Annotated in this window: 116 protein-coding genes (1 of these 116 only partly in view); 84 read left to right on the top strand and 32 right to left on the bottom strand. The window is 45.3% G+C overall.

Annotated features, from left to right (window positions below; translation table 11 throughout):
* The first annotated feature begins 716 nt into the window (after positions 1–716).
* Positions 717–1,433, top strand: coding sequence for a hypothetical protein (locus JUB15_RS21075; protein WP_207514629.1), 717 nt, complete (start codon positions 717–719; stop codon positions 1,431–1,433).
* 110 nt (positions 1,434–1,543) lie between these two features.
* Here the strand turns inward: JUB15_RS21075 and JUB15_RS21070 are convergent, their stop codons facing one another.
* Positions 1,544–1,978, bottom strand: coding sequence for a hypothetical protein (locus tag JUB15_RS21070; protein WP_207514628.1), 435 nt, complete (start codon positions 1,976–1,978; stop codon positions 1,544–1,546).
* A 93-nt stretch (positions 1,979–2,071) separates the two neighbouring features.
* Between JUB15_RS21070 and JUB15_RS21065 the strand changes: the two genes are divergently transcribed.
* A complete protein-coding gene (locus JUB15_RS21065) occupies positions 2,072–3,676 on the top strand; it encodes an ISL3 family transposase (RefSeq protein ID WP_207514627.1) in 1,605 nt (534 codons plus the stop codon).
* A 13-nt stretch (positions 3,677–3,689) separates the two neighbouring features.
* On the opposite strand, the gene JUB15_RS21060 is transcribed toward JUB15_RS21065, so the two are convergent.
* The 3 genes from JUB15_RS21060 to JUB15_RS21050 all read right to left on the bottom strand — a co-directional run bounded on the left by JUB15_RS21060 (position 3,690) and on the right by JUB15_RS21050 (position 11,860).
* On the bottom strand, positions 3,690–4,319 hold the full coding sequence (locus JUB15_RS21060) for an AlbA family DNA-binding domain-containing protein (protein ID WP_207514626.1): 630 nt from the start codon (positions 4,317–4,319) through the stop codon (positions 3,690–3,692).
* Positions 4,320–4,374: 55 nt separating this feature from the next.
* On the bottom strand, positions 4,375–6,945 hold the full coding sequence (locus JUB15_RS21055) for a sacsin N-terminal ATP-binding-like domain-containing protein (protein WP_207514625.1): 2,571 nt from the start codon (positions 6,943–6,945) through the stop codon (positions 4,375–4,377).
* An 88-nt stretch (positions 6,946–7,033) separates the two neighbouring features.
* The gene (locus JUB15_RS21050; protein ID WP_207514624.1) at positions 7,034–11,860 is read right to left on the bottom strand and encodes a PDDEXK-like endonuclease domain-containing protein; all 4,827 of its coding nucleotides are present in this window, start codon (positions 11,858–11,860) and stop codon (positions 7,034–7,036) included.
* Between the two features lie 535 nt (positions 11,861–12,395).
* On the opposite strand from JUB15_RS21050, the gene JUB15_RS21045 reads away from it, so the two are divergent.
* The 4 genes from JUB15_RS21045 (at position 12,396) to JUB15_RS21030 (ending at position 17,046) form a co-directional block, all read left to right on the top strand.
* Positions 12,396–14,471, top strand: coding sequence for a GNAT family N-acetyltransferase (locus JUB15_RS21045; RefSeq protein ID WP_207514623.1), 2,076 nt, complete (start codon positions 12,396–12,398; stop codon positions 14,469–14,471).
* 4 nt (positions 14,472–14,475) lie between these two features.
* A complete protein-coding gene (locus JUB15_RS21040; RefSeq protein WP_207514622.1) occupies positions 14,476–14,919 on the top strand; it encodes an ASCH domain-containing protein in 444 nt (147 codons plus the stop codon).
* A gap of 8 nt (positions 14,920–14,927) precedes the next feature.
* On the top strand, positions 14,928–15,737 hold the full coding sequence (locus tag JUB15_RS21035; protein WP_207514621.1) for an HNH endonuclease: 810 nt from the start codon (positions 14,928–14,930) through the stop codon (positions 15,735–15,737).
* 346 nt (positions 15,738–16,083) lie between these two features.
* On the top strand, positions 16,084–17,046 hold the full coding sequence (locus JUB15_RS21030; protein ID WP_207514620.1) for a hypothetical protein: 963 nt from the start codon (positions 16,084–16,086) through the stop codon (positions 17,044–17,046).
* Between the two features lie 157 nt (positions 17,047–17,203).
* Here JUB15_RS21030 and JUB15_RS21025 read toward each other — a convergent pair whose 3' ends face one another.
* Positions 17,204–19,528 (bottom strand): T9SS type A sorting domain-containing protein, encoded by a 2,325-nt coding sequence (locus tag JUB15_RS21025; protein WP_207514619.1) that lies wholly within the window; start codon positions 19,526–19,528, stop codon positions 17,204–17,206.
* Between the two features lie 513 nt (positions 19,529–20,041).
* Between JUB15_RS21025 and JUB15_RS21020 the strand changes: the two genes are divergently transcribed.
* Positions 20,042–21,337 carry a DUF3826 domain-containing protein gene (locus tag JUB15_RS21020; protein ID WP_207514618.1) on the top strand — a complete coding sequence of 432 codons (1,296 nt, stop codon included), beginning with the start codon at positions 20,042–20,044 and terminating at the stop codon, positions 21,335–21,337.
* A 77-nt stretch (positions 21,338–21,414) separates the two neighbouring features.
* Here JUB15_RS21020 and JUB15_RS21015 read toward each other — a convergent pair whose 3' ends face one another.
* Positions 21,415–22,281, bottom strand: coding sequence for an OmpA family protein (locus tag JUB15_RS21015; RefSeq protein WP_242696451.1), 867 nt, complete (start codon positions 22,279–22,281; stop codon positions 21,415–21,417).
* 225 nt (positions 22,282–22,506) lie between these two features.
* Between JUB15_RS21015 and JUB15_RS21010 the strand changes: the two genes are divergently transcribed.
* From JUB15_RS21010 to JUB15_RS20965, 10 genes are all read left to right on the top strand, one after another.
* Positions 22,507–22,824, top strand: a complete 318-nt coding sequence (locus JUB15_RS21010) for a peptidase associated/transthyretin-like domain-containing protein (RefSeq protein ID WP_207514617.1) — start codon at positions 22,507–22,509, stop codon at positions 22,822–22,824.
* 402 nt (positions 22,825–23,226) lie between these two features.
* The gene (locus tag JUB15_RS21005) at positions 23,227–23,826 is read left to right on the top strand and encodes an RNA polymerase sigma factor (protein WP_207514616.1); all 600 of its coding nucleotides are present in this window, start codon (positions 23,227–23,229) and stop codon (positions 23,824–23,826) included.
* Positions 23,827–23,918: 92 nt separating this feature from the next.
* Positions 23,919–25,142, top strand: coding sequence for a FecR family protein (locus JUB15_RS21000; RefSeq protein ID WP_207514615.1), 1,224 nt, complete (start codon positions 23,919–23,921; stop codon positions 25,140–25,142).
* Positions 25,143–25,297: 155 nt separating this feature from the next.
* Positions 25,298–28,699 (top strand): TonB-dependent receptor, encoded by a 3,402-nt coding sequence (locus tag JUB15_RS20995; protein ID WP_207514614.1) that lies wholly within the window; start codon positions 25,298–25,300, stop codon positions 28,697–28,699.
* Positions 28,700–28,721: 22 nt separating this feature from the next.
* Positions 28,722–30,305 carry a RagB/SusD family nutrient uptake outer membrane protein gene (locus JUB15_RS20990; protein WP_207514613.1) on the top strand — a complete coding sequence of 528 codons (1,584 nt, stop codon included), beginning with the start codon at positions 28,722–28,724 and terminating at the stop codon, positions 30,303–30,305.
* A 117-nt stretch (positions 30,306–30,422) separates the two neighbouring features.
* Positions 30,423–31,418: a DUF6528 family protein gene (locus JUB15_RS20985; protein WP_207514612.1), complete on the top strand. Its 996-nt coding sequence runs from the start codon at positions 30,423–30,425 to the stop codon at positions 31,416–31,418.
* A gap of 181 nt (positions 31,419–31,599) precedes the next feature.
* Positions 31,600–32,208: an NAD(P)H-dependent oxidoreductase gene (locus JUB15_RS20980; RefSeq protein WP_207514611.1), complete on the top strand. Its 609-nt coding sequence runs from the start codon at positions 31,600–31,602 to the stop codon at positions 32,206–32,208.
* A 1-nt stretch (position 32,209) separates the two neighbouring features.
* A complete protein-coding gene (locus tag JUB15_RS20975) occupies positions 32,210–34,111 on the top strand; it encodes a monovalent cation:proton antiporter-2 (CPA2) family protein (RefSeq protein ID WP_207514610.1) in 1,902 nt (633 codons plus the stop codon).
* Between the two features lie 170 nt (positions 34,112–34,281).
* Entirely contained in the window at positions 34,282–37,524 is a 3,243-nt protein-coding gene (locus JUB15_RS20970; RefSeq protein WP_207514609.1) for a SusC/RagA family TonB-linked outer membrane protein, read from the top strand.
* Between the two features lie 22 nt (positions 37,525–37,546).
* Positions 37,547–39,370 carry a RagB/SusD family nutrient uptake outer membrane protein gene (locus tag JUB15_RS20965; RefSeq protein ID WP_207514608.1) on the top strand — a complete coding sequence of 608 codons (1,824 nt, stop codon included), beginning with the start codon at positions 37,547–37,549 and terminating at the stop codon, positions 39,368–39,370.
* A 62-nt stretch (positions 39,371–39,432) separates the two neighbouring features.
* Here the strand turns inward: JUB15_RS20965 and corA are convergent, their stop codons facing one another.
* Positions 39,433–40,407 (bottom strand): magnesium/cobalt transporter CorA, encoded by a 975-nt coding sequence (gene corA / locus JUB15_RS20960; protein WP_207514607.1) that lies wholly within the window; start codon positions 40,405–40,407, stop codon positions 39,433–39,435.
* 193 nt (positions 40,408–40,600) lie between these two features.
* Here corA and JUB15_RS20955 point away from each other — a divergent pair, with 193 nt between their 5' ends.
* The 16 genes from JUB15_RS20955 to JUB15_RS20880 all read left to right on the top strand — a co-directional run bounded on the left by JUB15_RS20955 (position 40,601) and on the right by JUB15_RS20880 (position 71,343).
* Positions 40,601–41,566: a DUF1259 domain-containing protein gene (locus tag JUB15_RS20955; protein ID WP_207514606.1), complete on the top strand. Its 966-nt coding sequence runs from the start codon at positions 40,601–40,603 to the stop codon at positions 41,564–41,566.
* Positions 41,567–41,770: 204 nt separating this feature from the next.
* Positions 41,771–43,045 carry a hemolysin family protein gene (locus tag JUB15_RS20950; protein WP_207514605.1) on the top strand — a complete coding sequence of 425 codons (1,275 nt, stop codon included), beginning with the start codon at positions 41,771–41,773 and terminating at the stop codon, positions 43,043–43,045.
* A 301-nt stretch (positions 43,046–43,346) separates the two neighbouring features.
* A complete protein-coding gene (locus JUB15_RS20945) occupies positions 43,347–43,940 on the top strand; it encodes an RNA polymerase sigma factor (RefSeq protein ID WP_207514604.1) in 594 nt (197 codons plus the stop codon).
* A 366-nt stretch (positions 43,941–44,306) separates the two neighbouring features.
* Entirely contained in the window at positions 44,307–45,614 is a 1,308-nt protein-coding gene (locus tag JUB15_RS20940) for a FecR family protein (RefSeq protein WP_207514603.1), read from the top strand.
* 244 nt (positions 45,615–45,858) lie between these two features.
* The gene (locus JUB15_RS20935) at positions 45,859–51,033 is read left to right on the top strand and encodes a carbohydrate-binding protein (protein ID WP_207514602.1); all 5,175 of its coding nucleotides are present in this window, start codon (positions 45,859–45,861) and stop codon (positions 51,031–51,033) included.
* Positions 51,034–51,240: 207 nt separating this feature from the next.
* Positions 51,241–51,834, top strand: coding sequence for an RNA polymerase sigma factor (locus JUB15_RS20930; protein ID WP_207514601.1), 594 nt, complete (start codon positions 51,241–51,243; stop codon positions 51,832–51,834).
* 221 nt (positions 51,835–52,055) lie between these two features.
* Positions 52,056–53,267: a FecR family protein gene (locus JUB15_RS20925; RefSeq protein WP_207514600.1), complete on the top strand. Its 1,212-nt coding sequence runs from the start codon at positions 52,056–52,058 to the stop codon at positions 53,265–53,267.
* A gap of 561 nt (positions 53,268–53,828) precedes the next feature.
* Positions 53,829–57,236 carry a SusC/RagA family TonB-linked outer membrane protein gene (locus tag JUB15_RS20920; RefSeq protein WP_242696450.1) on the top strand — a complete coding sequence of 1,136 codons (3,408 nt, stop codon included), beginning with the start codon at positions 53,829–53,831 and terminating at the stop codon, positions 57,234–57,236.
* A 33-nt stretch (positions 57,237–57,269) separates the two neighbouring features.
* Positions 57,270–59,090 (top strand): RagB/SusD family nutrient uptake outer membrane protein, encoded by a 1,821-nt coding sequence (locus JUB15_RS20915; RefSeq protein ID WP_207514598.1) that lies wholly within the window; start codon positions 57,270–57,272, stop codon positions 59,088–59,090.
* A 140-nt stretch (positions 59,091–59,230) separates the two neighbouring features.
* Positions 59,231–60,544 (top strand): LamG-like jellyroll fold domain-containing protein, encoded by a 1,314-nt coding sequence (locus JUB15_RS20910; RefSeq protein WP_207514597.1) that lies wholly within the window; start codon positions 59,231–59,233, stop codon positions 60,542–60,544.
* Between the two features lie 37 nt (positions 60,545–60,581).
* Positions 60,582–61,862: an alginate lyase family protein gene (locus JUB15_RS20905; protein ID WP_207514596.1), complete on the top strand. Its 1,281-nt coding sequence runs from the start codon at positions 60,582–60,584 to the stop codon at positions 61,860–61,862.
* Positions 61,863–62,209: 347 nt separating this feature from the next.
* On the top strand, positions 62,210–62,575 hold the full coding sequence (locus JUB15_RS20900; protein WP_207514595.1) for a hypothetical protein: 366 nt from the start codon (positions 62,210–62,212) through the stop codon (positions 62,573–62,575).
* A 129-nt stretch (positions 62,576–62,704) separates the two neighbouring features.
* Positions 62,705–63,820 (top strand): efflux RND transporter periplasmic adaptor subunit, encoded by a 1,116-nt coding sequence (locus JUB15_RS20895; RefSeq protein ID WP_207514594.1) that lies wholly within the window; start codon positions 62,705–62,707, stop codon positions 63,818–63,820.
* Positions 63,821–63,884: 64 nt separating this feature from the next.
* Positions 63,885–67,061, top strand: a complete 3,177-nt coding sequence (locus JUB15_RS20890) for an efflux RND transporter permease subunit (RefSeq protein ID WP_207514593.1) — start codon at positions 63,885–63,887, stop codon at positions 67,059–67,061.
* 162 nt (positions 67,062–67,223) lie between these two features.
* Positions 67,224–68,672: a TolC family protein gene (locus JUB15_RS20885; RefSeq protein ID WP_207514592.1), complete on the top strand. Its 1,449-nt coding sequence runs from the start codon at positions 67,224–67,226 to the stop codon at positions 68,670–68,672.
* 178 nt (positions 68,673–68,850) lie between these two features.
* A complete protein-coding gene (locus JUB15_RS20880; protein ID WP_207514591.1) occupies positions 68,851–71,343 on the top strand; it encodes a glycoside hydrolase family 95 protein in 2,493 nt (830 codons plus the stop codon).
* A 79-nt stretch (positions 71,344–71,422) separates the two neighbouring features.
* On the opposite strand, the gene JUB15_RS20875 is transcribed toward JUB15_RS20880, so the two are convergent.
* Positions 71,423–71,875, bottom strand: coding sequence for a DUF4488 domain-containing protein (locus JUB15_RS20875; RefSeq protein ID WP_207514590.1), 453 nt, complete (start codon positions 71,873–71,875; stop codon positions 71,423–71,425).
* Positions 71,876–72,073: 198 nt separating this feature from the next.
* On the opposite strand from JUB15_RS20875, the gene JUB15_RS20870 reads away from it, so the two are divergent.
* The 15 genes from JUB15_RS20870 (at position 72,074) to JUB15_RS20800 (ending at position 92,523) form a co-directional block, all read left to right on the top strand.
* A complete protein-coding gene (locus tag JUB15_RS20870; protein WP_207514589.1) occupies positions 72,074–73,174 on the top strand; it encodes a mechanosensitive ion channel family protein in 1,101 nt (366 codons plus the stop codon).
* Positions 73,175–73,398: 224 nt separating this feature from the next.
* Entirely contained in the window at positions 73,399–73,920 is a 522-nt protein-coding gene (locus tag JUB15_RS20865) for a hypothetical protein (protein WP_207514588.1), read from the top strand.
* Between the two features lie 64 nt (positions 73,921–73,984).
* On the top strand, positions 73,985–74,608 hold the full coding sequence (locus JUB15_RS20860) for an HAD family hydrolase (RefSeq protein ID WP_207514587.1): 624 nt from the start codon (positions 73,985–73,987) through the stop codon (positions 74,606–74,608).
* A gap of 207 nt (positions 74,609–74,815) precedes the next feature.
* Positions 74,816–75,211: a hypothetical protein gene (locus tag JUB15_RS20855; RefSeq protein WP_207514586.1), complete on the top strand. Its 396-nt coding sequence runs from the start codon at positions 74,816–74,818 to the stop codon at positions 75,209–75,211.
* Between the two features lie 154 nt (positions 75,212–75,365).
* On the top strand, positions 75,366–76,448 hold the full coding sequence (locus tag JUB15_RS20850) for an efflux RND transporter periplasmic adaptor subunit (protein WP_207514585.1): 1,083 nt from the start codon (positions 75,366–75,368) through the stop codon (positions 76,446–76,448).
* A 153-nt stretch (positions 76,449–76,601) separates the two neighbouring features.
* On the top strand, positions 76,602–79,775 hold the full coding sequence (locus JUB15_RS20845; RefSeq protein ID WP_207514584.1) for an efflux RND transporter permease subunit: 3,174 nt from the start codon (positions 76,602–76,604) through the stop codon (positions 79,773–79,775).
* On the top strand, positions 79,762–81,195 hold the full coding sequence (locus tag JUB15_RS20840; RefSeq protein WP_207514583.1) for a TolC family protein: 1,434 nt from the start codon (positions 79,762–79,764) through the stop codon (positions 81,193–81,195). The genes JUB15_RS20845 and JUB15_RS20840 overlap by 14 nt, the downstream gene beginning before the upstream one ends.
* Before the next feature lie 295 nt (positions 81,196–81,490).
* Positions 81,491–82,894 carry a PKD domain-containing protein gene (locus JUB15_RS20835; RefSeq protein WP_207514582.1) on the top strand — a complete coding sequence of 468 codons (1,404 nt, stop codon included), beginning with the start codon at positions 81,491–81,493 and terminating at the stop codon, positions 82,892–82,894.
* 342 nt (positions 82,895–83,236) lie between these two features.
* A complete protein-coding gene (locus JUB15_RS20830; RefSeq protein WP_207514581.1) occupies positions 83,237–83,644 on the top strand; it encodes a winged helix-turn-helix domain-containing protein in 408 nt (135 codons plus the stop codon).
* 69 nt (positions 83,645–83,713) lie between these two features.
* On the top strand, positions 83,714–84,571 hold the full coding sequence (locus JUB15_RS20825) for a PAAR domain-containing protein (RefSeq protein ID WP_207514580.1): 858 nt from the start codon (positions 83,714–83,716) through the stop codon (positions 84,569–84,571).
* Positions 84,572–84,580: 9 nt separating this feature from the next.
* Positions 84,581–84,988: a hypothetical protein gene (locus JUB15_RS20820; protein ID WP_207514579.1), complete on the top strand. Its 408-nt coding sequence runs from the start codon at positions 84,581–84,583 to the stop codon at positions 84,986–84,988.
* 252 nt (positions 84,989–85,240) lie between these two features.
* Entirely contained in the window at positions 85,241–86,770 is a 1,530-nt protein-coding gene (locus JUB15_RS20815; RefSeq protein ID WP_207514578.1) for a SulP family inorganic anion transporter, read from the top strand.
* A 290-nt stretch (positions 86,771–87,060) separates the two neighbouring features.
* On the top strand, positions 87,061–90,288 hold the full coding sequence (locus JUB15_RS20810; RefSeq protein WP_207514577.1) for a SusC/RagA family TonB-linked outer membrane protein: 3,228 nt from the start codon (positions 87,061–87,063) through the stop codon (positions 90,286–90,288).
* Positions 90,289–90,307: 19 nt separating this feature from the next.
* On the top strand, positions 90,308–91,987 hold the full coding sequence (locus JUB15_RS20805) for a SusD/RagB family nutrient-binding outer membrane lipoprotein (RefSeq protein ID WP_207514576.1): 1,680 nt from the start codon (positions 90,308–90,310) through the stop codon (positions 91,985–91,987).
* 26 nt (positions 91,988–92,013) lie between these two features.
* Positions 92,014–92,523, top strand: a complete 510-nt coding sequence (locus JUB15_RS20800; protein WP_207514575.1) for a hypothetical protein — start codon at positions 92,014–92,016, stop codon at positions 92,521–92,523.
* Between the two features lie 106 nt (positions 92,524–92,629).
* On the opposite strand, the gene JUB15_RS20795 is transcribed toward JUB15_RS20800, so the two are convergent.
* Positions 92,630–93,061, bottom strand: a complete 432-nt coding sequence (locus JUB15_RS20795) for an ankyrin repeat domain-containing protein (protein ID WP_207514574.1) — start codon at positions 93,059–93,061, stop codon at positions 92,630–92,632.
* 185 nt (positions 93,062–93,246) lie between these two features.
* Between JUB15_RS20795 and JUB15_RS20790 the strand changes: the two genes are divergently transcribed.
* The 6 genes from JUB15_RS20790 to JUB15_RS20765 all read left to right on the top strand — a co-directional run bounded on the left by JUB15_RS20790 (position 93,247) and on the right by JUB15_RS20765 (position 100,982).
* Positions 93,247–94,278 (top strand): SDR family oxidoreductase, encoded by a 1,032-nt coding sequence (locus JUB15_RS20790; RefSeq protein ID WP_207514573.1) that lies wholly within the window; start codon positions 93,247–93,249, stop codon positions 94,276–94,278.
* Positions 94,278–94,859: a Crp/Fnr family transcriptional regulator gene (locus tag JUB15_RS20785; protein ID WP_207514572.1), complete on the top strand. Its 582-nt coding sequence runs from the start codon at positions 94,278–94,280 to the stop codon at positions 94,857–94,859. Before JUB15_RS20790 ends, JUB15_RS20785 begins: the two co-directional genes overlap by 1 nt.
* 121 nt (positions 94,860–94,980) lie before the next feature.
* On the top strand, positions 94,981–95,568 hold the full coding sequence (locus tag JUB15_RS20780) for a hypothetical protein (protein WP_207514571.1): 588 nt from the start codon (positions 94,981–94,983) through the stop codon (positions 95,566–95,568).
* Positions 95,569–96,253: 685 nt separating this feature from the next.
* The gene (locus JUB15_RS20775; protein WP_207514570.1) at positions 96,254–96,970 is read left to right on the top strand and encodes a YiiX family permuted papain-like enzyme; all 717 of its coding nucleotides are present in this window, start codon (positions 96,254–96,256) and stop codon (positions 96,968–96,970) included.
* A gap of 164 nt (positions 96,971–97,134) precedes the next feature.
* Positions 97,135–98,829, top strand: a complete 1,695-nt coding sequence (locus JUB15_RS20770; RefSeq protein WP_207514569.1) for a T9SS type A sorting domain-containing protein — start codon at positions 97,135–97,137, stop codon at positions 98,827–98,829.
* 236 nt (positions 98,830–99,065) lie between these two features.
* Positions 99,066–100,982, top strand: coding sequence for a T9SS type A sorting domain-containing protein (locus JUB15_RS20765; RefSeq protein ID WP_207514568.1), 1,917 nt, complete (start codon positions 99,066–99,068; stop codon positions 100,980–100,982).
* 82 nt (positions 100,983–101,064) lie between these two features.
* Here JUB15_RS20765 and JUB15_RS20760 read toward each other — a convergent pair whose 3' ends face one another.
* The 5 genes from JUB15_RS20760 to JUB15_RS20740 all read right to left on the bottom strand — a co-directional run bounded on the left by JUB15_RS20760 (position 101,065) and on the right by JUB15_RS20740 (position 114,161).
* On the bottom strand, positions 101,065–102,696 hold the full coding sequence (locus JUB15_RS20760; RefSeq protein WP_242696449.1) for a glycoside hydrolase family 28 protein: 1,632 nt from the start codon (positions 102,694–102,696) through the stop codon (positions 101,065–101,067).
* A gap of 27 nt (positions 102,697–102,723) precedes the next feature.
* On the bottom strand, positions 102,724–104,367 hold the full coding sequence (locus tag JUB15_RS20755) for a DUF4957 domain-containing protein (protein WP_207514567.1): 1,644 nt from the start codon (positions 104,365–104,367) through the stop codon (positions 102,724–102,726).
* A gap of 10 nt (positions 104,368–104,377) precedes the next feature.
* Entirely contained in the window at positions 104,378–106,210 is a 1,833-nt protein-coding gene (locus JUB15_RS20750) for a RagB/SusD family nutrient uptake outer membrane protein (RefSeq protein WP_242696448.1), read from the bottom strand.
* A gap of 18 nt (positions 106,211–106,228) precedes the next feature.
* Positions 106,229–109,477 (bottom strand): SusC/RagA family TonB-linked outer membrane protein, encoded by a 3,249-nt coding sequence (locus JUB15_RS20745; protein ID WP_207514566.1) that lies wholly within the window; start codon positions 109,475–109,477, stop codon positions 106,229–106,231.
* 289 nt (positions 109,478–109,766) lie between these two features.
* Entirely contained in the window at positions 109,767–114,161 is a 4,395-nt protein-coding gene (locus JUB15_RS20740; RefSeq protein WP_207514565.1) for a hybrid sensor histidine kinase/response regulator transcription factor, read from the bottom strand.
* Positions 114,162–114,461: 300 nt separating this feature from the next.
* On the opposite strand from JUB15_RS20740, the gene JUB15_RS20735 reads away from it, so the two are divergent.
* Both JUB15_RS20735 and JUB15_RS20730 read left to right on the top strand, forming a co-directional pair.
* Complete coding sequence (locus JUB15_RS20735; protein WP_207514564.1) at positions 114,462–115,445, top strand: MBL fold metallo-hydrolase; 984 nt, start codon at positions 114,462–114,464, stop codon at positions 115,443–115,445.
* 121 nt (positions 115,446–115,566) lie between these two features.
* Positions 115,567–116,847 carry a serine hydrolase domain-containing protein gene (locus JUB15_RS20730; RefSeq protein WP_207514563.1) on the top strand — a complete coding sequence of 427 codons (1,281 nt, stop codon included), beginning with the start codon at positions 115,567–115,569 and terminating at the stop codon, positions 116,845–116,847.
* A 168-nt stretch (positions 116,848–117,015) separates the two neighbouring features.
* On the opposite strand, the gene JUB15_RS20725 is transcribed toward JUB15_RS20730, so the two are convergent.
* Together JUB15_RS20725 and JUB15_RS20720 are read right to left on the bottom strand one after the other, a co-directional pair.
* The gene (locus tag JUB15_RS20725) at positions 117,016–118,473 is read right to left on the bottom strand and encodes a serine hydrolase domain-containing protein (protein ID WP_207514562.1); all 1,458 of its coding nucleotides are present in this window, start codon (positions 118,471–118,473) and stop codon (positions 117,016–117,018) included.
* Between the two features lie 229 nt (positions 118,474–118,702).
* Positions 118,703–119,314: a peptidylprolyl isomerase gene (locus tag JUB15_RS20720; protein WP_207514561.1), complete on the bottom strand. Its 612-nt coding sequence runs from the start codon at positions 119,312–119,314 to the stop codon at positions 118,703–118,705.
* A gap of 224 nt (positions 119,315–119,538) precedes the next feature.
* On the opposite strand from JUB15_RS20720, the gene JUB15_RS20715 reads away from it, so the two are divergent.
* Genes JUB15_RS20715 through JUB15_RS20705 form a run of 3 tightly spaced genes read left to right on the top strand, consistent with a single transcriptional unit; the run spans position 119,539 to position 121,966 of the window.
* Positions 119,539–120,393 (top strand): methylated-DNA--[protein]-cysteine S-methyltransferase, encoded by an 855-nt coding sequence (locus tag JUB15_RS20715; protein ID WP_207514560.1) that lies wholly within the window; start codon positions 119,539–119,541, stop codon positions 120,391–120,393.
* 12 nt (positions 120,394–120,405) lie between these two features.
* A complete protein-coding gene (locus JUB15_RS20710) occupies positions 120,406–121,029 on the top strand; it encodes an alpha-ketoglutarate-dependent dioxygenase AlkB family protein (RefSeq protein ID WP_207514559.1) in 624 nt (207 codons plus the stop codon).
* A 37-nt stretch (positions 121,030–121,066) separates the two neighbouring features.
* Positions 121,067–121,966 (top strand): alpha/beta hydrolase family protein, encoded by a 900-nt coding sequence (locus JUB15_RS20705; protein ID WP_207514558.1) that lies wholly within the window; start codon positions 121,067–121,069, stop codon positions 121,964–121,966.
* Here the strand turns inward: JUB15_RS20705 and JUB15_RS20700 are convergent.
* Positions 121,963–122,946 (bottom strand): GlxA family transcriptional regulator, encoded by a 984-nt coding sequence (locus JUB15_RS20700; protein WP_207514557.1) that lies wholly within the window; start codon positions 122,944–122,946, stop codon positions 121,963–121,965. The genes JUB15_RS20705 and JUB15_RS20700 overlap by 4 nt on opposite strands.
* Positions 122,947–123,246: 300 nt before the next feature.
* On the opposite strand from JUB15_RS20700, the gene JUB15_RS20695 reads away from it, so the two are divergent.
* Positions 123,247–123,819, top strand: coding sequence for a dihydrofolate reductase family protein (locus JUB15_RS20695; RefSeq protein ID WP_207514556.1), 573 nt, complete (start codon positions 123,247–123,249; stop codon positions 123,817–123,819).
* Between the two features lie 175 nt (positions 123,820–123,994).
* On the opposite strand, the gene JUB15_RS20690 is transcribed toward JUB15_RS20695, so the two are convergent.
* From JUB15_RS20690 to JUB15_RS20670, 5 genes are read right to left on the bottom strand one after another with little or no spacing between them, the layout of a single operon-like run.
* Positions 123,995–124,354 (bottom strand): SnoaL-like domain-containing protein, encoded by a 360-nt coding sequence (locus JUB15_RS20690; protein WP_207514555.1) that lies wholly within the window; start codon positions 124,352–124,354, stop codon positions 123,995–123,997.
* Between the two features lie 16 nt (positions 124,355–124,370).
* Positions 124,371–125,228 carry a sigma-70 family RNA polymerase sigma factor gene (locus JUB15_RS20685; protein ID WP_242696447.1) on the bottom strand — a complete coding sequence of 286 codons (858 nt, stop codon included), beginning with the start codon at positions 125,226–125,228 and terminating at the stop codon, positions 124,371–124,373.
* Positions 125,229–125,241: 13 nt separating this feature from the next.
* Positions 125,242–125,658: a RidA family protein gene (locus tag JUB15_RS20680; RefSeq protein ID WP_207514553.1), complete on the bottom strand. Its 417-nt coding sequence runs from the start codon at positions 125,656–125,658 to the stop codon at positions 125,242–125,244.
* A gap of 52 nt (positions 125,659–125,710) precedes the next feature.
* Positions 125,711–125,929 carry a putative antibiotic biosynthesis monooxygenase gene (locus JUB15_RS20675; RefSeq protein ID WP_500778636.1) on the bottom strand — a complete coding sequence of 73 codons (219 nt, stop codon included), beginning with the start codon at positions 125,927–125,929 and terminating at the stop codon, positions 125,711–125,713.
* Positions 125,930–125,944: 15 nt separating this feature from the next.
* Entirely contained in the window at positions 125,945–126,406 is a 462-nt protein-coding gene (locus JUB15_RS20670) for a carboxymuconolactone decarboxylase family protein (RefSeq protein ID WP_207514551.1), read from the bottom strand.
* Between the two features lie 581 nt (positions 126,407–126,987).
* On the opposite strand from JUB15_RS20670, the gene JUB15_RS20665 reads away from it, so the two are divergent.
* The 13 genes from JUB15_RS20665 (at position 126,988) to JUB15_RS20605 (ending at position 140,152) form a co-directional block, all read left to right on the top strand.
* Positions 126,988–127,338, top strand: a complete 351-nt coding sequence (locus JUB15_RS20665) for an NADH-quinone oxidoreductase subunit A (protein ID WP_207514550.1) — start codon at positions 126,988–126,990, stop codon at positions 127,336–127,338.
* A gap of 22 nt (positions 127,339–127,360) precedes the next feature.
* A complete protein-coding gene (locus JUB15_RS20660) occupies positions 127,361–127,927 on the top strand; it encodes an NADH-quinone oxidoreductase subunit B (RefSeq protein ID WP_207514549.1) in 567 nt (188 codons plus the stop codon).
* Complete coding sequence (locus JUB15_RS20655) at positions 127,924–128,427, top strand: NADH-quinone oxidoreductase subunit C (RefSeq protein WP_207514548.1); 504 nt, start codon at positions 127,924–127,926, stop codon at positions 128,425–128,427. The genes JUB15_RS20660 and JUB15_RS20655 overlap by 4 nt, the downstream gene beginning before the upstream one ends.
* Positions 128,428–128,510: 83 nt before the next feature.
* Positions 128,511–129,611: an NADH-quinone oxidoreductase subunit D gene (locus tag JUB15_RS20650; protein WP_242696446.1), complete on the top strand. Its 1,101-nt coding sequence runs from the start codon at positions 128,511–128,513 to the stop codon at positions 129,609–129,611.
* Between the two features lie 118 nt (positions 129,612–129,729).
* Entirely contained in the window at positions 129,730–130,806 is a 1,077-nt protein-coding gene (nuoH, locus tag JUB15_RS20645; RefSeq protein WP_207514546.1) for an NADH-quinone oxidoreductase subunit NuoH, read from the top strand.
* Between the two features lie 42 nt (positions 130,807–130,848).
* Positions 130,849–131,325 carry a 4Fe-4S binding protein gene (locus JUB15_RS20640; protein ID WP_207514545.1) on the top strand — a complete coding sequence of 159 codons (477 nt, stop codon included), beginning with the start codon at positions 130,849–130,851 and terminating at the stop codon, positions 131,323–131,325.
* Between the two features lie 177 nt (positions 131,326–131,502).
* The gene (locus tag JUB15_RS20635) at positions 131,503–132,141 is read left to right on the top strand and encodes an NADH-quinone oxidoreductase subunit J family protein (RefSeq protein ID WP_207514544.1); all 639 of its coding nucleotides are present in this window, start codon (positions 131,503–131,505) and stop codon (positions 132,139–132,141) included.
* Entirely contained in the window at positions 132,138–132,452 is a 315-nt protein-coding gene (gene nuoK, locus JUB15_RS20630; RefSeq protein WP_207514543.1) for an NADH-quinone oxidoreductase subunit NuoK, read from the top strand. The genes JUB15_RS20635 and nuoK overlap by 4 nt, the downstream gene beginning before the upstream one ends.
* 96 nt (positions 132,453–132,548) lie before the next feature.
* Positions 132,549–134,465: an NADH-quinone oxidoreductase subunit L gene (nuoL, locus tag JUB15_RS20625; RefSeq protein ID WP_207514542.1), complete on the top strand. Its 1,917-nt coding sequence runs from the start codon at positions 132,549–132,551 to the stop codon at positions 134,463–134,465.
* 132 nt (positions 134,466–134,597) lie between these two features.
* Positions 134,598–136,067 (top strand): complex I subunit 4 family protein, encoded by a 1,470-nt coding sequence (locus tag JUB15_RS20620; protein WP_207514541.1) that lies wholly within the window; start codon positions 134,598–134,600, stop codon positions 136,065–136,067.
* Between the two features lie 64 nt (positions 136,068–136,131).
* On the top strand, positions 136,132–137,541 hold the full coding sequence (locus JUB15_RS20615) for an NADH-quinone oxidoreductase subunit N (RefSeq protein ID WP_242696445.1): 1,410 nt from the start codon (positions 136,132–136,134) through the stop codon (positions 137,539–137,541).
* Between the two features lie 52 nt (positions 137,542–137,593).
* On the top strand, positions 137,594–137,977 hold the full coding sequence (locus tag JUB15_RS20610) for a hypothetical protein (protein ID WP_207514540.1): 384 nt from the start codon (positions 137,594–137,596) through the stop codon (positions 137,975–137,977).
* Between the two features lie 309 nt (positions 137,978–138,286).
* A complete protein-coding gene (locus tag JUB15_RS20605) occupies positions 138,287–140,152 on the top strand; it encodes a serine hydrolase (RefSeq protein ID WP_207514539.1) in 1,866 nt (621 codons plus the stop codon).
* A gap of 106 nt (positions 140,153–140,258) precedes the next feature.
* On the opposite strand, the gene JUB15_RS20600 is transcribed toward JUB15_RS20605, so the two are convergent.
* The 4 genes from JUB15_RS20600 to JUB15_RS20585 all read right to left on the bottom strand — a co-directional run bounded on the left by JUB15_RS20600 (position 140,259) and on the right by JUB15_RS20585 (position 145,632).
* A complete protein-coding gene (locus JUB15_RS20600; RefSeq protein WP_207514538.1) occupies positions 140,259–141,806 on the bottom strand; it encodes a DUF6770 family protein in 1,548 nt (515 codons plus the stop codon).
* Positions 141,807–141,841: 35 nt separating this feature from the next.
* Complete coding sequence (locus JUB15_RS20595) at positions 141,842–143,293, bottom strand: M48 family metalloprotease (protein WP_207514537.1); 1,452 nt, start codon at positions 143,291–143,293, stop codon at positions 141,842–141,844.
* Positions 143,294–143,482: 189 nt separating this feature from the next.
* Positions 143,483–143,941 carry a hypothetical protein gene (locus JUB15_RS20590; protein ID WP_207514536.1) on the bottom strand — a complete coding sequence of 153 codons (459 nt, stop codon included), beginning with the start codon at positions 143,939–143,941 and terminating at the stop codon, positions 143,483–143,485.
* 221 nt (positions 143,942–144,162) lie between these two features.
* Positions 144,163–145,632, bottom strand: coding sequence for an aminotransferase-like domain-containing protein (locus JUB15_RS20585; protein WP_207514535.1), 1,470 nt, complete (start codon positions 145,630–145,632; stop codon positions 144,163–144,165).
* 614 nt (positions 145,633–146,246) lie between these two features.
* Between JUB15_RS20585 and JUB15_RS20580 the strand changes: the two genes are divergently transcribed.
* From JUB15_RS20580 to JUB15_RS20570, 3 genes are all read left to right on the top strand, one after another.
* Entirely contained in the window at positions 146,247–147,305 is a 1,059-nt protein-coding gene (locus JUB15_RS20580; protein ID WP_207514534.1) for a sensor histidine kinase, read from the top strand.
* A complete protein-coding gene (locus tag JUB15_RS20575) occupies positions 147,292–147,999 on the top strand; it encodes a LytR/AlgR family response regulator transcription factor (protein ID WP_207514533.1) in 708 nt (235 codons plus the stop codon). Before JUB15_RS20580 ends, JUB15_RS20575 begins: the two co-directional genes overlap by 14 nt.
* A gap of 444 nt (positions 148,000–148,443) precedes the next feature.
* On the top strand, positions 148,444–148,959 hold the full coding sequence (locus tag JUB15_RS20570; RefSeq protein ID WP_207514532.1) for a hypothetical protein: 516 nt from the start codon (positions 148,444–148,446) through the stop codon (positions 148,957–148,959).
* Here the strand turns inward: JUB15_RS20570 and JUB15_RS20565 are convergent.
* From JUB15_RS20565 to JUB15_RS20550, 4 genes are all read right to left on the bottom strand, one after another.
* Positions 148,956–149,774: a universal stress protein gene (locus JUB15_RS20565; protein WP_207514531.1), complete on the bottom strand. Its 819-nt coding sequence runs from the start codon at positions 149,772–149,774 to the stop codon at positions 148,956–148,958. The genes JUB15_RS20570 and JUB15_RS20565 overlap by 4 nt on opposite strands.
* Positions 149,775–149,783: 9 nt before the next feature.
* Positions 149,784–150,014 (bottom strand): hypothetical protein, encoded by a 231-nt coding sequence (locus JUB15_RS20560; RefSeq protein WP_207514530.1) that lies wholly within the window; start codon positions 150,012–150,014, stop codon positions 149,784–149,786.
* Between the two features lie 71 nt (positions 150,015–150,085).
* Positions 150,086–151,465: a HAMP domain-containing sensor histidine kinase gene (locus JUB15_RS20555; RefSeq protein WP_207514529.1), complete on the bottom strand. Its 1,380-nt coding sequence runs from the start codon at positions 151,463–151,465 to the stop codon at positions 150,086–150,088.
* Positions 151,465–152,160: a response regulator transcription factor gene (locus JUB15_RS20550; RefSeq protein WP_207514528.1), complete on the bottom strand. Its 696-nt coding sequence runs from the start codon at positions 152,158–152,160 to the stop codon at positions 151,465–151,467. The genes JUB15_RS20555 and JUB15_RS20550 overlap by 1 nt, the downstream gene beginning before the upstream one ends.
* A gap of 243 nt (positions 152,161–152,403) precedes the next feature.
* Between JUB15_RS20550 and JUB15_RS20545 the strand changes: the two genes are divergently transcribed.
* Positions 152,404–154,041, top strand: coding sequence for a tetratricopeptide repeat protein (locus JUB15_RS20545; RefSeq protein WP_207514527.1), 1,638 nt, complete (start codon positions 152,404–152,406; stop codon positions 154,039–154,041).
* A gap of 830 nt (positions 154,042–154,871) precedes the next feature.
* Here the strand turns inward: JUB15_RS20545 and JUB15_RS20540 are convergent.
* Positions 154,872–159,818: a LamG-like jellyroll fold domain-containing protein gene (locus tag JUB15_RS20540; protein ID WP_207514526.1), complete on the bottom strand. Its 4,947-nt coding sequence runs from the start codon at positions 159,816–159,818 to the stop codon at positions 154,872–154,874.
* A 135-nt stretch (positions 159,819–159,953) separates the two neighbouring features.
* On the opposite strand from JUB15_RS20540, the gene JUB15_RS20535 reads away from it, so the two are divergent.
* Positions 159,954–160,097, top strand: coding sequence for a hypothetical protein (locus JUB15_RS20535; protein ID WP_207514525.1), 144 nt, complete (start codon positions 159,954–159,956; stop codon positions 160,095–160,097).
* A gap of 170 nt (positions 160,098–160,267) precedes the next feature.
* Here the strand turns inward: JUB15_RS20535 and JUB15_RS20530 are convergent, their stop codons facing one another.
* Positions 160,268–160,645, bottom strand: a complete 378-nt coding sequence (locus JUB15_RS20530; protein WP_207514524.1) for a winged helix-turn-helix transcriptional regulator — start codon at positions 160,643–160,645, stop codon at positions 160,268–160,270.
* Positions 160,646–160,924: 279 nt separating this feature from the next.
* Here JUB15_RS20530 and JUB15_RS20525 point away from each other — a divergent pair, with 279 nt between their 5' ends.
* The 6 genes from JUB15_RS20525 to ppk1 form a co-directional block, all read left to right on the top strand.
* Entirely contained in the window at positions 160,925–161,626 is a 702-nt protein-coding gene (locus JUB15_RS20525; RefSeq protein WP_207514523.1) for a DsbA family oxidoreductase, read from the top strand.
* A 159-nt stretch (positions 161,627–161,785) separates the two neighbouring features.
* Positions 161,786–162,355, top strand: coding sequence for a YceI family protein (locus JUB15_RS20520; protein WP_207514522.1), 570 nt, complete (start codon positions 161,786–161,788; stop codon positions 162,353–162,355).
* Between the two features lie 12 nt (positions 162,356–162,367).
* Positions 162,368–162,901: a YceI family protein gene (locus tag JUB15_RS20515; RefSeq protein WP_207514521.1), complete on the top strand. Its 534-nt coding sequence runs from the start codon at positions 162,368–162,370 to the stop codon at positions 162,899–162,901.
* Positions 162,902–162,913: 12 nt separating this feature from the next.
* Positions 162,914–163,303, top strand: coding sequence for a DUF6069 family protein (locus JUB15_RS20510; protein ID WP_207514520.1), 390 nt, complete (start codon positions 162,914–162,916; stop codon positions 163,301–163,303).
* A gap of 414 nt (positions 163,304–163,717) precedes the next feature.
* The gene (locus JUB15_RS20505) at positions 163,718–164,971 is read left to right on the top strand and encodes a Pycsar system effector family protein (protein ID WP_207514519.1); all 1,254 of its coding nucleotides are present in this window, start codon (positions 163,718–163,720) and stop codon (positions 164,969–164,971) included.
* Positions 164,972–164,984: 13 nt separating this feature from the next.
* Positions 164,985–165,366: the 5' portion of a polyphosphate kinase 1 gene (gene ppk1 / locus JUB15_RS20500; protein WP_207514518.1), read on the top strand. The gene runs 1,670 nt beyond the window's last position; only the first 382 of its 2,052 coding nucleotides appear in the window; the start codon lies at positions 164,985–164,987; the stop codon falls past the right edge of the window.

The raw sequence follows: 165,366 nt of genomic DNA, 5'->3' as shown, positions 1-165,366 counted from the left end.
GAGTAAAGCAGCTTTTACCACATCATTACAAAAAGTAACCTTCGATAGATCTTCGTTTAAATGCAACATGTACTTGCTCGTAGGGATACTTTACTAACGGGCTTTTTTGACCAATTTTGTACCTCTATTGTACCTTTTGTGATAAAATAGCGGAGGTACAATAAGCCGGCATTTTTTAATGAAATAATTGCGGTTTTATTCAGTTCAGTGCAGTCTATTCCGCTAATATTCAGTTGTAGGCATACGTCTTATTAATCCTAATTTTGTAATGAGCAGTAATCTTGAATTAAAACGGGTTTGCCAGCATTGTGGAGTAGCATTCTTGGCGAAGAAAACGACGACAAAGTTTTGTTCATTACAATGTGGCCAACGGAATTACAAGATTCGGCAAAGAATGAATAAGATTGAGAACCGAAATGCCGAAGCCAGGGCAAAGACCAATCATATTGATCAACGGCCTCTCGTATGTTACCTGGAACAGGAACTTATCGATATTAAGATGCTTGCTTTTGTTACAAGTATGTCGGAAAGGACAATATTTAATTTGATTAAGGATCCTGGATTTCCCAGATTGAAGATAGGCAGGCGGTTATTATTTAATAAGAAGGCGGTGATGGGGTATTTAGTTAAGAAATATGGGAATTGGTAAACACCGGTGGTGGCAAACAAAATAGTAAGTTTTTCTTCGAGTAACGGTGAACAGTATCTTTGCAATCATGGAAACGCACACTATCGCTGATGAGTTTTTGGAGACCAAACCGGAGCTATTAGATGCCATCAAGTCATTCGAAAGGAGGAGAGGTTTGTCGTTGCTTCGCAATCTTCAGGAACAAGAAAATACGATTAACTTCTTTTCCACGCTGGCCGAAATCCGTACTGGATTGTTCTTCGATCCATTGTGCAGTGAGCTACGGTATAATTTCCCGTTGGATGGAAAGCGGCCTGACTGGTACCTCACGTTAAACGGTCAGCATATACTTTGTGAAGTACTACGCTTAAATACGCCGGAAGAGGAATGCGAAGCCAACATCGAACGCAATCGTGAATTGAGAAGATTTCAAATTGAAAACCCTGGAGTGCCGATCCTTGAATACGGTGAAGCAAAGAGCATTGATACAGCCTTTCTCTGCGGAGCACAATCCAAACTGCAATTTAAAGAGGCCAAATATCGTAATATCATCGAGCGTCATCAACTGCCTTTTTTTATTTGTGTTAACCCATCGGTAGAGACTTATATTAACGAAATTGATCTTACTGATTTCCTGATGGGGCGGCATGGATTCTTTGCTACCGACGAATACTTCAGGCGCTATGTTACTGGCGTGCTTCTGCAAGGTTATTTTACCGGGCAGTGGGTTTATTTTCCGAATGAAAAGGCGCAGTTTGCCTTAACGGAAGAGAACGAAAGGGTGATAGAGGAGTGGTTGCTATGAAAGTATCTACCATAACACAATCACCGTCTTGCCCAAAGAAAAAAATCCGGAGCCAAAGTACCGGCAAGCGATTTCTGCCCGTATCCTTCAGCAGTTTGGAAAGGAGCGAATTACTTGCTTATTGCCAGCTTATATTTTTTAACAGCAGCAGCATCGATTTGATTCACAACATCACATAGAAAATCCATTTTGTCGAGAACCTCGTCTATGGACATTTGGTGTTCGGCATTCAGGGCGAAGCTGCCCGGAAAATATTGAAGAAATTTTTCATCAACGATGCCGTTGCGATGCGAATACAAGTGTCTGATCTGAAGCGATTTTTCAATTTCATTTTGCATGGTTTCATCTATGATTCCAAGATCGCGGAGCTGGTTATTTTCTTTGATAAAGCCTTTGACACTGCCTTTTTGCAGTTTGTTAAGACGTTGCTTAGCATAATATTTTACAAACTCTTGGAGATCGGAACAGTTTAGAACTTCCTCAAGAGTAACGGTACTTTGACTTTTTAAGGTAGATGGATTGGCCAGGTGTAGATTCCTGCGCATGTTGGTTCTTCGTCAAATTTGGGGGTTACGTTAGTTTCACACAACAGCTTTTTGATTCGAAAATAAGGGCGTAACCTAGCCCAAACAATTGGAATGTTGCTCCATGAATTATTATTTGAGAATGTAACAGGGAATTTTGAAATAAATTCAAGTATAAAGGAATCGCGCAAAATTATCTTAAATGTTCATTGCACACAATTTAAGAACACATGCCCCGATTGCAATGTACATAGTACTCGTTTACATAGTTATTATGTTAGGAGAGTGAAAGATTTGCCAATTTTAGGTTATAGCATTGTTCTTACCTTAAGAGTTGGCAAATTCTATTGTAAGAATAGCAAATGTTCCAGAAAAGTGTTTTCTCAGCGATTTCCGGTCCACTTTCTTCCATATAAACGTAATACAATACGATTAGACGATAAGCTACTTAAAATTGCTTTGCTAATGGGTGGCAATCCTGGAAAAAAGCTATGTGACACATTAAATATTGAAACAAGCAGTAGTAGCTTGATCCGGCATATTTATAAAAAAGATATTAACGTACCAACGGCACCTTCCCACATTGGTATTGATGACTGGGCTTATAAGAAAGGCCACACCTATGGCACAGCAATTATTGATCTAAAGGATCGAAAGATTATTGATTTGCTTCCTGACAGGGAAGCTAGCTCTGTAGAGAAGTGGCTGCGAGCACAAAGTCATATTAAGCTTGTAACAAGAGATCGATATGTAAAATATGCCAATGGAATAAAAAATGGTGCTCCTACAGCAATGCAAGTGGCAGATCGGTGGCATTTGCTTAAGAATATGGGAGACGCAGTTAAGAAGTTTCTCGAAAGGAAAAGACAACAGCTTCGCAGGGAAGAAATAGCTTGTGCAGAAAAATCTAAACATGAGCAAATAAATCCTGATAATGAGAACCCGCTTTTAACCGAGCATAGCATTGCTACAGAACGAACTTCAAAGCTATGTGAAATTAAACAACTTTATGCATTAGGTACACCAATACGAGCCATCGCAGGGATTGTAAAAATGAGCCGCAATACCGTAAGAAAATATATTCACCTGGATGAGCCACCTAGTAAAAATGGCCCAAGATCCGAAATACTAAAATTTGCTAATTATTTTAAAGAAAGAATAAAAGAATGTCCAGGCATCGAGGTAATCCAACTGTGGAAGGAGATAAAACAACTCGGTTACGGTGGCAGTCGTTCTGTAGTATACCAGTTTCTTAGAAACCATACAAGAACCAGAAATAAAACAAATAGATCCTATATTCCACGACAATCATGGAGCGCCGCAAAAGTAAGCCTGTTAGTATATAAATGTGAAAGTGATCTGTCAAGCAGCGAACAGGCCCTTCTTCATATTCTCAAGGAAAAATCATCTGACATAAATATAGCTATTGATTTGGTACAGGAGTTTAAAGCAATAATGGAAAAGAAGCAGGGTGATAAACTAAGGGGATGGATTGACAAATCGATGGAATGCTCAATAAATGAATTAAAGGCATTTGCAAAAGGGCTTCTGACTGATTTTACTGCTGTAAAAAATGCATTCTCGACTCAATGGAGCAATGGGCAAGTAGAAGGTCAAATCAATAAATTAAAAACAGTTAAGAGACAGATGTATGGCCGTGCAAGCTTTAATCTGTTAAGAAAGAGAATGATTCTTGGAATAACTGACCCCCAAATTTGACGAAGAACCAACATCACGAGAATTTACAGGCCAGGAATATTTCATACAGAATATCGGACAGATAGGTTTCAAAATTATCAACAAAGGAGGAGTATAAGATTCTTGTCAAAACCTTTCCCTCAGGGTCGGTTGTAAAATTTGATGGACCGTGTGGATATAATTGCTTATTCAGGTCATCTATAATTTTCAGGATACTCTGATAATGTTCGATCATTCTGGATTTTGAGTTTGTCGCGTGCTGCTTGCTGTTTACAAGCAATTGGTGCGTATCCCTGACTCTTTGATAACCGCCTTTAAATTCTATTTTAGCTGGGTTTATTAAAATTGTCTCTACGCCAACACGCTTGAAAATGCGGCCCTCTGCACTTACCGTAACGCCTGATTTTTCAACCTTGATTATATACAGACTTTTTCCCTGGTGCTGGATATATTGGTAATGGGTTTGAGGCTGCGGTGAAAGAAGATCAAGTGCCTTATGGGTAATTGAATTGGCGTGAAAGTCCTGGCTAAGGCCGGGTATTTCAAGCGTTCTGCCTGGACTTTCTGATACTCCTAAAACAATATATCCCCCATCGGCATTGGCAAATGAACAAATCAATTGAGCAATAGTTCTCGACGGCGGCAATACCGCTTTATATTCCAATTGCTGGCCTTCCGGTTGACCTATGATCTTCGATATTTCCGATTCAGTTATCATCTCAAATGGGTATTTTGTTGATGCCGGTGGTTTTTAGAATTTTTCCCAAAGTCAGGTGCCTTGGCTCTTCCTTACCGTTATCTATCCATAGCTCCGCGTTTGCGTAATCAAGTGTGTCCTTTTCCGAAGAAAAATAGACAATTACATACCCAAAATCCGAGGGACGAATAACAACATGAATCGGCAGTCCCTCCTTTTTGATCCCACCTAGAACCGTTGTAGCCAGCTCTTCTAACTCGGAACAATCATAGTTGGGTAGGTTTGACAGATGATCAATGATATTTTCTTTCGCTCTTTTGATAAGCGACTGGGCTATCAGAAAGGAAGCAGTGTTAGGTTTGGAGTAGTGAACGAATTTGTTTGCGAAGTCGGTATCTTTTAATAGTTCCTCCAATTCGTCAACGGTTGATACACCAAGGCCTGCCAAAACTTCAGAGGTGATTATGATCTTTGATTCACCATTTGCATTCTGAAATTTATAAATTAAGTTTCTTAGCTCTTCAGCATTGGTGACATTAAATTCACCAAGCAGATTTTCCAGCTCGGTAGCACTTTTCAGCTTACTTAAAATGTCAGGATCATTATCTATCGCCTGAGCAACTTCCGATAATTTTGCCAATGCCGTTTTACTTCTCATTACCTTGTAAAGGCTGTCCTTATCCTTAATCGTGTTCATAAATAGTTCTGCTCTCTTTGCATAGAGCTCCGGGAATAGCTCAGGCCCGTCTTTAATATTATGTTCAAACCATTCTGACAGGAGATTGATGGCAGCAATCACATCCGGATCGCTTGATGAAGCGTTCCTAAGCTTTTGCGTAATGGCATTTGCAATAGTTTTCTTTTCTTTGACCGGATACCGTCCAAAGCGCACAGAGTCATGAATTAGAATTTCGTCCCAATCTTCGCCGAGTACGCTTAATATTTTAATAAGTTTGGGATCATTTATTCTATCAATAAATAAGTTTGCATTTCCTTTTTCTGTTTTTGCGCTTTTTAGTTCCAGCTTCTTATTGGGAATGATTGCGCTTTTTTCAAATTTAGCTAGTAAGGTATCGTCTTCTAAAATTAAGCTGCATACTTCATTGAGCCAATCGAAGGTGTCTTCTTCGCTCTTAGTTAAAGTTTTGCTTAACTCTTCTATGGTTTGCTGATTGGCGATATCAGACATCAATTCTTCATAAGTTAGTTCGTTCCAATTCTCCCAAGACAAGTCGCACCAATACTCCATATGATTCTTTTTACAAACCGCAGAAGGAAATAGATCAAAGTAGTATTGCCAGATTTTTTTCCTGATTTCTGAATTGTATTTCTTGTGCGGGAACCATGTTTCTTTCAGCGTCTTAAATGTTGGGGAGTTGTTTGCAGGCTCGACAATTGAGGATTCCCAAAGGAATGTCCTCATGGGGATCTGAATGGTTTCTTTAAACCATTTTCTATCGAAATAGTCAGCGTTAGAAGAGGGGATTCTTGTGTCTACAAGGTTATAAAGCAGTTTATACTTACGAGTAATGGCTTCTGCCAGAAGATCCTTGTAAAGTTTAAAAGCTGATTCTATTAAGCCTTTATTTTGCGTTACCTCAGGGTCTTCTTCTCCCTTTAGCCAAATGCCGTCCCGCTCTGTCAATGGATTAAAATGAAAGCTATTTATTACCACCGGAAAATGGAAGTCTTCGGAACCAATTAAAGGAAAATCGCAGAAAAGTTTAGGAAATGAACTGATGGCTTTAAATACATAATTCTCACCTTGCGCCAGCAATTCTATAGCTATCTGAACTTTGTCATTCTTGAAGGTAAAAATTTCAATGGTTTCTTTTTTTGTCTCCAACGTTTTTTGAATAGATACTATGGCGTCATCAAAGAAGTTATCCAATGCCTGAAAAGAAGTTTTGGTTTTCCCTCCATTTTGAAATATCTCAATCAAGCTAATTTTGGGATTAAATGCTAAAACAAAAGGCACAAGCTCCAGAAATTCCTGGACACCAGCCGTTGCAATGTCCTTTTGCTTCTTAGTAGCGAGGTTATATTTAAATGAAGTATTATAGGCAGTGGGTTCAAATTTGGTAACAGGCATGGCTGAATTGTGGAATTCTTCCCAGGCTTTTTCAATCTTTGGAACCAGTTGGGTTGTTGTTTTACCGTCTCGGTCTAAGTTCAAGCCGAATTTGAATAATTGTCCATTTTCCGTCTCAACAATGCCTTCAATTGCTATCACTTTGGACAACAGATGTGTCGTTAGGAAGCCGGTGCCAAACTTGCCCGTTTTTCTTTTTGGCTGATCTTCCTCTAACTCTTTGGAAGAAATTTGGTTAATCAGGCCCCTAACATCCTGTTCAGTAAAATGAGAACCATTATGCTTAAATTCAACGTAGTTATCTGTCAGAATTATTTGAACTGAAACTTGCCGGTCATCCGTATCAGCAATACTATCTTTTGCGTTCTGAAGTAACTCCCATGCCCAGCGGCCATGATTCTTTTCAACAGTTTTGTCAAGATCATGAAGGCGCTTAATGATCTTATCTGCTATAGATCGGTTGCCGTCTTCTTTTCTGCCTTTTTCAATTGAAGCAATCATGGTTTTCGAATTGGTGGAAATTTTATAGGTATGTTCAATGCTTTGAACGTTAAAGACTTTCCTGAAGATGAATTCTTTATTTCATTTATTATGCTGAAATTGAAAGTATTTCAACATAGCTATCTAAATCACCGACCTTGACAATATCACCGGTAGTGCGACCTAATAATGATTCAGCAAGTGGAGATTTATAGTGAATTTTTTGAATTCCGTTCGTTGGGCCTTTTACTATTTCATCATTGGCTGTAAGCTGCACCATTAATGTTCTACCGTTGTTTAAGTACTTTAGCCCTACTTTACTGTTTGTCATTACAAAACGGGTCTGGTTGTGCTGATTTATTATTTCAAGTTCGGCTTTAGCAATTATATTGGAATAATCTTCTACAGTTAGATCATTTTTTTGTGATAAATAACTTTCCACAGAAATAGTTTCATCCGTAAATGCTAATGCGGTTTTCGATAAATTCTTGTGGTCAAAGCTTTTTATAGACTCAGTTTGTTTAATAAAATCTATCAAGCGTTGAGTTTCCCTAGTAACATTGCGCCACCAGTTGGTACTCCATATTCTATGGAATACAAAACCATGCTGCTCTAAAATTTTCTGCCGATGTCTGTCATACAAATAGGCCTCCTTACTGGAATGGTATTTGGCCCCATCACATTCAATTGCAATTTTTGGTACGCCCTCTATTTTTGAATCATAAACAATATCAATTCTAAAGCCTGCAAACTGAACCTGAGTTAGAATTTTTTCATTTCGAAAGTGGTCAGTCAACGTTTGATAAACCTCCTCCTCAAATGGTGATTCCAATTCACCTATTTTATATGACTCGAAACTAGTGCTCCGACTAGTATTTTCAGCGAGAGTTGTAAGAACCGCCATCCGTAAATCGTGGTTCTGGTCGCTGATTGCTTTTGAATAGGCTAAATAAGCATAGAACACAGCTTTTTTATTATTGGATCCTTCAGTTACCAAATGATCTTTATAGTTCATAAATACCTGTTCGGGTATAGATGAACATACATAGACCTTGTATTTAGCCCTCGTGATAATTACATTCAGCAGTTTATACCCTTTAGAATGGGTAATTGGTCCGAACCTTTGGGCGAACCTTTTGTCTTTTCCTATCCCATAGGTCGTCGATAATATTATTACATCCCGCTCATCCCCCTGAATATTTTCTAGGTTTTTAATAAACAATCCGCCTTCTTTTTCGAGTTCCAGGATCTTTTCGTTGAATGCTTCGAATTTGCGAAACTTTTGCCGTTCTATTATCTTACTTTTTATTAAGTTTCGTTGTGCGATATTAAACGTTGCGATTCCCACTGAAGGGTAATTACCATTCGGCAAACGGTGAATATTGTTTTCTAAGATGGATAAAACAATTTCTGCTTCAGCTTCGTTCGTGTGATCCGAAAAAGTTCCATTTACCTGTATGTACTTGATGGGGATGTAATGAAAAGAGTTGGGTAAAGGCTTTAGTCGTTGGTTATAAAAAGCATAATTGGAAAAATCAATGAGATAGGGATGTCTGGAGCGATAGTGGAAATCCAAATACCTTTTTTCAAAATTTAATTCAGTTCCGAAATCAAGTAAAGATTCGCAGGAAAGCAAAATATCATCCTTATCCAAAAAGGTATCTTCTTCTTCATCTAAATCTTCTTCATCTTCAACGGATCCGTCAAATACTTTGCTAAAATAATTTGATGGAGGCATTTGATGTTCATCACCTGCGATAACTATTTGCCTTCCTTTCAAAAGGGCTGGTAAATTGTCTTCGAGTCGTAGCTGGCTGGCTTCATCAAACATGACAATATCGAAGTATTTATTCATTCCCTTAAACAGGTTGCTGGCTACATCCGGCGATGTGAGAATTATCGGGAAGAAGTCTGTAAACAAATCTGCATTATATTGAACGATTTGTCTTAGCGAAAGTCTTTTGTACCGGTGACTGCTTCGTTTATTGTAAAGGTTTTCAACTGATATGTTGACATTATTTTGCTCAAACTCTCTGGTAGAATCAATTTGTTTGGAATACCAATATTGCTTAATAAACTTTAGTTGTTCGGTTTCGATGCCTGAAAGTGCCTTGTCTAGTTCAATCAGCTCATTATCATTTGTTGGTAAGTCTAGGTCTGCTGATTGAATAAGTAAGGATTGTAGGTAAGCCGAGAGGAATGCTTTTTGCCAATCGAATGTCGGTTTCAGTTGGTCAATGATATTTTTGGTATTATCGGATAAGCTGTTAAATAGCTGAAACCATTTGAATTCTATTGTGAACAAATCAATATGATTGTCGAAGTAGTCCTTTTTCTTGTTTATTATAGATTCCAGCGAGGAAATGAATGTAGGCAAGTCCGATAACTGGATTTCTTCTGTAGTCCAACTATCATTTTTGATTTTGTTGGCCAGTAATGAAACTTTTTCTTGTAAGAGGGGGAGGCTTTCAATTTTTATTTCAGTCGGGTTTGTTTTTAGGAGCGCTAACTGTTGAAACTCTTCCTGAACTTTAGCATCAAATTCATTTGTTATTAAAGTCAGATCGTCTTTCAATTTATTTTGTAGGATAATCTTATTGTCTTTGAAAGATCTGTCAAATGTGTAGTCCAATTTAATATCCTTGCACTCATTCAAGCATCTGCTGAGGTTGGTATACCCTTGCTTCGTATCTGCGATAATCTGTTTAATAGAAGAGAGAATTGAACTGAGACAATTCTTTATAATTTCGGATGAGTTATCATCCTTTATTTGATTTTCTATTTTTTTATATAGCGCTGAATTATCAGAGTTCTCCAGTAAGGTATTAACGTTGAATTGATCGTATTCTGATTGAAATGTTCTCTGCATATCATTTGCTCTATTATACAGGATAAGCTTAAATCCGTTATACAATGTTTGTTTGTCTTTTAGAGAGCCATCAAATTTGACGCGAGGAATATCTTTTGAGTCATTTAGTACATTCTGAAGAGATAGAAAGGCTATTCGTAGCCGGTGTTGATTCTTTATCGTTTGGCTTTTTCTTGAGGAAAAAAGAGAACTGAACTTATAGGTGAATTTAGAGGTTTTGATTTCATCCAGCAGATCATGATTTTCCGTTTTGTTGAATAATATTGTGTCGATTTCTGCAATAAGGGTAACTACCGTTTCATATTGTTGATCAAATTCTTTTTGTCTGGCATTAATATAATTGGTGCACAAAGAATCAAATAAGTTTTTGTATTCAGCTTCTTTGTTTAAAAGGGAAGATATATGAGTGTTTGCAATATTAATTTGGATTGTCAGTTCCGACCTCCTAAATAATAAATATTCTTTTTTGTTGGTGTCAAGTATCAGATTAATCTGTTGAAGATGGTTTTTGTAAAGTTTGAAATCTTCGTGCAGCGCTTGTTCAACGATGTAGGGGTTCTCGCCAGTTAATTTACTTGGATTCAGGAATGACAAACATGCTATCTCTGAATATTCTTTGTATAGAGGTTCGCATTTTTGAAAAAGATCAAGTAAGCTGTCTAGCTCTTGGGGAGTGTATTCAAATTGACTTTTGTCTATAGTTATGGGTGAACTCTTGTGACTTTTTGTTGCTTTCAAAAGGTTCCCTACAACAACTGTCCAGTTTTTATCTCCAAGAATTTCTTTTCCGACTTTTTGATGTTTTTTATTAATAGCTGTGATCAACCCTTTAGCCTTCACAAGTATATTGTCAAGAGCTTCTTTTGAAAAGTTGTATCTATAACGCTTATAATCTGAGTTATCTACTCGATCCCGCACTGAATCGACAACTGTTTTCCGGTCTTTGATAAGGTCGCGGATTAGAACACAATGGTACCCGAGTCCCCTATCAAGCAATGCTTCGTGTAAAACTTCGAGTGCAGTTCTCTTTTCGCAAACAACAAGAGTTTTTCTTTTATTTTCTAATGCATTTACTAATACCGCGGTAAGGGTCTGACTTTTACCTGTTCCTGGAGGCCCTTGAATCAGAATATTCCTGGTATTTTCCAGTGAATGTAGAATGTGTTGTTGCGAAGGATCGGTTTCTATTGCAGATATTGGCTGAAAAGTGTGATCAATAATGTCTCCCAGGTCGATTTCCGATCCTTTCAGTTCTAAAAGTTTGCTGTAATCATTAATGATATTTTGCTTTTGTACTTCGAAAATTGAAAATAGTCCGCCAACATCAATAAAAGAATTGGTGGAGTTTAATGGAAGCTTTTCATAATGCGTTTTATCCCCAATAGCATTGATCTTGGAAAACTTTGTCCTAAGAAAATTTTCAAGGTCGAGTGGAGTAGACGTATTAACTGAACGGAGTAAATTTGCGCAAATTTCGATTAATTCGTCATAATTGATTAAGCCGTCATCCAACATTTCACTTGAAAGCTGCTGGATCAATACACCTGCGTCGTTTTCGAGATGGTTTATTAGCACCTCATTAATATAAATTGGATCATCTTCTGTTCGGAGTACCTCCCAGGTATTAAATTCTTTGGTTCGTTTTACTCGAAGTGACCAGATTAACACCGGGGCTATGGTCAGTTTATTGTCGACCTGATCGCGCCTTGCCAAAATTGGAAACCCAAAACCAAAAGTGTTGATCCCTTTTTCGGACTCGATGGCTTCCGTCTGATTGATGAGATTTTCTAATGCCTTTGTGATTTTTACAAGTTGCACCTGATCTTCTTCGAAAAGAGAATTCAGGTCAGGAACATTTTCTTTCCAGCTAATCCTGAATTTTAATGGGAGTTCTGTCAAAAGGGCTTTTAAAAATTTCTCAGGTAAATTTTTATCAATGGATGATAGACGGCTTATGTCAAATTTGTAACGCGAGTTTCCTGGTATAGCATTTAGATGAACTCCCCTGCGATTACCAATTTTAAGGCGTCTTTGCAGTTCGGTTAAGAATTTTTCAGTTAGTATCATAATGGCTTAAACTTCATTAAAATACAAATTGTTTTAATAAGTTCAAACAGTGTGATTTACAATATTTTCCAAATAAAAGCGAAATGTAAAAGTTTGAGTAGTAAAGGGCGTTGCAGTATTTGATATCATACCAGGATGAAATCGATTCCTTCTAAAATAGTCAGGCTAAAGCTTTATTGACCAATATTAAGCCTGATAGTTTATTGGAGACTGTGACGGTACTTCGCTAATGTGTTAATGTTACGCTTGCTATAATAATCATCAGGGATACTGGTCATATTAAAAGAATATCTTTCCATTTCTTTGGTTTATTGTCTTACGTCCCAATCTGGATCTTTGCAACTGTTACCGTCAGTATAGGATGTACAATAATAGCCGGGGTCTTTTTGACAAGCTTTTCAAGCAATAGCTATTCTTTTTGCTCGTAAAAAGAGGGGTATGATTCGTTGATTATCGGTTTGCAAAGAAAATATTTGTATATTACGTATAATTAATTCATCTAAACCGTTGTAAATCATTTTGAACCTTAACCCCAGTGAAAATACAGACTGTCGCTGCTAACAGCTCACTACTGGCTGATGTAATTATACTTGGAAAGCAAAATGCGAAAACGCTTGGTTTGTTTCCGGAAGGGGCATTCAATGATCATGCAAAAAAGCAGACAATTTTTGCTGCAATTCAGGACGGGTATCTCCTAGGATATGTTTTGTTTAGAATCACTCAATCTAAACAAACAATTTACATAACACATCTTTGTATTCATCCAAATCATAGAAAAAAGGGGGTAGCCAAATTTTTACTGGATGCAGTAAAGGAAAAGTATTTTCATCTATATAAAGGCATTAGTTTAAGCTGCCGGAAAGATTACCTTGAGGCTTCAGCGTTCTGGGAAACCTATGGCTTCAAAGCGGTGAAGACGACACGAAGCAGAAGTAAAAATGAAAATTACCTAATTAGATGGTGGTATGATTTCGGGAATATTGACCTTTTTTCCAATAATATTGATGCTTCATTAAAGGTAAATGCTTTACTTGATTCCAACATAATAATGAAATTAAGTGATGAGAATTGTGAGGTGAACACAGAAGCGCTTGCACTTGCGGCCGACTGGTTGACGGAAGAGACAGAATATTTTTATGCTCCTGAAGTTTTTAATGAAGTGAACAGGGATCTCAATTTTAAGAGAGCTGAGGCGACCCGGCAGTTTATCCATACCTTATGTGAGGCTCGCTTTATTCCCGATGATAGAGATAAGATTCTTCAAGTCCTGGATGAAATGTTCGTTGGAACATCGGTAAATGATAGATCGGACAGGAAACAGCTGGCCGAATGCATTGCTTCGGGAATTGAATACTTTATTACACTGGATACAGAGTTATTAAATGCCAGTGACAAAATCTATGAAAGATTTTCGATGAAGGTCCTTAGACCTGCTGATTTTATTCTATTTATCGATCATAGCATAAAAGGCCGCGATTATCATTCATATCGGGTTGCGGGGGCCCGCTATGAACATTCCAATATCAAACATGATGAATTGGAAAAGCTGGTGGAACCCTGCTGGCTCGATAACGAAAATGGAGAGAAGAAACATTCCTTGCTGCAAAAACTCACAGCAACGATTGGCGACATTCGAAATTCGGTTTTTCGTCTCATAAAGGATGCATCAGGCGACTGTATTGCGTACTTTGCTGTAAATAAATGCAATAACGAACTATTTGTAAAGGCAATAAGGGTAAAAAAAGGAAAAATTTCTGATATTCTTTTTCAACAATTGGTGAAGGATATTATTTTGCTTTCAATTGAAAGAGAATGTGCTATTATTAAAGTAGAAGAAACATACCTTTCCAATGAAAAACTTTCAATCCTTCGTTCTTTTGGCTTTGAGTATAGTGAGCAAGGCTTGTATAAAGTCATTGTGATAGGACAATGCGAGAGTATCCAAACGCTAACTACCAATAATGTGGTAAGACAATTTTGGAATTGCGATCCAATTTTAGCTAAAATTAATGAGCTGTCAGGTACCGAAAAAAATGTATTTAAGCTACAGATAGAAAAAAGGCTTTGGCCGGTTCGATTTACAGACATAGAGGTTCCTACCTACGTAGTTCCTATTAAGCCCTACTGGGCCGGACAGTTATTTGATCATTTCATTGCCGGCAACAACCTGTTTGGTGCAAAACCTGAACTCAGCTGGAGCAAGGAAAATGTCTATTATCGCAGCGTAAAGCCAGTTTCAGAAATTGCCCCTGGGCGCATTTTATGGTACGTGAGCATGAACGATAAGGATGGCGTTGGCCGGGACAGAAGCATTGTAGCAACTTCATACCTGGAGGAAGTTCATGTAGGGCCGGCAAAGATATTGTTTCAAAAATTCAAGAATTACGGCATTTACGAGTGGAGACATATTTACCAACTGGCTAACCAAGAACCGTTGAAAGAGATAAAAGCGTTAAAATTCACTGACACTGAGGTGTTTAAAAAGGTCATATCTTTGCAAACAATAAACAACATCATGAAAGTACATGGCCGTCCAACTAATACGTTTGCATCACCGGTAGAAGTGTCGGCACAAATATTTAATGAAATCTATCGTCTAGGGAAAGGATAACATTATGAAAATACTAATTGTATCAATTAAGCCCGAATTTGCCGAAAAGATTTTCAATGGACAGAAGTCAATTGAATTAAGAAAGTCGGCGCCAAATGTTTCCCCGGGTGATATGATGGTTATTTATTGTACCGATCCAGTTAAAGCTGTGGTCGGTATTTGTCAGGTCAAGGAAATTCTAAGAATGAAACCATCTAGGATGTGGAAGACGCACAATTGCCTATTAGGCATTGACAAAAAAAGATATGAGCAATACTTCGAGAATGTAGATACCGCTATTGGGATCGTATTGACCTCCATTTCAAGATTAGACCGAACGATTTCCTTATCTGCTATAAAAGAAGCCTTTCCAATGTTTCACCCTCCTCAGACATTTAGATATTTTACGAAGTCCCAAATATTTAAAGCGTATCTTAGAAATGATATAGCATCTGGATTTACCAATTAGCCAACCATATGATTTGTATTTTTTGCAAGAAAACATCAGACAATTCAAAATCTGTAGAACATATAATACCTGAAAGTCTTGGTAACAAGGCGCATGTTTTACCCCGTGGCATCGTATGCGACGACTGCAATCAGTATTTCGCCATAAAAATTGAAAAGGAAGTCCTAGAGCAGGATTACTTCAAATATGCGAGAGCGATTAATGGCATTAAATCAAAGAAAAATCATTTCATTCCCACCACAGGCATTCTTTTACATCCAGCAGGGGGTAAAGTGGATGTTTTTTACAGCGAAGAAGGGATTGACATCAGTTTACGAAATAACGAAACGTATATTAACCTTGTTGCCAGCGGCGCCGTCAATAAGATTTTCATTCCGGCATATCCTGAACCTGATCCGCGAAATATTTATTTTTCACGATTTATATGCAAAGTGGCTTTGGAAGCTCTAGCGTTAAAGTTCCATCAATTTAATGGGTGGGAAGCTGACATCATCGATAAAAAGGAATTAGATCCTTTGAGACACTTTGCCAGGTTTGGACCCGGAAAGATTCAATTTTGGCATTATCATGAAAGAAAGCTATATCCGCCATCTCAGCTCTTTACGGCGCCTACCGTGTACAACGAGCCATATGAGGTTTTACATGAGTTTGACTTTCATTATAGTCAAACAAGGGAACTTTTCTTTATAATGGTTATAATGGGTGTCGAATACGCAATAAATATGGGTGGGCCTGAGATTGACACGTACATTATAGAATTAGAAAATAATGGAGGCAAAAGCTTTCTTGAAAGGACTTGGGAAAAGCGTATTTCATAGCATCCGAATGGCTGATAAAATGCTTACTGCCGTTAAAGAACACCGTACAAATGAATTTTATCAATTTTATCCATTAATCAATATGATACTGGAATATAGATTCATTGCTGAATTTGGCAATCGATCCGTTGAGACAAGAAGCCGATGTTTCAAAATTTATGTACCTCCATTGTACCTCTGAGAAGATAAGTATTTGATTAACAATATTTAGTAAATTTTGTATTGGAAAATAAAAGCATATACATTAAATGTGGTGCTTATGCGATTCTGAGATTTAGTTTCCCTTTTGTCATTTTAAAATTGATTATTTTTAGGGTAATACAAATAAATTAATCGATTCACAGAAATGATTACAAGATTGCTTCCGATGCTCATTTTATTAACATGTAATAATCTATTCGGGCAATCTGTTAGTGTACCGCCTGGCACGAAGAAAGAAATTTCGTTAAATGAATCCGGAATAAAAGCAGGTGCTGGAAAGTTTCTTTTTGAAAATTCCCGTAATGGCAAGAAAGTAGTGGTTCATTATTATTACCCCCAAAAATTAAAAAAGAATTCCTCTGTAATCTTCGTTATTCCCGGAGCAGGGCGTAATGGTAATACCTACAGGGATGCATGGATTGCACATGCTGATAAGTATAATGTATTGGTCCTGGCTCCGGAATATCCGGAAGATAAATATCCTGGATTCTGGAGTTACAACCTGGCGGGTATGATACAGGATGTAAAAATTAATAAGGAAAGGAAAGCCATCGAATCTTATAATAGCAATTTAAACAAAGAGGAGTGGATACTCAATGACTTTGATCAGATCTTTGATACCGTCAGGAATTATTTAAAGCTAAAAGTTAATTCCTATGATATGTTTGGACATTCAGCTGGTGGACAAATTTTACATCGTCTCGCAATATATAAGCCTGAAAGCAAAGCAAACAGGATCTTGGCTTCGAATGCCGGCTGGTATACGGTGCCCGACAAAGAATCAGTATTCCCTTACGGTTTGAAAAACAGCATAGCAACTGAAGAATTGATGAGGAAGGCATTTAATTCCAGGTTAGTCGTCTTTCTGGGTGAGCGAGACGATGAAAATGAAACAAGAGGAGACTTAGTTCGATCTGCGGAGGTGGATATACAGGGCATCCATAGATTACAGCGCGGCAAATACTTTTATGAAAAAGCAAAGCAATATGCCAAAGACCTGGATGCTGAACTTAAATGGAAAATGGTAATTGTCCCTAACGTAGGGCATGACTATATTGCTATGGGCAACGCTGCTGCAAAATACTTATATGAAGGGAAGTCTGAGTAAGGATTGAATAATAAGCGTATGAATTTTCAAAGCCCACAGCTACTGACCGCGGAACCGAATACTGTGGCACGAGCGAGCTCAAACAGTCCGATCAAATACTAGCTAGAACACATCATTTAACATTACTTAACCTTTCTTATTTTATCACTACCACTACCTATAGCTTTAACACTTTGAAAAAGTATCTCTTTGTTGTATTAACTTCTACGTAATAGAAACCAGACATTAATGCTGACAGATCGAGGTCGATGGATTGGTTACCCATGGCCAATTGCTTTTGAAACACCTTAACTACTTTTCCATCGACACTCAGGATCCTGATGTTCAGTTTATCTTCTCTTGGCACATCCACTGTTACATGTAATAACTGCCTGACGGGGTTAGGTCTCAGTTGTACGCCTTCTGTCAGGTTAAGTGTTAGCAATAATTGCTCACTGTAGCTTTTAGAACCATTGGCCGTTGTTGCCTTTATACGGTAATAATAATTAGACAATAGCGGTGGGTTGTGCTGGTATTCGTAGACTTGTTTATCCCGCTCATATTGAAGATTTCCTACCTTTGAAAAATAGACGCCGTCTTGACTATATTCAACTTCGAAATATGATAATTTATCAGTTAGTGGAACTTGCCAGGTTAGTTTATTTCCCGAATATGAACTAATGCCTGAAAAGGAAAGGAATTTAATTATGGCGTCACTATTGGTTTTTAGTAAAATGCCCAAAGTATCCCCCAGCCAGGAGGGATACCGGTTGATATCGTCAAATGTCGATGAGCTTCCACATTCGTTATACAGCACATCATTCTTTGAAAGAAAATAATCAGTTGTACTGTAAGTTCCATACATTCTGCTTTCCAACACCGGAGAAGGTTCAGCAACAGAACCTGATTCATAACCAGCAGCTTTAATTTGCTGTAAGTCCAAATAATTTACGTTAGCTCCCAAATAAGCAATTTTCAAAGGACGCACATTATCTTGTTGTGCAGCATAATGATTGTTTTTCGACTGTATGACCGTTTTTGAAAATGGATCAAGGCTTGAAAGACCAATGATCGCTCCCTTATTCAGGTTGGCCATCAGGTTCCTTTCCATAATTAAATTGCCGCCAGCCGAATTATAATAAACTGCAAACAGCTCTTTCTCACAATCGCAAATTACTGTATTATCAGAAAGGCGTGTCAACCTGGGGGCGCCTGATGCCAGTTTGGCCAGCATATGACTAACTCCCGGCATATAAACTTTGTTGTTTATAAATACAATGCTATCGACGACATTATCGCTTGAAATGGCAGCCCCATTACTCGCTGCGATAATGTTACTATTCTTTACAGTAACGCTGCCGCTTACTTTTGAAGAAGCAGCTAAATTGTTTATAAAAAATACGCTATCTATTAATAAGTCCCTTTGCTCAGATGTAATGGCAACAGAGGTGTTGGCAAAAACGCCACCTTTTATCTTATGTGAGCGGTATGGTGCACCAGTTGTATGAAAATACAAACCAATAGCACCGTATTGCACGTAATCAGTGGTATTCCTGCCTGCAATAGCAACACAATTTTTATAGATCACATCCATGGTGTCGGCAAACCGGCTATCGCTAAATGATATAAATAGCGTGTTACCACCAAATATCAAAGGATCATCCGATTTCCATGCCATACATTTTTCTGCAGTGCCTGAACCCAAAAAAAAATTGTGTTTAACCCCATCTTCTGCCAGCACTCCGTAAATATAACAGCCATATCCGGCCTCGAAGGAACCATTGTTACTTGCATTGCGCCTCGTGTGCATATTGTACACACGGCTGTTATCGCCAACATGTATTCCCATAGGCCGCCTAGTAATTTCATATAAGCGGTTACTTGAAACGACATCATCCGAATTGCGCGCGTGTATGGTTATAAGATCTGTTCCGGCAGATTGGGTAACCACCGGCGCATAAAAGCTTCCAGGTGTATTTTCGCATTGTTCCAAAGAGAGGGTTCTCTTTAATCTCCATCCGTCTTCCCACACACTGTACTGACTTACATCCAAACCATCCCGGAAGTTATTTTTCCAGGAAATTTCATATAAATGTTGGTAGCCGGCTTTTTTCGTAAATTGATTATTTTTGGCAGTATCTGCCGCATCAAACACGGGTCGTGGTCCGGTTCCATAATCCATGATTGTAATATTGTTTATATGTAAGTCCTTTGTGTTTAGAAATTCCCGGAACTGACTTCCTCTTGCAACGAAAATGGTATCTCCACTTTGTATGCTTAAAGAAAGTAAGCGCTTAACGGATTTAACCGCCGTTTGCATTGTACGGCCATCACTAACATCATTTCCATTAACCCCATCGAGATAAAATGATTGATTAATGTATAATAAATTGGGAGTTGGAGAAAAGCCAGGTGAGTAGTCGTTTCGATAGCCTGAATTTGCATGCAGGTCAAGACAACAGACAAACAGTAAGATCATTGCAGTCACTCTATGAACATTCATAAAACAGGTTTTTGGCAATTATAGCAATAGGAAAATCGAATTCCGCTATTACTATAATCGCCTGGTTGTATGTAGGCAATACAGTATATACACTAATTCATTACCCATGCAAAGGGTAAGAATACAACTCCTGTATGCTAGATAATTTGAACAAATAATAGAGGGATTGTTAATCCAGGCACTCAATTATATTCGCATGTTTACTCCCCTGCTTCAACCGTATGATCAGCGAAACAACAAATTTTAATGCATTAATTGTTCCATATAAATAATTAATATTCTTTCATGCCGGCGCTCTTATATAGAATACAGATATGTGGATTATTCTCAACAATCGCAAATCTGTACCTTCTATATGGAGTTGATCGCATATACGTTTAAGGAACAGTAAAACTTTCCATCATCTAAGTAAAATTTGACATTGCCGTAACATAGCTCTGTGAATATTTTTACAACAACCTGTTTATACAGCTACTATATAATTTTTCGATTGCTAATTGAATAATGATTGCCATGAATAAGAATATCCCTCATTTGTCAGGTCCTTTCAGAAAACCACTAGTTTGCCTCGTCATTTTTGTCGTTTGCTTTCTTCAAACGGCTATTGGTCAGCAACCAGCTGGTCAGCAGGATGATCTATTGAATTATCAGCGCGTTGTGACTGAGCGGGCGCATAAGATAGTTGCAACACTGGGCATTTCCGATTCTTCACAATTTAAAAAAGTGAGGGAGGTTATAGCGCAGCAATATGTGGATCTGAGACAGATCCATGATGCACGGGACAGGCAGATAACCGCAGTGAAGAATAAACCTGCGTCTGATAAAAAAAAGATAGATGAAACGGTAATGAAGATAGAAGCAGACGCTGCCCAAAAACTGGATAAATTACATAAAGCATATTTGTTGAGGCTCTCGAAAGAACTTATCCCCGGTCAGGTGGAAATGGTAAAAGATGGAATGACGTATAGTGCCATGCCGATAACTTACAGGAATTATCTTGCCATGTTGCCTGATTTAACAGAAGAACAGAAAACCCGGATCTATGCATGGCTTGCTGAAGCACGAGAACATGCAATGGATGGAGGGTCTTCAAAGGAAAAGCTCGGATGGTTTGGAAAGTATAAGGGAAAAATAACGAATTACCTGTATGCTGCCGGTTACGACCTGAAAAAGGAAGAAGCGAACTGGCTGAAACGTGTACAGGAAGAGAAAGATGCTAAAAGTAATTCAACCAATGCTCAAATCATTGATATTAAAAAAAGAGCCAGCCAGATAGTGGACAGCCTGGCAATTAAAGATGAGACCAAAAGATCAGCGATCCTTGCTGTTTTGATCCAGCATTTTGAAAAGCTGCAAATGATATTTCACGAACGCAGAAAGGATATGCAGCATGCTGAAGCCAATGCTACAGGCAACAAGGAACTGGCTGAAGCGAGAAGTGAAGCTGCCTGGAAGGCAGCAAATGGCAAACTGAATAAATTACATGCCGCATTTCTTGGAAAACTTTCCGGTATACTTACCATAGAGCAGAATGAATTAGTAAAAGATCTAATGACAGAAGGAGGTTTACATCGTGAATACGGCCATTTCCTCAACTTGTTTCCAGATCTTACTGAATTGCAGAAAACGCAGGTTATAACCTATCTCAAAGAGGCGAGAGAACAGGCTATGTGTGCAGAAACTGCTGAAAACAGAACCCAATGGTTTATCAAATACAGAGGAAGGGCGAATAACTTCTTAGCCGCTGCCGGATATGACTTGAGAAAAGCAACAGAAGCGCTGGAATCGCGGCAAGCCTCAACGAAATAGGAATTAAAAAGCTAAAAGCCATCTTTAACAGTAAAGATGGCTTTATAACATTTATAAGTAAGCAAAATAACTTTTAACTAATCCGCCGTGGCCGTTGATTGCAGCAACTTAAATAACTCGTCCAATTTAGGCGATAATATTATATCTGTTCTTCTATTCGATGCTCTTCCCTCCCGGGTGCTATTAGTTTCAACGGGATCAAACTGGCTATGTCCTGAAGCGATCACTCTTTCGGGGCTAACGTTATAATCAATGGTAAGTATCCGCACAATGGATGCAGCCCTTGCAAGGCTAAGATCCCAGTTATCCTGATATTTTCCACGGATAGGGATAGAATCTGTATGCCCTTCTATATTAACTGTTATTTCAGGATTCACGTTTAGCACTTCAGCCAATTTGTTCAGCGCCTCTTTTCCCTTTGGGTTCACTACGGCGCTACCCGAAGGAAACAGTAAATTTTCCTGGAGGCTCACATATACTTTACCATTTTTAGTGGCTACGGAAAGTTCATTTGATTTGAAACCCGTCAGGGCATCAGCCATCTTTTTCCTGATCTCTTCAATGGCATTTTTCTGTTGATCCATCAACGCCTGTAAATGCTCCAGTTTTTGTTGCTGGCTAAGCAATTCCTGCTTGTTCTTGTTAAGCATTGACTGTTTGCTGGAAGCATCTTTACTTAAATTAGCTATCTCCCTTTCCAGGTCCTGCAGGGTCCGGTTTTTGGCATTTATGGAATCCTGCTGATCTGCCACCTGTTTCTTTAACTGTGCAATGTTACCCTGCAGATCACTCACTTTGCGGGCAAGCCGGGTGCTGTCATTTCTGGCAGACGTTAATGCCGACTCAGATGCTTTGAATTTTTTGGAAGAAACGCAACTGCTCATACTTAGCAGGAACAAACTGCCAACAGCTACGCGTGTAATAGTAATTTTTCTATTCATCATTTTAATATATGGGTATTTTTTTGCGGTTGCAAACGTCAAATCCCGGGCCATAAACATAGATCTGCAATTAAATAATTAGTTGCATGTGAGTAAAGAGATTTTTTTTTATTAAAAATCCATTAAAACCACTTATTAAGAAATCATTAGAAATAACGGGCAGGCACCACGATGGCACAAGAGTTGAAAATGACCATCCAACTTTTAATAACCCAAAATCTGTATCAAATGAAAATGAAATTTACCCTCCTTCCTCTGTTAATGGTGCCCGTTATTGCATTTTTTTCCTTTACCCCCAATTTCGGCGCTGGTATAAAAGGAACCATTAACCCCGCCGACAATGCAGGGGATGTTTGGGCCATTGCCGGCAATGACTCGACCAAGGTAACACCACTCCAGGGTGTATTCGAGATCAATGATCTTAAAGCTGGTACTTACAAGATCGTTATAGAAGGCAAAGCGCCTTATAAGGATTTTGTAAAAGAAGGTGTAGTAGTTAAAGACGGTGAGGTGTTGGATCTGGGAAAAATTACTTTGAGCCAATAAAATAGTTGCTTTCGGCATGAATGATCAGGGCGGACTATTCATCGGACAGCGCCAAAACGGCTGATAACTGGACCGGTGTTAATTTGGAAAAGCAAATAGAAAAAGGGCACTGGCGATAACAAGATCAAGGTGGGAGCAACACCGGAGTATATTTATCAAAGTGTTGAAGAATGGCAATGAAAGAGTGTTGAAAGTAATTAAACAGTAGTATGAAAATTCCTGTAAGGTGAATGATTTGTTCACCTTACAGGACTGTTTACTCATCAGTGAAACCCCAGGACAATGCTGGGCAGGCCAATTGCAATCGATTGCGTTTCATCCACGTGCATAATTAAGATTTTAATCTTATCTTTTCTTTAAGTTTACAATGATTTCGCCTTCGGGGTGAAACAGTTACTACTTTTGAGGCTTGCTATAATGGACCACTACTGCACATATTCTGATGAGGCACTGATTGAACTCCTTCAAAGAAACGATCATAAAGCGTTTGCAGAACTTTATGAACGTTACTGGGATAAGCTGCTCTTTCTCGCCGGAAAAAAATTAGATGATCTGTACGAGGCAGAACACATCGTTCAGGACCTGTTTCTCGATCTGTGGAATCGCAGGGCCGAACTTGATATACAACAGTCTGTCGGCGGCTACCTGGTGGTAGCTGTTAAATATCGTATTATCAACGCGCAGGCAAAGCGATATAAACAGTCGGTAAGGTATAAAGAAAACACTTCGGTGTTGACCCCGCATGACAACAGCACTGAAAACTGGCTTACGCTGCGCGAATTACAGGGCAATCTTCATCACCAGCTCGCCCGGTTGCCTGAAAAATGTGCACTCGCCTTTTCGCTTCGCGACGATGGGCTTTCTTATAAACAGATCGCTGCAGAAATGAATATTTCTGAAAAGACCGTTGAAATGCATATCAGCCGCGCTTTTAAAGCCTTGCGTACCAGCCTGGGAAGCTTTATTAATTTCCTCATTCTCATCTGTTCCTCCCTGTTGTAGATTTCTGGATACAAAAATTCAAAAAAATATTTTTTCACTCGTACAGGGTATTCGTTTGTTGAATTGACCTTGCTATAAAGCTGTTTCTCCAAATGGACGATCAGGAACAACATAACCGGTACGATGAGCTTGCCCAAAAGCTGCTCGAGGGTACAATTTCAGCTGCTGAAAAGCACGAGTACCTCGACTGGCTCAACCGGGAGGAAGAGGCGTTGCCTATTCCGGACGATTTTGCCAAAGACCGCGAACAACTGAAGAACAGGATCTATAATGTGCTGCAATCCTCCATAAAGAAGGATGTTGCGGCTGCTGATAATAGCCGCATCGCCTCACGGCGGATCCTGTTTCGCTATGCGGCAGCGGCTGTTTTACTGATTGCTACCGGCTTGATTATTTATAATTTCATGAACAGGCAAAGTAGTAAGCCGTCTCAAACCCTGGCGGCGACTACTACAAAGCAGTCGCCAACAGACGTTTTGCCTGGCCATGATGGCGCCATTCTTACGCTTGCCAACGGTAATCAAGTCCTGCTCGACAGTTTGGGGAACGGTGTAATAGCAACAGAAGGAAAAACCAATATAAAAATTCAGAACGGTCAGTTGGTATATGATGTAATGCAGGCCGGCAGGGAAATGCTGTATAACACCATGTCAACGCCAAAAGGCAGACAATATCAACTGCTGTTGCCCGACGGCTCTAAAGTATGGCTGAATGCTGCTTCTTCCATTACCTATCCCGTAGCATTCATCGAAAAGGAAAGAGCCGTAAAAGTAACCGGTGAAGTATATATCGAGGTTGCCAAAGACAGGGAAAAGCCTTTCATCGTAAACGTTGATGACAGAGCAACTGTGCAGGCGTTGGGGACGAGCTTCAATATTAATGCATACGGCGACGAGCCGGGCATTAGAACAACCTTACTGGAAGGAAAGGTTAAAGTGGCGAAACGAGAAAAGGAAAGCGGCAAAGAACATTCGATATTACTTGATCCCGGACAACAAGTCATAGATCTTGCTCATTCACCATTGACCATTCGCCATTCACCCGATATCGAAGAGGTGATGGCCTGGAAGAACGGCCGGTTCGAATTTGTTGGCAACAACATTCAATCGGTAATGGGGCAGCTATCGCGCTGGTACAACGTAGACATTGTTTATGAAGGCACCCTCCCCGAAGCCAATTTTGTGGGCGCCATTGCCCGCACGGAAAAGCTATCGCAGGTATTGAAAATGCTCGAACTGACCAATGTCATACGGTTTAAAATCCAGGAGAGAACTGCCACCGGCGAAGCAGCCCGCCTCATCGTCACACGCAAATGATCAAATACCATCGCCATCGCCTTAGACTATGAAATAAAAAACATTGATTAACCCGATAAAAAAGCCGGGCTCTGTTGGAGCAGGTCCCGGCGGAAATCGGTTAATCATTTCATCCTTGCAAGACTACTATTTCTTAACCCAAACATTGCAAATGTATGCAATTGAGATTGCTGTGCCCTGCCCTGGCAGGTGCTATTTTTCGAGATCCGCGAAAGGAACGATTCCTGAACCTCAAAACGCTGTTAATAATGAAGTTGACGGTTGTTTTTTTACTGGCTGCCTGTCTGCAGGTAAGCGCCCATTCCTACGGGCAGCGGGTAACGCTGTCGGCTAAAAATGCGAGGATGGAAGATGTGTTTAAAAAGATCAGGAAACAAACCGGTTTTGTTTTTCTGTATACGACCCAGATGTTGGCCAATACCAATGAGGTAAATATAGATGTTAGAAACGCGCCTGTAGAACAGGTGCTGAAGCTTTGTTTCTACAGGCAACCTGTTACCTATACCTTGATGGATAAAACCATTATTGTAAAATTACAGGACCAGATGCCGGTTAATAAACCGGTAGCCGGGAACGTGCGGACAGAAATAAGAGGCCGGGTGACCAATGAATCGGGGCAGCCGCTGGCTGGTGCCAGCATCACCATCAAAGGCGAAAGCGGTGGTATTACTACCGACAATAATGGCGTTTTCAGGATCGAGACAAACAAAACCAATATAACCCTGGTGATTTCTTCTGTAGGTTATACTACCCGGGAAATAAAAGTACAGGGCACAGAAACCAATCTCCAGATCCAGCTGTCGCTGGCCACTAATAACATGGAAGAGTTTGTAGTGGTAGGTTATGGAACCAAAAAGAAAGTACATGTTACCGGCTCTTTATCGGTGCTGGATATGAAGGCGAAGGAAAATACACCCACTACCAATGCCAGCCAGGCATTGCATGGTGTGTCGGGCGTATGGATTAACCAGGCAGGTGGTAAACCTGGCCAGGACGTGGGCACCATCCGCATTCGTGGGGTGGGTACACTCAACAACAATGATCCGCTGGTGCTGGTTGACGGCATCGAGTACAACATCAATGAGATCAATCCTAATTTCATTGAAAGCATGACCGTGTTAAAGGATGCGGCAGCTGCTATTTATGGTTCACGTGCTGCCAATGGCGTAATATTGATCACCACCAAGACCGGTAAGAAAGGTAAAATGGACATCAATTACAATTACAGCTATGGCATTCAGAAGCCGACTTTTTTACCAGATGTATTGTGGGATCCCATTCAATATATGGAGCTGAAAAACCAGGCCCTCATCAATGAAGGCAAATCGCCGGCAGCAGTTGATTATTCGCCTGCCCAGATCGAGGAATATAGAAATGGAATGGCCACTGATCCATATACCTATCCTCACATGAACTGGTTCGATTACGTAATGAAAAATGGAGCGCTTCATCAGCACAACCTGCGTTTCAGCGGTGGTTCAGATAAAATAACCTACAACCTGGCGCTGGGTTATATGGATCACGATGGTATCCTGGTGGATGCCAATCATGCCAACCGGTATACGCTTAACCTGAATGTGAGCGCCCAGGCAACGGATCGACTGAAAGTGGGCGCCAATATCATCGGCAATTTAAGAACCTTTACGCAACCTGCCTTTGGCGGGTCAGGTGCAACGGGTTATTATTTTACCAGGTTAACAAGGGTGCTGCCTATTATGACCCCTTATTTACCCGACGGCCGTTATGGAAATATGGTATTTGCCACGCCCGGCCGGAATACCATTGAGAACCCCATTATGCTGTTGAAAGAAGGCAGCAACTACAATGCACCGCAACGGATCCTGGCAAAGGTTTTTGCCGAATATAAACTGCCTTTCAATCTTACCTATAATTTCAATTTCGGTGTAGACAAACTGGACGGTTACTCGCGGTCATTTGTGCCGCTCCTGATCAGCTACAATCCTAAAACCGGTGCGCCCAATAATTATAATATAAATCCGGCCAGTAACAATTATGATGAGAACAACATGACCCTCTCGGTATACCATACATTGAACTGGGATAGATCTTTCGGTGATCACCAGATAAACGCTATGGCAGGTCAAAGCTATAACCGCTTTGATAGTACCAATTTCAACGGTCATGCGGAAGGGTATTTTGACAATGCTCTAACCGACCTTAACGCCGGCAGCACCAATATTACCACCGGTGGCCAGGTGGTCAGAGATGCCTTGATCTCCTATTTTGGCCGGTTGAGTTACAACTATAAAGAAAAATATTTACTTGAGGGTATCGTTCGTTATGATGGCGCAGGACGTTTTGCCGAAGGCCGCCGCTGGGGAGCATTTCCTTCACTGTCTGCCGGCTGGCGCATCGATAAAGAGAATTTCTTCGAGGTACCTGCTGTGAATTTGCTGAAACTGCGGGCTTCCTGGGGAAAACTCGGGAACCAGGCTGCGCCCCTATGGAGCCCCTACGCCGTGGTAAACGTGGGTAACGCGTATGCGTATAATTTTAACAACGCTATTTCTCCCGGTGCCGCCGTTACAGCCTACGCTGATCCCCGTATCAGCTGGGAAACCACTACCACCTATAATGGCGGTGTAGATGCAGAATTGTTGAATGGCCACCTGTCAGTATCTGTGGATGTATTTAAACGCCGCACCTCCGATATTTTGCGGCAGGTAGTGATACCTGCTCAGGTAGGAGGACTTACCGGACCTGTTCAAAACATTGGCACAGTCGACAATACCGGTTATGAAATAATGGTAGGCCATCGCAATAAGATCGGCGAGATCTCCTACGAAGTGAACGGATCGGTTAGCTATGTAAAAAATAAAGTGGTTGACCTCCGTGGACAGACCCTGATCAGCGCACGGCGTATTATCAAGGAGGGCCACCCCATTGAAGCATATTACCTGTATCAGGCCGCTGGTATTTTCCAGAGCCAGGATGAAATAAATAACAGCGCTAAAATAAGCGGTAACGAAAAACCAGGTTATCTCAAATACACTGACATAAACAAGGATAACACAATAGATGGTAAGGACCGCATTATAACCGGCAGTTCCATACCCAAATACAATTACAGTTTCAATATCAATGTAGGGTATAAGAACTTTATGCTTACTTCTTTCTGGCAGGGCGTGCAGGGCATTAACCTGTATCCCACCGTAAACCTCGCCACCCCTTTCAATAATGGCGCAGGGGTGACCAAAGAGTGGGCTACCGATTCATGGAGACCAGATAACACTAATGCACGGTTGCCGATCGTAACTACGACAACAGGTGCTCCTGAGATCTATCAGCCGTCTACTTTCTGGCTTAAAGACGGGTCTTACATGCGTTTGAAGAATGTGCAACTCAGGTACAACCTGCCCGATAAGATCGCTAACAAGCTGGGCATGCGCAGGCTTATGCTGTTTGTAAACGGCGAAAACCTGGTTACGTTCACGAAGTTTAAAGATTTTGATCCCGAGAAGAGCATTACGGGCGATTCTTTCTACGAATATCCTTCACTCAAAACATACAGTTTTGGTGTTAATGTAAACTTTTAATCATCCCTGAAATAAGATTCAGATGAAAAAATTATTATTTGTCATTATAACAGGTGCTGTGTTGAACGGTTGTACGAAGAAAGAATTCGATAGTAAACCCAACGACAGGTACACACAAGATACTTACTGGACATCGGAGAAAAACGCCATGGCAGCCTTAAGCGGTTGTTACCAGGCTTTGACTTTCAACGGCATTTTTGGCTACGCCACACCGCTTTGGGAAGAAACAGCTACACCCAACGCGTATAACTATGATAATTCCGCGGGCTTTGATGCTATTGCATTAGGAACGCATAATGCGGCCAATGCCACCACTGGTAATTTTATTGGCGGGATCATCGAGCAGCGCTGGCTTGATAGTTACCGCGGCATAGGCCGGGCCAACACCTTATTAGCACGCATCGATCAAATCGCAATGGCTGATGCCCTGAAGAACCGGATGAAAGCAGAAGCGAAATTCCTGCGCGCCCTGTTCTATTCGCTGCTGGCAACGTATTACGGCGATGCTCCCCTGATTTTGGATGAGCCCAACCTCGAAACGCAGGGAACGCTGCCCCGTACGCCCCGGGCCGAAGTGGTGCAGCAGGTACTCAAAGACCTCGATGAAGCAGCTGCAGTTCTTCCCGTGAAATTTACCGGCGGTGATATCGGCCGCGCTACCAAAGGTGCTGCCCTGGCTTTGAAAGCCCGTGTCTTGTTGTTCGAAGCCAGTCCGCTCGTGAATACCAGTAATGATGTTACCAAATGGGCTGCCGCTGCTGCTGCTGCCAAAGCGGTGATAGACCTTCCAGGCACAGGTTACAACCTGTTTCCCAATTATCGTGCATTGTTTTTACCGGCCAATGAAAACAGCGTAGAAACTGTTTTTGATGTACAATATTCAATAACTACCCCCGGCCTGGGCAGTGCTTTCGACCTCATCAACCGGCAATACAATACAAATGCGCCGCTGCGCAGCATTATCGATGCCTATGATATGAGAGATGGGCTGCCACCGGCACAATCACCATTATACAATCCGGCTACGCCTTATGTAGACCGCGATCCCCGCATGTACCAGACGATTGTATATCCGGGTGATACCTATATTGGGAAAGTGACCACCACAACGGAACCGTTTAAACAAACCGGTTATGGCGTAAAGAAATACAGCATTTACGACAAGGAGGCCAATAGCAACCTTATCAACCAGGCCGGCCGTTCAGAGATCAATTATATGGTGATCCGTTATGCAGATGTGCTGTTGATGTATGCGGAAGCGCAGAATGAAGCCGTTGGTCCCGATGCATCAGTGTACAATGCTGTAAACAGGATCCGGGAACGCGCCGGATTGTCGCCCCACGAAATACCAGCCGGAAAGACAAAAGAGGAAATGCGCGAGATCATTCGGCATGAGCGCAGAATAGAATTTGCTTTTGAAGGATTCTATTATACCGATATCCGCCGGTGGAAGATTGCAGAGAACGTAATGCCGGGCGCCGTGTACAATTCGCAAAACCTGCCCATGGTAACCCGCAACTTTAACAAGGATCGTGATTACTGGTGGCCGGTGTCACAGGTTCAGCGTGACCTGAATCCCAACCTCGAGCAAACAAAGAACTATTAATATCATTACGAATTGGCGGATCATGGATCTACAAATTTGTGTTTCGAATTGTTGCATTCATCGATCCGCCGATCCGTACTCTAAAAGCGTACGATCTTGAAACAGCATATTCATACCATGAAGAAAATTATCAGCCTGACCTTCTTCTTCGCTGTGATCTCTGTGGCCTGCGCCAAAAAAGGAAGCGGTGAACCAGTAACACCTCCCGTAACACCGCCTGTTACCGAACCCGATCCACCGGCTTCTGTGGCAGATTGTAAAAAGTGCATCGTGCTGTCAGAGCAGGCACAACAGCGGGTAGCCATAGCAGATGTTCCCTCAAAGAAAATTTTCTGGCAGTGGACGCCGCAGTCATCCAACGTGCAGGCGGCGCATTATGCGTGGTTCAACAATATCAGCGAAGCCAAGATCGTATATAATGGCAAATACATTTTAACCAATGCATCAGGGGGCGGCGTGGCGCTCATTCGTATTGCCGATAAAAAAACAGTGTGGTATGCATTTGCAGGCGGTAATACGCATTCAGCAGAATTATTACCCGACGGCAATATTGTAAGCGCTTCCAGCACGGGAAATTACCTGATGTTATTCAAAGTAGATACGCTTCATTTTCCTGCTAATGTATATACCAAAAAGATCCCGATCGATTTCGGCCACAATGTCGTGTGGGACCATAAGAACCAGTTATTATGGACGGCGGCAGGAAAGGAGTTGAAATCTTTCCGCTATAATTTCAATTGCGCCCAACCCGACCTGGAACCGGTTGAAACGCTGCCGTTACCAGGTAAAGAAGCACATGACCTGTTCCCGGTTTACAACGAAGAGGCTTTGTGGCTTACCAATACAACCAATGTTTATAAATTCATGCTGGCCGATAAAAAGCTTATCCAGGCCGACGGTATCCAGGCTAACATTAAAAGTGTATCATCAGGCCCGGCCGACTTCCCGGTGATCATTATCCGGCCTAAAGAATCCTGGTGGACCGATGAGGTAATTGATGCCAAAGGCAACGGAGTTTTCTATGAAGCGGGATTGAAAATTTATAAAGCGCGCTGGGTGCTGCCGAATGCGTTCAGCTATCCGGCTAACAACGAAATAAGGCAGTGTAAGTAGATAAGGTCGCGCCTATTAAACTATTCACCTATAAGCCGCTATCACAGGCGGTTTTTTAATGCGCCACATTCCAGACAGCCCCGACAGTACCGGCGGGGCTGTCTGCCATTATACACCACCCGCACATTTTTTGGAAAAAAACGAATTTCACTTAAGTTGTGGAATAAATGCGGTAGACTGTATGAATAAGATCCTGATCAATTTTGCGCATCCGGTGCTGGAAAAATCCCGCGTGCATAAAACGCTGCTCAAATATATACCCCAGGTTGACGACATAACCGTCAACGATCTGTATGAAAATTACCCCGACTTTGATATAGACGTTAAAAGAGAACAACAATTATTGCTTGCGCACGATATTATCATCTGGCAACATCCGCTCTATTGGTACAGCGCCCCCGCACTGCTAAAACAATGGCAGGACCTGGTGCTGGAACATGGCTGGGCTTATGGGAAAACGGGTTTTGCATTAAGCGGAAAAAAGATCTTTAATGTAATTTCTTCCGGTGGTGGCATGGGCGCCTACCAGCGGGAAGGATATCAGCATTGTACCATTGCCGACGTGCTGAGACCGTATGAAAGAACTGCCGAACTGTGCAAAATGACCTATTGGCCGCCATTCTGGGTGGCCGGATCCCATAAAATGGACCTGCCTCAAATAATAGAATACGCAGCATTATACAAACAACTTTTGTTGAAAATGAGAGCGGGCGACATCAAAGAAGATAAAATGATGCAGGTTTCCCGTTTAAACGACCTTATAGAAATTTCCCAAAGCAATCTGGCATAATATGGATCAATCATTTTTTTCGACGGCATTGGTGTTTTTGGGCGCAGCGGTTTTATTTGTGCCCCTGGCAAAAAAGTCTGGCCTGGGCTCTGTGTTGGGTTACCTGATCGCAGGTGTTATTATCGGACCTTTTGTATTGGGCTTTGTAGGGCAGGAGGGACAGGACATTATGCATTTTGCTGAATTTGGTGTAGTAATGATGTTATTCTTGATCGGATTGGAACTGGAACCTGAGCTGTTGTGGAAACTTCGGAAATCTATTCTCGGTCTGGGCGGATTGCAGGTGATCCTCACCACCGTGGTGATTGCCGGCATTGCCATGCTTTTACATTTTGCATGGCAGCAGGCATTGGCGCTGGGTATGATCCTGTCATTGTCATCAACCGCCATTGTGCTGCAAACACTTTCAGAAAAAGGGTTGATGAAAACGTCTGCCGGACAAAGCGCCTTTTCGGTATTGTTGTTCCAGGATATAGCCGTGATCCCGATGCTGGGTCTTTTCCCTTTACTGGCCACCTTGCAGGTTGTACATGGCGACACCTCCGGTTCACATGGAGTAACAAACTGGGTAGAAGGGCAGCCTGCGTGGTTACATGCCGTGATCGTACTGGGCTCCATCGCTGCTATTATTGCCGTGGGCAGAATCGCCATCCGGCCGCTGTTGCGAATTGTGGCCAAAACCAAAATGCGGGAGATCTTTACGGCATCGGCGCTCCTGATCATCGTGGGTATTGCCGTGTTAATGACGCAGATCGGCTTAAGCCCTGCGCTTGGGGCGTTTTTGGCGGGTGTTGTGCTGGCCAATAGTGAATACAAACATGAGCTGGAAAGTGATATAGAACCGTTTAAAGGATTGTTGCTCGGGGTGTTTTTCATGGCGGTGGGCGCTTCCATAGATTTTAACCTCGTTAGCCAGCAGTTTCGTGAAATATTGCTGTGGGTAGCAATATTGATCGCCGTTAAAGTGCTTGTATTGTTGCTGCTGGGAAAGGTCTTTAAGATCAGTACCGAGCAGAATTTTATTTTTTCATTCAGTCTCACCCAGGTGGGCGAATTTGCATTTGTACTCTTCTCTTTTTCGCTGCAGCAGGGCATCCTGTCAGCCCAAACAACGAGTATAATGACGGCCGTGGTTGCGATCAGCATGGCGCTGACACCCCTGATCATCCTGCTGAACGAGAAACTGATCCTGCCGAGAGTGGGCACCGACGAGCTGGAAGAAAGACCTGCCGACGAAATTGATGAAAAGAATCCCGTCATCATTGCGGGGTTTGGTCATTTCGGAAGTGTGATCGGGCGTTTTCTGCGGGCAAATAAGATCCCGGCCACTTACCTCGACCTGGATTCAGACCGGGTAGATGCATTGCGGAATCTGGGATTTAAAGTTTTTTACGGTGATGCATCCAGGGACGATCTCTTACGTGCTGCAGGCGCAGCTGAAGCGAAGATCATTGTCATCGCCATCAATTCTCCCGAAAAGCGGCTGGAGATGATCGAAACAGTAAAAAAACATTTCCCGCACCTGCACATGTTGGTGCGCGCTGCTGACCGGTACGATGCCTATGATCTGATGAACGCCGGTATGTTACATATCTATCGAGAAACGCTCGACACCAGCCTGCGCGTGGGGGTAGATGTAATGACATTGATGGGATACAGGAAATATACCGCCAAACGCCTCGCCAAGAATTTTCATAAGTATGATGAGGCAAATCTGAAACGGTTGTCGGCTATACGTAACCCCGAGGATTATGTGGTAGAAGCAAAAAAACATATTGAGGAAATAGAGGCTACCATTCAGTCAGACAGGCAGAACCTGCTCAGCGATGCAGACATCTCCTGGGATCCCGATTCCTTGAGGGAAGAAGCGCGCACCATGACAAACGGTGATGCAACAGCCTGAAGAATTTGCTGTTTGTTTTCCAGAAAGTATAACTGCCCCGGCACTCCCGGGGCATTTTTTTATAGTGGGCTAATTATGATATTGTAAAATTATCAGGATGGTTCAGGATGCTTAATAAAATACACCTCAATACCTTGAGCCTGTAATTACGTAACTATAAACGCTGCTATATGATAAAGTGCTTACATGCGCGGGCTGCATTGTATTATCCCTTTGCCCATCTCTCCAAGTTTTTATTAGTCTTTTTTACCTTTATTTTTTCGGCTTCCTCCTTTGCACAGAGTAACATCACGGTTTCCGGTACTGTTGAAGATAAATCAGGACCACTGGAAGGTGTTAATGTGGCAGTGCAGGGAACAAACTCGGGCACACTGACCGACAAGAATGGAAAATTCTCTCTGGTTGTGCCTGATAGAAATGCCTCGCTGGAAATTTCTTTTATCGGTTATATAACCCGCACAATACCCGTGGGCGGTTCCACTACGTTCAACATTACCCTGGAAGCGCAGGATAAATCATTGAACGAAGTGGTGGTCATCGGTTATGGTTCGGCCAGAAAAAAAGACCTTACGGGTGCAACGGCATCTGTAAGCGGGGCCGAGATCGCAAAAATTCCGGTAACATCAGCCGCACAGGCCATCACCGGTAAAATCGCCGGCGTAAATGTCGTTACCCAAAGCGGTGCACCCGGTGCCGATATCAATATTACTGTACGCGGTGGAACTTCCATCACGCAGGGTAACAGTCCCTTGTATATTGTTGACGGTTTTCAGATGGATGATGGTCTCAGGAATATAGACATGAACGATATCGAGACCATCGATGTAATGAAAGACGCCTCTGCTACCGCCATCTATGGTGCCCGGGGTTCAAACGGCGTAATTCTCGTTACAACCAAATCCGGCAAAAGCGGAAAGACCCAGGTCACATATAATGGGTATGTAAGTTTCGAGAAACTCGCCAACAAACTCAACCTCCTGAATCCTGAACAGTATGTAGATTACCAGTACGAATTGCAGATGCTGGCCGGCCGGCCCGATAAATGGGCCAAGAATTTTGGCGGCAACATCAACGATCCCAATTTTTATACAGGAGCAGCAGATTATATTCATAATACTTATGGTTCAGTACCTGGTATCGACTGGCAGGACCTCGTTTTTGGCGGTTCTGCCTTATTGAAAAGCCACGGTGTAACCATTAGCGGTGGCAATGACAAAACAAAAATGTTGCTGAATGTAAACCACGTAGGTCAGGAAGGTATTTTGGCCAAACATGGTTTCAACAGGACCAACGTACGCGCAAAGCTCAATCATAAGGTTTCTGACCGCATCCGGGTAGACTTCAATACCAACTACAACAATATGAAGTTGCAGGGGGGTGGGTCAATGGCCGGACAACTGAAACTGAGCATTCTGCAACCGGTTACCGGCGGTGTTCGCTTCACGGATGACCAGTTGATCAATTCCGACATAAGTGAAGACATGCAGGCCGACGACTCTCAATACGATATTTATAATCCGCTCATCACAAATGATGCAGTAACCCAAACGAAATACACCCGGCAGTACACCACCAATGCCGGTATCGAGATCGACATCTTAAAAGATCTCACCTGGCGCACCGCGGGCAGCTATCAGTGGCAACAGGTGCGTGACGACTACTGGGACGATGGCCGTACAAAAACGTCACAAACCTATAACGGACCCTGGGGAAGCCGCGATAACAGTGAAAAGTTTTCCTGGCAAATAACCAATACCTTAAACTGGAAAAAATATTTGGGCGAACATAGCCTGAACGTGATGTTGGGACAGGAAACATATTACAGCGAATCTATGAACCTGGATAATACCTACTCCGATTTTCCGGATAATAACTTCGGCTTGAACAATGTTGGCATGGCAGGACGCCTCTTTTCCAAATCATCGGGAAGGAACAGGTTCGGTTTGGTGTCTGTGTTCGGCCGGGTGATGTATAGTTACGCCGACAAATACCTCATCTCTGCCACCATGCGCGGCGACGGTGTTTCCAGGTTTGCACCCGGTCACCAGTGGGGCGCATTACCTTCGGTATCTGCAGCCTGGCGCATCTCGCAGGAAGACTTCATGAAAGGCAATACATTCTTCGATCAGTTGAAATTGCGCGTGGGTTATGGTACTACCGGTAACTGTAATATCGATGACTATATGTTTGTGACAGCCTATGGCGGTGGATTTTATGCCATCAACAGGCAAGAAGTGAATACCTTGTACCCCGGCAGTATCCTGGCTAATGATCAACTGGTATGGGAAAAAACAAATTCTTTCAACGTTGGTCTCGACATGGCCATGTTCAACAACAGGGTAAATGTGACCGCCGATTTTTATAACCAGCAATCGAATAACCTGTTACTCGAAGCCACCATTGCTGCCTCATCCGGTTACTCTACCCAGTTCCAGAACGTAGGTTCTATCCGCAACCGTGGTTTCGAGTTTGTCGTAAACAGCCAGAACATCCGTAGTAAAGACCTTACATGGACAACCAGCCTCAATATTTCATTCAACAGGTCGAGAGTGATCCAGCTCAGTGGCGCCGACCGGTTACCACCTTCTGACATGTTCGTGGTTGAAGTAGGTAAACCGCTGGGGCAATTCTATGGTTACCAGTATGATGGTATATATACCACGGATGATTTTAATCAGAATGCAAACGGCACCTATACGTTAAAAGATGGCGTTGCACGTCCGAAAGGAAGTAATGCCGCGAATATAAAACCCGGCGATGTAAAATATAAAACACCTAAGGGCGAAGTTGATGGTAAAGGCAATCCCGTATGGAGCACTGAAGACCGTGTTATCATGGGCAGCGGTGAACCCGATTTTATCGGCGGCATCACAAACACCTTAACGTACAAAGGATTTGACCTGAACATTTTCATGAACTTCGTTTCCGGAAACAAAGTGTTCAATGCGAATAGCCGTCGCTTTTTAGGTCCCTACCTGCCTAACCAAACTTCACTGGCCCCAATGGCAAACCGTTTCCGGTTGATCGATCCTGCCACCGGAAAAGAAACAACTGACCTGCAACGCCTGGCCGAACTGAATCCCAATCAGTATGCATCAGATGCCATGTGGAGCCTGCACTCAGATAACAACAAGGCCATTACGGATCCTATTGATTATTACCTGGAAGATGGTTCCTTCCTTCGGTTGAACACCATCACCCTCGGCTACTCGTTGCCTAAGAATCTGTTGAAAAAGGCCGGCATTAGCCAAACAAGGTTGTATGCAACGCTCAACAATATTCACACATTTACCAGCTACAGCGGGTACGATCCTGAAGTAGCCAATTCAAACAATCCAACAAGAAAAGGCCTGGATGATTCTGCTTACCCCCGCACGAAAAGTTTTGTTATTGGGTTGAATGTAACCTTCTAATCGTAACCTAAAAATGATTGCAATGAAAAAGATAATCTATAATATATCGATATTGACTTTCGCCCTGCTGAGTCTTGCTTCCTGTAAGAAATGGCTCACCATGGAATCTGACAGCAAGTTCGACAGCGAGTCTACCTTTCAAACTGTTGACCGGTCAGAGATGGCTGTACTGGGCATGTACAGTTTTACCTTCAACCGGGAAATATATTACCAGTTCGGCATGGGTACCGATGAATGCATTTCAACAGAGGGTGAAACCAACTCGAAGAACCGGTTTGCTAATTATGTATACTCACCCGATATTACGCCTACCGATACGTATACTGCCATGTACAAGGCTATTGAATATGCCAATGTATGTATCAAGCGATTGAGTGCAATGACGGGGGCCAACGATGCTGAACAGAAAAAGATAAACATGCTGCTGGGCGAATCGTACGCCATTCGCGCCATGAGCTTTTTCAATGTAGTACGCTTCTTTGGCGATGTTCCGTATCCCACTATTCCGGTGCAGGATGCAGGTACATTCACTTCTTCCCGCGTTAGCCGCGATACCATCTATGATGGTTGTGTGGCCGATCTGCAAAAAGCCATAGAGCTATTGCCCTGGAAAAGCGAGGGTATGGTGCCAACACCGGAACGGTTCACTAAAAATGCGGCTTATGGCATCCTGGCCCGCGTGGCGCTGTATGCAGCCGGATACTCCTTACGCTGGGACCTGAACACGTATTCCGCCGGATCTGTGAAACTGGCCCAACGGTCCGATGCTGCCCGCATACGGGAGTTATACCAGATAGCATCTGATGCCTGCAATGCCATCATCCAAAAAGGCGAGAACGGCCTGCTGAACAGTTATGAAACTGTTTTTCGTGACCTGGTAAATGGCAGATATAATAAAGAATCCATGTTGGAGTACGGCCAGTATGGGACCAACGTAAACGGTTCGGCCATTGGTTATACTAATGGTATGGCTGCCCACACCAATTCCAGATATGGCAAAGCAGAGCCTTTAATGGCTGCAATGCCTACCTTGTTATTCGATTTTGAAGACGGCGATCTGCGCCGGGATGTCTCCATTGCTACCTATGGCATTACTGCCAGCAACAAGCGCCAGTTGAATCCTTATGGCAGCAACCGCATCGGCAAATTCCGGGTAACCTGGAAAAAGGAACATGGAACCGCCATTAACAAACGCGATATCAACTGGCCCTGGCTGCGTTACTCCGATGTATTGTTGATGTATGCCGAAGCACAGAACGAATTGAACAATGCGCCAACCGCTGCCGCTAAAAATGCCTACGAGCAGGTAAGGATCCGTGCTTATGGGGGCGATGCCAGCAAAATAGGCAATACACCTGCTACTTACCAGGAGTTCAGGGATGCGATCATTAAAGAGCGCAAGCTGGAGCTGGCCTTTGAAGGCTGGCGCAGAACCGACCTGGTGCGCTGGGGAATTCAATTCGAAGCATTAACGAAAGCAAAACAAAATCTGATCGATATGGCCAACAAAGCAGGTAACTATGCCAATATCGACCGCTACAGAGCTTATAAGCTGGACTCTGCCTCTTCCTGGGAAGACCCTGTTGTGGGCATTCCATTCATGGGTTTCAAAACAAAACCAACATCCGCAGACAGCGCCGCAGCAAAAGCAGCCGGTTACACGACGATTCTCGAAATGCACAGTAACGTGGCGCCACATGGCGGCCAGGCCTTAGTCGCCAACCAGCCATGGGTAGTAGCCATCTTCAGAGGACTGGAGAAAAATAAAGTGGAATTATTACCCCTTAATACAACAACCATTGATAACAATCCCGGATTGGCCGGGCAGCAGCATCCGAAATATTAAAAGATTAGCACCCGTCTCAATGAAACATCGGTCCCGCCCATGTGGCGGGATTTTTTTTGACTTTACAGCCATCCCGACCGGCGGAAGAAATAATATACAATCACGCAAACACAGATGGTAAATAACACCACCAATGGATAGCCGTACGTCCATTCCAGTTCCGGCATAAATTTAAAGTTCATTCCATAAAAGCCCGCTACCATAGTAGGCACCGCAATGATAGCAGCCCAGCCTGCGAATTTTCGCGAAGTATCATTTTGCGAGATGGAGATCAAAGAGAAATTTGCGTCAAGCGCGGTGTTCAGCAGTTCCCGGGTGTTGTCAACCATTTCATTGATGCGCAGCGCATGGTCGTAGATATCGCGGAAATAAGGTTGTGTTTCCGGCGAAATGTATTTTATGTCAAACCGCATAAGGCGGTTGCAAATATCGATGAGCGGCGATACGGCCCGTTTCACATCCAGCAGTTGCTTTTTCAGCTGGTAAATCTGTTCGGTAGTTTCGCGGCTCGGGTTTTCCTTGAATACTTTGTCTTCGATCGTTTCCAGGGCAAGTTCCAGTTCCTGCACTACCGGGAAGTACATATCTACAATAAAGTCCATGATGGCATACAGTACAAAGCCCTGGCCTTTGCTCAACAGGTCGGGCATGGTTTCACAGCGATGCCGCACATCGGTATAAGCTACCGATGAACCATGCCGCACAACAACAATAAAGTTCGTCCCAACAAAAAAATGCGTTTCGCCGAATTGAATATTGCAATCCCTGGCCATTTGCACGGTTCGAAGCACAATAAAAAGCGAATCGCCGTATAATTCTATCTTGGGGCGTTGATGCGCCCGGTGCGCATCTTCCACCGCCAGATCGTGCAACCCGAATTCATCCTGCACCCTTGACAGCAGTTCTTCCGAAGGTTCATACAGGCCTATCCATACAAACTTGTTATTGTCTTTTAATATTTCACGAATGCCGTTGAGCTCAACATCGGCAACACGGTGGCCGCCGGCATAGGCAGCACAATTGACAATCTCTTTCATAAAAACAATTTTTCAGGTTGGCCGGGAAATGCTACTGTAAGTTCGTGAAAATCCTATAACTACAGTCCTTTGCCAGCAAACGGGTTGCCGGGCAGGTATCAATGGGCTGCCGACTTTATACAATAAAATTTACCAATAGCGTTTCTATAAATTCTTTAGTTTAGCCAGCCAAAAGGTCATTAAATTAGTAATTATGAAGCGCTTTTTTGTATTACTGATTGTTCCTGTTTTATTTATAGCGTGTAACCAGTCAGAACCTGCTGACGCAGCTGCAAATACCGGCGATGCATCCGCTGGCGCAAAGAACAACGTCATTGCCTGTCCGCCCGGCACTAAACTCGATATTGGCACCATTGAACGGATCACCGGCCGCAAAGGCGTTGAAAAAAACGGCGAATACAAGATCACTATTCCACAGAATGACCTCAATATGATGGTGGATGGATTCAAGATCATTCCGCCCATGGGCCTCTCGAGCTGGGTGGCTTTTACGCCCTGTGGCGACAGTGTTATGGCCATGGGTGATCTTGTACTTACTGAAATTGATCTGAAATGGTTGCAGCAGGAAGTGATCAACCAGGGATTCACCATCACGGCCATCCACAACCATTTTGTGCGTAGCCGGCCCAACGTGATTTATATGCACATTGACCGTACGGCCGATGTAACTACAATAGCCAACAGTGTTAAAGCGATCCTCGATAAAATAAACGAGATCAGGGGCGGCGATCCGCAGGCGGCCAGGACCGACAGTGTGAAGAGCACCCTCGATATGGCCGCATTGGATGCTATCCTGGGACAAAAAGGTGAGTTGAACAAAGGTGTTTATAAATATACCATCGGACGGCCAGATGTACAGTTGGTAGAGCATGGCATACCTGTTAGCAGTTTTATGGGCTTCAATACCTGGGCTGCCTGGCAGGGCACCATGGACAGGGCAGCAGTGGCCGGTGATTTCGCCATGCTTGAGGATGAAGTAGCGCCCGTAATAAAGCAATTGACCATCCATGGCCTCGAGGTCGTGTCTGTACATAATCACATGGTACATGAAGAACCCCGCATTTTCTTTCTGCACTATTGGGGCGTAGGCAATGCCCGGCAAATGGCGAAAGGATTACGGTCTGCGCTGGATGAAACCGGAAAGGGGGCTAACCATTAATGCATTACCATAGTCGCATAATTTACTTTTCCGGTCAGTTACCCTGAATTTCGGATATTTGCAGTATTCCCCCTCAGGAAGCATCATCATTTTCCCGCTGATCATTGCACCCTATGCCCGCTGCGTCGTCGTTAAGCTTCATTGAAGCGAAGTCAACTTAGCGTAGGCGGGTACTTTAAACCTTGTCTTTTCAACTGATAAAATATGGAAGTCTTTATTATCCTGCTGTTGATCCTGTTAAATGGAATTTTTTCCATGAGTGAAATTGCCCTGGTTTCGTCCCGCAAATTCAAGCTTGAGCACGCCGCCCGCAAAGGAAATATAAATGCCAGGAAAGCGTTGCAACTGGCTAATAACCCCAATACCTTTTTATCAACGGTTCAAATAGGTATTACATTGATAGGTATTCTTACCGGTTTATTCAGCGGAGAAAGAATACAGGATGAACTGCGTGCTTCCATTGAAAAGATCACCCTCCTGCAACCGTATTCCGAAAGCATTTCCGTTGCCGTAATAGTGATCATCGTTACTTTCTTTTCAATTGTATTTGGTGAGCTCATTCCCAAAAGGGTTGGATTGATGTTCCCGGAAGCGATTGCCTCTATTATGGCCACGCCCATGACCATCATCTCCATCATTACAAAACCCTTTATCTGGTTGCTCACCAAAACGAATGATCTTTTCCTCGGCATCTTTGGCCTGAAGAACCAGAAAGAGGGAATTGTGAGTGAAGAGGAAATAAAAGCGATTGTACAGGAAAGTGCAGAAAGCGGAGAAATTCAGCAAATTGAACAGAATATTGTGCATCGCGTGTTTGCCCTGGGCGATAGAAAAGTAAGTGAATTAATGACCCATCGCGGCGATCTGTTGTGCTTTAGTCTGAGCGATAACCTCGACACCATTAAAGCAAAAGCGCAGCTGGAAGCGCATTCAGTATATCCGGTATTTAAACAAACAACCGATAACCTGGTAGGTGTCGTATCAGTGAAAGATATCTTTCCAAAAGATTTCAGCACTACGCCCTTTGACCTGGCAGATTTTCTACGACTGCCGGTTATGGTGCCTGAAACAGCGCCAGCTTATAAAGTGCTTGAAAGATTCAAGGAAAGCAAGATCCATTATGCATTTGTGCTCGATGAATACGGAACTGTGAATGGCATGGTGAGCATGGATGATATTCTCGATGCACTCATCGGAGATGTTACCGAATACAACCAGCACGAATACCAGATCGTACAAAGAGATGAAAAGAGCTGGCTTGCAGATGGCGGTTATCCCTTCTTTGAGTTCTTGAATTATTTCAATATGCAGCACCTCGAGGTTCCGGAAGGGGAGTATAATACAATTGCCGGTTTAATATTACACACCACAGGTTATATACCCAAAACAGGCGAAGTAATTACCTGGAACGATTTTGAATTCGAGATCATGGACCTCGACGGACCAAAGATCGATAAGATACTTATAAGGAGAAAGTGAATACATCACGGCGTTGCCTTGTATTCCATTAGCACATTAGCTAATCAGCACATTAGCTAATCAGCACATCAGCACATTGCTTAGTTCGATTCCGATTGACGGCGTTGCGGTGATTCTATTAGCACATTAGCTAATCAGCACATCAGCACATTGATTTAAACGTTTCATCTTTAACAGGTTAATGGCAACAATGCTGCCACAATAAAAATTTATTTTTATAATAGGTTAAACGCCGTAGTTTAGCTCCGTTGATTTGCGAATGCTAAACTTATTTACCTGTAATTTTAACGCTTAAAAGCCGTTGTCATCCCAATCCGCATACAATGAGATTGAATTACTGAAGCTGGTGGCTGAGGGTAATAAGAATGCTTTTACAGAGATCTATAATAATTACCGCCATAAAATTTACTCCATTGCTTATGAATTAACGGACTCCACGGCCGTGTCGGAAGAAATTGTACAGGATGTATTTCTAAAAGTATGGGTGAAAAGGAACATGCTTCATGAAGTGACCCATTTCCGGGCTTACCTGTTCACCATCACCCGCAATTATGTATTCACTGCTTTGAAACGCATTGCCCGTAAAGAATCTCTCGAAGAGAATGCCATGGAGGGAACCCCGTTCTATAACCACGATACGGAAGACCGGGTGCTGAACAATGAATACACCCGCATTTTGCAGGCTGCCATCGACCGCCTGCCGGAGCAGCAAAAGCAGGTATACAACCTAATCAAAAAAGAAGGACTTAAAAGAGAAGAAGCTGCCGCTGCGCTTCAGTTGTCACCCGAAACTGTAAAATCACACCTGGCACAGGCGATGCGCAGCATCAGGACCTATTGCCTCACCCGCCTCGACGTTTCCATTGCTTTAATGATTTTAATACGCCACTATTAAGGAGATTTCTGATTTCCTGATTTCCTGATTTCCTGATTTCTTGATTATGAGATTTCTGATGTCGGGGAGATGTGGAATTGATAAAAGTGTTCAAATTTTGAGTAAATCTCAAAATCTCAAAATCTCAAAATCTCAAAATCTCAAAATCTCGAAATCCCGAAATCTCGAAATCAGCAATCGGAGATTTGGATATTAATAGGAGTGTTCAATCTGGGCAAATCTTGAAATCAGGAAATCAGAAATCAGCAATAGGAAAATTTTTGAAAAAAATTTTCCCCCCGGCTCACCCAAACAGGTTTGTGCAGTAGTCTCTATTATACGTATAACCCAAATGTGCTAAAATTTCAAAAGAACTAAGTATTGTTTATGGCTTCATCGCTGGAATATTTATTGAACAGGTATGCGAACAAGACCTGTACACCGGAAGAAAAAGAGGAACTGATGCGGTTGTTGCAGGAGAGCGGTAACGACGAAGCGGTGCAGCAATTGATAGAAAAGATGATACAGGAAAGACCTGTAAAGCACCAGATGCCTGAAACTACCGCCCAGGCCATCTTACAGTCGATCTTTGAGGCCGATGAAACGCCGGTTGTTACTATGGCAACCACACAGGTACGCCGCCTGGCTTTTGGCCGCATCGCAGCTGCTGCCGTCATCCTGTTGCTGCTTACGACCGCCGGCTGGCTGTGGTTGACAAACACGACAAAAACGCAGTTGGCAACAACCGTAAATGTAAAAAACGATGTTGCTCCCGGTGGTAATAAAGCCCTGCTTACGCTTGCCAATGGCGCTACCATTGTGCTCGATAATGAAGAGAACGGGATCGTAGCCCGCGAAGGAAATGCCAATGTGGTTAAGCTGAAGAACGGACAGCTGAAGTATGAAAAAGCAGCAGGGCAGGGCAGTACCGCATCAGATGATGGCAAACCGGCTATGGCTTATAATACATTAAGCACTCCCAAAGGGGGTGAATACAGAATTGTATTACCAGACGGAAGTAAAGTTTGGCTGAACGCGGCTTCCTCTATAACCTACCCAACGGCTTTTGATGCCAAAGAAAGGAAAGTGCAGGTTACCGGTGAAGCCTATTTTGAAGTAGCCAAACTGGTTACTGCGAAGGATGGAAAAAGAATACCATTCCTGGTTGACATCCGTTCAGCTCGCGGCCACCTGGGACAGGTGCAAGTATTGGGAACACATTTTAACATAAATGCGTATGATGACGAAGAAGCAGTTAAAACCACCCTCCTCGAAGGAAAGGTTAAGATCGTTAAAGCTACAACCACAACCAATGAAGCTACCGCAAAAAACAACAAGGCCCAGGCAGAAGGTGCTTCGGCTGTCTTAAGTCCGGGCGAACAGGCAACCATTGGTGGCGGCCGGTCAAATAAACTGGCAACAGACGGCGTGCAGGTGAAGCACGTAGATGTAAATGATGTAATGGCCTGGAAGAACGGTATGTTCCATTTTGAGAGGGCCGATATCCAAACCGTGATGCGCCAGTTGTCGCGCTGGTACGATGTTCAGGTGGTGTATAAAAAAGATCTTGATAAAAGCGATCCCCTGTTCTTTGAAGTGTCGCGCCACACCAACTTGTCAGATGTACTGAAAGTGCTCAACCTGGCAGGCGGCGCCCGGTTCACCATTGAAGACAAAAAGATTATTGTACAGTAATTCCGATAGCTATTACAACAACCCCAAACCCAAACCGTATTGTTCAACCCTAGTAAACTGATTTTTATGAAAAACCAAGCCAACTAACAACTTAAACCCTCACCCGGTAATTGATCTTACTATGAAAAACCAGTATTACCGGGTACCCATCAGTAGTTCGATTACCCTAATTTAAACAGTCAATCTATCCATGAAAATCTTTACCCAGACTTTTCCATACTATGCTTTGTATAGATGGTTAAAGATGAAAATCATCATACAAATGTTGCCTGTCGTCCTGCTGCTGACGATGGCTTTTAATCAAACGGCTTCTGCCCAGCGTAGTTTTGCGCATCCCGGTCTCAGCCATAAAAAATCTGACCTGGAACGTATGAAGTATATGGTGCAGGCAGGCCGTGATCCCTGGAGAAAATCTTTCCAGAACTTATCTCAAAATCCTTATGCCAGCTACAACTATGTGGTACAGGGCAGCCCCGGCGTTACCCGGCTGGTAGAACCTTCTTCAGAAGCTGGTTACAATTATGAAAAATTCAAGTACGATGCATTGGCTTCCTATTACAATGCCATCATGTGGTACATTACCGGAGATGAAAGGCATGCGCTGAAAAGTGTACAGATCTTCAATGCATGGTCAAACCTCAACCACATTTCATCAAACGGTACCAAGGCGTTGGATGCCGGCCGCGTGATCTGGAAAATGCTGGAAGGCGCCGAGATCATCAAAAGCACTTACACCGGCTGGTCACAGGGCGACATCAACAAATTCAAGGCGATGCTGGTGTATCCCGGTTATTCAACTACCGTTGAACCAACAGCCGCTATCAATGCAGAAGATGCCACCTTTTACTGGTATATGTATAATGGCGATCCGGGCCGTCATGGTAACCAGGGTATCTTTGCCATGCGGGGTATCATGGCCATGGGTATTTTCCTCGATAATGAGATCATGTACGATCGCGCGCTCCGTTATATGATGGGTATGCCGCACCGTCCCGATGATCTGCCCTATCCATCTGGTCCGCGGTCTACTTCAGCCACTCCATCGGCTACATACGAGTATTACGATGAATTCAGCGCGACTAATATCATTGGCACAACGCCTGATTATGGCTACAATGAACCAATTGCCAATTACATTTGGGAAAACGGTCAGTGCCAGGAAGCGTCCAGGGACCAGTCGCATACCATCAGTGGCGTTTCAATCATCAACACCATGTGTGAAATTGCCTGGAACCAGGGCGATGATATGTATAGTTTCCTCGACTATCGCCCATTGCTCGGTATAGAATGGGGCATGCGCTACAATGCGTCGCTCCACTATTCTTTCCCCGACCAGCCAACACCGTGGGAGCCCACTGTTGAAAATGGTGAGTTCATTCAACGGCGCGATCGCAGCGGCCGCTGGTTCTCGAAGAAAGTAAATCCTTATTCAGAAAAGGAATTCACCAAATTACTGCGCGGAACCAATTTCAAATTCAGCGAATATCCTTTCCATGAAATGGCGCTGGCGCACTATCGTGATCGTGTTGGCCTTAGCCCCGACAGGTACAAATGGCTGCAACGTGTGTTCGACATTTCAACCAGGGAATCTGGTTTGGAAGGACAGGGATTCCAGGTTGATTTTCCAGGCTGGGGCGGTTTAACTTTCCGCAGACCCGACAATTCTCCCGGCGACCCCGTTGAGTTTGTAAACGGTAAACGGGTGTATAAAATGAATATGGTGCCCGGCAAAATTGAAGCGGAGAATTTCGACCACTTCGTGCTCAATGGCCAGGGTAAAACATACAATGATAAAACAGCTGCCAATACCGGCGGACAATACAGAACTGCCGAAGCAGTGGATATTGAAACCTGTTCAGAAGGTGGTTACGATGTAACAAACCTCGAGAACGGCGAATGGATCAACTATACGGTTGCTGTGCCTGCTGCAGGTACTTACAAGTTGAAGATGCGGTATGCAGCTGTGGCTGCCAATGGCGCGCTTAAAGTAGAGTTTGATGGAACCGACAGGACGGGCCAGTTCAATGTACCTTACGGAACTCTTTATTCAAATGGTGCGCAGGATTGGCGCGAGATCACAGTAGGATCTGCCTTTACCCTGCAGGCCGGGGTGCAAAGCATGCGCGTATTCATTACAGGCGCCAGCAATGCATTTTCGATCAATAGTTTCTCGCTGTCATTCGTAGGAAGCCTGGAATCGCAAACCATCAATTTCGGCACCCTGCCTACCAAGAAATTAGGCGACGCGGATTTTGATGCAGGTGCTTCTGCCAGCTCAGGATTACCAGTGACCTACACCAGTTCGAATGCGAACGTTGCTACGATCGTTGACAATAAGATCCGCATCGTAGGTTCAGGTGTGGTAACCATTACCGCCTCACAGGAAGGTAATGATGCGTATGCCGCAGCATCCAATGTGTCGCAAACGCTCACCATTACGGGCATTGCTGCGGGTGATTATGTATCATCGGGCAATATGAACTGGAACGGCGGAACCTGGAACATTGCCGATGGGAACGGCGGCTATAGTGGAACCACCACAACAGCACCCAACAACACAAAAAACGTTCACATGCTTGCAGGGCACACGGTCACATTAGCCGGCACGGCCGGCCAGGCAAAGAACTGCACAGTATACAATGGAGGCACCCTGTTACAACAGGTTGCCCTTACTGTTTCTGGGCTGTACGTAATTGATGGTACCCATACCATGTCAAATACGCTTACGATAAATGATCTTTCAATTACCGGTACAGGCGTGCTGGCTGCCACAACCGCTCCTGCAGGAAGTGTGTTCAGTCTTGTTACCAATAAAGCTACGGCGCTTTCTATCAATGGACGTCTCGGTGCGCCTGCAGGTTCTGCCGTTACCACTATCGGTTCAGGTATCAGGGTCTTTGTAGCCGGCTCCGGAACAACCACGTTCACGGGTAATGGTGTTATGAATATAGCCCGTTTCACACCCAACAGTAACCAAAGCTCCAATCAGCATATCGTGATCGATATGGATATGGAAGTGCGTAACTACGCAGGTACAACCGTGAGCAGCCTGAGCTTGCAGAACGGGAACAATGGTTCCGGCGCCAAAACGCTTACCATCAATGCCGGCAAAACGGTGAAGATAAATGGTAATGATGAGCGCGGTTCTTTCCATGGCTGGTACAGCCCCGGGTATGGCCTGTCGGGTTATACAAATACCGGTGGTGTCATGACCTATAATATCAATGGTACCCTCGATTGCTCTTCTGCGCAGTTTAACCTGGCTACCAACCAGAACAGCAGCAATAACGAAGTGATCGTGAACGTGAATGGAAAATTAAAGCTCGGATCTACGGTCCGGCTCTTCCGTTATATGGCTACTCAAAAGATCAGCATCAATGTAGGTGATACCGGCATCATCGACGGTTCAACCGAAGCATTGAACCTGAACACAGCCAGTGCCGGGCAGAGTATCAACACCAGTGATTTCACTGGTACCGAAGCCGTAGCAACCGGTTTGGGTGGTGTAACCTTTAATGGCAGCAATCCGGTAGTAGGTACCTATGCATTCGTAGGGAACGGTGGTGCAGGTTATGCAACCCCTCCGGCTGTGGTTTTCACCGGCGGTACATTGTCGAACAACCTGGCGCCTACCTATGCTGTTGCTAACCTCACCGATGGAGTAGTTACCAGCATTACGATAATTTCAACCGGTAATTATAGTACTAAACCAACCGGCATTAAATTCATAGGCGGTGGTGCACCAACACAATGGTTTGCTTTCAAAGGCGACAACCAAAGCGGTACCATAACGCAAAAAGTAAATGCGAATGTGGCTACACCATTGTGGATCGGAACTGCTACCAGCTACAACCCGGTAACGGTGAAACCAGCTGCTGCTACCGTATTCACGGCAAATGTAAAAGCAGGTGATCTGGCAATAGGACAGCAATATGCAGCCAATGCCATCAACAGAAGCTGGAGCATTCAACCGGCCAGCGCTACTGCTACCGATATTACCTTCGGCTATAATACAACCGATGCCAATGCAGAATGTGATGCAGCTGCCGCCATGCGTCTGGCTTCTTCAGACAAGGTGTTTGATACCCTGAGCGCACCGCAGGCTGCGGCCGGTACCAACTGGCAGGTAAGCTATGCAGGTGTTGACAATTTCCCTGTATTTAATTTGTTGAACGCCGGTACCCAAACCATCCATTTCGACGCACTGGAACCGGTAATGGTTGATGCTGCTGATTTTGAAGCGGGCGCTACCACCAGTTCACAATTGCCTGTACAATATACCAGCTCAGATACGAGTATTGCTAAGATTGTAGATGGAAAAGTACACGTTGTAAAAGCGGGTATCGTTACCATCAGTGCAACCGCAACAGGCGATGTGTATTACCTGAATGCTGACACTGTTTCGCAGCAACTGACCATCAACAAAGCGTTTTACGCTGACGTGGATGCAGATGGCGCCGGTGCAGGCGCTGCCGTATTATTTGCACAGAACGATGCACCTGCAGGTTATTCAACCAGCAACAGCGACTGTAACGACAATGATGCAGCAGTTCAGCATCCGGTATTGTACTATGTTGATGCCGACCACGATGGTTTCGGTTCTGCTGCTACAGCTATGCTGTGTGTTTCAACCGCGCCTGAAGGTTATGCAGCTAATAATACAGATTGCGATGACGCGAAGCTGATGTATGCCGACAACGATGGCGATGGCCTGGGTGCCGCTACCCTTGTAGCCTGTGGTGTACTGAACAATACTGATTGTGATGATACCAACCCCGTACAGTTGACAGCCACCATTCCCGATGTATACGCTGTAAACGGATCAGGTATTGAACAAAATACCATTTATATCGGGTATGGACCTACATCGCTGAACATTACAGCCAAACCGGTCGGCGGTTCCGCGCCTTACACCTATGCGTGGAGCAATAACCAGACAACCGAGTCTGTCAATCTTTCTGCAGCCGGTACATATACCGTGAAGATTTCTGATGCCAGGGGATGCCAGACCACAGCATCTATCACCATCAAAAAGATAAATGTACAATGTGGCAACCGCAACGATAAAGTGGTGATCTGTCACAACGGCAAAAGCGACTGCATTGCTGCCAGTGCAGTAGCAGCGCATTTGAAACATGGCGATAAACTGGGTTATTGCAATGAAGGTGATGCTATCGAAGATGTAGTAGCTTACCCCAATCCGGTATTTAACGGACGTTTCTATGTAAAAACGCCTGATTACCTGATCGGCAACAACATTCAGGTTACCCTTACCGACCTGTTCGGCAGAGTAGCATATCAGAATACGTTACCTAATAATAATGGTACTATTCAGGTACAGCTCGACAGGAAAGTAAAAGGTGGAATTTACCTGCTGAAAATAAATGGCATTTATATTTCCAAACTGATCGTGTTGTAATAAAAATGTTTAGCCAATAACAGGATCTCCTTCCGATGTCTCGGGAGGGGATCTTTTTTTATTATATCTGGCTGTTCAGAAATAATAAAGCCATAGGCCTGTACGTTGCACATCTCTTAAATAACGATTATATGATGCATAATCTTTTTAGAGCGTTACCTATTATGAGTTTTTGTATTACTTTTACGCGCTAAGTACAAGGCCTTATTGGAAGCAGTAGTAATACATACCGATGAAATATTACTCTCGCAGGTAGCCGGTGGAGACAAAGATGCATTTACCATGCTCTATCGCCGTTACTGGCATGCATTATTTACAACTGCTGCAAAAGCGCTTCGATCAAAAACGGATGCTGCCGATCTGGTTCAGGACATTTTTTTATCGATCTGGAATCGCCGCCACGACCTCAGGATAACCGGCTCCCTGGCCGCTTACCTGCAAACGAGTGTTAAGTACAGTGTCATTAAATATATAGAGAAGAATATTACGCGGCGCGATTACCTGGTTCTGTTAACCGACATGCTTGTCCATTACCAACCACCCGATGTGGAATCGCAATTACAAATAAAAGAGTTGCAAACCGTCATTCAGTCGGCCGTTGATCAAATGCCGCAAAAAATGAGGGAAGTATACCAGCTCAGCCGAAAGCATCATCTTAGCCATAAAGAAATTGCCGAACGCCTTGGCATTTCTGATGAAACGGTAAAGAAGCATATTCAACATGCTTTACATATTATTAAAACATCAATAAGCCATAACGCTACTACCTTGGCGGTGCTGCTTATTCAATGGTTGAAGTAACAGGTGTTCCTGCGCCTGCTTTTATTTGAATTGCTGCAATTGTATTTCATATTTTTATATATGTGAGTGAACGAATTGTTTGTTTATTACCTGATTCGGGTAAGATATACCTGTATTCCGGGGGCGAAATAAAAAAAAAGAAATTTTTTTAATTTTTTTACCCCCTCGGACATTTTCACCGGACAGTATATACGTTGCCTGAATTTCTAATATGCTCGCTTATGAATGAACAACTGGCAACAGATCTTTTGAGAAGGTTCAGCAGCGGAGAAACTTCCGCAGCTGAAGAGCAGCTTGTTGATGCATGGTACCAGGAACTGATCAACACGGGGGAACTGCAATGGGAGGAAGGAGAAAAAGAATCAGTGCAGGCGACCATGGAAACAAGCTTGCTGCAAAGTATCGAAGCCGCGGAAGAAATGCCGTACGCGCCAGTTCGACGATTTCGTGGCAGAACATGGTGGACTGCGGCCGCCGTACTGATCATTGTATCAGGAGCCGGCTACTATTTAATGAAGAAGCAACCGGCCGCATCAGGTGTTGCAAAAACAGATGTACTGGTAAATGATGTAGCGCCGGGAACTAATAAAGCAGTGCTTACCCTGGCAGATGGCACTACCATCGATCTTGACAATGCTGCAAACGGGATGATAGCAAAGCAGGATAATGCAGAAGTGCTTAAGCCGGAGGAAGGACAACTGGTGTATTCGCCGGATGATAGCAACAAAGGCGAAGGGCCATTGTCCTGGAACAGTCTGGCCACACCGCGAAGCGGACAATACCAGCTGGCGTTGCCCGATGGTTCAAAAGTGTGGCTGAATGCGCAATCTTCTATTCATTACCCCATTGCTTTCCGGGGGAATGAAAGAAGGGTACAAATTACAGGCGAAGTTTACTTTGAAGTAGCGCATAACCCTAAAATGCCTTTTATTGTTGAAAAAGGAGATATGCGGGTTGAGGTGCTGGGAACGCATTTCAATGTAAATGCCTACAATGACGAAAGCGCCATTAAAACAACTTTGCTGGAAGGAAAAGTGAAGGTCGTAAAAGGAGGTTCGGTCAGGTCAACGTCGGCAGTAAATGACCAGACAGCCATATTACGACCGGGAGAACAGGCAGTGATACCAGCAGGATCAGCAAGAACGAAGCAATCTGTTAACAACCAGATCCAGGTTCGTAAAACAGATGTTGACGATGTGGTTGCATGGAAAAACGGTTTATTTCATTTTGAGAATGCCGATGTAAGAACGGTCATGCGCCAGTTGGCAAGATGGTATGATGTAGAGGTAGTTTATCAGGGCGCCTCAGTGAAAAACGATCCCCTGTTTGTTGAGATCTCAAGGAACACGAGGTTATCAGATGTGTTGAAAGTATTGGAGGAATCAGGCAGTGCGAAATTCAGCATCCAGGGAAGAAAGGTCATTGTAAAATAACCCCTTTTATATGCATATCCTATTTGAGGCCGTCTCTGTTATGAACCATAACAGGGAATGTAAAACTGAACCAGAAAGGCTCCACTATTACCATGGAGCAGGCGCCCCTACATTGGGCATCCATTACAAACGACTTTACTCAGGTCTGGCTGCCACTATTTCAATCCTTTTGCAGCCACAAGACGATCCATATAAAAAATATTAACGCAGAACGCGGAACGCAAAACGCTTGAACGCCAATACAGCGATAAGCGCAGGCATTGAGATTTATAGACGACTGTTTAGCTATAACTCGATATGGCGATGCCATGTCCGTAACCAGCGTTATGCGTTGTGCGTTAGGCGTTCAGCGTAAAACCTGAAAGAAAAACCGCCCCGAAGGCGATCGGTGCGGTTTGGCGAATTCAGGTTAAGGCAATAAATGATGCTGATATCCTTATTGTTTAACCCCAACACCCCTGACTGCAACATCAGGGGGTTAAATCCAAATTTATGTATTTAATTCATTGCCTCCACCGCTATTTGCAGAAAATAAAGGTGGGGCGAAAAGAACTGATCCTAATGAATTACCTAACCATTTTTCTATTAGCCACCTGTTTGAATCTTACCGCAGGCGTGTATGCCCAAAAGGTTACCATGTCAGGTGAGAACATTTCATTAAAACAGGTCTTTAAGGAGATCAAGAAGCAAACGGGATATACGTTTGTTTACCGCGAAGTGTTATTGCAAAAGGCCGATAAGGTCAATATAAATGTAAAGAACGCTTCTGTTCAGCAGGTGCTGGATCATTGTTTCAGGAACCAGCCCCTGTCATACACCATCATCAACAACAACATAGTTGTTGTTAAGGAAACAGTGGTTACCCGCCCGCCGGCTCCTACTGTAACCGTTGAAAAACCCGTACGGTTGAATTTTCCCCCGATAAAGATCACCGGTAAGGTATTGTCTGAAACCGGTCAGCCATTGGCAAATGCCAACGTAAATGAAAAGGGCAAAGCCAATTCGGTAATGACCAAAGCCGATGGTACATTCGTTATGATGGTGGATGGTCCAGGATCTATCCTGGTGATATCATATGTAGGTTGCGACGACAAACTGGTGCCTGTAGGCAATCAGACAGACTTCGTGATCAAATTAGCTACCACCCAGGCCCCCATGGAAGAGCAGGTAGTAGTAGGTTATGGTATGTCGAAAAAAGCAACGGTTACCGGTGCGCTCGAACCCGTGAATAACAGGACTTTTGAAAGCAGAGCGGTAACCAATCCGGCGCTGGCCCTGCAGGGTAGTACACCCGGCCTGGTGATCACCAGAACATCTTCCCGCCCGGGCAATGAAACATTGAACATGCAGATCCGTGGCGTTACCTCTGTGAATGGCGGTTCTCCCCTGATCGTTATCGATGGAATACCTGTTGCCGATAACAATATGTTTTATACCATGAACCCCGATGATATTGAATCGGTGAACCTGTTAAAGGATGGTATGGCCGCAATCTTCGGTAGCCGCGCTGCCAATGGCGTTATCCTGGTTACAACTAAACGCGGTAAAGGCAAAATAAAAATTGATTATGGTTACAATGCCCGCATCAATACCCTCGGTATTAAAACGCCTGCCGCTACGATGACGGAATATGCTGCTATGTGGATCGAAGCCGTTAATGCTGATATCAAGAAAGATTACTGGAACTGGAGGTCGATGGATAACCTGAAGAAAATGCAGGAAGGTTACGAAGGCATTTATTCAACCAATGAGTGGGGCGATATTTTCATTGGCAATGCCAATCGCTACGATGAATTATTTGCTACCCGCCTTTCGCAACAGCATAATATCAGTGTTTCGGGTTCTACCGACAGAACCGCCTTCCGCCTGTCAGCCGCCTATGCTGATAACCGCGCGCCCCTGGCCACTGCTTACGATGGCCGCAAACAATACAATGTTCGTCTGAACTATGATTATAAGCTGAGTGAAAAAGTGAAATTGCAAACCGGTGTAACGTATCAGAAAGATATCACTTCTGCTCCTTCCACCAGTTTGCGCATGGAGCTTATTGCATGGGATCCCGCCTTGTTCCCGGCCAAAAATCCATACGGCCAGTGGTATGCCAATTTCAATGTGGGTGATAGGAACTCAACGGCAGCCACTACCGACGGCGGAAGAGATATCAGGGCCAATGACCTGGTAAGGGCCGACATAAAAGGTACAGCCCAGCTGTTGAAGGGCCTTGAAGCGGAAGGTACTGTTTCTTACCAGGTAAATCAGTACCGGATGGATAACTACCAGCTGACGGTGCCCACCTATCGCTGGGACGGTACACTCGCATCGAAGAATATAAATACCATCTCTGACATCAGGGCGCAATCAGATAATACCTTATACCAGAACTATACCGGTTTATTGCGCTACACCAAATCATTTGGCGGCCATCGCATCATAGCTATGGCGGGTATCAATGCTGAGAAGAACGACTATAAGAGTTTGTATGCATACCGTACCAATATCGGTAATGAGGGTGTGTATGACCTGAATGTTGCCCCCACCGATTATGTAGAAGGAAGAGGCGGCCGCAATCAATGGGGTATGTATTCCTATATCAGCCGGTTGAACTACTCTTTCAGAGGCAAATACCTGGTTGAGTTGTTGGGACGTCGTGACGGTTCTTCCCGTTTTGCACCCGGTAATAAATGGTCTAACTTCTACGATGTGTCTGCAGGCTGGGTGTTGACCAATGAAAACTTTATCAGGGACCTTGACATCCCGGACCTGAACTACCTGAAAATCCGCGGTGGTTATGGCGTAATGGGAAATAACGTTAATATCGGCGACTACGATTATATCTCCGACATCGTTATGCGCTCTACTATCTTTGGTAGCGTAGCCTCCAGGCAAACCGTTGCGCAGTTAAACAGGAACGGCCTCACCAGTAATGACCGTACCTGGGAGCGCGTAAGCATGACGAATCTGGGTATGGACCTGATCATGTACCGCAACCGCCTGACGGCAAGGTTAGATGTTTATAAGAAGAAGAACGATGGGATGTTGATCAACATCATATATCCGGCAGTGTTAGGCGGCGATGCGCCTCAGACAAACAATGGTGTACTCGAAGTAAAAGGTTGGGAAGCCATGTTGGGCTGGCGCGATAAGATCGGTGAATTCAGCTATAATGTATCGGTGAATGTATCTGACAGCCGCAACAAACTGGTGGCCCTTGATGGTGCTGCGTCTCCCAATCCGGGATTAGTTGCTGCCGTAGAAGGTCACCCGCTGAACTCCTGGTTCATGTATTCAACCAGAGGCTTTTTTACCGATCAGAAAATGGTTGATCTTTATTACAACAGGTACCAGGCCATTGCAAGAGGAGATATACCTGAACAGCAGAGCGGTGATATCTCGCTTCGGCCTGGCGACACGCGCAAACGCGATGTCAATGGCGACCAGATCATCGATCAGAAAGATATACAATATAAGGGCGACAACGCACCACATTATACATTCGGAATTACCCTCGGCGGCGCCTGGAAGGGCATAGACTTCTCAGCATTCCTGCAAGGCGTGGGCGAGCAATACGTTCAGCGCACGGGCGCACTGGCCTACCCGTTCTGGGATAAGTATACCAACCTAAATGCAAGCTTCCTCGGAAATACCTGGACGCCTGAAAATACCGGTGCCAGGTATCCAAGACTTACTGTAAATAAAGACCGTGCCAAATGGAATTACCAGAACAATGATTTCATGCTGCAAAACAACCGGTATGTTCGTTTGAAATCCCTGATCGTAGGATATACGCTGCCGGAATCAATTGTTTCAAGGGCAAAACTCGAGCGAGTGCGGGTTTATTTCTCAGGCAACGACCTGTTTGAGTTAACCTCTATTAAAGACGGATTCGATCCTGAGCAGGGCACTGATTCCCAATTGAACGGCTATCCGTTTATGAGAACCTGGTCCTTTGGCGTTAACCTTGGTTTATAATCCTGATATCAGATGAGTGTAAAAATTCTACAAATGAAAAACTTTATTATTCCTGCAGCTATCGGCGCTCTGATGTTAGGCGCCGGTGCATGCACGAAAAATTTCCTTGACCTTAAACCTGAAGATAGAATAAGCGAAGCCGTTTATTTCACTAAACCTGACCATTTCAAACTTGCTACCAATGATTTTTATGAAAAAATGATCAGCTGGGAGCCGATCGATGGTAGCAATATCTTTCATTTTATGGACCTGGGTTCAGATCTTACAGCATATATTGGCGATGAACCCCCGGTAAAATATGGCCGGGGCGCCTTTAACGCCCCACTTGACGATATCTACTGGAATAATCCTTATGCTTATATCCGTAGCATAAATATCGTTCTTAATAAAGCAGAAGCCTATCCCGGAAAAAAAGAAGAGATAAAGCAATATGTAGCTGCTGCTAAATTCTTCCGGGCATGGCACCATTTCTTCCTGCTCAAGCGCTTCGGCGGTGTTCCCATCATTACGACGGTGCCCGACGTAGGCGGTGCTGAATTAAGCGCACCGCGTAATAGCCGTTATGAAGTAGTCGATCAGATCCTGGCCGATCTGGATGAAGCCATCGCCGGCCTTCCTACCGAGCAGTCGATCCCGGCCGAAGAAAAAGGCCATGTAAGCAAATGGGCTGCGGAAGCATTCAAAGCCCGCGTATTATTGTATGAAGCTACCTGGCGAAAGTATACCGGCGTCACTACAGATTTCAAAGGTTCTGCCGGACCGGCTTCAGACCAGGTAAACCAGTTTTTAACCGAAGCAATAAGCCTGGCTAAAGACGTAATGCAGAACGGCGGTTATAGACTATGGAACTATAACAGCAACGGCGCTATGCTGAACCGCAGTAATTATTTTCTGTTCAATATAGATGGATCGGGTGGAAACCCGGCAGGCCTCGATAAAACCACCAACAGTGAGTTTATCCTCAAAAGCATCTACGACAATAAACTGCGCCCCGGTGGCATCCTGTTGTCGCATACGATGCAAACCCGTATCCTGCCCAGCCGCAAAATGATGGACATGTACCTGTGCACAGATGGATTGCCGGTGAGCAAGTCGCCCAACTTTAAAGGCTATCAGAAAGTATCAGATGAATACCAGGGCAGGGATTTGCGGTTGCTGAGTTATGTACTGGGAAGCGGAACTGTGCCTGCGAATGGATCAATTACATTGGACGGAAAACTGGGCTATACGAATTATAAATTCTCCGCCAACAACTATCCTACATACCGCAGCAGCGGCCAGGAATCGCAGGATTATCCGCAGATCCGGTTGGCCGAAGTATACCTGATCTATGCCGAAGCTTTGATGGAAAAGAACGGCGCCATCAGCGATGCCGACCTTAACAGCTCTGTCAACCTGTTGCGGGCAAGAGCCGGTGTGGCGCCACTCACCAATGCCCTGGTTGATAATAATGGCCTGAATATGCTCGAAGAGATCAGACGTGAGCGTACGGTGGAATTATACGGTGAATGCTTCCGTTTTGATGACCTCAAACGTTGGGGCATTGCCGAGCGCCAGTTGAACCAGGATGTCTGTGGTATGGTGGTAGGCGGTGCTAATTATGAAACTGAGTTCAAAGTAGCGTCAAAAGAACACCCGGGAACCGACAGTACAACCAGCCTGTATATTCAAAAGAATTATGAGACCGGTACTGCTCCTGCAGAAACGACCATCTCTACCAGGTATGGCGATGTAAAAGCCGTTCTGATCGATGCTGCGGCTAACCGCAATTTTAAAAGAATGCATTATTTATTTCCGATACCATTGCGGCAGATCCAGTTAAATCCGAATCTGGTTCAAAACAATGACTATTAAGAGCAGTTGACAATAGGCAGTTGACATAATGAGAGGAGCAAAAACAATTTCTAGCTCCTATCCAGTCGGGAGATAGCAAATTGATGTCGATTGCCTATTGCCAACCCGCTATTTTGAAAACTGTTTTAATTCCTTATAATATGAAATCATTTATAAAAAATTTGAAGTTCATACCAGCGATAATGGCGGCAGCAGTTGTTTATGCAGGTTGTACCAAATCGCCAGATTTAAAAATCTACGGGTATCCTGCACCGGAACCAAAAGGCATGTTTCCCGATAGCGGTTATGCCGGTTTTAATGAGGTAACAATTGACGGTTCCAGTTTTGGCGACTATAAAAATGCAGTAAAAGTATTTTTTAATGGTATTCAGGCCGATACGATCGTTTCCTGCGTAGATGGTAAGATCGTTGTAAAAGTACCCGGCGATGCCATTAGTGGTAAAGTAAGTTTACAGGTTTGGACACACATGATCGATTCTGTAGGTTCATTCAAAGTGGTTCCCCCGCCGGTTGTAAAAACGGCCAGCAAGGATATTGGTTTACCAGGTGAAACGGTTGAAATAGCTGGTACCGGGTTTGGCGCTGATCCTGCAAAAGTAAAAGTAGATTTTAACGGAACCACTGCAGCTATCACTGAGATTACCGATACGTTGCTGAAAGTGGCTTTACCACAAGGATTTACCTCTGGAAATATACAGGTATCTGTAAATAACTACCCGGTAACCGGACCCCTCTTCAGAGCGGTGGCCTCTGTACCCAATCCCGTTTACTGGCTGGCATTCGAAGGCAACCTGGCCGACAAAATGGGTGGTACTGCTGCTACCTACTCATACAAAGACTGGGGTAAACCTATGAGTTATGCTGCCGGTGTGAACGGTCAGGCAGTTGTATTACCCGGAGCATCTAATTTCTTAACAACGAATAACCAGTTTCTTGCATGCCCGCCACAGATAAGCAAGCATGCAAACATCACCGTTTCCTGCTGGGTAAACTGGTCGAATGATTCCAACTGGGTACAGGAGCCTGTATTTGATTTTGGCCAGGCCAGAGGTCTTCGCATGGCTTTAATGACCAGGATGCAAACCAACCAGGGGCCTAACATGCTGGGCCGGCTGATATTTGAAAAAATACCTGAGTTCACGCCTTTCACCGCATTTGACGCAAAAGCCGACAGACCACTTCCGGCCAAAGAATGGCATCACGTGGCAATGACAATTTCAACTGACGAGCATATCCAAAGAGTTTATATGGATGGTCAGAAGATAGCTGAATTAGCGCTCGATGTGAAAGCAAGCCCAACGCTGTTCAATCATAATAAAGTGTATATCGGTGCACCAACGAACGGAGTGGTGAAAGAACCTGCCTTTGGTGGTATGGTAGATGAATTCGAGATTTTCGATGAGGCGTTGAATGGAGACCAGATATTCGCTCTTTTCTATAAGAACAGGCAATAACAACAAACATTAATTTTTCCAAAAGCTCCAAAATACTATGAAACGACTCGCTGTTATTTCTGTACTTGGCCTGGTGTTGAGTGTATCGATGGTAGATTGCTCAAAAAAAGGCGGCGAAGAGTACGATGAATTATATGATTCTACTAACATTATAACTCCGGTAAAATATATTGATACCTTACCTCCGGGGACGGCATTACTGCATCCCGGCGGATTGAACGTAACCGAAGATTTTGAGCGCATTAAAACGGCGCTTGCTGCGAAACATGTAGAAATTACAGCCGGATGGGAAAAGCTCATAGCTAATAAGCGTGCACAAATTCCATACACACCTAATCCGGTTGAAAAACTGATCAGGGGTGGCAAAAGCCGCGAAGAACCCGATGCGGATAATTATTCCCGCGCAATGAATGATGCGGCGGCGGCTTATCAGTTGGCAATCCGCTGGAAGATCGAAGGCGATACCAGGTACGCTGATAATGCCATTCTAATACTGAATGCCTGGGCTGCTACCTGTAAAAAATTAAGCGGTGACCCCAATGTGTTCCTGGCTGCCGGTTTTTACGGCTACCAGTTTGCGCTGGCCGGTGAACTGATGCGCGATTACCAGAATTGGGCTAAGCAGGACTTCGAGGCATACAAACAGTGGATGCTGACCGTTTTTTATCCGAAGAACCATGACTTCCTGGTAAACCACAATGGTTCCTGCATCGATCACTACTGGGCTAACTGGGACTTAGGGAATATTGCTTCCGTGATGGCCATCGGTATATTGACCGATAAACGTGAGTTGTACAATGAAGCCGTGAATTATTTTCAACGCGGTGGAGGAAACGGCAACATCAGGAAAGCGATCTATTATGTTCACAAAGACCAGGGGCTGGCGCAGTTGCAAGAAAGCGGCCGCGACCAGGGCCATGCTACACTGGTAATTGCGATGTTGGCTACCATTTGCGAAATGGCCTGGCATCAGGGCGATGATTTCTACGGCTTTAACGACAATATGTTCCTGAAAGCATCAGAATATAATGCCAAATACAATATTGCCATGGAAGAAGTGCCCTGGAAGTCCTATGATTACAAGGATTGTGATACAACGGTTGTGCACACGAAAATCAGTGAGGCGGAAAGAGGCGAGGTGCGTCCGATATATACAATGATCTACAACCATTATGTGAAACGCAAAGGATTGACTGCGCCTTACACACTTATAGGGATGAATAGGTCTTACCCCGAAGGTGGTGGCGGAGATTATGGTACAGGCAGCGGCGGCTACGACCAGCTCGGTTTTGGCACCTTGTTATATACCAGGCCATAAGAATAGTTTACAATATCTGAGCAAGATAGAAGATCCAATATCCTAGTATCCCTTACATCTTTTTCTGGCCTGTGTAAGTCAGGAGGCACAGGAACGGAAACTAAATTGACCTCCCCAACATTTTGGGGAGGTCTTTTATTTGCATGTGGTTTTAGCGTTTAGCCCGTATTAGAATGTAATTAAAAATCAATGAGTATTGTTGATGATACACTTAAAAAAACAGGAAAAGGCTGAATAATTTAGAGAGGTTGCAACCGTTTCAACAAATATTTAATCCTTTAAAAGGGAAATATTCTTTTTGCCTTAGTACTTTTGCGCGGCAGTTCACCTGGAAAAAATCCTGATCTGTGAATAACAAGTATATATTTCAATTTATTGTTTATCTACTGTTAGGTACCATCGCGATGGCTGGAACCGGCAGGCACGAGCGATCGCTGAAAAGCGATCTGGCTAATGCCATTAGCATGCCGGTACAGCTGCAGGCGGTGGACCATGAAGACCAGGCTGTTTTCATTAGCCATCATCCGGCCAAAAAGCAAACCAAGTTCAGAACCAGGTTTAGGGCCGCATCTTATTTAAGGATCAGTCACGTGCAGACCACCACACCGGTTGAAACGTACTGTCCACTCTCGGAGTCAGCCCTTCAGAACGCGACCACAGCGCATCTTCCACCATTTTATTACCTGTTTCTTTTCCGGCTCACACCTTTCTGAGTAACGTACATACAAATGCCCGGCCTGCTTATAATATAAGTATGGCGATCGTGTGCTTGCATATTCCTAAATAGATTGTCTGGCCCAATGGCCATTCCATTCATATACTTATTTAAACTTTGTATGAGCATGAAAGCTTTTGCAGCAATTAATATTTTGTGCATAATCTGGCTAACAGGTTGTGGTGTTAAAGGAAATACCGAAAAGGAAGTAGAAGTTATAGAGTTACCTGTTTTTGAATTGAAGAGCAAGGATACTACCCTGCACAAGTCGTACGTGGCAAGCATCAATGCTTATCAGCACGTTGAGCTGCGGGCGAAAGTATCCGGGTTCCTGGAAAATATTATGGTCGATGAAGGGCAGCTGGTAAAGAAAGGACAGGTAATGTTTACCCTGAATGATGCCGAATTTAAAGTACAGCTGTCTGAAGCAAAAGCCTCGTTGACCAGCGCGCAGGCCGAAGTGAAAAGTGCAGAAGTAGAACTGCGCCGGGTTCAGTCGCTCGTAGATAAAAAGATCGTAACCGAAAGCGACCTGGATCTGGCCAATGCCAAGCTCGCTGCTGCAAAAGCGAAAGTAGATGAAGCCCGGGCCAAAGAAGAAAAAGCCAGGATCAGTCTTTCCTATACAACCGTAAGGGCGCCCTTCGATGGCATCATCGACCGCATCCTGCAAAAACGCGGAAGCCTTATTTCAGAAGGCACCCTGCTCACCAGCGTATCGGATATCCATGCCATGCATGTATACTTCAAAGTATCTGAAAAAGAATACCTCAATTATGTAAAAAGTAAACAGGAGGGTAACCGCCAGCAATCTGCTGCCGAGTTACAGCTGGCAGACGGTACTGTTTACAAATACCCAGGAAAAATTGAGACCATGGAAGGGGAGTTTGATACTGAAACCGGTTCTATTGCCTTTAGAGCGGTATTCCCCAATCCTACCAAAATGCTGAAACATGGCGCCAGCGGTAATATCCTGCTTACCACCAATGTTAAAAAAGCATTGATGATACCCCAACGCTCCGTATTGGAGATCCAGGACCGGAACTATGTATTTGTACTGGGCAATGACCTGAAAGTGCGAATGAAAGGCTTTGAACCGGAATCAAGGATCGATGATTTCGTGCTGGTTAAGTCGGGCCTCGACGAAGGCGACCGTATCATCTATGAAGGTGTGCAGAATATCAGAGAGGGAAGTACAATAAAACCGCGTATGATAGCTACAGACAGCCTTGCTGTTAATTGATTGTTGTAATAACAGTCAAACAGTACTTCAATAATATTCTAAAAAAGTAGAAAAACCAGCAAGCATGTTTGAGCTATTTATCAGGCGGCCTATTTTGTCGCTTGTAATTTCCATTGTCATATTATTACTGGGCGTACTGTCCTTATTTTCCCTGCCCGTAACCCAATTCCCCGATATCGTGCCGCCATCGGTAGTGGTAACCGCTACCTATAACGGCGCCAATGCCGACGTTTGTACCAAAGCGGTAGCCGTACCATTGGAGCGGGCCATTAACGGTGTGCCCGGCATGACCTACATGAGTTCGGTGAGCAGTAACAACGGGGTCACCCTGATACAGGTGTTCTTCGAGGTGGGCACCGATCCCGATCTGGCCGCGGTGAATGTGCAGAACCGCGTGACAACCGTACTTGACCAGCTGCCGGAAGAAGTGATCAAAGCCGGTGTTACTTCAGAAAAAGAAGTGAATTCCATGCTGTTGTATTTGAACATCATGAGTGAGGACAGCACCGCCGATGAAGAGTTCATTTACAATTTCACCGACATCAACGTATTGCAGGAGTTAAAACGCATCAACGGGGTGGGCTTCGTAGATATCATGGGTGCCCGTGACTATTCTATGCGGGTATGGTTAAAGCCTGACAAATTATTGGCCTATAATATCTCAACCGAGGAGATCATTACGGCATTGCGTAACCAGAATATCGAAGCGGCGCCCGGTTCAACCGGTGAAAACTCCGGCAAGGACAAACAGGCCAAACAATACATTTTAAAATATACCGGTAAATTCAACACGCCTGATCAATACAAGAATGTGGTCTTGCGGGCCAATGACGACGGATCCCTGTTGCGGTTGAAAGACATAGCAGATGTAGAGTTCGGTACAGTGAGTTACGACATGGTGTCGAAAACAGATGGCCGTCCCTCGGCGTCTATCCTCATAAAACAACGGCCGGGCTCCAATGCGAGGGAAGTGATCCAGACCATCAAGGCCAAGATGGAAGAGCTGAAAGAAACTTCCTTCCCGCCCGGCATGACCTATAACTATGCCTACGACGTATCACGCTTTCTGGATGCGAGCATTCATGAAGTGCTGCGCACTTTGATGGAAGCATTCATCCTGGTGTTTATCGTAGTGTTCATCTTCCTGCAGGACTTCCGTTCTACCCTCATCCCTGCATTGGCGGTACCCGTAGCCCTGATCGGTACCCTCGCATTTATGCAAATGCTCGGCTTCTCCATCAACATGTTAACGCTGTTCGCCCTGGTACTGGCCATTGGTATCGTGGTAGATAATGCGATCGTGGTGGTGGAAGCGGTGCACGTAAAAATGACCGAGGAACATTTGCCGCCAACCGAAGCCACCATTGCGGCCATGAAAGAAATTGGCGGCGCTATTGTCGCCATCACAGGCGTAATGTCGGCAGTGTTTGTACCCGTTGCCTTCCTCTCCGGGCCGGTGGGGGTATTCTACCGGCAGTTCTCACTGACACTGGCAATGTCGATCGTGATCTCCGGTATTAATGCCTTAACGCTCACACCGGCCCTGTGCGCCCTGATGTTGAAGCATAACCACGGGAAGAAGCGAAAGAAAAACCTGCTGGATAAATTCTTCGGCGGTTTTAACAAAGTGTACAATAAAACGGAAGCATCCTATGGCCGGATGGTGCAGAAGATGGTAAAGCGTAAAGCGATCACCCTGGGCATGCTGGCATTCTTTTGCGTGGCTACCTGGGGCATCTCGAAATTCCTGCCTTCCGGTTTTATTCCGGCCGAAGACCAGAGTATGATCTATGTGAACGTTACCACACCACCCGGTTCAACGGTTGAACGTACGGAGGAAGTGCTTGACCTGGTGCAAAAAGCCATAGCCGGTGAAAAGAGCATCGATAATGTGAGCACCCTGGCCGGTTATAGTTTGATGAGTGACGTTTCCGGTGCATCGTATGGCATGGCCATGATCAATTTAAAAACCTGGGATGAAAGAGATGAAAGCGTGGAAGAGATCATGAAGGTGCTAAAGAGCCGTACCAGTCATATCTCCGATGCGGTGGTTGAATACTTTGAACCACCTACCGTTCCTGGTTTTGGTAATGCCGGCGGTTTTGAATTCCGGTTATTGAATAAGAACCGAAATTCCAGCTTGCAGGAGATGGCAGAAGTGTCAGACAAATTCCTGACCACGCTGAAACAGCATCCTGCTATCTCGGGCGCCAATACCAGCTTTAATCCCAACTTCCCGCAATACCTGATCCATGTTGACCAGGAAATGGCTGCCAAACAGGGCGTAAGTGTTGCAGATGCGATGAACACATTGCAAACGCTGCTGGGTAGTTATTATGCCACCAACTTTATCCGTTTCGAACAGATGTATAAAGTGATGTTGCAGGCCCTGCCGTTTTACCGCGCCAACCCTGAAGACGTGTTAAAGTTATATGTGAAGAACGACAAAGGCGAAATGGTGCCTTATTCCAATTTCATCACCATGGAAAAGGTATACGGTCCCGAACAAATATCCCGGTATAATATGTACACGGCGGCCATGATCAACGGTGACGCTACACCGGGTTACTCGAGCGGACAGGCTATCAATGCCATTCAGCACGTAGCAGATAGCGTTTTACCAAAAGGGTATACGTATGAATGGAGCGGCATGACGCGTGAGCAGATCATTTCGGGTAACCAGGCCGTTTATATTTTTATAGTCTGTTTAGTGTTTGTATACCTGTTGCTGGCCGCACAATACGAAAGCTTTTTGCTGCCGCTGGCGGTGATCCTGTCACTGCCAGCCGGTGTGGCCGGTGCGTTTGGTTTGTTATGGGCAATGGGTTTGGAGAATAATATTTATGCACAGGTAGCGTTGATCATGTTGATCGGGTTGCTGGCCAAGAATGCCATCCTTATTGTGGAAGTGGCCGTGCAACGGCGACGGGCAGGTGCTTCCGTAGTGGAAGCCGCCAAACAAGGCGCCGTATCGAGGTTGCGCCCGATCCTGATGACGTCATTCGCTTTCATTGCCGGTCTGATACCCTTGTGTATAGCCAGTGGCGCAGGCGCTATGGGTAACCGTTCCATCGGGAACGCTGCTGCCGGCGGTATGTTGATCGGTACCATCTTTGGAATTTTCCTGATTCCGGGATTGTATGGATTGTTCATGCTCAGCCGTAAAAGAAGATTGAAGAAGAATGCGAAGATCGCCGACGGTGAGCCGCTGACTGAGCATATGGTACATGAGGAGTCGTGAAATCGGAAATCAGAGGCCAGAAGTCAGAGGTCAGAAGTCGGAAGTCAGAAAAGGCAGGAGGCAGTGAATTTGAGGTGGTGAAAGTAAAGTTGTGAATTGAGAATTTCGGGAGCTATTCACCACTCACCATTGACCATTCACCAACATTAACGTAATTAAATAATGAAACATAAATTTTTAGGGTTTTTTGTTGTTTTAGCCGTTGGCACAGTGACGGGTTGCAAAGTAATGCAGCCGTCACCTTTGCCACGGGTTAAACCATTGCCGGAGCGGTATAGCGATACAACCGGTGTCACAACCGCCGGTACTGATTCAACGAGGTTGGCGTTCAAGGAAATATTTCCCGATACCCGGTTGCACAATTTTATTGAATCGGCCTTAAAAGATAATACCGATCTGAACATGGCCATGCAACGCATTGCCATGGCGCATGCCCGCCTGGCAGAACGGAAAGGCGCTTTTTTACCTTCCGTAAATGGCGTTGTTAGTGCAGCGGCAGACAGGTACGGCGATTACACGCTGAATGGGGTAGGTAATTTCGACACCAATTTGTCGCCCAACATTGGCAAAGACCAGAAGATACCCGTGAGCCCAACCACTGATATGTTCATTGGCTTCACCAGCTCCTGGGAGATAGATCTTTGGGGTAAACTGCGCCATCAGAAGAAAGCCGCACAGGCAGAGCTGCTGGCAACAGAAAAGGGCAGGCAATTGATCATAACGTCACTGGTAGCCACACTTGCAGAAGGCTACTATAATTTATTGGGCCTCGATACAGAACTTGAAATTGTAAAAAAGAACATAGAGCTTCAACAACACGCCGTGGAAATTGTGGAAGCGCAAAAAGCGGGCGGTCGCGCCAATGAGCTGGCGGTGCAGCAATTCAGGGCCCAATTACTGAATACCCGGGGTATTGAATATCGTATCCTGCAGGAACGCACCCGCGTTGAGAATGAATTGAATGCCCTGGCCGGTAAATACCCCGGGCAGATCAGCCGCGATACGGCATTGCCCGAATCGGTAGCAGTTTCATTGGAAAGCGGATTACCCGCCAGCCTCTTATCGGCCCGGCCTGATGTACAGCAGGCAGAATATGATATGCGGGCCAGTAACGAAATGGTGCAGGCAGCCCGGGCGGCTTTTTTGCCATCATTAACGCTTAACCCATACATAGCACTCAATGCATTTACACCTTCACTGCTATTCAATGCGGGCAGCGCAGCTTACGGCATCGCCGGTGGGCTTACTGCCCCGTTGTTTCAGCAACGCCGGTTGAAAGCCCAATACGTGATGGCCAATGCAGCCAGCAGGGAATCGGTATATAACTACCAGCAAAAGTTGCTGAATGCCTACAGCGAAGTGGTCACCAATATGAGTGCGGTGGAGAATTTCAAAAAATCGTATGCCCTCAAGTTGCAGGAAGTGCAGGAATTACAGGCAGCCGTTTCATCGGCCCGGGAATTATACCTTACCGGTTATGCCTCTTACCTGGAGGTGATCACGGCGCAAAAGAATGTGCTGGAGGCAGAGTTGCAATTACTGGAGCAGAAGAAAAATATTTATATCTCTCAAATCCAGCTGTACCGTTCCCTGGGCGGAGGCTGGGAATGATGGGTCGCGAACAAAAGATCCAGGGAAAGCGAAAAGGCGGGCAGCGGTTTTTACCGCTGCCCTTTTTTTGGCAGCTACAATAAAAATTGAACCAAAAGGGACAATTATTGAACCTGTTTTAACGCTGCGGCAAATAGGTTTGCCACATCATTAAAGTTGTTATAATTTCCAGCTACATATGAAAAAAACAACCTGCCCGTCAGCCTCGCTTTCATCAGTTGTTTTGGCTTTGCTGCTGTCCTTTGCGCTTAGTGCACAACAAGCTGATCCCAACCCCATGCGGCTCTGGTACGACAAACCGGCGGCTGGTTGGAATGAAGCCCTGCCTATAGGCAATGGCCGCCTGGCAGCCATGGTGTTTGGCGATGTAAACAATGAACGCCTGCAGTTGAACGAAGAAACGATCTGGGCCGGAGAACCCGGTAACAATATCATTCCAAATGTATACGATTCCATTCAGCAGATAAGGAAACTGCTGTTTGAAGGCAGGAATAAGGAAGCGCAGGACCTCTCGAACAAAACATTTCCACGTAATGCGCCTGCTGGTTGCAATTATGGAATGCCTTACCAAACTGCCGGTAATTTGATGATCCGGTTTCACGACCAGGATAACATAACCACCTACCAGCGCGACCTCGATATCAGCAATGCCATTGCCACTGTCTCTTACGAGTCGAACGGCGTCAGGTATAAGCGCGAGTACATAGCACCGGTCACAGATAATATTATTATGGTACGCTTCTCGGCCAGCAAGCCAGGCAGCTTATCCTGTACCCTGGGCATGACAACGCCGTATAAAGAATATACCATTCAAACCCGACAGGGAAAATTAATGCTGACCGGTGTTTCTTCCAATAACGATAACAAAACCGGCAGGCTGCGGTACCAGGTGCAGGTATTGCCAAAAGCAGAAGGTGGTAAACTTTCGTTTACTGATACCGGTATTGTGATCAGCAAAGCCAATGCCGTTACGCTTTATATGGCAATTGGCACCAATTTCATCAATTATAAAGACATCAGCGGCAATGAAGCGGCAAAAGCGACGAAGGCGCTCACTGCCGCAACAGCCAAACCATTCGGCGCTATTAAAGAGGCGCACATAGCAGCCTACAAAAAATATTTCGATCGCGTTCAGCTCAACCTGGGCGCTACCGCTTCCATGGCAAAACCAACCGATGTTCGCATCGCAGAATTTATCAATGGGAATGATCCGGCCCTGGTACCATTGTATTTTCAGTTCGGCCGTTACCTGCTCATCACGAGCTCCTGGCCCGGCAGTCAACCCGCCAACCTGCAGGGAAAATGGAATGATAAGCTAAGTCCGCCCTGGGATAGCAAATACACGGTGAACATCAATACCGAAATGAATTACTGGCCGGCAGAAGTTACTGCATTACCCGAAATGCATGAACCCCTCTTCACCATGTTGAAAGAGCTGGCGGAAACGGGGAAGGAGAGCGCGCAGCAGATGTACCGTGCACGGGGCTGGAACCTGCATCACAATACCGATCTGTGGCGAATAACGGGGCCGGTAGACGGTGGTTTTTATGGCATGTGGCCCATGGGCGGCGCCTGGTTGAGCCAGCACCTGTGGCAGCATTACCTGTACACTGGTGACAAGGCATTTTTAAAAAACATATACCCGGTATTGAAAGGCGCTGCTTTATTTTATGTAGATGTATTGCAGCAGGAGCCATCGCACAACTGGCTGGTGGTAGCGCCCTCCATGTCGCCAGAGAACACATACATGAGTGGCGTGGGTATCAGTGCGGGTACTACAATGGACAATCAACTGGTATTTGATGTGTTTTCCAATGCCATTCATGCTGCAACCATTCTATCATTAGATAAAAACTTTACGGATACCTTACAAACCATGATAAAACGGTTGCCGCCTATGCAGGTAGGGCAATACGGCCAGTTACAGGAATGGCTGCAGGACCTTGACAAAGCGGATGACCAGCACCGGCATGTGTCGCATTTATACGGATTATTCCCCAGCAACCAGATCTCGCCGGGAAATAGTCCGGAGCTGTTTGAAGCAGCGCGGAATACGCTGGTTATGCGGGGCGATAAATCGACCGGCTGGTCCATGGGGTGGAAAGTGAATTTATGGGCGCGCCTGCTCGATGGCAACCGGGCGTATAAACTGATAACCGACCAGCTTACGCCCGCGCCGTTGGAACAACATGGACAGAACGGCGGCACCTATCCCAACCTCTTTGATGCGCATCCCCCTTTCCAGATCGATGGTAATTTCGGTTGTACATCAGGTATTGCCGAAATGCTGATGCAGTCGCACGATGGGGCCATTCATTTATTGCCTGCCATTCCCGATCAATGGAAACAGGGAAGTGTAAAGGGACTGGTAGCGCGGGGCGGCTTTGTTATCGACATGAAATGGGCAGCAGGCAGGCTCACCTATGTAAAAATACGATCCAGGTTAGGCGGCAACTGCCGGTTACGCGTCCCCGGCGCACTGACGCCTAAAGGAAAGATAACATTACAGCCGGCCGGCGGCAGCAATCCTAATCCATTTTATGCCGTGGCAGCCATCAGCAAACCAATAGTATCCGAAAAAGCAACACTTAAAGGCATTACGCTGAATACAGGCAATCTGTATGACTTTAATACCATGGCTGGAATGACATATGAATTTGAACATCGCTGAGTTGTTGCCGGATAATTACTGACCTGTAAGGTCTGCATTAGCAACTTGCCCGGCCGGTAGGTTAAGCGGACCTGACAGGTCATTCTCCTTTCACCCGTACATATTTCTCAATATTCAGCCGGTCGATATTCGTACCGGCTACTTTTTCCTTGCCTTGTTGTATGAGCGTATCATTGTGAATGGTAACCGTAAAATGAAATTCATTGTTCTCCCAGGCGCGGTCGCTGCAGTATTGCAGGTGCTCCGTATAAGTACTGTCTTTTAACGTGTAGGTACCGCCGCCGGCAGAGAAGAAGGCATTGGCCGAATCTTTACCCTGTTTAAGATCATGCCCCATAAAACAGAAATGAGAATCATTGATCACCTTAATGAATTTTTTGTCCTTTGTATAATCAGTAACGGTTGTATCATTTTTTTCGATAATGGTTCCCGTTAGCAATTGCCAGGTGCCCGTAAGAGATGCGGCTGGTTTCTTATCGGTATTACAGGCGGCTAACAGGGCTAGCAGGGCAAGTACTGGGATTGGTCTCATGTGTCAGGTTATTTTCTTTTAAAGATATGTAATTGCCTGATTAAACATCAAAGCGATGGCAGCCACCTTTTCGCCTTTTGTTTTAATACTGGCTGAAAGCAATACATTAAAACATTATTACAAGATCATTAAGATTTAGTGAAGCAGGCGCCATTGACTGACATGGCATGGAATTTTCGGGTCAAAAGGAAAAAAAGCATGGAGTGGTGGGATAAGATCATATTGGGAAACAGTTTGTTAAATTGGTTAATAGCTTTTGGTATTATTCTTGGTTCCTGGGCAGTAATACGTATAGGCCGGTCAATTTTGTTAAAACGTTTTAAAAGTTTTTCAGCACATACCCGTACAACGATCGACGATTTTATTGTGCAATTGGCAGAGGGAGCGCTGATCCCCGCTTTGTACCTGGGTGCTTTATATGCCGGTCTTTCCTATCTGGCATTAAGTCCTAAAGTTGACAGGTTACTGCAAATTGCCGTAATGGTCGTAGTTACCTTTATCATTATCAAAACGATTACCTCAGCATTGAATTATTTGATCAACAATGCACTGGGACATAGCAGGGAAGACATTGAAAAGCGCAAGCAGGTACGGGGCATCATCATTATTGTAAATGTGGTGTTGTGGATCCTGGCGCTGGTGTTCCTCGTGAATAACTTAGGGTATAATATAACGTCGGTGATCACTGGCCTGGGTATTGGTGGTGTGGCCATAGCGCTAGCATCTCAAAACATTTTAGGCGATCTGTTCAACTACTTTGTTATCTTCTTCGATAAGCCATTCGAAATAGACGATTTTATCATTGTAGACGATAAAATGGGTTCCGTAGAATATATTGGCGTGAAAAGCACCCGCATCAGGACCCTCAGTGGTGAGCAGTTGATCTGTTCAAATACCAACCTCGTGAACTCCCGTATTCACAATTACAAACGCATGGAAAAACGGCGCGTACAGTTCAACTTCGGGGTGGTGTACAACACGCCGCCTGAGAAAGTGGAAAAAATACCAGGTTTGGTAAAAGACATCATTTTAGCGCAAAAAGATACCACATTCGACCGGGCGCATTTTTCTGCGTTCGGGCAGTTTAGCCTGACCTTTGAGGTGGTATATTTCATCTTAAGCCCCGATTATAATTTGTATATGGATCGCCAGCAGGCTATTTACATGGCCATTTTGAACACGTTTAAAAAAGAAGGTATTCAGTTCGCATTGCCGACACAAACTTTGTTGTTCAGTAACGGGCCCGGGCCATTTGCCAATGGATCTGTTAATAATCCCCAACCGGAAATTAAAAGCTAATAAAAATTATGTTGCACTCTTCGGTTGAGTGTGGCACATATAAACGTTCGGCATTAAGCGTTACAGGTTTAGCGTTAGGCGTCCTGCGTATTGTAGAATGATTTCCCCTATCTGGCGGAGTTCTAATAATAAATAACAGGTAAAAAATTCAGCACGGCTTATTATTGCCAGCGCTGCAACGAAGGGCCGCAATCAGGTGTCACGCGCTTACCAAAACCTGTTATATGAAACGATTATTCAGTCTCTTGACAATTTTGTCGTTATTTACGGTAAGCGCCTGTAAAAAAGATGGCATTAAAGAGGCGTTTGAGTACCGGCAAAGTTATTCAGCCTGGCAGCAATTTAAAGAAACAACTGGCAATTCCTATACGTACGAGGTGGTCTCGGGCTCATGGATAGGCCTTGGCTATTATACGACAATAACGGTTAAAGCGGGAAAGGTAACAGAACGGAAGTATATATTAAAAGGAGATACTGCCCGTAATGGAACGGTAGCTATTTTGAGAGAATGGGTTGAAGATGAAAGCCAGGTGGGATCACATACGGCGGATGCCGCCGCCCCTGCAGTTACCCTGGACGACATATATGCCAGAGCAAAAAATGAATGGCTGGCAGGACCGGACGATGCAGATTATTTTTTTGAAACGGAAAATGATGGCATGATATCAACGTGCGGTTATGTTCCGCACGGATGTGCGGATGATTGTTTCAGAGGAATTCATATTAGTTATATCCGGTCTTTATAAAGAGAAGCCAGAGCCGGGCGCCGTTATTGGAATAGTTTTAGCTTTGAATTGACAAACCCGGCATATGAAGAAGAGAGCGATCATTTTCGACCTTGACAATACCATTTTTCCCGTGCCACAGATCGGGCATCAACTATTTGCACCTTTGTTTGCGTTGATCGAACAGGAGGGAAGTCAGGCTGAGAACCTGCCCAATATTAAGGATGAAGTCATGCGGCGGCCTTTTCAGCAGGTGGCGAAGGACTATCATTTCAATGAAGCGCTAACCAGCCAGAGTTTGGCAATATTAAAAGGACTGGCGTATGAAGGGAGCATAGAGCCATTCGAAGACTATGCCCTGGTAAAACAGTTGCCCATTGATAAATTCCTGGTGACCACCGGTTTCAAAAAGATGCAGCAAAGCAAAATTGACCGGATGCAACTTCAAAAAGATTTTAAAGAGATCCATATCATTGATCCATCCACTACCAGCCAGGTAAAAAAAGATGTGTTTGCCGAAATACAACACCGGTATGGGTTTGCCCCGGAAGAAATGCTGGTGGTAGGAGATGATCTCCATTCAGAAATAAAAGCCGCGCAGGAACTCGGCTTCGATGCCATTTGGTATGATAAGTATCGTCGATACGAAGAAAAGACCGGTGTAAAGAAGATCGCTGATTTCCGCGAATTACTGGCGTTACTCCAATAGAAGGATATATTGGCAGAATATTAAATAGTGTCATCTAATCAGCTACGGCTATTCCAATCGGTCAATTGTTAATGGGATGTTTTTGTGTGCGATTATTGAGAAAAAGTTGTAAAGAATCGCTTATTTGCGGTCTATCGTTAATTATTGTTGATTGTTACAATTCTTGCAATAAGAGCTGATGATCGACAAACCTTTTGGAAGCCAGCTATGAAGTTGTTCCTTAGATCCCTGTTGTTTTTTATGTTGTTGTTGGCAGGTTATGCGCAGGCATCTCCTGTACAAACCGGCTGCATTCCAAAAGATATTCTCAAAGAAGCAGCACCGGTCGGCTATTCTGCCATTCACCATCACCGGCTGCTGCAGGGCCATGCCCCTTGCTCTGAAAGCAATAATGCCCACCACGCCATCGCGGATCCGGAGGTCGATGACGATGAGGACGAATCAAAAGCGGGTAAAAAGAATGTTGCCAACGATCGTTTCTCCCTGATTCAATCCCCGGCAGTAGCAGGCATTTATAATTACAATAACCGCCTGCCCTTCTGTGCCCATTTCTCCCTCCCGGCCGCCTGCAAATTCATTTTCCACTGTGCCATCAGGATCTGATTCCTCTCTTCTGGCTGCAGCTGCATAATACGCTTCAGTGTTTCCTGCAGTTTACTCTGTCTGTATAGTTTTTCAGCTATAGGGATCGGGTGTGTATGCCAGGTGCAATTGCAAAAATGGCCAGACAAATTCGAATTAAGACCCCATACATTTTATGAAAAGAATTTTCCAACTCACCGGCTTGTGTGCTGTATTGTGCTATGCAAGCTGTAAACCAACAGAAGAGAAAAAGGAAGAACCTGCGAAATTACTGGTGACCAGTGCCATCAAAATGGACACGACCATTACCAAAGAATACGTATGCCAGATCCGGTCGATCAGGAACATTGAAGTGAAAGCGCAGGAGAAAGGTTACCTCCAGAATATATACGTTGACGAAGGCCAGTTTGTAAAAAAGGGACAGTTGTTATTCAAGATCATGCCTACGCTTTACCAGGCCGAATTGGAGAAAGCAGAGGCAGAAGCGCAGGCGGCAGCTATTGAAGTGCAGAACACGCAGTCGCTGGCCGACAGGAATGTAGTATCTAAAAATGAGCTGGCGCTTGCGTTGGCGAAAGCGAAAAAAGCGAAGGCGGAATTGGCGTTGGCCAAAGCGCACCTGGCATTCACCGACATCAGGGCGCCTTTCGATGGCATTGTTGATCAGCTGCATTTAAAACTGGGTAGCCTGGTGGAAGAAGGTGAGTTATTGACCAGCCTGTCAGACAACAGCCAGATGTGGGTATACTTTAATGTGTCGGAACCCGAGTACCTGAATTATCAGTCGGGTATTAAACGAAAAGAAAAGGGAAAGGTAGAGCTGCTGATGGCCAACAAACAGCTGTTCAAACATCCAGGGTATGTAGAGACGATCGAGGCCGAGTTCAACAATGAAACGGGTAACATTGCGTTCAGGGCAACATTCCCCAATCAGGAAGGCTTGTTGCGGCACGGCGAAACCGGCAGCATACTGATGAAAGAGCAGTTGAAAGACGCCATCATTATTCCACAGAAAGCTACCCTCGAGATCATGGATCGCAAATATGTTTATGTAGTGGATAAGAACAACGTGGTGAAGTTAACACCCATCACCATTGAAGCCGAGATCCCCGACCTGTATGTGATCAGGGAAGGGGTAAAGGAAAATGATAAAATATTGTTGGAAGGCTTGCGCAAGGTGAAGAACGAAGATAAGATAGCGTTTGATTTTGAAGACCCTGCCCAGGTGATCGCTCATTTAAAGCTGGCCACTGAATAACATCAACAGGCAATGGGCAATTGGCAATCGACAATCGCCAATCGGCAATCGGCAATCAGCAATGTATTTCCGGTGTGCAAGGTCAGTTATTAATCTCAAAATTCTCGCGCCATTGACCATTGACCATTCACCATTCACAACAAGAGAAAGAACATGTTTAATATATTTATGAAAAGGCCGGTCTTTGCGATCGTGCTGTCGGTGATGATCATCTTCATGGGTGTGCTGGCCATTAAAACGCTTCCTACCTCACAGTTTCCGGCAATTGCGCCCCCGCGCATTGTAGTTAGTGTGTCGTATCCCGGAGCCAGTGCCGATGTGCTGGTTAACTCGGTGCTCATTCCCATGGAAAAAGCCGTTAACGGAGTGCCGGGCATGAAGTATATGACTTCCGATGCTACCAGTGCGGGTGAGGCCAATTTGCAGGTAGTGTTCGATCTGGGAGTAGATCCCAACCAGGCGGTAGTGAATGTAAAGAACCGCATCGAGCAGGTAACGAACCGGTTGCCTGTACTTGTGCAACGCGAAGGCATCATCGTCAATATTCTGCAGCCCAACATGCTCATGTATGTGAACGTCTTCAGCAATGACCCCAGGGCCGATGAAAACTTCCTCTATAATTTTACCAACATCAATATTATTCGGGAGCTAAGCCGGGTAAAAGGGATTGGCAGCGCTAAGATCCTCGGTAGCCGGCAGTATGCCATGCGCATCTGGCTGAAGCCCGACCGCATGCGGGCCTATAATGTGTCAACCGATGAAGTGATGGAAGCGCTGGCCAGCCAGAGTATCATTGGTTCACCCGGCCGTTTGGGTAGAAGCGATGGAAAACGTTCCGAGGCGCTGGAATATGTGTTAACCTACCAGGGCCGGTACAATCAACCGGAACAATATCAGAATGTAATTATCCGCGCTAATCCCAAGGGCGAGATCCTGTATTTAAAAGATGTAGCCGACGTAGAGCTGGGTAGTGAGTACTACGATATTTATTCCAACCTCAATAACCATCCCTCTGCCGCCATCGTATTGAAACAAACATACGGAAGTAATGCGAGCGATGTAATTAAAGCGATCAAGGAAAAGCTGAACGAGATCAAAGGAGAATCGTTTCCGCCGGGAATGGATTATGAGATCAGTTACGACGTGAGCAACTTCCTGGACGCATCTATTGAAAAAGTATTGCATACGCTGGGAGAGGCTTTCATATTAGTGGCCATTGTGGTATTCCTGTTCCTGGGCGATTGGCGTTCTACCCTCATTCCAACGCTGGCGGTTCCCGTATCGTTGATCGGCTCATTTTTCTTCATGCAGTTATTCGGGTTGACCATCAATCTTATTACACTGTTTGCTTTGGTGCTGGCGATCGGGATTGTGGTAGATAATGCCATTGTGGTGATAGAAGCGGTGCATGCCAGGATGGAAGAGACGAATATGTCGCCCTACAAGGCCACCAGGGCAGTACTGCATGAGATCAGCGGCGCTATTGTCGCCATCACTTTTGTAATGGCGGCGGTGTTCATTCCGGTGGCTTTTATGAGCGGACCGGTCGGGATCTTTTACCGCCAGTTCTCCATTACGATGGCAACGGCTATTGTGCTGTCGGGCGTAGTGGCGTTAACGTTAACCCCGGTATTATGCGCCATGTTGTTAAAGAATAACCATGGCAAGCCGCGGAAGAGAACGCCCATCAATAGGTTCCTCGATGCTTTCAACCGGGGCTTTGAAAAGATCACCGGCCGCTATACGAAGCTGATGGAAAAGATCGTGAACCGGCAGTTGATCACCTTTCTGTTATTGGGCGCCTTTGCATTTGGCATTTTCAGCGTAGGTAAAACGCTGCCGGCAGGTTTTATTCCCAGTGAAGACCAGGGCATGATCTATGCCATTATTCAAACCCCTCCTGGTTCCACGCTCGAGCGTACGAATGATCTGGCGCGACGCGTGCAGGAGATCGCAGAACATGTGGAAGGCATACAATCGGTATCGGCCCTCGCCGGTTATGAAGTGTTGACGGAAGGGCGCGGTTCCAATGCCGGTACCTGTTTGATCAACCTGAAAGGCTGGGATGAACGCAAGCATTCGGTGACAGAGATCATACATGAACTGGAAGAAAAATGCCACGCGATACCAGGCGCTACGATTGAGTTTTTCGGTCCGCCCGCGGTACCAGGATATGGGGCAGCAGGTGGTTTTGCGTTACGTTTGCTCGATAAGACCAACAGCGATGATTATAAAAGCATGGAGAAAGTGAACGACGATTTTATGGAAGCATTGCATCAACGCAAAGAGCTTACCGGCTTGTTCACGTTCTTCAGTGCAAATTATCCGCAGTATGAACTGGTGATCGATAACAAGGCAGCGATGCAGAAGGGTGTATCCATTGGCAAAGCGATGGACAACCTGTCGGTATTGATCGGAAGCAGCTATGAACTGGGTTTTATTCGCTTTGGTAATTTTTTGAAAGTGTTCGTGCAGTCTTCACCGGAATACAGGGCTTTGCCCGAAGACGTGTTGAAATTGTATGTAAAGAACGATAAGGATGAGATGGTACCCTATTCCGCCTTCATGTCTATAAAGAAAACGCATGGATTGAATGAGATCACGCGGTATAATATGTATAACTCGTCGGCCATCAGGGGCGAACCTGCGCCGGGTTACAGCAGCGGAGAAGCGATCAGGATCATCCAGGAAGTAGCGGCGAAAACATTGCCACGTGGTTATGGTATTGATTGGGAAGGATTGTCGAAAGACGAGTCGGAGCGGGGGAATGAAGCAATTTATATTTTCCTCATTGTGTTGGCCTTTGTGTATTTGATCCTTGCGGCGCAGTATGAAAGTTTCCTTCTGCCATTGTCGGTTATCCTGTCATTACCTGCCGGGGTATTCGGGTCTTTCTTAATGATCAGGTTGATGGGGCTGGCCAACGACATTTACGCGCAGGTGGGATTGATCATGCTGGTAGGTTTGCTGGGTAAGAATGCCGTATTGATCGTAGAGTTTGCAGCGCAGAAACACCGCGCCGGCATGTCGGTATTTAAGGCTTCCATGGAAGGCGCCAGAACACGTTTCCGCCCGATCCTCATGACGTCTTTGGCGTTTATTGCGGGGTTGATACCGTTGGTATTCGCGACCGGACCGGGTGCTATTGGTAACCGTACGATAGGTTCCTCCTCATTAGGGGGTATGCTGGTAGGTACTATTGCGGGGGTAATAGTAATTCCGGGATTGTATTACGTATTCGGCAAACTGGCAGCCCGGCGGAAGCTCATTAAGGATGAAGACGAAAATCCATTAACAGAAGAAATTGATCACAATGTTGAAAAATAAGATTTACAAGCTCCTGGTCACTGCGTGTTTATGCGGCGCCTATGCGGCCTGCAAAACGCCGGCATTGACAGCACGAGCCGAAAACAAAACGGTGCCGGCGGGTTATAATAACACAACGGACTCCGTGAATACCGGCGCTTTGCCCTGGAAGAGCTGGTTTACCGATCCCTACCTGGTAGCATTGATCGATACTGCCATAAAGAACAACCAGGAGTTGAATATTACTTTGCAGGAGATAGAGATCACGCATAACGAAATAAACGCCAGAAAAGGCGAGTACCTGCCATTCGTAGGCATAAGAGGTGGCGCCGGTGTAGAGAAAGTGGGTAGGTTTACCAGCCAGGGCGCGGGTGACGCTACTACAGAAATAAAACCGGGCAAAGAAATGCCTGATCCGCTGCCTGATTTTTTATTAGGAGCATACGCCACATGGGAAGTAGATATCTGGCATAAGCTGCACAATGCAAAGAAGGCAGCGGTTGCCAGGTATTTATCAACCGTAGAGGGCCGGAACTTTGTCATCACTACACTGATCGCGGAGATCGCCAATTCGTATTATGAGTTATTGGCGCTGGACAATCAGTTGGCTATTGTGAATAACAACATCCGTATCCAGAACGATGCATTGGAGATCGTAAAGTTGCAGAAAGAGGCGGCCCGGGTAACGGAGCTTGCCGTTCGAAAGTTTGAAGCTGAAGTGCTGAACACCAGGAGCCTGCAATACGGCATTCAGCAACAGATCACGGAGACGGAAAACCGTATTAATTTTCTGTTAGGACGTTTTCCGCAGCATATCGACCGGAATGCACAAGGCCTGGAGAATGTATTACCAACGGCGGTTCAAACCGGTTTACCATCGCAGTTATTAAGCAACCGGCCCGACATAAAACAAGCCGAGCTGGAACTGGCTGCCGCAAAGCTCGATGTGCAGGTAGCAAAAGCCCGTTTTTATCCGTCTGTAGGCATTTCAGCCGCTATTGGGTACAATGCGTTTAATCCGGCCTATTTGTTCCGTACGCCTGAGTCGATGCTGTATTCACTGGCTGGCGAATTGGTAGCGCCATTGGTGAACAGGAATGCCATCAGGTCAGAATATTTGAATGCCAATGCCAGGCAATTACAGGCGGTGTATAATTATGAGCGAACTATTTTAAATGCGTATGTAGAAGTGGCCAATCAAATGGCGAAGATCAACAACCTGGCGAACAGTTATGAGCTGAAGTCAAAACAGGTAGCTGCATTGACGCAATCCATTACCATTTCAAACGACCTGTTCAAATCGGCCCGGGCCGATTACATGGAGGTGCTGATGACGCAACGCGATGCCCTGGAATCGAAGTTTGAGCTGGTGGAAACGAAGATGCAGCAGCTGAAAGCGATGGTGAATATTTACCAGGCATTAGGCGGTGGATGGAGATAAAGTCAATTAGCTGATTTTCTGGTGCTAATGTGCTAATTGAATACATGGTTAGGCGTAGAAAATAAGTGGCTGTTTTTGATTTGGGCTGAAAGCCCGGACCGTATGGTCAGGCGTCTTTTTTATGGCTTACACATTCATTGTCAAATTAAGCAGCGTTATCGCCCAAAATAACCCGCTTATTCGAAAAGGTTGTTAAAAAACAGTATGGTAATTGAAATAGTGGCTTTGGATAGATATTTTAGCGGTCAATCAAAAACCCTGAAGCTTGACCAAAATTTTATATGCATCTCTTTTAATGTTTTCATTAATCTTTTCTTCCTGCAGAAAGAACGATGTATTAAAAAAAGAGCCACCACAATTTACCATTGAGCAAATCAAACATGTTGAGTATACCTTATTTCCTGTTCGTTATACGCTGCATTTTATAAATACATCTGATTCCAGCGCTGAGATAAGTTATCGCTGGCACTTTGGCGATGGAAACACGGCTGAAGGTTACAATGCATATCACGCCTATTTAAAGCCTGGTAACTATACAGTGTGGTTAACTAAGTATAAAGGAAACAGGGCGGTTGATTCAGCCAGCAGGGATTTGAAGGTAGATGCCATTCCCATACTGATCAAACATAGCGGAGAAGGTGGAACGTTCCCGGGTGGTATTGCCCGATATGGCGACAAGATCTACCTGGCCAGCTGGAAATCGGTGAGCAACAGCAATTTCGTTCCTGTGGAAGGGGTTTTAACGCAATACGATACCTTGTGGCGTGCGCAATGGACTAGAACTTTTCCAAGGGAGGAAGGGGAAATAAAGCAAATGAATATAACCGCGAACGGTGATGTGCTTTTATCATTCGTAGCGTTTGAGGGAAAATCAAAGCTATATCGGATCGACGGCAAAGGAAATACAAAATGGTCATGGAAAAATACACACGAGAACCTATGGGTTAATACTGCCACTGAAGATAATCAGGGAAACATTATCATTATGGGATATGGGATGTTGTGGAAGGGAATTACGATTCAACTCAATGCAACAGGTAACGAAAACTGGAAATATTTCTGGCCCGACGCTGTAATGAGCAATTGTGCTAAACCGGTTATCTTGGGCGATGGGTATGTGTTTTCAGGAAGTAAGAACGGCAGCTGTAAACCAAGATGTGATTCCGTACAGGTAGCTAAATTATCATTGGATGGAAGAATGGTTTGGAGCTCAACCTTTCCATTTGCCAACTACTCCGATTATACATATTACAGTGATGTATTTACAGTGTTGGATCAGTCGAATCACCTGCAGGTATTTTACAGCCAGTCCTACAGTTATTATACATTTGATTTGAACGGAAAATATCTAGGGAATCACGCGTTTGAAGTAGGCTTCATCCCCAGGGATGTACTCGTCAACAAGAAAGGATCATTGCTTGTATTAGGCACAACGACCAGGGATTACGAGAGAGCGCGGTTGTTGGAATTCAAAGCAGATGGTGGCACTGGTTGGGTATATAACATTTTTAAAACTATTGTTGATTTGAAGCTGGTTGAGTATCCGGATGATATCCGTCCCACATCGATGTATTTGACTAGTGATAATGTTGCTATGATGACAGGCCGTTTTAAATGGAATGACCCTGTGTTTCCGTCGGTGGCACATTATGCTGGCATATTTGTATGCCAGGTTGATGCAGATGGAAAGTTATATTAGTTTGCTGCAATAAAGAATAAAAGCCTCCTGAATTACATGGAGGCTTTTATTTTTTTAACATTCTTATTTATATTTTGTACTACATGCAGGGCATTTTTGTCTTTGCAAGAATTTGATTTTAATCAATCCTGTTCGGCTAGTAAATAAAGTTATTATGGTTGTTTAGATATAATGAGCAACACATAATCCTGTGAACGAAAAGCAAAACATAGAATATTTGTTAGACAAACATGCGTCTCATCTTTATAATCTGATATTGCTAATGCTTTTTTTAGGGCAGGCTATATTGAATCATGGGGCAGGGGGTTGGTAAAGAAGAGAACAGAATGCACTGCGAGAGGTTTGCCTGAGCCAAAATTTGATTTTGACGCCAATGGATTGATGGTGGAATTTACAGGTGAACCGGCTGCAACATTCGAGAGAATGACTGAAAACGTCGGGAAAACGTCGGAGAAAAGTATAGAAATGTCGGAGAAAACAGATAAAACGTCGGAGAAAACAGATAAAACGTCGGAGAAAACAGAAAAAACGTCGGAGAAAACAGAAAAAACGTCGGAGAAAACAGAAAAAACGTCGGAGAAAATAGTAGAGCTCATAAAGGCTAATCCAGAAATTACCATTCAGGAATTAGCTTCCGTCATTCGAGTCTCCCGCCGTTCAATTGAAAGAAACATTCAAAAACTGCAAAAAGAAAATATATTAAAACGGATTGGCGCAGATAAGGGCGGCCGTTGGGAGGTAGTCGAATAATTATGAATGATTAGGCCAAAGCAACCTTTCATACCATAAAAAGTAACCAGTTAATATAAAAGCCATAGCTTGGAAAAGCCAGCAGCACGAATAGGCGATATGCATACATGTCCACAGGTGTCACCCGGTGGAGCGCCACATCTGGGCGGGCCAATCGCTGGCCCAGGGTGCACAACAGTATGGATTGAAGGAGCACCAGCCGCTACAGTGGGCGACGCCTGCCTTTGTGCTGGCGGGCTCGATGAAATAGTTGCAGGTTCAACAGGCGTATTTATCGAGGGTAGGGAGGCGGCCAGGCAGGGCGATCGTTGTGCGCATGGCGGCGTGGTGGTTGGAGGAAGTGTGTCGGTGTTTATTGGTGATGGAGATTTCTTTTATTCCAGGCCTAGGAAGCGTGAAAACAAGTATAATAGTGATGAGTTTATTGAGCCGCCGCCGGAAGAAAAGGAAAGGATGCTCAATGAAGCTATAAAAGAATGTGTTTCATTGTTAGAAAATAAATTGGAGCTATTGGCTAGACGGGATGGTAAAACAATGGAAGATTTTAAGAAATGGTTTGGGTGGGATGATGATGACGCAATACAATTAATTATGAATAGGAGCGTAAAGGCTTTGCAAATAAGCAAGACGTTAACTGTTGATAATTTTGGCATAATCGAGGATGAATTTACAAGGACGAAGAATTACGCTATAGTAAACTGCAGCGATGAATTTTATATGTTCAATATAGGCGACTTATTTTGGAAAGAGAACAAAGATGTCATGGGTATGGCGAATACATTAGTTCATGAACTGTCACATTTTGATGATGTTGGATGCACTTGTGATTTTGATTATGGGGTCGAGCAATGCCTTGATTTGTCTAAGCGCCACCCCAAAAGAGCCCTATACAATGCGTCAAATTTTGAATATTTTATTCAAGCATAACTTTAATTTATGTCAACAACAAAACCTATCAATCTTCAATTGTCAATCGAGGTTAATAATGACGATGTCATAGCCAATGTAAATTTTTTAAACAATTCTTCTACTATTCTTTACTTGGATTATTGGACAATTGGATTGAATAAAACACTTACAAATAGCATTTTTAGTATACGAGATGAAAATAACAAGCATGTACTTTATTCTGGAGCAATGGCATACCGTAAGATTGTTCCAGAAGATTTTATACCACTTAATCCGGGCGAAAGCATTAACACCAGAATAATAGTAAACAGGGATTATGAAATTATAAAGGGACATACATACAAGGTCTTTTTTTGTGCATATAACCCCACTTTCCCGGATAAGCAGCCGAGATTAGAGTTACAATCAAACATCGTTGAATTTGTTTACAAGTAATTGCTACCTTATCTACGGAGGCCATGCCCAGTGTACGACCGTTTGACGTGATGAATCCCCATAGAATCACCCCCCAACACGCGCAAAAGCTCCCCCATTTTCCCTACTTTCGCAGCCGGAAATGAATATCCTAACTACATCTCCTGCGATTGCTCCATCCTGGCTCTTTAGCTGTTGTTCCTGAATGCGTAAGGTGGATAGTACATTTCATGTTATCACAACTTTATTTTTCCGGTGTTATAAACCATCATCATGGCTTACTTCAATTTATTTGATTTCAAACAAAAAGTAAACTACAAATCAGAGATCCTGGCCGGATTCACCGTTGCCATGACAATGATCCCCGAATCGTTATCATTTGCCATATTGGCGGGATTGTCGCCATTGACCGGTTTATACGCTGCATTCCTGATGGGATTGATCACCGCCGTACTCGGCGGACGCCCCGGCATGGTTTCCGGCGGCGCCGGCGCCACCGTAGTGGTATTGATCGCATTGATGCAATCTCATGGCGTGGAATATGTTTTTGCAGCCGTGGCCGTGGCTGGTTTACTGCAGATCCTGGTAGGCGTATTCAAACTCGCCAAATTCATCCGCCTCGTGCCTCAATCAGTTATGTACGGGTTTGTAAACGGACTGGCAGTGATCATCTTCATGGCGCAGATCAATCAGTTTAAGGTAACCACCACCGAAGAAACCAGCTGGCTCTCCGGCCCCGCTTTATACACAATGCTCGGACTGGTAGCATTAACAATTCTGATCGTTATCGCATTTCCCAAATTAACCAAAGCTGTCCCTGCCTCCCTGGTGGCCATCATTGTTGTATTCCTGCTCGTGCTGGGCCTGGGCATTGAAACAAAGACGGTGAAAGACATCGCCTCTGTCAGCGGCAGTTTACCTCCATTTCACATCCCAATGGTGCCATTTAACCTGGAGACCTTAAAGATCATCTTCCCTTATTCCCTGGTAATGGCCGGTGTGGGATTGATAGAAAGTTTGTTAACCCTCAACATCGTTGATGAAGTCACCGGAACAAGGGGCCGCGGTAATAAAGAATGTATCGCACAGGGAACGGCCAACGTGTTCAATGGATTCTTCACCGGCATGGGCGGCTGTGCCATGATCGCCCAATCCTTTGTGAACTTGTCCGCCGGTTCGCGCGCACGACTGTCCGCAATTGTCGCTTCCATAACAATTCTTATCATCATCCTGGTGGGCGCACCAATCATTGAACAGGTACCAATGGCAGCCCTGGTGGGCGTAATGATCATGGTGGCCATCGGTACATTCGAGTGGACCAGCCTCAAAATAATTAACAAAATGCCGCGCCATGACGTAATTGTCGGAATACTCGTAGCGATCATTACAGTCTGGCTGCATAACCTGGCGCTGGCTGTTTTAATCGGCGTGATCATTTCTGCCCTGGTATTTGCCTGGGAAAGTGCCAAAAGAATTCGCGCCAGGAAATACATCGATGAGAAAGGGATCAAACACTACGAAATATACGGGCCTTTATTTTTTGGTTCTGTAACTACTTTCCTCGAAAAATTTGATGTGGCCAACGATCCGTCAGAAGTCATCATCGATTTCAAAGAAAGCCGGATAACCGATATGAGCGCCATAGAAGCATTGAACAAACTGACCGGGCGCTACCACAAAGCAGGTAAGAAATTGCATCTTCGGCATTTGAGCCCTGATTGCAGGACGTTGATCAAAAATGCCGAATCAGTTATTGAGGTGAATGTGATGGAAGACCCGCAGTATAAGGTCGTAGTGGATTAGTGCGGAACTGATTCAACACCTGAAAGCGGTTATGCATTGCTGCATAGCCGCTTTTTTAATGGTTATGCCTAAACGTTGACATATTATAAATCTTACCATTTTATTTTCCGATTTTCACCTCTTCTTACTTAGTTGAAATTATCATCACTTGTTATCACTTGCTGTAAAATCAGATAATCTGCCTTCATGAAATGCCGGCACCTGGTCAACACCAACAGGTACTTATCTTGATGGATTTTGTTTAAATTCAGCCTGCTTCAAATAGTTATTAACCACAAACTAAAGGTCACATGAGAAAAAAACTAGCCGTTTTTCTACTGGCTATGCTATGCGCATTAGTCAGTAACTCGCAGGTCCTGACCATCTCCGGCAGGATCACAGATGAACAAGGAGCTCCTATTCCTTTTGTTTCTATTGTCATCAAAGGAAAATCAAACACTGGCACCACGTCAGATCCCGATGGTAATTTCAGCATCCAGGCCTCGAAAGGCAATGTGCTGGTAGTGTCCGCTGTCAACTATGCTTCCAGAGAAGTAACGGTTGGTGCAGGCACAACATTAGAGATCAAACTGACCGCAGCAAAAGTCGATCTGTCTGAGGTGGTGGTAACAGCCATGGGCATCAAACGTTCCGAACGTGCCCTGGGCTATGCGGTATCAAAAGTTGATCCCAGCACCATGGTACAGAAGTCTGAACCCAATATCCTGAACACATTAGCTGGTAAAGTACCTGGTGTAGACATCAGGGCGGGTCAGGGCGCGCCAGGTGCGGCTTCCCGGGTTCAGATCAGGGGAGTTTCTTCCTTCAGCGGCGGTGAGCCCCTGATCGTAGTAGATGGCGTTCCATATAGCAATCCCCTCGTGAATACCAGTAATCCATTTACCGGGGGAGGAACCTATGGCTCCGGTTTAAATAATATCGACCCTAATGATATCGAATCTATCAGTGTATTGAAAGGCGCTGCAGCTGCTTCATTATATGGATCAAGAGCCGCCAACGGTGTGTTGCTCATCACTACCAGATCCGGCGCACCGAAAAAAGGCGCCAAACCTTTGAATGTAACTTACAGGGGAGGGTACAGTATCGAAAAGATCGCTGATATACCAGAGTTTCAAAATCTCTATGGCGCAGGCGCCAACTTCAGAACACAGTCTTCCAATGGATCCTGGGGCGCGAGGTTCGGCAGAGGGGTTATTTATGATGCGAGCGGACAGGTCATCGGTACTTCTGCTTCAGGCATCGACTCTATTCCTGCCACTACCTGGGCCACCATGTATGCTTCTTACCCTGAACTTTTTCCCAACGGCAGAATAGCTTATAAGGCGGTGCCTGATAATGTGAAATCCCTTTTCAATACCGGCAACCTCATGGAACATTCTATTGGTTTGGACGGTGGCGAAGGAAGATCGCTTTTCAACGTAACCCTTTCGCACGTTGACCAGAAAGGCTATATTACCAATTCCAGCTACAAAAAAAGTAATGTCAGTGTGGGCGGACAAACAGCTTTTGGTAACCTCACGATAGGCGCCAATGTTTCTTATGCCAGGTCGAAACAGGTGGGTGGTTTCATTGGTGCGGCGCAAAGCTTTTTATCCCAATGGGGCCGTACCTATACGATGGCCAGGAACTGGGATATCGCCGGCTGGCCCTCTGTAAACAAAGCAGGTCAACAGATCGGCTTTAACGATGGTCAGTATACGAACCCCGTATGGGGCGCATATCACAACGTGATCACCTCTTTCGATGACCGTATCGTGGCAAACGTGCGAGCTTCCTATAAATTCAATAACTGGATCAGAGTTGACTTCAATGCTGGTGTTAACAACTATGCGCTTTCAAGGGATCAGGTAATTGACAAATCTTCTTATGGAAGTGCCGACAATTCGCTGGGTACAATTACTGAAGTGCTTAACCGGCAGCAGGAGATCCAGGGTAAGCTCGTGGCGGTGATCAGTCCGAAGGTTTTCAAGGACTGGAGCCTGGATATTACCTTGGGCAGCGATGTAAATGAACGGAATAGCCGCCACCAACAGGTCTATGGCGTTGATTTTGTTATCCCCGGTTTATTTACCCTTACCAATACCCGCCGGCAGACCTTCAGCGATGATAACAGAACGAAAAGAAGACTGGTGGGCTTCTTTGGAGATGCGTCTATCGGCTACAGGAACTTTGCATTCATCAACCTTACAGGAAGAACTGACCTTACATCAACGCTTCCTTATAAAAATGCACGTTATTTCTATCCCGGCATTTCCGGATCGCTCGTTTGGTCAGAAGCGTTCAATCTTAAATCCCGCTGGTTGGATTACGGAAAGATCCGTGCCGGTTATGCCCGCGTGGGTAATGATGCTGCACCACATAATGGCGAACCCATTTTCAATCTCAATGCGGCAGGTTTCCTGGGGCAGCCACTGGCAACAAGGGGCGGCTCCAGCTACGACCCGGAACTGACACCGGAGTTTACCACGGAACTTGAATTGGGATATGATATGCGTTTCTTCAATCAGCGGTTGGGTTTTGAAGCTACCTGGTACGATAAACGATCTACCGACCTCATCTATGCGATCGCGCTGCCACAAACAACCGGATACAGTTCTTTTTATACCAATCTGGGCGAGATCCGCAATACCGGCTGGGAGGTATCGGTGGATGTTAGTCCGGTCGTTACCAGTAACTTTCGTTGGGATGTCCGCGGTATATACACAAAAAATGAAAATACGGTGGAGAAGCTGATAGAAGGTTTAACACGCAGCCAGCTGGGTGGTTACAACTGGATCGAGGCCGGTTATCCTTATGGTTATCTGCGCGGTTCTTATTCGGCCCGTTCAGAAGATGGCCAGTTGTTGATCAATCCGATCTCAGGTATGCCTTTCCTGGATCCGAACGACGGTATGGTGGGCGATCCCAATGCAGATTTTAAACTGGGCCTTACCAATACTATTTCTTACAAAGGCTTTTTGTTGAATGTGCTTTTTGATCTGACGAAAGGCGGTGATTTTTATTCCGAGACTATTAGCACCATGTTAGGAAGAGGCGTGACCCGGGATACGGAAGACAGGGAGAAGAACGCTGTTATTACCGGAATATATGGTAACCCCACGCCGGTCACAGGGCCTGATGGCCTGAATCATTATACACCGATGATCGTAAATGGGAAAACAGTGCCTAACCAAACCCGCGTTACCACGAATGATCTGTTTTTCACGGCAGGTACCGGCGCCAGCTTTGCTACCAATGGGGCTTTTGAATATATGGTGTTTGATGGTACTGTTTACCGGTTGCGGGAGATTAGTTTGGGCTATACGCTACCGGCGAAATGGGTGGGCGCGCTCAAATTAAGTACGGTTACCTTAACGGTTAACGGCCGCAATCTGTGGTACCTGGCGCCCAATGTTCCCAGGTACACGAATTTCGATCCCGACATGAACTCTGTCATTGGAAGTGGTACACAAGGCGTTGACACCGGTGGCGCCCCAAGTACAAAGCGGTATGGAGTGAACTTAAACATCACTTTCTAATCATAAAGCCATATTTGTTATGAGAAGAAAATATTTTATACACGTATCTACAGTCTTATCGGTGCTGTGCTTAACAGCGACCGGCTGTAAGAAATTTCTCGATGTAAATAAGAACGTCAATAACCCCACGCCTTCCTCCGTAAACTTATCGCTGGTCTTGAGTGCTGCTGAGCGCAATATTGCCAACAACCTGGCACTGGGTTCTACATTGGGTAATACCATGGCGTTATATACGCATCAGCTCACGGGGCGTATAGCGGCCGACAGGTACAACGCCGGTGCATCGGGTTGGGATAATTTATATGCCGCTATTTCAAACCTGAATGTGATCATTAAGCGCGCACCGGAGGAAAACCGGTTCGTATATGCGGGCATCGCCAAGATCTTGAAGGCTTACACGGTGAGTATAATGGTAGATCTCTGGGGTGATGTTCCATATTCTGAATACGACCGGTTCGATGAAGGCATTTCACAACCGAAATTCGATAAGGGGTCGGAGATCTATCCGAAGTTATTTGCCTTACTCGATGAAGGCATTGCCGATATCAATAACACTACATTCAATCCGTCTAAACCCGGCACCGACGATTTTATTTATAAAGGAAATACCACCAACTGGATAAAAGCAGCCAATACCATCAAGTTGAAGCTGTACACGCAGATCCGACTGGTGCAGGATGTAAAAACGCAGGTAACTGCGTTGTTATCTGCTCCCGCTTCGCTCATCAATGCCGAGGCGGAAAGTTTTATGATGCCTTATGGGCCTATCGGTAATACAGACGACCGGCATCCCGCTTATGGCGACTATACCGGCACACAGCGGGGAGGACAGCTGTTCAGTCCCTGGTTGTATGAGATCATGAAGGGTAGAAATCCGGATATCCTTACCGGACTGGCAGATCCCAGACTTCCATACTGTATCTATAACCAGAAATCAGCGCCGGGCGGGTCGAATCCAACGCCGGAGAATTGTACTGAGTTCCGCGATGGCGGTTTTATTTCAATACTATTTGGTTCGAACGGACCATGCAGGGATGGGTCTAACAGCCAGACCTATTCACTGATGGGCATTTACCCGGCGGGCGGCCGGTTTAACGACAGTGCCGCCAGAAGCGTTAACTCGATCGGCAATCAAAATGCAGGAACAGGTGCGCGGCCGCATGAGTTTATTACCTATGCAGACCGTTTATACCTGGAAGCAGAATTGATCCATGCAGGTTTAGCGCCGGGGGATGCAAGGGCCACTTTCAGCAAAGCGCTGGATGCGACATTTGCGCATGTAGATAATGTGGTGGCGAATCATGTGAAACCAGGATCGGCAGGAGCGGCGCAAACGGTGCCGGCGATTGCGACATTAGCCGCGACAAAAACGTATAAAGACGGCGTGCTGGCGGCCTATGATGCCGGCAGCGAAGCAAAAAAGCTGGAGTATATCATGACGGAAAAATGGATCAACCGGATCGAAAATCCCATCGATAATTATACCGATTACCGCAGAACAAAATATCCGGTCTTGTTTGCACCGGCGCCGGAAGGAACCGTGACGAGTGTGACTGGTCCGGACGGTAGGGTAACCCCCGTGTCAAATGACCGGAAGTATCCATGGAGTTTACCCTTTAGTACCGGCGAGATCGGACTGAATGCCAATGCACCGCCGCAGAAAGTACCTGAAACCTACAAAGTATTCTGGCAACCTTAATTGAACCAACTATTAAACCAACAAGTATGAAACGCACAATAAATGTATTAACAGCAATTGTAATTATGCTCATTGGATGTTCGAAAGATGATGGCGCCATACCCGAAAGGGTCAGCATTGAAGATGTACCCGTTATTACCACCAACCTGGAAACAGGCGGTACTACGGGAACCATATCATTTAATAACCAGGGCGCTTTCGAGGGAAAGTTCAGGGTAGCCCTGTATTTTGCCGATGCAAAACCACCGGCCAAAGTGGATATTGTGGTGCGGAAGAATGCATCCGTCGCCAATGTAAAACTGTTCAAAGCAGATCTTACTGGTTTACCGGCCAGCCTTACTGTAAAAGCGGCTGACATCGCTGCACTGTTTGGAGCGCCGCTCGCGTTGAATGATACCTATGATTTCGCACCAGATATTTATGTGGGAGATAAGAAATATGAAGCCTGGCCGGCGGTTGGTCAGGGAAATGGGCAGGGCGTGCAGGGAATGAGTGCGATCGGGTTTGGGGAGTATGTGCGGTTCTCGGTGAAATAAGGTTCCCGGCCTGTCAGGGTTTGTCCGCCTTTGGCGGATGTGCCATGAAACTCCAAAAGAGTTAGGGATTTGTGCGCTCCTGACAGGTTTCTTTTGAGTTTAACGACTATGCGTCGTTCCGGTAAGCCACCAGCTCATCGACATTGGGAATGGCTGCTCTGAATTTGTTTACCAGGGAATCCCAGTCTTCTTTGTTATTGTTATGGTATGCATTGATCACATCCAATGGCTTTTTGCCTTTGTCATTTTTCTTATGGAGATCACCGCCGTTTTCCACCAGGATCTTCATGATTTCCAGTAATTCGGGGTAGAATTCGTTGCGGTCGTTCTGGATCATGCTATCGATAGCATAAGCACAAACTTTATGAAGAAGCGACCATCCGCCACCGATGTCGACATTTGGATTGGCGCCGGCTTTGAGGAATCTTTTAAGAAGGATGGGGTCGTGCTCGAGCAGGGCGAATTCTATGGGGTAGATGGGCACCTGCCACTGGCCAAACAGCTGGCGTTCGTTTATGTATAGGGGATCGGGTAACATAGGGTTTGGCTTGGATTGTTATTGGGTCGTAAATATATAAGCTTTAGACGAATAAGCATAGTCTTTTAGTATTCTTTCAAGCCAAAAAATTAAAAGAACAAGCCGGAAAGCAGTTCTCCCGCCATTTCTTACCAAATGGTAATTGCCAGCCAGTTCCGGAACGGGACATTTGCGTCAAAAAAGCAATGAACCGCAAAAAAGTACTGTTAACAGGCGTAACGGGATTCCTGGGATCCCATACAACCATTCAACTATTGGAAAGAGGCTATCAGGTGATTGGAACTTTACGTGACAAACGAAAAGCAGACACCATCAGAACCATTATTGGGAAACATACCAAATATATAGATGCGTTGACCATAGTAGAGGCTGATCTAAATGAAAAGGAAGTGTGGTATGACCTCACCAGGGATATTGATTATGTACAGCACATTGCATCGCCATTCCCTAGGGAAATGCCCAGGCATGAAAACGACCTTATTGTACCGGCAAAAGAAGGCGCGCTGAATATTTTGACGGCGGCATCGGCAAACAACGTAAAAAGAGTGGTGATCACATCTTCCGTGGCGGCGATTGTTTATGGAAAAACAAAAAAGGAGCTTTTGACCAGGGTTTTTAATGAAAGTGACTGGACGGATGAATCCAACCTGAAGGACAGTACGCCCTATTTCAAAAGCAAGACCATAGCCGAAAAAGCTGCCTGGAAATTTCACGGCAATGACCGGTCGGGTTTGGAATTGACAACCGTTTTGCCTGGAGCAATATTAGGACCTGTACTGGAGGAAGATTTTGGCACTTCAGCCAATATAGTTATCAAAATGCTGGACGGCAGTTCGCCGGCAATACCCAGGATCGGGTTCGATATCGTAGATGTGCGTTCTGTTGCCGATCTGTTGATCAAAGCAATGGAAATGAAAGAAGCCGCCAATAAGCGATACATAGCATCAGCAGGATATTTGACGTTTAAGGAGGTGGCGATGATCCTGAAAGAACAGTATCCCGGCAGGAAGATCCCTTCCGCCCAATTACCGGATTTTATGGTTCGTTTGTTTTCTTATTTTGATGCCTCATTGAAACCTATCCTCGTGGATGTTGGGGTGAAAAGGAAAATAGACAATACAAAAGCAGTTAGGGAACTTGGCTGGAAGCCATTGCCGGTAAGGGAAGCCGTTATTTCCTGTGCAAAAACTATCTTTGAAACAGGAATAGTGAAATAATGGAAAAATTACAACAGGCACTGGGGTTTGGCGGTATACTCTCCAAAGAAGACATAGCTTATGTTTTATCACATTTTAAAAATAAGAGGCTGAAGGCGGCAGCGCATATCCATTCAATGCACAGCATTGCGAGGGAAGTCGCCTTTGTGGAAAGCGGTATACTAAGGACATATGGAGCCGACCCCAACGGGAACGAGGTAACCAAATATTTTATCAGGGAGAATCAGTTCGTGGTGGATCTGGAAAGTTATTATACCGCAACACCCGGCCGGAATGCGATACAGGCAGTAGTGCCATCAGACATTTATACCATTCAAAAAGCAGTACTTGACAGGCTAACAGAAGAGATCCCTAATTTGTATATTTTTTTGAAAAGTATAACGGAAGCCCATTTGCTGAATAAGATCAGGGACAATGATTTTTTGAACTTTGGCGATTCAAGAACAAAGTATCTGGAGTTTCTAAAACGATATCCTGAGCTGGCGTCGCAGGTGCCGCAGCAATATATTGCCTCTTACCTGAGAATAACGCCGCAATCATTAAGCAGGATCAGGAAGGAGTTGGCCGGGAAAAAGGGATAGTCGTTTATAGTTAACAATGGTAATGAATGCCGCCGCTGTGACTGTTGTGATTATCTTTATATTATTACTTAGCTCTGGTTGTATGCTGAGATTAAATGGCATAAAATTATAAACCGATTTCGTGACACCAAAACAAGAGGAGAGACTTAGGAAAAAGATCTCCAACATCAGGAGAACGCTTGCAGCCGAAAAACGCAAATTTGGCGGCTATGATGACAGCCGTGGACTTCGCTATGTGCCGGTCAGGTACTTTATGCAGCTTCATGACTATCAGGGCGGACTTACCTATCTCCGTTGGTTCAACAAGAATTTCCCAGACGACGGCGGCTTTCCTGACTTTTTGTTTGACTGGACCATCATTCTTTTTCAATGTGGCAAGACGAAGGAAGCCGCCAGGAAGGCATTTGAAACATTTTGTGCCAATGCTTACCTGTTTAATAAATACTTCGACAGGCCGATTATACCGATTGACAAATGGGAAGGTTCAAATGTAGATATACCGGAATTTGCTGACCAATTGACGTATTCAGCCAAACAGCCGGAATTGGCCGCTTTTAGCGTTTGGTTGAACGATCTTATTGAGACAGTGGATTTCAGAAACCGCTGCGAACAGTACATTGATATTTACAAGCGGCTGAAGACGGAAAATGACCGCGAGGCACGACGTGCCCTGCTCATGCAGGCGCGACAGCTGATTGAAACAGCATGACAGAGAACATTGCAACCAGTAATATCATGCATGAATGAAAATTCAATACTACAGTGACCTCCACCGGGGCATGTCTTAACGGTTGATTCATACAGTGCTGCTCCTTTTTGACATTTCTCCGGGTCTGCTTTTACCCTCAGCAAAGGCAGAGCTTAGCCTTCTTCGCAAATTCTTCGCAAGTTCTTCGCAAATTTGCGAAGAAGCCTAAGAGCATTCTAAGAGAAGTCTAAGAGAAGTTGCGAAGAAATCCACCACTTTTCTCAAATTGGCACCCGCAATTTTCCCGGAATTTTCTGCTTTTCCCAGGAGAAACGGGGAGAAAACCGGAAGAAGTATAGGAAAAGAATTTTGATCAGTATGCCGCGAGGTGAGGAGGCGGCCTGGGAAAACTGGAATGTCATGGCTGATAAATTGCTTTATGTAGATATTACGCCTTTTGCGTTGATCCCATTACAACGCAGGGGCTGAGACGAGCTTGAAACAGTGGATGTAAGGTTCCTGGCCAGTAAACTGCGATTCAAAACCGAATCTATATCGATATAGAACCCTTATGCTTAACCGGTCTTACCAACTTCGTTACTTTCATTCATTTGGCATGCTAAATATTTTCTCTAACGCTATAGCTGCAAATGACCTTCCAGGTAAGCGATCACTATAATGTCAAAATCCATCTCAATCGTTTGAAATGCATGCAATCACCTATGAATTAAAATCTTATTTAATGAAAAAGGGCTTAGTTATTGGTGGGCTATCAGCCCTTATTATAATAAGTGTACTTTATGCTAAACAAAAGCCTGGTAAGCCTATTGGAAAACTTGAGAATAAAACGATTGAACTAAAATGTGACGCGCAAAATCAGGAATTAAAAACCGGCGACATTATCTTCCAAACCTCGCTATCTCAACAAAGCAAAGCTATTCAATTAGCCACAAGATCTAAATACTCCCATTGCGGGCTGATCTTCAAAGAAGGTAACAGCTATTATGTTTTTGAAGCGGTCCAGCCTGTTAAACGAACACCTCTTAATAAATGGATCGCCCGTGGACAAGACGGTAAATACGTAATTAAGCGGCTGAAAAATGCTGACCAGCTTTTAACGGGTCCGGTATTGGCAAAAATGAAACAAGTCTGCACTCAATTTAATGGTAAAAGCCATGACCTCACCTTTGAATGGTCCGATGAAAAGATATATTGTTCGGAATTAATTTGGAAAGTATATAAGCGGGCTGGCGGCCTGGAAGTTGGCAAGCTGCAAAAGCTTAGCAACTTTGACCTGAAAAGCGATGTCGTTAAAAAGATAATGAAACAACGGTACGGTAATAAAATTCCAACGAACGAAACTGTTATCTCCCCGGCTGCCATCTTTGACAGCGAGTTATTAACTACCGTAAAATCAAATTAATTGGAATCAATTATCCTGTTTTGATGTTGCCACAGTAGGTTAAATAAAATACCAGCCCAACGTTTCCCCAACCACCCCCATATTTCCCAATTTCGTAAACTCATTACGCGCTGACTGGCACGGTTTTGCGTGTCCCTTCGACCTAACTACTTTTTGAAGAAACTATGAAACGCACAATCTCCACTTTTTTTGTTCTGTTGTTTGTTGCAACATCATTGTTTAGTTATGCGACTGACTACTATGTTGATCCTTCATCCACCGGTAAAAACCTGGGCACTTACAACGATCCCTGGCACAACATTCGCGACATTCCGTGGTCTGTTAATTATTTTCAACCGGGCGATGTCGTTTACTTCCGGCGAGGTCAACAATACTGGGGTACCTTGTCAATTAACAGTAGTGGCAGGGAAGGTGCTCCCATTACGTTCATGCCCTATGGTGAGGGCGCTGCTCCCCTCTTTAAGTACAGCCCCTGGGACTTTACCGAACCATTGGTCCAGAACCGCGTATTTATCAGACTGAACCAATGCAATTACATCGTTATTGATGGGTTTGAACTTACTGACCATTCCATCCGCGATTATGATCGTTACACCTCCGCCAACGTGGGCTATGGTATCTACATTTATAAAGGTCCCGGTAATGGCGGCTCTCATAATGTCATTAAAAATTGCACCATCTCGCGATTAGGTGCAGGCGTTAATATCGATGGCGGCAGTTTCAATACCGTCACCAATTGCTCCATCCGTAACCTGCGCATGATCATCAATACATCCTATCAGATGTGGGACGATTTCGGCGCTGTGGGCATCGTGGTGGGCGGGTCTAACAACAGCATCACACACAATCAAATTCACGATTGTTGGAGCAATAGCTACGATTATAAGCTCGATGGTGGCGCTATTGAGATGTTCGGTGAGGTTTCCAACAACAAAATATTGTACAACACCGCCAGCGACAATATCGGCTTTATGGAATTCGGCAGCGGTTGGGGTGCTCATGCGTTCAATAACCTGGTTGGTTATAACCTGCTCGTAAACAACGGGCATGTATTCTGGATCAACTCCAGCAGCGTCTTTCACCAGGACGTTCGGAACCTTCAATTTGTCAATAATAATGTTGTTGAAACAAAAGCGCCGCGGCTGCCTGATGTCCAGAACCTCATTGGTATTATGTCTACGCCATGGGTAGCGAATGTGCTTACCATGAAGAATAATATTTTTTGGATCAACACTTCTTCCAATATCACTGATCCTAGGACGAAACCATTTAACGGTCCGCAGTTGATCCATCAGAGCAATATCTTTCATCTGAATGGCGGGAGTCTTGGATACGATCCGGATTATTCGGAACAAAAACTTCCCAACGATGTAGAAGTGTTCGCAAATAGTTATTCATCCGATCCGCTTACCTGGAACTATGATCTGCGGCCAACTGCTGCTGCCGTCAACTGGGGACAATGGACCGGAATCGAAAAAGACTTCTGGGGTAAGCCGGTGCCTCACAGCGGTGTTCCTGATGCGGGTATTTCCGAGAGCCATTCAAACGTCACACCCGCCCGCGTATCCATCGCTTCAGCAGGTTCGGTTATTATTGATAGCCGTGAACAGACGGGCGCCCTCACCGTTTCGCCCAACCCGGCACAGGATTATATCTTCCTGAAATTGCCGGGTAATAACTTCCTAAACAAAGAGGTATTACTCGTTAATATGGCCGGCGCAGTACTCCAAAAGCAAAGATTAAACGATGCGGGCGGCCAGGTAAAGCTGAACGTTGGCATGTTGCCCAGCGGTACTTTTGCCGTAAAGCTGATTGACACTAAAACCGGTCAGTCGCAAAGCACTACATTTATAAAATAGGGAGAGGTTTACTGCCTTTCATTAATAAACAAGACCGCTATTGGCGGTTTTGTCGTTTTTATTCTGTGACCGGTCTTCACTCACAGTCTGTTTGACCCCTAAACATTCCCATCACCCACCTCTAAGTACATTTATGTATTCGTACGTTTGTTAACTTCCACCATCACGCGAATGGCATAGTTTTACGTTGTTGTAAGTACGCAATTAAGCGCCTGATTTTACCCATTCAATACTCTATGAAAAACTTGAGATTTACCCTCATGCTGCTACTTATTGCAGCCTCTTTTTCCGTGTCCGGCAAAGCCTATTTCGTAGACCCCTCTTCCTGGGGATCCAACCAGGGAACCTGGCATGACCCGTGGAAGTCTATCTGGGATATCCCACAAACCGTTGGTTATTTTCAGCCGGGTGATTCTATCTTCTTCAAAAGCGGTCACGAATACATGGGTACCTTATCCATTAATAGCAGTGGCCGGGAAGGTGCACCTATCGTTCTTATGCCTTACGGCGAAGGAAAGGCGCCGGTATTTAAATACAATCCCGGGCACTTTACCGATCCCATGATCTACAACCGCGTCATGATCCGCCTCAACCAATGTAATTACATCGTTGTCGATGGCTTCGAACTTACCGACTACACCATCCGTGACTATGATCGTTACTCCTCCGCTAATGTGGGCTACGGAGTGTACATCTATAAAGGCTCTCATAACATTGTTAAGAATATAAAGGTGGCGCGGCTCGGCTCGGGCGTATGTATCGACGGCGGCAGCTATAACACCGTTTCCCATTGCGATATCCGCAATCTGCGCATGATCATCAATACAACTTATGATCCCTGGGACGACTTCGGTGCCATGGGCATCATGGTCGGCGGCTCCCATAATAACATTACCTATAACCAGATCCACGACTGCTGGGCGAACAGTTACGATTATAAGATCGATGGCGGCGCCGTTGAAATGTATGGGCCCGTTTGTAATAACAGGATCCTGTATAACACCTGCAGCGAAAACCTCGGTTTCATGGAGTTTGGCAGCGGTTCAGGTGGTCAGGCGTTGAATAACCTGGTTGCCTATAACCTGCTCGTAAATAATGGCCACACCTTCTGGATCAACTCCAGCAGCATCTATAGCCTCGACGTTCGCAACCTCCAGTTCCTCAACAACAACATCGTTGAAACGCATGCGCCGCGCATTGCTGATGTGCGAAATCTCATCGGCATTATGAACACGCCCACCGTTGCGAATGTGCTTACCATGAAGAACAATATTTTCTGGATCACCTCTGGCCAAAATATTACTGATCCGCATTGGCAGCCTTTTAATGGTCCACAGTTGGTGCACCAGAACAACCTGTTCCACCTGAACGGCGGTGGCCTGGGATTCAATATGGATGGTACCGAAAAAATGCTCGCTGCCAGCGTATCGCCGTTTACTGACATAAGCGCTTACGATCCGCTGTCCTGGAATTATGATCTGCAGCCCTGGTCAGTAGCCGTGAATTACGGTCAATACACCGGGATCGATAGAGACTTTTTCGGTAAATCCGTTCCTTTCAGCGGCGCCCCTGATGCCGGTATTACCGAGAACGTACTCGCTGTACTTCCCCTGGAAATAGTCTCTACTAGAGCCTATGCAGCTTCCGACGGCAATGTAGTTGAGTGGGAAACGAATAACGAAACGGTCAATCATTTCGAGCTCCAGAAAAGCACCGACGGCAAAAACTTCAATTCCATCGCGACAATTCCGTATAAGACCGATGCGACAACTGCCGCCCTGAAATACCAGTTCACCGATAACGACAAAAAAGGGAATGTATGCCATTATCGCGTGAAAGCGGTTGAAAGAGATAAGAAAGAATCTTTTTCCAAAGTTGTTACTATTAAAAACAACCAGTCGGCCACCGGCAGCCTCTCCGTTTTTCCAAACCCTGCACAGGATTATGTGTACCTGAAATTGCCGGGTTTTAATTTTCTCGATAAAGAACTGCAGATCGTTAATATGGCCGGCGTTGTACTAAAAAAGCAACAGCTGAACGACGCCAACAGCCAGGTAAAGCTGAATATCAGCAGCCTGCCTAAAGGCGCATTTGCCGTAAAGCTGATCGATAGCAAGACCGGTCAAATCCAAAGCTCACTGTTTACGAAATAGGGAAGCTCATTGCCTTGGCTCCCCTAAATACAAAACCCGCTGCCTGAACAGCGGGTTTGTTTTTATTTTTATTTTACGATTTCTATTTCCCCGAACGCACAGCTCCCTTCTCCGCCCCATAATTAAAGATCACATTTTTTTCAACCTCTGCATCCACCTGGATCCCTTTGGATCGATCGCCATTGATGCTGTAAAACTGCTTCGGCGTTGTTAATGCAGTCACCTTCCTGAACGAAAGATCCCTGCTGTTCTCAATATTGATCAGCGGACTCGAAGCCTCACATTGTAATGCCACATTGGCCAGACTCACATCCTGCGCCTCGATCACGTCAGGCCCGCGGCGGCTCTTGATCACCACATCACTCAAATGAATATCCCTGATGCTCATCTCGGGCAGTCCCCGGATCAGCATCGCCCGGTCGGCGCCTTCACAAACGATATTGTTGATGTAGAACTTGCGGAATTGGGGCGTACCTTCGTTTACGGCTGGAATGTCGACCTTGCCATTGGTTTGTGCCAGGCTCGGCGCTTTGGTGAAATAATACATGTCGAACGAAATGGCATCATGCTGAATGTTGCGCATGTTGATGTTCTTTATATGAATATTCTCAACAACTCCCCCGCGGCCGCGCTGGGTCTTGAAGCGCAGTCCGATATCCGTGCCTATGAAGGTACAATCGCTTACAAAAATATCATGCGCGCCGCCACTCATCTCACTGCCGATCACAAAGCCGCCATGTCCGCGGTAGACCACATTGTTACGGATGATCATGTATCGCGATGCCTTGCCCACTTTACGGCCTTCTTCATCCTTGCCGCTTTTAACGCAAATACCGTCGTCGCCGCAATCGAAGGTACTGTTCTTTACTTCTACATAGGAGCAGGACTCGATATCCAGTCCGTCGCCGTTTTGTGCATAGGATGGATTGCGCACCCTGATGCCGTCAACCGTCAGGTTTTCGCAATAGATGGGATGCAAACACCAACAGGGTGAATTCTGGAAGGTGGTTCCCTGCAGCAATACTTTGCGGCAATTCATCAACACCACCATATTCGGGCGCAACACGTCTTTGATCGGCTCATAGTCGGCTATCGTTTTGCCGGTTACACTTCCGCGGTTTTGTTCGCCCTGGCGGTAACCTTCTGATGGGTACCAGCTTCTGCCATCGGCGCTCAGTACACCACCCGATGCTACCAGTTTCTTCCATTCGTTTTCCGTCAGCTTGTCTTTCTTCACCATCCGCCATACATCGCCATTCCCGTCAATGACGCCTTCGCCGGTAATAGCTATATTTTCCAGATCCCGGCCGGAGATCGGCGGTTGGTTGCGAACTGTTTTCTTTCCTTCGAAATTGGTCTCCACCAATTTGTACTGGCTCTTGTCGCCCGTGAATTGCAATAAGGCTGATCTGCTCACGTGCAGGTTCACGTTGCTTTGTAATTCAATTGGGCCGGTCAGCCAAATGCCTTGTGGTATGTATACCACACCGCCGCCTTGTTTGCTGCAGGTAGTAATGGTTTTGTTGATGGCTTCCGTATTCAGCGTAATGCCATCGGGCTTTGCTCCAAAGCGGGCGATATTAAAAGTGTCTTTCTTAAAAACAGGCACCTGTACCCTGGGCAAATTCGCCCAGGAGTACGGCGCCGTTTGGGCCTGGGCGATAATTGTCGCACTGGTGAATACCGCCAGTAATAATGTCTGATTCAGTTTCATTGGTAATAACTGCGTTTATTGGCTGATTTAATATGTCCATCTTGGATCGCCAATGGCCCCGCCGGCACTGCTTACCGTGCGTAATACCGAATTGGCTGGTAATGTGAAATCGGTGGTGGTGTTCGTCCAACCCAGGTCGACGGCATTGTTGCCCACCATGGTTATGTTCGTTGTTGGGAATGTCAATGGTGCGGGTGTTGCTGCCCCGTTCGTCCAGTTGAACGTATTGTTATTGCTGAAGACAATAGCCGTTCCTGCTGCGGTGGCATTCATGGCCTCATTTCTAACCGTACCGCCGGGCCGTGGTATATTGGCCACAATACTATTGGTGATATTAAACTTTACCGGATTGCTGCCGGCATTTATAACCGCATATTGTGTTCCTCCGGCGCCAAAATTATTCAATGTGCAATAGTCAAATGTAATGGCAGGCGCCGTTGTCAATACAGTAGACGCCGTTAACAACTGCCGCCCGATATTGTAAAAAGTTGATTTGCTCACATGCATGGTATTAAATGCCAGCTTGTCGAGGTGAAAACAGGTATAGTTAAGCGCTGATCCAATATCATACACCAGCGTGTTCCTGATGATGATCTGGTTCATGGAATAATCTCCTGCTGCTGAACCGCGATTCGCCCGCAGGAAACTGGTCGTGGCTGCATGCACAACACAATTGCTGATGGTCACCTGTGTATAAGCACATTTTTCTGCATCTGCTGAAACGCCGGTGAGATTAATGAAATATCCTGCATTGGCAGCCGTTCCATCCAATTCGATCCCCTCGAGGTTAATGCCAGCGCCATTTCCGCGTAAGGTGAATTCTTTGAATGCTATTTTCGTGTCGGCCGGATTGTTTGAAAGCGATTTAAGGGTAACCGTTTTTTGCACCAGGTTGAAATTGCTGCCGTTGGCGCTATAGATGCCGGGGTTCAAACCAATCACTGCTTTGTCTGCTGCTGCGGTGATCGCTGCTGCCAGGTCATCACCCGGATTCAATATAGTGGTATACACGGTTGGGGACAAGGTTCTCAACACCAGGAAGCCTTTGCTTTTGGCGCCCTGCCAGATCTCGGCCAGGTAGGTAGTATCAGCCAGTAACCCGGTTATTTGTTTAACACCACTGCTGAGCTCAGCCGGTGTAAGCGTGTATTTAACTGGTGTTCCCTTGTTCAAGCCAACCCACAGCGTCGTGAATTCAGGATTGGGTTTCCACCGTAGGGTAACTGCATTTTCGGTCAGCTCTACATCGCGAATCGGGTGGAACCATTGTTCTCCGGTAATAGAAAAAGAACTGCTTCTTTCCCATTTCGATTCCGGCTGATGTTCATAAGCGTCGGCCTTTACGCGGACGAAATATTTTGTGCGTAATTGTATTTTCTCCGCCGTAACAACAATGACGGTCGTATCGGTGGATACAGAAAATTCCGAAGTAGCAAAGGTTGAATCCTGCGAGAACTCGGCGGTGTAGGAGAGGGGCAGTCCCTTCGCTAAGAGCGGTGCTGTCCAGCTGACCGTAGCCGTGGTGTCGGCTGTCTTTACAGAAACGCCCTGGGGTTTGAACAGCCGCGGTGTTTCCAGTCCATCATTGTAATCGTTCTTCTTGCAGGATATGGAATGAACAGCTGCCATGATCAGCAGCCATGATAATATATTTATAGTTATACGGTTCATATTGTAAAGTTTAGTAGCCAAAGTTTTGTACGATGTTCGTATTCTGCAGCAGAATGGTCTGATGAAAGGGAAATACTTCGCTTTTGTTCGGCTCAAAGTAGGTAGCAAAGCCGCTGCTTTTGCCGGTAATATATTCTTCGTTTATGGAAGCGCGCCAGTTCTTCGTGGTCCATCCTCCAGGCGGGGGAGCAGATGTGCCCAAACCGGGTTGAAACAAAACGGCATTCGGATTGCCACCATAGGTGTCGAGCGTGGTAAATTCCTGCTGCGATTCAATTACATTGTAGACAGCCGGCTTCACATAAACATATTTGGGTACATTGGCATAAGGGCCTTCGCCATTCATCAGCTGCCGCAGCTTCACCCTTGTTTCCCTGAACTTGGCGTCCATCAAATTCCAGCGAATGAGGTCGTATTTGCGAATCGCTTCGCCTCCAAACTCCAGCAACCGTTCTTTTACAATAGCATCAAAGAAACCTGTATAATCAGTAGGTATCGCCGGTATGCGGCCTTCATTGCCTCTGAATGCGCGGGTCCTCACCTGCAGTAATGCGTTCTGTGCTTCTGCGGAGGGTGCGCCATTCAATTCATTATCCGCTTCTGCAAACATCAGCAACACATCTGCAAAACGCAGCACCGGCCAGTTAACTGCCAGCGTTTGCGTGGTGCCTACCATATTTGTCCAAGACCTTCTGAATTTGGCATCGGTCATATTATTAAGTGTATTCAATACCTTCTTGCTGCTGTCATTGATCTCATAAGAACCAATTGTCACATCCCGGCGTACGTCGCCCAGCTGATCAAACTCATAGAAATAAGTAGCAATACACATTTGACCGCCGCCGCCACCGCCAAAGCGGGAGGAACTGTTGATGCGGATGCCATTGTAATAGCCCAGCTTGGTATCGGTACGGGCGCCGGCGCCATAGGCGCCCACTTCAAACATCAGCTCATTGGTAGGGTCATTGCGGGTAGCACTGTGAAGTGATTTAAAAATATTTTCATAAACCGGATTCAGGTCATGCTGGTCACGGCGGGCCATGATTTCCTTACATTCATCGTAAGCGATCTTCAGGTAGTCTTTATAGTTGCTGCTGCGCACCATGGTATGGGATTCTTTGTCCATCATATACCCGCCGCGGAACATCGCAATGCGGGCGCGCAGTCCCTTGATAGCGCCTCTCGTTAGGCGCGTATTGGGATAACCTGCTTCTTTGATCCAGGGAACGAGTGTTGCTGCTTCTTTCAGATCGTCAAGCAAATGCTCCAGGATCTCTGTACCCGGTGTTACAGGTACGTCCAGCATTGTCTGCTCGGAGGATGGTTCCCACTGGGCCACCACACTGCCCCAGTTCTTCACCAGCGTGAAATAGAACCAGGCCCTCAAACCCAATGCTTCGCCGAGGTACTGATCCATGAGCTGCTTGCTGGATGATCCTTCGGCAAACAGCGGCGACTTGCGAATGCCGTGGATACAGATATTCGCTCTTTCAATTCCGGCATATAGCTGGTTGAATCCATTCAACAGTTCGCCATTTTCTTTATTGGCGCCGTACATGCTTACGCCTCTGCGATCCTGCGCACTGTAACTGCCTGAAGTTTTAAAATCATCGGCCGATAAAGCCCAGATGGTTCCTTCCTTGGTGGCGCCATTGTCGCCGCACATCTGATTGTACACACCAATGATGGCCGAATTGGTGTAAGATGTACTGTTAAAAGCGGCTTCCTGCGAAACAGTCGAAGGGTTTTCTATATCGAGATACTTCTTACAGGAACTAACACTGACCAGGGCTACCATAATCGCAAACAAGCCGGCCATTTTCTTTTTATTATAGCGTGTCATACTGATTTCTTTTAATCGTTAAAAACTTACATCGATACCGGCGAGGATATACCGGCTGCGGGGATAGGCCGCATAATCAACACCTGGTGTCAATGGGTTACTGCGCCGTGTATTGGCTTCGGGATCATAACCCGTATACCGGGTAAATGTATGCAGGTTATTCACTGTAGCATACACCCTGAAGCGGGAGAACACTTTCGTACGTTTGAGGATCTGTTGTGGAATGGAATAACCCACGGTGACATTGCTGATGCGCAGGAACGATCCGTCTTCAATAGCATAGGAAGTGAGAATGTATTGCCCGCCGGGTGGTGTCCAGAAATGGGTGTTGGCATTCATGGCCTCGAGCTTTGCAGGATCAGTTATTTTCATCCCATTTTCGTCGAACCATTTCCAGCGGTCTTTTACCACCTCGAGCGAGTTGTTGTCTTTGTACAGGTATTGCCCGGTGAACTCGGTCTTGTTGGCATTATAAGTTTCATTGCCCAGCGAGAAGTTCATAAATACGCTTGCATCGAAATTTTTCCAGGTTAACTGGTTGTTGAAACCGCCGGCCACTACGGGAAAGGCATTACCGAGGATCGTTCTGTCTGACTCGGTGATATTGTCGCCACCTACATCCGACAGTTTTTTCAGTTTCATATCGCCCGGCTGTGGCGCGCGGTTGCCCAGCGCAATGTCTTTTGCGTTGGCAACACCGGGTTTCAATGTATAGGAGTAGGTATTGTTGGATGTGTTGTGCACGATATCAAAATCGCTCAGCTCATACCGGCCATCGCTTACATAACCGTAGAACTGACCTACGGAACCGCCTACTTCGGCCAGGAAATCATTGCCGTTGATGCCACCCGATGCTACCGTATAAGAGCTCTTCGGGTTACCATATTGATCGAGGCCCAGGCTTTCGATCCTGTTCCTGTTGTGCGAAATATTGAAGTTGATTCCATAGCTGAAATCTTTGGCGCTGATCACCCTGGCGGCTATCTGCAATTCAACGCCTTTGTTGCTTGTTTTGCCAATGTTCTGTAATTGTGAGCTGTAGCCTGAGGTAGTGGGGATCTGCGCCGTTAACAACAGGTCTTTGGTATTGTTGCTGTAATAATCCAGGGTTACATTCACCCGGTTGTTGAACAGGTCCACATCGAGGCCGAGGTTGCGGCTGATGGTGGTTTCCCATTTGATGTTGGGATTGGCCAACGTACTGGATGCAAAGCCGGGTGTAACCGATTCGGTAACGGCGTAACCGAAATTGCTGCTGGCGGCAAATAATGTTTTATACAGATCTATGCCAATGCGGTTATTGCCGCCCGCGCCATAACTGGCCCTGAATTTCAAGCTATTTAGCCAGTTTGCATTTAATGCGGTAAAGAATGGTTCATCGCTGATGCGCCATGCTAACTGGGCCGACGGGAATACTGCATACCTGTTATGTGGTGCGAACAAAGAGGAACCATCGCGCCGTACAATGAACGAGGCAAGATATTTATCCTGGTAATTATAAGAAGCTCTTCCGAACAAAGAGAACAAACGCGTGGCTGCTTCTGATGTGGTGGGTGGGTCCTGCACGGCGCCGGTAGGCGGTTGTGCTTTCTGAATACCGGCGAATGCTTCATCGGCGGTAATATCAACCGGTAACCATTTTACCTGAGAACCGAAATTGCGGCTATTGCTTTGGTTTATTTCCTGTCCGGCCAGTAGCGTAAAACGGTGATCGTTTTTTATTTTGAAGTCATAAGAAATGGTATTGGTGTTGGTGATGGTGAGGGTGGAACTGGTCGACAGGTCAACGACCGGCATATTGGCGTTTTGTCGGGCTACGCCGGTTATGGCGCTGCTGAACTGATCGGTGCGTCTTTCGGTATTCGTGATACCGAAAACAGTTCTTACCACCAAACCGGGAATGATGGTGTATTGCGCATTACCGCTGGTGATGATCTGGTTGTTATAATCATTTTTTGTTACGGCATGGGCGTCCAGTACAGGGCCGGTAAGGTTAGTGAGGTTGGCGTAATCGGGATCAAACTCATCGATGGATGATTCCAGTCCGGGCCCTTCAAAAGGCCGGTACCGGACGGAATTGCGGAGTTTGTTATTGCTTTGCGAACCGGTGCTGGAAGTGCCGGCGCCCCATACTTTCTGGCGGCTGTACCGCGCATTGAAGCCAAAACGGAATTTTTCAGAACCGGTATGGTCGTAGCGGAAGGCGGCAAAGGTTCGTTTGGCGCCTGAATTCAACATGATGCCGTCTTCCTTGTAATTATTCAGGGTAAAGTTGAAATTGGAATTTTTAGTGCCGCCGTTCACATTCAGGTTTTCTGTATGTGAGAAGGCATTTCTACCAAACACTTTTTCCTGCCAGTCGGCAAAGGGAACATTCTTATAGATATCCAGGTCTTCAAAGGTGCCGTATGCTTTGGTAAAAGCGTCTTTGGTTTGCTGGTCGGTATTGTTGTTGTACAGCTGGTACTGGTACATGACATAATCGTACGGTTTCATTACCTCCAGTTTGTTCACGATGCTCCGGATACCGGCAAAGCTGCTGAGCGAGGCGGTCGTGCGGCCGGTCTTACCGCTTTTTGTGGTAATAAGCACCACGCCATTAGCGCCACGGGCGCCATAAACCGCCGTAGACGCCACGTCTTTTAATACATCTATGCTTTGAATTTCCTGGGGCGCAATGACCGACAGGGCATTTTCTACCTGGATGCCATCCACGATGTACAGCGGCGAGTTGTCCTGCGTGATGGAACCCCCGCCGCGTACTCTTATCGTGATGTCGGCGCCGGGTTTTCCTTCAGAAGTAACTACAGAAACACCCGCCAGTTTTCCGGCCAGCGCTTCTGCGGCTGTAGCTACGGGGAAATCTTTCAGGTCTTTGGCACCTACGGATGACACGGCGCCGGTAACGGCATTTTTGGAAACGGTTCCATAACCGATGTTCACGACTACTACTTCATCCAGCGATTTGTTGTCTTCCTGGGTGAGGGTGATCACGAGATCTTTCTGATCGGTGACCACATACTCAAGGCTCTTGTAACCAACATAGGTGGCTACAAGGGTTGTTTTGCCATCGGCTGGAATGCCGATCCTGAACTGTCCTTTGGAATCGGTGAGGGAATAAATTTTGGTGCCTTTGATAAGTATGGAGGCGCCAACCAGTTCTTCGCGGTTGGTACCAAGCACTTTTCCGGTGATCATCCGGGTTTGTGACCATACGGAAGGGGTTAGGAGCAAACACAGCAGTGTTTGAATGACAAGCTTTCTCATCGTTAGTTAGATTGTTCGATCCAAACATACAGGATGGCGCTGTGGGGCAGGTTTGAGAATTGACCGAAAAGGTTTATTTTTTGGTGAAGCGGTCTCTAGCTTTCTTGTGCAGTTGTAAATGGGTGATTGTGAACGTGGCGAGCAGTTACCAGTTTCCGGTTTCCGGTTCCCGGGCCCTTAATGCAAACAGCCCCTGTAATTAACCGGCAAGAACCTGAGCCCCGGTAACTGGTAACTGGTAACCGGTAACTCCTGTAACCTGCAACTTGTAACCTGCAACGCAATGCTATTACTGCTTTTCTTTCAATTGTTTGATATACTCACTCGGCGTAACCTCAAACTTCGCTTTAAAACACGTACTGAAGTATTTCGCATTGTTGAAACCGACAGAATAGGCGACCTCTGAGATATTCCCATAACCGGAATCGAGGTATTGTTTGGCGCGCTTCAACCGCATTTCGCGAACGAATTCCACCGGCGCCAATCCGGTAAGTCCTTTGAATTTGCGGTAGAAGGTAGTGCGGCCCATGGCGATGGTCTCGGCAACGGTATCAATGTTGAAATCTACATCGGCCATCTTTTCTTCTACAATGGCCACGATCTGTTGCAGGAAGATTTCATCGCGGGAAGTGATGGTCACTTCGCCCGGTTCCAGTTGTACTGTTTTCTTTCCTTCGAGCAGGGAGCTCAACACTTTCTTTCGCTGGTTGATGAGGTTGCGGATGGCTGCTACCAGGAAATCGTGGCGGAACGGTTTGGTAATGTAATAATCGGCGCCATAGGTCAATCCTTCGATCTGGCTTTCTATGGCGCTTTTGGCGGTGAGCAGAATTACGGGTATATGGCTGGTGGCCAGGGTGTTCTTTACTTTATCCAGCAATTGAATGCCGTCCATCCTGGGCATCATGATATCGCTCAGGATAAGGTCGGGTTGCAGTTCCAGCGCTTTCGCCAGTCCTTCTTCGCCGTTGCCGGCTACTTCCACCCGGTAGCCGGTAGAGAGCTGCGCTTTCAAAAAGGCCTGCAGATCGGTATTGTCTTCCACTACTAACAACAAGGGCTGATTGGTACCGGAAGCCGCCGTAGCTTCGCCGTTGACCGCTGGCGCCTGATAACCAGCCAGCATGTCGCTGGTGGCTGCCTGCGCGAGGAACGCTTCTGTCGTTTTTTGCACCGGCGCCTTACCGATGGGCAGCGTTACCGTCACCGTTAAGCCGCCGTCTTCGTTGTTGCTGGCAGCAATTTGTCCGCCATGCAGTGTGATCATTTCTTTGGAAAGCGCCAGCCCGATGCCAGTACCTTTTACGGGTTTGCCATCGGTTACCTGCTCTTCATAGAACAATTCGAAGATCTTGTTCAACAAATGGGGTGGAACACCCTTACCCTGGTCCTTCACTGCTATTTGTATCCTGTTCTGTTGCGACAATAACGTAATGTGTATGCGGATGGCTTTTCCTTCGGGGGTGAACTTAAAAGCGTTTGCCACCAGGTTATAAATAACGGTTTCTACTTTATCCAGGTCGAGCCAGGCATCGATCACCGGTGTGTCACTTACTATTTGGAAGTCGATCTTTTTTTCGCGCGCCAGCTCCAGGAAATATTCACCGATGCTTTTTACAAATGAAACTACTTCCACGCCGGAAGGGTGGATGATGGCTTTACCGCTTTGCAGCTTACGCAGATCGAGCAGCTGGTTCACGAAACGGGCCATGCGGTTGGCATTTTTGCGCACCACTTCTACATACTGCCGGCTTTGCGCATTCAGGTTTTCCTGCCTGCCGATCTCTTCAATCGGATTCAGGATAAGCGTCAGCGGTGTACGTAGTTCATGCGATACATTCGTGAAAAAGTTCAGCTTCAGCTCTGCCAGTTTTTTCTCAACCGCAATCCGGTGCCTCAGGCGTAACATGGTGAGTGTTGCGCCCCGAACGATCTCTATGATAATAGCAGTTATCAGCACATATATCAAATAGGCCCACCAGGTCTTCCACCAGGGCGGTAATATCGTGATGTGCATACTTTTCACGGGCACATTGCTGTACAGTTGCTGGTTGGTGCATTTCACTTCGAACACATAATCGCCCGGCGGCAGGTTGGTGTAGGTGGCCCGGCGTTCACTGCGGTTGTAATGCCAGCCCGTATCGAATCCCCGCAGCCGGTAGGCATAGGATTGCTTGTCGCTGGATCGGAAATCGAGCACAACATAATCGATGCTGATAATATTTTGATCATACTTCAGCGTAAGTTCCTTCGTATGGTTCACCGAATTAATGAGGATATTGTCCTTGCCGCCCGGTATTATATTGGTATTGTTTATTTGCAGATTCGTTAATGCGATCTCTGCATGGATAGGGTGATCGGCAATAGCGGCGGGGTCAAAGGTCAGGTAGCCTTTGATGGTCCCGAATACCAGGCGCCCATCCTGCCTGCGGAATCCAGATGCTTCCGAAAAAGCATAATTGGGCACGCCATCGTAGGAGTTATAATTACGAAAGATCTTGCGTTGCATATCGAACCGCGACAAACCCGTTTGCGTGGCAATCCATAAATGATGGTCCACATCTTCGAGGCAGCTTACCAGGTAATCGTTGGGCAACCCGTCCTCGGTAGTATATACCTTGAACTGTAAACGCTGTAATGGCTTATTGCCTAAGGCCATGCTTAAACCGCCACCTGCCGTGGCCAGCCACATAGTATTGCGCGAGTCGCGATAAATATACTGGATATCATTATTGCCCAGGCTATGGGCATCGCCGGGCACTTTCTGATACATGGCATAGGTGAATCGCTGCGGATCGCTGGTATTTATGATCAGCAAACCGTCAGTAGTACCCAGCCAGAGATTATCATCTTTATCCACGGCCATGTGCCTGATCTTTCTGAAAATAGCCGCGGGATAGTCTCGCAGGGCGTTTTTGTCATGAACAAAGGTCACCCGATCGCCCTCGCTGATGGCCTGGCTCAGTCCATTTTCAAAACTGCCAACCCAAACGCGTCCTGCCTTATCTTCCAGCAGCGCATAAATTTCGTTGTTGCTGAGGCTGGCAGGATCATTGGGATCGTGTATGAAATGGTAGAGCTTATACTTCGTTTCTTCTTTATTGAGCGGAACCGCTTTGTACAGGCCATGCTTTTTAGTGCCCAGCCATACAGCGCCTCTTCTGTCCTGCATGATAGAATACACCAGTCCTAACCCCTGCGGCGGCATATTCACAAACAGGTTGTTCAGGTCCCGGCCATTTTCGCGTACATACAAATTGCCGCCTTTGGCGCCGATCCATAACCGCTTTTTTCTGTCTTCCCACAATCCGCGTACTTCATTGTCGCTGATGAATGCCGCGGTGCTCATCAGCAGCCGTTGTTCAAAAGGATTTCGTTGAAAGGTTATTTTTTCTATGCCGCGCTCAATCGTACGCAGCCATAAGATGCCTGACGGTTCGTAGTATAATGAATTTACGATGTTGGAGAACTGTTTATCGGGGGAATTGGGTTCGTTATAAAAATATTCCACCTTATCGGTAACCGAATCATAATAGCCAAAACCGCCGCCTTTTAAATTCACCCAAACCCGGTTTTCGTTATCTTCAAAGACGGTGAAATGATCGCCTGAGTAATTGTAGGTCGCATTGTTCTTCTGCGTATAAGCTTTCATTTTGCCGGTAACCGGGTTGATCCTGATCACGCCTTCTTTCTGCGGTTCTACCCAAAGATGACCCGACTTGTCTTCATACATGGACGATAACGGTATCTGCGGGTTATTGATCAATCGGCTGACAGCGGCAGCGGGGGACTGGCCTGCCAGATCCATAGCCAGCAGTTCGCCACCCAGGGTAGTGACATACAGCTTTGTATTGGTTTGATTGAAAAGGATTGTATGAATGGCTGATTTACTTACCTGGTATCTTGTAATGGTGGCATCAGGGTTTACAGTAAATACCTGGCCATCGCTGGTACCAAAGTAAGGCTGCTCTTGTTTTCCCAGCGTAGCAATAGTGGTAAATGCTACATTGGCAGGAAATGTTTTACTGGTCACATTCTTATACACTCCTTTTTCATCGCGCTTTAAACAAACCAATCCTTTCTGCGTTCCTATCCAGATCATGCCATTCTTCAATTCTTTCAGGAAATGAATGTGGTTGCCGGGTAAGCTGAATGCGGGAGACATACCTTCCTGGTACGTGTAATATCCGGAAGAGTCAGCTTGCGGTGCAGTGACGAGCAGTAGTCCTTCGTTGAGGGTTTCGATCCATATTCTGCCATTGCTGGTGGAAAGAATTCGCCGGAATGCATACTTGCTGCGGGGCGGCAGTTTTAAGATACTTGAAATGGGCAGCAGTTTCTCCGTGCGTTTGTTGAAGCGGTATACCTGTCCATCGTACGCCTTAATCCATAATTGCAGAAAATCATCTTCTGTGATCTGGTCGATGCGGTGGCTTTTTAAATTGGACAGATCGCCGGGGGCTGATTTATAACTAACGAAGCGCTGGCCGTCGAAGCGGTTGATACCGTTCCAGGTGCCGAACCACATAAATCCTTCGCTGTCTTTAAAAATGCAGTTAATAATACCGTGTGAGAGACCGTCCTCCGTTGAATAATGGTCAATTTTACCATTAGGCTGGGCAACAAGCATTCCTACAGCTAGCACCTGCCATACCAACAGGCAAAAGAAGTATCTGGCAATCATTATCATAACACTATACAAACGAAGCGGCAATAAAGCAGTTAACATGGTCAACAACGCTGTGAATGTAGCAATTTACTTGTAAAAACTACCTTTTTACCGGTGTATTTATGGCACGGTAAGGGAATTCAGGTACCGGGGCAATCTCGCAGCGGGTGCTCACCTGGCGGCAGACCGTTGACCTGCGTCCGATGCAGGTCATTATTGAATATCAACAAAAAATAAAGAAATTGCTGTATGGTATGTAAGCTAACCGGGAAAACAGTTCCTGCATTCAATTGTTGTTGACTTTAACACGTTGTCATGAAGTATCTACAGCCCGCGATAAAAGAAGGTAAAAAGTTCCTGAACCCGGTTCCAACCAGGGTGGGAACGGGATCGGTAGCCGGCGTATTATGGAAGTACCTGACCAACAAAGCGGAGACTACCCCGAAAAGACTTTTAGGCCCTTTTACGACGGATCTTTTACTATACCAGGAAGCGCCGCCTTCGGGCCTGCGCATTACCTGGCTGGGGCACTCGAGTTTGTTAATAGAAATAGATGGCCTGCGTATTTTGACCGATCCGGTTTTCAGCAAACGCGCCTCCTTTTCTATGCGCATCGGTCCAAAAAGATTTTATGAAGCGCCGCTGGCCATAAGCAATATGCCTGCGCTGGATGCCATCATCATTTCGCACGATCATTATGACCATCTCGACAAACAGGTGATCCGGCAGTTGGTGGCCATCGATGTTCCGTTCTATTGCTCCATTGGTGTTGGGCAATACCTGAAGGAATGGGGTATACAAAAACAAAGGATCACGGAAATGAACTGGATGGATAAAGTGACCATCGCCAACCGTTGCGAGATTACAGCCCTGCCTGCCCGCCATTTTTCCGGCAGAAGTTTGTTCAACCGGTTTGAGACCCTGTGGTCGTCCTTTGCCATAAGAACCGCGACCCATAACATTTACTACGGCGCCGATTCGGGTTGGTATGATGGGTTTTATGAAATTGGTGAAGCCTATGGTCCGTTTGATCTCACCATGCTGGAGACCGGCGCCTATAACGAAGACTGGGCCGATATTCATATGGGGCCTGATAATGCGGTTAAAGCGCATCTGGCGTTAAAAGGAAAACTGATGATGCCGATACACTGGGGCACCTTCAACCTGGCCTTACATGCCTGGAACGAACCCATTCAAAGGCTGTTGAAACTGGCGGGTGAAATGAACATTTCTTTGTTCCTGCCTAAACCCGGTGAGCCTACGGTGGTAAACATTTATAATTCTCACTGGTGGGAGTGAGCGTTGTTTAACCGCCTGCAAAAAAACAACTACATTCGGGTATAAAAGGATCAATACATCTGCTGAAAGATCGGTAAATTAAGGAGTTCTTACACCATACAAAAGATTAAAAAAAATAGCTATGAAAAGAACGATCCTTGCCATTTTACCTGTGCTGTTCCTTGCCACCGCCTTTCAATTATCTACTTCTACGCATAAAGATAAACCCGCACCTGTAATTACAGCGGAAGTCAAAAGCCGGATCAATACGACCTTGCAGGCATTCGTAGACTCGGGTAAAATAGCGGGTGTTTCTGCGCTGATCTTTGAAAAAGGAAAAGAAGTGTATTTTAATTCGTTTGGCTATGCCGATAGGGAGTCTAAACGGCCAATGGATCGCAATACCATTGTACGCATTTTTTCCATGACCAAACCGGTAACAGGCGTTGCGTTAATGACGTTATATGACAAAGGTGCTTTTCAGCTCGATGATCCGCTCTCAAAATATTTACCTGAGTATGCCGACATGAAAGTATTCAAGGGTGTTGACTCCAGTGGTAACCTGATACTGGAACCGGCAAAACGCCCCATCACCATTCGTGATATCACCCGGCATACAGCGGGTTTTGCCGGTAACGACATCCCCGCGCTGGCAGAGCTGGTGCGCAAATCAGATTATCTGAACCTGAACCATAACCTGGACGAAATGTCAAAAAAGCTGGCCAGCCTGCCGCTGCAATTTCACCCCGGCGATGAATGGGCTTATGGCCCCTGTGTTGATGTACAGGCCCGTCTTGTTGAAAAGTTATCAGGTAAAGCTTTTGACAAATACATCCAGGAAACCATCTTTGATCCGCTGAAAATGACGGACACGCGGTATGTAATAGCCGAAAAAGACCGCCCGCGTTTCGCGGCCTTGTATGACCGGAGTGATGACAAAACGCTCAACCGCGTTCCTGATGACAGGGCCAATGCAGTCAATACAAAAGACTGGGCGTTGAAGCCCGGAGGCTGGGGACTTATTTCTACCCTCGATGATTATATGAAGTTTGCTCAGATGCTTGTAAAGAAAGGAAGCATGGGTAAGATTCACATATTAAAGCCCCAAACGGTGCAATTAATGGCCACCAATCATTTAAGCGATACTATTTCAAAGCGCATGTGGCTGCCCAGCAAGGGCCGCGTTGGTTTTGGGATCGACTTTGCGGTGCGTACGCAACCACCGGCCAGCGCTGCTGAGAACAATGGGGTAGTGGGTGAATTTTTCTGGGATGGCGCTGCCAGTACGATGTTCTGGGTGGATCCTGTTAATGAGCTCACGGCTGTTTTGTTTACGCAGCTGGTGCCATTCGATCGGGTAAAACTGCATAAAAGTTTTCGGGATGCGGTGTATGGTGCGTTTCAAGCTGCAAAAGCACAATAGCGGTTAAGTTATCATGTAAAGTATTTAAAAGCATCTGGTGCGGCAGGCCGTTAGTACCCATTAACCAACCCCTTTTAACCTTTACAAGTATCTAATGTCAGCTTTTACAATAATAAGGGCCCTGAATTTTATCCGGGCCCTTATTATTTATGGACTGTACTATTACTATTATTTCGTTTCTCCTTTCAGCTTCTTCAAAATATACGCTGCATGTTCATTTTTAGGATCGAGCTGCACGGCTTTTTCATAGTTCTCTATAGCCTCTTTTTTCTTACCGTTCCTTTTATAGGCTTCCCCAAGCGCTTCAAAGGCCGTTGATGAATTCGGATATTCCTGGGTGTTCAACTCCAGGATCCTGATGGCAGCGCTCATTTTTTTCGCCTGCCGCAGATCACTGGCTACATAGTTCAGCTGGCTCTCGTCAAAGACAAGGCCGGGACTGCGACTAGTCTTCATGGTGCGGTATTCGTCAATGGCTTTATCAACATTCTTTTTAGCGGTCTCGAGAATAACATCGTGTAATGCCCAGATATACCGGTAAAGCTTCACCGGAATGGAGGGATATAATATATGATAGGCAATGTCATTGATCGGGTTCAGCGAGTTTGACAAGATCACAACGCCTGTTTTTTTCGTTCTGTTCAATAAGATAATGGCCCTGTAGCCACCGGTGGTACCATCTTTCCATAAATATTCATCACCGTCTTTGGCTTTTTCCAGCGTCCAACCGAGTGTTACTTCCATGCCAACGTCTCCTTTGCGAATGCGCGGAATATGCGCTAGTTGCATGGCGGGATACAGGTCTGTTTTAAGATGGCCTAAATTGGCGGCTGCAAAGTTGAGCAGATCATTTACAGTGGAACGTAAGCCGCCTGTACCGGCAATGGCAGGCAGGTCCCAGCTTTGTACCGGTGCTCCATATTCTGAATGGCCTCCCGCCAGCCTGGCCTTTTGCTCCGGTGTTACGATCATAGTGGTGTTGGTGAGCCCCAGCGGCGCACAGATCCTTTCTTTTACCAGTGTTTCATAAGGTTTACCAGCCACCTGTGACAGAATGTGACCCAGCAAAGCATAACCCGTGTTGGAATATTGGAACCAGGTACCCGGGGCATAGTCAAACCGCGCCCGGCTGATGTAGTCAAACAGTTGTTCAATGGTATAATCGGCAAAGGGATTATCAGGATTCTGCGGATCGTAATTATCCGGCATGCGCGGCCAGCCTACGCTGTGCGTAGCTAAATGTTGCAGGGTGATCGGTTTGTCTTTTACCACAGGAACAGTTACGGATGCGGGAAGGTATTTTGAAATGGGATCATCGAGGTTCACCTGTTTTTTCAGAACCATATCAGCCAGCAGCAGGGAAGTAAATACCTTATTGATGGAACCAATTTCATACAGGGAGCTGCCATCCGGCGTAAGCTGTTTTTTATCGCTTATAGAACCGGCGCTTACCACCTGCCGCTTGCCCGCTGCATCTATGGTACCTACCACCATGCTGGGGGTTCTTTTTAATTCCACTTCTTTATTAATGATCTTCTGAATTTCGTCGGCAGGTATTTGCCCCACACTGATAAACGTAGCAGTGATAAGGAGGCTGGAGAGCATACTTCTTTTGAATCGGGGCATGTTGTTTTGTAGCATTAGCATGTTCAATAAGATTAAAAATAGGTCATGGTGACATAGAAGATATGCCACAATAAACGAAATTTTGCAGGAAATTATTTTTGCTGTGTTGAAGTGGAGTGCCCGGCCGGGAGCGCAAATTAACTGATCCTTCCGATAAAAAAAAATCCTGCCGGCTACTGGTTGTTAACCAGGATAAGCCGGCAGGAATATAGTAAGAACAGGTTGTAATTTATCGTCCGTTCGCGCGTAGTACTACGATATCTTTTGTAACCTGATCATCATGCGTTTTTTTGATGATGTAATGCCAGTCACGCTCCGATACATCCACGAAGAAGATATCACCTTTTTTATGGGCCGCAACGGCATCCTGGAATTCCTTGGGGAACATCAATTCACCATAAAACCAGTCCGTATCGCCTTTTGTTTTGTTGCCATCCATAGTGTACTGATCGCTCAACTGCTCCCAGGGGGTACCGGCATTGGCTTTTGCCACGATCAGTTTTTTCAGGCTGTCAATTTCAGAAACAGATAAAGAACTGCCATCGAGGAAAATATAACTGGCACGATAAGCAACCGCTTCTTTCGCTTCAATTACTTTATAGGTCACATACCCTACAGAAAAGATATCACCCTGCTTTTGCCGTAACAACCGTTTGTCGATAAGCGTAGAGTCTTTGCCAAGGGACAAACGCAGAATGGCCGGCTTGATCTCCGGGTTGGCATCAACGAACTGCTGTGCCTGTGCTACATTACCGATCTTTTGAAATTTTTCCACCAACGTTTGTTGTGCGAACAGGGACACAGAAACGAGCAATAATAAAGCCGATAAGCTGAATTTCATATTGTATATTATTTTCTTTTGCTTTAAGAACGTTCTCAATATTAATGGGATAACTATATCGAAACCATTGGAAGTTACTATTTTTTAACAGATCAAACGGCGCGGTTTTATGAATTTAAATGATAAATATTTGCAAAAACTCAGCCATTTTTGCCTGGAAATGAGCAAGAATCGGGTTTCGCCGGCCTGTTCCTTTCGGGAGATTTGCGGTATCAATCGCGTTTATGGAAAAGCAAGCTGAAATAAACTATAACCGGATCGCGGAAGCGATCGACTTCTACCGGCAACATTTCAGGGAACAGCCGTCCCTGGAGGTGGTGGCTGAGCATGTACATGTAAGCCCTTTTCATTTCCAGCGGATGTTCAAAGAGTGGGCGGGCGTTACACCCAAACAATTCCTGCAATACCTGACCCTGGAGCATGCCAAACAGATCCTGAAAAAGGGAACCGCTGCAACCCTGGTGGATGCGGCCTTTGAATCGGGCCTTTCCGGTACCAGCCGCCTGCACGACCTGTTTATAAAAGTAGAAGGCATGACCCCGGGCGAATTCAAGAACGGCGGCGAACAGCTGGCCATCAATTACAGTTTTGCCGAAAGCCCCTTCGGCACTATCATTATCGCTTCTACACACAAGGGCATTTGCTATATGGCTTTCGTGGATGAAGAACAGGAAAGCGCGCTGCTGAAATTAAAGCACCAGTTTCCCAATGCAACCTATAAACAGCTGTCGGACAAAATCCAACAGAACGCCCTGTTCATTTTCACGCAGGATTGGAACAAACTGCATGAAATAAAGCTTCATTTAAAGGGAACACCTTTTCAGCTGAAAGTGTGGGAGACGTTGCTGACGATCCCGATGGGAGAACTGTCGACCTATGCCGGTATTGCCAGTAAATTGAACAATCCCCTTGCTTCCCGGGCAGTAGGTACTGCCGTGGGTAGTAATCCGGTTGCTTTTTTGATCCCCTGTCACCGGGTAATAAAAGCCAATGGTGAATTTGGTAACTATCATTGGGGTTGTACCCGCAAGAACGCCATGATCGGATGGGAGGCGTCGAAACTTTGTTCAGCCATTTAAAATTAATTTTCGATGGATCTATTCAACGCGCATATAGACGAAACAATAAACTATCTGCCGAAAGACGGTACGGTAAACTATTATGGCAAACCGTTAAGCCGGGAACAGGCCGATTATTACCTGGAAAAACTGTTGACCACCATTCACTGGAAGAACGATGAAGCCGTCATTTTTGGCAGGCATATAATTACCAAAAGGAAGGTGGCCTGGTATGGCAATGATAACTATGACTACACTTATTCGAAAATTACCCGGCAGGCATTACAGTGGACAAAGGAATTGCTGGAGCTGAAACGCCTGGTAGAAGAAAAGACGGGTGAAACCTATAATTCCTGTTTATTGAACCTGTACCATAACGGCGATGAAGGTATGGCCTGGCACAGCGATGATGAAAAAACACTGGGCGAGAATTCCGCCATTGCCTCCTTCAGTTTTGGCGCTGAACGGAAGTTTTCTTTCAAACATAAACAAAGCAAGGAAGTGATCTCCATGATGCTTGAACATGGCAGCCTGCTTGTAATGAAAGGCACCACACAAACACACTGGCTGCATTGCCTGCCTAAAAGCAAACGTATCACTACCCCACGGGTGAACCTTACGTTCAGGACCATGGTATCGCAGGCGAACAATAAATGATGCGGTAAAATGACGTATTTTAGCGGGTACTCTTCGTATGAAAAAAATATCGCCCAACCAGTTGTTGTTTATCGTATTCCTGTTACTGCAAATGGCCGTTGTTGCCCAAAAACCCATCCGCATTTCCAGCACCGAGAAAAATGTCAGTTATAACATATACGAACGGTACGATCCCTCGTACAAGATATTCAAAACGAGGTTCACCATTTCCGATTTTCATGGTTACGTATGTGCAGACTTTTCATTTAAGGGCAGAAAAGCCAAAATAGTTAGCCCGCGTTTTACCGCTAAAGGCAAACCCTGGATATGGCGGGCGCGTTTTTGGGGTGTTGAGCCACAAACCGATATTGCGTTGTTGGAGCATGGATTTCATCTGGTGTATTGCGATGTGGCGGAGCTTTTCGGGAATGCAGCGGCCATTGAGATCTGGAATAAATTTTACAAACGCATGAAACGGGCAGGGCTGTCGAAAAAGGTTTGCCTGGAAGGATTTAGCCGGGGCGGTATATATGTTTACAACTGGGCGGCCGAAAATCCTGATAAAGTGGCCTGTGTTTATGTGGATGCGCCTGTGCTGGATCTGAAAAGCTGGCCTGGCGGCAAGGGCATCAGTAAAGGAAGCCCCAAAGAGTGGGAGATATTTAAAAAAGATTATGGTTATACAAGCGATTCTGCCGCTTTGACCTTTAAAGGAAACCCGATTGATAAAGTAGAACAGATCGTCAAAGGTGGTTATCCAATGCTGCATGTAGTAGGTGATGCCGATGATGTGGTGCCGGTGAGCGAAAACACGGCGATCTTCGAAAAGCGGGTGCTTGCCCTGGGCGGCAACATCACTGTCATTCATAAACCAGGCGTTAACCATCATCCGCACAGCCTGGCTGATCCAACACCGATCGTTGAATTTATTTTGAAAGCAACCCAAAAAGCGCGTTAGACAACCTCCACAGCTTCTTTGTTGTATTTGTTGCGGTATTCAATGGGCGAAAGACCGGTGATCTTTTTGAAAACGGTGCGGAATGCTTTGATGTCGGTATAACCTACATCGTACATTACTTCATTTACATTTTTGCGGCTGTTCTCCAGCTGCTTCTTGGCCGCTTCGATCTTAACGCGTTGTATGTATTCAATGGGCGTGTTGTTGGTGGCTTTTTTAAAGCGCCTGATAAAATGCCGTTTACCGATGGCATATTTTATGGCCAGCTCTTCAACAGAAATGCGTTCGGTCACATTCTTCTCAATAAATTCCTGGGCTTGTTTTATGGGTTCGTCCTCATGTTTTTTCTGACCATTGAACATGATGAACGGGGATTGCGTCTTACGGTCTATTTCGAGCGCATACACTTTGGCTGCCATGATGGCCATTTCACGGCCGGCATGTTTTTCTACCAGGTGCAACAGCAGGTTCCAGTAAGAAGTGGCGCCACCGCTAGAATATATGCCCTGTTGTTCAGTCACGATACGGCCATCGACGAATGTTACTTCGGGGAACATTTCGCGGAATTCGTTGGCATAACGCCAGTGGCTGGAGCATTCTTTTCCATTTAATAATCCGGTAGAAGCCAGCAGAAAAGCGCCAATGCAGAGGCTGGCTACTTCTGCACCCTGGTTGTACCGGTCAACGATCCAGGGCAGAAAAGCTTCATTCTTTTTTATGGCAGTTTTCAGGTCGCCGCCAACGGCCGGTACAAGGATGAGATCGGTCTTTTTTACCTCGTGGAGCAATACATCGGCATGAACCGTAAAACAGCCATTATGCAATTGCACTTCTTTGGTCAGCCCAACCAACTGCACTTTAAAGGCAGGCGGCTGGCCGGCCGCATCCAGAAAATCATTTACGCCGGTAAAAAGGATCCGTGGATCAACAATACTCGCCATTACAGAATCATGCGGAACAAGAATGCTAACGTGTTTCATAATGATATAGCAATTTGTAGTAATACAAGGCTCAAGGCTCGAGGCGCAAGGCTCAAGACACAAGCAGCCTAAAGGTAATAAACTATAAAGTCGCGAACAACCCTTTAGGAAGTCATTTTCACACTCTGTAAAACCTGATCAACAGCGGTAATTTTGTATTAACAAACCATTTAAAATGGGGAAAATATTAAAAAGCTTATGCATAACGGCCGATGCAGATCGCCGCTGTAATGATAAAATGGCTCAACCTGTCGTGATGCGCCCATGCCAAAGCTGAATAACAGATAAAGTAATTGTGATATGCGAAAAGTAATTGTATCCATGAACGTGACGCTGGATGGTTTTATGGCGGCGTCTGATTGCGGGTTGGACTGGCATTTCAAAAGCTGGAATGAAGAAATGGCCAGGGCAACGGCAGAACAACTGAGTAAGGCCGATACTATTTTACTGGGTGGTATTACTTACCGGGGTATGGCGCAATACTGGAATACCAATCCGGTAAACATGATACGTCCGCGGGAAGACCTTGATTTTGCGTCGATGTTGAACAGCTACCCCAAAGTTGTTTTCACAAAAAGCATGACCAGCGTTAGCTGGCATAATGCCCGGATAGCTAAAAGAGAGCTCGGCGACGAAGTCACTGAATTGAAGCGCCGGGAAGGAAAGGATATGATCGTGTATGGCAGCGGGAAAATTGTAACGGCATTGACGAAGCTGGGGCTGGTAGATGAGTTCAGGATGTGGGTTCATCCCGTCGTTATCGGTTGTGGTAAACCGGTGTTTAAAGAGTTATCCGGCATACTCAATTTACAACTGGTAAAAACCGAGATCTTCAGCTCCGGGGTAGTGATCTTGTTCTATCAGGTAAGATAATGAGACCTATGAAAGATTACAGAATTGTGGATGATCCCGGATATGAGGTAGGAAGTGAAGTAAGAGATAAGATAAGAATTTGGTGCGCTTATTACATCGTACTTATTATCTCTTACTTCACAAAAGCATGACCACACACATGAAATCAGTATTTTCAGCCTTTTTATAACATCGCCTAAATAAAGAACTGTTCCGACACGATCTTTCCATCTTTTACCACATACGCACAAACCTCCGTCATATCGTAGCGTTGTTTATCCTTCATGGTCATATCCATGCGCATCGTACACGCAAAAGCGCTGGTGCCGATCAGGGGTTCACTCACTTCCAGCTTGTGCATAGTATCTACCATCCCTTCAAACTTTTTACCTTTTTCAAGAATGGCAGGCAGGCCCTTGGTTTCTTTCTCAAAGTTGGGTGTTTCGTACGGTTCTATGCTAATTACATCCTGCGCATACAACTCTTTTTGGGCGGTTTCGAAATCGCCCTTGCGGCATAATTCAACCAGGCGGTTGGCAATCTCGTTAATTGTCATAGTGTTGTATTTTTCACTATGAAGCTACAAAACCGTTGCCAAACGACTTCAGCTTTTCAGGATCAAGCATATTGCTGATCTGGAAAATTTTATTTGTTTCGGGATCAATGCCAAATATCTGGCAATATTTAAGTACGTCTCCATCATAAAACAATAATGCCGGTTGATGATTAATTTCCCCGATTGTATAGGTATAACCGTTATCGAATCTATGAAAAACAAAAATCAGCAGATCGGCCACTTCCTGCATTCCGGTGCATTGTTTAGCGAATACTTTAATGGCGGAACCACCATCTGCATAGAATGCTATATCCGCTGTTAATACACTTTCGAGCGTTTTAGTATCCCGGCTTCTGATGGCATGCATGAATTTCTCCAAAATAGCCGGTGTAATGGTCTCATCTTTGGATGCGGGTACCGGTGCATGCACCTGGTCGATCTTCTGTTTGGCGCGGCTTAGCAATTTCCGGGAATGTTCAACCGAAACAGCTAACGTATCGGCAATTTCCTCATGCGAATAGGCAAAGGCTTCTTTTAGTATAAACACGGCCCGTTCCTTTGCATTCAATTGCTCCAGCAGGATCAGCAGCGAATAGGAAACGATCTCGTTGAGTTTGATATTGGCGTCTGCTTCTTCCGTAGCTACCGGTTCGGGCAGCCACATATCACCCAGTTGCAGCTTTTTTCTTTTGTTTTTGATAGTAATCGATTGATTGATGACGCTGCGGATGAGGTAATTCTTCGGGTCTTCAATGTCCTCTTTTCCGCCGGCTAAAAATTTGTACAAAACATCCTGAATGGCGTCCTTTGCGTCTTCTGTTGTTCCCAGGATATTATAGGCGTAAGGGAACAGTATGTGCTGATAATTTTCCAAGTGTGTATATGTTTTATTTAGCGATGGCCACTGCATCAATTTCCACGAGCATATTATCCAAAGCCAGCCGTGGTACCGGTATCAATGTATTTACCGGGAACTGTTTATCGGGCCAGATCTTTTTAAACTCTTCGATGATGATCTGCAGTTTTTCTGCATTATGATCTACCACCAGCGTGGTAACCTTTACAACAGCCTGCATGGATAATTGCTGCGTTTGTAAGGCGATCTTTATATTGTTCAGGGAATGTTTCACCTGGGTTCGGAAATCGGCGCTCAGTTTTCCTTCCTTATTTTCTTCACCGCCCTGTCCGGCAATAAACACCAGTTGGCTACCGCCAGGCACCACTGCCACATGCGAGAAGCCATAAGGTGATGGGTTGAATAAAAGCTCGGGGTTGTGAAATGTTTGCGAAGATCCTTCTTTCATAGTTAATATAATTAGTAATGCTAAAAACAGGTGCTTCATATCTTTTGTTTAATTATCTGCTTAACCAGTTATTCAATAATTTTTGCAACGCTGGCACCAGCGCGTACACTGCTATCGGTACTACAATGGTTGTAGATACCAGTGTGCGCAAAGGGAGCGGATCTATTTTTTCAAAATGATTGCCGAATAACAGGGCAACGATGGTTACGGTGGGATAAATGGCTATCCAAATAAGGATAGCCATTTTCCATTTTTTCGGTGGTTTCGACATGACAGTGTCAGGGGTTTAGTTAAATTGTCCAACTTTGTAATTACCGGGTACGGTTCTCCAGGCAATATTGATCCGGTTCCAGTTGTTGATATTGGCGATAGCCATGGTGAGGTCGGCAATTTCAGCTTTGGAGAAATGTTGTTGTAATGTGGTAAAGATTTCGTCTGTGATGCCATGCAGGTGTAAATTGGTTACCGCTTCCGCATAAGCGAGGGCTGCTCTTTCTTTCTCACTGTAATAAGGACATTCTCTCCAGGCAGCCAGGGAGTGCAGCCGTTGTTCCGTTTCACCCAGGGCGATGGCTTCTTTATGGTGCATATCGAGGCAGTAAGCACAGCCATTGATCTGCGATACACGGTATTTGATCAACTCCTGCAGTTTAAGATCCAGGCCTGATTTTTTGAGGTACATTTCTGTTTTAAACAATCCATCGAATAGACCTTTTGTTGCGTCTGCGAATGCAATTCTCTGTTCCATTTTGTATGTATTTTTTGTATTAATTCGTTTTCCGGTAATAAAACAAAACAGCATGGCGAAACGTGACAGGTTTGAAGTGATTTTTTTCTAAAAAGAAATTTAACCAGCGGCGCGCCCGTCCAACGAATATGGAAATGTTTAATTATCAGGTTGCTAAAATGTCGTGATTAAGTGCAGAAAGATAGAAAAGAATGTTAGATGCACGTTTGTCAATTAATCAGCAGAGGCCATAAATAGTAATGGTGCTCATGATTGTATAAACAGTGAAGAATATTCCTCGTTGGCGTTTTAAGTGCAAAACCTCTCACCCAGATCATTGCTGGCAGGCGGTTAAGGTACGGTTTTCAGATGGTAAAATTCCTGAATGTAATTCAGTTTACAAATTGGCTAATAATCAAGGTTGTGTATTACCTGGTGCTACCGGGTGATGGAAAGCTATCCCTTCACACGATGCGAATGTTTCTGTCATCCATGAACGTGAAAAAAGGCAGGCGGTTAAATCGGCTGGGAAATGTTGGATTTGAAATAAAAATCCTAAATTTAGAATCAGCAGCCGATTTGCTAACTACCAAATTCGCCATATGGGACCTGTTGCGCTCCTTGTATTGACCATTGCTGCCATTTTGTTTTCGGCCGGCGGCATACTCGTATCAAAATTTTTGGTAAGAGGATCGGTGAATGCGCAAAAAGGTCAACCCTATGAATGTGGCATACCTTCTGAAGGCTCACCCTGGAATCAATTCAATGTAGGGTATTATTTATTCGCCCTGCTGTTCCTGATCTTTGATGTCGAACTGATCTTTGTTTATCCCTGGGCTGTTGTTGTAAAAAAAGTTGGCATAATGGCGCTAGTTGAGATCGCCATTTTCTTTTTCATATTATTTACCGGGTTTTTATACGCACACAAGAAAGGCGCATTGAAATGGATGTAAATACGGAGTAAACTATCCGTCAATGGAAAACAACGTAAAAACAGACATAGATACCGCATCCAACGGGAACACGGCATTCCCCGGCCAGGTGCATAACCTGCCCGGGGGTGGGCTCATTATCAGCTCATTTAATGATATCGTTAACTGGGCTCGTGCAAATTCCTTATGGCCGCTCACGTTTGCCACCAGCTGCTGTGGCATTGAAATGATGTCGGCGGCTTCTTCGAAATACGATTTCTCCCGCTTTGGTTTTGAAGTGGCGCGGGCAACACCCCGCCAGGCCGATGTGATCATCATCGCCGGCACCATCGTAAATAAAATGGCGCCCGTGCTCAAGCGCTTGTACGATCAGATGGCCGATCCAAAATATGTGATCGCCATGGGCGCGTGTGCCATCAGCGGCGGTCCCTTCTTTTATAATACCTATTCTGTAGTAAAAGGCGCCGATCATATTATCCCGGTCGACGTGTACATTCCCGGTTGTCCGCCCAGGCCGGAAGCCCTGTTGCATGCACTGATCACCTTGCAACAGAAAATAAAAGCAGGCCTCACCCGTGAACAAATACGGGCAGAAACAAAGCAGTCATGACAAAAGACGAGCTGAAAGAACATATAACCCAATTTCAACCTAAAGCGGTTTTTGAAGAAACCGGCGAATGGTTGAATGTGCAGGTTGAAACCGGCGATTGGAAGCCCGTTGCGCATTGGTTGCGAAATGGCGTGCTGCAGATGGATTATTTGTTTTGCCTTACCTGCATCCACTGGCCAACGGCAGGCAAAACGCCGGCTGCTGGCAACACCGCGGACGAAGGTAGTGGTGGTATTTTTATGATGGTGTATCATTTTACTTCTACGGTGTTCCGGCATGTGCTGGTGGTAAAAGTAAAACTGACCAGTGATCATCCCGAAATAGAAACGGTATCAGACATCTGGCGAACAGCAGAATTTCATGAGCGCGAGGTTTTTGACCTCTTCGGTGTGCGCTTCCTGCATCACCCCGACCTGCGGCGGTTGGTGTTGACAGATGATTTTGAAGGCCATCCGCTGCGAAAAGATTTTGAAGACCCGGTGAATATGATCAAACTCTGACAATATAAATAAACAGCGTGTACAGGGAAACACAAATACTTAATTCCAATACTATAGCCCCAACCACAGCAAGGGACTTAGCGATGGATGAAGCCGGAGCCGGGCTGGTGATCAATGTAGGGCCGCAGCATCCGGCTACGCATGGGGTATTGCATTTAGTGATCACGCTGGAGGGTGAAACCATTAAAAAGATCGAACCGCATTTAGGTTATATCCATCGCAGTATAGAGAAGATGTGCGAAAGCCTGAGCTACCGGCAATTTATTTATGTAACGAGCAGAATGGATTATTTGTCGGCCCACATTAACAATCACGGCTGCGTGTTATGCGTTGAAAAAGGGCTGCAGCTGGAAATACCGCCGCGGGCCCAGGTGATCCGCGTGCTGATGGACGAGCTGACCCGTATTGCTTCTCATGAATTGTGGTGGGGCGCCATGGCTATGGACCTCGGTGCCTTCACGCCGTTCTTTTATGCATTTCGGGAACGCGAAACCATTAATGATATTATGGAAGAAACCTGCGGCACCCGCCTTACCATGAACTATATGGTGCCCGGTGGCGTGATGTATGACATTCATCCGAATTTCCAGCGAAGAGTAAAAGACTTCATACAACTATTCAACAGCAAGATCGATGAATACGATGACCTGGTAACCGGCAACATTATTTTCCAGAACCGCACCAAAGGAATTGGGGTATTGTCAAGAGAAGATGCGATCTCTTTTGGTTGCACCGGCCCCGTTGGCAGAGCCAGTGGCGTAGCCTGTGATATCCGGAAGTTATATCCATACGAAGTATATGACAAAGTAAATTTTGATGAGATCATTGAAACAGCCGGCGATAGTTATGCCCGTTACCTGGTGCGCATAAAAGAATTGCGGCAATCGGTGCGCATCATTGAACAATTGATCGATAATATTCCCGAAGGGGATTTTCAGGCGAAGACAAAAGCCGTATTGAAACTACCGAAGGGAGAATTTTATTCGCGCGTGGAAACGGCCCGTGGCGAGCTGGGCGTATATATCGTAAGTGAAGGGGGCACCACACCTTACCGCATCAAATTCAGATCGCCCGGTTTTTCAAATTTATCGGCATTGGATCATATGAGCCGGGGTTGTAAGATTGGGGATTTAATGGCCATCATGGGGACGCTTGATCTGGTGATACCGGATATTGATAGGTAAAATATGAATATGATTGAAGCCAATCGGTATAAAAAATATGAAGTAGGAAGTAGGATGTACGATGTTAAATAGGAGGTATGAGTTACCTCGGTTCCTAAAAACCGGGTCTATATATACAATGTTCAGTTTAGAAACCATAACCAATTCAATTCAACAATGGTTGTACAGCACGTTCAACCCCACCATGGCATTGATACTGGAGTGCGCGATTGTGATGTTGCTGGTGATCGGCTTATTTGCTGTGCTGGGCCTGGTATTGGTATTAATGGAGCGCAAGGTGGCCGCCCGCATGCAGATCCGCCTGGGGCCAAACCGGGTAGGCCCGAGAGGCATGTTACAAACGGCAGCGGATACCTTAAAACTGATGATGAAGGAAGGCTTAACACCCGATGGCGCCGATAAATTTCTGTTCAACCTGGCCCCTTTTATTGTAATGATCGCAGCTATGCTGATCATGGCGCCCATTGCCTTTGCGAAAGGTTTTCAAATATGGGATATCAACATAGGCGTGTTGTATGTGTCGGCAGTATCTTCTGTTTCGGTAATTGGTATACTGATGGCCGGCTGGGCCAGCAATAATAAATACTCACTATTAGGCGCTATGCGCAGCGGGGCCCAGATCGTTAGTTATGAATTATCCGCGGGCTTGTCTATCATTTCCATTGTTGTACTGGCTGGCAGTTTACAGGTGTCTGACATCATTGCTTCCCAGCAAACCGGCTGGTGGTTGTTTCGCGGACATATTCCTGCCCTCATCGCTTTTGTGATCTTTATTATAGCTGTAACCGCAGAAACCAATCGCGCACCTTTTGACCTGGCGGAAGCAGAATCGGAATTAACGGCCGGTTTTCATACTGAATATTCGGGAATGAGATTCGCCTTGTTCTTTCTGGCGGAGTACATCAACATCTTTATAGTATGTGCCATTGGAGCCACCTTGTTCCTGGGCGGCTGGATGCCGTTGCACATTGGTAATTGGGATGATTTTAACAGAATCATGGATTACATCCCTTCGTCGCTTTGGTTCCTGGGCAAAACATTTTGCCTGATCTTTTTGATCATGTGGTTCCGGTGGACATTCCCCCGGTTGCGCGTTGATCAGTTGCTGAGTCTCGAATGGAAATATTTATTGCCGATCAGTATGTTCAACCTGTTGCTGATAACGTTGATCGCGATCATGGGATGGCATTTTTAACCGCACCCCAACCCCTAAAGGGGAGATATAAAAACGTATGCAATGTTTATTAAAGAATATATATCGGACGTATTTAAGGCGGTATCATCCCTGTTGAAAGGCATGAAGACAACGGGGAGTTATTTTGTACGGCCTAAAGAGATCATTACGCAACAATATCCCGACAACCGGGCGCACATGAAACTGCCAGAACGCTTCCGCGGTGAAGTGGTAATGATCCATGATGAGAATAACGAGCATGCATGTACCGGCTGTACGGCTTGTGAGCTGGCTTGTCCGAACGCTACCATAAAAATCATTACCAAGTTCGATACAACGCCGGAGGGCAAAAAGAAAAAAGCGCTGGACACCTTTGTCTATCACCTGGAGCTGTGCACGATGTGTAATTTATGCGTGGAGGCTTGTCCGACCAGCGCTATTAAAATGGCCCAAACATTTGAACACAGTGTATATGACCGGAACAGGCTGTTGAAGAAATTGAATCAACCAGGATCAAAGTTGCGGGCAGGGGTGGAGTAGCTGTTATTCCAGTTATTAAGTTAATAAGTTATTGAGTTGTTCAGTTATTGAGTTGTTCAGTTATTGAGTTGTTCAGTTATTGAGTTAATAATTATTAGGTAATCGGATAATAGTGAAGACTGAAGTTTGAGCGATTGCCAATTGCCCATTGCCTATTGTCTATTGCCGATTGATTTTATGAATGCATCCGACATACTATTTTATCTGATCTCAGCCTTTGTGCTGGGAACGGCTGTATTGGCAGTGACTGCTAACAAAATTTTCCGGTCGGCCATCTGGTTGCTGTTCAGCCTGGTGGGGGTTGCGGCCCTGTATTTCTGGATGCAGGTGGAATTTGTGGCGGCCGTTCAAATCATCGTATATGTAGGTGGAGTGGTGGTGCTGATCATTTTTTCTATTTTTCTCACCCAGCAGTCGGGCAGTAAGATGCCCAAACCGCCATTGAAACGAACGCTGTTTTTCATACTGGCTGTGTTATTAGGGTTTGCCTTCTCTTATAAAATTATTGCGGAATATGGGTTTGCATCGGCTGGTCCGGTGAAACCATTTGTCGTGCCTGTTTCCGCTATTGGCGAACAAATGCTCGATACCAAACAGCATGGCTTCGTGCTGCCCTTTGAAGTGGTGAGTATGTTGTTACTGGCTGCTATGATCGGTTGTATCGTCATTGCCATGCGATCGGTTCCCAAAGGAAAGACCATTCAAAAACATACAGCAACTGTTGGCGGCTTTGGAACCAGCAATAACCTGACTGATGTACCGGCGGCGTCAACAACACCTGACGAAGTTTCAATAATGGAGGAAAAAGCAACATGAGCAGCATTCCATTAACACATATCTTATTTGTAAGTACGGCGCTGTTTTTTATCGGCGTGTACGGACTGTTCACCCGGCGCAACCTGATCACGATGCTGATGGCCATAGAACTGATGCTTAACAGCGTGAACATCAATTTTGTGGCATTCAATAAATACCTGTACCCCCATACACTGAATGGCGTTTTCTTCAGCCTGTTTATTATCACGGTTGCCGCTGCAGAAGCTGCGGTAGCAATTGCGATCATTATTAATCTGTACAGGAATCACCGTTCTATTGATGTGGAGGATGCGCAGGAGATGAAGTATTAAGATCATAGGCGAGTGGAGGTAGCGACTGTGAAATTGACATTGACCACCGACCCTTGACCATTCACCATTGACCATTCACCATTGACCATTCACTATATGAACTATTCATCATACATAACATTGATACCGTTGCTGCCGCTGGCAGGTTTTATTATCCTGGGGTTGTTTGGTAAATCCCTGACCAGGTCAGCCGGGATCTTAGGAACATTCCTGTTGCTGGTGTCAACGGTACTGGCTTTTTATACCGCGTATAATTATTTTTTTGTCAGTGGAAAAATCAACGGCATTTATCCGCCGGTAACGGCACTGCATTATACCTGGTTGTCATTCTCGCCCGGCCTGTCAATTGATATGGGGGTGCTGGTCGATCCGGCCTCCGTAATGATGCTGGTAGTGGTAACATTTATTTCCCTGATGGTGCATCTGTTCAGTCTGGGTTATATGAAGGGCGAGGACCGGTTTGCCACCTATTATGCATTCCTGGGATTGTTCACTTTTTCGATGCTGGGACTGGTGCTTTCGACTAATCTTCTGCAGATCTATATCTTTTGGGAACTGGTAGGCGTTTCTTCTTTTCTGCTCATTGGTTTTTATTACGACCGGCCGGCAGCAGTGGCTGCGGCGAAAAAAGCATTTATTGTAACACGCTTTGCCGATCTTGGTTTTTTGATCGGCATACTGATACTCGCCTATTACGGCGGCACGCTGGATTTTAATATGTTGATCTACCGGTTAACTGCTACAAATTTGTCGCCATTGACGCAAACACCACAAATTGGTTTCATGGGGATCTCCCTCTTAACCTGGGCGCTGGTGCTGGTATTTATAGGCGGCGCCGGTAAATCGGCCATGTTCCCCCTGCACATCTGGTTGCCCGATGCTATGGAAGGACCAACGCCCGTATCTGCTCTGATACATGCGGCTACTATGGTGGTGGCTGGCGTTTACCTGGTGGCACGGTTATACCCGGTATACCTCTTAGATGAAGCTGTTTTGCAAATTATAACCTGGGTGGGTGCGCTGTCTGCTTTGCTGGCGGCGATCATTGCCTGCACCCAAACGGATATTAAACGGGTGCTTGCATATTCCACCATTTCACAGATCGGCTATATGTTATTTGCGTTGGGTCTTTCGGGTTATGGCGATACTGCCACTGGTTACAGCGCCTCGCTTTTTCATTTGTTTACCCATGCATTCTTTAAATCTTTATTGTTCCTGGGTGCAGGGGCCGTTATTCATTTCGTTCATACCAATGAAATACGGGAAATGGGCGGATTGCGAAAGTTAATGCCCCTGACGCATATTACATTTTTGATTGCCTGTCTGGCCATTGCCGGCATACCACCTTTTGCCGGTTTCTTTAGTAAGGAAGAGATCCTGCTGGCTGCCTGGGAGAATAACCGCTTTGGATATATCCTGGGGCTGGTCACTTCCGGCTTAACGGCTTATTATATGTTCCGGTTGTACTTCCGCATTTTCTGGAACAGAACACCCAGCTACAGCAATCACCATGGGGAAGGTAGCTGGACTATGAAAGGTCCTTTATTGGTGCTGGCCGCAGCGGCTATTACGGTTGGATTTATTCCCTTCCCGCATTTTGTAGCTGTCAATGGACAGGAGGAAATTACTGTTCCGCTTCGTTTTTCAATTGCGCCCGTAGCAGTCGCCATAGCAGGTATAACTATCGCGTATGTGCTTTATTTTAAAAATAATCCGCTGCCTCGAAAATGGGCCCTTGCATTTAGGGGAATGTATAAGTTAGTAAGACATAAGTTCTATTTCGATGAGCTGTACCTTTTCATTACCAAAAAGATCGTTTTTAACGGCATTGCGAAACCTGCTGCCTGGATCGACAGACATCTTGTAGATGGGTTCATGAATGGAGCAGGCTGGGCCACTACCCGGTTGTCAGAAAGCATAAAAGCATTACAATCGGGCAGTGTACAAAATTATATGTTGTATGTGTTTGGCAGTATTATAGCTCTCGCAGCAGTGTTTATTTATTGGACGTGAGAACAATGTGCTAATGTGCTGATGTGCTGATGCGCTAATGAAAATACAGGGTACAGTTTCAGGTTACATGGTTGAAAACCGGGGACGGGTAACTTGTAACCGCGATTGCATCACTTAAATTATGAACATGCTATGTCATTATCAGTCTTGATCATATTGCCGCTTCTCACCGCCATTGCATTGTTGCTGTGTAATGGGTTCAGGCAGGTTCGTGTAGTGGCGTTGAGTGGAGCGGTTGTGCAATTGATCTATGTGCTATGGCTGTTGGGGGCTTACTGGCAACAACGGCCTGCCGGTAATGCGGCTGCTATTTTGTTTGAAGAGGATCTTACCTGGTTTGCTTCATTGAATATACATTATCATGTTGGGATAGATGGCATCGCCATCGCCATGATCCTCTTAACGGCATTGGTAACGGTGGCCGGTATCCTCGTTTCCTGGCCGGTAGAAAAGCTCAGTAAAGAATTTTTCTTTTTATTGGTCCTGCTCAGCCTGGGCGCTTATGGCTTTTTCATTTCGCTCGACCTGTTCACCTTGTTTTTCTTCCTCGAGGTGGCCGTGATCCCCAAGTTCCTGCTGATCGGGATCTGGGGCAGCGGCCGGTCATCGTACAGTGCGATGAAACTGGCCCTGCTATTGATGGGCGGCAGCGCGCTTGTTTTTGTTGGGCTGGCCGGTATCTATTTCAATACACCCACAGCCAACGGCCCTACATTCGATCTGTTGCAGATCGCTCAGGCAGGTATATCAACCGATGTACAGGAACTATTCTTCCCATTTGCATTTATCGGCTTTGGCATTTTCACGGCCTTGTTCCCCTTTCATACCTGGGTGCCCGATGGCCATTCATCGGCGCCTACAGCAGCGTCGATGTTCCTGGCAGGCATCTCCATGAAACTGGGCGGTTATGGCTGTTTACGCATGGCGCTGTTAATGCCAGCGGCAGCGCAGTCGTACTCGGGCATCATCATTGTGCTGGCTACCATTGCTATCATCTATGGCGCCTTCGCTACGATGATGCAAACCGATCTGAAATACATCAATGCCTATTCATCTGTTAGCCATTGCGGGTTTGTGTTGTTAGGGATTGGTATGCTCACGAAAACGGCCATGATGGGCGCGGTGTTGCAAATGGTATCGCATGGATTAATGACCGCGCTCTTCTTCGCCGCCATTGGCATGTTGTACGACCGAACGCACACCCGGCAGGTGGCGCAGTTGGGCGGCTTGTTGAAAGTGATGCCTTTTATTGCAACGGTATTTGTTATCGCTGGTTTATGCTCGCTGGGTTTACCGGGTTTAAGTGGGTTTGTAGCCGAAGTAACCGTTTTTATGGGCGCCTGGCAAAGAGAAGATGCCTGGTACCGGTTGGCAACGATCCTCGCTTGTGCCTCCATTGTCGTAACAGCCGTGTACATCTTGCGAGCCATGGGCAAAGTGATCATGGGACCATTACTGGTGGAAGGCACTGGCTCTTTGCTGCAACAGGGCCATGTGCTCTCAGACGCCCGCTGGAATGAGAAACTGGCTGCTGTGCTTCTTATCATTGGCATTGTGGCCATAGGGGTAGCACCATTCTGGTTGACTGAATTAATTAATTAACACCCCAAACCGTAAAAGGGGGAACAACTGGCATTGCACAATTGACAAGCCTCATATTTTAATTATGCTGTCTGATTTTTTTATACTCATGAAACAGGAACTGGTGATCATGGTGATCATCTTTGTGCTGTTATTATTAAAGATTGGAGCGGATATGTCCAACGAAAAGATGATGAACCTGGCCAATGGGCTGTTGTTACTGAACCTCGCGGCAGGATTTACCGGCAATCAGCCGGGCGTACTGTTCAATGAAATGTATGTGACCAATCCCCTGATCGTGCTTGAAAAAAATATTCTGAACCTGGGCACGTTGATCATATCCTTACAATCTTTCTCCTGGCTTAAAAAGCACGACCATGTACCCGAATTTTACGTCCTGCTTTTGTGCACCTTGCTGGGAATGTTCTTTATGATCTCCAGCGGCAATCTGATACTGTTCTATATTGGCCTGGAACTGTCGAGCATTCCACTGGCAACCATGGCGAATTTCGACCTGGCTGCAAAAAGATCATCGGAAGCAGCGATGAAATTTATTATGTCATCTGCCTTCGCATCCGGTTTGCTCCTGTTTGGCATATCGCTGCTGTATGGGGCTACCGGTACCCTTACCTTCAGCGAAATGACTGCGCTTATTACCGGCAGTCCCTTGCATATCTTTGCTTTCGTTTTATTGCTGGCCGGTTTTGCCTTTAAAATTTCTGTTGTACCCTTTCATTTGTGGACGGCCGATGTGTATGAAGGAGCACCGGTGGCTGTTACATCCTGGTTGTCGGTGGTGTCAAAAGGATCGGTTTTATTCGTGTTCGTTTCGGTGTTATATACGGTGTTCAAACCCATAGCGGGCAACTGGTATAATATGTTGTTTTTATTGTCGGTGGTAACCATTTTGATCGGGAACCTGTTTGCCATCCGGCAGAATAATATCAAGCGCTTCCTTGCCTTTTCTTCCATTGCCCAGATCGGTTTTATCCTGGTGGGTATAACGGGCAGCTCACAGGTATCTTCGGCTTCTGTCGTTTATTTCGTGCTTATTTATGTCTTTTCAAATCTTGCCGCGTTTGGTGTTGTGGCGCTGGTAAGCGCTGTTACGGGCCGGGAACAGGTGAGTGATTATAAAGGTTTTTACAAAACCAATCCGGTGTTATCGTGGGTGCTCACTATTGCTTTATTTTCCCTGGCCGGCGTGCCGCCAACGGCTGGTTTTTTTGGGAAGTTTTTTCTCTTAATGGCTGGCGCCGGAAAAGGTAATTATATCCCGATCACGATTGCGGCGTTAAATATGATCCTTTCATTTTATTATTACCTGCGCATCGTGAAAGCGGTCTTCATGGATGCAAATGAGCAGCCCATCGAACGATTAACCATACCCGCTTATTCAAAGCTGGCCATGTTCATTTGTGTAGCGGGTATTTTAATAACGGGACTTGCAGGGTTTGTGTATGATTATATCTATGCTTTGAGCTTTGGCTTCTAAGTTCAAAGTTTACAGTTCAAAGTTCAAAGTTCACAGTTTACAGTTATTAGTTATGGCAATTAATAAAAATCATGAGTTTGAAGAATTGAATGGCGTCAAATGCGCCATTGTAGAAAGGAATGCATCGCAACAACGGGTTGATTTCTTAAAACCTTTACTGGAATTCAATAAATATACCGTCATCATTGCTGCTTCACCTCCTGCCAAAGCTACTGCGCCTGCAGCAACCGCTGCCAATCCCGATACATCTGGTGAACCAACGCCACCGCCGCATGCCACTTACACAATAGGGGTTACCGATGTTACCTTCAATCCCACCAATGCGTTATTCGGACGATTATTGAAAACTCCATCCGGACAAGTAGTAACCGTCGCTTACTGGCAACAGCGAGACACGGTAAGCAGGGATGATATTCCTTATTTTGCCAGAAAGTAAAAGGTATAATTACTTTATCTCCGAGATAATACGGTAAGGGCTTACGTAGTCCTACTTGATCTTCGTCAACAATGTGATCTTACCACTATTGTGGTATTGTTGGCGCTGGATATCGCCTTTACATTTGCATTCGAATTACGGCATCGAACATTACCGCTCCTTTATGAACACGGATCTGAGCAACTGATCAACCACTGTCAGCAGGTTCTCCGATTAATAGCAAAAACATTTTAAACAGGATTGATAGCTATTGTTACAATAGCCTATGCGATCTTTTATCATAACCATTAAAACTTTAAAGGTCTTACTATGAAATCATTATTTCAAACCAGTTTATTTGTTCTTTTTTGTGCGTTATTTACTTCGCCAGCGAGTGCGCAATGGGTAGCCCGTCATAATTTAAGCGCAGCGCAATACCAGGCGGCATTTAATGACCTTACCCAACAGGGCTACCGGCTTTCAACAGTAAGTGGCTATACCTGTGGCGGTCAGGAAAGATATATCGCTTTATGGGAGAAGAAAGCAGGGCCGGAATGGTCTGCCAGGCATGGTTTGTCGAGCCAGGACTACCAGTCAGCGTTTGATGATCATGTTAAGAAGGGATTCCGTTTAACGCATGTGTCGGGTTATGGTGTAGGCAGCCAGGCAAAATTTGCTGCTATCTGGCAAAAAACATCCGGCGCGGCGTGGGCTGCCCGGCATAACCTCACGGCAGCGCAATACCAAAAAGCGTTCGATGATTTTTCAAAACAGGGATACCGGCTCGTGCATGTATCGGGTTATGTAGTGAACAATACCGAATTTTTTGCCGGCATTTGGGAAAAGAGCGCTGGTAACGGCTATATCGCCCGCCATAACCTTACTTCGAGCCAGTACCAGCAGGCGTTCAATGATTACACCAAACAAGGCTACCTGCTGAAAACAGTAAGCGGTTATACAAAGAATGGAACCAACCTGTATGCTGCCATCTGGGAAAATGTAGCCAGTCCGTTGTGGGCAGCAAGACATGGTGTAAGCAATGGCAACTACCAGTATGTTTTCGACAATATGTATTACCAGGGTTACAAGCCGGTGTATGTAAATGCATATACTTCGGGTACCAGCTGCGAGTATAACGCCATCTGGACCAACACGAACATGAAGGGGTCTGACATTGCAGTCATTGATGAGGCGGTGAACAAGTACATGAGCGATCAAAGTGTAAAAGGATTGTCAATAGCGGTTTGTAAAAATGGCCGTTTGGTGTTTGCCAAAGGATATGGCTATGCCGATGCTGCCAGTGGAGAGGAAATGTCGCCCGATCAACCCCTGCGGATCATGAGCATTTCAAAACCGGTTACTTCTGTTGGCATCATGACGCTGCTCGATCAACACAAGATCTCACTGGATAAAGCGGTGTTTGGTCCGAACAGCATACTCGGTTCAAAATATGCTACGCCGTCGGGTAAAGAAAAGCTGAACAACATCACCGTACGCCAGTTATTGAACCATACTTCAGGATTGCGCAGCTGCAATGGAGAATCAGTGTTCTGGGATCAAAATAAAACCGCGGATGACGCCATGAACGTATTACTGAATGCAGCTGACCTGATCACTACTGATACTTCCAACCAGTATATTTATAGCAACACCAATTATTTCATCCTCGCCCGGATCATTGAACAGGTGAGCGGCCAGTCATACGAGAATTATATCCGCAACAACGTGCTGAACAAATGCGGCATTGGCAATACCATGTATGTAGGCGCTGCTTCAGGCAGCTCAAAATCAGGCGAAGCGTCGTATGTACCGATGGATAAAATGAATTTACAACTCTGGGCCGGTTTTGGCGGCTGGGTAGCGCGGCCGATAGATCTGCTTAAATTCCTGAACCGGGTCGATGGTGCTGCCACCCCCAGCGATGTGATCACCAATGGAGCGCACGCGACCATGACAACCGGTTCAACGCTAAGGCCGGGCTATGGCTGCGGCTGGAACATCTCAGGTGCCATGCAAAACCACAACGGCTGTTTTGATGGTACCCGCTCTTTCCTGGTTGAATTGGGCAATGGATTGAGTTATTCGGTGATCGTCAATAACAATCCGTCGAACGATGGCTGTGGCTGGACGATGAAAGGTGCTATTGAAGCCGGTCTGAACAAAGTATCGGATTTTCCTTCGTATGACCTGTTTTAGTCAGCGTGCTAATCCCGATTAAAGCCAGACAAGTTGTGTTAATTAGCTAATAAAAAAGAAAGCGCCCAGTCAAAGCCGGGCGCTTTCTTTTTTTAAACATTTGTAACTATAATGCTTCTATTGAAACCCTGGTTTCTGAACCATTGTAGGTGGCGATCATCATATGGCCTTCTTTTGCCGGGAATACATTTGTTCGAACGTTTCCATCCTTATGGGGAATGGTACGAACGATGTTCTTTTTGCTGGCATTATACACAAAAATGTCTTTTGCATCATTTATGATTACGTAATTGGATTTTGTGTCATGGTTGGTCACAAAATAAAAATACCTGTTATCATACATGTTTATCGGCGCTGCACCCGGGAAAGGCTTGGTGCGATTGGTTGCTATGGTATTATCGACTGAAATGGCGCCTTTTTCAGTTTGTTTTATTAATACGGCTTCTGCCAGTCGGGCTTTGGTATAACCGCCGCCTGCGATAAACAAGGGAATAATTACCGTAGGGGCTGTTGCCACCGTAAAGAATATAGAACCAAATTTTGCTCTTCTGATCACGGTTGAACCTACAAATATGGTGTTGCCCTGAAAATCTTTGAACGCGCGTTCGAGCCGGGGATAGGTGTTGTTGCTGGCCAGATGGCCTTTGCTGCTGATGAATGATTGCGAACCATCATTCCAATAAGAAAAAGATTCCTTGATGTCTGCTTTTTTTGTTCCATTTATATTAATGGTGAAAACACCGGCATAAGGTCCCCTGGCCAGTTTTTTGGCTGTTATGTAGTTGTTGCCCTTACGAAGATCAATTATGTTTCCGGCCATAAAGGGCAAACCGCTTGTTGGATCAATATCGAACGTAAACACCTTTAATGAATGGCCCTGCTTGTCCTTTAACTCGTATTTAGGGAAAACAGCGCCATCAGCGATCGCATAACTCAATAATTCATAACCGCCTTCCTTCATTTCATGGTTTCTTTTTACCAACAGGTAAATAGCCTGTTTGGCTGCCAGCAGATTGAAGCGCTGTGCCTGTTCGGTGGTATTTTTCTGCCACAATATATCGCCATTGGCGCTGAAGGTAACCAGGTTGCTTTTCCGGTCATCCCCAAAGAAAAGCGCAAAACCTTTTTGTGGAATATTGGTCAATTGCAGCGAATGTTTCAGCATTTTTTCCCCGGTATATATACCATAGGAATTTGTTTGCGGGGTAAGGGTAGCCTCAAACGTATTCGATTTAACGATCTTGCCATCGAGGCTCACAAATTGTACGAAGACAGATGTCTTTTGATCCAACACTGCCTGTTTATATTTTTTCCTGTTTTTTGCCGGCTCGTTAATAACGTTGCTTTTTAAATAAGCAAGGCATAAGATATCCTGTTCAAAACTTACCGATTGCAGATCGAGGGCCATGTCCCTGAACTTAACAGTTCCAATATCGTTCAGGTTTTCGTCCATGATGGCGATCTTGTAATTGAAAGAGTCGGCATTTGCTTTTTCGAGCCTGGTAAACACCAGGTAGCCTACCAGGGAATTGTCCTGGATGATCGCTTTTACTTCGGAAGAGATATCTTTTCCTACTTCTTTAAAGACTTTTGTTTGGGCGTGGGCTAAACACACGGTTATGGTCAGCAGGAATGCTGTTAGTGTTTTTTTCATTCGTTTTGGTTTGTATTAAATGTTTTAAGGATATTTTATTCTTCGAAGATCCTGGCGAATTCATAATACATGCTGTTGGCGTTGCCAGCGGTAAATTCTTTCGCAGCTTTTGCTTTGTTTTTTTCCGAAAGATCCGGATCCAGCGCCAGGGTGAACATCAGGTTCTTTAAGGCTTTTTCGCCAGAAGGCAAACTTTTCCAGAAACCTGCGTTCTGAAATATCTTGCAGTATTGTTCCAGCTGCTCACGGGGAATTTGTTCGAGCATGGTTTGCAGCTCATAATAATCTTTTGAAATGTATTCTTTTTGCACCACACCGATGGCATTAAAGCGGCGCAGTTCGCGGTCGGAATAGTATATGCCGGAAATGATGTTACTGATCATGAAGTCGTACCATTCATCGGTATTGCCTTTGTCCTTTTCGAGAAAGATGCGGTATAAACAAGGCGTGAGGCTCATGTTGGAATACATATTCCAGATGATCATTTTATTGGCCTTATCCTGCAGCTGTGCTGGTATAGGGGTGGGTGTTACGCCGGCAACAGACTGGCTGCGGGTTTTGTTGAACCGTTCCACACAATCGGGGTGCGTTTTTAAAGAATCCTGCAGGGTAGAAGTGTCTTTAAAATTATACGACTTTGCAGAAAGGCCTTTTGTGCGTTTTTTTGTCCAGCTGTCGTCAAATGGCAGGTTGTACGCCGTAAAATAGTTTTTAACCGGATGTTTCAGCGGTTGATGGTAAATATTATCTGCGCTGTCGAGCCGCAGGAAGAAGGATGCCTGAAAGGCAATGTTGCTTTTTTTCAGCATCAGGATTGCCAGTGAATCCGCATCACTTTCATGATAACGTTGGTGTTTACTTCTGCTGAAAGAATAGTTTTCGAGCACTTTTCTTAATCGTGACAGCCGTTCATATTTGGAATCGAGCACGGCATTCAACGATTTTTGATATTCGTCAGAGCTAAGCCATTCGGCCCGTTGCTTCATGGCGTTTTCAGGATGCGTAAGAATGTTGTGCGACATTTCATGGGCAATAGCCAGCGACAGTTCTTCCCTTGACTTCGAAAATACGATCAGCCCCAGGTTAACGGCAATGATGTTATTACCTATCGCATAGGCATTCACTGAAGCGCTTCGGTCAATGAGCAACATCGGCTTCACCGGGATCAGCTGTTTGTTGGCCTGAACGATCTGGTTAATGATACCGTCTACGTAAGTGTATACTTCTGTATCGTGTATATAATTGTCGCCCTGGATGGCGCCGGTAAAAAAACTGGTGCGGTCGTCCCAGATCTCTTTGTATTTTTTTTGCGTGCTCCTTTCCTTGTAAACGGAAGGGCAGGTCCAGGCTTTTGCCAATGAATCTTTTTGTTTTTTATAATAAAGATGCGACAGGTCCTGGAAGCTGTATAATGATCTGGACTGGGAAAATACAGGAATTGAAATAATGGTAAGCAGAACAGTTATTAAGGGTTTAAAGCCATGCATGGGATACGATTTTTTGCAGTTGCGTTTGCAGCGTAAAAATACTAATATTTGGATGGGATTATAATAATTTGGGTAAATAATAGGTAATTGTAATATTTTTTTCTTCCCGGTTCTATAGCAAAAAAGGCAGAAAGTTTGAAAGTTTCCTTTCAACCCTTCTGCCTTTATAATAACTGATTTCCCGTTTTGTTATTGCGCCTTTCTGTACTTTTCTACAATACTCAGGTGGCCTTCATTATCAGATTTTACGGTCATCCAGATTTTTTCATCCTGTAGCTTTACAAAATATTCCAACCTGGAAATTCCGGCTTCTGTAATGGTAGAAACCTCTACAATGCCAAAGATATTCTTGTTAGGATAAGCGTTTTTGACCTTGGAACGAACCACAAATGGCAGATGCTGCTCATAGTAGTAACGGGTAAACTCGGTAGCTCTTCCATCTTTCAGGTACACGATCCTTGAACGGATACCATCTGCGACAAAATTCACCACCCAGGCTTTTGGCAATTCATACCAGTTAACCCGCTCAGCTTTCGGGAAACTGGTATTGAACGATTTGACGAGTTTGTCGTCAATCTCACCCGGATCACGGGCAATCAAACTAAAGCTAAGAAGCAGGGCTGAGCAAAGGATGAACAACTTTTTCATGGCTTAAACTTTTAGAACTTTAATAAATCGATCGTAAAGGTAAATGGTATTCGGACTATTAAGGTGTCCGGTTTCTATATTCCGGGTAGTCCGGTTTAATGGGGCAACAGTAATTGAAGTTAGTGTTATGTTATCCCAACTAAACGGCCGGGATACAAAGGTGGTCTGTTACATCAACAGGAAATTGTATAAATCGGCACTATAACGTGAAATTGTCAAGATTATTTTGCGCGGATAGTTTTTACCAGCAGGTCAACCGCCTGTTCTGCCTCCTGTTCATTCATCCAGCCAAAACCCATGCGGGTTGCGTTCATCAATACAGCGGAAGTATTATGTATTAAACCATTTGAGAGGATGAGTCCCTGGGCTTTTAATTTTTCGGCGAGTGTCGGCAGTGGTATCGATCTGTTGAATTTGGCCCAGATGGCCAATCCGCCATCGGGTATTTTAAAATCGATCATGTCGGAAAGTTTATCTTTTAACAGACCGCATAGAAAATCACGGCGTTTATGATAAGCGAGCAGGGCTTTTTTCATATGCCGTTTGATATGTCCTTCTTCAAACAGATCAACCAGCGCCAGTTCCATGATAGGATCACCCTGCACATCTACCAGCTGGCGGATACGGCTTAATTCCAGGATAAGATTTTGCGGGGCCACTACATAACCGGTACGAATGGCTGGTGCAACGGTCTTACTAAGTGTACCTATATAAATGACCATCCCTTTGGTATCAGCGCTTACCAGCGGCAGCATCGGACTGCTTAAATAATGGAAATCATAATCGTAATCATCTTCAATGATAATGAAGCCATATTTCTCTGCAAGCGATAATAGTTTGATGCGGCGGGCAGCCGAGAGGGTTACTGTAGTAGGATAGTGGTGATGCGAAGTTATGTACAGGGCTTTGATCTTTTTCCGTTGACAAACTTTTTCAACAGCATCTACGTCCATACCATATTCATCTACCTTAACGCGGGTAAGCTGCATGCCGGCCTGAATAAAAACATGATCGGCATAATAATAATTGGTATCTCCTACAATGATCGTATCGCCTTTTGCAAACAGTACGGTCGATAGCAGGTAGAGGGCCATCTGTGCGCCCCTCGTAACCAGGATATTTTCGAAAGTAGTTTGCAGCCCGCGGGTGGCATTGAGGTAATCTGATAATACCTGCCTGAATTTTTGCACACCGGGTGTTTCTACATACGACATATATTTCAGGTAGGTATGTCGTGATAATACGCTTTTATAGGCGCGGCCTAATTCATCAGCAGGGATCAGACGCATGTCGGGCCCATCATGAAAACCGATGATATGGCGTAAAGGCAATGCCGGTGTGCGAAGGGTGGTGTTTACTTTAACTGTGTAGCCGGTTGTAGCGGGGAAGGCATTTTGATGCTGATTGTTTGAGAACCGGCGCGCTTTTGTTTCGGGTATCTCTTTGCTGGTAAAGGTGCCTTTCGATGGATGCATTTCTATCCAGCCCTGTGCGTCGAGCTCTTCATATGCCCGCACGATCGTTTTGCGGTGTACCTGCAGCATTTCGGCCATCTGGCGGGTGCCGGGCAGTTTCAGACCGGGACCAACCCGGCCTTTTCGCATTTCCTGTATAACGGAGTTGGCTATCTGCAGGTAGACGGGCGTATCGCCATCTTTTTGCATTTGTATGATCGTTTTCCACGGAAGCATAGTGGACTACCTCATGGGTTTAATTTCAAGACTAAGATAGTCCATTTTGGGCAAAAAAGGCTAAAAGGCTGAAGGCATAAGCTTAGGGCAAAAGGCTAAAGGCATAAAGCTGAAGGCATAAGGCTGAAGGCAAAAGGCTAAATACAGATAGGTTAGGCGCGAAGCGCCTACGCGGAAACAAGCGTTAGGCCTTTAGCCTTTATTGTATTGCAGCGTTAAGCGTATTACATGGCATAATTTTTAAATAGTTGTTGTTATAAAATTTTTTACTATGCGAGACTGGCTAAGAGGATTAATTGCCGGATATGCCGCCTGGAAATGGGGCGGAGGCTGCCTGGGCACCATTATCGTGTTTGTTCTTGTTTATTGGTTATTACAGGGTTGTTAAACGCGGAACGCAGAACGCAGAACGCGAAACGCAGTACGCAGAACGCACAACGCGCAACGCGAAACACGGAACGCAGAAACTTCTGCAAACCCTGCTTCAAAGCTTTGCCAAAGTGAAGCAGGCTGAGAACGCCGCTAACGGCTTTCAGCCTTTAGCTTTAAGCTTTCGGCCTCAGCCTTTGGCCTTGAGCCTTGAGCTTTCAGCCTTAAGCTGTAATTTAGGGTCGATGAAAAGACTGCTTATGCATGGCGCCTTCTGGCTGGTGTATCTGTTACAGGATACCGTATTACAGTTAGTATGGGTGGCGCCTGCATTGAAGAACATTCCTGAGTACGTGCAAGTCCGCATGGCGTTTGAAGCCGCTATTGCCGCATTGATGCCCAAACTGCTTTTTACTTATTTTATATTATACGTTGCCGTTCCGAAGATCGTGCAGGGAACGGTAAAACTCGCCGCTATCATTTGCCAGGTGGCTATTGCTTTTTTGGTCACTGTTGTATTATACCGGCTCATCTTTGCTTACTACATAAATCCAATCATTTATTCCGGTGTGCTGAAGACGCGGTCCTTATTTCATGTGCTCAATCTGCTACTTGCGGTAATGGATATTGGGTTTGTTTCCGGCGTTGCGATCACTTTAAAATTACTGCGTATTCAACTGGCAGCCCGCGAGCGGGAGAAAAACCTGGTCAGGGAAAAGCTGGAAGCAGAACTGAAATTCCTTCGCCATCAAACCAATCCCCATTTTCTTTTCAATACACTGAATAATATCTATGCACTTGCCCGTAAACGTTCGGCAGCTACAGCTGAAGTGGTCATGCGCTTATCGAAGCTGTTACGGTTCATGCTATACGAATCGAAGCGTAACCTCATTACCATAGCCGATGAATTGAAGATCCTGGATGATTATATTGCACTCGAAAAAATGCGGTACGAGCGCCTTACCATTCACTTTCAGCGCGATATAGATGATGAAACCCGGAAAATAGCGCCGCTACTCTTGTTGCCATTCGTTGAAAATGCGTTCAAACATGGCGCCAGTGAAAGCCGGTTCGATTCTTTTATCCGCATGCAGGTACAATTACAACAGGGGCGTCTTACCTTTAGTGTGGAGAACACGAAAGAAAACGATTTTACGGGGAACATAACGGAAAATATCGGGCTACACAATGTGCGAAGGCAACTGGAGCTCATGTACCCGGATCATGACCTGCAACTGCAGAACGAAGCGACTACTTTTTCAGTACGGCTTTCCATAAATCTTACCAGCTATGCACAGGTATAATTGTATTATTGTTGAAGATGAGCCACTGGCGGCAGAAGTGATAAAAGATTATATCGGCCAGGTTCCTTTCCTGCAATTAAAAGGTATTTGCACTGATGCTCTGTATGCCATAGACCTGTTGCAAAAAGAAAAGATCGACCTGGTTTTCCTCGACATTCACCTGCCCAAATTAAAAGGACTTGATTTCATCAAAGCACTCAAAAATCCGCCACAGGTGATCATTACATCCGCCTACCAGGAATATGCGCTACAGGGTTATGAATTGAATGTAGTGGATTATCTGCTGAAGCCAATCGAATTCAGCCGTTTTGTAATGGCCGTTAACAAGCTCAAAGAACGGGAAGCAGGACCGGCATTGCCGGTTTCATCAGCGGCAGGGAGCGAACGGGCCGCGCTGTTCTTCAACGTTAGTAAAAAACACGTGAAGATCTATATAGATGAGATCCTTTTTATCGAAAGCCTGAAAGAATATATCCGCATCACTACAAAAGACAAATCCATTCTCACTAAATTCCAACTGGGGCAAATTGAAGAAATGCTGGCGCAAAACGGTTTCCTCAGGATCCACCGTTCTTTCCTGGTAGCCAAAAGCAAGATCGATGCTTTTTCTGCTACCGATGTAGAGATCGCCGGTAAGCAAATACCTATTGGCAGAAGTTATAAAGATACAATAATAGGATCGCTGAATGCTTAACGCTGAACGCAGAACGCAAAACGCTGAACGCAGAACGCAAAACGCTGAACGCAGAACGCAAAACGCTGAACGCAGAACGCAAAACGCTGAACGCTGAACGCTTAACGCTTACGCAAAACGCTTAACGCTGAACGCTTGTTTCCGCGTAGGCGCTTCGCGCGTAAGGCTTTTGTATTTAGCTTTCAGCCTTCAGCCCTCAGCTTTGTGCCTTTAGCCCTCAGCTTTGTGCCTTCAGCCTTCAGCTTTCTGCCTTTAGCCTTCAGCCTTCAGCCTTCAGCCTTTAGCCTTTAGCCCTCAGCTTTGTGCCTTCAGCCTTTAGCCTTATGCCTTTATGCCTTGTTGCCTCCGATAGCCGCTATTCGTACATAGCAACCTGTCGTTCGTTGAATAATCAGGGCTGTAATGCCATGAAACCATAATTTCATTTTAACCAACAACTGCAACATGACAAGCCGAACGCTGCCCGGACAACCATCTTATGGCGCAAAGCCGCTTTTGAAAACAATTTTATGGGTGGGTTTACTGGCTGGAAGCCTTGATATTCTGGCGGCGTGCCTGCAAGCTTACCTGGTACGCGGAACAAGCCCCGCGATCGTCCTGCAATTTATTGCGAGCGCTGCTTTTGGCAAGCCGGCTTTCTTTGGCGGATGGCAGATGGCGTTAGCAGGCCTGCTTTTCCATTTTATCATTGCTTATAGTTTTACTGCGTTGTACTTTTTAATATACCCTTTCATCTGGGGGCTGGTAAAACATATAGCAATTGCAGCTATTGTATATGGAATATTCATATTTGTAGTTATGAACCTGGTGGTACTGCCCATGACAAAACTCCCGCCGATCCCTTTCAAATGGGATAAAGCGGCGATGGCCGCCGGCATCCTGATCCTGGCCATAGGGCTGCCGGTAACTTTTTTTGCTCGTCGATATTACCGGCAAGGGGAAACCGCCCCGCCGGTTTAGTATTCTGCCGATTTAAAAATGCACAGAACCGGTACCCGGGCGTGGTTGATGATCCGTTGGGAAAAAGGACCGATAAAGAACTGCTTGTTGGCTACATCAACGGTAGAAGAAACAACTACCAGGTCGGCTTTTGATTTATCGGCTTTATCCAATACTTCTTCTGCAATGTTTTTGCTGTAGCTATAGCTGACCTCATACTGAATGGCCTCTTTCCAGCTAGCTTTAAGCTCATTCGCTATTTCGGTTACCTGTTTTACATCATGCTCTTTCCTGTCGATGGAAATTCCCATTAAATTGAAATTGCAGCCGGGATAGATCTGGATCACCAGGTCGCTGATAAATTGATATTTTTTGAAAGCACCTAGCGTAGGCCGTAATGGGAAAAGCACCTGATGAAAATCCAGCCATCTTTTTCCTTCCGGCACAATGAGCACCGGGCAACTGGCGTGTTTTATGGTGTAGTAAGAGTTGGAGCCTATGAAAAAATCCCGATGGCCTGAAGCACCATAAGCGCCCATGACGATCAGATCGGGTTTCAGATCGAACGCCATTCGGGCAATGGTTGGTCCAATATAGCCGTCCTTGAAAATAACAGTCGTTTCAACACCATGCCGTTGTTTTATATTGTCGGCTATGGCATGGCCAATCTGGCTGGCATTTTTTATGGTATAGGATTCCTCGGGAATAAAGGCTGACTCGTCTATATGAAGTAACTGTAAGCTCGCATTATTTCTTTTTGCAATACCAATGGCAGTTTCAAGTGCATTAAACGATGCCTCGCTGTAGTCCGTAGGAATGAGAATATTTGATATCATGAGGCCGTGTTAATGAGCGTTTTTTATACGAGGTACGGAGGGGGTGAAAGCGGCCGTCCGGGTGGTATCGATCTTTCGCATAAGCTCTATTACCACCGATTTCAATGAATCGTTTTGTAAGATCAGTTCCCTGTTCTCCCATTTGTAATCAATGGTTTGCTTATAGAGGAAACTGCATACAATAACGAGCATTGCAATAAACGCAAACAGGAGACCATACACTGAGCGTTTTAGTTTCATCGTGCCGTTTCTTTCCTGTGCAATTTATTTTATGCCAATTATTGTGTAATTTTTTGGTGGTTAGAAGGTGATTAGAATTTTGCTGTCGGTACGGTAATCACAAATTCACTGCCTGATCCGATCACGGAGCTAACCGTAATATTTCCTTTGTGCAGTTTTATGATGCGGTTGGCCAGGGATAAACCAAGGCCAAATCCGCTTTGGTGCGAAGTTGAGTTGACCCTGTAGAATGGTTGAAAAATATATTTCAGCTCCCCTTGGGGAATGCCTTTTCCCTTATCGCTAATGGCTATGGTGATCACGTCGGCTTCGGCTTTCAGTTTGATCGTGGCTTTGTGATCATCGGAGTATTTGCAGGCATTGGTAACGATATTTTTAATGGCGGTGAACAACAGTTCGGCATTACCAAAAACGATCAGTTTCTCTTCTTCGGCAGGCATATCGTCGAACGACAAATTGACCAGGTATTCCGGGTTGCTTTTTTTCATTTCTGCCGGCAGGCTCATAAGGATTTCGTCCATACGTACCGGCAGCAGGTTTATTCCGCCCGGATCGCCCGATGCCTGCGCAAATTCAAGGAGCGTTTGGGTCAGTTTGCTCAAATGCCGCACATCCTGGTACACCGACTCCATTACCCCGCGGTATTGCTGTGCATCCCGGTTCTTTTGCAGGGATACCTCGAGCTGGCTTGAAATAGCCGTTAAGGGCGTCGACAACTCATGCGATGCATTGGAAACAAACCGGCGCTGGGTCTCGAAACTGTCCTGTAACCGGTTCATCAGGCGGTTGAGCGTTTCCGCGAGGTAGAACCATTCATCTTTTGCCGTGCCGGTGCCAATGCGCCTCGCCAGGTTATGTGCGGAGATCTCATTGATGTCATCAGCAATTTTTTTAATAGGTTGCAGCAGCCGGTCTGAAAAAAAATAACCACCTACACAGGCGATCATAATACCGGCCAGGAAGCTGAACCATAATATATTTCTCAAGACCCTGATCTGGGCTTTTCCTTCCGCGTCATAAGCCGCCGTGATGACAACTATGCGGGTATTGGGATTGGCATAGTGGTAAGCGACCGCTTCCTTATTATCGGTCTTGAAGAAAATGGTTCCTTTAACGCGGGCATCATCGAGGACGGACGTGTCGATGGTCAGGGTATCAGCAGGCGCATCACTGTAACTATAGATCTGGTTATTCAGGTAATCGTATGCCTGAAAGGTTTTGTCTTTCAGTGTAAGGGAAGTGGAAGAGTCGATCTTACGGATGAGCTGTTGATCAAACAGCTGCGACTGGCCCAGCAACCGGGCAAGGGTAATGGCCCGGTTGGTCAGCCTTGTGCGAATATTATGTGATCGTTGCGTATAGGAGAAATAATAAACAGTAGCGCATACCATGGCCAATATCACAAATGAAATCAGGCAGAATAATAATGTTATGCGCAGTTTAACAGGCATCAGCGATCATTTTCCTTTAAAATATATCCCATGCCAACGTGTGTTTGTATCAATTTCTGGTCATAGGGTTTATCAATTTTGTTACGCAGATAACTTATGTATACATCAATGATATTGGTGTTGGTATCAAAGTCAATATCCCATACGTTAACGGCGATAGCCGCTCTAGATACTACCTTATTTTTATTCCGCAACAGATATTCAAGTAATTGAAATTCTTTGGCCGTTAAGTTAATGACATCATTTCCGCGCTTCACTTCCTTGCTGTCGAGGTTCATGCAAAGATCAGCCGCTTTCAGCAGGTTGCCAACAGGGATATTCTGATTCATGGTGCGCTTCAGCAATACCCTTATTTTCACCAGCAGCTCCCTGAACTCAAAGGGTTTCACCATGTAATCATCAGCGCCGGCATCATAGCCTTCCATCTTATCATTCAAGGTGCTTAATGAAGTAAGCATGATGATGGGAATATTTGTATTATGGCTCCTGATGATCTTCGACAGCTCATACCCATTAATGCCCGGCAGGTTTATATCGAGGATTACCAGGTTGAAATCATGTAAAAAGAACAACCGTTCTCCGATCTTTCCATCATAGGCTACCTCTACATGGTAACCGTTCTCGGTAAGCCCCACCTTCAACGTGTCAGCAATTTTTTGCTCGTCTTCGATGATCAGTATTTTCGTTTCTTCCATAACCTTGTATTGCATTGTTCATGTTCACACAGCAGCAAAATAACAATATCAACTGCATTGATCCTGCTATATCAAAGTTACAATTTCAATTTTTTTCATTAAAAATTGATGAAAAACGCCCTTTTGATCAGGGTTCTAATCTACTTCTAATTCGGCATTAACAGACGACTAACACGTTGGAAATAAGTTTGACATCCTTATTAATAAACATCCTGTTTAATAAAAGATATTCAACGTATGCAGATGAAAAAAGGTTCCTTATTGTTACTGTGTGGTGTGATTTCGGCGACTGCCATGTCCCAGACGACAGAGGATGCAAAAAGAAGCATTTACTACGAGCGGTATGCAACAGCGAAAGAACAACTGCAGAACATAGTCAAGACCGACCCTGCCAATGCAGAAGGTTGGTATTTGCTGTCAAAGGCATATATTATGTCAAAAGACGCGGCTCCGTTAAAACAGTTATTGGCACAAAGTCCGGCTGCTGTGAAAGAAGAACCCTTTTACCAGGTAGCCTATGGAAGTTATCTGCTGAGCGCTGGCAACAAGGACAGCGCCCGTTACTATTTTGATGAGGCGCTGGATAAAAAAGGCCAGAAAAATCCCGATCTTTTAGCTGCCGTTGCCAATGCGCATATTGCTACTAAAGCCGGTGATGCCAGCTATGCCGTGCAGCTGCTCGACAAAGCCATCGAACGCGATAAGAAAGATGCTGCCCTGTACACTTTGTTAGGCGATGCTCATCGCAAACTGGGCAATGGTTCTGAAGCCTACAAAGTGTATTCAGCCGGGCTTGATAAAAATGAAAAATACGCCGCAGGCCTGTACCGCATGGGTAAGATCTTCGTGTCGCAGAAGAACCCTGAAATGTACCTGAAATATTTCAACCAGGCACTGGCTGCTGATAGCAATTATGCGCCTGTCCTTTATGATCTGTATTATCATTATTACTTTACCGAACCGCAAAAGGCGATGCAATATTTCAAGCAGTTTGTTGCCAAAAGCGATCCCGACAAGGATAATGATGTGTTATATACAGACCTGTTATACCTGAATAAGGAATACCAGGCTGCCATCTCGAATGCACAGCAACTGCTGGGCAAAAACAATGGCGACTCGATGCCCAGGCTGTACAAATTAATGGCCTACAGCTATATCGGCATGAAAGATACCAGCAGCGCCATGACCAATATGAACCTGTTCTTCGCCAAAGAAGCAGACAGCAATGAGGTAGCCAAGGATTACGAGTTGATGGCCGACCTGTATGCTGCAGCTGCAAAACCGGATTCTGCCGCAGCTTATTATGTAAAAACAGCGGAAATGGTGAAAGAGCCAAAAGATAAGTTTCCGTATTATAAAAAGCTGTCTGACCTGTATAAGGATCTGAAAGATTACCGGAATCAGGCTAAATACCTGGGTTTGTATTATACCGATAATGCGAAGGCAACCAATATCGATCTGTTCAATTGGGGTATTGCCAACTACAAGGCAGAAGATTATGTTCAGGCCGACACCGTATTTGGCACCTACATTCAAAAATATCCCGACCAGGCTTTTGGTTATTACTGGCGTGCCCGGATTAATTCGTCAATGGATTCAACCATGGAGAAAGGGGCTGCTATTCCCTGGTACAAACAGCTGATCACGATGATCGAAAATGATCCTACCAATAAGACCAATAAAAAATGGCTGATCGAATCATATGGATACCTGGCTGCTTATGAAACCAACCAGATAAAGGATTATAAATCTGCCACGGAGAATCTGAAAAAGATTCTGGCAATCGATCCGGAAAACAAGGATGCACAGCAATATATTGCGATCCTTGAGAAAAAGCTTTCTGCTGATAACAACAACAGCCCTACTGGAAGCAACAAGTAAGACCATGGTGTTAAGGTGATCTGGCAACTCTTTGTACGGAGTGCTCTTTTTCTACAGGTCATAGGTGGGTTACTCTTTAGAGTGGCCCACCGTTTTTTTATTGTAACGGAGTGTCGTTCTGGAACGTAATTGTCGTTCTTTTACATGACTTGACCAGGATTATTTTTCAGGAGGGATAATTGAGAAAAGACAATAGGCAGCTAAAAAGCTTTAATAGAAACACTAATTTTTTTCAAGTATTATATCTAAATAATTTTTTATTCAAATAATTATTTTATTTTTGGTAAACCCGATATATTAATTTCTTCATTATTTATTTTCTGTTTAAACCTGCTTTTCCTGCGCTCCGTACCAATTCAACCATTCTGTTTCACATACTACCAGATTCCCCCGGTTTCACAGCATTTAATTGTTAGCAAAGTAACTCCCCGACCGTAATTCGTAGAACCCGTTCGGCTGCCGCTTAAATTGCAGCAAATACCTTACCTGCCAATAAATGATTTATTTCCTGATATTGTAATAAAAATTGCTAGGGGATCATTATGCCCTTAAGAAATTGTATGCCGGTTACCGGCATGGTGAAGTGGAATAACCTATGATAACGCCCATATATAGTAGCAAGTGCATCCTGTACTGGTTAAGGTCAGCTTTCTGTTCTGTTTAATATGACGCATTTTTCGCAATGTTCGCATTCCTTATCTGTAGCCATTTTTAACTCAATTTGGCTACTTTAAACCACAGCTGAACTTATTATATGAAAAACCAAAGGTGACCGATCTTGTCGGTCACCTTTTTTTAATGATAATTATCAGTGAAAAACAGGAGATGTCTTATCGTTGGATCACGAGTTGTTTAACCCGTACTTCTTTGGCTGTTACCAGTTTTACAAAATAAACCCCCGTACTCAGCTGGCTTGTATTCACAGGATAAGTAAGCAATTGATGACCGCTGGCTTCGCCTGTGGCAATCATCTGCATCAGTCTGCCCTGGGTATTATACACTTCAAGCCGGTACCTGCCTGGTTGGCCCAGGGTAAAGGCGATGGTGCAATGGTTGCTGGCCGGGGTTGGATATACCAGGAATTTTTGCCGGCCGTCAGTGATGGCCGCTAGTTCACCAGCACTTGTTGCCACCCGGACATTTCCTGTTTCACACGCGCCCAGCTCACCACCAATAAATAACAGGATGGGTACCGTTAACTTGTTTACACACAGGTCATGTCCATGATAACAAACCGATACCTTTTGATCGCGGCCGCCGCAGCGAACATCTTTCACCAGTAAGTTAACGGAAGCGGTATCGGTACAGCCATACGTATTTGTCGCTTTTACGGTATAACTGTACTTGCCTGGCTCTGTTGGCGTAAATACCGGATTGGCAATGGCTGAATCACTTAAGCCTGCGGCCGGCGTCCAGGTAAATTGAGCCGGGGCGGCATTGGTGGCGGTCAGGGTCAATTGTTGTGAACCATAACCCAGATAAACCGTATTGGCGTCGCCGCCGGTGTATACGCTGTTGCGGCTTACGCTAATGGCGGGCGCCGGTATGGCACCAACTACCGTAACAATGGTTTTTGCGGTAGCACTGTTGTTACTGGAATCAATAACGGTTAATTGTACCTCATTGTCACCAATATTCGCACAATTGAAACTGGCTTTATCAAGCTGATACTGCAAAATGCCATAACTGTCTGAAGAGCCATTGTCAACATCGCGGCCGGTAATGGAGGCCGTTCCATTTGACAAGGCAACCTGAATGTTTTTGGTGATTACCGTCGGCGGCACGGTGTCGATGACCCGGAATGACCACGTTGGTCCGGTTGCCTTTTCACCATCCCGCACGGCATCTACGCGCCAGTAATAATTACCCAGCCGGTTGGCGTTTGCCAGCACGAACTCAGTGGCCGTAATGTCTGCCTCTTGCAACTGCAGGCTATCGGGTGATGCACCAACATACACATTATAAGTTTGCCCTTTTCCTTTCCAACGCATAGTTACAGCGCCATAAGGAACGCTGGTATCACCATTGGCCGGTTGCGGATCAGTAACGGCCGTTATTAGTGGATTACCATTATACAAGGCCGCTATTTCTGCTGGTGATAACGCATAGTTGTACAGCCGCACATCATCCATTACATCATGAAATGGTTTATTCTCTACCGAGTTGCCGATCAACAGCGGCAGTGTTTTGCCAATGGTGCCGTTGGTGGTATAGGTTTTTGACCCGGCGAGCACGCCATTCACATATAACCTGATCTGTTTGGCCGCAGTATCTTTTATGGCAACAATGTGGCTGAAATTATTATTGAAAATGTGGTATGCGGAGGCCTTCTTCAGGCTAACGCCGATATCGCTTTTTGCCGATGCATCGTCAATGGCAAATGTAAGCGCACTGTCACGCAGTTGAATGCCGTACCATTTGCCGCCCGGATCAGTGAACTGGCCTTTGTGGATCAGGTAACAATCTTTCCCTGAATTATAATTGCTGGAGCCGTTGGTGAGTTTTACCCAAAGCGAAATAGAGAATGAATTGGCATCAAACAGCAGTTGTTCTGCATGCGGCACATGTACTGCACTGGTAGCAACCGGGTTCAGGTATTGCAACCCATTGCCGAACCTGCCGCTGGTGAAGGTTGCATCCGGCATGTTCACGATGGCGCCATTATGATGATAGTTGCTGTTATCCGCAATTACGGTACCACTCGTTTCATCAAATTTCCAGTGGCCTGTCAACCCTTTAGGAGATACTGCCCTGAATTTCCAGATAGCGCCAGTAGTTATACCGGCATCACCTTCGGCGTCAACGCGCCAGTAGTAATCGGTTCTGGCTGTAAGATTGGTGATAGTAAAGCCTGGATTATTCAATGGGATATCGGCAACAAATGCCAGATTGCCGGAATCTGTTCCGGTGTATAATTTATAGCTGTTGGTTTTCAGTCCGCCTTTCCAACTGATGCGAACACTGTCGCCATAACCTTCGAGCACAGCGCCATTGGCGATGGAGGGGCTGTGTGGTTGTAAAGGGAGCGGACTGGTATGGTACAGGGCCATGACTTCATCGGCGCTGAGTGCGTAATTAAATATTTTCAGTTCATCGAGTTTGCCTTTATACGGAGCCGGTTTGTTGGCTGTAGAAAGGAACTCCAGGGCGCCAATGTTGCCAATGATGAGATCGCTTGCTTCACCGATCCCGGCATTGGCTTTTGAGATAACAGTTTCTTTTACCAGTGCGCCATTCATATACAAACGCAATCTTTTGGCAGCAGTATCCCTGATGGTGGTAACATGCACCCAGTTATTGGTAAAGAACGGCGTGCCATCTGCCTGCAATTCATCTTTACCACCGCCATTGGCGTCGTTATCGTCGTCAATGGCAAACCGTAATTGTTTATTCTTGAATTCGATATCGAACCGTTTGCCCGTGGCTCCCGTAGCTGCATTGCGCGTAATAGAGCCCTTGCACAGCAGGTAAGCGCTGGTGCTGTTGTCGGCAGGCAGGAGGGAAGGATCAGCTTTCATCCAAAATGACAGGGAGAAAGAACTTTTATCCAGGTACAAATGATCCTGGTGAGGCACATTTACAACATACATGTCTTCGCTGGCAGAAGAGAAATCAAGCGCATTGTTCAGCTTGCCGGCTACCCGAATGCTCTGGTTATCATCATCGAGTCCCAATACCCCATGAGCTTCATACAGGGAAGAATCGGTTACCTGCCGGCCTTCCGTTTCATCGAAGCTCCAGTGGCCAACGATGCCGGGCGGAAATGCTTTCGAGGTTCTGAAACGCCACAATATGCCTTGCGTAGTGCCGCGGTCATTGATGGCATCGATACGCCAGAAATAAGTGACAAATTCAGCCAGCCCTGTGATGTTGTAGGAAGCATTGGCGGTATAGTCAATTTCTGCCTTCTTTACCAGGTTGGCGGAATCGGTTCCAAAGTAGATCGCATATTTTAACGTATTGCTGCTGCCGGACCATTTAAGGATGACAGCTCCGTTGGTTAATTCCACATAGGAGGCGCCGTTATTGGGTGCTGGCGAAGCAGCGGCTGCGGGGGCAGAGGGCAACGGCGGTGTTTTAACCGAAACAGGCGCCGTGTAGGATGAAGAGCCGGTAGGAGCTGCTGCTTTTATGCGATAGAAATAGGTTGTGTTGGGCACAAGTCCGTTGCTGTCGCTGTAGGACGTTGTATTCGCTGCCGGGTGCGCAATATCAGTATAGGTAACGCCATCTGTTGATCTTTCCAGTACGAAATGATCTTCGTTGTTCGCATTGTCGGTCCATTGCACAACTATTTTGCTGTAAGGGGCGGGCAGCTCAAGCGTAGACGCTGTTAATTGTACATTGGAAGGCGGTTTTATAAAAGCAGCTGGTGGTGTCGACAGGAGTGTATTGATGTACACTTCTATATTCATATATGCGGGATGGGTAGTGCTATAGGCTACGGCATCCTGGGCGTTGTTCCTGTTCAATCCGTTGGCATCTTCCCAGCTGTCGGGCATGCCGTCCTGGTCTGCGTCCGGCGGCGCGGGTGCATTAAAAACATTTCCCAATCCGCCATTGGTAAAGGGCAGATCAGATTCCCGGTATACGTAATATCCTTTTGTTCCGCGCGAGCGTACTTCTTCTGCCAGTAATGAATCTACCTGATCGCGGTGCGGATAACAGGCGCCCACACTGTCGATGACCCAGGCATAGGCCTGATCGGCCGTGAAGAGCGGATTTGCCTGCGGGTAGGGGAAGGGTTGTGATTTAAAACCTTCGGCGGCAATGCCGGGATAACCCATGGTATCATAAGGAACCACGCTTCCATCTGCAATGCCATTCTGGTTATTATCAAAATAATTGCCGGCTCCGTACAAATAGAACGTGCCGGTTCCACGGGAGAAGGGAGTTGTTTTGGCAGGCGGCGTTAGCGGTCCGCCCATAAAATAATTGTTGATGATATTCACTTCAGAAACGCCGGAAGAACCGCCCATGATATAGGCATCAGCCGACCAGCCGTAGTTGAGGTTATCGCCAAGGCGGTTACCGTTGCCCCAGTCATACACCACGTTGTTTACAAATTCATTGATCCCTTTTACTTTCGGATTACGCGTCTTATTGCTGATGTACAGGTTCCTGATCAAACTTACTTTACCACCGTCGGGCGTTTGAATGAGGCCGCCGGCCGAGTGGTTCTCGCGGTGCAATCCCTGGGCAATGATGGAGTTTTGAATGGTGATATTATCGGGTGCGGTGCCCTTGCTGTCCCAGTTGATGGAGAATACTTCATCCATCCCCCAGCTGAACGACATGTGATCAAAGATGATGTTGGCGCCGTTGGCGAGGCCCGAAGCGTCTTTACCGGAGTTGTTGGTGGCCCCCAGCCTTATGCGCAAAAAGCGGCAAATGGTATTGTTGGCGCCGGTAAAAGTTACGCGTTTGTTGAAGATTGTAATACCATCGCCCGGCGCTGTTTGTCCAGCAATGGTCACATTGGGCGCAACGAGTACATCGGTTGACAAATGAATAATACCGCCAACGGCAAAAACGACAAAGCGGCCGGGGGTACTAACCGCATCGCGGAAAGATCCGGGACCACTATCATTCAGGTTGGTGACTACATACACGGACGGATTGCTAACACCCCTTGCTCCTGTGGCAAAACGGCCGAAACCGGTAGCTCCGGGAAAAGCGAGTGTTTGTGCATGGGAAACAGTAAACGAATGGAACAATAGTAAGAAAAGCACTGCAAAGCCAATGGCTTTGCGCCTGGTCGGGTCAAATTTTCGCATGGCAATTATTATGGATTGGTGTAAATGGCAATCGTTTAGGGCACACGGTTTTCTACATCTGCAATTGTGTTCAATGTTAAATAATTGTAGCAAAGACATTGTCCTGTTCCATCCTGAAATGGGGTGAGCATTCGCTTGAGAGCGTCAGAAAAAACAAACAGCGTCGGAAAAAATAAACAGGGAGCAGGGGTACGTACTACGGTCGCGCTGGCCAAAGGCGGCGTGGCTGGCGGTTCACTGGTTGACATGGATTGTATCGCCAGCCTTCCCGTTTCGTGATGTTCATTGTGATAAGACGGCGCTAAGGCGAACAGAACGTCTGCCAGTGGTGTAGTAGGTAAATTGGCAGGTAACCAGTTGACGAAATGCCAACGTTGACGGGGTTGCGAAAGCTGATGAACTTTAAACTTTGAACTTTAAACTGTGAACTTTGAACTTTAAACTATGAACTAACCAGTTTTGCTTTGTGCATAATCAGCCCTGTTCTTCAAAATGCAATCCATATGCTGTGCAGCCCATTCTGCCAGCCGTTCAATATGCGGTAATAAACTTCTGCCCAGATCGGTCAATTCATACTCTACCCGTGGCGGAATTTCCGGATACAGTTTCCGCGAGATCAGTCCATCCGCTTCGAGCGACCGCAGCGTGACCGTCAGCATTTTCTGCGAAATATCCCCGATCTGCTGGTTCAACTCATTGAACCGCTGCTTCCCAAGATGCCCCAGGATGGAGATAATGAGGATACTCCACTTATCACCAAAGCGATCTAATATATGGCGGATGGAACAATTCGAGTGCTCTTTATTTTTTTCTGAACAATTTTTCATGTGTGAACATTGATAATCAATTACTATACTTTGTGTAAGTTACTATCAGTCAGGTAACTACTTGGATGGTATTAACTTACTTCTTAGCTTTGACTCTCCAAAAGAGAGTAAGAAACTAATAGGGTGCAAGTTAAAACAAAAAATGAATTAACACAAGTCTGGACAAACAACCGGTTATAATGTTTTGATAATTAATTGGTTGAATTAACCCTTTAGTTTCATTGAAATAAACGTAGAACACCTGCTGCAGGGTGTTTAAAAGATAAAGAGAAAAGAAATATGAAAGTAGAAATCTGGTCAGATGTGATGTGCCCATTCTGCTACATTGGCAAACGGCGGTTTGAAAGTGCATTGCAGGAGTTACCATTCAGGAACGAGATCGAAGTGGAATGGAAAAGTTTTCAGCTGGATCCCTCGCTGAAACATGAGCCTGGCAAGAATATTAACCAGTACCTGGCCGAACGCAAAGGTATTTCTGTACCAAAAGCAAAAGAATTGAACGAACAGGTGACCAATATGGCAGCCGCAGAAGGGTTACAATATGATTTCGATAAAGCAGTAGTTGCGAATTCTTTCGATGCGCACCGTTTTTCGCAGCTGGCTAAAAAATATGGAAAAGGCGATGCCGCAGAAGAAAGTTTGTTCAAAGCATATTTTACCGAAGGTAAAAATATCAGCGATCTCGATACCCTGGTTGATTTAGGTAAAAGCATTGGCCTGGATGGTGCTGAAGTAAAACAAACATTGGAAGGTGATGCCTATGCGAATGAAGTAAAAAAAGATATCGCTGAGGCCGAAGCGATAGGTGTGCGAGGTGTACCGTTCTTTGTGGTAGATCGCAAGTACGCTGTTTCCGGCGCCCAGGCCGCCGATACGTTTAAACAGGTCTTTGAAAGAGCGTATACTGAATGGAAAAAAGAAAAAAATCAATTTACAACCATTCAGGGTGAAGTTTGTTCTACCGACGGCGATTGCAAATAAATCGGGTAATGGAGAAAGGTATATATTTGCCACCCCCGAACGGCTTACCGTAAACGATTGCATTTTACATTTTATTTATTATGAATTTTTCCCAACGGCAACGTATTGGAAAAGTTAACGGATCATTATATATACATTAAATACTCAAACAATAGAAACATGAAAAAAGCAACTATCATCGCAGCCTTATTGATTTCATCAGCAGCTACATTTGCACAAACCTGGACAGTTGACAAAGCGCACTCAAGATTAGGATTTAACGTTACGCACCTGTCAGTTGCTGAGCTGGGCGGTACCTTCAACAGCATTGATGCGAAGATCACTTCATCAAAACCTGATTTCACTGATGCAGTGGTTGAATTAACTGCCGATATCAACAGCATCAATACCGATAACGATCAACGCGATACACACCTGAAAGGCGCTGACTTTTTCGATGCTGAAAAATTTCCTACCCTTACTTTCAAAAGCACTTCTTTCAAAAAAGTAAGCGACAAGAAATATAAAGTAAGCGGTAACCTCACCCTGAAAGGTGTTACCAAACCCGTAGTACTGGATGTTGTATTGGGCGGTACCACTACCAACCCAATGAGCAAGAAGCCCGTTGTTGGTTTCAAGATCACCGGTACCATCAAACGTTCTGATTTTGGTGTAGCCGCTGGTATGCCCACTGCTATGTTAAGTGATGAAGTTAAATTGAACGCAGGCACTGAATTCGTAAAAGACTAATAAGTTTTGATTATGAAGAAGCTGATCATTTCTATGGCGACACTGCTGGCTGTTACAGCAGTGTTCGCCTTCGCAGCAGCGCAGAAATGGACCATTTCTGACAAATACAGCATCAAGTTTTCGAGCAACGATGTAGCCGGGATCTTCAAGACCTTTACCGGTAATATACTATTCGATGAAGCCAACCTGGCCGCTTCAAAATTTGATGTATCCATTGATGTAAACTCTATTAACACGGGGAACGGGTTACAGAACAAACACGCCAAAGGCGCCGAGTGGTTTGATGCCGCCAAATTTCCGGCGATCAAATACACTTCCAAAAAGATCGTAAAAGCAGGCAATGGCTACCAGGTAACCGGCGATCTGCAGATCAAAGGGATTACAAAAGAATATACGATCCCTTTTACCTTTAAAAAAGCAGGCGCCGGCGCTACATTTAACGGCAGCTTTACCGTAAACCGTTCCGATTTCAAGATCGGTAAACCGGGCGGCGATGTAGCTGAGCAGATCAAGATAGACGTAGCTGTTCCGGTTACCAAAGGCTAATAAACCAACATTATGTTTAAAAGATTATTATTACTGGGTTTGATATCAGGCGTTTTGGCCGGCGTAGCGTCCCTCATCTATCAAAAAGTATATGCCAACTCGCTGGGTGCTGATTTTTCAGCCATAGCAAAACCAGTGAACATTGTGATCATTAGTATCCTGGCCGGCTTACTGGCGTCTGTTGGTTACGGCTTGTTGACCAAATGGCTGCCCAGGGCCGGAGAGATCATCTTCAATTTCGTGTTCGTTATTATAACGTTTGCGAGTATTCTGTGGCCTTTTGCCGCCAAATTGCCGCTCGAAATTGAAATGCCCGAATTATACCCGGGGTTAACCGTACCAATGCATTTCTTTCCTGCATTGGCCTGGTTTACATTGAAACCCCTGTTTATAAAGAAATAAGGCCTGCGCCAGGCTTCAGCAGGGCAAGGCCTTCGGCGGATAGCCGAGAACCGGACCAAGAACGAGCTGATGATAGGAGTTAACGAGGGCCGGAAGAGTTTTTAAGAAGAACAGGATAACAGAAAGGTTATGTAAAACGGATGATAGTTGTAGCTTCCGGCCATTTTTTTGATTTTTACTGCAGCTATAACAAAAGGAATATTGCTCAGGCCCCCTGACCGTCAGGGGGCTTTTTTATTCAATCCCCGCCCGGTTTATGCCGTGCCGGCGACAGGCAAACCTTTATTTTTATCGCCACGGCTTCATAAATGAGCATACCTTTGGGTTATACAGGCGTAGTACTCAATAGCCGTACAGATAAATTTAGCTGATTATATTTGTTATATACTTGTAGACAGAAAAAGAAATCCTTATATGAATTACTATGCGTTATTGGATGAAATAAAGCAATACGTAACCAACTTCTTTCACACCCATCCAAATGATAAAATAATTTATCATAACCAGGTTCACACCGAAAATGTGGTGAATGCAGCTATTGAGATCGCTAATCATTACCGGCTGAACGACCAGGATTATTTTATTGTGGTAACTGCCGCCTGGTTCCATGATATCGGGTATTATACCGATCCTGCCCGGCATGAGGAAAAGGGGGCAGAGGAAGTGAGCCTTTTTCTAAACAGGAAAGGTGTGGATGAAAAAGTAATTCAAACCATAGCCAATTGTATCAGGGCCACCCGCATGCCGCAAAACCCTGAAACGATGCTGGAAAAAATTGTGGCCGATGCGGACCTGTATCATCTGGGTACCTCTAAATTCAGTGAGTTCAATAAGGAATTGCGCAAGGAATTCATCGCATTGCATAATATAGACCTCAGTAAGGAAGAATGGCGCAACAAGACCATCCGCCTGCTCGAAACGCACCAGTACCATACCGATTATTGTCGTTTGTTGCTGAGCGATACAAAGGCGAGGAACCTGGAAAAGATAAAAGCCAAAGTGGCCGGCAAGAATCCGGAAGTAAAAAATGCCAAACCGGTGATACCACCGGTAACCGCCGTACAACAGCCGGCAGCCAAACCGAAAGTAAAACCACTGTTGCCTGAACTGGTTGATGAGGAGAAACTAAAACGGAAGAACCGGCCCGACAGAGGTATTGAGACCATGTTCCGCATAACGTCGGCCAACCACCAGCGGCTGAGCGACATGGCCGACAGCAAAGCGCATATTATGATCTCCGTAAACTCCATCATAATATCCATCCTGCTCAGTGTACTATTAAAGAACCTGGAGCAGTTCCCTCAATATACCTTACCTGCCCTCACCCTGCTGACCATAAGCCTGGTGACCATTGTCTTTGCGATCCTCGCTACCAGGCCCAATATACCCCGCGGTACATTTACCCAAACCGACATTAACGAAAAAAAGGTAAACCTCTTATTCTTTGGAAATTTCTTTAGAATGAGCATGGAAGACTATACGTCGGGTATGTTACAAATGATGGAAGATCGCGACTTTTTATACCGCAGTCTGATCAAGGACGTGTATTCGCAAGGGGTAGTGCTGGGTTCCAAATACCAGCGGTTGCGCATCTCCTACAACGTATTCATGTATGGACTGATCATTTCTGTGATCGCCTTTTCCATTGCTGCAATTGTAACTACTTGAAACTGGTAACAGCATGCAATCAGAAAATTTTTTCGACAGAGATCTGAGCTGGCTTTCTTTTAATGGAAGGGTACTCGAAGAAGCGGGTAACAACAGTGTACCACTCCTGGAGCGCATAAAATTTCTATCGATCTATTCATCAAATCTCGATGAGTTCTACCGGGTACGCATGCCGGCCGTGATGGCGCTGGAGAAAATACATCAAAAAGGAGCTGATGAACAGGCAGCTTCGGCCAAAACCGCCATTTTACAGGAGATCACCAGGATCATCAACGAGCAGCAGGAACGGTTTGGGGCTATCTTCACAACCGAAATTATACCCTTGCTGAAAGAAAATAGCATTCATTTATTATACAACGAGCCTATTCCTGAAAGTATCAGAGAAGAAGTGTCCG

This window comes from Longitalea luteola (assembly GCF_017356035.1).
GTDB lineage: Bacteria > Bacteroidota > Bacteroidia > Chitinophagales > Chitinophagaceae > Niastella > Niastella luteola.
This window is presented reverse-complemented; position numbering and strand designations above follow the sequence as displayed.

Bases quoted from the DNA above. Each gene is read 5' to 3' on its own strand.
- JUB15_RS21075 (WP_207514629.1), top strand. From the start codon at position 717: ATGGAAACGCACACTATCGCTGATGAGTTTTTGGAGACCAAACCGGAG.
- JUB15_RS21070 (WP_207514628.1), bottom strand. From the start codon at position 1,978: ATGCGCAGGAATCTACACCTGGCCAATCCATCTACCTTAAAAAGTCAA.
- JUB15_RS21065 (WP_207514627.1), top strand. From the start codon at position 2,072: ATGTTGCTCCATGAATTATTATTTGAGAATGTAACAGGGAATTTTGAA.
- JUB15_RS21055 (WP_207514625.1), bottom strand. From the start codon at position 6,945: ATGATTGCTTCAATTGAAAAAGGCAGAAAAGAAGACGGCAACCGATCT.
- JUB15_RS21050 (WP_207514624.1), bottom strand. From the start codon at position 11,860: ATGATACTAACTGAAAAATTCTTAACCGAACTGCAAAGACGCCTTAAA.
- JUB15_RS21040 (WP_207514622.1), top strand. From the start codon at position 14,476: ATGAAAATACTAATTGTATCAATTAAGCCCGAATTTGCCGAAAAGATT.
- JUB15_RS21035 (WP_207514621.1), top strand. From the start codon at position 14,928: ATGATTTGTATTTTTTGCAAGAAAACATCAGACAATTCAAAATCTGTA.
- JUB15_RS21030 (WP_207514620.1), top strand. From the start codon at position 16,084: ATGATTACAAGATTGCTTCCGATGCTCATTTTATTAACATGTAATAAT.
- JUB15_RS21025 (WP_207514619.1), bottom strand. From the start codon at position 19,528: ATGAATGTTCATAGAGTGACTGCAATGATCTTACTGTTTGTCTGTTGT.
- JUB15_RS21020 (WP_207514618.1), top strand. From the start codon at position 20,042: ATGAATAAGAATATCCCTCATTTGTCAGGTCCTTTCAGAAAACCACTA.
- JUB15_RS21015 (WP_242696451.1), bottom strand. From the start codon at position 22,281: ATGATGAATAGAAAAATTACTATTACACGCGTAGCTGTTGGCAGTTTG.
- JUB15_RS21010 (WP_207514617.1), top strand. From the start codon at position 22,507: ATGAAAATGAAATTTACCCTCCTTCCTCTGTTAATGGTGCCCGTTATT.
- JUB15_RS21000 (WP_207514615.1), top strand. From the start codon at position 23,919: ATGGACGATCAGGAACAACATAACCGGTACGATGAGCTTGCCCAAAAG.
- JUB15_RS20995 (WP_207514614.1), top strand. From the start codon at position 25,298: ATGCAATTGAGATTGCTGTGCCCTGCCCTGGCAGGTGCTATTTTTCGA.
- JUB15_RS20990 (WP_207514613.1), top strand. From the start codon at position 28,722: ATGAAAAAATTATTATTTGTCATTATAACAGGTGCTGTGTTGAACGGT.
- JUB15_RS20985 (WP_207514612.1), top strand. From the start codon at position 30,423: ATGAAGAAAATTATCAGCCTGACCTTCTTCTTCGCTGTGATCTCTGTG.
- JUB15_RS20980 (WP_207514611.1), top strand. From the start codon at position 31,600: ATGAATAAGATCCTGATCAATTTTGCGCATCCGGTGCTGGAAAAATCC.
- JUB15_RS20975 (WP_207514610.1), top strand. From the start codon at position 32,210: ATGGATCAATCATTTTTTTCGACGGCATTGGTGTTTTTGGGCGCAGCG.
- JUB15_RS20970 (WP_207514609.1), top strand. From the start codon at position 34,282: ATGATAAAGTGCTTACATGCGCGGGCTGCATTGTATTATCCCTTTGCC.
- JUB15_RS20965 (WP_207514608.1), top strand. From the start codon at position 37,547: ATGAAAAAGATAATCTATAATATATCGATATTGACTTTCGCCCTGCTG.
- corA (WP_207514607.1), bottom strand. From the start codon at position 40,407: ATGAAAGAGATTGTCAATTGTGCTGCCTATGCCGGCGGCCACCGTGTT.
- JUB15_RS20955 (WP_207514606.1), top strand. From the start codon at position 40,601: ATGAAGCGCTTTTTTGTATTACTGATTGTTCCTGTTTTATTTATAGCG.
- JUB15_RS20950 (WP_207514605.1), top strand. From the start codon at position 41,771: ATGGAAGTCTTTATTATCCTGCTGTTGATCCTGTTAAATGGAATTTTT.
- JUB15_RS20940 (WP_207514603.1), top strand. From the start codon at position 44,307: ATGGCTTCATCGCTGGAATATTTATTGAACAGGTATGCGAACAAGACC.
- JUB15_RS20935 (WP_207514602.1), top strand. From the start codon at position 45,859: ATGAAAATCATCATACAAATGTTGCCTGTCGTCCTGCTGCTGACGATG.
- JUB15_RS20925 (WP_207514600.1), top strand. From the start codon at position 52,056: ATGAATGAACAACTGGCAACAGATCTTTTGAGAAGGTTCAGCAGCGGA.
- JUB15_RS20920 (WP_242696450.1), top strand. From the start codon at position 53,829: ATGAATTACCTAACCATTTTTCTATTAGCCACCTGTTTGAATCTTACC.
- JUB15_RS20915 (WP_207514598.1), top strand. From the start codon at position 57,270: ATGAAAAACTTTATTATTCCTGCAGCTATCGGCGCTCTGATGTTAGGC.
- JUB15_RS20910 (WP_207514597.1), top strand. From the start codon at position 59,231: ATGAAATCATTTATAAAAAATTTGAAGTTCATACCAGCGATAATGGCG.
- JUB15_RS20905 (WP_207514596.1), top strand. From the start codon at position 60,582: ATGAAACGACTCGCTGTTATTTCTGTACTTGGCCTGGTGTTGAGTGTA.
- JUB15_RS20895 (WP_207514594.1), top strand. From the start codon at position 62,705: ATGAAAGCTTTTGCAGCAATTAATATTTTGTGCATAATCTGGCTAACA.
- JUB15_RS20890 (WP_207514593.1), top strand. From the start codon at position 63,885: ATGTTTGAGCTATTTATCAGGCGGCCTATTTTGTCGCTTGTAATTTCC.
- JUB15_RS20885 (WP_207514592.1), top strand. From the start codon at position 67,224: ATGAAACATAAATTTTTAGGGTTTTTTGTTGTTTTAGCCGTTGGCACA.
- JUB15_RS20880 (WP_207514591.1), top strand. From the start codon at position 68,851: ATGAAAAAAACAACCTGCCCGTCAGCCTCGCTTTCATCAGTTGTTTTG.
- JUB15_RS20875 (WP_207514590.1), bottom strand. From the start codon at position 71,875: ATGAGACCAATCCCAGTACTTGCCCTGCTAGCCCTGTTAGCCGCCTGT.
- JUB15_RS20870 (WP_207514589.1), top strand. From the start codon at position 72,074: ATGGAGTGGTGGGATAAGATCATATTGGGAAACAGTTTGTTAAATTGG.
- JUB15_RS20865 (WP_207514588.1), top strand. From the start codon at position 73,399: ATGAAACGATTATTCAGTCTCTTGACAATTTTGTCGTTATTTACGGTA.
- JUB15_RS20860 (WP_207514587.1), top strand. From the start codon at position 73,985: ATGAAGAAGAGAGCGATCATTTTCGACCTTGACAATACCATTTTTCCC.
- JUB15_RS20855 (WP_207514586.1), top strand. From the start codon at position 74,816: ATGAAGTTGTTCCTTAGATCCCTGTTGTTTTTTATGTTGTTGTTGGCA.
- JUB15_RS20850 (WP_207514585.1), top strand. From the start codon at position 75,366: ATGAAAAGAATTTTCCAACTCACCGGCTTGTGTGCTGTATTGTGCTAT.
- JUB15_RS20845 (WP_207514584.1), top strand. From the start codon at position 76,602: ATGTTTAATATATTTATGAAAAGGCCGGTCTTTGCGATCGTGCTGTCG.
- JUB15_RS20840 (WP_207514583.1), top strand. From the start codon at position 79,762: ATGTTGAAAAATAAGATTTACAAGCTCCTGGTCACTGCGTGTTTATGC.
- JUB15_RS20835 (WP_207514582.1), top strand. From the start codon at position 81,491: ATGTTTTCATTAATCTTTTCTTCCTGCAGAAAGAACGATGTATTAAAA.
- JUB15_RS20820 (WP_207514579.1), top strand. From the start codon at position 84,581: ATGTCAACAACAAAACCTATCAATCTTCAATTGTCAATCGAGGTTAAT.
- JUB15_RS20815 (WP_207514578.1), top strand. From the start codon at position 85,241: ATGGCTTACTTCAATTTATTTGATTTCAAACAAAAAGTAAACTACAAA.
- JUB15_RS20810 (WP_207514577.1), top strand. From the start codon at position 87,061: ATGAGAAAAAAACTAGCCGTTTTTCTACTGGCTATGCTATGCGCATTA.
- JUB15_RS20805 (WP_207514576.1), top strand. From the start codon at position 90,308: ATGAGAAGAAAATATTTTATACACGTATCTACAGTCTTATCGGTGCTG.
- JUB15_RS20800 (WP_207514575.1), top strand. From the start codon at position 92,014: ATGAAACGCACAATAAATGTATTAACAGCAATTGTAATTATGCTCATT.
- JUB15_RS20795 (WP_207514574.1), bottom strand. From the start codon at position 93,061: ATGTTACCCGATCCCCTATACATAAACGAACGCCAGCTGTTTGGCCAG.
- JUB15_RS20790 (WP_207514573.1), top strand. From the start codon at position 93,247: ATGAACCGCAAAAAAGTACTGTTAACAGGCGTAACGGGATTCCTGGGA.
- JUB15_RS20785 (WP_207514572.1), top strand. From the start codon at position 94,278: ATGGAAAAATTACAACAGGCACTGGGGTTTGGCGGTATACTCTCCAAA.
- JUB15_RS20775 (WP_207514570.1), top strand. From the start codon at position 96,254: ATGCATGCAATCACCTATGAATTAAAATCTTATTTAATGAAAAAGGGC.
- JUB15_RS20770 (WP_207514569.1), top strand. From the start codon at position 97,135: ATGAAACGCACAATCTCCACTTTTTTTGTTCTGTTGTTTGTTGCAACA.
- JUB15_RS20765 (WP_207514568.1), top strand. From the start codon at position 99,066: ATGAAAAACTTGAGATTTACCCTCATGCTGCTACTTATTGCAGCCTCT.
- JUB15_RS20760 (WP_242696449.1), bottom strand. From the start codon at position 102,696: ATGAAACTGAATCAGACATTATTACTGGCGGTATTCACCAGTGCGACA.
- JUB15_RS20755 (WP_207514567.1), bottom strand. From the start codon at position 104,367: ATGAACCGTATAACTATAAATATATTATCATGGCTGCTGATCATGGCA.
- JUB15_RS20750 (WP_242696448.1), bottom strand. From the start codon at position 106,210: ATGACACGCTATAATAAAAAGAAAATGGCCGGCTTGTTTGCGATTATG.
- JUB15_RS20745 (WP_207514566.1), bottom strand. From the start codon at position 109,477: ATGAGAAAGCTTGTCATTCAAACACTGCTGTGTTTGCTCCTAACCCCT.
- JUB15_RS20740 (WP_207514565.1), bottom strand. From the start codon at position 114,161: ATGATTGCCAGATACTTCTTTTGCCTGTTGGTATGGCAGGTGCTAGCT.
- JUB15_RS20735 (WP_207514564.1), top strand. From the start codon at position 114,462: ATGAAGTATCTACAGCCCGCGATAAAAGAAGGTAAAAAGTTCCTGAAC.
- JUB15_RS20730 (WP_207514563.1), top strand. From the start codon at position 115,567: ATGAAAAGAACGATCCTTGCCATTTTACCTGTGCTGTTCCTTGCCACC.
- JUB15_RS20725 (WP_207514562.1), bottom strand. From the start codon at position 118,473: ATGCCCCGATTCAAAAGAAGTATGCTCTCCAGCCTCCTTATCACTGCT.
- JUB15_RS20720 (WP_207514561.1), bottom strand. From the start codon at position 119,314: ATGAAATTCAGCTTATCGGCTTTATTATTGCTCGTTTCTGTGTCCCTG.
- JUB15_RS20715 (WP_207514560.1), top strand. From the start codon at position 119,539: ATGGAAAAGCAAGCTGAAATAAACTATAACCGGATCGCGGAAGCGATC.
- JUB15_RS20710 (WP_207514559.1), top strand. From the start codon at position 120,406: ATGGATCTATTCAACGCGCATATAGACGAAACAATAAACTATCTGCCG.
- JUB15_RS20705 (WP_207514558.1), top strand. From the start codon at position 121,067: ATGAAAAAAATATCGCCCAACCAGTTGTTGTTTATCGTATTCCTGTTA.
- JUB15_RS20700 (WP_207514557.1), bottom strand. From the start codon at position 122,946: ATGAAACACGTTAGCATTCTTGTTCCGCATGATTCTGTAATGGCGAGT.
- JUB15_RS20695 (WP_207514556.1), top strand. From the start codon at position 123,247: ATGCGAAAAGTAATTGTATCCATGAACGTGACGCTGGATGGTTTTATG.
- JUB15_RS20690 (WP_207514555.1), bottom strand. From the start codon at position 124,354: ATGACAATTAACGAGATTGCCAACCGCCTGGTTGAATTATGCCGCAAG.
- JUB15_RS20680 (WP_207514553.1), bottom strand. From the start codon at position 125,658: ATGAAAGAAGGATCTTCGCAAACATTTCACAACCCCGAGCTTTTATTC.
- JUB15_RS20675 (WP_500778636.1), bottom strand. From the start codon at position 125,929: ATGTCGAAACCACCGAAAAAATGGAAAATGGCTATCCTTATTTGGATA.
- JUB15_RS20670 (WP_207514551.1), bottom strand. From the start codon at position 126,406: ATGGAACAGAGAATTGCATTCGCAGACGCAACAAAAGGTCTATTCGAT.
- JUB15_RS20665 (WP_207514550.1), top strand. From the start codon at position 126,988: ATGGGACCTGTTGCGCTCCTTGTATTGACCATTGCTGCCATTTTGTTT.
- JUB15_RS20660 (WP_207514549.1), top strand. From the start codon at position 127,361: ATGGAAAACAACGTAAAAACAGACATAGATACCGCATCCAACGGGAAC.
- JUB15_RS20655 (WP_207514548.1), top strand. From the start codon at position 127,924: ATGACAAAAGACGAGCTGAAAGAACATATAACCCAATTTCAACCTAAA.
- JUB15_RS20650 (WP_242696446.1), top strand. From the start codon at position 128,511: ATGGATGAAGCCGGAGCCGGGCTGGTGATCAATGTAGGGCCGCAGCAT.
- nuoH (WP_207514546.1), top strand. From the start codon at position 129,730: ATGTTCAGTTTAGAAACCATAACCAATTCAATTCAACAATGGTTGTAC.
- JUB15_RS20640 (WP_207514545.1), top strand. From the start codon at position 130,849: ATGTTTATTAAAGAATATATATCGGACGTATTTAAGGCGGTATCATCC.
- JUB15_RS20635 (WP_207514544.1), top strand. From the start codon at position 131,503: ATGAATGCATCCGACATACTATTTTATCTGATCTCAGCCTTTGTGCTG.
- nuoK (WP_207514543.1), top strand. From the start codon at position 132,138: ATGAGCAGCATTCCATTAACACATATCTTATTTGTAAGTACGGCGCTG.
- nuoL (WP_207514542.1), top strand. From the start codon at position 132,549: ATGAACTATTCATCATACATAACATTGATACCGTTGCTGCCGCTGGCA.
- JUB15_RS20620 (WP_207514541.1), top strand. From the start codon at position 134,598: ATGTCATTATCAGTCTTGATCATATTGCCGCTTCTCACCGCCATTGCA.
- JUB15_RS20615 (WP_242696445.1), top strand. From the start codon at position 136,132: ATGCTGTCTGATTTTTTTATACTCATGAAACAGGAACTGGTGATCATG.
- JUB15_RS20610 (WP_207514540.1), top strand. From the start codon at position 137,594: ATGGCAATTAATAAAAATCATGAGTTTGAAGAATTGAATGGCGTCAAA.
- JUB15_RS20605 (WP_207514539.1), top strand. From the start codon at position 138,287: ATGAAATCATTATTTCAAACCAGTTTATTTGTTCTTTTTTGTGCGTTA.
- JUB15_RS20600 (WP_207514538.1), bottom strand. From the start codon at position 141,806: ATGAAAAAAACACTAACAGCATTCCTGCTGACCATAACCGTGTGTTTA.
- JUB15_RS20595 (WP_207514537.1), bottom strand. From the start codon at position 143,293: ATGCATGGCTTTAAACCCTTAATAACTGTTCTGCTTACCATTATTTCA.
- JUB15_RS20590 (WP_207514536.1), bottom strand. From the start codon at position 143,941: ATGAAAAAGTTGTTCATCCTTTGCTCAGCCCTGCTTCTTAGCTTTAGT.
- JUB15_RS20585 (WP_207514535.1), bottom strand. From the start codon at position 145,632: ATGCTTCCGTGGAAAACGATCATACAAATGCAAAAAGATGGCGATACG.
- JUB15_RS20580 (WP_207514534.1), top strand. From the start codon at position 146,247: ATGAAAAGACTGCTTATGCATGGCGCCTTCTGGCTGGTGTATCTGTTA.
- JUB15_RS20575 (WP_207514533.1), top strand. From the start codon at position 147,292: ATGCACAGGTATAATTGTATTATTGTTGAAGATGAGCCACTGGCGGCA.
- JUB15_RS20570 (WP_207514532.1), top strand. From the start codon at position 148,444: ATGACAAGCCGAACGCTGCCCGGACAACCATCTTATGGCGCAAAGCCG.
- JUB15_RS20565 (WP_207514531.1), bottom strand. From the start codon at position 149,774: ATGATATCAAATATTCTCATTCCTACGGACTACAGCGAGGCATCGTTT.
- JUB15_RS20560 (WP_207514530.1), bottom strand. From the start codon at position 150,014: ATGAAACTAAAACGCTCAGTGTATGGTCTCCTGTTTGCGTTTATTGCA.
- JUB15_RS20555 (WP_207514529.1), bottom strand. From the start codon at position 151,465: ATGCCTGTTAAACTGCGCATAACATTATTATTCTGCCTGATTTCATTT.
- JUB15_RS20550 (WP_207514528.1), bottom strand. From the start codon at position 152,160: ATGGAAGAAACGAAAATACTGATCATCGAAGACGAGCAAAAAATTGCT.
- JUB15_RS20545 (WP_207514527.1), top strand. From the start codon at position 152,404: ATGAAAAAAGGTTCCTTATTGTTACTGTGTGGTGTGATTTCGGCGACT.
- JUB15_RS20540 (WP_207514526.1), bottom strand. From the start codon at position 159,818: ATGCGAAAATTTGACCCGACCAGGCGCAAAGCCATTGGCTTTGCAGTG.
- JUB15_RS20530 (WP_207514524.1), bottom strand. From the start codon at position 160,645: ATGAAAAATTGTTCAGAAAAAAATAAAGAGCACTCGAATTGTTCCATC.
- JUB15_RS20525 (WP_207514523.1), top strand. From the start codon at position 160,925: ATGAAAGTAGAAATCTGGTCAGATGTGATGTGCCCATTCTGCTACATT.
- JUB15_RS20520 (WP_207514522.1), top strand. From the start codon at position 161,786: ATGAAAAAAGCAACTATCATCGCAGCCTTATTGATTTCATCAGCAGCT.
- JUB15_RS20515 (WP_207514521.1), top strand. From the start codon at position 162,368: ATGAAGAAGCTGATCATTTCTATGGCGACACTGCTGGCTGTTACAGCA.
- JUB15_RS20510 (WP_207514520.1), top strand. From the start codon at position 162,914: ATGTTTAAAAGATTATTATTACTGGGTTTGATATCAGGCGTTTTGGCC.
- JUB15_RS20505 (WP_207514519.1), top strand. From the start codon at position 163,718: ATGAATTACTATGCGTTATTGGATGAAATAAAGCAATACGTAACCAAC.